This window comes from Pseudomonas sp. C11 (genome assembly GCF_034683865.1).
In the GTDB taxonomy this organism is placed as follows: domain Bacteria; phylum Pseudomonadota; class Gammaproteobacteria; order Pseudomonadales; family Pseudomonadaceae; genus Aquipseudomonas.
The window spans coordinates 1-221,500 of the sequence record NZ_JAWIIP010000010.1 but is presented as its reverse complement, the minus strand read 5'-3'; the positions used below and the strand labels follow the sequence as shown (position 1 = coordinate 221,500).

The 221,500-nt window shown below is 62.4% G+C and carries 223 protein-coding genes and 3 pseudogenes (1 of these 226 cut by a window edge); 137 read left to right on the top strand and 89 right to left on the bottom strand.

The window, feature by feature from the left end; all coding sequences use genetic code 11:
* Both VC352_RS17625 and VC352_RS17620 read left to right on the top strand, forming a co-directional pair.
* On the top strand, positions 1 to 757 hold the 3' portion of the coding sequence (locus VC352_RS17625; RefSeq protein WP_322980820.1) for an ABC transporter substrate-binding protein. The gene continues 65 nt to the left of window position 1, outside the view; the window shows 757 of its 822 coding nt (coding positions 66-822); its start codon lies beyond the left edge, outside the window; the stop codon is at positions 755 to 757.
* The gene (locus tag VC352_RS17620; RefSeq protein ID WP_322980819.1) at positions 754 to 1,575 is read left to right on the top strand and encodes an amino acid ABC transporter permease; all 822 of its coding nucleotides are present in this window, start codon (positions 754 to 756) and stop codon (positions 1,573 to 1,575) included. The genes VC352_RS17625 and VC352_RS17620 overlap by 4 nt, the downstream gene beginning before the upstream one ends.
* A gap of 1 nt (position 1,576) precedes the next feature.
* Here VC352_RS17620 and VC352_RS17615 read toward each other — a convergent pair whose 3' ends face one another.
* From VC352_RS17615 to VC352_RS17600, 4 genes are all read right to left on the bottom strand, one after another.
* On the bottom strand, positions 1,577 to 1,906 hold the full coding sequence (locus VC352_RS17615; RefSeq protein WP_322980818.1) for a DUF2025 family protein: 330 nt from the start codon (positions 1,904 to 1,906) through the stop codon (positions 1,577 to 1,579).
* 211 nt (positions 1,907 to 2,117) lie between these two features.
* Complete coding sequence (locus tag VC352_RS17610) at positions 2,118 to 2,519, bottom strand: NUDIX domain-containing protein (protein ID WP_322980817.1); 402 nt, start codon at positions 2,517 to 2,519, stop codon at positions 2,118 to 2,120.
* Between the two features lie 128 nt (positions 2,520 to 2,647).
* Positions 2,648 to 3,349, bottom strand: coding sequence for a YebC/PmpR family DNA-binding transcriptional regulator (locus VC352_RS17605; RefSeq protein ID WP_159972704.1), 702 nt, complete (start codon positions 3,347 to 3,349; stop codon positions 2,648 to 2,650).
* Between the two features lie 117 nt (positions 3,350 to 3,466).
* Complete coding sequence (locus tag VC352_RS17600; RefSeq protein WP_322980816.1) at positions 3,467 to 4,201, bottom strand: sulfite exporter TauE/SafE family protein; 735 nt, start codon at positions 4,199 to 4,201, stop codon at positions 3,467 to 3,469.
* A gap of 140 nt (positions 4,202 to 4,341) precedes the next feature.
* Here VC352_RS17600 and VC352_RS17595 point away from each other — a divergent pair, with 140 nt between their 5' ends.
* Entirely contained in the window at positions 4,342 to 5,235 is an 894-nt protein-coding gene (locus VC352_RS17595; RefSeq protein ID WP_322980815.1) for an EamA family transporter, read from the top strand.
* A 15-nt stretch (positions 5,236 to 5,250) separates the two neighbouring features.
* Here the strand turns inward: VC352_RS17595 and VC352_RS17590 are convergent, their stop codons facing one another.
* From VC352_RS17590 to VC352_RS17580, 3 genes are all read right to left on the bottom strand, one after another.
* Positions 5,251 to 5,790 (bottom strand): DUF1003 domain-containing protein, encoded by a 540-nt coding sequence (locus tag VC352_RS17590; RefSeq protein WP_322980814.1) that lies wholly within the window; start codon positions 5,788 to 5,790, stop codon positions 5,251 to 5,253.
* A gap of 45 nt (positions 5,791 to 5,835) precedes the next feature.
* Positions 5,836 to 7,380, bottom strand: a complete 1,545-nt coding sequence (locus VC352_RS17585; protein WP_322980813.1) for a sensor domain-containing diguanylate cyclase — start codon at positions 7,378 to 7,380, stop codon at positions 5,836 to 5,838.
* 75 nt (positions 7,381 to 7,455) lie between these two features.
* Complete coding sequence (locus tag VC352_RS17580; RefSeq protein WP_003462270.1) at positions 7,456 to 7,737, bottom strand: peptidylprolyl isomerase; 282 nt, start codon at positions 7,735 to 7,737, stop codon at positions 7,456 to 7,458.
* A gap of 414 nt (positions 7,738 to 8,151) precedes the next feature.
* On the opposite strand from VC352_RS17580, the gene VC352_RS17575 reads away from it, so the two are divergent.
* A complete protein-coding gene (locus VC352_RS17575) occupies positions 8,152 to 8,652 on the top strand; it encodes a hypothetical protein (protein ID WP_322980812.1) in 501 nt (166 codons plus the stop codon).
* Here the strand turns inward: VC352_RS17575 and VC352_RS17570 are convergent.
* Positions 8,643 to 9,689 carry a GGDEF domain-containing protein gene (locus VC352_RS17570; protein WP_322980811.1) on the bottom strand — a complete coding sequence of 349 codons (1,047 nt, stop codon included), beginning with the start codon at positions 9,687 to 9,689 and terminating at the stop codon, positions 8,643 to 8,645. The two genes, VC352_RS17575 and VC352_RS17570, sit on opposite strands and share 10 nt — an antisense overlap.
* 227 nt (positions 9,690 to 9,916) lie before the next feature.
* On the opposite strand from VC352_RS17570, the gene VC352_RS17565 reads away from it, so the two are divergent.
* Entirely contained in the window at positions 9,917 to 10,723 is an 807-nt protein-coding gene (locus tag VC352_RS17565) for a CAP domain-containing protein (RefSeq protein WP_322980845.1), read from the top strand.
* Between the two features lie 5 nt (positions 10,724 to 10,728).
* On the opposite strand, the gene VC352_RS17560 is transcribed toward VC352_RS17565, so the two are convergent.
* Complete coding sequence (locus tag VC352_RS17560) at positions 10,729 to 11,316, bottom strand: NAD(P)H-dependent oxidoreductase (protein ID WP_322980810.1); 588 nt, start codon at positions 11,314 to 11,316, stop codon at positions 10,729 to 10,731.
* 207 nt (positions 11,317 to 11,523) lie between these two features.
* On the opposite strand from VC352_RS17560, the gene VC352_RS25520 reads away from it, so the two are divergent.
* Both VC352_RS25520 and VC352_RS17555 read left to right on the top strand, forming a co-directional pair.
* Complete coding sequence (locus VC352_RS25520) at positions 11,524 to 11,658, top strand: hypothetical protein (RefSeq protein ID WP_416340200.1); 135 nt, start codon at positions 11,524 to 11,526, stop codon at positions 11,656 to 11,658.
* A gap of 21 nt (positions 11,659 to 11,679) precedes the next feature.
* Complete coding sequence (locus tag VC352_RS17555; RefSeq protein ID WP_416340199.1) at positions 11,680 to 12,315, top strand: methyl-accepting chemotaxis protein; 636 nt, start codon at positions 11,680 to 11,682, stop codon at positions 12,313 to 12,315.
* A 60-nt stretch (positions 12,316 to 12,375) separates the two neighbouring features.
* Here the strand turns inward: VC352_RS17555 and VC352_RS17550 are convergent, their stop codons facing one another.
* A complete protein-coding gene (locus tag VC352_RS17550; protein ID WP_322980809.1) occupies positions 12,376 to 14,388 on the bottom strand; it encodes a U32 family peptidase in 2,013 nt (670 codons plus the stop codon).
* A 128-nt stretch (positions 14,389 to 14,516) separates the two neighbouring features.
* Between VC352_RS17550 and VC352_RS17545 the strand changes: the two genes are divergently transcribed.
* Entirely contained in the window at positions 14,517 to 15,176 is a 660-nt protein-coding gene (locus VC352_RS17545; RefSeq protein ID WP_416340198.1) for a YecA family protein, read from the top strand.
* Positions 15,177 to 15,230: 54 nt separating this feature from the next.
* Here the strand turns inward: VC352_RS17545 and VC352_RS17540 are convergent, their stop codons facing one another.
* Complete coding sequence (locus VC352_RS17540) at positions 15,231 to 16,052, bottom strand: HDOD domain-containing protein (protein ID WP_322980807.1); 822 nt, start codon at positions 16,050 to 16,052, stop codon at positions 15,231 to 15,233.
* Between the two features lie 198 nt (positions 16,053 to 16,250).
* Positions 16,251 to 16,598 carry a cupin domain-containing protein gene (locus VC352_RS17535; protein WP_013716543.1) on the bottom strand — a complete coding sequence of 116 codons (348 nt, stop codon included), beginning with the start codon at positions 16,596 to 16,598 and terminating at the stop codon, positions 16,251 to 16,253.
* A gap of 193 nt (positions 16,599 to 16,791) precedes the next feature.
* Here VC352_RS17535 and VC352_RS25515 point away from each other — a divergent pair.
* Both VC352_RS25515 and VC352_RS25510 read left to right on the top strand, forming a co-directional pair.
* A pseudogene (locus VC352_RS25515) lies at positions 16,792 to 17,946 on the top strand (FIST signal transduction protein); the annotation flags it as partial.
* Between the two features lie 372 nt (positions 17,947 to 18,318).
* The gene (locus VC352_RS25510; RefSeq protein WP_416340204.1) at positions 18,319 to 18,819 is read left to right on the top strand and encodes a methyl-accepting chemotaxis protein; all 501 of its coding nucleotides are present in this window, start codon (positions 18,319 to 18,321) and stop codon (positions 18,817 to 18,819) included.
* Between the two features lie 50 nt (positions 18,820 to 18,869).
* Here the strand turns inward: VC352_RS25510 and VC352_RS17525 are convergent, their stop codons facing one another.
* Complete coding sequence (locus VC352_RS17525) at positions 18,870 to 19,961, bottom strand: SMP-30/gluconolactonase/LRE family protein (RefSeq protein ID WP_322980806.1); 1,092 nt, start codon at positions 19,959 to 19,961, stop codon at positions 18,870 to 18,872.
* 534 nt (positions 19,962 to 20,495) lie between these two features.
* Between VC352_RS17525 and VC352_RS17520 the strand changes: the two genes are divergently transcribed.
* Complete coding sequence (locus VC352_RS17520) at positions 20,496 to 21,239, top strand: class I SAM-dependent methyltransferase (protein ID WP_322980843.1); 744 nt, start codon at positions 20,496 to 20,498, stop codon at positions 21,237 to 21,239.
* Between the two features lie 17 nt (positions 21,240 to 21,256).
* On the opposite strand, the gene VC352_RS17515 is transcribed toward VC352_RS17520, so the two are convergent.
* A complete protein-coding gene (locus VC352_RS17515) occupies positions 21,257 to 22,114 on the bottom strand; it encodes a DMT family transporter (protein ID WP_322980805.1) in 858 nt (285 codons plus the stop codon).
* Positions 22,115 to 22,396: 282 nt separating this feature from the next.
* Here VC352_RS17515 and VC352_RS17510 point away from each other — a divergent pair, with 282 nt between their 5' ends.
* A complete protein-coding gene (locus VC352_RS17510) occupies positions 22,397 to 23,410 on the top strand; it encodes a sterol desaturase family protein (protein WP_322980804.1) in 1,014 nt (337 codons plus the stop codon).
* 17 nt (positions 23,411 to 23,427) lie between these two features.
* On the opposite strand, the gene VC352_RS17505 is transcribed toward VC352_RS17510, so the two are convergent.
* From VC352_RS17505 to VC352_RS17495, 3 genes are all read right to left on the bottom strand, one after another.
* Positions 23,428 to 23,733: a hypothetical protein gene (locus tag VC352_RS17505; RefSeq protein ID WP_322980803.1), complete on the bottom strand. Its 306-nt coding sequence runs from the start codon at positions 23,731 to 23,733 to the stop codon at positions 23,428 to 23,430.
* Between the two features lie 178 nt (positions 23,734 to 23,911).
* Complete coding sequence (locus VC352_RS17500) at positions 23,912 to 24,607, bottom strand: GNAT family N-acetyltransferase (RefSeq protein WP_322980802.1); 696 nt, start codon at positions 24,605 to 24,607, stop codon at positions 23,912 to 23,914.
* Positions 24,608 to 24,781: 174 nt separating this feature from the next.
* Positions 24,782 to 25,528: an ABC transporter substrate-binding protein gene (locus VC352_RS17495; protein ID WP_322980801.1), complete on the bottom strand. Its 747-nt coding sequence runs from the start codon at positions 25,526 to 25,528 to the stop codon at positions 24,782 to 24,784.
* 382 nt (positions 25,529 to 25,910) lie between these two features.
* Between VC352_RS17495 and VC352_RS17490 the strand changes: the two genes are divergently transcribed.
* The 3 genes from VC352_RS17490 (at position 25,911) to VC352_RS17480 (ending at position 27,782) form a co-directional block, all read left to right on the top strand.
* Positions 25,911 to 26,246, top strand: coding sequence for a hypothetical protein (locus VC352_RS17490; protein ID WP_322980800.1), 336 nt, complete (start codon positions 25,911 to 25,913; stop codon positions 26,244 to 26,246).
* Complete coding sequence (locus VC352_RS17485) at positions 26,230 to 26,418, top strand: DUF1289 domain-containing protein (protein WP_322980799.1); 189 nt, start codon at positions 26,230 to 26,232, stop codon at positions 26,416 to 26,418. Before VC352_RS17490 ends, VC352_RS17485 begins: the two co-directional genes overlap by 17 nt.
* 371 nt (positions 26,419 to 26,789) lie before the next feature.
* A complete protein-coding gene (locus tag VC352_RS17480) occupies positions 26,790 to 27,782 on the top strand; it encodes a GGDEF domain-containing protein (RefSeq protein ID WP_322980798.1) in 993 nt (330 codons plus the stop codon).
* Between the two features lie 89 nt (positions 27,783 to 27,871).
* Here the strand turns inward: VC352_RS17480 and VC352_RS17475 are convergent, their stop codons facing one another.
* The gene (locus VC352_RS17475) at positions 27,872 to 28,225 is read right to left on the bottom strand and encodes a MerR family transcriptional regulator (RefSeq protein ID WP_322980797.1); all 354 of its coding nucleotides are present in this window, start codon (positions 28,223 to 28,225) and stop codon (positions 27,872 to 27,874) included.
* A gap of 84 nt (positions 28,226 to 28,309) precedes the next feature.
* Between VC352_RS17475 and VC352_RS17470 the strand changes: the two genes are divergently transcribed.
* Entirely contained in the window at positions 28,310 to 29,125 is an 816-nt protein-coding gene (locus tag VC352_RS17470) for an aminotransferase class IV family protein (protein ID WP_322980796.1), read from the top strand.
* Positions 29,126 to 29,197: 72 nt separating this feature from the next.
* Here the strand turns inward: VC352_RS17470 and VC352_RS17465 are convergent, their stop codons facing one another.
* Positions 29,198 to 29,986 (bottom strand): transporter substrate-binding domain-containing protein, encoded by a 789-nt coding sequence (locus tag VC352_RS17465; protein ID WP_322980795.1) that lies wholly within the window; start codon positions 29,984 to 29,986, stop codon positions 29,198 to 29,200.
* A 216-nt stretch (positions 29,987 to 30,202) separates the two neighbouring features.
* On the opposite strand from VC352_RS17465, the gene VC352_RS17460 reads away from it, so the two are divergent.
* From VC352_RS17460 to VC352_RS17435, 6 genes are all read left to right on the top strand, one after another.
* Entirely contained in the window at positions 30,203 to 30,859 is a 657-nt protein-coding gene (locus VC352_RS17460) for a hypothetical protein (RefSeq protein WP_322980794.1), read from the top strand.
* A complete protein-coding gene (locus tag VC352_RS17455; protein ID WP_322980793.1) occupies positions 30,856 to 31,356 on the top strand; it encodes a PAAR domain-containing protein in 501 nt (166 codons plus the stop codon). Before VC352_RS17460 ends, VC352_RS17455 begins: the two co-directional genes overlap by 4 nt.
* 28 nt (positions 31,357 to 31,384) lie before the next feature.
* Entirely contained in the window at positions 31,385 to 32,137 is a 753-nt protein-coding gene (locus VC352_RS17450; RefSeq protein ID WP_322980792.1) for a hypothetical protein, read from the top strand.
* Complete coding sequence (locus VC352_RS17445; RefSeq protein WP_322980791.1) at positions 32,138 to 32,560, top strand: DUF4952 domain-containing protein; 423 nt, start codon at positions 32,138 to 32,140, stop codon at positions 32,558 to 32,560.
* 92 nt (positions 32,561 to 32,652) lie between these two features.
* Positions 32,653 to 33,165: a hypothetical protein gene (locus VC352_RS17440; RefSeq protein WP_322980790.1), complete on the top strand. Its 513-nt coding sequence runs from the start codon at positions 32,653 to 32,655 to the stop codon at positions 33,163 to 33,165.
* Positions 33,165 to 33,704, top strand: coding sequence for a hypothetical protein (locus VC352_RS17435; RefSeq protein WP_322980789.1), 540 nt, complete (start codon positions 33,165 to 33,167; stop codon positions 33,702 to 33,704). Before VC352_RS17440 ends, VC352_RS17435 begins: the two co-directional genes overlap by 1 nt.
* Before the next feature lie 50 nt (positions 33,705 to 33,754).
* On the opposite strand, the gene VC352_RS17430 is transcribed toward VC352_RS17435, so the two are convergent.
* The 6 genes and pseudogenes from VC352_RS17430 to VC352_RS17405 all read right to left on the bottom strand — a co-directional run bounded on the left by VC352_RS17430 (position 33,755) and on the right by VC352_RS17405 (position 41,946).
* Positions 33,755 to 34,216 (bottom strand): Bro-N domain-containing protein, encoded by a 462-nt coding sequence (locus tag VC352_RS17430; protein ID WP_322980788.1) that lies wholly within the window; start codon positions 34,214 to 34,216, stop codon positions 33,755 to 33,757.
* A gap of 319 nt (positions 34,217 to 34,535) precedes the next feature.
* The gene (locus VC352_RS17425; protein ID WP_322980787.1) at positions 34,536 to 35,066 is read right to left on the bottom strand and encodes an REP-associated tyrosine transposase; all 531 of its coding nucleotides are present in this window, start codon (positions 35,064 to 35,066) and stop codon (positions 34,536 to 34,538) included.
* Positions 35,067 to 35,146: 80 nt separating this feature from the next.
* Positions 35,147 to 36,082 carry a hypothetical protein gene (locus VC352_RS17420; RefSeq protein WP_322980786.1) on the bottom strand — a complete coding sequence of 312 codons (936 nt, stop codon included), beginning with the start codon at positions 36,080 to 36,082 and terminating at the stop codon, positions 35,147 to 35,149.
* A gap of 262 nt (positions 36,083 to 36,344) precedes the next feature.
* Positions 36,345 to 36,629 (bottom strand): annotated as a pseudogene (locus tag VC352_RS17415) (REP-associated tyrosine transposase); the annotation flags it as partial.
* A 763-nt stretch (positions 36,630 to 37,392) separates the two neighbouring features.
* On the bottom strand, positions 37,393 to 38,643 hold the full coding sequence (locus VC352_RS17410; RefSeq protein WP_322980785.1) for a ribonucleotide-diphosphate reductase subunit beta: 1,251 nt from the start codon (positions 38,641 to 38,643) through the stop codon (positions 37,393 to 37,395).
* A 396-nt stretch (positions 38,644 to 39,039) separates the two neighbouring features.
* Positions 39,040 to 41,946, bottom strand: a complete 2,907-nt coding sequence (locus VC352_RS17405; protein WP_322980784.1) for a ribonucleoside-diphosphate reductase subunit alpha — start codon at positions 41,944 to 41,946, stop codon at positions 39,040 to 39,042.
* A gap of 746 nt (positions 41,947 to 42,692) precedes the next feature.
* Between VC352_RS17405 and VC352_RS17400 the strand changes: the two genes are divergently transcribed.
* From VC352_RS17400 to VC352_RS17390, 3 genes are read left to right on the top strand one after another with little or no spacing between them, the layout of a single operon-like run.
* Complete coding sequence (locus tag VC352_RS17400) at positions 42,693 to 43,418, top strand: winged helix-turn-helix domain-containing protein (protein ID WP_322980783.1); 726 nt, start codon at positions 42,693 to 42,695, stop codon at positions 43,416 to 43,418.
* On the top strand, positions 43,415 to 43,999 hold the full coding sequence (locus tag VC352_RS17395) for a GNAT family protein (RefSeq protein WP_322980782.1): 585 nt from the start codon (positions 43,415 to 43,417) through the stop codon (positions 43,997 to 43,999). The genes VC352_RS17400 and VC352_RS17395 overlap by 4 nt, the downstream gene beginning before the upstream one ends.
* Positions 43,996 to 45,603 carry an ATP-binding protein gene (locus VC352_RS17390; RefSeq protein WP_322980781.1) on the top strand — a complete coding sequence of 536 codons (1,608 nt, stop codon included), beginning with the start codon at positions 43,996 to 43,998 and terminating at the stop codon, positions 45,601 to 45,603. Before VC352_RS17395 ends, VC352_RS17390 begins: the two co-directional genes overlap by 4 nt.
* Here the strand turns inward: VC352_RS17390 and VC352_RS17385 are convergent, their stop codons facing one another.
* The 10 genes from VC352_RS17385 to VC352_RS17340 all read right to left on the bottom strand — a co-directional run bounded on the left by VC352_RS17385 (position 45,604) and on the right by VC352_RS17340 (position 56,723).
* Positions 45,604 to 46,308 carry a 4'-phosphopantetheinyl transferase family protein gene (locus VC352_RS17385; protein ID WP_322980780.1) on the bottom strand — a complete coding sequence of 235 codons (705 nt, stop codon included), beginning with the start codon at positions 46,306 to 46,308 and terminating at the stop codon, positions 45,604 to 45,606.
* A gap of 239 nt (positions 46,309 to 46,547) precedes the next feature.
* Complete coding sequence (locus VC352_RS17380; RefSeq protein ID WP_322980779.1) at positions 46,548 to 47,522, bottom strand: tripartite tricarboxylate transporter substrate binding protein; 975 nt, start codon at positions 47,520 to 47,522, stop codon at positions 46,548 to 46,550.
* A gap of 101 nt (positions 47,523 to 47,623) precedes the next feature.
* Positions 47,624 to 48,784: a tricarballylate utilization 4Fe-4S protein TcuB gene (tcuB, locus tag VC352_RS17375; RefSeq protein WP_416340203.1), complete on the bottom strand. Its 1,161-nt coding sequence runs from the start codon at positions 48,782 to 48,784 to the stop codon at positions 47,624 to 47,626.
* A gap of 10 nt (positions 48,785 to 48,794) precedes the next feature.
* Positions 48,795 to 50,249, bottom strand: coding sequence for an FAD-dependent tricarballylate dehydrogenase TcuA (gene tcuA, locus VC352_RS17370; protein ID WP_322980777.1), 1,455 nt, complete (start codon positions 50,247 to 50,249; stop codon positions 48,795 to 48,797).
* A gap of 134 nt (positions 50,250 to 50,383) precedes the next feature.
* Positions 50,384 to 51,319 (bottom strand): LysR family transcriptional regulator, encoded by a 936-nt coding sequence (locus tag VC352_RS17365; protein ID WP_322980776.1) that lies wholly within the window; start codon positions 51,317 to 51,319, stop codon positions 50,384 to 50,386.
* Positions 51,320 to 51,422: 103 nt separating this feature from the next.
* Positions 51,423 to 52,445, bottom strand: a complete 1,023-nt coding sequence (locus VC352_RS17360) for an AbrB family transcriptional regulator (RefSeq protein WP_322980775.1) — start codon at positions 52,443 to 52,445, stop codon at positions 51,423 to 51,425.
* Positions 52,429 to 53,949 (bottom strand): tripartite tricarboxylate transporter permease, encoded by a 1,521-nt coding sequence (locus VC352_RS17355; RefSeq protein WP_322980774.1) that lies wholly within the window; start codon positions 53,947 to 53,949, stop codon positions 52,429 to 52,431. The genes VC352_RS17360 and VC352_RS17355 overlap by 17 nt, the downstream gene beginning before the upstream one ends.
* 1 nt (position 53,950) lies before the next feature.
* Complete coding sequence (locus VC352_RS17350; protein ID WP_322980773.1) at positions 53,951 to 54,394, bottom strand: tripartite tricarboxylate transporter TctB family protein; 444 nt, start codon at positions 54,392 to 54,394, stop codon at positions 53,951 to 53,953.
* 61 nt (positions 54,395 to 54,455) lie between these two features.
* Entirely contained in the window at positions 54,456 to 55,433 is a 978-nt protein-coding gene (locus tag VC352_RS17345; protein WP_322980772.1) for a tripartite tricarboxylate transporter substrate binding protein, read from the bottom strand.
* A 30-nt stretch (positions 55,434 to 55,463) separates the two neighbouring features.
* Positions 55,464 to 56,723: an OprD family porin gene (locus VC352_RS17340; RefSeq protein WP_322980771.1), complete on the bottom strand. Its 1,260-nt coding sequence runs from the start codon at positions 56,721 to 56,723 to the stop codon at positions 55,464 to 55,466.
* Positions 56,724 to 56,953: 230 nt separating this feature from the next.
* On the opposite strand from VC352_RS17340, the gene VC352_RS17335 reads away from it, so the two are divergent.
* Both VC352_RS17335 and VC352_RS17330 read left to right on the top strand, forming a co-directional pair.
* A complete protein-coding gene (locus VC352_RS17335; protein ID WP_322980770.1) occupies positions 56,954 to 57,625 on the top strand; it encodes a response regulator in 672 nt (223 codons plus the stop codon).
* A complete protein-coding gene (locus VC352_RS17330) occupies positions 57,622 to 59,019 on the top strand; it encodes a sensor histidine kinase (RefSeq protein ID WP_322980769.1) in 1,398 nt (465 codons plus the stop codon). Before VC352_RS17335 ends, VC352_RS17330 begins: the two co-directional genes overlap by 4 nt.
* Here the strand turns inward: VC352_RS17330 and VC352_RS17325 are convergent.
* The 3 genes from VC352_RS17325 to VC352_RS17315 form a co-directional block, all read right to left on the bottom strand.
* Positions 59,002 to 59,757: a transporter substrate-binding domain-containing protein gene (locus VC352_RS17325; RefSeq protein ID WP_322980768.1), complete on the bottom strand. Its 756-nt coding sequence runs from the start codon at positions 59,755 to 59,757 to the stop codon at positions 59,002 to 59,004. The genes VC352_RS17330 and VC352_RS17325 overlap by 18 nt on opposite strands.
* A 64-nt stretch (positions 59,758 to 59,821) precedes the next feature.
* Entirely contained in the window at positions 59,822 to 60,658 is an 837-nt protein-coding gene (locus VC352_RS17320; protein ID WP_322980767.1) for an HDOD domain-containing protein, read from the bottom strand.
* A gap of 46 nt (positions 60,659 to 60,704) precedes the next feature.
* The gene (locus VC352_RS17315; RefSeq protein WP_322980766.1) at positions 60,705 to 61,646 is read right to left on the bottom strand and encodes a folate-binding protein YgfZ; all 942 of its coding nucleotides are present in this window, start codon (positions 61,644 to 61,646) and stop codon (positions 60,705 to 60,707) included.
* Between the two features lie 145 nt (positions 61,647 to 61,791).
* Between VC352_RS17315 and VC352_RS17310 the strand changes: the two genes are divergently transcribed.
* Positions 61,792 to 62,046, top strand: a complete 255-nt coding sequence (locus VC352_RS17310) for a succinate dehydrogenase assembly factor 2 (RefSeq protein WP_322980765.1) — start codon at positions 61,792 to 61,794, stop codon at positions 62,044 to 62,046.
* On the top strand, positions 62,030 to 62,491 hold the full coding sequence (locus VC352_RS17305; protein ID WP_322980764.1) for a protein YgfX: 462 nt from the start codon (positions 62,030 to 62,032) through the stop codon (positions 62,489 to 62,491). Before VC352_RS17310 ends, VC352_RS17305 begins: the two co-directional genes overlap by 17 nt.
* Here VC352_RS17305 and nadB read toward each other — a convergent pair.
* Positions 62,451 to 64,082, bottom strand: coding sequence for an L-aspartate oxidase (nadB, locus tag VC352_RS17300; RefSeq protein ID WP_322980763.1), 1,632 nt, complete (start codon positions 64,080 to 64,082; stop codon positions 62,451 to 62,453). The genes VC352_RS17305 and nadB overlap by 41 nt on opposite strands.
* Positions 64,083 to 64,449: 367 nt before the next feature.
* Between nadB and rpoE the strand changes: the two genes are divergently transcribed.
* The 12 genes from rpoE to pdxJ all read left to right on the top strand — a co-directional run bounded on the left by rpoE (position 64,450) and on the right by pdxJ (position 74,847).
* Entirely contained in the window at positions 64,450 to 65,031 is a 582-nt protein-coding gene (rpoE, locus tag VC352_RS17295) for an RNA polymerase sigma factor RpoE (protein WP_268183036.1), read from the top strand.
* A 30-nt stretch (positions 65,032 to 65,061) separates the two neighbouring features.
* A complete protein-coding gene (locus VC352_RS17290) occupies positions 65,062 to 65,634 on the top strand; it encodes a sigma-E factor negative regulatory protein (protein ID WP_322980762.1) in 573 nt (190 codons plus the stop codon).
* A 14-nt stretch (positions 65,635 to 65,648) separates the two neighbouring features.
* The gene (locus tag VC352_RS17285; RefSeq protein WP_322980761.1) at positions 65,649 to 66,596 is read left to right on the top strand and encodes a MucB/RseB C-terminal domain-containing protein; all 948 of its coding nucleotides are present in this window, start codon (positions 65,649 to 65,651) and stop codon (positions 66,594 to 66,596) included.
* The gene (locus VC352_RS17280; protein ID WP_322980760.1) at positions 66,593 to 67,039 is read left to right on the top strand and encodes a SoxR reducing system RseC family protein; all 447 of its coding nucleotides are present in this window, start codon (positions 66,593 to 66,595) and stop codon (positions 67,037 to 67,039) included. The genes VC352_RS17285 and VC352_RS17280 overlap by 4 nt, the downstream gene beginning before the upstream one ends.
* 74 nt (positions 67,040 to 67,113) lie before the next feature.
* Entirely contained in the window at positions 67,114 to 68,502 is a 1,389-nt protein-coding gene (locus VC352_RS17275) for a DegQ family serine endoprotease (protein WP_416340202.1), read from the top strand.
* 151 nt (positions 68,503 to 68,653) lie between these two features.
* Positions 68,654 to 70,453: a translation elongation factor 4 gene (gene lepA, locus VC352_RS17270; RefSeq protein ID WP_322980758.1), complete on the top strand. Its 1,800-nt coding sequence runs from the start codon at positions 68,654 to 68,656 to the stop codon at positions 70,451 to 70,453.
* A 6-nt stretch (positions 70,454 to 70,459) separates the two neighbouring features.
* Entirely contained in the window at positions 70,460 to 71,314 is an 855-nt protein-coding gene (gene lepB / locus VC352_RS17265) for a signal peptidase I (protein ID WP_322980757.1), read from the top strand.
* A 91-nt stretch (positions 71,315 to 71,405) separates the two neighbouring features.
* Complete coding sequence (locus VC352_RS17260; protein WP_322980756.1) at positions 71,406 to 71,783, top strand: DUF4845 domain-containing protein; 378 nt, start codon at positions 71,406 to 71,408, stop codon at positions 71,781 to 71,783.
* Positions 71,780 to 72,469 carry a ribonuclease III gene (gene rnc, locus VC352_RS17255; RefSeq protein ID WP_322980755.1) on the top strand — a complete coding sequence of 230 codons (690 nt, stop codon included), beginning with the start codon at positions 71,780 to 71,782 and terminating at the stop codon, positions 72,467 to 72,469. Before VC352_RS17260 ends, rnc begins: the two co-directional genes overlap by 4 nt.
* Entirely contained in the window at positions 72,456 to 73,361 is a 906-nt protein-coding gene (gene era / locus VC352_RS17250) for a GTPase Era (RefSeq protein WP_322980754.1), read from the top strand. The genes rnc and era overlap by 14 nt, the downstream gene beginning before the upstream one ends.
* A 57-nt stretch (positions 73,362 to 73,418) precedes the next feature.
* On the top strand, positions 73,419 to 74,108 hold the full coding sequence (gene recO / locus VC352_RS17245) for a DNA repair protein RecO (protein WP_322980753.1): 690 nt from the start codon (positions 73,419 to 73,421) through the stop codon (positions 74,106 to 74,108).
* Positions 74,101 to 74,847 carry a pyridoxine 5'-phosphate synthase gene (pdxJ, locus tag VC352_RS17240; protein ID WP_322980752.1) on the top strand — a complete coding sequence of 249 codons (747 nt, stop codon included), beginning with the start codon at positions 74,101 to 74,103 and terminating at the stop codon, positions 74,845 to 74,847. Before recO ends, pdxJ begins: the two co-directional genes overlap by 8 nt.
* 276 nt (positions 74,848 to 75,123) lie before the next feature.
* Here the strand turns inward: pdxJ and cmoB are convergent, their stop codons facing one another.
* The 4 genes from cmoB to rapA all read right to left on the bottom strand — a co-directional run bounded on the left by cmoB (position 75,124) and on the right by rapA (position 80,507).
* Entirely contained in the window at positions 75,124 to 76,092 is a 969-nt protein-coding gene (cmoB, locus tag VC352_RS17235; protein ID WP_322980751.1) for a tRNA 5-methoxyuridine(34)/uridine 5-oxyacetic acid(34) synthase CmoB, read from the bottom strand.
* Positions 76,089 to 76,832 carry a carboxy-S-adenosyl-L-methionine synthase CmoA gene (gene cmoA, locus VC352_RS17230; protein WP_322980750.1) on the bottom strand — a complete coding sequence of 248 codons (744 nt, stop codon included), beginning with the start codon at positions 76,830 to 76,832 and terminating at the stop codon, positions 76,089 to 76,091. Before cmoA ends, cmoB begins: the two co-directional genes overlap by 4 nt.
* A gap of 57 nt (positions 76,833 to 76,889) precedes the next feature.
* Positions 76,890 to 77,531: a lysoplasmalogenase gene (locus VC352_RS17225; RefSeq protein ID WP_322980749.1), complete on the bottom strand. Its 642-nt coding sequence runs from the start codon at positions 77,529 to 77,531 to the stop codon at positions 76,890 to 76,892.
* 132 nt (positions 77,532 to 77,663) lie between these two features.
* Positions 77,664 to 80,507 (bottom strand): RNA polymerase-associated protein RapA, encoded by a 2,844-nt coding sequence (rapA, locus tag VC352_RS17220; RefSeq protein WP_322980748.1) that lies wholly within the window; start codon positions 80,505 to 80,507, stop codon positions 77,664 to 77,666.
* Between the two features lie 162 nt (positions 80,508 to 80,669).
* Between rapA and VC352_RS17215 the strand changes: the two genes are divergently transcribed.
* The 8 genes from VC352_RS17215 (at position 80,670) to argC (ending at position 86,430) form a co-directional block, all read left to right on the top strand.
* Complete coding sequence (locus tag VC352_RS17215; protein WP_322980747.1) at positions 80,670 to 80,963, top strand: aspartate-semialdehyde dehydrogenase; 294 nt, start codon at positions 80,670 to 80,672, stop codon at positions 80,961 to 80,963.
* A gap of 34 nt (positions 80,964 to 80,997) precedes the next feature.
* Entirely contained in the window at positions 80,998 to 81,597 is a 600-nt protein-coding gene (locus VC352_RS17210; RefSeq protein ID WP_322980746.1) for an alpha-ketoglutarate-dependent dioxygenase AlkB, read from the top strand.
* Positions 81,594 to 81,755: a hypothetical protein gene (locus tag VC352_RS17205; protein ID WP_322980745.1), complete on the top strand. Its 162-nt coding sequence runs from the start codon at positions 81,594 to 81,596 to the stop codon at positions 81,753 to 81,755. Before VC352_RS17210 ends, VC352_RS17205 begins: the two co-directional genes overlap by 4 nt.
* Positions 81,756 to 81,956: 201 nt before the next feature.
* Entirely contained in the window at positions 81,957 to 82,073 is a 117-nt protein-coding gene (ccoM, locus tag VC352_RS17200) for a cytochrome c oxidase subunit CcoM (protein ID WP_017361612.1), read from the top strand.
* 232 nt (positions 82,074 to 82,305) lie between these two features.
* Entirely contained in the window at positions 82,306 to 84,294 is a 1,989-nt protein-coding gene (locus VC352_RS17195; RefSeq protein WP_322980744.1) for an FUSC family protein, read from the top strand.
* Positions 84,281 to 84,484, top strand: coding sequence for a DUF1656 domain-containing protein (locus tag VC352_RS17190; protein ID WP_322980743.1), 204 nt, complete (start codon positions 84,281 to 84,283; stop codon positions 84,482 to 84,484). The genes VC352_RS17195 and VC352_RS17190 overlap by 14 nt, the downstream gene beginning before the upstream one ends.
* Positions 84,485 to 84,498: 14 nt before the next feature.
* A complete protein-coding gene (locus tag VC352_RS17185; protein WP_322980742.1) occupies positions 84,499 to 85,356 on the top strand; it encodes an efflux RND transporter periplasmic adaptor subunit in 858 nt (285 codons plus the stop codon).
* A gap of 120 nt (positions 85,357 to 85,476) precedes the next feature.
* The gene (gene argC, locus VC352_RS17180) at positions 85,477 to 86,430 is read left to right on the top strand and encodes an N-acetyl-gamma-glutamyl-phosphate reductase (RefSeq protein WP_322980741.1); all 954 of its coding nucleotides are present in this window, start codon (positions 85,477 to 85,479) and stop codon (positions 86,428 to 86,430) included.
* A gap of 133 nt (positions 86,431 to 86,563) precedes the next feature.
* On the opposite strand, the gene VC352_RS17175 is transcribed toward argC, so the two are convergent.
* On the bottom strand, positions 86,564 to 88,492 hold the full coding sequence (locus VC352_RS17175; RefSeq protein WP_322980740.1) for a transglycosylase SLT domain-containing protein: 1,929 nt from the start codon (positions 88,490 to 88,492) through the stop codon (positions 86,564 to 86,566).
* 213 nt (positions 88,493 to 88,705) lie between these two features.
* On the opposite strand from VC352_RS17175, the gene VC352_RS17170 reads away from it, so the two are divergent.
* Together VC352_RS17170 and VC352_RS17165 are read left to right on the top strand one after the other, a co-directional pair.
* Positions 88,706 to 90,637 carry an ATP-binding cassette domain-containing protein gene (locus tag VC352_RS17170; RefSeq protein ID WP_322980739.1) on the top strand — a complete coding sequence of 644 codons (1,932 nt, stop codon included), beginning with the start codon at positions 88,706 to 88,708 and terminating at the stop codon, positions 90,635 to 90,637.
* Between the two features lie 17 nt (positions 90,638 to 90,654).
* Entirely contained in the window at positions 90,655 to 91,341 is a 687-nt protein-coding gene (locus VC352_RS17165) for a DUF6901 family protein (protein WP_322980738.1), read from the top strand.
* 16 nt (positions 91,342 to 91,357) lie between these two features.
* On the opposite strand, the gene VC352_RS17160 is transcribed toward VC352_RS17165, so the two are convergent.
* Complete coding sequence (locus VC352_RS17160; RefSeq protein WP_322980737.1) at positions 91,358 to 91,807, bottom strand: universal stress protein; 450 nt, start codon at positions 91,805 to 91,807, stop codon at positions 91,358 to 91,360.
* A 128-nt stretch (positions 91,808 to 91,935) separates the two neighbouring features.
* Complete coding sequence (locus tag VC352_RS17155) at positions 91,936 to 92,757, bottom strand: hypothetical protein (RefSeq protein ID WP_322980736.1); 822 nt, start codon at positions 92,755 to 92,757, stop codon at positions 91,936 to 91,938.
* Between the two features lie 465 nt (positions 92,758 to 93,222).
* Between VC352_RS17155 and fadB the strand changes: the two genes are divergently transcribed.
* The 6 genes from fadB to VC352_RS17125 all read left to right on the top strand — a co-directional run bounded on the left by fadB (position 93,223) and on the right by VC352_RS17125 (position 100,581).
* On the top strand, positions 93,223 to 95,370 hold the full coding sequence (gene fadB, locus VC352_RS17150) for a fatty acid oxidation complex subunit alpha FadB (RefSeq protein WP_322980735.1): 2,148 nt from the start codon (positions 93,223 to 93,225) through the stop codon (positions 95,368 to 95,370).
* A gap of 30 nt (positions 95,371 to 95,400) precedes the next feature.
* Positions 95,401 to 96,576 (top strand): acetyl-CoA C-acyltransferase FadA, encoded by a 1,176-nt coding sequence (gene fadA, locus VC352_RS17145; protein ID WP_322980734.1) that lies wholly within the window; start codon positions 95,401 to 95,403, stop codon positions 96,574 to 96,576.
* 128 nt (positions 96,577 to 96,704) lie between these two features.
* Complete coding sequence (locus VC352_RS17140; protein ID WP_322980842.1) at positions 96,705 to 96,947, top strand: DUF1653 domain-containing protein; 243 nt, start codon at positions 96,705 to 96,707, stop codon at positions 96,945 to 96,947.
* A gap of 104 nt (positions 96,948 to 97,051) precedes the next feature.
* The gene (gene topA, locus VC352_RS17135; RefSeq protein WP_322980733.1) at positions 97,052 to 99,658 is read left to right on the top strand and encodes a type I DNA topoisomerase; all 2,607 of its coding nucleotides are present in this window, start codon (positions 97,052 to 97,054) and stop codon (positions 99,656 to 99,658) included.
* A gap of 84 nt (positions 99,659 to 99,742) precedes the next feature.
* Positions 99,743 to 100,261, top strand: coding sequence for a DUF6586 family protein (locus tag VC352_RS17130; RefSeq protein WP_322980732.1), 519 nt, complete (start codon positions 99,743 to 99,745; stop codon positions 100,259 to 100,261).
* Between the two features lie 80 nt (positions 100,262 to 100,341).
* The gene (locus tag VC352_RS17125) at positions 100,342 to 100,581 is read left to right on the top strand and encodes a hypothetical protein (RefSeq protein ID WP_322980731.1); all 240 of its coding nucleotides are present in this window, start codon (positions 100,342 to 100,344) and stop codon (positions 100,579 to 100,581) included.
* A 221-nt stretch (positions 100,582 to 100,802) separates the two neighbouring features.
* On the opposite strand, the gene sulA is transcribed toward VC352_RS17125, so the two are convergent.
* Together sulA and lexA are read right to left on the bottom strand one after the other, a co-directional pair.
* Complete coding sequence (gene sulA, locus VC352_RS17120) at positions 100,803 to 101,273, bottom strand: SOS-induced cell division inhibitor SulA (RefSeq protein WP_322980730.1); 471 nt, start codon at positions 101,271 to 101,273, stop codon at positions 100,803 to 100,805.
* 16 nt (positions 101,274 to 101,289) lie between these two features.
* Entirely contained in the window at positions 101,290 to 101,904 is a 615-nt protein-coding gene (gene lexA / locus VC352_RS17115; RefSeq protein ID WP_159972554.1) for a transcriptional repressor LexA, read from the bottom strand.
* 227 nt (positions 101,905 to 102,131) lie between these two features.
* Between lexA and VC352_RS17110 the strand changes: the two genes are divergently transcribed.
* From VC352_RS17110 to VC352_RS17095, 4 genes are read left to right on the top strand one after another with little or no spacing between them, the layout of a single operon-like run.
* Positions 102,132 to 102,839: a TetR/AcrR family transcriptional regulator gene (locus VC352_RS17110; protein WP_322980729.1), complete on the top strand. Its 708-nt coding sequence runs from the start codon at positions 102,132 to 102,134 to the stop codon at positions 102,837 to 102,839.
* 41 nt (positions 102,840 to 102,880) lie between these two features.
* Complete coding sequence (locus VC352_RS17105) at positions 102,881 to 103,408, top strand: L,D-transpeptidase (protein ID WP_322980728.1); 528 nt, start codon at positions 102,881 to 102,883, stop codon at positions 103,406 to 103,408.
* A gap of 11 nt (positions 103,409 to 103,419) precedes the next feature.
* Positions 103,420 to 104,418, top strand: a complete 999-nt coding sequence (gene nagZ, locus VC352_RS17100) for a beta-N-acetylhexosaminidase (protein WP_322980727.1) — start codon at positions 103,420 to 103,422, stop codon at positions 104,416 to 104,418.
* A gap of 5 nt (positions 104,419 to 104,423) precedes the next feature.
* The gene (locus VC352_RS17095) at positions 104,424 to 105,161 is read left to right on the top strand and encodes an S-methyl-5'-thioinosine phosphorylase (protein ID WP_322980726.1); all 738 of its coding nucleotides are present in this window, start codon (positions 104,424 to 104,426) and stop codon (positions 105,159 to 105,161) included.
* A 51-nt stretch (positions 105,162 to 105,212) separates the two neighbouring features.
* On the opposite strand, the gene VC352_RS17090 is transcribed toward VC352_RS17095, so the two are convergent.
* Both VC352_RS17090 and mfd read right to left on the bottom strand, forming a co-directional pair.
* A complete protein-coding gene (locus tag VC352_RS17090; protein WP_322980725.1) occupies positions 105,213 to 105,734 on the bottom strand; it encodes a CsiV family protein in 522 nt (173 codons plus the stop codon).
* A 12-nt stretch (positions 105,735 to 105,746) separates the two neighbouring features.
* Complete coding sequence (gene mfd, locus VC352_RS17085) at positions 105,747 to 109,199, bottom strand: transcription-repair coupling factor (protein WP_322980724.1); 3,453 nt, start codon at positions 109,197 to 109,199, stop codon at positions 105,747 to 105,749.
* Between the two features lie 131 nt (positions 109,200 to 109,330).
* On the opposite strand from mfd, the gene VC352_RS17080 reads away from it, so the two are divergent.
* The 10 genes from VC352_RS17080 (at position 109,331) to sthA (ending at position 119,675) form a co-directional block, all read left to right on the top strand.
* Complete coding sequence (locus VC352_RS17080; RefSeq protein WP_322980723.1) at positions 109,331 to 110,797, top strand: glyceraldehyde-3-phosphate dehydrogenase; 1,467 nt, start codon at positions 109,331 to 109,333, stop codon at positions 110,795 to 110,797.
* A gap of 279 nt (positions 110,798 to 111,076) precedes the next feature.
* Complete coding sequence (locus tag VC352_RS17075; RefSeq protein ID WP_322980722.1) at positions 111,077 to 112,414, top strand: Na(+)-translocating NADH-quinone reductase subunit A; 1,338 nt, start codon at positions 111,077 to 111,079, stop codon at positions 112,412 to 112,414.
* 3 nt (positions 112,415 to 112,417) lie between these two features.
* Complete coding sequence (locus VC352_RS17070; protein ID WP_322980721.1) at positions 112,418 to 113,629, top strand: NADH:ubiquinone reductase (Na(+)-transporting) subunit B; 1,212 nt, start codon at positions 112,418 to 112,420, stop codon at positions 113,627 to 113,629.
* Entirely contained in the window at positions 113,622 to 114,410 is a 789-nt protein-coding gene (locus VC352_RS17065) for a Na(+)-translocating NADH-quinone reductase subunit C (RefSeq protein WP_322980720.1), read from the top strand. Before VC352_RS17070 ends, VC352_RS17065 begins: the two co-directional genes overlap by 8 nt.
* Complete coding sequence (locus tag VC352_RS17060) at positions 114,407 to 115,081, top strand: NADH:ubiquinone reductase (Na(+)-transporting) subunit D (protein WP_322980841.1); 675 nt, start codon at positions 114,407 to 114,409, stop codon at positions 115,079 to 115,081. Before VC352_RS17065 ends, VC352_RS17060 begins: the two co-directional genes overlap by 4 nt.
* Complete coding sequence (gene nqrE, locus VC352_RS17055; protein WP_159972566.1) at positions 115,081 to 115,689, top strand: NADH:ubiquinone reductase (Na(+)-transporting) subunit E; 609 nt, start codon at positions 115,081 to 115,083, stop codon at positions 115,687 to 115,689. The genes VC352_RS17060 and nqrE overlap by 1 nt, the downstream gene beginning before the upstream one ends.
* 15 nt (positions 115,690 to 115,704) lie before the next feature.
* Positions 115,705 to 116,928, top strand: coding sequence for an NADH:ubiquinone reductase (Na(+)-transporting) subunit F (nqrF, locus tag VC352_RS17050; protein WP_322980719.1), 1,224 nt, complete (start codon positions 115,705 to 115,707; stop codon positions 116,926 to 116,928).
* Between the two features lie 2 nt (positions 116,929 to 116,930).
* Positions 116,931 to 117,956, top strand: a complete 1,026-nt coding sequence (locus VC352_RS17045; RefSeq protein ID WP_416340197.1) for an FAD:protein FMN transferase — start codon at positions 116,931 to 116,933, stop codon at positions 117,954 to 117,956.
* The gene (gene nqrM / locus VC352_RS17040; protein WP_159972569.1) at positions 117,953 to 118,183 is read left to right on the top strand and encodes a (Na+)-NQR maturation NqrM; all 231 of its coding nucleotides are present in this window, start codon (positions 117,953 to 117,955) and stop codon (positions 118,181 to 118,183) included. Before VC352_RS17045 ends, nqrM begins: the two co-directional genes overlap by 4 nt.
* 97 nt (positions 118,184 to 118,280) lie before the next feature.
* Positions 118,281 to 119,675 carry a Si-specific NAD(P)(+) transhydrogenase gene (sthA, locus tag VC352_RS17035; RefSeq protein WP_159972570.1) on the top strand — a complete coding sequence of 465 codons (1,395 nt, stop codon included), beginning with the start codon at positions 118,281 to 118,283 and terminating at the stop codon, positions 119,673 to 119,675.
* A gap of 228 nt (positions 119,676 to 119,903) precedes the next feature.
* On the opposite strand, the gene VC352_RS17030 is transcribed toward sthA, so the two are convergent.
* The 3 genes from VC352_RS17030 to VC352_RS17020 are packed head-to-tail and all read right to left on the bottom strand — an operon-like array spanning position 119,904 to position 121,509.
* Positions 119,904 to 120,623: a glycerophosphodiester phosphodiesterase gene (locus tag VC352_RS17030; RefSeq protein WP_322980718.1), complete on the bottom strand. Its 720-nt coding sequence runs from the start codon at positions 120,621 to 120,623 to the stop codon at positions 119,904 to 119,906.
* The gene (locus tag VC352_RS17025) at positions 120,620 to 120,922 is read right to left on the bottom strand and encodes a phosphodiesterase (RefSeq protein ID WP_322980717.1); all 303 of its coding nucleotides are present in this window, start codon (positions 120,920 to 120,922) and stop codon (positions 120,620 to 120,622) included. The genes VC352_RS17030 and VC352_RS17025 overlap by 4 nt, the downstream gene beginning before the upstream one ends.
* 20 nt (positions 120,923 to 120,942) lie before the next feature.
* Entirely contained in the window at positions 120,943 to 121,509 is a 567-nt protein-coding gene (locus VC352_RS17020; protein ID WP_322980716.1) for a PilZ domain-containing protein, read from the bottom strand.
* A gap of 139 nt (positions 121,510 to 121,648) precedes the next feature.
* Between VC352_RS17020 and VC352_RS17015 the strand changes: the two genes are divergently transcribed.
* From VC352_RS17015 to VC352_RS17005, 3 genes are read left to right on the top strand one after another with little or no spacing between them, the layout of a single operon-like run.
* Positions 121,649 to 122,896, top strand: coding sequence for a lipoprotein-releasing ABC transporter permease subunit (locus tag VC352_RS17015; RefSeq protein ID WP_322980715.1), 1,248 nt, complete (start codon positions 121,649 to 121,651; stop codon positions 122,894 to 122,896).
* Between the two features lie 19 nt (positions 122,897 to 122,915).
* Entirely contained in the window at positions 122,916 to 123,602 is a 687-nt protein-coding gene (gene lolD, locus VC352_RS17010; protein ID WP_322980839.1) for a lipoprotein-releasing ABC transporter ATP-binding protein LolD, read from the top strand.
* Complete coding sequence (locus VC352_RS17005) at positions 123,602 to 124,846, top strand: lipoprotein-releasing ABC transporter permease subunit (protein ID WP_322980714.1); 1,245 nt, start codon at positions 123,602 to 123,604, stop codon at positions 124,844 to 124,846. The genes lolD and VC352_RS17005 overlap by 1 nt, the downstream gene beginning before the upstream one ends.
* Before the next feature lie 36 nt (positions 124,847 to 124,882).
* Here VC352_RS17005 and VC352_RS17000 read toward each other — a convergent pair whose 3' ends face one another.
* Positions 124,883 to 125,407 carry a DUF2062 domain-containing protein gene (locus VC352_RS17000; protein ID WP_322980713.1) on the bottom strand — a complete coding sequence of 175 codons (525 nt, stop codon included), beginning with the start codon at positions 125,405 to 125,407 and terminating at the stop codon, positions 124,883 to 124,885.
* 117 nt (positions 125,408 to 125,524) lie between these two features.
* On the opposite strand from VC352_RS17000, the gene VC352_RS16995 reads away from it, so the two are divergent.
* The 8 genes from VC352_RS16995 (at position 125,525) to murB (ending at position 132,335) form a co-directional block, all read left to right on the top strand.
* Positions 125,525 to 127,750, top strand: coding sequence for a DNA internalization-related competence protein ComEC/Rec2 (locus VC352_RS16995; RefSeq protein ID WP_322980712.1), 2,226 nt, complete (start codon positions 125,525 to 125,527; stop codon positions 127,748 to 127,750).
* 72 nt (positions 127,751 to 127,822) lie between these two features.
* The gene (locus VC352_RS16990; protein WP_322980711.1) at positions 127,823 to 128,455 is read left to right on the top strand and encodes a MotA/TolQ/ExbB proton channel family protein; all 633 of its coding nucleotides are present in this window, start codon (positions 127,823 to 127,825) and stop codon (positions 128,453 to 128,455) included.
* The gene (locus VC352_RS16985) at positions 128,452 to 128,880 is read left to right on the top strand and encodes an ExbD/TolR family protein (RefSeq protein WP_159972580.1); all 429 of its coding nucleotides are present in this window, start codon (positions 128,452 to 128,454) and stop codon (positions 128,878 to 128,880) included. The genes VC352_RS16990 and VC352_RS16985 overlap by 4 nt, the downstream gene beginning before the upstream one ends.
* Entirely contained in the window at positions 128,881 to 129,882 is a 1,002-nt protein-coding gene (gene lpxK, locus VC352_RS16980) for a tetraacyldisaccharide 4'-kinase (RefSeq protein ID WP_322980710.1), read from the top strand.
* Positions 129,883 to 129,904: 22 nt separating this feature from the next.
* Complete coding sequence (locus VC352_RS16975; protein WP_003245207.1) at positions 129,905 to 130,090, top strand: Trm112 family protein; 186 nt, start codon at positions 129,905 to 129,907, stop codon at positions 130,088 to 130,090.
* Complete coding sequence (gene kdsB / locus VC352_RS16970) at positions 130,091 to 130,855, top strand: 3-deoxy-manno-octulosonate cytidylyltransferase (protein WP_322980709.1); 765 nt, start codon at positions 130,091 to 130,093, stop codon at positions 130,853 to 130,855.
* Positions 130,855 to 131,319: a low molecular weight protein-tyrosine-phosphatase gene (locus tag VC352_RS16965; protein WP_322980708.1), complete on the top strand. Its 465-nt coding sequence runs from the start codon at positions 130,855 to 130,857 to the stop codon at positions 131,317 to 131,319. Before kdsB ends, VC352_RS16965 begins: the two co-directional genes overlap by 1 nt.
* Positions 131,316 to 132,335 (top strand): UDP-N-acetylmuramate dehydrogenase, encoded by a 1,020-nt coding sequence (gene murB, locus VC352_RS16960; protein WP_322980707.1) that lies wholly within the window; start codon positions 131,316 to 131,318, stop codon positions 132,333 to 132,335. Before VC352_RS16965 ends, murB begins: the two co-directional genes overlap by 4 nt.
* Positions 132,336 to 132,442: 107 nt before the next feature.
* On the opposite strand, the gene rne is transcribed toward murB, so the two are convergent.
* Positions 132,443 to 135,481 (bottom strand): ribonuclease E, encoded by a 3,039-nt coding sequence (gene rne / locus VC352_RS16955; RefSeq protein ID WP_322980706.1) that lies wholly within the window; start codon positions 135,479 to 135,481, stop codon positions 132,443 to 132,445.
* 580 nt (positions 135,482 to 136,061) lie between these two features.
* Between rne and rluC the strand changes: the two genes are divergently transcribed.
* The 3 genes from rluC to sppA are packed head-to-tail and all read left to right on the top strand — an operon-like array spanning position 136,062 to position 138,673.
* The gene (gene rluC, locus VC352_RS16950; protein ID WP_322980705.1) at positions 136,062 to 137,015 is read left to right on the top strand and encodes a 23S rRNA pseudouridine(955/2504/2580) synthase RluC; all 954 of its coding nucleotides are present in this window, start codon (positions 136,062 to 136,064) and stop codon (positions 137,013 to 137,015) included.
* Complete coding sequence (locus VC352_RS16945; RefSeq protein ID WP_322980704.1) at positions 137,008 to 137,703, top strand: HAD-IA family hydrolase; 696 nt, start codon at positions 137,008 to 137,010, stop codon at positions 137,701 to 137,703. Before rluC ends, VC352_RS16945 begins: the two co-directional genes overlap by 8 nt.
* Complete coding sequence (gene sppA, locus VC352_RS16940) at positions 137,693 to 138,673, top strand: signal peptide peptidase SppA (RefSeq protein WP_322980703.1); 981 nt, start codon at positions 137,693 to 137,695, stop codon at positions 138,671 to 138,673. Before VC352_RS16945 ends, sppA begins: the two co-directional genes overlap by 11 nt.
* 53 nt (positions 138,674 to 138,726) lie before the next feature.
* Here sppA and VC352_RS16935 read toward each other — a convergent pair whose 3' ends face one another.
* Complete coding sequence (locus VC352_RS16935; protein ID WP_322980702.1) at positions 138,727 to 139,308, bottom strand: nucleoside triphosphate pyrophosphatase; 582 nt, start codon at positions 139,306 to 139,308, stop codon at positions 138,727 to 138,729.
* A 109-nt stretch (positions 139,309 to 139,417) separates the two neighbouring features.
* On the opposite strand from VC352_RS16935, the gene VC352_RS16930 reads away from it, so the two are divergent.
* From VC352_RS16930 to VC352_RS16870, 13 genes are all read left to right on the top strand, one after another.
* Positions 139,418 to 139,945, top strand: coding sequence for a YceD family protein (locus VC352_RS16930; protein WP_322980701.1), 528 nt, complete (start codon positions 139,418 to 139,420; stop codon positions 139,943 to 139,945).
* A 13-nt stretch (positions 139,946 to 139,958) separates the two neighbouring features.
* Positions 139,959 to 140,141 carry a 50S ribosomal protein L32 gene (rpmF, locus tag VC352_RS16925; RefSeq protein ID WP_322980700.1) on the top strand — a complete coding sequence of 61 codons (183 nt, stop codon included), beginning with the start codon at positions 139,959 to 139,961 and terminating at the stop codon, positions 140,139 to 140,141.
* A 3-nt stretch (positions 140,142 to 140,144) separates the two neighbouring features.
* Positions 140,145 to 141,155, top strand: coding sequence for a phosphate acyltransferase PlsX (plsX, locus tag VC352_RS16920; protein ID WP_322980699.1), 1,011 nt, complete (start codon positions 140,145 to 140,147; stop codon positions 141,153 to 141,155).
* A gap of 126 nt (positions 141,156 to 141,281) precedes the next feature.
* Entirely contained in the window at positions 141,282 to 142,220 is a 939-nt protein-coding gene (gene fabD / locus VC352_RS16915) for an ACP S-malonyltransferase (RefSeq protein WP_322980698.1), read from the top strand.
* 15 nt (positions 142,221 to 142,235) lie between these two features.
* Complete coding sequence (fabG, locus tag VC352_RS16910) at positions 142,236 to 142,979, top strand: 3-oxoacyl-ACP reductase FabG (protein ID WP_322980697.1); 744 nt, start codon at positions 142,236 to 142,238, stop codon at positions 142,977 to 142,979.
* 228 nt (positions 142,980 to 143,207) lie between these two features.
* Positions 143,208 to 143,444 (top strand): acyl carrier protein, encoded by a 237-nt coding sequence (gene acpP, locus VC352_RS16905; protein WP_322980696.1) that lies wholly within the window; start codon positions 143,208 to 143,210, stop codon positions 143,442 to 143,444.
* Positions 143,445 to 143,553: 109 nt separating this feature from the next.
* Positions 143,554 to 144,798 (top strand): beta-ketoacyl-ACP synthase II, encoded by a 1,245-nt coding sequence (gene fabF / locus VC352_RS16900; protein WP_322980695.1) that lies wholly within the window; start codon positions 143,554 to 143,556, stop codon positions 144,796 to 144,798.
* Positions 144,798 to 145,613, top strand: coding sequence for an aminodeoxychorismate lyase (pabC, locus tag VC352_RS16895; protein WP_322980694.1), 816 nt, complete (start codon positions 144,798 to 144,800; stop codon positions 145,611 to 145,613). The genes fabF and pabC overlap by 1 nt, the downstream gene beginning before the upstream one ends.
* Positions 145,614 to 145,616: 3 nt before the next feature.
* Positions 145,617 to 146,669 (top strand): endolytic transglycosylase MltG, encoded by a 1,053-nt coding sequence (gene mltG / locus VC352_RS16890; protein ID WP_322980693.1) that lies wholly within the window; start codon positions 145,617 to 145,619, stop codon positions 146,667 to 146,669.
* Between the two features lie 10 nt (positions 146,670 to 146,679).
* Positions 146,680 to 147,312, top strand: coding sequence for a dTMP kinase (gene tmk / locus VC352_RS16885; RefSeq protein WP_322980692.1), 633 nt, complete (start codon positions 146,680 to 146,682; stop codon positions 147,310 to 147,312).
* Positions 147,305 to 148,297 (top strand): DNA polymerase III subunit delta', encoded by a 993-nt coding sequence (locus tag VC352_RS16880; RefSeq protein WP_322980691.1) that lies wholly within the window; start codon positions 147,305 to 147,307, stop codon positions 148,295 to 148,297. Before tmk ends, VC352_RS16880 begins: the two co-directional genes overlap by 8 nt.
* A 126-nt stretch (positions 148,298 to 148,423) precedes the next feature.
* Entirely contained in the window at positions 148,424 to 148,780 is a 357-nt protein-coding gene (locus VC352_RS16875) for a PilZ domain-containing protein (RefSeq protein WP_042556691.1), read from the top strand.
* A gap of 99 nt (positions 148,781 to 148,879) precedes the next feature.
* Positions 148,880 to 149,662, top strand: a complete 783-nt coding sequence (locus VC352_RS16870) for a TatD family hydrolase (RefSeq protein ID WP_322980690.1) — start codon at positions 148,880 to 148,882, stop codon at positions 149,660 to 149,662.
* 229 nt (positions 149,663 to 149,891) lie between these two features.
* Here the strand turns inward: VC352_RS16870 and VC352_RS16865 are convergent, their stop codons facing one another.
* Complete coding sequence (locus tag VC352_RS16865) at positions 149,892 to 151,025, bottom strand: aminotransferase class V-fold PLP-dependent enzyme (RefSeq protein ID WP_322980689.1); 1,134 nt, start codon at positions 151,023 to 151,025, stop codon at positions 149,892 to 149,894.
* 75 nt (positions 151,026 to 151,100) lie between these two features.
* Between VC352_RS16865 and VC352_RS16860 the strand changes: the two genes are divergently transcribed.
* Both VC352_RS16860 and VC352_RS16855 read left to right on the top strand, forming a co-directional pair.
* Positions 151,101 to 151,721, top strand: a complete 621-nt coding sequence (locus tag VC352_RS16860) for a TetR/AcrR family transcriptional regulator (protein WP_322980688.1) — start codon at positions 151,101 to 151,103, stop codon at positions 151,719 to 151,721.
* A gap of 113 nt (positions 151,722 to 151,834) precedes the next feature.
* The gene (locus VC352_RS16855) at positions 151,835 to 152,803 is read left to right on the top strand and encodes a GTP 3',8-cyclase MoaA (RefSeq protein ID WP_322980687.1); all 969 of its coding nucleotides are present in this window, start codon (positions 151,835 to 151,837) and stop codon (positions 152,801 to 152,803) included.
* A gap of 38 nt (positions 152,804 to 152,841) precedes the next feature.
* On the opposite strand, the gene VC352_RS16850 is transcribed toward VC352_RS16855, so the two are convergent.
* Entirely contained in the window at positions 152,842 to 153,591 is a 750-nt protein-coding gene (locus VC352_RS16850) for a hypothetical protein (protein ID WP_322980686.1), read from the bottom strand.
* Positions 153,592 to 153,792: 201 nt separating this feature from the next.
* Here VC352_RS16850 and VC352_RS16845 point away from each other — a divergent pair, with 201 nt between their 5' ends.
* From VC352_RS16845 to VC352_RS16835, 3 genes are all read left to right on the top strand, one after another.
* The gene (locus VC352_RS16845) at positions 153,793 to 154,395 is read left to right on the top strand and encodes a DUF4823 domain-containing protein (RefSeq protein WP_322980685.1); all 603 of its coding nucleotides are present in this window, start codon (positions 153,793 to 153,795) and stop codon (positions 154,393 to 154,395) included.
* A 104-nt stretch (positions 154,396 to 154,499) separates the two neighbouring features.
* A complete protein-coding gene (locus VC352_RS16840) occupies positions 154,500 to 155,069 on the top strand; it encodes a DUF1285 domain-containing protein (protein WP_322980684.1) in 570 nt (189 codons plus the stop codon).
* A gap of 57 nt (positions 155,070 to 155,126) precedes the next feature.
* Positions 155,127 to 155,657: a GNAT family N-acetyltransferase gene (locus VC352_RS16835; protein ID WP_322980683.1), complete on the top strand. Its 531-nt coding sequence runs from the start codon at positions 155,127 to 155,129 to the stop codon at positions 155,655 to 155,657.
* A gap of 9 nt (positions 155,658 to 155,666) precedes the next feature.
* On the opposite strand, the gene VC352_RS16830 is transcribed toward VC352_RS16835, so the two are convergent.
* A complete protein-coding gene (locus VC352_RS16830; protein ID WP_322980682.1) occupies positions 155,667 to 157,433 on the bottom strand; it encodes a S8/S53 family peptidase in 1,767 nt (588 codons plus the stop codon).
* Positions 157,434 to 157,600: 167 nt separating this feature from the next.
* Here VC352_RS16830 and VC352_RS16825 point away from each other — a divergent pair, with 167 nt between their 5' ends.
* Positions 157,601 to 158,740: a DUF1624 domain-containing protein gene (locus tag VC352_RS16825; RefSeq protein WP_322980681.1), complete on the top strand. Its 1,140-nt coding sequence runs from the start codon at positions 157,601 to 157,603 to the stop codon at positions 158,738 to 158,740.
* Between the two features lie 62 nt (positions 158,741 to 158,802).
* On the opposite strand, the gene VC352_RS16820 is transcribed toward VC352_RS16825, so the two are convergent.
* Positions 158,803 to 160,854, bottom strand: coding sequence for a TonB-dependent receptor (locus tag VC352_RS16820; RefSeq protein ID WP_322980680.1), 2,052 nt, complete (start codon positions 160,852 to 160,854; stop codon positions 158,803 to 158,805).
* Positions 160,855 to 161,051: 197 nt separating this feature from the next.
* Here VC352_RS16820 and VC352_RS16815 point away from each other — a divergent pair, with 197 nt between their 5' ends.
* Positions 161,052 to 161,327, top strand: coding sequence for a phytanoyl-CoA dioxygenase family protein (locus tag VC352_RS16815; RefSeq protein WP_322980679.1), 276 nt, complete (start codon positions 161,052 to 161,054; stop codon positions 161,325 to 161,327).
* Between the two features lie 4 nt (positions 161,328 to 161,331).
* Here VC352_RS16815 and VC352_RS16810 read toward each other — a convergent pair whose 3' ends face one another.
* Positions 161,332 to 161,742, bottom strand: coding sequence for a hypothetical protein (locus VC352_RS16810; RefSeq protein WP_322980678.1), 411 nt, complete (start codon positions 161,740 to 161,742; stop codon positions 161,332 to 161,334).
* 478 nt (positions 161,743 to 162,220) lie between these two features.
* Positions 162,221 to 163,132 (bottom strand): alpha/beta hydrolase, encoded by a 912-nt coding sequence (locus VC352_RS16805; RefSeq protein WP_322980677.1) that lies wholly within the window; start codon positions 163,130 to 163,132, stop codon positions 162,221 to 162,223.
* Between the two features lie 108 nt (positions 163,133 to 163,240).
* Between VC352_RS16805 and VC352_RS16800 the strand changes: the two genes are divergently transcribed.
* Complete coding sequence (locus tag VC352_RS16800; protein ID WP_322980676.1) at positions 163,241 to 164,134, top strand: LysR substrate-binding domain-containing protein; 894 nt, start codon at positions 163,241 to 163,243, stop codon at positions 164,132 to 164,134.
* A gap of 15 nt (positions 164,135 to 164,149) precedes the next feature.
* Here VC352_RS16800 and VC352_RS16795 read toward each other — a convergent pair whose 3' ends face one another.
* From VC352_RS16795 to VC352_RS16785, 3 genes are all read right to left on the bottom strand, one after another.
* Positions 164,150 to 165,217: an AI-2E family transporter gene (locus VC352_RS16795; protein WP_322980675.1), complete on the bottom strand. Its 1,068-nt coding sequence runs from the start codon at positions 165,215 to 165,217 to the stop codon at positions 164,150 to 164,152.
* Between the two features lie 306 nt (positions 165,218 to 165,523).
* Entirely contained in the window at positions 165,524 to 165,913 is a 390-nt protein-coding gene (locus VC352_RS16790; protein WP_322980674.1) for a GFA family protein, read from the bottom strand.
* Between the two features lie 53 nt (positions 165,914 to 165,966).
* On the bottom strand, positions 165,967 to 166,581 hold the full coding sequence (locus tag VC352_RS16785) for a LysE family translocator (protein WP_322980673.1): 615 nt from the start codon (positions 166,579 to 166,581) through the stop codon (positions 165,967 to 165,969).
* Positions 166,582 to 166,645: 64 nt separating this feature from the next.
* Here VC352_RS16785 and VC352_RS16780 point away from each other — a divergent pair, with 64 nt between their 5' ends.
* Positions 166,646 to 167,563, top strand: coding sequence for a LysR family transcriptional regulator (locus tag VC352_RS16780; RefSeq protein ID WP_322980672.1), 918 nt, complete (start codon positions 166,646 to 166,648; stop codon positions 167,561 to 167,563).
* A 20-nt stretch (positions 167,564 to 167,583) separates the two neighbouring features.
* Here the strand turns inward: VC352_RS16780 and VC352_RS16775 are convergent, their stop codons facing one another.
* Positions 167,584 to 167,937 (bottom strand): hypothetical protein, encoded by a 354-nt coding sequence (locus VC352_RS16775; RefSeq protein ID WP_322980671.1) that lies wholly within the window; start codon positions 167,935 to 167,937, stop codon positions 167,584 to 167,586.
* A gap of 187 nt (positions 167,938 to 168,124) precedes the next feature.
* On the opposite strand from VC352_RS16775, the gene VC352_RS16770 reads away from it, so the two are divergent.
* Positions 168,125 to 169,828, top strand: a complete 1,704-nt coding sequence (locus VC352_RS16770) for an amidase (protein ID WP_322980670.1) — start codon at positions 168,125 to 168,127, stop codon at positions 169,826 to 169,828.
* Positions 169,829 to 169,958: 130 nt separating this feature from the next.
* Here the strand turns inward: VC352_RS16770 and gspD are convergent, their stop codons facing one another.
* Together gspD and VC352_RS16760 are read right to left on the bottom strand one after the other, a co-directional pair.
* The gene (gspD, locus tag VC352_RS16765; protein WP_322980669.1) at positions 169,959 to 171,902 is read right to left on the bottom strand and encodes a type II secretion system secretin GspD; all 1,944 of its coding nucleotides are present in this window, start codon (positions 171,900 to 171,902) and stop codon (positions 169,959 to 169,961) included.
* Positions 171,903 to 171,906: 4 nt separating this feature from the next.
* Positions 171,907 to 172,539: a type II secretion system protein N gene (locus VC352_RS16760; protein ID WP_416340196.1), complete on the bottom strand. Its 633-nt coding sequence runs from the start codon at positions 172,537 to 172,539 to the stop codon at positions 171,907 to 171,909.
* A 310-nt stretch (positions 172,540 to 172,849) separates the two neighbouring features.
* Between VC352_RS16760 and gspE the strand changes: the two genes are divergently transcribed.
* The 9 genes from gspE to VC352_RS16715 all read left to right on the top strand — a co-directional run bounded on the left by gspE (position 172,850) and on the right by VC352_RS16715 (position 180,260).
* Positions 172,850 to 174,337 carry a type II secretion system ATPase GspE gene (gspE, locus tag VC352_RS16755; RefSeq protein WP_322980667.1) on the top strand — a complete coding sequence of 496 codons (1,488 nt, stop codon included), beginning with the start codon at positions 172,850 to 172,852 and terminating at the stop codon, positions 174,335 to 174,337.
* Complete coding sequence (xcpS, locus tag VC352_RS16750; protein WP_322980666.1) at positions 174,338 to 175,555, top strand: GspF family T2SS innner membrane protein variant XcpS; 1,218 nt, start codon at positions 174,338 to 174,340, stop codon at positions 175,553 to 175,555.
* A 4-nt stretch (positions 175,556 to 175,559) separates the two neighbouring features.
* A complete protein-coding gene (gene gspG, locus VC352_RS16745; RefSeq protein ID WP_322980665.1) occupies positions 175,560 to 175,988 on the top strand; it encodes a type II secretion system major pseudopilin GspG in 429 nt (142 codons plus the stop codon).
* A 98-nt stretch (positions 175,989 to 176,086) separates the two neighbouring features.
* Positions 176,087 to 176,596: a type II secretion system minor pseudopilin GspH gene (gene gspH / locus VC352_RS16740; protein WP_322980664.1), complete on the top strand. Its 510-nt coding sequence runs from the start codon at positions 176,087 to 176,089 to the stop codon at positions 176,594 to 176,596.
* Positions 176,593 to 176,979 carry a type II secretion system minor pseudopilin GspI gene (gspI, locus tag VC352_RS16735; RefSeq protein ID WP_322980663.1) on the top strand — a complete coding sequence of 129 codons (387 nt, stop codon included), beginning with the start codon at positions 176,593 to 176,595 and terminating at the stop codon, positions 176,977 to 176,979. The genes gspH and gspI overlap by 4 nt, the downstream gene beginning before the upstream one ends.
* Positions 176,976 to 177,626 (top strand): type II secretion system minor pseudopilin GspJ, encoded by a 651-nt coding sequence (gspJ, locus tag VC352_RS16730; RefSeq protein ID WP_322980662.1) that lies wholly within the window; start codon positions 176,976 to 176,978, stop codon positions 177,624 to 177,626. Before gspI ends, gspJ begins: the two co-directional genes overlap by 4 nt.
* Positions 177,623 to 178,597: a type II secretion system minor pseudopilin GspK gene (gspK, locus tag VC352_RS16725; RefSeq protein WP_322980661.1), complete on the top strand. Its 975-nt coding sequence runs from the start codon at positions 177,623 to 177,625 to the stop codon at positions 178,595 to 178,597. The genes gspJ and gspK overlap by 4 nt, the downstream gene beginning before the upstream one ends.
* Positions 178,594 to 179,733 (top strand): type II secretion system protein GspL, encoded by a 1,140-nt coding sequence (gene gspL, locus VC352_RS16720; RefSeq protein WP_322980660.1) that lies wholly within the window; start codon positions 178,594 to 178,596, stop codon positions 179,731 to 179,733. The genes gspK and gspL overlap by 4 nt, the downstream gene beginning before the upstream one ends.
* A 2-nt stretch (positions 179,734 to 179,735) precedes the next feature.
* Positions 179,736 to 180,260: a type II secretion system protein M gene (locus VC352_RS16715; RefSeq protein WP_322980659.1), complete on the top strand. Its 525-nt coding sequence runs from the start codon at positions 179,736 to 179,738 to the stop codon at positions 180,258 to 180,260.
* Between the two features lie 148 nt (positions 180,261 to 180,408).
* Here VC352_RS16715 and VC352_RS16710 read toward each other — a convergent pair whose 3' ends face one another.
* The 3 genes from VC352_RS16710 to VC352_RS16700 all read right to left on the bottom strand — a co-directional run bounded on the left by VC352_RS16710 (position 180,409) and on the right by VC352_RS16700 (position 182,391).
* Positions 180,409 to 180,903, bottom strand: a complete 495-nt coding sequence (locus tag VC352_RS16710) for a SprT family zinc-dependent metalloprotease (RefSeq protein WP_322980658.1) — start codon at positions 180,901 to 180,903, stop codon at positions 180,409 to 180,411.
* 130 nt (positions 180,904 to 181,033) lie between these two features.
* Positions 181,034 to 181,633: a Yip1 family protein gene (locus tag VC352_RS16705; protein WP_322980657.1), complete on the bottom strand. Its 600-nt coding sequence runs from the start codon at positions 181,631 to 181,633 to the stop codon at positions 181,034 to 181,036.
* 164 nt (positions 181,634 to 181,797) lie between these two features.
* Positions 181,798 to 182,391 (bottom strand): DNA-J related domain-containing protein, encoded by a 594-nt coding sequence (locus VC352_RS16700; RefSeq protein WP_322980656.1) that lies wholly within the window; start codon positions 182,389 to 182,391, stop codon positions 181,798 to 181,800.
* 100 nt (positions 182,392 to 182,491) lie between these two features.
* On the opposite strand from VC352_RS16700, the gene ttcA reads away from it, so the two are divergent.
* The 5 genes and pseudogenes from ttcA (at position 182,492) to VC352_RS16680 (ending at position 186,060) form a co-directional block, all read left to right on the top strand.
* A complete protein-coding gene (gene ttcA / locus VC352_RS16695; protein ID WP_003244364.1) occupies positions 182,492 to 183,316 on the top strand; it encodes a tRNA 2-thiocytidine(32) synthetase TtcA in 825 nt (274 codons plus the stop codon).
* Between the two features lie 171 nt (positions 183,317 to 183,487).
* Complete coding sequence (locus tag VC352_RS16690; RefSeq protein WP_322980655.1) at positions 183,488 to 183,619, top strand: hypothetical protein; 132 nt, start codon at positions 183,488 to 183,490, stop codon at positions 183,617 to 183,619.
* Between the two features lie 262 nt (positions 183,620 to 183,881).
* Positions 183,882 to 184,940, top strand: coding sequence for a 3-deoxy-7-phosphoheptulonate synthase (locus VC352_RS16685; RefSeq protein WP_322980654.1), 1,059 nt, complete (start codon positions 183,882 to 183,884; stop codon positions 184,938 to 184,940).
* A 219-nt stretch (positions 184,941 to 185,159) separates the two neighbouring features.
* Positions 185,160 to 185,258 (top strand): annotated as a pseudogene (locus VC352_RS25505) (hypothetical protein); the annotation flags it as partial.
* 130 nt (positions 185,259 to 185,388) lie between these two features.
* A complete protein-coding gene (locus VC352_RS16680) occupies positions 185,389 to 186,060 on the top strand; it encodes a DNA-3-methyladenine glycosylase I (protein ID WP_322980653.1) in 672 nt (223 codons plus the stop codon).
* A 135-nt stretch (positions 186,061 to 186,195) separates the two neighbouring features.
* Here the strand turns inward: VC352_RS16680 and VC352_RS16675 are convergent, their stop codons facing one another.
* Complete coding sequence (locus VC352_RS16675) at positions 186,196 to 187,233, bottom strand: AraC family transcriptional regulator (RefSeq protein ID WP_322980652.1); 1,038 nt, start codon at positions 187,231 to 187,233, stop codon at positions 186,196 to 186,198.
* Positions 187,234 to 187,372: 139 nt separating this feature from the next.
* Between VC352_RS16675 and VC352_RS16670 the strand changes: the two genes are divergently transcribed.
* From VC352_RS16670 to VC352_RS16660, 3 genes are all read left to right on the top strand, one after another.
* On the top strand, positions 187,373 to 188,968 hold the full coding sequence (locus VC352_RS16670) for an FAD-binding oxidoreductase (protein ID WP_322980651.1): 1,596 nt from the start codon (positions 187,373 to 187,375) through the stop codon (positions 188,966 to 188,968).
* A 2-nt stretch (positions 188,969 to 188,970) separates the two neighbouring features.
* On the top strand, positions 188,971 to 190,548 hold the full coding sequence (locus VC352_RS16665; protein WP_322980650.1) for a glycerol-3-phosphate dehydrogenase/oxidase: 1,578 nt from the start codon (positions 188,971 to 188,973) through the stop codon (positions 190,546 to 190,548).
* 121 nt (positions 190,549 to 190,669) lie between these two features.
* Complete coding sequence (locus tag VC352_RS16660; RefSeq protein WP_322980649.1) at positions 190,670 to 192,229, top strand: FGGY-family carbohydrate kinase; 1,560 nt, start codon at positions 190,670 to 190,672, stop codon at positions 192,227 to 192,229.
* A gap of 78 nt (positions 192,230 to 192,307) precedes the next feature.
* Here VC352_RS16660 and VC352_RS16655 read toward each other — a convergent pair whose 3' ends face one another.
* Positions 192,308 to 193,006, bottom strand: a complete 699-nt coding sequence (locus tag VC352_RS16655) for a pirin family protein (RefSeq protein WP_322980648.1) — start codon at positions 193,004 to 193,006, stop codon at positions 192,308 to 192,310.
* A 175-nt stretch (positions 193,007 to 193,181) separates the two neighbouring features.
* Here VC352_RS16655 and yegS point away from each other — a divergent pair, with 175 nt between their 5' ends.
* The 3 genes from yegS (at position 193,182) to VC352_RS16640 (ending at position 195,994) form a co-directional block, all read left to right on the top strand.
* A complete protein-coding gene (yegS, locus tag VC352_RS16650) occupies positions 193,182 to 194,096 on the top strand; it encodes a lipid kinase YegS (protein WP_322980647.1) in 915 nt (304 codons plus the stop codon).
* Positions 194,097 to 194,193: 97 nt separating this feature from the next.
* Positions 194,194 to 195,126: a chemotaxis protein CheV gene (locus VC352_RS16645; protein ID WP_322980646.1), complete on the top strand. Its 933-nt coding sequence runs from the start codon at positions 194,194 to 194,196 to the stop codon at positions 195,124 to 195,126.
* A 61-nt stretch (positions 195,127 to 195,187) separates the two neighbouring features.
* Positions 195,188 to 195,994: an MOSC domain-containing protein gene (locus VC352_RS16640; protein WP_322980645.1), complete on the top strand. Its 807-nt coding sequence runs from the start codon at positions 195,188 to 195,190 to the stop codon at positions 195,992 to 195,994.
* 174 nt (positions 195,995 to 196,168) lie between these two features.
* Here the strand turns inward: VC352_RS16640 and codA are convergent, their stop codons facing one another.
* The 5 genes from codA to VC352_RS16615 form a co-directional block, all read right to left on the bottom strand.
* Positions 196,169 to 197,404 carry a cytosine deaminase gene (gene codA, locus VC352_RS16635; protein ID WP_322980644.1) on the bottom strand — a complete coding sequence of 412 codons (1,236 nt, stop codon included), beginning with the start codon at positions 197,402 to 197,404 and terminating at the stop codon, positions 196,169 to 196,171.
* Positions 197,405 to 197,415: 11 nt separating this feature from the next.
* Positions 197,416 to 198,639: a PucR family transcriptional regulator gene (locus VC352_RS16630; protein ID WP_322980643.1), complete on the bottom strand. Its 1,224-nt coding sequence runs from the start codon at positions 198,637 to 198,639 to the stop codon at positions 197,416 to 197,418.
* Entirely contained in the window at positions 198,636 to 199,907 is a 1,272-nt protein-coding gene (codB, locus tag VC352_RS16625) for a cytosine permease (RefSeq protein WP_322980642.1), read from the bottom strand. The genes VC352_RS16630 and codB overlap by 4 nt, the downstream gene beginning before the upstream one ends.
* Positions 199,908 to 200,116: 209 nt before the next feature.
* On the bottom strand, positions 200,117 to 200,587 hold the full coding sequence (locus tag VC352_RS16620) for a MaoC family dehydratase (RefSeq protein WP_322980641.1): 471 nt from the start codon (positions 200,585 to 200,587) through the stop codon (positions 200,117 to 200,119).
* A complete protein-coding gene (locus VC352_RS16615; RefSeq protein ID WP_322980640.1) occupies positions 200,584 to 201,543 on the bottom strand; it encodes a lysophospholipase in 960 nt (319 codons plus the stop codon). Before VC352_RS16615 ends, VC352_RS16620 begins: the two co-directional genes overlap by 4 nt.
* A 228-nt stretch (positions 201,544 to 201,771) precedes the next feature.
* Between VC352_RS16615 and fadD2 the strand changes: the two genes are divergently transcribed.
* The 3 genes from fadD2 (at position 201,772) to VC352_RS16600 (ending at position 206,596) form a co-directional block, all read left to right on the top strand.
* Positions 201,772 to 203,460 (top strand): long-chain-fatty-acid--CoA ligase FadD2, encoded by a 1,689-nt coding sequence (gene fadD2, locus VC352_RS16610; RefSeq protein WP_322980639.1) that lies wholly within the window; start codon positions 201,772 to 201,774, stop codon positions 203,458 to 203,460.
* 585 nt (positions 203,461 to 204,045) lie between these two features.
* Entirely contained in the window at positions 204,046 to 205,734 is a 1,689-nt protein-coding gene (gene fadD1 / locus VC352_RS16605) for a long-chain-fatty-acid--CoA ligase FadD1 (protein ID WP_322980638.1), read from the top strand.
* A gap of 328 nt (positions 205,735 to 206,062) precedes the next feature.
* Complete coding sequence (locus VC352_RS16600) at positions 206,063 to 206,596, top strand: REP-associated tyrosine transposase (protein ID WP_322980637.1); 534 nt, start codon at positions 206,063 to 206,065, stop codon at positions 206,594 to 206,596.
* Between the two features lie 321 nt (positions 206,597 to 206,917).
* On the opposite strand, the gene VC352_RS16595 is transcribed toward VC352_RS16600, so the two are convergent.
* Together VC352_RS16595 and VC352_RS16590 are read right to left on the bottom strand one after the other, a co-directional pair.
* Entirely contained in the window at positions 206,918 to 208,096 is a 1,179-nt protein-coding gene (locus tag VC352_RS16595; RefSeq protein WP_322980636.1) for a cyanate transporter, read from the bottom strand.
* Positions 208,093 to 208,995, bottom strand: coding sequence for a DMT family transporter (locus VC352_RS16590; RefSeq protein WP_322980635.1), 903 nt, complete (start codon positions 208,993 to 208,995; stop codon positions 208,093 to 208,095). Before VC352_RS16590 ends, VC352_RS16595 begins: the two co-directional genes overlap by 4 nt.
* A gap of 85 nt (positions 208,996 to 209,080) precedes the next feature.
* Between VC352_RS16590 and VC352_RS16585 the strand changes: the two genes are divergently transcribed.
* From VC352_RS16585 to VC352_RS16575, 3 genes are all read left to right on the top strand, one after another.
* Entirely contained in the window at positions 209,081 to 209,584 is a 504-nt protein-coding gene (locus tag VC352_RS16585) for a MarR family transcriptional regulator (protein WP_322980634.1), read from the top strand.
* Between the two features lie 134 nt (positions 209,585 to 209,718).
* Positions 209,719 to 210,015: a hypothetical protein gene (locus VC352_RS16580; protein ID WP_322980633.1), complete on the top strand. Its 297-nt coding sequence runs from the start codon at positions 209,719 to 209,721 to the stop codon at positions 210,013 to 210,015.
* 178 nt (positions 210,016 to 210,193) lie between these two features.
* The gene (locus VC352_RS16575; RefSeq protein ID WP_322980632.1) at positions 210,194 to 210,949 is read left to right on the top strand and encodes a hypothetical protein; all 756 of its coding nucleotides are present in this window, start codon (positions 210,194 to 210,196) and stop codon (positions 210,947 to 210,949) included.
* A gap of 45 nt (positions 210,950 to 210,994) precedes the next feature.
* Here VC352_RS16575 and VC352_RS16570 read toward each other — a convergent pair whose 3' ends face one another.
* Complete coding sequence (locus tag VC352_RS16570) at positions 210,995 to 211,888, bottom strand: LysR family transcriptional regulator (RefSeq protein ID WP_322980631.1); 894 nt, start codon at positions 211,886 to 211,888, stop codon at positions 210,995 to 210,997.
* A gap of 95 nt (positions 211,889 to 211,983) precedes the next feature.
* On the opposite strand from VC352_RS16570, the gene VC352_RS16565 reads away from it, so the two are divergent.
* Positions 211,984 to 213,150: an MFS transporter gene (locus VC352_RS16565; protein WP_322980630.1), complete on the top strand. Its 1,167-nt coding sequence runs from the start codon at positions 211,984 to 211,986 to the stop codon at positions 213,148 to 213,150.
* Between the two features lie 77 nt (positions 213,151 to 213,227).
* Here the strand turns inward: VC352_RS16565 and VC352_RS16560 are convergent, their stop codons facing one another.
* The 5 genes from VC352_RS16560 to VC352_RS16540 form a co-directional block, all read right to left on the bottom strand.
* The gene (locus tag VC352_RS16560; protein WP_322980629.1) at positions 213,228 to 213,539 is read right to left on the bottom strand and encodes a hypothetical protein; all 312 of its coding nucleotides are present in this window, start codon (positions 213,537 to 213,539) and stop codon (positions 213,228 to 213,230) included.
* Between the two features lie 221 nt (positions 213,540 to 213,760).
* Positions 213,761 to 214,096: a DUF6572 domain-containing protein gene (locus tag VC352_RS16555; protein ID WP_247723328.1), complete on the bottom strand. Its 336-nt coding sequence runs from the start codon at positions 214,094 to 214,096 to the stop codon at positions 213,761 to 213,763.
* 11 nt (positions 214,097 to 214,107) lie between these two features.
* Positions 214,108 to 215,532 (bottom strand): S-type pyocin domain-containing protein, encoded by a 1,425-nt coding sequence (locus VC352_RS16550; protein WP_322980628.1) that lies wholly within the window; start codon positions 215,530 to 215,532, stop codon positions 214,108 to 214,110.
* A 16-nt stretch (positions 215,533 to 215,548) separates the two neighbouring features.
* Positions 215,549 to 215,851, bottom strand: a complete 303-nt coding sequence (locus VC352_RS16545; protein WP_322980627.1) for a LasR-specific antiactivator QslA — start codon at positions 215,849 to 215,851, stop codon at positions 215,549 to 215,551.
* Positions 215,844 to 216,086, bottom strand: coding sequence for a hypothetical protein (locus VC352_RS16540; RefSeq protein WP_322980626.1), 243 nt, complete (start codon positions 216,084 to 216,086; stop codon positions 215,844 to 215,846). Before VC352_RS16540 ends, VC352_RS16545 begins: the two co-directional genes overlap by 8 nt.
* A 694-nt stretch (positions 216,087 to 216,780) precedes the next feature.
* Between VC352_RS16540 and VC352_RS16535 the strand changes: the two genes are divergently transcribed.
* Together VC352_RS16535 and VC352_RS16530 are read left to right on the top strand one after the other, a co-directional pair.
* On the top strand, positions 216,781 to 217,923 hold the full coding sequence (locus VC352_RS16535) for a nucleoid-associated protein (protein WP_322980625.1): 1,143 nt from the start codon (positions 216,781 to 216,783) through the stop codon (positions 217,921 to 217,923).
* Positions 217,923 to 219,122, top strand: coding sequence for a hypothetical protein (locus VC352_RS16530; protein WP_322980624.1), 1,200 nt, complete (start codon positions 217,923 to 217,925; stop codon positions 219,120 to 219,122). Before VC352_RS16535 ends, VC352_RS16530 begins: the two co-directional genes overlap by 1 nt.
* Before the next feature lie 137 nt (positions 219,123 to 219,259).
* Here VC352_RS16530 and VC352_RS16525 read toward each other — a convergent pair whose 3' ends face one another.
* From VC352_RS16525 to VC352_RS16520, 3 genes are all read right to left on the bottom strand, one after another.
* Entirely contained in the window at positions 219,260 to 219,658 is a 399-nt protein-coding gene (locus VC352_RS16525; RefSeq protein WP_322980623.1) for a hypothetical protein, read from the bottom strand.
* A complete protein-coding gene (locus VC352_RS25500) occupies positions 219,619 to 219,855 on the bottom strand; it encodes an HNH endonuclease (protein WP_416340201.1) in 237 nt (78 codons plus the stop codon). Before VC352_RS25500 ends, VC352_RS16525 begins: the two co-directional genes overlap by 40 nt.
* A gap of 109 nt (positions 219,856 to 219,964) precedes the next feature.
* Entirely contained in the window at positions 219,965 to 221,035 is a 1,071-nt protein-coding gene (locus VC352_RS16520) for an AAA family ATPase (protein ID WP_322980622.1), read from the bottom strand.
* Positions 221,036 to 221,500 lie beyond the last annotated feature (465 nt).

Here is a 221,500-nt window from a genome sequence, read left to right as displayed (position 1 = left end):
CGGCGAGATCCTCGATCGCGTGCAGTCGAAGCAGGAAATGGTCAACGTCCTGATGGAAAGCTACCCGCCGTTCTCCTTCCTCAACGAGCAGAACCAGCTCGATGGCTTCGACGTGGACGTGGCCAAGGCCGTGGCCGAGAAGCTCGGGGTCAAGGTGCGTTTCGAAACGCCGTCCTGGGATGTGATCGCCGCAGGCCGCTGGAATGGCCGCTACGACATCTGCATCTGCTCGATGACGCCGAGCCAGGCGCGCGCCGAGGTTTTCGACTTCCCGGTGGAATACTACGCCTCGCCGGCGGTGATCGTGGTCAACGCCAAGGATGAGCGCATTCACTCGGCCAAGGATCTCAATGGCCTCAAGGTCGGTGTGATCAGTGCTTCCAGCTACGAGAGCTACCTGAACAAGGGGCTGGTGATCGAAGGGGACGAGGATCGCAAGATCGATTACCCGTTCGACTTCGTGCAGGCCGCCCCTTATGACACCGAGAACGTTGCCTTCCAGGATCTGGCCCTGGGTGCCGGTGTGCGCCTGGATGCCGTACTGACCAATCTGGTGACGGCGCAGGCGCGCCTGCAGCAGGACAACCGCTTCAAGCTGGCAGGTGCAGCGTTGTACGAAGAACCCAACTCGGTGGCCATCGAGAAGGGCGATGCCGAATGGGACGCCAAGGTGCGTCAGGCATTCGCCGAGCTCAAGGCAGACGGCACGCTGACGCGTCTGTCGCAGAAGTGGATCGGTGCCGACATCAGTAAATGAGTGATCAGCAATCTACCCGGGGCCAGCCCCAGGACGGGGTTGGCTTCGACCTGTTCGGTTTCCGTTCGCGCCTGTACCTGACCTGGCTGGCGCTGTTCGTCCTGTTCGTCGCCTTCTTCCTCAGCTTCGACCTGAAGTTCTCCATCATCGTGGAGAAGTTCCCCTATCTGGCGGGCTTCAAGCTTGGCCCGAACGGCTTCCTGCAGGGCGCGGCGCTGACGCTGTTCCTGTGCCTGTGCTCGATCGTGGTGTCACTGCTACTCGGTTTCGCGGCTGCCCTGGCGCGGCTGTCGAACAGTGCGGTGCTGGTCGGTGTTGCCAGCTTCTACACCTCGTTCTTCCGTGGCACGCCGCTGATGATCCAGATTCTGCTGATCTACCTCGGTCTGCCACAGATTGGCGTGGTGCCGGGGGCGATCAGTGCCGGCATCATCGCGCTGTCGCTGAACTACGGCGCCTACCTGAGTGAGATCTTCCGCGCCGGCATCATCGCTGTGCCTTCCGGCCAGCGCGAGGCCGCCATAGCGATGGGCATGCGCCCGGCGCAGATCTTCTTCCACATCGTTCTGCCGCAGGCCATGCGCACTATCATCCCGCCCACGGCCAACCAGTTCATCTCGATGCTCAAGGACTCGTCCCTGATCTCGGTGATGGGCGTCTGGGAAGTGATGTTCCTGGCCCAGTCCTATGGCCGCTCCAGCTACCGGTATCTGGAGATGCTGACCACCGCAGCGGTGATCTACTGGGTACTGTCGATCCTGCTGGAGTTGCTGCAGGCGCGCCTGGAGCGGCACTTCTCGCGCGGCTACCAGCGCTGACTCAGGCCGGTGCCAGCGGGCGGCGCTCGGCGCGGATCTCCGGCAGGTCGCTGCGCCGCAGGTAAACGCGCAGCGGCTCGCTGAGGTTCACCCGGTCGTCGATACGCTGTTCCTGCAGCCAGGCCAGACGCTGGCGATCCAGGCGCATCAGGCCGGCATCGTCAGCCTGCCAGACATGCTCGCAAGTCGGTGTGATGGTGTCGGCCGGCACGTCGAGGCCGAAGCTGTCTTCGGAGAAACGCAGCAGGTACTGGCTGGTCTTGGCGTTGAAACCGACGAAACCTTGCAACTGGTCGGCGGCCTGGCAGATCAGGGTGGACGTGATACTCATGGCAAACCTCGCGGACTGTGGGTTTGCACGCAAAGAGAATGGTTCTGGTTATCGGCACAGCCTAACGGCTCGCGCCCTCGCTAGCCTTGCCGTGGATCAAAAAATTGCCGGGAGCCATTTTTGACGTCGCTTGCGATGGCCAGCAGGTTTGCCGCCAAGGATGGCAGGAGCCATTTCTGGGTCGCTGGCGTCTGCCGGGTTGGGGAACGCTTCAAGAACGGCGTTGCAAGGCCGGCAGCACATGCTCGCGCAGTAGCGGCGCCAGGTCATCGGGCAGTGGCTGTGTGCTGTCGAGCCAGCGCAGCTCCTCCAGCTCGGCGGCTGCCTGCACGGCATGGGGCAGGGCGGCGCGGTAGATATCCGCTTGCAGCCAGGTATCGGCTTCGTTGGCGGCTGGGGCCTGGAACTGGCCGAGCGGTTCTAGCGCAGCGTCCTCCAGTTGCAGCTCAAGCTCTTCGTGCAATTCACGCTTTAGCGCCGACAGTGCATCTTCACCGGGCTCGCGCTTGCCCCCTGGCAGCATGAAGAAGCGAGTGTTGCGCTTGCGTACCAGCAACAGGCGACCTTGTTCATCGAACAGGCAGGCAGCGGCGATATGCAGGGTGGTTTTCATGGGGCAGGCACTGAACTGATGGCGTCTCTGACGAAGCCGGACAAGGCACGTTGCCAAGCTTCGCCCCGGGGCGGGGCTCCCACAGGGGAGTCTGACAGAGGCGCCCCATCCAGGGCGCCTGGTAAGTATCAGCCGGCGAGGCCGACGTAGACGTTCTGCACGTCGTCGTGACCGTCGATGGCCTCGAGGAAGGCTTCGACTTCTTCCATCTGCTCCGGGGTCAGGCTGGTCACCGGGTTTTTTGGACGGTAGCCGAGCTTGGCCGAGTTGACGGTGAAGCCTTGCTCCGGCAATGCCTTGCACACGGCGTCGAGGTCGGTCGGATCGGTGATGAACAGGGTCGCGCCCTCGTCATCCGGCACGAAGTCCTGGGCACCGGCTTCGATGGCGGCCAGTTCCGGGTCGGCATCGCTATCAGTGCTGGCCTCGATCAGGCCGACGTGGTCGAAATCCCAGCTCACCGAACCAGAGGCACCGAGCTGGCCCTTGCGGAACAGCACGCGGATCTCGGCGACGGTACGGTTGACGTTGTCGGTCAGGCACTCGACGATCAGCGGCACCTGATGCGGGGCGAAACCCTCGTAAAGAGTGCGCTCGTAGTTGACCACTTCACCAGACAGCCCGGCGCCTTTCTTGATGGCGCGGTCGAGCGTGTCCTTGGGCATCGAGGCTTTCTTGGCCTGATGGATGGCCAGGCGCAGTTTGGGGTTCATGTCCGGGTCGGCGCCGTTACGCGCAGCGATCATGATTTCCTTCACCAGCTTGCCGAAGATCTTGCCTCGGGCATTGGCGGCGGCTTCTTTGGGTTTGGCTTTCCACTGGGCGCCCATCTGGGGGTCTCCTGGCCGAGAAGTGAATCGGCGTCAGGCCCGGGTGCGCCTGACGATCGGATAGGGTGCGGATTCTAGTGCCTTGCGCGGCTGTCGGCACCTGCAATTTCCGTTGGTCTAGGCGTAACGCCAGATCAACTGCACACCGGCCAGCAGAATGCCCAACCGCGCGATGCGGTAGAACCACAGATGGTTGACCCGGGCTTGCAGCCAGAGGCCGCTCCAGACGCCCAGCGGCACGATGGGGGCGAGCATCAGACTGAGCAGCAGGTTTTCCTGGGTGAACTGGCCCAATGCCGCGTAGGGCAGCAGCTTGGCGGCGTTGGTCAGCAGGAAGAACAGGTTGATGGTGGCGACGAAGCGCACCTTGTCCAGTTGCTGTGGCAGCAGGTGCATCATCACTGGCGGGCCGCCGGCGTGGGCGACGAAGCTGGTGAAGCCGGCCAGGCTCGACAGCAGTACACCGCGGCCGCTCTGCAGCGGTCTTGGCGTCTGGTTACTGGCCAGCAGGCCGAGGCCGACGAAGCTGATGGCAATGCCGCCGATCAGCAGGCCGATGGCGCGCTCGTCGAAGAAACCGAAGGTCAGCGAACCGATGGCGATGCCAATCACCGCGCCGGGCAGCATCACCTTGAGGTTGGCTGTGTCCCATTTGCCCCAGTAGGCTTTCAGTCCCACCACGTCGGCCAGGCAGAGAATCGGCAGCATCACCGCAACGGCCTGTTTCGGGGAGGTGGCCAGGGCCAGCAGGGGCACGGCGATGCCGCCAAGGGCGCCGCCGAAGCCGCCTTTGGACAGGCCGGTGAGAAAGATCGCCGGCAGCGCGAAGAGCAGGAAATCATGCAGGGTCATGGTCGGCAGGGCGCAGCGAAGGAGGGCGCAGGTTAGCAGTCAGGCGTACCTGTGTGGTTTTTTTCATGACCGACTGTGTCTGTCGGCAGTGACCGTCTTGTTGCTCTAATGCGGGCTCATTCAGTGCGAGGCCTGTGTTCATGTCACCCAGGGATTTGTTGTTGGCAGTGTTGGTGATCGTGGTCTGGGGCCTGAACTTCGTGGTGATCAAGGTCGGGCTGCACGGTATGCCGCCAATGCTCTTGGGCGCATTGCGCTTTCTGCTCGCGGCCTTTCCCGCCATCCTCTTCGTGCGTCGCCCACAGGTGCCGTTGCGCTGGATGCTGGCCTACGGCCTGACCATATCGCTGGGGCAGTTCGCCTTTCTCTTCTATGCGATGCATGTCGGCATGCCGGCTGGGTTGGCCTCGCTGGTGCTGCAGTCGCAGGCGTTCTTCACCTTGTTCTTTGCCGCACTCTTTCTTGGCGAGCGCCTGCGTGGGAGCAACCTGTTCGGGCTGCTGGTGGCTGCAGCCGGGCTGGCGCTGATTGGCCTGCAGGGTGACCAGATGATGACCCTGGCCGGGTTTGCCCTGACCATCGCGGCCGCCTCGATGTGGGCGTTGGGCAACGTGGTCACGCGCAAGCTGGGCAAAGTCAATCTGGTGGGCCTGGTGGTGTGGGGAAGTCTGGTTCCGCCGCTGCCCTTCCTCGGGCTGTCGCTGTGGCTGGACGGGCCGCAGGTGATCGCCGATTCGCTGCGTCATTTCAGCCTGGACTCGGCGTTGGTGCTGGCCTACCTGGCATTTGGCGCGACCATTCTCGGCTATGGCTTGTGGAGCCGGTTGCTGTCGCGTTATCCGGCCAGCCAGGTGGCGCCGTTCTCGCTGCTGGTGCCGGTGGTGGGCATCAGTTCATCGGCGCTGCTGCTGGACGAGCGCCTGGGCAGCCTGCAGATGCTAGGCGCCGCGCTGGTCATGGGCGGTTTGCTGATCAACGTCTGGGGCGGACGTCTGCTCGACCGCTGGCGTCGCCGCACGCCAGGCACCGCCTGACGTGCGTATGTACTGTCAGCTTTCCTGACGCTTTTCGGGCAGACGCTCGAGGATCAGATCCAGGCGTTGCTGAATGCGCTGATCGATCTTCTCGTGCAGGCGCATGATTTCCAGCTCGGCGCGCAGGTTGACCTCGAAGTCGAGGCTGGCGGCCAGGCGATCCTTCGCCGCCTGGCGGTTCTGACTCATCATGATGATCGGCGCCTGAACCGCGGCCAGGGTCGACAGCATCAGGTTGAGGAAGATGTAGGGGTAGGGGTCGAAAGCCATGCCGAAGTGCGCGAGCACGTCGGTGTTGATCAGCATCCAGCCGAGCATGGTCAGCGAGAAGCAGAGGATGAAGGTCCAGGAGCCACCGACCGCCGCGACCTTGTCGGAGAGGCGCTCGCCGAGCGTCGACTCTTCGTCCGAGGCATCGGCCGCGTCGCGACTGATTGGGCGACGCTGACGAATCTGTTCCAGTACGTGGCTTTCTTCCGGTTCCAGTTCATGCACGGCCTTGCCGAGCAGGTTCTGAGCGAGCTGTTGCAGTGGATTGGGGGTGTGGTCGTTCATCGTGTCCAGACTTCCGGGCCGAGGGCATGGCGCCGATGCTGAACCTTAACCGGTGGTCTTGTCACGCTCTTCGGCATCGGGCGCGCTGGCGTTCTCGATGCGGTTGCGGCCCTTGGCCTTGGCGTCGTAGAGCGCCTTGTCGGCGGCCCCGATCAGGGACTCGGTGGTGGAACCATGCGCTTGGCCTGGTACGAGGCTGGCCAGGCCGATGCTGGCCGTGACCCGTTCGAAGGGGCTGGCCTGGTGCGAGAGATTGGCCTGTGCCAGGTTGTGCATGAAGGTTTCAGCCACGGCCTGTGCGCCTTGCGGGTCGGTGTTGGGCAGGATGACGGCCATTTCTTCGCCGCCATAGCGTGCTGCCAGATCACCTGGGCGGCGCACGCATTGCTTGAGCTGCTCGGCTACTGCGCGCAGGCAGGCATCACCGGCGACATGGCCATAGCGGTCGTTGTAACGCTTGAACAGGTCGATATCCATCAGCAGCAGCGACAGCGGCGAGTTGCGCCGCTGCGCGCGGCGGATTTCCACCTCCAGGGTCTGATCGAAGCTGCGGCGGTTGGCCAGGCCGGTCAAGGCATCCTGGGAGGCGAGCACTTCCAGGCGGCTGTTGGCATCGAGCAACTCCTCACGTGCGCTGCGCAGTTGGCGTTCGGCGCGCGAACGACGGCGGATGTCGATCAACAGGCGGCTGCCGATGATTGCCACGCTTACCACTAGAATCAGGATCAGCGTGGCGAACAGCTGAGCGTCGTGACGCCAGGACGCCAGTGCTTCGTCACGGCCTCGAGCGACGACGGTAATCAGTGGTAGTCGTTCATTGCGGCGCGCAGCGTACAGGCGCTTCACCCCGTCGATGCGTGACGAACTCTCGATGACGCCTTCGCCGCTGATCCGAAGCTGCTGAAGTATCGGAGAGTTGGACCAGTTCAGGCCGACATCCTGCTCGCGAAACGGGTAGCGGAACAGCAGCTTGTTGTCACTCGTGGAGAGGCTCACCGAGCCTTGCGTACCGACATCGAGCCGGCCGAACAGACGCAGGAACTGTTCCACGCCCAGGGTGACCGCCACCACGCCATCGAACTGGCCTTCGGCGTTCTGCAGGCGCCGGCTGACGGTGAAGACCCACTCGCCGCTGAGCCTGCTCTTGATGGTCGGGCCGATGAAGAGGGCATCCGAGGGATCGTCTCGATGATGGATGAAGAAGGCTCGATCCGCACCGTTGGGGGGGGATGGGTTGAGCGTTCCGCTCGAGCTGAGCAGGCGATTGCCCTGTGCGTCGTAAATGATGATGGTGCGCGATGGCCCCAGCACCTTGATCTGCTCGTGTAGGACGTTTTCCAGGCGGGCGAGTTGAGCCGGACTGCGGCCGTCTTGCTGCAGGCGTTCCACCAGTTCGAGCAAGACCAGTTCGGACTGGCGGATGACACCTTCGCTGTAGTTGTCCAGTGCCTGCGCCAGATTCAGATTGCTGACGTTCAGCTCGTGCAGGGCGCGTTCGCGCGAGAACCAGACTTGCCACGTCGTCAGCGCCGCCAGGGACAGGCAGATGACGACCAGCAACAGTGAGGTGAGGCGGATACCGCGTCTCATGAAGGAAGCCCGGAGCCCTGCGAGAGAGGAAAGACCTGGGGAATGGGAGGCCGCAGCGCAGCCTCCCAGAGTGCATCAGTCCTGGCGGCTGGTGACTTCCAGCAGGTGATAGCCGAACTGGGTTTTCACCGGGCCCTGGACGACGCCGACCGGCGCACTGAAGACCACGGTATCGAATTCCTTGACCATCTGGCCGGGGCCGAACGAGCCCAGGTCACCGCCGCTGCGGCCGGACGGGCAGCTGGAGTTGTCTTTCGCCAGCTGGGCGAAATCAGCCCCGCCTTCGATGGCGGCTTTCAGTTCGTTGCACTTGTCTTCGCTGGCAACCAGGATGTGGCGGGCAGTGGCGCGAGCCATGGGAGTACCTCCGTTGGAATGAGTCTCAGAGCGTAAAGCAATCGATGAGTCATGCAAATGCCGTGATTGTTGGCGGGATTGATTGCCGCCGTATTGCTGGCCTCGCTCGGCCCTAGACTCAGGGGACAAGTCTGCTCCGGCGTCGGTGTTCGAGCCGTCTGGCTCCGTCGACGCCGAGATCTTGCGGGGATCGGCATGGCAATGTTGCAGCGGCACAGATAATCAGGCGTAGGTACTTGCCGACGTCGCCAGGATGGTACGAGGCAAGCTCGACACGGCTGAATATCGGCAAACGCTTGCCGCCATGGGCCAATGGCTGCCGCCGCCAAGGCCTGAAAGCCGCGAGAAATGAGGGTGTAATACCTGGCCCACTTTCTGCTAAGTACTGAGAAACCCATTTCTCGGACAGCGTTCATGAGCAGCATCAACAGCAGCTCGGCGGCCATGCTCAGCTATTACAGCAACCTGCTGAGCAACAGTGCCTCCACCAACTCTTCCAGCAGTGCAACCACCGCTACGACCTCTGGCGCAGCGACCAGTACAGGTAGCCCGACTTCCCAGAGCAGCGATGACGCGCTCGAGAGTCTGCGTCGCTATGCGCAGGAGGTAGTCGCTCGCAACAAGGGTGGGCTGATGCGTGCGCTCAGTGGCACCAGTGCGCAGTCGACGACAAGCAGTCTGCTCAGTGCCAGCGGTCAGCAGAACAGTAGCAGTGCGGGTATCCAGTTGCCGGACGTGTCCAGCCTCGATCGTGACGAAGCGGCAAAGCTGCTCGTTCAGGTACAGAAGCTGGCGGACTCAGGGCTGAGCGACAGCATCGGTTTCAGCGGCAGCAATGGCGAACAGAAGACCGACTCGCTGAAGACCTACCAGCAGTGGCTACAGGCCAAGGGCGGTATCAGCGTCTACGCCTGAGGCGCAGCTTGCGGCGCCTCGTCCCAGGCGATCACCTGGTTGCGTCCCGCGCGTTTGGCCGCATAGGTGCGTCGATCCGCTGCCAGCAGCAGGTCGTCGAGTGTCTGGCCATCGCTACCGAGTTCGGCGATGCCTGCGCTCAGGGTCATTGGCAGTGTCGCATCGGCCAGCGGCATCGGGTTTTGCACCAGCCGCGCGCGCAGGTCCTCGGCGATATCCTGAGCCTGACGGGCATTGCTGCCTGGCAACAGCACGGCGAACTCCTCACCACCGAGGCGGCACAGCAGGTCGCTGACACGCAGGCGTTGCGACAGGCTCTCGGCGAAATGTTCCAGCGCCCGATCACCGACCTCATGGCCAAAGCGATCGTTGATCTGCTTGAAATGATCGATATCGAGAAACACCAGCGCCAGCGGCGTGCCGTTGCGTTGGGCATGAGCGCGCTCACGCTCGAAGACTTCCGCCAGTTTCATCCGGTTGGCCAGCCCGGTCAGCGTGTCGGTGGAGGCCAGTTCGGTCAGGCGCTTTTCATTGAGCAGGCGGCTGTATTCATAGATATGCGCGAACAGCATGATCAGCAGGCTGGCCAGGCCCAGATTGGTGACGATCTCGAGGTTTGGCAGCCAACCCTCCGACCAGAAGCGGCGGCTGAATACCCACAGGCCGATACCGACGAACAGTACCGAACTGATCATGCCCAGGCGCAGGCCAAGCAGCATGTAGCAGATGATCGGAATGGTCTGTACCCAGGCGAACACGGCAAAGGTGGTCTGCGCCTGCGACACGGCCAGGATCATGATGCTGAAGAACGGCACCAGGTAGACGGCGGTCAATAGCTGCAGATGGCGGGTATGGTCGATCAGCCTGAGCAGGTAGGCCGATACCCCGGCATAGCAAAGTTCCAGCAGCGCCAGTGGCCAGTTGTCGTGCAGCAGGTTGACGACCGAGAAGAACAGGCCGCCGACCAGCGTGACCCACAGCAGCGCCTTGAGTACCTGGCGGCGGTGTCGTTCGTTGGAGGCGAGCGGGCCGGTCATTGATTGTTCCATGTCAGCGGGAAGACGATAGCCGGTAGGGTGTTAGCCCTGCACGAAGCCTGCCGATGGCTTTTGCAACAGCGATCGCCGAGGCTCGGCAGAACCTGCACGTGCCAGCTATGCTGCGACGCCCGATATTGCGTCAGAATCACGACGTCCGTTGGAGAGATGGTATGACAGAAACGGTGAAGATGAGTACCCGGCGATACTGCCTGTGGCTGGCGTTGATGCTGCTGATTGCGCCCTGGGTGCAGGCCGCGCAGGAGCCGCAACTGGTCAATGCAATCAATGGCTATCGCGGCGAGGTGCAGCGCTGTGCCGGCAAGGCGTTTGAACCTCTGCCGCCGCTCGCGGCCGATGGGCGTCTGGAGCTGCCGGTAGCTGGCAAAGGTGATCTGCAGCAGGAGCTGACCCGCGCCGGTTACCCCATGGTCACGGTGCAGGCGATCACGCTATCCGGCCCGCGTGATGCGGCCTCGGCAATGCAGGCTTTGAGCGAGAGCTTCTGTCAGATTCTGCTCGATCCGCAGTTCGTCGATATCGGCATCAGCCGGGAGGATCGCGACTGGCGCATCGTCCTGGCGCGGCCGCTCCTGAGCGCCAAGCTGGGCGATGAGAAGGCGGAAGGGCAGAAGTTGCTCGAGCGCATCAACGCGGCCCGCACCCAACCCCGTCAATGTGGCGAGCGCTCCTTTGCTGCCACATCGGCCCTGGCCTGGAATGAAAGTCTGGCTACCGCGGCGCAGGGCCATAGCCGGGCCATGGCCAATGGCAACTTCTTCTCGCACCTCGATCGTGATGGCCGCACCCCCGGTGACCGGGCCGAGCTGGCCGGTTACGAAGGCGGTCGCGTTGGCGAGAACATCGCCGCCGCTCAGGATTCCTCGGAGCGCGTGGTGGAGGCTTGGCTGGCCAGCCCGGATCACTGCGCCAATCTGATGAACCCCCAGTTCAGTGAGCTGGGCGCGGCCTACGGCAGCGATCCGAAGAGCGATGCCGGAATCTACTGGACGGCGCTGTTCGGCGGGCGCTGAGCGACTCAGCGGGTGCCGAATACCTCGGCCAGGTGCTGCTCGTAGCGCGCCACGTCGCGCTCGATGTTTGGCACCTTCATCACGTCGTTGCAGATGAAGGTGGGCAGGGCGCTTATGCCGAGGAACTGGTTGGCCTTGTGGAAGGGGAAGTACACGGCATCAACGCCCTTGCCCTCGAAAAAGTCCGAGGGATCGTCGAAGGCCTGTACCGGTGCGTTCCAGGTCAGCGAGAGCATGTACTGCTTGCCCTGGATCAGCCCGCCGCTGCCGTATTTCTGCGAGGCATCAGAGCGGGTGCGGCCATCGTTGGCGTAGAGGCTGCCGTGGCCGGCGGTGAAGACCTCGTCGAGGTACTGCTTCACCGTCCACGGTGCGCCCATCCACCAGCCCGGCATCTGATAGATCACCACGTCGGCCCAGAGAAATTTCTGCACTTCTTCTTCCACGTCGTAGCCGTCGTCGATGAAGGTGGTCTTGATGTCGAAGCCGGCGCGGTCGAGGAAGGCCACGGCTGCCTCATGCAGGGTGGCGTTGTACTGGCCGTTGGAGTGGGCGAACGCTTTGCCGCCGTTGAGCAGGAGGATCTTTTTCATCGGGAGTCTCCAGAAAATGTGGCGGCAGGTTAGCCGGGCCTGCGCGTGTGAAATACCCCGTGACGCTCAAATGATTGTTGACTGAAAGTCATTAAATCCTGTGTTGATTCCGCGTTAAGGTGAGGTATTCCACCTTCTGCGGAGTCACCATGTACGCCTTTCTCGTCTACGCTCACGCCCGGCCCGAGCGGGCTGATTCTCGGCGCCATGGGCTACAGCCTGGAGCGTATCAAGGGGCAGCATCACCGCATGTTCTGCGACCCGCACGAGACCGCCTCGGCCGAATATGCCCGTTTCTGGGAGCGCCTCAATCGCGGCGAGTTCGTCGCCGGTCGTTTCTAGCGTCTGGATAGCCATGGCCGTGTGGTCTGGCTCGAGGCCACCTACAACCCGGTGCACGACACGCAGAACCGTCTGTACAAGGTGGTCAAGTTCGCCACCGTGATCACCGAGCAGGTCAATCGTGAGGATGAGGTCAACGACGCCGCTGATACCGCCTTCGGCATTTCCCAGCAGACCGATACCACCGCCCAGCGTGGTGCTCAGGTGGTCACGGAAACGGTGCAGACCATGCAGCGCATCGCTGCAGAAATGACCTCGGCCTCCGAAGGCATCGAAGCGCTGGGCAAGCAATCGATTCTGATCAGCACCATGGTGCAGACCATTGGCGGCATTGCGCAGCAGACCAACCTGCTGGCGCTCAACGCTGCAATCGAGGCGGCGCGCGCGGGCGATCAGGGGCGGGGTTTCGCGGTCGTCGCCGACGAGGTGCGGCAACTGGCCAGCCGAACCAGCAAGGCGACCGAGGAGATCGTCGAGGTCGTGCAGGATAACCAGAAGCTGGTCGACGCTGCCGTGAACAACATGGCCAGCAGCCGTGTTCAGGCCGAGGCTGGTCTGGATCTGGCCAGGCAGGCGGGCGACGTCATCGTCGAAATTCGCCAGGGTGCCAAGCAGGTGCTGGGCGCTGTGGAGCGCTTCTCCCGCCACCTGCAGTAGCCGGGCCAGCGACTGCCCGGCGCGTTGCGGCGCGTCGAGGGCGACAGCCGCCGCTTTCGATCAGTGGCTGTAGCCGGTTGGCCGGTTGCGAATGGTCTTGAGCAGATCATCCGGCGAGATGTGGCCGACCACCTGAGTGGCGGCGCTGCCCGGTTGCGGCAGATCGAGGATGTGCCCCTTCATTTTGCCCACTACGTGCATCTCGCACGGCTTGCAGTCGAACTTCAGGGTCAGCACTTCATCGCCGTGCACCAACTGCATCGGTGCGACCTTGGTCTTCACGCCGGTCACGCCCTTGGCCTGCTTCGGGCACAGGTTGAAGGAAAAACGCAGGCAGTGCTTGGTGATCATCACCGGCACTTCGCCTTCTTCTTCATGCGCCTCGTAGGCCGCGTCGATCAATTGCACGCCGTGACGGTGATAGAAGTCGCGGGCCTTCTGGTTGTAGACGTTGTAGAGGAACGACAGGTGCGCTTCCGGGTACACCGGCGCCGGATCGCTCTCGGCCTTGCGGCTACCGCGCGGGTGGGCGGCGACGCGCGCTTCGGTCAGCGCCTCGATGGCGTCGCGGCGCAGCGCCTTGAGCTGCGAGTTGGGCACGAAGAACGCCTGCGGCGCATCGAGGCTGACGCCCTGGGCGTGGTAGATGGTGGTACCTAGCTGGGTGAGCAGGTCACGCAGGCCGTCGAGCGCCTGTTCCGGCTTGTTGGCAATGCCGAACGGGCCGGGCAGGGCAACCTCGACGCTGATGCCTTCCTCACTGGTAGCGGTGAGCGTGAGGGCGTCTTCACGCAGCACGGCCTTCCAGCTCACGCCGATGCGGCGTTCGGCGCTGGTGCGTTGCAGGGCTTGCTGCCAGTTGTGGTCAAGGTTGCGCGACAGCGGGTGATTCGGGCGCAGACGGAACAGGCCTTCGGGCATCTCGTTGGGCTCGACGCGGTAGCGGTAGCGCTTCTCGCCGTCTTCCTCGAACTCAGCCTTGAGTTCGCAGATGTTGGCGCGAAAGCCCACCACTTCACGCTTGACCAGCACATTGAGGCCGTCGCCGTTGGACAGCGGCTCATGGGTGACGGCGATCAGGTCGCGCTTGTTCACCTTCTCCACGTTGCCGACCAGCAGGCCAGTGAAGGTGGGCGAGTCGAAGGCGCCGATGTCCACCTTGCGCTCGGTGACGAAATAGTCGGTGCTGCCACGGTGGAAGGTCTTGTCCGGATCGGGCACGAAGAAGTGCGCGGTGCGGCCGCTGGAAGCGCGGGCGAGATCCGGGCGATCTTCGAGGATGGCGTCGAGTTCGCGGCGGTAGTGGGCGGTGATGTTCTTCACGTAGGCCACATCCTTGTAGCGGCCCTCGATCTTGAACGAACGCACGCCGGCCTCGACCAGGGCACGCAGGTTGGCGCTCTGGTTGTTGTCCTTCATCGACAGCAGGTGTTTTTCGTAGGCGATCACGCCGCCTTTTTCATCCTTGAGGGTGTAGGGCAGGCGGCAGGCCTGCGAGCAGTCGCCACGGTTGGCGCTGCGCCCGGTCTGCGCATGGGAGATGTTGCACTGACCGGAGAAGGCCACGCACAGCGCGCCGTGGATGAAGAACTCGATGGCGGCATCGGTGGCATCGGCAATCTGGCGGATTTCCTGCAGGTTCAGCTCTCGCGCCAGTACCAGTTGGGAGAAACCGGCCTGGTCGAGAAACTGGGCGCGTGCCAGGGTGCGAATATCGGTTTGGGTACTGGCATGCAGCTCGATCGGCGGAATGTCCAGCTCCATCACCCCCATGTCCTGCACGATCAGTGCATCCACACCCGCATCGTAGAGCTGGTGGATCAGCGTACGAACCTGCTCCAGTTCATCATCGTGGAAGATGGTGTTGAGCGTGGTGAATACCCGCGCATGGTAGCGCCGGGCGAACTCCACCAGCTTGGCGATCTCGCTCACCTCGTTGCAGGCGTTGTGCCGTGCGCCGAAGCTCGGGCCGCCGATGTAGATGGCGTCGGCGCCGTGGAGGATGGCCTCGCGAGCGATCTCGACATCACGCGCAGGGCTGAGCAGTTCCAGGTGGTGTTTGGGCAGGGACATGGTTTTTTCTTTATCAGGCGGCACGGGCAAGGCGCGCATTGTAGCGGGCAGAGGCGGCGAGGGCACTCGCCAGATGCCGGACGGCGCTGGCAACTCGGCCCGATGGCTGTACAGTAGCGGCCTTTTTCATGGGGACGTTTGCGATGGATAACCGAGGACTGGAGAAGCTCGATCAGTGGCTGCTCAAATACGGCAACGACGACTCGATCCTGTCGGCCAGCGAGCTGGACGGCTTCTTTGCTGCCATCGTCTCGGCGCCACGCCAGGTAGCGCCGGCTGTGTGGTATTCGGCGATCTGGGCCAACCAGCCGCCGCAATGGCCGAGCGACAAGGATGGCGAGCGCTTCATGAAGCTGGCCGTCGAGCTGATGAGCGAGGCGGCCTACATGCTCGCCGAGGAGCCGGATGACTACGAGGCGATCTTCCTGGCCGATGCTAACGGCAAGGGCGAGAAACTGATCGTTTCGCAATGGTGCGCGGGTTACCTGCGCGGTGCGGAAGTGGCCGGCTGGATCGACGCCGAGCTGCCGGAGGCAGTGGCGGCGGCTTTGCAGAGCATCGTCCTGCACGGCAGCGAAGAGGGCCAGGAGACGCTCAATGCCATGTCGGATGCCGAGTACGACGCCAGCGTAGCCTTGGTCGAGCCCGCTGCGGTCGAGCTGTATGCCTACTGGCAGGAGCACCTCGATCCGTTGGTGCCGGTGCGTCGTGAGGAAGCCAAGGTGGGGCGTAACGATCCTTGCCCCTGTGGTAGCGGCAAGAAGCACAAGCAGTGTTGCATGCGCTGATGTAACCAGCGTGAGTAGCGCGCCCGCCTTGACGGGCGCCTGGGGGCGCGTTGCTTAGCCCAGCAGTTCGGCGAAGGCCTTGTCCGCTTCCAGCACGGCGGGCAGGGCGGCGAACAGCGCGGGCAGGTCGATTTCCTCGAACAGCGGGCTGTCCAGGCTTTGCTGCGCCTGCTCGCTGACGCCGTCGAGCTCCACGGTCTCGCCAACCAGAATGGACTGCGCGACCAGACGGGCATAGCGACCGTCGTCCGGCGCTGCATTCGGGCGCGCCTGGAAGGCGATGGCGTTCTGGATCAGCACCGGCAACTGCCAGCGCCGTGCCAGCTCGGCGCCGACCTCGGGGTAGCCGAAGCCCAGTTGCAGGGTTTCCTCGGCGGCATGGGCAGCGGCTTCGCGTTGCGGCTGACGGTTGAGCTTGCGAGCAAAATCCGGCGCGCCGGCCTGAATCAGCAACTCGCCGATGTTGTGCATCATGCCGCAGGTGAAGGCCGCGTCGGCATCCAGCTTGAGCTGCTTGGCCAGGGTGCGGGCGATGCTGGCCACGCGGAAGCTATGGATCCAGAAGCTCTTGAGATCGAAGCCGGTGTCCACCTTGAAGGCGCCCGTCACGGCCGAGGCCATCACCAGCGTGCGCAGGGTGTTGAAGCCCAGGCGCATGGCGGCGTCCTCGACGCTGGTGGCCTCGCGCGCCCCGCGAAAGCGTGCCGAGTTGGCCAGGCGCAGAACCTTGGCAGCGATTACCGGGTCGCGCTCGATATTGCGTGCCACGCTTTCCAGGCTGGAAGTGGGGTTGTCGAATTGCTGGATCAGTTCCTGCGCTACCTTGGGGATGCTGGGCAGGCTGTGCAGTTCGGCAAACAGGCTTTCGATATCCATGGCTGACTCCGTTAGAGGCGCTCGGTGAGCGAATGGCTTGAGCATAGCCAGACCATACACGCGCGTCAGCGTCGAAAGGTGTCTAGGGCGGGATTTTTTGCCGATTGGAACGAGGGTGCAGCGTTGTGAATCTGACGCTGGATTATTGCCGCTCCTGAAATCGACGCCGCGGCAATGGCCTCAGCGTCTGCTCTGGAATCAGGCGAAAACGAAGTACTTGCGCACCGTCTCCACGACTTCCCAGGTGCCTTTCATGCCGGGCTCGACCACGAAGATGTCGCCGGCCTTGAGGTGGATAGGCTCCATGCCGTCCGGGGTGATGATGCAGTAGCCTTCCTGAAAGTGGCAGTACTCCCACTTCACGTATTCGACGCGCCACTTGCCGGGCGTGCAGATCCAGGTGCCCATGATCTTGCTGCCGTCATCGGAGGTGTAGGCGTTGAGGTTGACGGTGTGCGGGTCACCTTCGATGCGTTCCCATTTGCAGGCATCGACGACGGGCATCGGCTGGGTGTCGCGCAGAACGGTGATCGGTTTGTTGGCCATGTCTGGCTCCCGGTGCGAATAAAAAAGGGCCTTCACCATAGGCCGCGTGCGCGTGGCGAGTTTGTCTGGTGTCGACATCGGGCTAGTCGTTTGCGCTGTTGCCTGCGACATCTTTACGCCCAAAGGACGAGAGAAGCGCAGCGCTTTTGCATCTACTCTTCAAATAGAGAACCGTTCGGGTAGAGAGGCGCTTATGGGGTTTTTTCGTCGTGAACGCTTCACCCAGTCGCTGCAGGGGGCAACCGCGCAGATCAGTTGCCGTGGTAGCGAGCTGGCCAGCCAGTTGGCGGCGGTGCGTATGCGCCCCAGCTTCATTACCGGCTACGTTTCACCGCACCTGGATATCGAACGCATCGCCCGGCAAATTCAGGAGCGCTTTCCTGGTGTCACGCTGAGCCTGAGCAGCAGCGCCGGCGAGCTGTGCGGCAGCGAAGGGCAACTCTACTGCGACGCCAGCGGGCAGTGGGATCGGCTGGTGCTGGCGCTGTTCGATAGCCGGGTACTGCTCAGCGCAGAGCTGGTCAGCGTGCCGCTGGAGAGCCAGGACATTCGCGCCGGTGGCACGCGCATGTCGTTGCGTGAGCGCATCGCCAAGCTGACTCGATCACTGCAGGCGTTGCAGGTGAAGACGCCCATCGATGCCCGCGACACCCTCGCGTATGTGCTGTTCGACGGTTTGTCGGCATCCGAATCGTTCTTCATGGAGGCGCTGTACGAGTCCGGGCGTTTTCCCTGCCTGTTCGTCGGTGGTTCGGCTGGTGGCAAGGGCGACTTCCGCCAGACCTTCCTGCATGACGGCCAGCGCCGTTACGAGAACCATGCCCTGGTGGTCTTTCTCAAGAGCGCGCCCGGTGTCCGCTTCGGCGTGTTCAAGAGCCAGAACTTCGAGCCGACTTCGATCAGCCTCAGCGTGCTCACCGCTTCGCTCGAGGAGCGCAGCATCCGTCAGGTGATCGACGCGCGCGGCAACATCCTCAGCATGGTCGCGGCTTTGTGCGCCGAGTTGCAGTGCTCGCCGCAGCAGTTGGAAAGCAAGCTGGCCAATTATTCCTTCGCCATTCGCGTCGGCAGCGAGCTGTTCGTGCGCTCCATCGCCCGCATCGACCTGCAGCAGGAAATCGTCCACCTGTTCTGTGACGTGGCGCCAGGCGAGGAATTGGTGCTGGTCAGGCGCACGCCATTGGTCGAGGGCACGCGGCGTGATTTCGAGCGTTTCTTGCAGGGCAAGGGCGGCACGCCACTGCTCGGCCTGCTCAACGACTGCATCCTGCGCCGGCTGAACAACGCGGCGGAACTGGGGAAGATGGGCTCGGTGTTTGGCCGGGTGCCGGTCATCGGTTTCTCTACCTTCGGCGAGATTCTCGGCCTGAACCTCAATCAGACGCTGACGGCGATCTTCTTCTTCCAGGTGCCGCCGGGCACTGCATTCAGTGACGATTACATCGACCGCTTCCCCATTCACTACGGTGAATTCAAGGCGTTCTTCCTGCGTCGGCAAATCAAGAAGCTGGCCGGGCTCAGCCAGGTGGTGGTGAGCCAGATCGACGCCTTCAAGCGCCATGACTATGGCAGTTGCGTCGACAGTGCCGGGCTCGACGAGCACATCCGCCCGGTGTTCGAGGGGCTGGCCGATCTTGGTCAGGTGTTGCAGGCGGCCGAGGCACGGCAACGTGAGATTGGCGAACAGTTGCACCTGCATGCCCATGAGTTGCACCAGAGCATGGATGCCCTGACCGACAACATCGCCCGTCAGGGTGAGGTGACCGAGCAGGCCGAGGGTGTGGTGCGCAGCCTGAGCGAGCAGGGTGCTTCCGTGGTGCGCAGTGCCGACGAGCTGGCGCGCTCCAGCTTGCGTATCCAGTCCATCGTGCAGGTCATCCAGCAGATCGCCGGGCAGACCAATCTGCTGGCGCTCAATGCCGCCATCGAGGCGGCGCGGGCCGGGGAGATGGGGCGGGGCTTCGCCGTGGTGGCCGACGAGGTACGCAACCTGGCGCAGATCACCCACAAGAATGCGGCCGAGATCGGTACCGACGTCGATCAGCTGTCCCAGGCCATCAGCGCCGTCTCCGGGCATATCCAGCAGCAGGTCAGCGAGGTTTCGGCGCTGGGCGGGATGATCGATTCGCTGCGTGATTCGGCCGAACTGACCGAGGAGACCTCGCAGCGCACCCGTGAACTGGCCGATACCCTGACGGGGTTGACCGGGAATGTCGGTTGAACCACCCCGTTGTGCGGCCTGCACCGCCCATCGGCGGTGCAGGCTTAGGCTCAACGGACGAACGTGGCGCCGCGGGTGTTCACGTAAAGCGAATAGATCGAGTGGCTGCTGGCCATGAACAGGCGGTTGCCCTGAGCGCCGCCGAAGCAAAGGTTGGCGCAGCGCTCGGGTAGGTAGATGTGGCCGATAGCCTTGCCTTGCGTGTTGAACACACGTACGCCGTCCAACTCTGCGGGTTTGCCTTGTGGCGAGCCGTTGCTGCCCCAACCGCACCAGAGGTTGCCAGACTCGTCGCACTTGATGCCATCCAGTGCCCCGGTGGCGCCGCCGTCGATATGTTTGCGTCGCTCGCCCAGTGAGCCGTCGGCGTTCACCGCATAGGCCCAGACCAGGCGGTTGGGTTTGGCGCGGCCCTCGACCACGTAAAGGGTCTTTTCGTCCGGTGAGAAGCACAGGCCGTTAGGCCCGGCCAGATCGTCGATCACTCGGGTGACCTTCAGCGTCTGCCCATCGATGCGGTACACGCCGTGCGGCAGCTCGATCTGCACCTTGTGCCCTTCATACTCGTTGCCGGCCTGGAAAGGTGGATCGCTGAACCACACCGAGCCATCACGCTTGACCACGATGTCGTTCGGCGAGTTGAAACGCTTGCCTTCATAGTTGTCGGCTAGCACGGTGATGCGGCCATCGGGCTCGGTACGGGTGATACGGCGGCCCAGCTCCTGTGTGGTCGAACCTTCACAGGCAATCAGACGGCCTTGGTTGTCGCGGGTCAGACCGTTGGAGTAGTTCGATGCCTCACGATAGACGCCGAGCGACTGGCTGATCTCGTCCCAGCGCATGATGCGATTGTTGGGGATGTCGCTGATCAGCAGGTAACGACCGTCGCCTACCCATACAGGCCCCTCAGCCCAGCGCAGGCCAGTTGCGACTTTCTCGACGCTGGCGTTGAACAGACGCAGTTCCAGGAAGCTGTCGTCGAGGATTTCCACCGACGGATCGGGGTAGCGCAGGTTCAGCGGTTCACCGGCCTGGGCCAGGTGTGGCAGAAGCGAGCCCGCGCTGGCAGCGGCGACCGAGTAAGTGAGGGTTTGCTTGAGAAATTGGCGACGCGAGCCGCTTGGTTGGTGCTCTTCGTTCATCGTGGGAGTTCCTTGTTGTTCTTGTCAGTCGCGAAGGCGACCATCGAAACTTATACGATGTATGATGACTTTGGAATGCTGGCATCCAACCGTCGACTCAAGACGCCTTATGTATAGCCGTTAAGGGTTCAAGAATAAGGTTGTGGGAAGTTGGGTGTGTTCTGATGTTGTATGATAAATACCCGCGAAGTCAGACGATATCCGTCTCAGACCGTGGTGACGAAACTCTCCGCCGCCGAGATCACGCGGCGCGCACCATCCTGGAAGTCCTCGACCACCTGACAACTCCAGATCCAGCTCGACCTGGCTCTTGCCACGGCTCAGATTGCCAGCGCGCGCCCTTTATGGCGGTGTTAAGTGGCAGCAGACTGCCTGGTCGGCGATGCTGGTCTGGCTTCAAACAGCTGTTGCATACGTGGGGGCCTCGTCTGGCGAGAGGCACCGCTAGCGCCGATGCACGGCGCATACAGCGTGGCGCAGGCTTGGGATATGATGCGCGCCCCCTATTCACCGCTTCGCTTCGCGCAGGTCAGCATGTCCGGCAACGCCCTCTACACCGACCTGTCCGGTTATTACGACCTGATGTGCGCGGATATCGACTATCAGGCGCAGAGCCGCTGCGTGCAGCGCCTGCAGCAACTATTCGGCAATGGCGGCCGGCGCCACCTCGATCTGGCCTGCGGCACTGGTCCGCATGTGCGCCATTTCCTCGATGCCGGCTACACCAGCGGTGGCCTGGACATCAACCAGCCGATGCTCGACCGCGCCGCTTTGCGTTGCCCGGATGCGCTGTTCGCTTGCCAGGACATGTGTGCGTTTGAGGTCGATCAGCCGCTGGATCTGATCACCTGCTTTCTCTACTCCATTCACTACAGCGCCAGCACCGAACGGCTCAAAGCCTGTATTGCCAGCGTGCACAGCGCTCTGGCTGAGGGTGGCGTGTTCTGCTTCAACGCCGTGGACAAGCAGCGCATCGATAACGCCTCGTTCGTATCCCATAGCGTGCTGAATGCCGAAGGGCAGTTCCGCTTCAGTTCCGGCTGGCACTACAGCGGTGAAGGCCAGCAGCAGGCGCTGCGCTTGCGTATCGAGCGCAGCCAGGCCGGCCAGGCCGAAGTCTGGAACGACGAGCACCCGATGGTGGCGGTGAGCTTCAGTGAACTTCAGGAACTGCTGTCGCCGTACTTCGAGGTGCAGGTGCTGGAGCACGATTACCAGAGGTTGCTGCCCTGGGATGGCCAATCGGGCAATGCGCTGTTCGCCTGCACCAAGCGCTGAGCCTTACTGAGGCCCGTTCAGGCCGGCACGGCTGGGCGCAGACGCAAGGTCAGACCAGCGTGCGCCACCAGCGTGGCGATGACCAGCGCGCCGCCGTAGAGCGCTGCGTGGGTCGGCGTTTCTTCCAGGAAGTACCAGACCCATAAGGTGCCCAGCACGCTTTCCAGCAAGTAGAACAGTGCAACCTCGGCAGACGGCAGGTAGCGGGTGGCGTTGTTGATCAGCAGCGTGGCCAGGGGCATCTGGATCAGACCCATGAGCGCCAGCACCCAATAGCTCGAGCTTCCGAGCCCGAAGGGTTGCGCGTTGGGCCAGGCGATCAGCGCTGCCATCAGGCCGCCGAGGGCGATCAGGGGCATGCGCTGCAGATCCGGGTGGCGGCGAAGGAGCGTGAGGTTGGCGCCCACTGCCGCCGACGACAGCAGGGCATAGCCATTGCCGGTCAGATCGCTTGCCGAGAATGCGCCAGCGAATACCACCATGATCCCCAATGCCGCTACGCCAATTGCCAGCCAGGTGTGCAGGGCGACGTGCTCACCGAGGAAGAAGCGGGTGAACAGGGCGGCGAACAGCGGTGCCGTACAGAGGATGATCACCACGTTGGCGACCTGGGTGTGGATGATCGCCAGAACGAAGAAGATCGAGATCAGGGCCAGCAACAGGGCAGAGCTGGCGCTCAGCAAGGGATGTGCACGAACGCTGGCGCGGCTTTTCGCCGATAGCGAGAACACGCCCAGCGCCAGGAACATCAGCAGGCCACGCCAGAACACGATGCTCCAGCCGTCGGTCTGCGCCAGCCTGACCAGCAGGCCGTCGAAGCTGAGTACCAGAATGCCGCTCGTGACGAGCAACAGGCCGCGTGCTGAATCTTTCATCCGTGTGTCCTCGGCGTGCCGTTGACGGCTTGTTGTCCTTGGCTGGATGCGCACTCGCAGACGTACGCATTCAGGTGTTGCACCGATGATGGCGCCGGACGTCCGCCCGAACCTGCCCAGAAGCGTCCCGGGGGCTACGGTTAACGACCTTGGCGGCCGTGATCGATGACGGGCGCTCGGCGCAAAAAAGGCGGAACCGCTTTCACAAGACACTTATTCTCATTTGCTAATGCGCGTGCCTTGCTTATCATGCCGTCATGTTTGCCTGGGGGAGGCTGGGGTGTGGATGCGCAGTCATGGGCTGTCGAGCCGCTGACGCAGGTGGCGGCCGCTGTGGTCAGGCAGTTGCATGGGCTACTGGATCTCAACGGCCGCATCGGCCTGTTGTTCCTCGCGCTCTCCTACAGCGTGGCCTACCTGCTTTATCGCCGGCGCCGCGTACAGGCGGGCGTCGCCTCGTTCTGGCAGTTCATCGGCGGTCGCCAGGTGTGGCTGCATCCGTCGGCTCTGCTCGATTACCGCTATTTCATCCTGCGGGCCGCGTTGCGTGTGTTATTGATCGTGCCAGTCATCGGCCTGGTCGATCCATACGTGCTGCGCTCGGCCGATTACGTCGCCTTCTTCAGCCAGCTCTGGGGCGAGCGGCCTCGTCTGGGGGAAAACCTCGGGCTCAGCCTGCTGTACGGCTTGGGTGTGTTCCTGATCAACGACTTCGCCAGTTACTGGACGCACCGTGCCTTTCATAGCCGCTGGTTGTGGGAGTTTCACAAGGTGCACCATGTCGCGCCGGTGCTGGTGCCATTCACCGCCAGCCGTGTGCATTTCGTGGAGAAGATCGCCGACAGCCTGCTGACCCTGATATTGCTCGGCGTTTATTCCGGCCTGTTCTGGTACCTGTGCGGCGGGGAGGTCAGCCGTTACACCCTGTTTGGCGTCACCTATCTGGTCTTCATCTTTAACTGCCTGGCAGCCAACTTGCGCCACACCCATATCTGGCTGTCGTTCGGGCCGCTGCTGGAGCATGTGATCAACAGCCCGGCGCAGCACCAGATCCATCACAGCGACGCCCCGCATCACTTCCACCGCAACTTCGGCACCAACCTGTCGCTCTGGGACTGGATGTTCGGCACGCTCTACACCACCACCCATACCCCTGAACAGCTGAGCTTCGGCACGGCCGAGCGCGATGCGCATCGCTACCTGAGCCTGTACAGCCTGATCCTGCTGCCCTTCGTCGACACGGCGCGCAAAGCGCTGCCGCTACTCAATCGACGTGCGCCGAGACGTGAGGTCTAGTTGGGGGGCGGTACGCGTCACTCTGACAGTGGGGCGCCGCAGTGCAGGCAGTTTGGTGTTGCCGGTTCCTGCCAGTCGCCGCATACCGGATCGCTCCGATAGTGTGGTAACTCGCCACAGGCGGGGCAGGCGTAGCCCGCGATCAGACGATGCTTGCGCTGCAGGTTGAGCAGTACGCCCACGATCATCACGGCCAGGGCGATCAACCATTCACTGCCCAGCCCGAAGATCGCCAGCAGAAACAATGCAATCACCAGCCAGGTCAGTACGGATTCGAGGAAGTGAACCTGCATGCGCTGGTGGTCGTAGTCATGTGGGGTCATGGCCCGGCATCCTTGTTGTTATGCCTGAATCCTGCCCCGGTCGCCGCGCGCAGGCAACCCGATATGTCGCTGTTCGAGGTGGCGTGGGAGGGGCTTTAGCCGCGACAGATCGATGGGCGTGTTCTCAACCTCCGTGCTGCTGTGATCGGCCTTGATCCGCGAGACTCGCGCAGTTGGCTCAGTGCAGCGCACGCGACGGCAGACGCTCGTCCACAAGCTGTTTAGCGTCGATGGCCAGCGCGTCGAGATGAGCATCGCGCTGCTTTTCCGCCTGTTGCATGGCGCGCTGGCCGTGTTGCTTGAGCAGGTAGGCATGAATCTGCCGGACTTCCGTGGAGGCAAATACTGGCTTCAGGTCGGTGATTGCCACCATGCCGTTGGAGCGATAGTCGCGACTGCTCATCAGCACCTGTGAACCTTGTGCGGCCATTACCTGCAAGCCCAGGGTCTCGAACAGCGGCACCTTGCTTGCCACGCAGGCCAGTTCCAGGTGTGGGCGGTGCATCAGCACGCGTTGTAGCAGCGCCCGGCCGATGCCCTTGCCGCGATATTCGGCCTGCACCGCCAGGTAGGGCAGGGTACAGGCGGCGGTGTCGTCCGGGCTTGGCAGGTAGAGGGCAAAGCCCAACACCCGCGCCGGGTCTTCATCATCCAGCGCCAGCAGCAACTGCACGGGGCCTTCGGCCTCGTCGTTCATGGCCTGCAGGTACAGATGCACCTCGTAGCCGATCACGTACTGATACAGCGGATACAGCGGGTTGCTCGGCAGCAGCGGCATCGAGCTGATATCACCGAAGTTATCCACCACCATCTGCAGCACCTGATTTGTCAGGGACTCGGGCGGTGGGCTGCTGAGGTGGGAGAGGGTGAACATGGGCAGATGGGCTCCGCTGAGCTGGTGCGTGAGCGCGGTATTGTAAGTCGAAGAGGGAGCTTCTCGATTACGCAGGATGGGCTATCGAGCGTTTTCGCGCTTCTGCCCCCCAATAATCCGCTGATGCTCCGGTATCCGTATGGAGCCCGCGCTGGCGCGTCGGGCTCCACATGATTACTCGGTCAGATAACGGGCCGTTACCTGATCGATGAAGCCCTCCTTGCGCATCTGATCCAGCGTGCTTTGCAGCTTCTGCACGACCTCATCCGGTGTTTCCCTGTTCAACGCCAGATAGAGCTGGGTACTGCTGATGGAAAAGGCGAGTTCCAGTTTGCCGATGCCGGCCTTTCTGGCCTCGTAGTCGCCCGCCGGATTGGTGGTAGCCCAGAGGTCGAATTCACCCGCCTGAAGCTTGGCGGGGGCGTTGCTCAGAACGTTCTTCACGGTGAAGTTCTGCTTCTCCAGATACTGGCTGACGCTGGTGCCTGCGACTGAACCAATGCTGTACTGACGGGCATCGTCGAGGTTGTTCAGCGTGATCGGGTTGCCCGGTATCTTCAACAGCACCAACTGAATCTCGCTCAATGGCCCAACCCACTTGAAGCGCGACTCGCGTTCGGGGTTACGGCTGAGCGAATACACGGCAAAGTCGGGTTGCTGTTCGGCCATTTCCTGCAAGCGGCTCCATGGGAACCGCAGCGTCATCTGATAGGGAATGCCGGCACGCTTGAACAGCTCGACCACCACCTCCTTATCGATGCCCTCGATACCGTCTTCCCGCTCGAAATTCTTGCCGCTGACCGACATGCTGAAGGGCGGATAATTCTGGGTCAGGATCTGAATGACATCTTCCGCCTGAGCGTTGGCAGCGAACACCGGCAGCAGCGAGAACATGATTCGGCAGACTGTCTTGTGAAGCATGGGCAACTCCTTGTGACCTTTATTTTTCGTGACGCGAACATTCGGTTCGCCTTACCTGTGAGATCGACGCCGCCCGAATGGCTTCCCCCGGCGTATCTCACCTACAGCGCCCCGATGTTGGTGACGGCATGAGCGTCGCGAGCCCAGCCTTCACCCGGTTTCCGCTCTGCTCGGGGCGGGGCATTCTCCAGCAAACGCGGCGGGGTTGCAGTAGTGGGATGGATAGCATGTGGCCTGCATCAAACCTTCCGGCCTGTTGGCGTCGCCGCAAGGCCGAGCAGTGAGCAAACCATGCCGCGTCGGCAGGCGAACCTGTTGCCTGCCGACGCTGATCACCTCGGGTAACATGCCCCTCTATCGAACTTAGACCCAGAATGGCGTTATGGCATCGTCGAAACGAAAATACTCAGGCATCGAGCGCGAACTTATCCGCGCCCTGACCCATGCCTGCGAAACAGCCAAAGCTGAAATCGTCGGGTTCCAGTGGCTGACCCATGAGGTGGACTACCAGCAGTTCCCGCAGAGCCTTGTGGTGACCTGGATGTTCGACAGCGAAGCGCACAAGGCGCAGGCACTCGCCAGCACGGACGAGGCGAGGATGCGCGAGCTGACCCAGGCCGCCTTCGAAGAGGTGGGCATCAGCGTTGCCGATATCGCGGCCCATGTCGTGTTCTCGGTCGAACAGCCAGCGAGGGGCAAACGTGGCCAAGGACATTGAGAATCCCTGCGTCTCGCTGTGCCAGCTCAACGGCGAGCTGTGCGTCAGTTGCGGGCGCACCCGCGAGGAAATCCGCAAATGGCGCGGTATGAAGCGCCCCGAGAAGATGGCCACCGTGCAGAAGGCGGCAGCGCGGGTTAAGGCGATTGCTAAGAAGAAAGGCAAGGGTTAATGGCTAGGTTCTGTACGAAAAGTGCCTGCACTCGGTGATGCTTCGTTAAAAACAGGTTCGGAATGCTCATTTACAGCTCGTAAACTCCGCTTCCTCACCTGTTTTTGCCTCGCCTGACCTTCGCTCGACGACTTTTCGTACAGAGCCTAGCCTCGTAGGCTGGATGACGCTCTTTGCATCCACCCTTGCGGCGGTTGTCCGGGCTACTCGCTTGTCGTAAAGGCGAAATCAGTGGTCTTGGGCAACGAGGATAATAAATCTGCCCACTTTTCGCATGGGGGGTGAGAAATTAGTAACCTGATGCCGAGCTTTTCAACGGGGTTGAGTGTTTTTAGATTTCAGTATTAGTCGTTTTTATTTTTGAGTGAATTATGATTAATCAACTGCAGCAAAAATATCAGCTTTCGATGTTGGCGTTACTCGGTGCAGTTGCTGTGTTGGGTGTTTCGCCCTTTGTGGTTATCCGCTATCAGGAAGGTAACTTCATTGCAATGCTCGTTGATGCGCTGCTGATTGTTGGGCTCATATGTATTGTTGCTTGCGCGTACTATTTCAAGAAAATTCGAACTGTTAGTGCAATAGCTGCCGTATTTATTAACGCTGGCGCAGTGATCGTTGCTATTAATAATGGGGTGGATGGTGTTTTGTGGGTTTACCCCGTATGCGCCAGTACGTTTATTCTCGTAAGGCCTGTTGAAGCCCTGTTTATAAATGCAGTCGCCGGTGCAGTGGTGGTGGCGTTGGCAGATGTATTTAATATTGTCTCGCTGAATTCTTTTATTATCACAAGCATTATGTTGTCAATGAGTGCCTACGTGTATGCTCGTCATAGTTTGAAGCAGTTTGATTTGCTGGAAACCCTGAATACTATTGATCCTTTGACGGGTGCCTTTAATCGACGGTCGTTGCGCTCAGGTATGGCGGCGGCATTATCCAGTGCGGAACGTAATGGCACTCAGCAGTTATTGGCTATTGTGGATATCGATCACTTTAAGGTGGTGAATGATAATTATGGTCATGCTGTTGGTGATCAAGTCTTGAGGGATTTTTCCGCCATTACTATGGCCAATATCCGCAAATATGATCAATTTTACCGGTTCGGCGGGGAGGAGTTTGTCCTGCTCATTCCTGAGGTCAGCCTTCAGCAGCAACAGGCCTGTATCAACAACCTTAGAGAGGCCATCAAAAACAACCTGAAAACGCCCGATGGTAAGGAAGTAACGGTGTCATTTGGCGTGGCGCCTTGGCTGCCGGGAATGACTGCTGATATCTGGCTGAAGCGTGCGGATGAAGCGCTTTATTCAGCCAAGGCGCGTGGACGTGACTGCGCGGTGTTCAGTGACGATTCTGCTGCAATCGGTTAACGCGGTTTTGGTTGTCAGGTGATTGATTGAGGTGGATGGCGCTCTTTTCATCCACCGTAACGACGATTGTTCAAGCGACTTGCTGCTGTTCAGTCTCGCTCAACCTCCAGCAGAAAACTCTCCAGAATCTTGCGGCTTTGCGCCAGCTCGGCCGCTTTCTGATCGGCAATGCGGATCTGCGCGTGCAACACCTCACGCAGCTCGTCGCATGGCTCGAAGGCAAGGCCTTCGCCTCTCACGCAGGGCAAGAACTTAGCGATGGTCGCCAGGGTCATGCCGGCTGCGCCCAGCAACCGGATGCGCTCGACCGTGCGCAATTCCTCCGGGGCGTAATCGCGGTAGCCACCGTCCGTACGCTTGGGCTTCAGCAGACCTTCTGCTTCGTAGTAGCGGAGCATTCTCACACTCACGCCAGAACGCCGGGATAGCTCACCTATTTTCATGGTTTCCTTCGTCTTGACTCTGACAGTTCTGTCAGGGTCGATGATAGGTGCTCGATCAATCGAGCACCATCAGGAGCTGTTCTCATGGCGATTCCCCCGACCCTCTATCCGTCCTACATCGATGGCCAACCCGTCGGCGCTTCAGCGCTGAACCCGCTGGCTTTCGCCGGGTTTGCCCACTTCACCGCGATGCAGGTGAGAGGCTCCAGAATCAAGGCGTTGGATCTTCATCTGCAGCGACTGCGCAATGCCTCGCTGGAACTCTTCAAGCGTGCGCCAGATGATGCGCTGCTGCGCTCGTACATTCGCACCGCAACCGAGGAGGGCGCGAGCGACCAGTCACTGACCGTCACCGTCTTTTCACCTCACGGCGAGTTCACGGCCGCCAGCATGGAGGTCGAGCCCGCCGTATTCGTCCGCACAGCACCACCGTCCGATGGGCCGCAAGGGCCGCTGCGTTTGAGCCTTATCGAGCACGAGAGACCGCTGGCGGCAATCAAGCATGTCGGTGAAATCGGCAAGACCTATTACCTGCACCAGGCCATACGCGAGGGCTTCGATGATGCGGCCTTCGTCAATCGGTGTGGGCACCTGAGCGAGGCCACGATTTGGAACCTGGTCTTCTGGGATGGTGAGACGGTGATCTGGCCGGAGGCCGACATGCTCAAGGGCACCATGATGGGCGCGGTGCAGCGCCAACTGACCCGCCTTGGCGTGCCGCAGCGCTATGAAGCCATCACGCTCGAACGCGTGAAAGAACTGTCCGGCGCCGCCGTGATGAATTCATGGACACCGGGGATTCCGGTCACCGCCATGGCCTCTCATGCGCTCGATGAGGCAACGCCATTCATCGAACTGCTGCACGAGGCCTACAAGGCGGAGCCGGCCGACTTGCCCTGAGCGTGGTGGGCGGGATGACAGAGGGTGCCCATCCGCCCCATCGCGCCCACGCTCAGCGCGGGCACGATCCACTCACTGCGCCGGCACTGCCAGCCACTGGGCGAGGGTCTTCTGATAGGAGCCGGTGGCTTTGCTCAAATGCAGCCACTGATCGACATAGCTCTTCCAGACCATATCCCCGCGCGGCAGCAGGTAGGCCTTCTCGCCATATTGCATGTAGTTCGTCGGGTTGACCGCGCACAGGCCGGGCATGCGCTTCTGCTGATACAGGGCCTCGGACGAGTCGGTGATCATCACGTCGGCCTTCTTGTCCAGCAGTTGCTGGAAGATGGTCTTGTTGTCGTGGAAGGCCAATTGCGCGCGTGGCAGGAATGCCCGTGCAAAGGCCTCGTTGGTGCCGCCCGCCGGCTCGATCAGACGCACCGAAGGCTGGTTGATCTGCTCGATGGTTTGATAGCGCGAGACGTCCTCACAGCGCACCAGCGGGATCTTGCCGTCGACATCCAGCGTGCTGCTGTAAAAGGCCTTCTTCTGGCGCTCCAGCGTCACCGAGATACCGCCCATGGCGATGTCGCATTTATCGGCAACTACATCCGGCAGCAGGGTTTTCCAGGTGGTCGGCACCCACTGCACCTTCACCCCGAGGCTTTGTGCGAGGGAGCGTGCCATCTCGATATCGATGCCTTCGTGCTCGCCGTCTTCGCGCAGGAACGTATAAGGCTTGTAATCGCCAGTGGTACACACCGCCAGCTCCCCTTTTTCCAGCACCCTGTCCAGATGTGAAGGCTGTTCCTGAGCCAGGGCGAAACTCGACAGCCCGATCATCAGGGCGGCTATGGCGCTGTGGGCAAGATTGTTCATGGTGGGTCGATGCTCTTGTTTTGAAAGGTGAGGCGAAGGGTGGCGGTTGTAATGGTGGAGTGCAACAGGGGGATTGGATTAGCGAGGCGCGTGGGTGGATGACGCTCTTTTTTGTGACCTGCGTTCGGGACATGCCTGCTGCAAGTGCAACACACTCTGGCCTAGGATCAGCAACGGAACGCAGCAGCCGCCACAGGATCGTGCAACGGAGTCAGGATGAGTGTTCCCACATTCAAATCTTCTATTCGGCTCTATGGCCTGTTCAGGACTGGCTCAGGTGAACAGACCGGCCAGATTGCGTGTGTACACAGCCTCAAGGGCTGTGATGCCGTTTGGGCTTTCGTTTCGCGTCTGGATGCCGAAATCGTTATCCGCTCTTGTGGCATAGAGGGTTATCAGGCTCGCCTGCTATCCGAATGTTTCGATCCCAATGCCTATCTTCGTGATCATCAGGGCTGGTTGAACCTGCACATTTGCTGTGGGTTCGCGGCGCATAGCCGGCGTCTGCTAGAGGCGGAACAGCGCTTGATTCCCATGGGCTGGTTAGCTCAGGCGCATATCGGTGAATGGACTTCAGCACACTATCTGGCTTGGGGGCAGCAACTGCCTCAGCAACTGCAGGTCTGTTACGACCGAGTAGGGCTACGCAATTACAACGCCTTGCTCAATGAATGGGACGATGTCAGTGCTGCTGAGATGCGTTGGCATACAGATGAAGCCCTGCAGGCCATGCCGCTACCTCTTTCCTCCCAGCAAACACCTTCTCAGTTCGCGTTGTTCGATGCAGTCGAGTGTCGTTGGTGTTTTGCCAACTCGAACATGGATGTGCACGAGCCGCACGCCAGGATACAACCTCAAGGAGCATTGTCATGAGTGGAAAACCCGCCGCCCGAGTGAGCGACCCGACAGCCTGCCCATTGCCAGGGCATGGCACCAATCCAATTGTCAGCGGCTCGCCAGATGTGATTTTCGACGGCCTGAGCGCTGCCCGGCAAACCGATAGCACGGCCTGTGGTAGTGCGTTGGCCGGCAATGTCGTTTCGAGCGTACTGATCAACGGCTTGCCGGCTACCACCATTGGAACCTTAGGAAGTCATGGGAACGTGGTGGTCAGTGGCTCTGGTACCGTCATCATCGGCAATAGCGGGGGAGGGGCGTTATTTACCCCTATCGTCCCGGTTTCGTTTGGCTTCGATGAACAATTCACTTTGCTCGATATGGAAGGCGAACCCGTGGCTGATTTTGCCTACAAGATAACTACCTCGTCAGGGAAGGTTTTCAGAGGTGTGACGAACGAAGCAGGGAAAACCCAGCGTATATCAACTTCGGTTATTGAAGAGCTGCACCTTGAACCGGACGATTTCGCTTGACGCTAATTCTTTGAATGGATGCTGAAAAATGACAGTGCTTTCTAATAATCGAACAAGCTCAAACGACCAGCAGGGTAGTAGCCATCAAGTTACTGTTGCCACCAAGTATTCGAGGCGGCCTGATGACAGTGGTTGGTTAAGGATACGCCTTGAACCAAGTGGTGATGATGCGTACCTCTGTGAATATACAAAAGTTACTTTGCTTAGAGAGAAGTCCGGCCGCACCTACTTTAGGGTGGCTGATGGTAATAGCGCACATGTAGGAAAAGAGGCCAGTATGGCCACACAAAATGCGAACAAATACCTGCTGGACGATGCGCCTAAAGGGCCGGCTACCGTGAAGGTAAAGTACAGCGGTAGTCCGGTGCTTGTTCGCTCTGAAGTCAGGGGGGATGAAAATAAGCAGCAGTGGGCAATTGCAAGTTTTGATGGAAAAACTGCCAGGGTGACGCTAAACAGTGTCTGGGGGTATCAATACACACCGATCCCGCCGGGGACTCATAGAATCATGGCACCTGATCAGTCTCATGCCAATATCCCTACAAGCGGTTACAAAGCCGCTCATCCTGGGAGAATTCGATGCAATGATGTCTGGTTCCCAATAGAGGTAGAGGGTACGACTGGGAATAGCAGTCGATATATACACATTGGTCATTTGTCAGAGGGTTGCGTAACGTTTTACGAGCTTCTCAAGTGGAATGATATTTATGACTACCTGATTGATAGGCGTATGAAAGAGGGGAAGGGGAAATACATCGGAACACTGGTTGTGGAGAAGTGAATGAATCGATTGATTTTTGTACTTTTGTTCGCAGTGTTATCTGCGTTGGCCGGTTGTGCGAAATCGGAGTTGCGCTGCGGAGATTTTCTTGCCCAGCTTAGCGATAAACCGGATTCCGTCGAATTCCTGGGGTGTGCTCAAGACGTCGATGCGCAGGGAAAGCCTTTTGTCGCTCGCTACCGTGTAACAGGCTTGGATGCTCCTGAGGCCGAACGATATATGAGCCATGACTTCGGTCTGCCAACGCTTCAATTCATTTGTTGTGGCTGGGATTCAACGCCTTATTTTTATCGCGATAAAGCGACAGGGCTGGGTTACATGCTAGGCATGGGGTCTGAGGAAACGCCCATAAATAAACGTGACGCTTGGCCAGAGATAAAATATTTCTACATCAATGTTTCTCTGGCGACTGAAGATCCATGATCGCTTCGTGAGTGAGTTGTTAAATCGAGTGGATGGAAATTTTTCAGCCACCGCAGGTGGGGGACGGTTTACTGACTGCATGAGGCGGCAGGATGTTCAGGTTATTTCTGATTGGACTGGTACTTCTGAGTAGTGGTTGTGCCAAGGGACATGGCGAGCCGATTGCCACCCTGAATTACGAGTCGATTGGTGCTCGAACAGACGCTGGATTCTATGATCTGCGCTTCAGCTCGAATGTCGACTTGCTCAGTCTGTTTGGGCCAGGAGAGGGTTTCGTGGGCGGGATGATGTACTGCGCCCCGGGTGATGACGTGGATTTTTCGGTGGGCCATTTCATGAAGACGTTGGCCTCTGGCTTCGTCGAGCACGATGCCCAGCATGAAGGCGGTGATGGCTTTGCATTCGTGGCTGCCTTGTCTTTCAGCGAGACCCTCGATGAAGGCACGACAACGCGAGCGTTGAGTGACGAAGCAATTCGGTCGCTGGTTGCAGAAAAGCGCTCCATACCTTGCCAGTACGTGGCGACCATCTATGGCGCCAAGGCCTATCACTCTGAAACCTTTCAGGTACCCACCACCGATATATTGCGTGAGCTGGATCAATGATGTTGGCAGTGCGTAAGCAGGCAAGATGGCAAAGCAAGTTCTTGTGGCTGGCCGTGTTGCCATTCTTTCTGGGCTGCGCCAAGGATCATCACATCCCGCCTGCCGAACTGCGTTATCTCGGCTTTTCTAGGCAAAGTGCCTATGGCTATCAGGTCAGTCTTACTGCGGATGCCGACCTTCTGAATATTTTCAAACCCGAAGACTCTCCGGTGGGTGGGCTGTTGCTTTGTGCGCTCACTAGCGATGAGGCGCCTGTCAGATACGACGATGGGCGCTATGTGTCCAGCGGGTTGATTTCCTCTCTTGCGGCAGGGCCGGCTGTTTCCCCCTTTGTCTTTCACTCCTCGATCATGTTCGTCGAGAACCTTAATGAGGGGCGTAGCGAGCGCGTTTTGCAGGCGCAGGAGCTGCGTGAGCTGCTGGGCGCCAGGCAGTCAGTGCCCTGTGTTTATCGGGCTACTGCCTATGGCTTCAAAGCCTATCGCTCGGGCGTTTTACGGATACCCAGCGCCGATATCCTACGCGAGCTGGATAAGTAGCACGTCAGGTGGATGACCTTCTGGCCATCCACCACTCTGAATGGCGCTGGTCATGCAGGCCGATAAGGCATCCAGGTATCACCTTGCCAATGCAGCAACGACAGCCCCTGGCGATTCTCGCGCCTCGGTCGGTGCTCGCCGGGCTGAGCGATATCGCGCAGCATCGGCACCACGTCTGCGGTGATCCAGCGGCGGATGCAGCGGTTTTCCGGGTGGTAGTAGTGGATCAGCGCGGCATAGGCGCCGGACTCGCTGATCAGCCTTGTCGTCTCCGCTTGGCCGTGGGTGTTGAGCATTACGGCATCGAGTAGCTGGTCGGCATCGAGCGTGCGTGTAGCGCGTTCGTCCAGATGCGGCTGGCCGATCAGCCGGCCAAGATCCGTTGCGCAGAACCAGCATTGCTGTTCGAGCAGCAGGGCGCGTAGTTGGCGACGGTGGCGGGTGAAGGTTTGCGGGATCAGGATTTCGCCGGCAAGGGCGAGTGTGGCGGGGGATGCGGATTGGGTAGGCATATCCATTACCTCTGGAAGCTTTCTTAGGGCTTGATTGGAGTCGGGAGCTAAGAAACCCACCAGAGATGAGCCGGACGTATTCCCCTTTCGGGTCTTGTATTAGCCCACTCCCGACAGCACGGAGTTTTCGGCGGACGTGGCAAAGCCGCGAACGCAAAAAGCCGCATAGCTGTCGGGCGCGGTATACCGCTCTGGTAAGGCGTTTCTTAGGCGCCGGTCGCAGGGTAGGCCGCTGGTGAAAAAGGGTCAAGCCGTGCTGATTGAGGCGTAGGGTGGATGGCGCTTTTTTCATCCACCGCTGGGCGTCCTGCCCGGTAACTTACTCACCATAATCACCTTCGCTTTGTTCCGGCACCCCACACCAATCCGGCGCATAAATACTCATTGCCACGGCCCGATGGAAGCTTGAATAGGGCCAATCCACCAGCCGCTTAACGTGACCATGTTTGAGCGGATTGTAGTGGATGTAATCGAAGTGGCGCTGGTAATCGCGCTCGTCCCGGATCAGGTGCTCCCAATAGCGCCTTTGCCAGATGCCCCGTTCGCGGCGGTGTTGCTGGCTGGCACTGAGTGCTTCGCTGGCGGGCAGGCGCTTGCTGAAGGCGAACTTGATGACCTTCCAGCGTAGGGCGAAGTCGGCATCATCATGCGGTAGCGTCCACAGGCAGTGCATATGTTCGGGCAACACCACCCAGGCATCGATATGGAAAGGACGGCGTGCTTTGGTGACGCGTACCGTCTCGCGCAGCAAGTCGATTTCGTGGATCAGCAGATCGCTTGTGCGATCGCGCAGGTTGACGGTGAAGAAGTAAGTGGCGCCAGGAACAAGGGCTCGTCGGTAATTGGACATGGCGGCTCATCCTTGAGCGGTGGTCGTGCCTGAACCATGGTGGACAAGCTTCGCGTTGTCCACCCTACGCGACTCGGCTATCAGTGGGCCTTTTCGCCGAAGAGATAGTCCACCGCAACGAGTCGATCCAGCGAGTTGCCGTAGTGAAAGGTGAATGGTCGTCCAGCCGCGATGACCCGCTCCAGACAGACCGACTCGAACTTGCCAAGGTCGGTGGTGGTCACACCGCCGCTGTGTACGACATCACCCAGCTCACCGAAGAAGAACACCAGCTCATCGGCTTGCTTGTTACGAGCATTGGGGCTGGTGATCAGCTTGTATACGTAGTGGCCCTCAGCGACTGCCTGATCGAGATCGCTCTTTCCGATACGCATGGACGAAGGCAGGCGGAAGCTCTGCAGCCCCAGAAATTGATTGAGCATGCTGGCGCTGCTGCTCTCGCCGGGGAGGTTCAGCTGGTAGTCGATATGCGGCAGGGGGCTTTCCAGCCCCAGCGTGACCTGACAGTGCACCGGGCTGGATTCGTACAGACGGATACCTGGGTTTTCCTGCTCCTGGTAGGCCAGGCGCGGCGTGTCGAAAGAGCTGATGCGGCTGGTGAATAGCGGGCGCATCTTGTTGGCCTTCTCCTGCAGCATTCGCGTGGCGTCGGGGAGGGAACCGCCCTCGGCCTGCTCAGGCTTCTGCTGCTTGATGTGCAGTCGCACCTGTTGCGCCTCGGTGCGGGCTTTGAGCACATCGTTGAAATAGGTGGTCAGGCTGGCTTGCTGTTGCTGGTCCAGGGCACCCTCCGGGAAGGAGACAGCCACCATCTTGCCGCTGTCGCGGGTGCTGAGCGCTGCCTGGCTGCTATCGATGCCTGCGTCTTTCAGGCCATCGAGGATCGCGTGCTCATATGCGGCGTCAATCCCCCAGCCGCTGGTAACGGGTTGCTCGAAATGCAGAACCAGGCGTTCTTCCTTACAGGCACCAAGTAATGCCAGTGAGCCAAGAAGCATGATGCGACGAACGTTCATTGGACCTCTCCTTAGGTCTGAAAAAGGCTGCGCATGATACCGCTCGTCTCACATCTGGAAAGGGAACCGCTCCACGACTGTGGCATTGCCGCGACGCGTGGAGAGGACTGAAACGCTTAAAGGAGGGGGTAGGAATCAGCCGATACCCGATAGCCCAAGCGCTCCAGCGTGGTAGCTAGCCTGCGACGCTCTGCGTCGCCTGCAGGCGTAGGGTGAATGACGCTTTTTCATCCACCGTTTGCGGTGGTTGTCCGGGCTACTTGCTGAGTGCTTCGCTGACGGGCAGGCGCTTGCTGAAGGCGAACTTGATGACCTTCCAGCGTAGGGCGAAGTCGGCATCATCAGGCGGTAGCGTCCATAGGCAGTGCATATGTTCGGGCAGCACCACCCAGGCATCGATATGGAAAGGGTGGCGTGCTTTGGTGGCGTGTACCGTCTCGCGCAGCAGGTCAATTTCGCGGATCAGCAGGTCGCTGGTGCGATCACGCAGGTTGACGGTGAAGAAGTAAGTGGCGCCAGGAGCAAGGGCACGTCGGTAATTGGACATGGCGGCTCATCCTTGAGCGGTGGTGGTGCCTGAACCATGGTGGACAAGCTTCGCGTTGTCCACCCTACGCTCTGGTTGATCAACACAGAGACACAAGATCGTTCCCGCGTTCAACGAGGGGCGATCGATAGCTAAGAGTAGTGCTCATCCCTGAGCTTGAGATTACCAGCTAATTTGCTTGTTAATGTTTGCGGCTACTTGCTGCAAGCTCAAGCTTTTGAAGAACGGGTGCCATGGCCTTGGGGCGATAAACGTCATTCGTCCGCGACCTCCATCCCAAACAGGTACAACAGTGCCGGCTAATCCTGCGCTATTTGCCCTCATCTGAAGCTCTTCGATAGCCTCGTTCTGTTGGGAGGTAAGCTGGTGACCAAAAGAGCTTTGAAGCGGGACGATGATGAGATCAACGTTCTGTTGGCGGATATGTGCAACTTTGAAACTAGGCATTTTTTTAGCCTCATGAGGTGATTATGGGGCAGGCAGGGTTACTGCCTCTTTGCTTTCATACGTCAGGATCATAAGGCCGCTTGTCGAGTGCCATCGACACCGCATCTAACAAAGTCCATAATCACCGCGCTTTTTCCCCAAAAAGTAGCCGTAATTAGGTTCGTCCGATTGCGGCCGAGCAGATAGGCATCGTTTATCTTGCTCGGTCAAGAACCCGCACTAGCCCATATGGGGTAGTGCGGGTTTCTTGTTTATGCCTCAAAAAAATGAGGCTTGGGTGTGCTTCCATGCATCACCCTTCTGGTATCAACTGTTGTCAATCCCAGCTCAACGCCCCACCAGTCTGATACTCGATCACGCGGGTCTCGAAGAAGTTCTTCTCCTTCTTCAGATCCATGATCTCGCTCATCCACGGGAAGGGGTTGGTGGTGCCCGGGTATTCTTCCTTCAGGCCGATCTGGGTCAGGCGGCGGTTGGCGATGAATTTGAGGTAGTCCTCCATCATCGCCGCGTTCATGCCCAGTACGCCGCGCGGCATGGTGTCACGCGCGTATTCGATCTCCAGCTGGGTGCCCTGCAGGATCATCTGGGTCGCTTCGTCCTTCATGTCGGCGTCCCACAGGTGCGGGTTTTCGATCTTGATCTGATTGATCATGTCGATGCCGAAGTTCAGGTGCATGGATTCGTCACGCAGGATGTACTGGAACTGCTCGGCAGTGCCGGTCATCTTGTTGCGGCGGCCCATGGAGAGGATCTGGGTGAAGCCGCAGTAGAAGAACACGCCTTCCAGCACGCAGTAGTAGGCGATCAGGTTCTTGAGGAACTGGCGATCGGTTTCCGGGGTGCCGGTCTGGAAGGTGGGGTCGCTGATCGAGCGGGTGTACTTGAGGCCCCAGGAGGCTTTCTTCGCGACGCTCGGGATCTCGTGGTACATGTTGAAGATTTCGCCTTCATCCATGCCCAGCGATTCGATGCAGTACTGGTAGGCGTGGGTGTGGATCGCTTCCTCGAAGGCCTGGCGCAGGATGTACTGGCGGCACTCGGGGTTGGTGATCAGGCGGTACACGGCCAGCACCAGGTTGTTGGCGACCAGGCTGTCGGCGGTGGAGAAGAAGCCGAGGTTGCGCTTGACGATGCGGCGCTCGTCTTCGGTCAGGCCATCGGTGCTCTTCCACAGCGCGATGTCGGCGTTCATGTTCACTTCCTGCGGCATCCAGTGGTTGGCGCAACCATCCAGATACTTCTGCCAGGCCCAGTCGTACTTGAAGGGTACGAGTTGGTTGAGGTCGGCGCGGGCGTTGATCATCTGCTTGTCGCCGACGTGTACGCGTGCGCCTTCGCCTTCGAGTTCGTCCAGGCCTTCCTGGATGTCGAGGGCGTCCAGGGCTTTCTTGGCGCGGGCTACGGCGTCGGAGTCGTTGGCGTCGACGGCGCGCGCTTCGAGGGCGGCGTCACCGCCGACGCGGTTCAGTGCGTCGAGGCTCATGTCGCCGGTTTGTGCGGTGGCTTTGTGTGCGACGGCGGCTTCTGCACCGTCTTCCTTGTCGAATTCATCCCAGCTCAGCATGGCTTGGCTCCTGCGTGAGGGCCGGTAAAAGTCCGGCCTGTATGGATATACAGATATTTGAGTAATTATGTTCCGTTGCGGTCTGCGCGCAAGGGTGAAACGGGTGCCGCTGGTCGGTAGGCGGTGGATTGCCTGCCGGCCGGTGCCGCTCGACCCCGGAGGGAGGAGGGCGGGAATTGGTGGGGGAGGCCTGTAGGAGCGGATTTATCCGCGAATTTCGCGGCTGAAGCCGCTCCTACGAAAGCGATTCCTCTCCCTTAACGCCTGTTCGGTGTGAGCGTGTAGCTGAGCGAGTGAGCGCTAGGCGCCTGGTAGGTCGGAGCCCCTGAGCGTACTTCAGTACGTGATGGGGGCCGCTCTAGCAGGTAACGCCGCGAATGCCGCTCAGATACGCGCTTACTGGCACGCCTCGCAGTCGGGTTCGTCGATGGCGCACGCTTTCGGTACTGGCGCCGGGGCCGGGGCGGCCTGCTGGGCAGGTGCCTGGGCCTTGGCCGAGAAGCCGTCATCACCACCGGCGGACACTGCGTTGAGCTTGCCGGTGTTGATGGTGGATTTCTCGGTGCTGGTAGCGGCCAGGGCACGGAGGTAGTAGGTGGTTTTCAGGCCACGGTACCAGGCCATGCGGTAGGTCACGTCCAGCTTCTTGCCCGAGGCGCCGGCGATGTACAGGTTCAGCGACTGAGCCTGGTCGATCCACTTCTGGCGACGGCTGGCAGCGTCGACGATCCACTTGGTTTCCACTTCGAACGCGGTGGCGTACAGGTCTTTCAGATCCTGCGGGATGCGCTCGATCTGCTGCACGGAGCCGTCGTAGTACTTCAGGTCGTTGACCATGACGCTGTCCCACAGGCCGCGGTTTTTCAGGTCGCGTACCAGGTAGGGGTTGATCACGGTGAATTCGCCGGAGAGGTTCGATTTCACGTACAGGTTCTGGTAGGTCGGCTCGATGGACTGCGACACGCCAATGATGTTGGAGATGGTCGCGGTCGGCGCGATGGCCATGATGTTCGAGTTGCGAATACCTTTCTTCACGCGCTCGCGGATCGGCGCCCAGTCCAGCGATTCGGACAGGTCGACGTCGATGTACTTCTGGCCACGGGCTTCGATCAGCAGTTGCTGCGAGTCCAGCGGCAGGATGCCTTTGCTCCACAGCGAACCTTCGAAGGTGCTGTAGCTGCCGCGCTCTTCGGCCAGGTCACAGGAAGCCTGGATGGCGTAGTAGCTGATGGCTTCCATCGACTTGTCGGCGAACTCGACAGCGGCGTCGGAGCCGTAGGCGATGTGTTGCAGGTACAGGGCGTCCTGGAAGCCCATCAGGCCGAGGCCGACCGGACGGTGCTTGAAGTTGGAGTTACGTGCCTGGTCGACGCTGTAGTAGTTGATGTCGATGACGTTATCGAGCATGCGCACAGCGGTCTTCACGGTGCGGCCGAGTTTTTCGATGTCCAGCTTGCCGTCGACGATGTGGTTGACCAGGTTGACCGAGCCCAGGTTGCAGACGGCGATCTCGTCCTTGTTGGTGTTCAGGGTGATCTCGGTGCACAGGTTGGAGCTGTGAACCACGCCCACGTGCTGCTGCGGGCTGCGCAGGTTGCACGGATCCTTGAAGGTCAGCCACGGGTGGCCGGTCTCGAACAGCATCGAGAGCATCTTGCGCCACAGGTCTTTGGCCTGGATGGTCTTGTACAGCTTGATCTTGCCGTACTCGATCAGGGCTTCGTAGTACTCGTAGCGTTCTTCGAAGGCCTTGCCGGTCAGGTCGTGCAGATCCGGTACTTCGCTCGGGCTGAACAGGGTCCACTTGCCGTCTTCGAAGACGCGCTTCATGAACAGATCCGGAATCCAGTTGGCGGTGTTCATGTCGTGGGTACGACGACGGTCGTCACCGGTGTTCTTGCGCAGCTCGAGGAATTCCTCGATGTCCATGTGCCAGGTTTCCAGGTAGGCGCAGACCGCGCCCTTGCGCTTGCCGCCCTGGTTGACCGCCACGGCGGTGTCGTTGACCACTTTGAGGAAGGGCACGACGCCCTGGGACTTGCCGTTGGTGCCCTTGATGTAGGAGCCCAGCGCGCGCACCGGCGTCCAGTCGTTGCCCAGACCGCCGGCAAACTTGGACAGCATGGCGTTGTCGTGGATGGCGTTGTAGATGCCCGACAGGTCATCCGGCACGGTGGTCAGGTAGCACGAGGACAACTGCGGACGCAGGGTGCCGGCGTTGAACAGGGTCGGGGTGGACGCCATGTAGTCGAACGAGGACAGCAGGTTGTAGAACTCGATGGCGCGGTCTTCGCGGTTCTTCGGCTCTTCGATGGCCAGGCCCATGGCCACGCGCATGAAGAATACCTGCGGCAGTTCGAAGCGGATGCCGTCCTTGTGGATGAAATAGCGGTCGTACAGGGTCTGCAGGCCCAGGTAGGTGAACTGCTGGTCGCGCTCGTGGTTGATCGCGGCGCCCAGTTTCTCCAGGTCGTAGCCTTGCAGCTTGCTGTCCAGCAGCTCGAACTCGACACCTTTGGCCACATAGGCAGGCAGCGCCTTGGCGTACAGGTCGGCCATTTCGTGGTGGGTGGCGCTGCTGGCGATGCCGAGGAAGCTCAGGGCTTCGGCACGGATGTTGTCCATCAGCAGGCGGGCGGTGACGTAGCTGTAGTTCGGCTCACGCTCGACCAGGGTACGGGCAGTCATCACCAGGGCGGTGTTGACGTCCTTCTCGGCCACGCCGTCGTACAGATTCTTCAGGGTTTCGCGCTCGATCAGCGAGCCATCGACTTCGGCCAGGCCTTCGCAGGCTTCGCGGATGATGGTCTGCAGGCGGCCCATGTCCAGCGGCTGCACTTCGCCAGCGGCGTTGGTGATGCGGATGCTCGGGTGCGGCTGGGCGATTTCGCTGCCGGCACTGGCCTTGCGCTTGCTGGCCTGGGCTTCGCGGTAGATCACGTAGTCACGGGCGACTTTTTGCTCGCCGGCGCGCATCAGGGCCAGTTCGACCTGATCCTGAATTTCTTCGATGTGGATGGTGCCGCCGGACGGCATGCGGCGCTTGAAGGTGGCGGTAACCTGCTCGGTCAGGCGCGCGACGGTGTCATGGATACGCGACGAGGCGGCAGCGGTGCCGCCCTCCACGGCGAGAAAGGCCTTGGTGATGGCGACGGTGATCTTGTCATCGGTGTAGGGGACGACAGTGCCGTTGCGCTTGATCACGCGCAGTTGGCCGGGGGCGGTGGCGGCCAGATCCTGGGAGGAATCGGCGGCCTGCGGCGCGGCGGCCTGCGGGTTCTCGCGAGTGGTCTCGGTATGCATGGAGATCTCCGTGTTCTGTAATTTTTGGTTGGACGTCACGATTGGAAACCGTGCCCTGTCCGCCGTTCATTCCATTAACAACTCAAAGCCGCACGCGGCAGCGGGGCCGGGTACGGGGTGTTGCAAGAGCGGGCAGGCAAGGCACGACTTCCCGTGCCGTCCTGGCGCTTAAAAGTCAAAACGGGGCGCTTGGGCACCCCGTCAACTACTACATATAGTGGTCGGTCAGCGAGTCTGCTCACTGCCTGACCAGCCCGAACCAGCTCCGAGTGGGTCTGGTGCGGCTGCAGCCCAGAACAAGCCTGGGCATACGTGAATCTGTCGCTCGAGTCACCGGGAAAACCCTGTGAAAAGGGCTTGCGCGATTCGTTCTTTTTGTGTCCGGTTTCTCGCCTCAACCCAACATCTGGTGGGTGCTGCGCAACGGGGATACAAGATAGTGCGCTGTTTGCGGCAATGCAAGGCGCTCACCATGGAACAACCTGTGGATAACGTGTGGGTGCCTTGTGGGTGTTGTCGGGCAAGCCCCCGTCATCTCTGGCTCTGGCCGGGCCTGACCGTTCGTCGCGGATTATCGAGGCGCCGAGGCGAGTTGTCGCAGCTGTTCGGTGGTGCACAGACTACCACTATATATAGTGATGTTGGCATGTGCTGTGCTAGCCACGGACTGCCCGGTTCTGCCGCTCGCGCCGAAGCGGGCGCAGCCCCTAGAATGGCCAACGTTGGCGATGCAGATGAGGTGGTGTGTGGAGCAAGAAGCATGGCAAATCCTCATCGTCGAGGATGATCAGCGCCTGGCCCAGCTGACCCAGGAGTACCTGGAAGGCAATGGCCTGCGTGTGGCCATCGAGGCCGATGGGGCAAAAGCGGCGGCGCGCATCCTGGCCGAGCAGCCGGATCTGGTGATGCTCGACCTGATGCTGCCCGGCGAAGACGGCTTGAGCATTTGCCGCAAGGTGCGCGATGGCTATAACGGGCCGATCCTGATGCTGACCGCGCGCACCGACGACATGGATCAGGTGCTGGGCCTGGAGATGGGCGCCGATGACTACGTATGCAAGCCGGTACGCCCGCGCGTGCTGCTGGCGCGCATCCGGGCGTTGTTGCGCCGCCGTGAGGGGGGCGAGAGCGAGCGTGACGAAGGCCAGCCACGGCGCCTGCAGTTCGGCCCGCTGGCCATCGACAGCGCCATGCGCGAGGCCTGGCTGGGCGAGCAGGGCATCGAGCTGACCAGCGCCGAGTTCGATCTGCTCTGGCTGCTGGCGGTCAATGCCGGGCGCATTCTCTCGCGCGAGGAAATCTTCAACTCGTTGCGCGGCATCGAATACGACGGCCAGGATCGCTCCATCGACGTACGCATCTCACGTATCCGCCCAAAGATTGGCGATGACCCGATGCACCCGCGCCTGATCAAGACGGTGCGCAGCAAGGGCTACCTGTTTGTGCGGGAAGCTGCCGAAGGGCTGTTGTGAGCACCTCGATCCCTGCCCGCCAGGTCAGCGAGCCGGCCGGTTTCAACACGCTGACGACGAAGCGTCTGCTGTTGCGCGAGATCGTCCAGGACGATATCCACGGCATCTTTCGCGGGTTGTCCCATCCACAGGTGACCCGCTACTACGGCGTGTCATATGCCACACCGGAGGCCACCCAGGAGCAGATGGACTGGTACCGCGAGCAGTTGCTCGAACGCACCGGCATCTGGTGGGCCATCTGCCGGCCGGATGTGCCGCACGAGCTGCTCGGCGCATGCGGCTACAACGACTGGGAGCACGATCACCGCCGCGCGGAACTGGGCTACTGGCTGCTGCCACAGCACTGGCGCGACGGCATCATGCGCGAAAGTCTGGAGGCGGTGATCGCGCATGGTTTCGCCGCGATGGATCTGCACCGCATCGAAGCGGTAGTGGATACCGACAACGCTGCCAGCAGTGGCCTGTTGCGCCGCCTGGGCTTTACCCATGAGGGCGTACGCCGCGAGTGTGAGCTGCACAACGGGCGCTACCTCAGCCTGGACTGCTTCGGCCTGCTGCGTACACAGCGGGGGTGGCGATGAACTCGATCTTCCTGCGCATCTACGGCGGCATGCTCGCCGCCCTGGTGCTGGTGGCGCTGCTCGGTGTCGGCACCTTGCATCTGGTCAACGAGGTGCGTGGCGATCAGTACCGCGAGGGCCTGGCGCGCGGCACCTTCCGCCTGATGGCGGACAATCTGATGGGGATGAGTGATGTCGAGCGACGCCGAGCACTGGTGGTGTGGTCGCGTTTGCTGGGTATCCCCCTGCAGTTGCAGAACCTGACCGATGCTCCACTCGACAGCAGCGAGCGCAACCGTCTGCAGCGCGGCCATGTGCTGGTGCAGCAGACCGGCCCGCACTCGGCGCAGGTCTATGGCCTGATCGATGGCAAGCAACCGTTGCTGCTGACCGGTGAAATCCAGCAGATCAGCGAGCAACTGGCGCGGGCCACCAACTACCTGCTGATCGATGAACTGATTCGTTACCCGGTCGACGAGCAGCCGCAGCGCCTGGCCCAGCTCAAGAAGGACAAGCAGTTCGGCTACGACCTGCATCTGGTGCGCCTGGACGACGCGCGCCTCGACCTCGACCAGCGCCGGCGTATCGACGAGGGCGATACGGTGATGGCGCTGGGCCGCGGCGGCGACTCCATCTATGTGTTCTCAGGCATCGTCGATACGCCCTGGGTGCTGGAAATCGGCCCGCTGTACCAGATGAATCCCTATCCGCCCCAACTGCTGGTGCTGATCGGTGCCGTTGGCCTGAGCCTGATCGGCCTGATCGTCTACCTGTTGGTGCGTTCGCTGGAGCAGCGCCTACGCGGGCTGGAAGGTGCCGCCACGCGTATCGCCAGCGGCCATCTGGATGCCCGCGTGCCGACCCGTGGCGCTGACTCGGTGGGGCGCCTGGCCAGCAGCTTCAACGCCATGGCCGAACACCTGCAGACCTCCCTGAGCACCCAGCGCGAGCTGGTGCGGGCGGTGTCCCACGAGCTGCGCACGCCGGTGGCGCGTCTGCGTTTCGGCCTGGAAATGATTGCCGATGCCGAGAGCGACAAGGCGCGGCGCAAATACATGGATGGCATGGACAGCGACATCCAGGATCTCGACAAGCTGGTCGACGAGATGCTGACCTACGCGCGTCTGGAACAGGGCTCGCCGGCGCTGAACTTCCAGAAGGTGGAGCTGCGTGCGCTGATCGATCAGGTGATCGACGAACTGGCGCCGTTGCGCGCCAGCGTACGGGTCGAGCGTGGCGCGCTGATCAGCGTGCAGGAGGAGGGCGCGTGCTGGGTCGAGGCCGAGCCGCGTTACCTGCATCGGGCGCTGCAGAACCTGCTGAGCAATGCCATGCGTTACGCCGAGTCGCACGTGTCGATCAGTTGCCAGGTGGGTTACAAGCGTTGCCGCATCGATGTCGAGGACGACGGGCCAGGCGTGCCGGAAGAAGCCTGGGAGCGGTTGTTCAGCCCCTTCCTGCGTCTGGATGACAGCCGCACGCGTTCATCGGGCGGGCATGGCCTGGGGCTGTCGATCGTGCGGCGGATCATCTACTGGCACGGCGGGCGAGCGCAGATTGGTCGCAGCGACAATCTGGGCGGGGCGCGCTTCAGCCTGGTCTGGCCGCGCAGCCAGGACGAGTGATCAGGCGGCCACCGCCACGCAACTCAGCACCTTGTCGTCGAACTGCGCGAACTGCCCGCTCAGTTCGGTGCCATTGCGCCATTCGTCGTTCAGGTCGATGAGCAGGCGCAGGCGCGTATCGTCCGGGGTGCAGTGCAGCAGCTCGGCATCGTGGAAGTAGAAGCGCGTCAGGGTCAGCGGGTAGAGCGCCTTGAACAGGCTCTCCTTGAAGGAGAAGGTCAGGCTGATGCGCAGGGCGCGTTCCGCGTCGTCCAGCGTTTGCAGGCGTTCCAGCTCGGCTGGGGTGAGAATCTCGCTCTGCAGGCGCAGCGCCCGTTCGACCGGCAGCCGTTGCTCGACATCCAGGCCGACACCGCGCCAGTGCTGCGGCGTCGTTACCAGCGCCGCTGCCCAGCCGTCGCCATGAGTGATCGAGCCGACTACGCCGAGTGGCCACTGCGGCGCACGGTCGCTGCCGACCGCCGGCACGCTGGCCTGCCCGGTCAGGCGGCGCAGCGCTTCGCGGGCGCACAGGCGGCCCGCCAGGTGCTCGCTCTGGCGCTTGGCCACGCCCGGCACCGGCGGGATGCCGCAGCGCGGAAAGTCCTCGGCGTGCAGCCGGGCGGGATCGAAACGGGTGCTGATCAGGCGGCTGCCAGCCAGCGGTTGGGGCAGCGGGTCATGATCATCGAGCGGTGAGCAGCAGGCGGGATGGTAGGTGTTCATGGAGCGGCATTCTGCCGTGGCAGGAACCGACCAGTCATCCGCCGTTTACATTTCTTTGCAGGCGCGCAACAAAGTTAAACGGATGTTTGAATGAACATTTGCCACACTCGGCCTCGCATTCATACCGAATGCAGGTGAGGCTGTGCCGGTGCCTGGCACTGGCTTTTCTCCAAGTTCGAGAACGGCAGCCCGTTGGGCTGCCGTTTTTTTTGCCCCGATTTTTGCCGTGGTGCGGCTGTTTAGCGAAGCAGGCCGAACTCGTCGGCGAGCTTGCGGTAGTCAGCCACCTGCTGATGCACGAAGGTTTCCAGTTCCGGGCCTGTCATGGCCAAAGGCAGCAGATCGAAGTGCTCGCGCTTGGCGTTGAAGCTTTCCTGGGTGAGCAGGGTTTCGAACTGCTTCTGCCACCACTGGAAGTCTTCGTCCTTGACCTCTGGGCCCATGTAGAAGCCGCGCACGATCGGCCAGACGACGTCGTAGCCCTGCTCCTTGGCGGTTGGAATCTGCGCCAGTTTGCCCGGCAGTCGCTCTTCGGCCAGGATCGCGAGGATGCGCACCTTGCCGGCCTCCAGTTGCGCCGTCGCTTCACCGAAGCCGCTGACGATGGCCTGGACATGGCCGCCGAGCAGCGCCGTCATGGGTTCGCCACCCCCTTCGAACGCCACGTAGCGCAGGTTCTCGGGGGCGACCTGGGCGCTGCGGGCGATCAGCGCCGCCTGCATCCAGTCCTGGCTGCCGACAGTGCCGCCGGCGCCGACGACCAGGCTGGTCGGGTCTTTTTTCAGTTGCTGGATCAGCGCATCGAAGCTTTGCAGAGGCGAGTCGCGCGGCACGATCACCGCGCCATAGTCGGTGCCGATGGCCGCCAGCCAGCGCACGTCGTTTTCGTCGTAGCGGCCAAACTTGCCCTGCGCCAGATTCAGCAGTGAGCCACTCGACCAGGCGGTGATCAGCCCTGCCTCCTTGGGGCGCTGCGCCACCACCGCGTTGTAGGCGACCGCGCCAATGCCGCCAGGCATGTAGGTGACACGCAGCGGTGCCTTGAGCAGGCCACCGTCCTTGAGGCCACTCTGGGCCAGTTTGCAGGTGATGTCGAAGCCGCCACCCGGCTTGGCCGGGGCGATGCATTCGGGGCGTTTCGGTTCGGCCAGCGCGAGGCTTGCGCCAAGCAGGCTCGAGGCCATCAGCGCGATGAGAGGGACACGGTTTTTCATCTGTTCTCCTGTGGAGTTTTATTGTGGTGCTGGCTGACCCGGCGATGCCGGGTCAGGACGACGAGCGGGGCGCGCAGTGCATCCCGCCAGTGTGAGGCCTCTCAGTCGTTGCCGAGCTTGAGCGTATCGGGCTGGCGCTTCTCGATCGCATGCTTGAGCAGCGCTGCGCTACGGAAGATGCCGTGGGCGAACTTGCCGTAGGGCATGGTGAGGAAGAACGCCAGCACCGTGCCGAGGTGGATGGCCAGCAGCACGGCCATCGCGCCGCTGTCGCGCCAGGCCAGCAAGGCTAGGCCGCTCAGGCTGATCAGCAACAGCAGCAGGATGAAGCCGCGATCCATCGGCGCCTGGGCACGGTCGCCCTGTTCCGGGGCGCGGCGATAGTTGAGCCAGAGCAGCCCAGCGGGGCCGATCAGCAGGCCGATACCGCCCAGGGTGCCGAGCAGCACCGGCAGGCTCAGCAGCGGGTAGGGCGCGTGCAGGCCGAGCAGGTAGTGATAGAGGGTGGCGACACTGGTGGATGCCAGGCACAGCATGAAGCCGTAGAAGGTGAAGTGGTGGAAGCGCCGGCGCCAGAGTGTGAAGCGGTCGCTGTCGTTGTTGCAGCCTTGGCCGTGGCCGCCGTCGAGGTACTTGAGCGTGAGCACCGCGCCAGAGGCTTCGGCGACAGCGGCGCCGCTGGCTAGCGCGCGCGCATCGGCTGGGCTGATCGCCCGCCAGAAGCGGGTAACGCCAACGGCCAGGGCGAGGATGGCGAAGCCAAAGGCAGCGCCGAACATCAGGGCCAGGGTGTTGTGCGGGAAGATCGCGTAGAAGTTGCCGGCCAGCGGCCCGGGAAACAACGTGCCCTTGACCAGCAGCGTCAGCAGCAGGAACAACGCCAGCGAGGCGGCCAGGGCCAGTGACAGGGTCAGGCCGTTGCGCTGGTAGAGCGTGCCGAGCTTGCCAGGCCAGGCGTACTCGACGTAGGTGTTCAGGCGTACCTTGGCCATGGCCTGCGGCACGTTCACGGCGAACTCATGCGGCGGAGCGTACTGGCAGGCATGCAGGCAGGCGCCGCAGTTGTGGCAGAGGTTGGCCAGGTAATGCACGTCGGCCTTGGCGAAATCCAGGCGACGGGTCATGGCGGGAAAGACCGCGCAGAACCCTTCGCAGTAACGACAGGCGTTGCAGATGTGCATCTGCCGGTCGACTTCGGCCTCGTGAACATTCAATAGAGGAATCAGGTTGGGCTGCGCCGCGCTCTTGCTTTGAGAGGCGATTTGTATGACTTCAGGCGATTGCACGGGACTCTCCAGCGCTTGTTGTAGTGGGGCCATGGCCGGCTGCCGCAGCGGCCTGGGTGCCGGCAATGCGGCCGAACGCGGTGCCGATGGACATGCCGACGCCTGCCGTGTAGCCCTTGCCGAGAACGTTGCCGGCCATCATTTCCCCGGCGACGAACAGGTTTACGCTGGGCTTGCCGGCGAAGCGCACGGCGGCGGTGTCGTCGGTCTTCAGGCCGAGGTAGGTGAAGGTCACCCCCGGCTTGAGCGGGTAGCCGTAGAAAGGTGGGGTATCGATGGGGCGCGCCCAGTGGGTCTTGGCCGGCGTCACGCCTTCGGTGTGGCAGCCGTCGAGGCGGGTATGGTCGAAGTCGTCGCCCACGCAGGCGTTGTTGTAGGCCTGCAGGGTCTTCACGAAAGCCTCCACCGGCAGGCCGAGTTTGCTGGCGAGTTCTTCCAGGCTGTTGGCCGTGGTGCCGGGGAACACCGGCGGCATGAAGCGGCCGATGGCTTTCTGGTCGATGATCGAGAAGCCGACCTGACGGGGCTGCTGGGCCACCAGCCGGCCCCAGATGGCGTAGCGCTTGGGCCAGAAATCCTCGCCTTCGTCGTAGAAGCGCTCGCCTTCGCAGTTGACCACCACGCCCAGCGACACGCAGTCGATGCGGGTGCAGATGCCGCCGTCGTAGAGCGGCGCGCGGGCGTCGATGGCGACCATGTGCGCCTGGGTCGGGTCGCCGATGGTCTCGGCGCCGGCATCGATCAGGCGGCGCAGCAGCACGCCATTGTTGAAGCGAGTGCCACGGATCAGGAAGTTGTCCGCCGGGTATTCGCCGCGTTCGTTGACGCCCCAGGCTTCGCGCAGCCATTCGCGGTTGGACTCGAAGCCGCCCGCCGACAGTACACAGGTGCGTGCTTCGATGCGCTCGGCCGGGTAGTGCTTGCCCTCGACTTCTCGTGCGGGAATATGCGCCGCGACGAAGCGGTCGCCATCCAGTTCGATGTCATCGACCGGCGCGTCGTAGCGGATCTGCACGCCCAGGCGCTCGGCGCTGCGGTAGTAGGCGTTGACCAGTGCCTTGCCGCCGCCCATGAAGAAGGCGTTGGTGCGCGCGACGTGCAGGGCGCCGGACAGCGGCGGCTGGAAGTGCACGCCATGGCTGCGCATCCAGTCGCGGCAGTTGGACGAGGCACGGATCACCAGGCGTGCCAGGTGCTCGTCGGTTTGCCCGCCGGTCACCTTGAGCAGGTCTTGCCAGAATTCTTCTTCGGGGTAGGCGTCGACCAGCACGTCCTGCGGGGCGTCGTGCATGCAGCGCAGGTTGCGGGTGTGCTGGGAGTTGCCGCCGCGCCAGGCACGCGGGGCGCCTTCGAGCAGCATGACGCTGGCGCCTGCTTCACGGGCCATCAGCGCTGCGCACAAGGCCGCATTGCCGCCGCCTATAACCAGAACATCGATCATCTCGTCTCCTCGTTGGCGGAGGAGCACGGCATGGCCGCTCCCCCGGAATGGAGGGGACTTTAAGAGGGGGTTAAGGGGCTCGAAAGGCCAGGAAATGCAGGGGGTGTTCAGTATTGCTAAACACCCAGGCGAGGTCAGGTGTCGTGTTCGTCCAGCAGATGAGCGCCTGGCCAGCGGCCATTGGCGACCAGCTCTCGGGTGATATCGAGGATGGCCACGCGTGCGGCCAGCGCTGCCGGGGACAATTCATCGTCAGGCAGCGACACCAGCAAGTTGCGCCGACCGGCGTGGGCATCGGCGATCTGCACCACCTTCAGGCCCTGTTCGCGGGCTCTGGCCGCCACGGCGCCCGGCTGGATGGTGGCGGCGTAGCCGGCCTTGACCGTGTCCATCAGTAGCGCCAGGCCGTCGACGTTCATCACCACGCAGGGTTCGCAGCGTGAATGGGCGAAGGCATTGTTGATGGTGCTGCGCAGACCGTGCTGGTCGCTGGGCAGCACCAGGGGCACCTGGGGCAGCTCGGCGAGTGTGACGCTATCACCTGGGGGGAGGCCCGGCAGGTTGGTGGGGGCGATGAGGAACAGCTTCTCGTCGAGCAACGGCCTGACACGGCAGCGCCTGCCTGGGTCGCTGTGAAAGAGGATGGCCAGATCCAGTTGGCGTGCCTGCAACTGGCTGCTCAGGTAGCCGGAGAGCATTTCCACCAGATGCAGCTGGATGTTTGGGTAGCGCTGGCGCATCGCCGCGATCAGCGGCAGGGCCAGCACCGAGGAGGTGCTGGGGGCGAAGCCCAGGCTTACGTAGCCGCTCATGCGCTCGCGCTGCGCGGCCTGGGCGGCGTTTTCCGCCTGGCGCAGGGTGAGCTGTGCATGGTGCTGGAAAGCGATGCCGGCAGGAGTGGGGGTAACGCCGGTGCTGCTGCGCGTCAGCAGGCGTGTGCTGAGCTCGCTTTCCAGCTTGCTGATCTGCTGGCTCAGCGCCGAGGTGCCCACACCCAGCTCCACAGCCGCACGGCCCAGGCTGCCGTGTTCGACCACCTTGAGGAAATAACGCAGTTGTCTGAGTTCCATCGCCTGTCCGTCATCGCTGGAGGAGTGCCGAGGATAGTGGCCTGGTTTGGGAAGAAAAGCGTTGGGTGTTCATCCAGAGCAAAAAAAGCCCGCACAAGGCGGGCTAAGCGTGGTTCTTGCACCAGAGCTTGAACAACGGCTCGGCGAGGAACATCACCAGGAACAGCCGCAGTACCTGCAGCGCGGTGACCAATGCCACCGAAAGTTGCAACGCTTCGGCGGTCAGGCACAGCTCGGTGATGCCGCCGGGCATCATGCCCAGCATCAGCGACAGGTGATCCTCGCCAGCCACCCAGCCGAGCACCTCACCCAGCAGGGCGGCGGCCAGCATGGCGAGCAGGGTGAACGCCAGGACGCGGGCGAGAAAGCCGGGTGCGCTGCGGAAGAAGGCGCGGTCGAAATGGCAGCCCAGGGCGCAGCCGATCAGCCACTGACCGAACTGACCCAGGCCAGCCGGCAGGCCCAGGTGCAGATCGAAACTGGCACTGGCCACCGCACTGGCGACCAGCGGCCCCAACATCCACGGGTTGGGTTGTTTGAGGCGGTTCCACAGTAGGGCGAGAACGCCACCGGCAGCCAGCAAGCCGGCGAGCCAGGCCCAATCCACCGGAGCACGTGCTGGCGCGGGAACGGCCGGCAGGCTCCAGGTAAACAGGGCAGGGATCAACAGCACCACCAGCAGCAGACGCATGCTGTGGGCCGCCGCGACGCGGGCGGGTTGGGCGTTGTGGCGCAGGGCCAGATTGACCATCTCGCTGGCGCCGCCAGGCATGCTGGCGAAGAACGCCGTCGCACGGTCGACGCCACTGCGCATCAGGATGGCAATGCCGATCAGGCCGAGCAGCAGGGTGCCGATGGCGCCGATGACGATGATGGGGAAGTGAGTGACGACCTGTTCCAGCACTTCGCTGGTGAAGTGCAGGCCGATACCGGTCGCCACCAGCCACTGGCCGGCCTTGCGCCCGCCTGGCAGTTCACGGAAGGGGCGGTTGGTTAGGCAGCGTATGGCGATTACCGCCAGTAACGAGCCGACCATCCACGGCAAAGGCCAGCCGGCGAGGCTGGCCAGGTAACCGCCGACCGCACCGGTCAGCGGTGTTACCCACAGGTCACGCGGCAGCGGCATCTGCCTGAGCCTTGAGCTGCTTGCGGCGACGCATCCAGCGGATACCCGGCAGGGCGAGCATCAGCGCGGTCAGGCCCCACAGCGCCAGGGTGATCGGGCTGCTCCAGAGGATGGACAGCTCGCCAGCGGAGATCGACAGGGCGCGGCGCAGGTTGTCTTCCATCATTTCACCCAGGACGAAGCCGAGGATCAGCGAGGAGAGCGGGAAGTCCAGCTTGCGCAGGATGTAGCCGAAGATGCCCAACAGCACCATCAGCACCAGGTCGAAGGTGGTGCTGTGCACGGCATAGACGCCCACCAGGCTGACGGCGGTGATGGCCGGCACCAGGATCCAGTTCGGCACGGCGAGCATGCGCGAGAACAGGCCAACCAGCGGAATGTTCATCACCAGCAGGATGATGTTGCCGATGAACAGCGAGGCGATCAGGCCCCACACCACGTCGGGCTGCTGTTCGAACAGCAGCGGGCCGGGGGTGATGTTGTACAGCGTCAGGGCGCCGATCATCACCGCGGTGGTGCCCGAACCCGGTACGCCGAGGGTCAGCATGGGGATCAGCGAACCGCACGCCGAGGCGTTGTTGGCGGCTTCCGGAGCGGCCAGGCCGCGCAGGTCACCTTCGCCGAAGCGGCCCTTGGTACCGGCCATGCGCTTCTCGGTCATGTAGGTCATGGCGCTGGCGATGGTGGCGCCGGCACCGGGCAGGGTGCCGATGACGAAACCAGCCAGGGCGCTGCGAATCATGGTCCAGAAGGTGAAGCAGAACTCCTTGAAGTTGAACAGCAGGCGACCGCTGGCCTTCACGGCCGCTTGGCCGGAGTGGGTGTTTTCCAGCATCAGGAGGATTTCGCTGACACTGAACAGGCCGATCACCACGATGACGAACTGGATGCCATCGGACAGGCTGACGCTGTCGAAGGTGAAGCGGTACACGCCAGTGGTCGAGTCCACGCCAACGGTGGCCAGAGCCAGGCCGATCAGCGCCGACATCAGGGTCTTGACCGGCTTGTCGCCGACCATGCCGCCGAGGCAGGCGATGGCGAAGATCATCAGCACGAAGTATTCGGCCGGACCGAAGGCCACTGCCCATTTCGCCAGCAGCGGGGCGAACAGCACCACACCGCAGGTGGCGATCATGCTACCGACGAAGGAACTGACCGCCGACAGCGACAGGGCGATGCCAGCCTTGCCCTGACGCGCCAGCGGGTAGCCGTCGAGGGTGGTCATGATGGCCGCGGCGTCGCCCGGCACGTTGAGCAGGATGGCGGAAATACGGCCACCGTATTCGCAGCCCAGGTACACGGCAGCAAGCAGGATCAGTGCGGTTTCCGGCGGCAGGCCGAGGGCGAAGGCCAGCGGCAGCAGCAGCGCCACGCCGTTGATCGGGCCGAGGCCCGGCAGCAGGCCGACCACGGTGCCGACGAAGGCGCCGAACAGCGCTACCAGCAGGTTCTGTGGCTGCGTGGCGACGCCAAAGCCCTGCATGAGGAAGTTAAGGGTTTCCATTTCAGCTCTCCACGAAGGCTTCAAGCAGGCCGAGCGGCAGGGGCACGTCCAGCAGCAGATCGAACAGTACGTACAGCAATACGCCCATCAGCACGGCGCTGATCAGGCAGGGAACAGGGCGACCGGTGAACAGCAGACCGAGCAGGAAGGTCGACAGGGCGGTGCTGAGCACGAAACCCAGGGGCTCGAAGGTCACGGCGTAAAGCAGCAGTGCCGCGATGCACAGCACGCTGCGCAGGGCGGTGGGAATATCCAGGCGCTGATCCATCATGCCGGGCTTGATCACCAGCCACAGGCTGCCAATGCCCATCAGGCCGAGCAGCAGCAGCGGGTAGGCGCGCGGGCCGACCGGGTCATAGGCGAAGGGAGCCTGGAAACCCCAGGCGACGACAGCGAGCCAGGCGCACAGCAGCAACCAGATCGCGGAGAACAGGCGGACGTACATGGAAATTTACCTCAAGGGCTGCGGCCGCCCGAAGGCGGCCGAGCACGGATTGCGCTGAGCGTTACTGGATCAGACCGAACTCGCCGGCCAGGGCCTTGTACTCCTGCACTTGCTTGTGCACGAAAGCGTCCAGTTCGGCACCGGTCAGCGACAGCGGGAACAGGTCACGCTGTTCGCGCAGGGTGGCGAAGTCGTCGCGGGCCAGCATCGTCTCGAACTGGCCTTTCCACCAGTTGAAGTCTGCGTCGGAGACTTCCGGGCCCATGTAGAAGCCACGGATCACCGGCCAGCTGATGTCGAAACCCTGCTCCTTGGCGGTGGGGATATCGGACAGCTTGCCCGGCAGGCGCTCGTCGGACAGCACGGCGAGGATGCGCACCTTGCCGGCGGCCAGTTGCGGGGTGACTTCGCCGAGACCGCTGGAGGTCACCTGGACGTGGTTGCCTAGCATGGCAGTCAGGGTCTCGCCACCGCCTTCGAAGGCCACGTAGCGCAGGTTCTTCGGATCGATACCGGCGGCGCGGGCGATCAGTGCGGTTTGCATCCAGTCCTGGCCGCCGATGGTGGCGCCGGCGCCGAATACCACGCTGCTCGGATCTTTCTTCAGCGCTTCGACCAGCTCGCTGAGGTTTTTCCACGGGGCATCGGCGCGTACGGTGATAGCACCGTAGTCGGTGCCGATGGCAGCCAGCCAGCGCACGGCGTTTTCGTCGTAGCGGCCGAACTTGCCTTGAGCCAGGTTGAGCAGCGAGCCCGAGGAGAACGCGGTGATGGTGCCCTGATCCTTGGCGCGCTGGGCGACCACGGCGTTATAGGCCACGGCGCCGACACCGCCCGGCATGTAGGTGACGCGCATCGGCGCCTTGAGCAGGCCGGTATCCTTCAGGCCGCTCTGGGCCAGCTTGCAGGTCAGGTCGAAGCCGCCACCGGGCTTGGCCGGGGCGATGCACTCGGGGCGCTTGGGCTCGGCGGCCAGCAGTTGGCCGGCGAAGGCCAGGCAGGCAGTCGCCAGGGCGGCGCGGGTCAGAACGGATTTCATTATTTCAGTCCTCGCAGGGCTTGTTGTTGTTTACCAGATCGGCAGGGTATAGCCGACGATGATGCGGTTCTCGTCCGCGTCGCGGGCGAAGTCGGAGTGGAAGCTGGCGTTGCGCACGCGCACGTAGAGGTCCTTGAGCGGGCCGTTCTGCACCACGTACTTGAACTCGATGTTGCGTTCCCATTCGCCGCCATGGTCGTCGCTGCCGGCGACCTCTGCGTCATCACCGCGGATGTAGCGGGTCATGAAGGTCAGACCGGGCACGCCGACGCTGGCGAAGTTGTAGTCGTAACGGGCCTGCCAGGAGCGCTCGTTGGCGTTGGCGAAGTCGTTGATCTGGACGAAGTTGACCAGGAACGGATCGCTGCCATCGATGTAGGCGAAACCGGTATCGCCGCTCATGTCCTGGAAGCCCAGGCCGAACTTGTGGCTGCCCAGGCCGTAGCTGAGCATGGCGTTGAAGGCCTGGTTGTCGACCTTGCCGGCATTGGCGGCGCCGCTGTCACGGCTGACGATATAACGCACGTCGCTGCTCAGGGTGCCGGCACCCAGCTTGTGGCTGGTGAGCAGGCCGAAGAAATGCTGGCGATAGATGTCGTCGAGGTCGGCGAAGTAGTAGCGGCCGGTGACGCCCTTGGCGAACTGGTAGTCCAGGCCGGCCAGGTCGAGATGGTCGGCTTCGATGTCGCCAGCGAAGCGGCTGTTCTTGCTGTTGAGCAGCATCTTCTCGGAGTTGGTCGAGGCGCGGTCGATCACCTTGTCCAGGCGACCACCGGTGAAGGTCAGGCCTTCGAGCTCGGAGGAGGTCAGCAGGCCGCCTTCGAATACCTGAGGCAACAGGCGGCTGTCGCTGGCCTTGACCACCGGCAGTTCCGGCACGTGCGAGCCATAACGCAATTCGGTGGAGGAGATTTTGACCTTGGCGGTCGCGCTCACGCGACCGAACTGGTCGGGTGTGCCGCCATCGTCCTGCACGGGCAGCAGGTCGGTGCCGGTGCGGCCTTTGCCCGAGTCTAGCTTGATGCCCAGCAGGCCCATGGCATCCAGACCGAAGCCGACGGTGCCTTCGGTGTAGCCGGACTTCATGTCGAGCCACAGACCCTGACCCCATTCCTCGCGCTTGTTCTTGCCGTCGAATTGGCGGAAATCGCGGTTGAGGTAGATGTTGGTGGCAGTGAGGCTGGCGCTGCTGTCTTCGATGAAGGCGGCGTTGGCGACTGGGGAGGCGGCGGCGATGGCCAGGCAAAGCAGGCGTACAGGCGGCAGGGCCTGACGATAGGCATGCAACATTGTGTGGTGTCTCCGGTTCTTGTTCTTGTTGCGTGTTCGCACCACTGCGATCACGCTCAGGCAGGTGGTTCGAGCCACCTTCTGGCGATGCTAGGCAGGCAAGCTTTCAACAGGCTTTCAGTGCTGAAAGTTTTTCAGCTTGTTTCTCGCTCTGGCATTTCGGCGATTCACAGCGCCTCGCCTGGCGCTAAACTGCGCGCCTTGATCGAGCGAGTGGTGGGAGTGATAGCGTGCGGATTCTGCTGGTCGAAGACCATCCGCAGTTGGCGGAAAGCGTGGCCCAGGCGCTCAAGGGTGCCGGTTGGACGGTGGATTTGCTGCATGACGGCGTGGCGGCCGACCTGGCCCTGGCCAGCGAGGATTATGCCCTGGCGATTCTCGACATCGGCTTGCCCCGTCTGGATGGCTTTGCCGTGCTGGCGCGCGCGCGCGACCGTGGCCAGACCCTGCCGGTGCTGATGCTGACAGCGCGTGGCGAGGTCAAGGATCGGGTGCATGGCCTCAATCTGGGCGCCGATGATTACCTGGCCAAGCCGTTCGAGTTGTCCGAGCTGGAGGCGCGGGTCAAGGCGCTGTTACGGCGTAGCGTGCTCGGTGGCGAGCAGGTGCAGCGCTGCGGCACGTTGGTCTATGACCTGGGCGCACGCCGCTTCAACCTGGACGGTGAGGCGCTGACCTTGACCGCTCGTGAGCAGGCCGTGCTGGAAGCCATGATTGCCCGTCCCGGGCGGGTGATGAGCAAGGAGCAACTGGCCGCTCAGGTGTTCGGCCTGGACGAGGAAGCCAGCTCGGACGCCATCGAAATCTACGTACACCGCCTGCGCAAGAAACTCGAAGGGCGCGCGGTGCGTATCGTCACGTTCCGCGGCCTGGGGTATCTCCTGGAGGCCGTCGAGTCATGAGGCTGGGCGGCAGTCTGCGTGGCCGTCTGCTGCGTCGTCTGGCCATTCTGCTCGGGGCGATCCTGCTACTCAGCAGCCTCAGTGCCTACTGGAGTGCTCGGCGGGCGGCCGATACGGCGTACGACCGTACCCTGTTGGCTTCGGCACGTGCGGTGGCCGATGGGTTGTACACGCAAGAGGGGCAGCTCAAGGCCAATGTGCCCTACGTCGCCCTCGATACCTTCGCTTATGACAGTGCCGGGCGTATCTATTACCAGGTGTTCGACCTCGACGGGCAGTTGATCTCAGGGTACGAAGGTGTGCCTGCGCCGCCTGCGGGAACGCCTCGAACCAACGACTATCCTGCGCTGGCGCATTTCTACGACGCCACGTATCGCGGTCAGGGCGTGCGGGTAGTGAGCCTGCTGCAACCGGTCAGCGAACCACAGGTCAATGGCATCGCCGAGATCCGTGTGGCCGAAACCCAGGGTGCGCGTGAGCGCATGGCGCGGGAGTTGCTGGTGGGCACCCTGTGGCGCATGGGGCTGCTGTCGATCAGTGCGCTGTTGCTGGTATGGGTGGCGGTGAACCTGGCGCTGCGCCCGCTGGAAACCTTGCGACGCGCCGTGGCCTTGCGTGCCAGTGATGATCTGCGGCCGCTGCCGGAGGCCGGTTTGCCGCGCGAGGTGTTGCCGTTGGTGGATGCGTTGAATCAGTTCAACGAGCGCCTGCATGGCCTGTTCGAGCGGCAATCGCTGTTCATTGCCGACGCCGCGCATGAGCTGCGCACGCCGCTGGCCGCGCTGAAGGCCCGCATCGCCCTGGGGTTACGGGCCGAGGCGCCTGAGGAATGGCGTTCTACGCTGGAGCAGGTGGCGCTGCAGAGCGATCGTCTGACCGCGTTGGCCAACCAGTTGCTCTCGCTGGCGCGTATCGAAAGCGGTGGGCGGGCGATCTCCGAGGGTGGGGCGCAGCGGATCGACCTGAGCCAGCTCACCCGCGAACTGGCCATGGCCATGGCACCGCTTGCGCATGCGCGGGGCGTGGCGCTGGCCCTGGAGGCCGAGCAGCCGGTGTGGATCGATGGCGAGCCAACCTTGCTCAACGAACTGCTCAGCAATCTGGTGGATAACGCCCTGGCGCACACGCCGCAGGAGGGCAACCTGATCCTGCGGGTCTTCGCGCCTGCGGTGCTGGAGGTCGAGGATGACGGTCCGGGTATCCCGCCCGAAGAGCACGACAAGGTGTTCGAGCGCTTCTACCGGCGTGGTCATCAGGGCAGTGGTGCCGGCTTGGGCCTGGCCATTGTCGGGGAAATCTGCCGCGCCCACCGCGCGCAGATCAGCCTGCATCAAGGGAGCGCGAAAGGATTGCGAGTGCGGGTCGAATTTCCCGTTTCAGGGGCCGAGGCTTAGCGGTTGGTGGATCTCCAGCAGGTAGCGGGAAATCTTGCCGCTGCTGCGCATCTGGGCCAGGCCATGATTGAAGCGCGCCATGCGCTCGGCATTGCCAGGTACCTCGCGTGACAGCAGCAGGTGCAGGCTGTCGCTGCGCAGTGGTAGCGGGTGGAAGCTCAGGCGCTGGCGCTCGGCGCTGCTGAAATGCTGATAGAGCAGGTCGAAGGCGACCACCTTGTCCAGCGGAAACAGGTCGATGCGTCCGGCCAGCAATTGCCGCAATCCTTGCTCGTCACTGTTGAGGTAGGTGATCTGCAACTCGCCAGTCGCCTCGGCCCTGCGCAACGTCTCGCCGTAGTCATAGCCGCGTGTAGCGGCCAGGCGAAAGCCGCGCAGATCAGCGGCGGTTTGCCAGTCGAACGCGCGCCCCTTGAGGTGGAACAGGTAGTAGGTGGTTTCGATCACCGGATCGCTGACATAGAAGCGCTCTTCGCGCTCTCGGCTGGGTAGCCAGACGGCGCTGCCATCGCGTTGACCATCGGCAGCCATCTTCAGTGAACGCGCCCAGGGGTGGAATTCCCACTGCACATCGATACCTTCGAGGGCGAAGGCCTCGGCGACGATGCGCGAGGCGACTCCGTTATAGGGCAGGTCGGCGCCCAGGTAGGGCGGCCATTCGCCATTGGTCAGGCGTACCGTATCGGCGGCCTGGGCGTTGCCCAGCAGGAGCAGAAGCAGAAGAAGGGCACGGTGCATGGCGCTACATCCCTGTGCGAGTCACTGGAGTGTAGTGGCGCGATGCCATCCTTGGCGAGTGCCGTTATTGCAGCATGCTGGTGGCGGCTTCCATGGCTGCAGAGAGGTCTTCATCGGCCTGCATGTCGACGTCGGGGTCGAGGCCAAGTTTGGCGAAGGCAGGGATCTGGCTCCAGTCCAGCTGGGTGTAAGGGTGCTCGCTGCCCAGGTAGCTCTGCAGCGTCGCTACCTGGACGATGTCGACGTAATCGACCTTGGCCGAGTCGCGGCTGAAGTTCAGGTATTGGCTGGGCACCATTGCGATGGGCTCGGGGAACTCCCAGGTACGCAGGATCTTGTCACCGATGATCGGGTGAATCTGCTCGATCACATGGTTGAGGCTGATGGAGTCGGCCAGCAGTTCGTTGTGTTCCTCGGCATAGGTGAGGATCGGCAGCACGCCGATCTGGTGCACCAGGCCGGCGAGGGTCGCCTGGTCGGGCATCAGGCGGGTGTAGTGACGGCAGAGAACGTGGCAGATACCGGCAATTTCGGTGCTCTTGTTCCACACTTCGCGCATCTTGCGGTCGACCACGTCGCTGGTGGCCTGGAACATCTGCTCCATCGCCAGGCCGGTGGCCAGGTTGCAGGTGTAGTTGATGCCCAGGCGACTGACCGCCATCTGCAGGTCGGTGATTTCCTTGTTGCTGCGCAGCAGTGGGCTGTTGACCACCTTGATGATGCGGGCGGTGAGCGCGGCATCGTTACCGATGACCTTGCTGATCTGCGGAATGCCCACGTCGGGATCTTCCGCGGCCTCGCGAACCTTAAGCGCCACCTCGGGCAGGGTGGGCAGCACCAGTTCATCGTTCTCGATGGCGTGGATCAGTTCCTGTTGCACTCTTTCAGCGAGTTTGCTCATGCGTTGGCTCTCTTTGGCGTTGCCGGACGAGGCCCGGCAAGTGTAGTCAGCGCTGGATTTCCTGATCGGCATCCAACTGATAGGGCAGGTCGAGTAGGGTCAGGCTCGGGCCGTCGAGGCTGGCGAGGTGGATGCGGCCGTCGTTGACGGCGTCCTCCTGCAGCACGGCAAGCAGCTCCACTGCGGTGGGCGTGCGCGCGGCCAACACGACTTCGCCGACGCTCGAACCGTGTACCGGCGAGAAGAGCTCGCAGCCGACGGCAGGTGTTTCTTCCGTTGTCAGGGTGAGGCGGTAGAGGCGGCGCTTGAGTTTGCCCAGATACTGCATGCGCGCGACGATTTCCTGGCCGGTGTAGCAGCCTTTCTTGAAGCTCACGCCACCAAGGGCCTGCAAGTTGATCATCTGTGGGATGAACAGCTCGCGGGTGGCGCCGAACACCTGGCCGATACCGGCACGAATCTGGTCGAGCAACCATTGGTTCAGCTCGGCCTGGGGCAGTTGTGCGCTCAGCTTGTTCTGCAGGGCGGCGGCTTCGCTGGCAGGTGCCCATAGCTCGGCGCGACCATCGACCAGGCGCACCGCCAGCAGGTTGGCGCTGCTGGCAACGCTGTCGGCGGCGCTGCCCAGGTCGAGGCCGAGGTCACTCAGGACGGCATCTGCGCCCGACAGGCCGAAGCGTATCCAGGCGCCGGTTTCGTCGCTGAGCTTGGATTTGGAGAAGACGGCGTACTTCTGCAGTTCGGCCAGCTGGGTTTCCAGCAGTTCGCGGGCCATGGCCAGCAGGTAGCCACCGTCCACCGGGACGATGCGGAAGCTCGACAGCATGCGGCCTTTCGGCGTACAGCGGGCGCCGAGGCTGGATTGGCTGAGGGACAGGTAATTGAGGTTGCAGGTCACTTGGCCCTGCAGGAACTTGGCAGCGTCCGCGCCACGCACTGCCAGCAGGCCTTCGTGGTCGAGGAGGGTGAAATACGCGCTATCGGCCATGGTGCAAATCGAATCGCAGGAGGAAAGTCAGGGGCACCATCATAGAGGGCGTGGTAGGGCCTTGTCAGCGCAATTGCACTGCCTCTCCGTGAACAGCGAAGCAATTCGCCGTTATACTGCCCGCCTCGTTCGAGGAGTTCGTTGCATGGTTGAGCAAACTGAGTTGAATCGCCTGTTCTGGCACAGTCGTCGCGGCATGCTGGAGCTGGATGTGTTGCTGGTTCCGTTCGTGCAGGAGGTGTACGCCACGCTGGATGCCGAGGATCAGGCGCGCTACCGCAAGCTGCTGGAGTGCGAGGATCAGGACATGTTCGGCTGGTTCATGCAGCGCGGCGAGCCGGAAGATGCCGATCTGCGGCGCATGGTGCGCATGATCCTGGATCGTGTCCAACCCAAGTGACACCTTCGAGTGCCGTTGGCAGCCCTCCCGCGCGCTGCTGAGGCTCTACCTGACCGTCCTGGCGCTGGCCATGCTGGCGCCCTGGCTGGCGGCAATTCCCCTCTGGTGCAAACTGCTGGCATGCGTGGCTTGCCTGGCGCATGCCGCCTGGTTTTTGCCGCGTCAGATCCTGTTGTCATCTCCCGATGCCGTTCGCGCGCTGCGCCGCGATGTCGATGGCTGGCATCTGTGGAGCGCTGCGCACGGTTGGCAAGCCGTGCAATTGCGCCCGGACAGCCTGGCTCTGCCGTGGCTGGTGGTGCTGCGCTTTCGCCTGCCAGGCCAACGCTTCACGCGTGGCCTGTGCATTCCTTATGACGCCATGCCGCGCGAGTGGCATCGGCGGTTGCGCTTGCGCCTGAAGTTCAGTCGCAGGCGCTGGGCGCCGCCGCAAGTGGCGGAGTGAGGATGGTGTCGCGTGCTTCGGGCAGCAGTTCGGGGTAGTCCAGGGTGTAGTGCAGTCCCCGAGATTCCTTGCGCTCCATGGCCGAGTTGATCATCAGTTCGGCGACCTGGGCCAGGTTGCGCAGCTCGATCAGATCGCGACTGACCTTGTAGTTGCTATAGAACTCGTCGATTTCGTCCAGCAGCAGGCGCACGCGGTGCTGGGCGCGTTGCAGGCGCTTGTTGGTGCGCACAATGCCGACGTAGTCCCACATGAAGCGGCGCAGCTCATCCCAGTTGTGGGCGATGATCACGTCTTCGTCGGAGTCGGTGACCTGGCTGGCGTCCCAGCAGGGAAGGTCACTCGGCATGCTCACGCTGCCCAACTGGCTGGCAATGTCGGCACAGGCGGAGCGGGCGTAGACGAAACACTCCAGCAGCGAGTTGCTGGCCATGCGATTGGCGCCATGCAGGCCGGTGAAGCTGGTTTCGCCGATGGCGTACAGGCCGCTGACATCGGTGCGGCCATGCTGGTCGACCACTACGCCGCCGCAGGTGTAGTGCGCCGCCGGTACGACCGGGATGGCCTGGCGGGTGATGTCGATGCCGAAGCTCAGGCAGCGTTCATAAACAGTGGGGAAATGACTTTTGATGAACTCGGCGGGTTTGTGGCTGATGTCGAGGTAGACGCAGTCGACACCCAGGCGCTTCATCTCGTGGTCGATGGCGCGAGCGACGATGTCACGCGGCGCCAGTTCGGCGCGTGGGTCGAAACGCGGCATGAAGCGTTCACCATTGGGCAGCTTGAGCAGTCCGCCCTCTCCGCGTACGGCTTCGGTGACCAGGAAGCTCTTGGCCTGGGGGTGGTACAGGCAGGTCGGGTGGAACTGGTTGAACTCCAGATTGCCCACCCGGCAGCCGGCGCGCCAGGCCATGGCGATACCATCGCCGCAGGCACCGTCCGGGTTGCTGGTATAGAGGTAGACCTTGGCCGCGCCGCCGGTGGCGAGGATGACGAAACGGGCGCCGAAGGTGTCGACTTCGCCGTGTGAGCGATCCAGCACGTAAGCGCCCAGGCAGCGGTCGCCGGGAAGTCCCAGCTTGCGCTCGGTGATCAGGTCGACTGCCACGTGTTGCTCCAGCAGTTCGATGTTGGGGCGTCGCCGTGCCTGCTCCAGCAGCGTATTGAAGATGGCGGCGCCGGTGGCGTCGGCGGCGTGAATGATGCGCCTGTGGCTGTGTCCACCTTCGCGTGTCAGGTGAAATTCGAATCCACCGTCTTCGCGTGCGGTTTCATCCTCGCGGGTGAAGGGAACGCCCTGATCGATCAGCCACTGGATCGCCTCGCGGCTGTGTTCGACGGTGAAGCGTACGGCATCCTCGCGGCACAGGCCGGCGCCGGCATCGAGGGTGTCGGCCACGTGCGACTCGACCGTGTCGGTATCATCCAGCACGGCGGCGACTCCGCCTTGTGCCCAGTAGGTCGAGCCATTGGCCAAGGGGCCTTTGCTCAGCACTGCGATGCGTAATTCGGCAGGCAGGGTGAGGGCGAGCGTGAGGCCGGCTGCACCGCTGCCGATGATCAGAACGTCGTGCTGGAAGTGTTGGCTCATGGAGGAATTCCGCGTGAAAGCGAGGCCTAGTATATAGAGAGGGCCATCGGCACAATAGCCAGCTTATGACCGACCGCAGTGCTCGGGAACTTTCTTAGTCATTAAGGTTCCAAACCGGGTCGCCCATATGAACAGAGCGCGCTGTCGCGTGCCGGCCTTCCAAGCGTTGCAAGAAGGCGGAAATGAGCGGCGATAAGATTATTTGCGTAAGCGGAAAAGTTCCGTTTGCGTCATTCCCAGCAGAGAAAAACAGACTCTGCGGGAAGCTTGCTTGGAGGGGAGAACTTTTGCGTAAGGTCCGAGTCTATCTTGGCAAGCTGATTGGCTTGCGGGTACAAGCCCCCTCCAGGCTTCACGAGGAGAGTGCATGCTAACCCAGGAAGATGATCAGCAGCTGGTCGAACGAGTGCAGCGCGGTGACAAGCGTGCCTTCGATCTGTTGGTGCTGAAGTATCAGCACAAGATCCTCGGCTTGATCGTGCGCTTCGTGCACGACACTCACGAGGCGCAGGACGTTGCCCAGGAAGCCTTCGTCAAGGCATATCGGGCGCTTGGAAACTTTCGCGGTGACAGCGCGTTCTATACATGGCTGTACCGCATCGCCATAAACACGGCGAAGAACTATCTGGTGTCCCGCGGTCGGCGGCCGCCGGATAGCGATGTAAGCAGTGATGACGCGGAATTCTACGACGGCGATCACGCCCTCAAGGATATCGAGTCACCAGAGCGAGCCATGCTGCGCGATGAAATCGAAGCCACCGTGCATCGAACCATCGCCCAGCTACCGGATGATTTGCGTACGGCGTTGACCTTGCGTGAATTCGAGGGTCTGAGTTATGAGGACATTGCCAGCGTCATGCAGTGTCCTGTCGGTACCGTACGTTCGCGGATCTTCCGTGCACGTGAGGCCATTGATAAGTCCCTGCAACCCCTGTTGCAGGAAGCTTGAGGCAGCGGCGACAGCCAAGAGAGGAACGCCATGAGTCGTGAAACCCTGCAGGAATCGCTGTCCGCAGTGATGGATAACGAAGCGGATGAACTAGAACTTCGACGTGTGCTTGCCGCCAGTGCGGATGGTGAGCTGCGCGACACCTGGTCGCGTTACCAGGTCGCCCGTGCCGTCATGCACAAGGAGTTGCTGGTGCCGCGTCTCGACATCGCAGCGGCAGTTTCGGCAGCCCTGGCTGACGAGGCCGTACCGGCCCGCAAGACTCCCCTGTGGCGCAACATCGGTCGCGTAGCGGTTGCCGCTTCCGTCACCGTTGCCGTGTTGGCAGGTGTGCGTCTGTACAATCAGGACGATCTGGCAGGTGGTCAGCAGTTGGCGCAACAAGGCGCTGCTCCGGCCATGGCGTTGCCGCAGGTGCAGGGGCCGGCCATCCTGGCGGGTTACACCACCGAGGAAAGCGTCGAGCCCAGTGCAGCGGCCGAGCCTAGCTGGCACGAGCAGCGTCTGCCGTCCTATCTGCGTCAGCATGCCCAGCAAGCGGCCATGGGTACGGGCGAAACCGCTCTGCCTTATGCACGCGCTGCAAGCCTGGAAAACCGCTAACGCTAAGGAGTCACATGCGCGCAATCCCTCTTTGCCTGCTCAGTGGTCTGCTGGCATTGCCGGTTCAGGCATCCGAGGTGCAGGATTGGCTCAAGCGTCTCGCCGAGGCGGAGCGTCAGCAGAGCTTTCAGGGCACCTTCGTTTATGAGCGCAATGGCAGCTTCTCCACGCACAGCGTGTGGCATGCGGTGGAGTCGGACGGCTCGATACATGAGCGGCTGATGCAGCTCGATGGGCCGTCTCAAGAGGTGTTCAAGGTGGATGGTCAGGCCCGCTGCGTGAGTGGCGCGCTGGCTGACCAGGTCAGTGATGGTCAATCCTGGCCTGCGCGTAATTTCGATGCGGCTCAGCTCGGCGAATGGTACGACATGCGTGTCGCGGGGCACTCCCGCATCGCAGGGCGTGACGCCGTCGTGCTGATCTTGTCGCCCAAGGATCAGCACCGTTACGGCTTCGAGCTACACCTCGACCGTGAAACCGGTCTGCCATTGAAGTCTTTGCTTCTGAGCGACAAAGGTCAGCTTCTTGAACGGTTCCAGTTCACCGATCTGGAAGCCCGTGTGCCGGATGCCGAAGCGCTGCAGCCGACATCCGACTGCCAGCCGGTTCACTTCAAGCCCGCCGATGCCATGGCTGATGGCGCCTGGCGCTCCGACTGGCTGCCGCCTGGTTTCTCGCTGATCTCGGCGCAACTGCGGCGCAGCGAGGTGTCCGATGAGCCTGTGGCTGTCCTCATGTACGGTGATGGCCTGGCGCGTTTCTCTGTCTTCCTCGAGCCGCTGCAAGGTGCGGTGGCGGATGATGTGCGCAGTCAGTTGGGCCCGACTGTTGCCGTATCACGACGTATGACCACCCACGAAGGTGACATGATGGTCACGGTGGTGGGTGAGATTCCTCTGGGCACCGCTGAGCGAATTGCCCTGTCGATGCGTACCGGAGCGAGCGAACAGGCCACACAATGATCGAAGAGCAGGGGCGTGTGGTGGCGGTCGAACCCGGCGTGGTCTGGGTGGAAACGCTGCGCAAGAGCACCTGCTCTGCCTGTTCGGCCAATGCGGCCTGTGGCCAGGGGCTGATGGAGCGCCTGGGTATTGGTCGTGAGCGTGGCTACGTCCGCGCGCTGTCTACGCTGAATCTGCGCGTAGGCGATGCCGTCGTGATCGGTGTGGGTGAGCAACTGCTGGTACGCAGCTCCCTGCTTGTCTATCTCCTGCCTGTTCTGGCTTTGCTGGCCAGCGCCATTGCGGCTGACGCATTGGGTCTGGGCGAGCCTTTGACCATTCTCTGTGGCCTTGGCGGCCTTCTCATTTCCTGGCTACTGGTGCGCTGGCATGCGTCGCGAGTGGCCGATGATCCCCTTTTGCAACCTGTTGTCCTGCGCGCCTTGCTGGCCTCCGGCCCGTGAATCCCTGCGCGTATTTCGTTCTGCATCTGGAGTTGTAGCCGATGAGAAATATCAAGTCCGTTGTGCCGTTGCTGATGGCTGCCCTGCTCTGGGGGCAAAGTCTGGTGGCGCAGGCCGATCTGCCTGACTTCACGCCGCTGGTGGAGGAGGCGTCGCCTGCGGTGGTGAACATCAGCACGCGACAGAAAGTGCCTGATCGCAGCGTCGCTGCGCAGCAGGGACTGCCTGATCTGGAAGGCTTGCCGCCGATGTTTCGCGAGTTCTTCGAGCGCAGCATCCCGCAGATGCCGCGCAATCCTGGCGGTCGTCAGCGTGAAGCGCAGTCCCTGGGCTCGGGCTTCATCATTTCCTCCGACGGCTACATCATGACCAACAACCATGTGGTCGCCGATGCCGACGAGATCATCGTGCGCCTGTCTGATCGCAGCGAACTGGAGGCCAAGCTGGTTGGCGCCGATCCGCGCAGCGACGTGGCGCTGCTCAAGGTCGACGGCAAGAACCTGCCGACCGTGCGCCTGGGCAAGTCGGAAGACCTCAAGGTGGGCGAGTGGGTGCTGGCCATCGGTTCGCCGTTCGGCTTCGACCATTCCGTGACGGCCGGTATCGTCAGCGCCAAGGGGCGCAGTCTGCCGAGCGACAGTTATGTACCGTTCATTCAGACCGACGTGGCAATCAACCCGGGTAACTCCGGCGGCCCGCTGTTCAACCTCAAGGGTGAAGTGGTCGGGATCAACTCGCAGATCTTCACTCGCTCCGGTGGCTTCATGGGCTTGTCCTTCGCCATCCCCATGGACGTGGCCATGCAGGTGGCCGACCAGCTCAAGGCTGGCGGCAAGGTGACGCGTGGTTGGCTGGGCGTGGTGATTCAGGAAGTAAACAAGGATCTGGCTGAATCCTTCGGCCTGGAAAAACCGGCCGGCGCCCTGGTTGCCCAGGTGCTGGAGGACGGTCCAGCCGACAAGGGCGGCCTGCAGGTGGGAGACGTGATTCTTTCCCTGGACGGCAAGCCCATCATCATGTCGGCCGATCTGCCGCACCTGGTTGGCAACCTCAAGCCGGGCGAGAAGGCCGAGCTGGATGTCGTGCGCGATGGTTCGCGCAAGAAGATCAGCGTCACCATCGGTACCCTGCCTGAAGAGGGCCAGGAGATCGCTGCTAACGGCATGCCTGGTGGTGAGCTCAGCAACAATCGCCTGGGCGTGACCGTGGTCGAACTGACTGCCGAGCAGAAGAAAGGTCTGGATCTCAAGGGCGGCGTCGTGGTTAAGGACGTGCTCGACGGGCCGGCAGCGATGATCGGCCTGCGTCCGGGCGATGTGATCACGCACCTGAACAACCAGGCCATCGACTCCACCAGTACCTTTACCCAGGTGGCGAAAGACCTGCCGAAGAACCGTTCGGTCTCGATGCGCGTGCTGCGTCAGGGACGAGCCAGCTTCATCACCTTCAAACTGGCGGAATAAATCGCCAGGGCTGGATCGCGGGGCGCCTCGTGGCGCCTCGCGCCTGCATGCCCGCGCAAGCTGCGGGCGTGACGCCAGTCGTCCTGATCGGGTACACTCCGCGACTATTTTCGTCAGGCATCTGGCCTGTAGCCTCTTCGAGTGTTGATCTGTGAGTGACCTGAGTCATATCCGTAATTTCTCCATCATCGCCCACATCGATCATGGCAAATCCACCCTGGCCGACCGGTTCATCCAGATCTGCGGCGGCCTCGCCGCGCGCGAAATGGAAGCACAGGTGCTGGACTCCATGGATCTGGAGCGTGAGCGTGGCATCACCATCAAGGCCCACAGCGTCACGCTGCATTACAAAGCGCAGGACGGTAAGACCTACCAACTGAATTTCATCGACACCCCCGGTCACGTCGACTTCACCTACGAGGTCAGCCGTTCCCTGGCTGCCTGTGAAGGCGCACTGCTGGTGGTGGATGCGGGGCAGGGCGTCGAAGCCCAGTCCGTGGCCAACTGCTACACCGCCATCGAGCAGGGCCTCGAGGTCATGCCGGTGCTGAACAAGATGGATCTGCCGCAGGCCGATCCTGATCGCGTCAAGGACGAGATCGAGAAGATCATCGGTATCGACGCCACCGACGCCGTGGCGTGTAGCGCCAAGAGCGGCATGGGCGTGGACGAGGTACTCGAGCGTCTGGTGCAGACCATTCCCGCGCCTGAGGGCGATATCGACGCGCCGCTGCAGGCGCTGATCATCGACTCCTGGTTCGACAACTACCTGGGCGTGGTGTCGCTGGTGCGTGTGCGCCAGGGCCGGGTGAAGAAGGGCGACAAGATTCTGGTCAAGTCCACCGGCAAGGTGCACCTGGTCGACAGCGTCGGTGTCTTCACCCCGAAACACACCGCAACCGTCGATCTCAAGGCCGGTGAAGTGGGCTTCATCATCGCCAGCATCAAGGACATTCATGGTGCACCGGTCGGTGACACCCTGACCCTGTCTTCGACGCCCGAAGTCGAAGTGCTGCCGGGCTTCAAGAAGATCCAGCCGCAGGTCTACGCGGGTCTGTTCCCGGTCAGCTCCGACGATTTCGAGGACTTCCGTGATGCCCTGCAGAAGCTGACCCTGAACGACTCGTCGCTGCAGTACGCGCCGGAAAGCTCCGATGCGCTGGGCTTTGGCTTCCGTTGCGGCTTCCTCGGCATGCTGCACATGGAGATCATCCAGGAGCGCCTGGAGCGCGAGTACGACCTGGATCTGATCACCACCGCGCCGAGCGTGATCTACGAGATCGAGCTCAAAACCGGTGAAACCATCACCGTCGACAACCCGTCCAAACTGCCGGATGTATCGGCGGTCGCCGACTTCCGTGAGCCCATCGTCACCGCGACCATCCTGGTGCCGCAAGAACACCTGGGTAACGTCATCACCCTGTGCATCGAGAAGCGTGGCGTTCAGCGCGACATGCAATTCCTCGGTTCGCAGGTTCAGGTTCGCTATGACCTGCCGATGAACGAAGTGGTGCTGGACTTCTTCGACCGCCTGAAGTCGACCAGTCGTGGCTATGCGTCGCTGGACTATCAGTTCGATCGCTACCAGTCGGCTAATCTGGTCAAGCTGGACGTGCTGATCAACGGTGACAAGGTCGATGCCCTGGCATTGATCGTGCACCGTGACAATGCCGCCTATAAGGGGCGTGCATTGACCGAGAAAATGAAAGAACTGATTCCGCGGCAGATGTTCGATGTGGCGATCCAGGCTGCCATTGGTGGCCAGATCATCGCGCGAACCACTGTCAAGGCACTCAGAAAGAACGTACTGGCCAAGTGTTACGGTGGCGACGTGAGCCGTAAGAAGAAACTGCTCGAGAAGCAGAAGGCCGGTAAGAAACGCATGAAGCAGGTCGGCAACGTGGAAATCCCACAAGAAGCCTTCCTTGCGGTGCTCAGGTTGGATAGCTAAGACTCTATGTCGATCAATTTCCCGCTTCTGTTGGTTATCGCCGTTGCCGTTTGCGGTTTTCTCGCACTGATCGATCTGATCCTGCTGGCGCCTCGGCGCCGGTCGGCGATCACCGCTTATCAGGGCCGTGTCGACGAGCCCGATGAGCGGGTGCTGGAGCGCCTGAACAAGGAGCCCCTGCTGGTCGAGTACGGCAAATCCTTCTTCCCGGTGCTGGCCATCGTGCTGGTGCTGCGCTCGTTTCTGGTCGAGCCGTTCCAGATTCCGTCCGGCTCGATGAAACCGACCCTGGAAGTGGGCGATTTCATCCTGGTCAACAAGTTCGCCTACGGCATCCGCCTGCCGGTGATCGACACCAAGGTGATCGAAGTCGATAACCCGCAGCGCGGCGATGTCATGGTGTTCCGCTATCCCAGCGATCCGAGCATCAACTACATCAAGCGCGTGGTCGGCCTGCCAGGGGATCGTATCGAGTACACCCAGGGCAAGCGCCTGCTGATCAACGGTGAACCCATTGCCGAAAAACTCCTGGGTGAAGAACCGGGCAGTCTGGGCAGCGTCACGCTGTACCAGGAGCACCTGGGGCAGGTCGAGCACGTCATCCGCAAGGAAATGAGCCGCATGCGCCGTGATCCAGGCGGCCAATGGGTGGTGCCGCAAGGGCATTACTTCATGATGGGTGACAACCGCGACAACTCCAACGACAGCCGCTTCTGGCGTGACCGCAATATTCCTCAGGAACTGTGGGGCATGGTTCCGGACGACCATATCGTCGGCAAGGCCTTCGCCATCTGGATGAGCTGGCCTGAGCCGAAAACCAGTCATCTGCCCAGCTTCTCCCGCGTCGGTCTGATTCATTGAGCACTGGCGCGCTGTTCAGTACAGCGCGCCAGGCTATAACTAGTCTTGCCGTATCGGCATTCCAACAAGACCGAATCTTCTGGGGATACACATGAAATTCGCGCGTTCGCAGCAGGGGCTTTCCATTCTTGGCTGGCTGGTGACCCTGGCCCTCGTGGCGTTCTTCGCCAGCACCGCCTTCAAGGTGATACCGCACTACCTCGACTACATGTCGATGGAAAAGCTCATCACCTCGGTGGAAACCGACAAAGCGCTGGAAATCCGCACCGTCGGTGATTTCTACAACCATCTGAGCAAAGGCATGCAGATCAACAACATCCGTGACCTGAATCTGCGTGATGCCGTGAAAGTGAGCCTGGAGAACAACGAGTTCCAGGTTCACCTCAAGTACGAAAAACGTGAGCCGCTGATCGATAACCTCGATCTGGTGGTCAATTTCGATAAAGAATTTCGTGTACGAATGCCGTGAGTTCTGACCTATCCCGTCTCGAGCGCAAGCTCGGCTACCACTTCAAGGATCAGGATCTGATGATCCTGGCCCTGACCCATCGCAGTTTCGCCGGGCGCAATAACGAGCGCCTGGAATTTCTCGGTGATGCCATCCTCAACTTCGTTGCCGGCGAAGCGCTGTTCGAGCGCTTCCCACAGGCCCGTGAAGGCCAGTTGTCACGTCTGCGTGCGCGTCTGGTCAAGGGTGAAACCCTGGCCGTGCTGGCCCGTGGCTTCGAGCTGGGCGAGTACCTGCGCCTGGGCTCCGGCGAGCTCAAAAGCGGTGGTTTCCGCCGCGAGTCGATCCTCGCCGATGCGCTCGAAGCGCTGATCGGTGCCATCTATCTGGATGCCGGTATGGACGCGGCGCGTGAGCGCGTGCTGGCCTGGCTGGTAGGCGAGCTCGATGGCCTGACCCTCGTCGACACCAACAAGGATCCGAAGACGCGGCTGCAGGAGTTTCTCCAGTCGCGCGCCTGCGAACTACCTCGTTACGAGGTGGTGGACATCCAGGGCGAACCGCACTGCCGTACCTTCATGGTCGAGTGCCAGGTCGCCCTGCTCAATGAAAAGACCCTGGGCCAGGGCGGCAGCCGGCGTATCGCCGAGCAGGTCGCTGCGGCTGCGGCGCTGATCGCCCTCGGGGTGGAGAATGGCAATGACTGATGCACCTATGACTCGCTGTGGCTATGTCGCCATCGTCGGCCGGCCCAACGTGGGTAAGTCGACGCTGCTCAACCACATCCTCGGGCAGAAGCTGGCGATCACCTCGCGCAAGCCGCAGACCACTCGCCACAACATGCTCGGGATCAAGACCGAGGGTGATGTTCAGGCCGTCTACGTCGATACCCCCGGTCTGCACAAGCACAACGACAAGGCGCTCAACCGCTACATGAACCGCAGCGCTTCGAGCGCGCTGAAAGACGTCGACGTGGTGGTGTTCGTGGTCGACCGCACGCGTTGGACCGACGAGGATCAACTGGTGCTGGAGAAGGTGCAGCACGTCAAATGCCCGATCCTGCTGGCGGTCAACAAGTCCGATCGCCTGGAAGACAAGAGCGAGCTGCTGCCGCATCTGAACTGGCTGGCCGAGCAACTGCCGCAGGCCGAGATCGTGCCGATTTCCGCGCTGCAGGGACAGAACCTCGACACCCTGGAAAAACTGGTGGGCGAGCGCCTGCCGGAGTCCGAGCATTTCTACCCGGAAGACCAGATCACCGACCGTTCCAGCCGCTTCCTGGCGGCCGAGCTGATCCGCGAGAAGATCATGCGCCAGCTTGGTGCCGAGCTGCCGTACCAGATCACCGTGGAGATCGAGGAGTTCAAGCAGGAGGGGCGCATCCTGCATATCCACGGCCTGATTCTGGTGGAGCGCGACGGGCAGAAGAAGATCATCATCGGTGACAAGGGTGAGCGCATCAAACGCATCGGCGCGGATGCGCGCAAGGACATGGAAACCATGTTCGACTCCAAGGTGATGCTCAACCTCTGGGTCAAGGTCAAAGGTGGTTGGTCCGACGACGAGCGAGCCCTGCGTTCACTGGGTTACCTGGATTGATCGCGGCGCCATGCGCATCCTCGTTGTTGCGCATGGCGCATTCTGGCGGTTACCCACATGACTTCTGCCGCCTACGTTCTGCATAGCCGTCCCTACAAGGAAAGCAGCGCCCTGGTGGATTTCTTCACCGCTCAGGGGCGCATTCGTGCCGTGCTGCGCGCCGCGCGTGGCAAGGTCGGCAGCATCGCCCGGCCATTCGCGCCGCTGGAGCTGGAGCTGCGCGGTCGCGGCGAATTGAAGACTGTTGGCCGTCTGGAAAGCGTCGGCATTCCGCTGTTGCTGACCGGCGAGGCGCTGTTCTCCGGCCTCTATCTCAATGAGCTGCTGATTCGCCTGCTGCCCGCCGAAGACCCGCATCCATTGATGCTCGAACATTACGCCCTGACCCTGCAGGCGCTTGCGGCTGGTCGACCGCTGGAACCTCTGCTGCGCGCGTTCGAATGGCGCCTGCTGGACGAGCTGGGCTATGGTTTCGCCCTCGATCGTGACCAGCATGACCAGCCCATCGATCCTGTCGGTCTGTATCGTTGGCAGCAGGACATCGGCCTGGTGCAGGTGGTACAACTACAGCCCGGCGTGTTTCAGGGCCGCGAGCTGTTGGCCATGGCCGAGGCCGACTGGCAGACGCCTGGCGCGCTGGCCGCCGCCAAACGCCTCATGCGCCAGGCGTTGGCCCCCCATCTCGGCGGCAGACCACTGGTCAGCCGCGAACTTTTCATGACGCTCAAGGAGCCCAAGCGTGACTGAGGCCAATCGTATTCTGCTCGGTGTCAACATCGACCACGTCGCCACCCTGCGCCAGGCGCGCGGCACGCGCTACCCCGATCCGGTCAAGGCCGCGCTGGACGCCGAAGAGGCGGGCGCTGACGGCATCACCGTGCACCTGCGTGAAGACCGTAGGCATATCCAGGATCGCGATGTGCGTGTGCTGGCCGACGTGCTGCAGACGCGGATGAACTTCGAGATGGGCGTCACCGAGTTCATGCTCGGCTTCGCCGAGCAAATCCGTCCGGCGCATGTCTGCCTGGTCCCGGAAACCCGTCAGGAGCTGACCACCGAAGGTGGCCTGGACGTGGCCGGGCAGGAGTCGCGCATCGCCGCAGCCGTGGAGCGCCTATCGCTGGCCGGTTGCGAGGTGTCGTTGTTCATCGATGCCGAGGAGCGACAGATCGAGGCCGCCATGCGCGTCGGCGCGCCGGCCATCGAGTTGCACACCGGGCGTTACGCCGATGCTCACACGGCAGAAGAGGCGGCCCAGGAGCTGGCGCGCATTCGTGACGGGGTGATCTGCGGCCTCAACCATGGCCTGATCGTCAACGCCGGCCATGGTCTGCACTACCACAACGTCGAGGCGGTGGCGGCGATCATGGGCATCAACGAGCTGAACATCGGCCATGCGCTGGTCTCCCATGCTCTGTTCGTTGGCTTCAAGCAGGCTGTCGCCGAAATGAAGGCACTGATCGTCGCCGCTGCCAATCGCGGCTGAGGGTTAGCGCTGCTGGCGTAGGGCGGGTGCAACCCGCCACTTGCTCTCTGACGGGTTTCACCCGCCCTACACAAGCCTCCTGCATCCATGCGGTCGTCGCGTAGCAGTACGCTGTTGCGGGGAGCTCATGCTGAAATTCTGGGCGCACCGATGGCGGACTGTTCGCTTCGCTAAGAGCGCTCGCACCATAAGCCGCTGAAGGCTGCAATCGTAGGGCGGGTGCAACCCGCCACTTGCTCTCAGGCGGGTTTCACCCGCCCTACGGGAGTGTTGCTCCTATGGCTTACGGGCGACCAGCACGGCGCGGGTCGGTGCCGGCAGGCCTTCGACGGTGCGGCTGTGGTCGGCCGGGTCGAGGAACTCGGGCAGCGACTGGAAGCGCATCCATTCGGTGGCGCGCTGTTCCTCCACCGAGGTGGTGCTGACGTCGACGCAGCGCACGTCCTCGAAGCCGGCGCGGCGCAGCCAGCGTTCCAGTGCCGGCACCGAGGGCAGGAACCAGACGTTGCGCATCTGCGCGTAGCGATCCTCGGGCACCAGCACCTGTTCGGCATCGCCTTCGACCACCAGGGTTTCCAGCACCAGTTCGCCACCTTTGACCAAGGCGTCCTTGAGGTCGAGCAGGTGGTCGATGGGCGAGCGACGGTGGTAGAGCACGCCCATGGAGAACACCGTGTCGAAGCCCTGCAGCTTGGCTGGCAACTCTTCGAACGCCAGCGGCAGGTGCCAGACCGGTTGATCTGGCAGGTAGCGCTTCATCGCCAGGAACTGGCAGAGGAACAGCCAGTTGGGGTCGATGCCGACCACGCTGTCGGCGTCGGCACCGAGCATGCGCCACATGTAGTAGCCGTTGCCGCAACCGACATCGAGGATGCGTTTGCCCGCCAGATCCAGGTGCGGGGCGACGCGCTGCCATTTCCAGTCCGAGCGCCATTCGGTGTCGATGTGCACGCCGAACAGCTCGAATGGCCCCTTGCGCCAGGGAATCAGCCCTTGCAGCGCCGTTTTCAATTGCGCTCGTGCGCTGTCGTCACAGGCGCCGCCGAAGGCGAAGCGCTGCGCAAGTTCCACCTCGCTCACCGACAGATCCGGCAGCGCCTGCACGGCGCCGTACCAGCGCGGCAGATCACCATGACCGATGGCCAGCTTGGCGTCGAGCTGACCGGGCAGCTCGCAGGCCCAGTCTTGCAATGGAGTACCAGCCAGTTGCGCCTGCAGCGCGTCGAGATCCAGATCGCGCATCATGGCAGGGCCACCAGCGAGGCGAAGTTCAGGCACTGGAACCAGGGCAGCACCTTGCTGAAGCCGGCGGCCAGCAGACGCTCGCGATGCTGTTCGAGGCTGTCGGGCAGCATCACCTTCTCGATGGCGCTGCGCTTCTGAGCGATTTCCAGTTCGCTGTAGCCATTGGCACGCTTGAAGGCGACGTGCAGCTCGGTGAGCAGCTCATGCTCGGCCGCATCCTCGAAGCGCAGCTTCTCCGAGAGGATCAGTGCGCCGCCCGGCAGTAGAGCCTGACGGATATTGCCGAGCAACTCCAGGCGGCGCTCCGGCGGGATGAACTGCAGGGTGAAATTCAGCGTCACCAGCGAGGCTGGCTGTAATTCGAGGGCAAGAATGTCGGCCTCGATCACTTCCACCGGCAGTAGCTCCTGGAACATGGCGTCCTGGGCATGCAGGTATTCGCGGCAGCGCTCGACCATGGCCGGCGAGTTGTCCACGGCGATCACCTGGCAGCCATCGCTGCGTACATGGCGGCGCAGCGCCTGGGTCACCGCACCGAGCGAGGCGCCGAGGTCATACAGCCGGGTATGGGGCTGGGCGAACTGGCCGGCGAGTACGCCGATGTTCTCGACGATGGTCGGGTAGCCGGGCACCGAGCGTTTGATCATGTCGGGGAAGACCCGCACCACGTCCTCGTTGAAGACGAAATCGGGCACCTCGGCCAGGGGCTGGGCGAACAGGCGGTCGGGTTCTTGGCTCACGGCAATCGCAACGGGTAGCGGAAAAGGCCGGCATTTTAGCCAAGTGTGGTGCAACAGTCAGGCGCTGTCGGTACGTTTAAAGGCCGAAGCGGTGATGCCCCACTGGCCGAGCCAGTAGGTGAGGATGATGGCGTAGGGCGCCGCGTCGAAATTGACCACGAAGCGGCTGATGCCGATCAGGCTGTCGGAGAGTGCGAAAAGCAGGGCGCCAACTGCTGCGAGCCAGGTCGAGCGCGGTTGCAGACCGGGGGCTCCAAGCCGGGCCAGGGCGCGCCAGAGCATCAGGCAGATCGCCGTGACGTAGCAGGCCACCGGCACCAGCAGGGGGCCCAGACCGGCACGGGCCAGCACAGTGAACATCATGCCACCGATGACCAGCGCCAGCAGCAATGCGAGTAGCGCTGGGCGGCGACTATCGGAGACATAGGCGCGCAGGTAGGCGAGGTGAGCCAGCAGGAAGGCGCCGAGGCCGAACACGAACAAGTCATCGGGCCAAGCCAGCAGGAGGTCGCCGGCCAGGGAAAACAGCAGACCGACGCCGATCCAGCGGCGATACAGGCCTGCTGGTGTCTGGCGCAGCCAGAACAACAGGGCGAGCACCGGCAAGCCCTTGGCGAACAGGCCGAGTTGCGCATCGCCATTGATCAGGCTGACGAGGTAGACGACGGCCCCTGCCAGACCCAGTAGCAACCAACCCATGATGAGCGTCCTTTCGCGCGTGGAATGGGTTGCGACTATGCCGCGCAGGTCATCGGCTTGCCAGCGCACGGCGCGCCAGATTCACAGACCTATGGCGCCGCAGCGCGCCGGACGAAGCCGGCGCGCTTCGGGTCAGCCGGCGACCAGGACGCGGATCGCCTCCAGGCGCAGGGCGGCCTTGTCGAACATGGCCTGGCCTTGCTCGCGTTGTTCGCGCAGGGCGGCGATCTCGCTGTCGCGCACGCTGGGGTTGACCGCCTGCAGGGCGACCAGGCGCGCCAGTTCCTCATCCAGCTCGGCGACCATGCGGCGCTTGGCATCGGCGACGCGCTCGACGTGGCGCGGCATGATCTTCGCCTCGGCGGCGGCGATCTGCTTGGCCAGTACGTCACGCTGGGCCTGGATGAACTTGTTGGCACTGGCACGCGGTACGCTTTCGAGCTGGTCGTTGAGCGTCTCGAAGCCGACTTTCGCGGCCAGGTCGTTGCCGTTGGCGTCGAGCAGGCAGCGCAGCGCGGCCGGCGGCAGGAAGCGGCCCAACTGCAGTTTGCGCGGCGCGACGGCTTCGCTGACGTAGAGCAGTTCCAGCAGTACGGTGCCGGGCTTGAGGGCCTTGTTCTTGATCAGTGCGACGGCGGTGTTGCCCATCGAGCCGGACAAGACCAGATCCATGCCGCCCTGCACCATGGGGTGTTCCCAGGTGAGGAATTGCATGTCCTCGCGCGCCAGTGCCTGCTCGCGGTCGTAGGTGATGGTCACTGCCTCGTCGTCGCCAAGGGGGAAGCTGGCATCCAGCATCTTCTCGCTGGGGCGCAGAATCAGGGCGTTGTCGGAGTGGTCTTCGCTGTCGATGCCGAAGGCGTTGAACAGCTCTTCCATGTAGATCGGCAGGGTGAACTGATCATCCTGTTCGAGGATGGCTTCGACCAGGGCTTCGCCTTCACCGGCGCCGCCGGAATTCAGCTCCAGCAGGCGGTCGCGGCCGTTGTGCAGTTCGCTTTCCAGGCGCTGGCGTTCCTCGCGGGCTTCGTCGATCAGCGCTTGCCACTGATCATCGTCGCTGCCCTCGAGCATCGGCAGCAGGCGCGGGCCAAACTGGTGCTGCAGGGCGTTGCCGGTCGGGCAGGTGGCCAGGAAGGCATTCAGGGCTTCGTGGTACCACTGGAACAGGCGCGCTTGCGGGCTGGTTTCCAGGTAGGGCACGTGCAGTTGGATCTTGTGTTTCTGGCCGATACGGTCGAGACGGCCGATGCGCTGCTCGAGCAGATCCGGGTGGGCCGGCAGATCGAACAGCACCAGATGATGGGCGAACTGGAAGTTGCGGCCTTCGGAGCCGATTTCCGAACAGATCAGCACCTGCGCGCCAAATTCCTCGTCGGCGAAGTAGGCCGCCGCGCGGTCGCGCTCGAGGATGCTCATGCCTTCATGGAAGACGGTGGCCGGAATGCCGGAGCGCACGCGCAGGGCGTCTTCCAGATCCAGCGCGGTCTCGGCGTGGGCGCAGATCACCAGCACCTTGAACTTCTTGAGCATCTTCAGGGTGTCGATCAGCCACTCGATGCGCGGGTCGAAGCGCCACCAGCGCTGCTCCTCGTCCACCTCGTCCTGCGCCTGGTAGCTGACTTCCGGGTACAGCTCGGCGTGTTCGCCGATTGGCAGTTCCAGGTATTCGACCGGGCAGGGCAGCGGATAGGGGTGCAGCTCGCGCTCGGGGAAACCCTGCACGGCGGCACGGGTGTTGCGGAACAGCAGGCGACCTGTACCGTGGCGGTCGAGCAGCTCGCGCACCAGACGGGCGCGGGCTTCTTCGTCGCCGCCGTCGATGGCGTCCAGCAGTTCTCGACCTTCGTCGCCGAGGAAGCCGCCGATGGCATCACGCGCCTGGGCGCTCAGCGAGCCCTGATCCAGCAGTTCCTGCACCGCTTCGGCGACCGGGCGGTATTGGCTGCTTTCGGCTCGGAAGGCTTGCAGATCGTGGAAACGCGCCGGGTCGAGCAGACGCAGACGGGCGAAGTGGCTGTCCTGGCCGAGCTGTTCCGGGGTGGCGGTGAGCAGCAGCACACCAGGGATGACTTCGGCCAGTTGCTCGACCAGCGCGTATTCGGCGCTGGCCTTCTCCGGGTGCCAGACCAGGTGGTGAGCTTCATCGACCACCAGCAGATCCCAGCCGGCGGCGAACAGGGCATCCTGCGCCTTCTCGTCGTCCACCAGCCACTCCAGGGCGACCAGGGCCAGTTGGCAATCCTCGAAGGGGTTGCTGGCGTCGCTTTCCATGAAGCGTTCGGCATCGAACAGCGCCACTTCCAGGTTGAAGCGTCGGCGCATTTCCACCAGCCACTGGTGCTGCAGGTTTTCCGGCACCAGGATCAACACACGGCTGGCACGGCCGGAGAGCAGTTGGCGATGGATCACCAGGCCGGCTTCGATGGTCTTGCCCAGACCCACTTCGTCGGCCAGCAGTACGCGCGGTGCGATACGGTCGGCGACGCTGCGGGCGATGTGCAGCTGGTGGGCGATGGGTTGCGCGCGCACGCCGCCCAGGCCCCAGAGCGAGGACTGCAGCAGGCGGCTGTTGTGTTCCAGGCTGTGGTAGCGCAGGGCGAACCAACTCAGCGGATCGATCTGGCCGGCGAACAGGCGGTCGCTGGCCAGGCGGAACTGAATGAAGTTCGACAACTGGGTTTCCGGCATGCTGACCGGCTGGTGCTGGGCATTGAGGCCGTGGTAGACCAGCAGGCCGTCGATGTCCTCGACTTCCTGGACGCTGAGTTTCCAGCCCTCGAAATGGGTGATCTCGTCGCCGGGCACGAAGCGCACACGGGTCAGCGGTGCGTTGCGGGTGGCGTATTGGCGCGTTTCGCCGGTGGCCGGGTAGAGCACGGTGAGCAGACGGCCGTCCTCGGTGAGGATGGTTCCAAGCCCCAGTTCCGCTTCGCTGTCACTGATCCAGCGTTGCCCCGGTTGATACTGCGCCATGCCTGTCTCCCGTGTGAAAAAGCCGGCTATGGTAACGGATGCCGCGCCATGGCCAAAGCGCTCGTGGCACTATCGATGCGTCCGTCAGTCGAAAGTGTAGCGAGCGTGTCCTCAAGTCGCGGTTCCCGGCGCCGACAGCCTGACCAAAGGAGGTGCTGTGCCATGCTGCCACCGATCCCCCATAGCCTGGTGCCGGTCACTGCCACGCAGGACGTGATCAAGCCCAAGCCCGAAATTCCGCCGGTCACGCCTGCCGAAGGCAGTGCCAAGGAAAGTGCGCTCGGGCTGGACAGGCGCCATCCGCAAGAGGCCGAGGAGTTGCTGCGTGAAGAGCAGCGTCGTCGGCAGCGGCGCGGCTACACCCCGGAGCAGTTGGCCGAGGCCGAGCCGGAAGAGGTGGAGCAGGCGCTCGGAGATTTGCCCAGGCAAGGGCTGTGGGTCGATGTGGAAGTTTGAGACACTCCCTTAACCTTCTTGCGCGTAGATCGTCATGCTGTTCGCCGACCCTTTGCCCGTCCTTGCCGATGCCGAGCTGGATTTTCTACCCGGTTGGGTCGATGCGGCCCTGGCCGAGGGCTGGCTGCAAGCGCTGGTCGAGCAAACGCCCTGGCAGCAGCCAGAGTTGTTCATCCATGGGCGCTACCATCCAACACCAAGGCTGACGGCCTGGTACGGCGACCCCGAGGCGCGTTATCGCTATTCCGGTAAGGTGCACGAGCCGTTGCCCTGGACGCCCTTGCTGGAAGAGATTCGCCAGCGAGTCGCGAAAGAGGTGGGCCAGCCGCTCAATGCCGTGCTGCTCAACTACTACCGCGACGGCCAGGACTCCATGGGCTGGCACAGCGATGCAGAACCCGAGTTGGGGCGCAATCCGCTGATCGCCTCGCTGAACCTGGGTGGCAGCCGGCGTTTCGACTTGCGCCGGGTGGGCACGACGCGTATCGAACATTCGCTGACACTCGACCACGCTTCGCTACTGGTCATGCGGGGGCCGACCCAGCATCATTGGCAGCACCAAGTGGCGAAGACGCGGCGAGCCTGCGCACCGCGCCTGAACCTGACCTTTCGCCTGATCCGGTTTCCGCTATGAGCAACGACGACAAGCTGATCGATTTCGCCACCGAGCGCGACAAGCGCATCCACGATCTCAACGACAAGCGTCTCAACGACATGCGCCAGGCCTTCGAGCAGGTGCTGCCGCTGGCCAAAGGCAAGAAGAAGTCCAAGAGCAAGCCGAAGAAGCGCTGAGTACCGCTGTCCGTCCCGCTGCATGCGGCCCTTCTGGGCCGCACCTCCCGCCTCGTACCCCCTCGATTTCTTGACCTGGGTCAGTATTCCCCCAGGCCTGATCGCACCTGCTCGCTGGCCATTGATCCAGATCAATTTTCCTGCCGCCAGCGCTGATAACGTGAAGCCATCCCAGACAGACAGGCACAACAGGAGGCAGCCATGTTCGTCGATACAGTGGTTCTCGCCGGAGTCGGCACCGTTCTTCTGATGGTCGCGTTCTTCGGGGGTGTTGGTTACTTCATCTGGAAGGATGCTCACAAGCGCAAGCAGAGCTGATCCTTCCAGTTAACTGGGCACGCAAGGCAATTCGGGCGACTTCGGTCGCCCTTTTTTTGTTCTGCGTATTTTGCGGGGCGCCATCACTGAGCAGCGATAGCGCTTGTGCGAGCGACAGGCGGCGCGGCTGGGGGTGGACGAAAACTAGATAGCAGGCTAATAATTAGCCCCATTGGCAGTCCGCTCGGGCGGCCGTCTATGCTTCTTTCGTCTTTCTTCAGATCTCGACTCCATGCGTGACTCCCTGCTGGCCTTCGTCGCGCCCAGCGCCCAGGCCGTTCAATTCGCGATCAAGACCCTCCTGGCCGCTGGGCTGGCGCTGTGGTGCGCCTTTCGCTTCGGTCTGGAGCAGCCGCAATGGGCGTTGATGACCGCTTTTATCGTCGCTCAGCCCTTGTCCGGCATGGTGGTGCAGAAAGGCCTGGCGCGCCTGCTCGGTACCCTGATCGGGGCGAGTATGACGGTGCTGCTGATGGCTCTGTTCGCCCAGGCACCCTGGTTGTTCCTCATCGCCGTGGCGCTGTGGATGGGCCTGTGCACGGCGGCTTCGACCATGCTGCGCAGCGCCTGGAGCTACGCCTTCGTGCTGGCGGGCTACACCGTGGCGATCATCGGCCTGCCGGCCATCAGCCAACCCCTGACGGTGTTCGATCAGGCGGTTGCGCGCGGCACAGAGATTGCCCTGGGCATTCTCTGTGCCACGGTGGTCAGTGCCGTATTCTGGCCGCAGCGCGTAGAGCGGCAACTGGGGCAGCAGGCGCGTAGCGTCTGGCAGGCCGGGGTGAGCGCTGCCAGCCAGACATTGGCGGGTGAGCCCATGGCGCGTCAGGGGTTGCTGGAGGTACTGGGACGCATGGTGGCGGTGGACGCCCAGCGTGAGCATGCCTGGTTCGAGGGTAATCGCGGCCGGCAACGCGCGGCGGCCTTGCGCCTGCTCAGCCGTGATCTGCTGACGATGCTGCGCCTGGCGCGCGGCGTCGGCCGGCAATGGCGGCAGCTCGACGAGGTCGAGAACCACGCCCTGGCGCCCTGGATGCAGCGTGTGCGCGACTGCCTGTCCGATCCGCAGGGTTCGCGCTGCGCGATCCTGGCGCAGGAAATGCGCGAAGTCGCCGAAGAGCAGGCGCTGAGCGCCGCTCAGCGACGCTGTCTGGAGCGACTCGCTTTGCTCATGCTGCGCCTGGAAACTGCAGGCAACGCGCTGCAGGCGGTGGAGCAGGGCGAGGTACGCGGTAGTCTGCCACCCGCGTTGTCCTGGCACCGCGATTGGCAAACCGCAATGCTCTATGGCTCGCGCAGCGCCCTGGCCTTTCTGGCATTGGCGGCGTTCTGGATGGCCACGGCCTGGACGGCCGCCAGCGGCGCGATGTTGCTGGCCAGCGTGGTCTGCAGCCTGTTCGCCAGCCGCGAGAACGCGGCGCAGATCGGCCTGTTGTTTCTGCGTGGCATCTTCTATGCCTTGCCGGTGGCTTTTTTCGTCGGGCAGATTCTGCTGCCACAGCTCAGTGGTTTCCCCATGCTCTGCCTGGCATTGGGCGTACCGCTGTTCTTCGGTGCGCTGGGCATGGCCAAGCCGGCGCTGGGCGCGACGGCGACCTCCTTCTGTCTGCACTTCATCGTGCTGTGCGCACCGCAGAACGACATGAACTACGACCTGGCGTTTTTCTTCAACGAGGCGCAGGCCATGCTCATCGGCGTCACCTGTGCCGTGCTGGCGTTCAATCTGATCGGCTTGCGCAGCCCGCGCTGGCATGGTCGTCGTTTGCTGCGAGCAACCCTGCAGGATCTGGCGCGTCTGACGCAGCACCGCTTGATCGGTGCGGAGAGCTGGTTCGGTGGGCGCATGGCTGATCGCTTGCTGCAACTGGCGCGGCATTATCCGTTGTTGCCGAGCCAGACCCGCAACCGCTGGGATGACGGCGTTGCCAGCCTGGATCTGGGGGACGAGTTGTTGCACCTGCGAGCCTGCCTGGCAGCCGGTGACAGCTCTCTGGGGCAGGCTGAGGCGGACTTTCTCGCGCGCCTGCGTCAGCAATTGTTGCTGGGGCCGGCAGCCGAGCGCGAATCGGCCCTGGATGAGGCGGCTAACCAGCTGCTGCAGGCTCTGCGTGCCGCGCCGTCGAGTATCGACAGGCGCCTGGCAGAGGCTGCTTTGCTGCAGTTGCAGGATGGCTGGCGGCGCTGGTGTGGATTACAGGAGGGCACCGATGGGCTTGCGTGAATGGTCGCTGGGCGGCGTCTTGCTCAGCCCGCTGTTGTTGTATGCGCTACTGGCGCTGCTGCTGACCGGCGTGCTGCGCATCGGCTTGCAGCGGGTCGGCATGGCGCGCTGGATCTGGCATGAGGCGCTGTTCGACTGTGCCCTCTATGTGTGCGTATTGGCGGCCGTGGTGGCCGTTTTGGGACAATAAACGAGGAGAAAGGCATGCGTTCTGTCGTGCGTGTCGGCATTACCTTGAGCCTGGTAGCCGTGGCGATCATCGCCGGTGCCTGGCTGTGGCAGCACTACCTGTATTCGCCCTGGACGCGCGATGCGCGCGTGCGCGCCGATGTGGTCACCATCGCCCCGGATCTGTCCGGTTGGGTGCGCGAACTGAAGGTGCGCGACAATCAGCAGGTTGCCGCCGGCGAGCTGCTGATGAGCCTGGATCGGGATCGCTACCAGGCGGCTCTGGAGCAGGCGCAGGCCGTGGCCGAGACACGCCACCAGCAATTGCTGTTGCGCGAACACGAGGCCGTGCGGCGTGATCGCCTCGGGCCGCAGGCGATCAGCGCCGAGTTGCGCGACAACGCCCAGCTCAATGCCGAGATCGCGCGTGGTGAATATCGCCAGGCGCAGGCTGCAGTGAAACTCGCCGAACTGGACGTGCAGCGCAGCGAGGTGCGCGCACCGCGTAGCGGGCAGGTGACCAACCTGCAATTGGCCGAGGGTAACTACGTGCGTGCAGGTGAGCCGGTGCTGGCCCTGGTGGACGAGGCCTCGTTCTACGTGCAGGCCTATTTCGAGGAAACCAAGCTACCGCGCATCAAGGTCGGCGCTCCGGTGCAGGTCTGGCTGATGGGCAGGGATCAGCCGCTGGACGGGGAGGTGGAGAGCATCAGTCGCGGTATTACCGACCGCAACGCCAGCCCGGACGGCCAATTGCTGGCCAATGTCGAGCCGACCTTCAACTGGGTGCGGCTGGCGCAGCGGATACCGGTGCGCATCCGTCTGGCCGAGCTGCCGCAGGGTGTACAGCTCAGTGCCGGCATGACCGCCAGCGTGCGGGTGCTGAGCGACTGATCCACGCACAATCTGCGCGAAGCGCGTGACGCGAACGCGCACATGGCCGACACTATGGCCCCGCTGTTTCGTCCACCGTTTCAGGCCGGCTGCGACCGGCCCTTGTCGAGAGGTCATGTCATGTCGTTCAAAGTTTTCGTCGACGGCCAGGAAGGTACCACCGGCCTGCGTCTGCTGGATTACCTGGCCGGGCGCCCGGACATCGAGCTGCTGCGCATCGACGAGGCCAAACGCAAGGACAGTGCCGAGCGTGCACGATTCCTAAACGCTGCCGACGTGGCCTTCCTCTGCCTGCCGGATGCCGCCTCGCGTGAAGCCGTGAGCCTGGTGACCAACCCGAACACCTGCATCATCGATGCCAGCACTGCTTTCCGCACCGACAGCGGCTGGACTTACGGCCTGCCGGAACTGGCTGCCGGCCAGCGCGAGGCGATCCGTACCAGCAAGCGCATCGCCAACCCAGGTTGCCACGCTACGGCTTTCATCCTGCTGGTGCGCCCGTTGGTGGACGCGGGTCTGCTGCCCAAGGATTACCCGACCAGCGCCTTCTCCCTGACCGGTTACAGCGGTGGTGGCAAGTCGATGATCGCCCAGTACGAAGCCGGTGGCGATGCGCGCCTGAAGAGCCCGCGTCCCTATGCCATGACCCAGGGGCACAAGCACCTGCCGGAAATGCGCGTGCAGACCGGCATCGCCCTGGCACCGGTGTTCAGCCCCATCGTCGGCGACTTCCTCAAGGGGCTGTCCGTTACCGTGCCGTTGCACCTGGATCGCCTGGCGCCCGGCACCACGCCGCAGCAAGTGCATGAAGCCCTGCAGCGCCACTACGCCGGCGAGCGTTTCATCCGGGTGATGCCGCTGGAAGGTGAGCGGAACCTGGATGAAGGCTTCTTCGACGTGCAGGGCTGCAATGACACCAATCGGGCCGATCTCTTCGTCTTCGGCAATGCCGAGCGGGTGACCCTGGTGGCGCGCCTGGATAACCTCGGCAAGGGCGCGGCTGGTGCGGCTGTGCAATGCATGAACGTGCATATCGGCGCGGCCGAAGACACCGGGCTGAGCAGCGGGCTGTAAAACCCCCAGTTCTCCAGAGGTGGTGCTCTGGAGATTGCCGGCCTAGATCCATACAGAGAAACGCCGCGAACCCAACAGGATTCGCGGCGTTTTCTATTCTCCAGACGCCGATTGGCGGCTACTCAGCCCCACGTCACTGATCGTCGAAATACCGCTCGTGCCAGGCCACCAGTGGATGCGGGCTGCCCAGCTTCTGGCCGTAGATCACCGAGTAGGACAGCACGTTCTGCACGTACTGGCGCGTTTCGTCGAAGGGAATGTTCTCCACCCACACGTCGTAACTGAGGTGATTGGCACCACGCAGCCATTGGCGTACGCGGCCCGGGCCTGCGTTGTAGGCGGCGGAGGCGAGGACTCGGTTGCCATTGAACTGGCCATATATCTGGCTCAGGTAGGCTGCACCCAGCTGGATGTTGACGTCAGGGTTGAGGGCCTGCTGCGGTGAGGCCATGGGAATGCTGAACTTGCGCGCGGTTTCCTTGGCGGTGCCCGGCATCAATTGCATCAGGCCCATGGCGCCGGCGTGGGAGCGGGCGTCGGCCATGAAGGCGCTTTCCTGGCGAGTGATGGCGAACACCCAGCTCGAATGTATGTCGCGGCGCTGCGCTTCACGCACCAGTTCGTCGCGGTGGGCCATGGGGAAACGCACGTCCAGATCATCCCAGTACTGGGCCTGGCTGATGGTGCGGATGGCCGGGAAGTACCAACCCATGTCGTAGGCCAGGCGCGCCTGTGCTACCAGCTCGTCACGGCTGAACAGGCGGCTGACGTGGTACCACTCGCGGCGCCCGTCGACGATCTGGCCACGCGCATGGAATTCCAGGGCGCGCTTGATGCCGGCGGTATTGCGCACCTTCTGCACCACCTTGGGGTCGAGCGCCAACGGCTGGTTGTTCAGCTTGTAGGGTGCCTTGACCTGATCGGCGGCCATGAAGCCATAGAAATCACGTTCCTTGGCCAGCGCCTGGAACAGGGTCGCCGGCTGCTGGCTGTTCGGCTGAGAGAGCTGCAGGCTGCGCGCCGCCCAGTAGCGCCAGCGGTTGCTGCTGGCCAGCTCGGCCGGCATGCGTTGGGTCAGCTGATAGGCCTCGTCCCAGCGACCGCTGCGCAGCAGCAGGCGGGCGCGCCATTCGCTGACGGTGTTGTCACGCAGTTGCGGGTCGTACTTGGCCATGACGTCGAGGCCGCGTGGGTCGAAGCGTCGCGCCAGGGTCAGACCGATCTGGCGGGCGATGGCGACCTGTTCGTCCTGGGAGAACTTCATGCGCTGGGCGTAGCTGTCGAGCAGGCTCAGGGCATCTTCCGGGCTCTGCCTGGCCAGACGGCGCAAGCCCAGGCCGACCACATCGGCCATGGCGGCGTCAGCCGGTGTGAAGCGAGCACTCTGCTTGAGTATCTGCGGCTTCTGCGCCACCTCCACCAGCAGTGCGCCACGGGCGCCGAGGGTCGGCATGCTCTTGATCAGGTGATTGGCCAGGCCGTAGTTGCCAGCCTCGACGGCCAGCTTGGTGCGTTGCCAGCGGCGCTGTTCGGTCAACTGGCCATTGGCGGCCCAGCGCTCGAACAGGGGATCGCAGGCGTTGGGTTGCGATTTGCCGACCAACCAGAGCTTCTCGGCAGTGGCGTTGCCCTCGGCGTTCAGGCCATGACTGAGCTGGTACTGGCCGTACAGGCAGTCCAGTTCGGTGAAATTGAGCTTGGCATCGTAGTAGGTGAGGAAGGGCTTCCAATCACCACGTTCGGCCAGCAGGCGCAGCCAGCGCAGCTTCATCCAGCTGGCTTGCGGCAGGTCGCCGTGTTCGGCGAGAAATTTTTCCACCTCGGCGTTGCTTGCCGATTTCAGGCGGTTGGTCAGGTCGTCGTAGGCCAGGTACGGCGTCAGCGGGTAATCGCGCAGGGCGCCGGCATAGTTGCGGTAGGGGCCGCTGTCGCCCTTGGCCAGTGCACGCTTGGCTTCATCGTAGAACTGGCGTTGCTGCGCCAGGTTGGCAGCATCGGCCTGGGCGATGCCGATGGTGCTGAGGATCAGACAGGACAGAGCGGAGAAAAGACGACCACGCATGACAATTCCAGGGGGCGAACAGGTAAGTGGGCAGCCGCATCCATCTGGCCGCATGGCTCTAGCTTAGCCCTTCGACCCCTGCCGGCGAAAGCGCGGAGCAGCCTACCGACACAGCTGGAAAAATACGCGCAGGCGGATCGGCCGCTCATGCCGAAACGGGAACCTGCCGCGAGCAACTCGGGTAGAATGCGCCCCCTGTTTCCGGAGGTAGTCATGACCCTGCTCAAGTTCGCCGATGTTTCCCTCGCCTATGGCGCCATGCCCCTGCTCGACGGGGTGTCCTGGCAGATCGCCCGGGGCGAACGGGTGTGCATCATCGGCCGTAACGGCACTGGCAAGTCGAGCATGCTGCGCCTGGTCAAGGGCGACCAGATGGCCGATGACGGCGAAATCTGGCGCGCGCCGGGGCTGAAGATCGGCGAGTTGCCGCAGGAGCTGCCGCGCGCCGACGAGCGGACGGTATTCGACGTGGTGGCCGAGGGCCTGGCAGGCGTCGGTGAGCTGCTGGCGCGCTATCACCATCTGGCGCAGAACATCCACGGCGATGACGACCTCGAACAACTGATGCATGTGCAGCAGGAGCTGGAGGCCAAAGACGGCTGGCGCCTGCAGCAACTGGTCGACAGCACCCTGAGCCGCCTGCAGTTGCCGGCCGACAAGACTCTGGCCGAGCTTTCCGGTGGCTGGCGCCGGCGCGTGCTGCTGGCCCAGGCGCTGGTCTCCGAGCCGGATCTGCTACTGCTCGACGAACCGACCAACCACCTGGACATCGGCGCCATCGCCTGGCTCGAAGAAGCGCTGAAAGACTTTGGCGGCGCCGTGCTCTTCATCACTCACGACCGCTCCTTCCTGCAGAACCTGGCCACGCGCATTCTCGAACTGGATCGTGGCGGCCTGATCGACTGGAACGGCGACTACGCCAGCTTCCTGGTGCACAAGGAGCAGCAACTGGCTGCCGAGGAAACCGCCAATGCGCTGTTCGACAAGCGCCTGGCCCAGGAAGAAGTGTGGATCCGCCAGGGCATCAAGGCCCGGCGTACTCGCAACGAAGGCCGCGTGCGTGCCCTCAAGGCGATGCGCTCCGAACGTGCCGAGCGCCGTGAGCGTCAGGGCAAGGCCAGCATCCAGCTGGATGCGGCGGACAAGTCCGGCAAGCAGGTGATAGTGGCAGAAAACGTCAGTTTTGCGCACGCAGGGGGAGTTGCCCTGGTGCGCGACTTCTCCATGGTGCTGCAGCGTGGCGACCGCATCGGCCTGCTCGGCGCCAATGGCACCGGCAAGACCACACTGCTCAAGCTGTTGCTCGGCGAGTTGCAACCGACTGCTGGCACGATAATGGCAGGCACCAAGCTGGAGGTGGCGTACTTCGATCAGTTGCGCCTCCAGCTGGAACCTGAAAAGACCGTGATAGACAACCTCGCGGAAGGTCGCGACTTCATCGTCATCGACGGCCAGAGCCGTCACGTCCTCAGCTACCTGGGGGACTTCCTGTTCAGTCCACAGCGTGCCCGTACCCCGGTCAAGGCCTTGTCCGGCGGGGAGCGAGCGCGTCTGCTGTTGGCCAAGCTGTTCAGCAAACCGGCGAACCTGCTGGTATTGGACGAACCGACCAACGATCTGGATGTGGAAACCCTCGAACTGCTCGAAGAGGTGCTGCTGAGCTTCCCGGGTACGGTGCTGATGGTCAGCCACGACCGGGCGTTCCTCGATAACGTGGTCACCAGCACCCTGGTGTTCGAGGGCGAAGGCCGCGTGCGCGAGTACGTCGGCGGTTATCAGGACTGGCTGCGTCAAGGCGGATCGCCGCGCCTGTTGGGTGTTGGCGAGAGCAAGTCGGGCAAGGCCGAGCTGGCCAGTGCCGTGGTCGAGGCGCCACAGCCGACCGCGAGCGCGCCAGCAGCGACGCAGGCCGCGGCTGAACCGGCTAAGAAGAAACTGAGCTACAAGCTGCAGCGTGAGCTGGAGGCGATTCCCGGGCAGATCGATGCCCTGGAGCAGGAAATGGCGACGCTGCAGGCGCAGATCGCCGATCCGGCCTTCTACCAGCAGGCGTCGCAGATCACTACGCAAGCATTGGCGCGTCTCGATGACCTGCAGACGGAGTTGGACAGGTTGATCGAGCGCTGGGCAGAACTGGAAGCCTGAAAGGGGCACTTAAGCGCATGGCCATCGAATACCGCATCACCCTCGACGACAATCATCAGTTCAGCTATAGGATCGAGCTGAACCGAGAGTATGACCCCGAGCAGGCCCGCCAAACACCGGCCTGGACTCGCCTCGGGCATCAGCAGTGCAGCAATTGTCCGCTCAGCCGCGAGCAGTTCAGCCATTGTCCGGCAGCGGTGGATCTGCACCGCGTCATCGAGGATTTTCGTGGCCTGCCGGCCTTCAAGAAGGCCAGTGTCTGGGTACGCACGCCCGAGCGCGAGTACACCAAGCACCTCGGGCTGGAGGAGGGCTTGCGCGCCTTGCTCGGTGTGATCATGGCCACCAGTGCCTGCCCGCTGCTGGGGCGTCTGCGGCCGATGGCGCAGCATCACCTGCCGTTCGCCAACAACCAGGAGTTCATCCTGCGCACCGTGTCGCTGTACCTGACGCGGCAGTACTTCAACATGCGCGAAGGGCGTCTGGCGGATTGGGAACTCAAGGGGCTAGTGCGCATGTTCCAGCAACTCAAGCTGGTCAATCAGGCGTTCTGGCAGCGCATCCATGACACCTGCGAAGGTGATTCCAACCTCAAGGCCTTCCTCACCTTCTTCTCGATGTCATCGAGCATGACGGTCTCGCTCGAGACCCAGTTGCAGAAGATCCGCCCGCTGGTGATGAGTGCGGGCGACTCCTTCGACTGACCTGTATCGGCTTCGATCAGGCGCTCTTGTCGGATTTCTTCAGGCGCACGGCCAGCACGTCGCAGGGCGCGCCGTGCAGCACGTCATTGGCGGTCGAACCGAGTAGCAACGCCAGGCCGTGACGTCCGTGGCTGCCCACGACGATCAGGTCGCAGCCCTGTTCTTCCGCCAGGCGGTGAATCTCCTGACGCGGCTGGCCGTAGGCCAGGTGGCGCTGATCCGCTGTCAACTCCGGGTACTTGCCGCTGAACGCGTCCAGGCGCTCGCGTGCCTGCTCGAACTGCTGCTGTTGCAGCATCGACAGATCCATCGGCACGTCACCGCCAAAGGCCATCGCCATGGGTTCGACGATGTGCACCAGGGACATCTTGGCGTTGCTGGCCTGGGCCAGTTTGTACGCCCGTTTGACGACAGGATCGCATTCCTCGGTGAGGTCGACGGCGACCAGAATGTGCTGGTAGGGCATGGTGAACTCCTCCTAAGGATAGAAACCGCTCTGCGTCCAGTATGGCTCTGGATGCGCGTTGATGTCTTGAATAAAAAGCCCGGTGCGAGCACCGGGCCGGGGATGGCCAGGCAGGCCGGAAAGAAACATCAGAGCTGGTTGGCGGCGTATTGGGCCGCTACGTCTTCCAGCCCCTCGATGATGCTGTCGGAATACTTGTTGACCAGAAAGGGGACGGTGTTCTGGTTGTAGTTCAGCAGAGATTTCTCGATATAGCGAAACTTGGTGCCAATAGTGCCAAGTTCCGTCCTGATCTGTGCAGTGTTCTGGCTTTCCTGGGTGAGGTCATCCAGGCGGCTGGCGAAGGCTCGCACCAGTTCGTCAAGGGCGCGCTCCTCACCACCGCCGAAGAAACTGGCACCTACCGAGGCGCTACGTGAAGCGTAGTCCAGCGCGATGCCCTGCATCAAAAGACTCTGCTCGCGGCTGCGTTGAGCCAGTGTGGGCACGACCTGTCCGCTTTCTTCCTGGATTTTCAGGTAAAGCGCCTGGGCGATGTCCATGAGCTGCCGATTGCTTTCGGCCATGTCGGCGACTGGCTGCAAGTCGGTGAAGCCCTGCTTGCGCATCGTCTCCATCAAATTCTGCAATGCGCTGCGATAGTTCTGCCACTCGCCGCTGAGGCGCTGCTGCAGTGTCTTCGAGCCGTCACCCGGCATGACGCCCAGCGCATCCAGCTGTGTCTGCGCCTGCTGTACGGACTCGTTGATCCTCCGGGCATAGCGCTGATCGCCTTCCATGCCGTTGAACATGTAGAAATCACCCAGGCTCTTCTGTGCCGCCAGGCGCATCTGGTGGAGATGCAACAGATCGTCGGCTGGTGCCGCCAGAAGACAAGGAGCGAGTAACAACTGCAGTGCAAGGGCGAGGAGGGCGCCCAGTGGGGAGGCAAGCTTACGGCGGCTCGACATGGTGAACTCCGCATGGCCCATCGATGGGCTCGACTTGTTGTTGTATTCAGGCTCGCAAGCCAGGGCCAGGCGAGCCTGAGGCGACTGTACCCGCAGCCTCGGCGTTTGGCTAGGCGAAGGCGGGGGCGCGCCGGGTTCACGAAATCATCGCGATATCCGGGTATAGATGCTGCTTATCGAGTAGCCCTGCAAGCCGCGTACTTGCTGAGCTGGCCTGATAAAACGAAACGGCTGCGCAGGAAGGCCAATTGACAAGTTCTGGCTTTTCCCCGATGGTGTGCATACCCAAATCAAACGGGCGTATGAATTGAGCGTTTGCCTGGTCAGGCGCGCCACTACAGCCCGAATATCGCGTCGGTGGGTGTGTCGTACCGATTGGAGCTATGCTCGCGGCTATGCCGTGAGCTGGCTTGCCGGTTGGCTCCGATGTGTACTGTTCAGCTTCCATACCGTGGAGATCAGTTGATGATTTACGAAGGTAAAGCCATCACGGTTAAGGCTCTTGAGAGCGGCATCGTCGAATTGAATTTCGACCTCAAGGGTGAGTCCGTCAACAAATTCAACCGTCTTACCCTCAATGAGCTGCGCGCCTCCGTCGACGCGATCAAGGCTGACGGTTCGATCAAGGGCGTGATTGTTACCAGTGGCAAGGACGTGTTTATCGTCGGTGCGGATATCACCGAGTTCGTCGACAACTTCAAGTTGCCGGACGAAGAGCTGGTAGCTGGCAACCTCGAAGCCAACAAGATCTTCAGCGATTTCGAAGACCTCGCCGTGCCGACCGTCGTCGCCATCAACGGCATCGCCCTGGGTGGCGGTTTCGAGATGTGCCTGGCCGGTGATTACCGCGTAATGAGCGAGACCGCCAAGATCGGTCTGCCAGAAGTCAAGCTGGGTATCTACCCGGGCTTCGGCGGTACCGTGCGCCTGCCGCGCGTGATCGGCACCGACAACGCTGTCGAGTGGATCGCCTCCGGCAAGGAAAACCGTGCAGACGACGCGCTGAAAGTCGGCGCCGTCGATGCCGTGGTCGCACCCGCCAAACTCAAGGACGCTGCACTGGATCTGGTCAAGCGCGCCATCTCTGGCGAGCTGGACTACAAGGCCAAACGTCAGCCCAAGCTGGAAAAGCTCAAGCTCAACGCCATCGAGCAGATGATGTGCTTCGAGACCGCCAAGGGCTTCGTCGCTGGCCAGGCCGGCCCGAACTACCCGGCGCCGGTCGAGGCGATCAAGACCATTCAGAAAGCCGCCAACTTCGGCCGTGACAAGGCGCTGGAAGTCGAAGCTGCCGGCTTCGTCAAACTGGCCAAGACCTCGGTTGCCGAGAGCCTGATCGGTCTGTTCCTGAACGATCAGGAACTGAAGAAAAAGGCCAAGCACCACGACGAAATCGCTCGCGACGTGAAACTGGCTGCCGTCCTCGGCGCGGGCATCATGGGCGGTGGCATTGCCTACCAGTCGGCTTCCAAGGGCACCCCGATCCTGATGAAGGATATCCGTGAAGAGGGTATCCAGATGGGCTTGAACGAGGCTTCCAAGCTGCTCGGCAAGCGCGTCGAGAAGGGCCGCATGACCCCGGCGAAGATGGCCGAAGCCCTCAACGCCATCCGCCCGACCATGTCCTACGGTGATTTTGGCAACGTCGACATCGTCGTCGAAGCCGTGGTCGAGAACCCCAAGGTCAAGCAGATCGTGCTGGCCGAAGTGGAAGGCGTGGTGCGTGAAGACGCCATCCTGGCCTCCAACACCTCGACCATCTCCATCAGCCTGCTGGCACAGGCGCTCAAGCGTCCGGAAAACTTCGTCGGCATGCACTTCTTCAACCCGGTGCACATGATGCCGCTGGTGGAAGTCATCCGTGGTGAGAAGTCCAGCGAAGTGGCCGTGGCCACCACCGTGGCTTACGCCAAGAAAATGGGCAAGAACCCGATCGTGGTCAATGACTGCCCCGGCTTCCTGGTCAACCGCGTGCTGTTCCCGTACTTCGGCGGCTTCTCCAAGCTGCTGGGCTTCGGCGTCGACTTCGTGCGTATCGACAAGGTGATGGAGAAGTTCGGCTGGCCCATGGGTCCGGCTTATCTATCCGACGTGGTCGGCATCGACACCGGCCACCATGGTCGTGATGTGATGGCCGAAGGCTTCCCGGATCGCATGGCTGTCGAAGGCAAGACCGCCGTCGACGTGATGTACGAAGCCAATCGCCTGGGCCAGAAGAATGGCAAAGGCTTCTACGCTTACGAAACCGACAAGCGCGGCAAGCCGAAGAAGGTCTCCGACCCGGCGGCTTACGAGCTGCTCAAGTCCATCGTGGTCGAAGAGCGTGAAGTCACCGACGAGGACATCATCAACTTCATGATGATCCCGCTGTGCATGGAAACCGTTCGTTGCCTGGAAGATGGCATCGTCGACACCGCAGCCGAGGCCGACATGGGCCTGATCTACGGTATCGGCTTCCCTCCCTTCCGTGGCGGTGCGCTGCGCTACATCGACTCCATCGGTGTGGCTGAATTCGTCGCCCTGGCCGACAAGTATGCCGAGCTGGGCGCCCTGTACCACCCGACCGCAAAACTTCGCGAGATGGCCGCCAAGGGCCAGAAGTTCTTCGGTTAATCGTGCAGCGAACAGAGCGAGAATAGAAATATGAGCCTGAATCCTAGAGATGCAGTGATCGTCGACTTCGGTCGTACCCCGATGGGTCGTTCCAAGGGCGGCATGCACCGTAACACCCGCGCCGAGACCATGTCCGCGCACCTGATTAGCAAGCTGCTGGAGCGTAACGCCAAGGTCGATCCGGCCGAAGTCGAGGACGTGATCTGGGGCTGCGTCAACCAGACCCTGGAACAGGGCTGGAACATCGCGCGCATGGCGTCGCTGATGACCCAGATCCCGCACACCAGCGCCGGCCAGACCGTCAGCCGCCTGTGTGGTTCGTCCATGAGCGCCCTGCACACCGCCGTGCAGGCGATCCAGACCGGTAACGGCGACGTGTTCGTTGTCGGCGGTGTGGAGCACATGGGCCACGTCGGCATGATGCACGGCGTCGACCCGAACCCGCACCTGTCGCTGTACGCCGCCAAGGCTTCCGGCATGATGGGCCTGACCGCTGAAATGCTGGGCAAGATGCATGGCATCAGCCGTGAGCAGCAGGACGCCTTCGGTGAGCGTTCGCACCGTCTGGCACACAAGGCCACCGTCGAAGGCAAGTTCAAGGATGAAATCATCCCGATGCAAGGCTACGACGAGAACGGTTTCCTGAAGATGTACGACTTCGACGAAACCATTCGTCCGGAAACCACCCTGGAAAGCCTGGCTGCACTGAAGCCTGCCTTCAACCCGAAAGGCGGCACCGTGACTGCGGGTACGTCCTCGCAGATCACCGACGGCGCCTCCTGCATGATCGTCATGAGCGCCCAGCGTGCTCAGGATCTGGGCATCCAGCCGATGGCCGTGGTTCGCGCCATGGCCGTTGCCGGTGTCGATCCGGCGATCATGGGTTACGGTCCGGTGCCGTCGACCCAGAAGGCGCTCAAGCGTGCCGGTCTGAGCATGGCTGACATCGATTTCGTCGAGCTCAACGAAGCCTTCGCGGCCCAGGCTCTGCCGGTGCTGAAGGATCTGAAGCTGCTCGACAAGATGGAAGAGAAGGTCAACCTGCACGGCGGCGCGATCGCCCTGGGTCACCCCTTCGGTTGTTCCGGTGCCCGTATCTCCGGTACCCTGCTCAACGTCATGAAGCAGAACGGCGGCACTTTCGGTGTCTCCACCATGTGCGTGGGCCTTGGCCAAGGCATCACCACCGTGTTCGAACGCGTCTAAGCGTCCGAGCCAAACAAGACCGGGGCCCAGTGCCCCGGTTTTGCTTTCTGGCCTTGTTCATTCGGGTGCTGCCACGGCGCCCGGCAAGCCGAGCCGTCATGGCCGGGCTTTTCATGCGGGGAAACGTCATGCAGCTACAACCAGGGCTCTATCGTCACTACAAAGGGCCGCAGTATCGCGTCTTCGGCGTGGCGCAGCATTCCGAGACCGAGGAACCGTTGGTCATCTATCAGGCACTGTATGGGGAGTTCGGGCTCTGGGTCAGGCCGCTGGCAATGTTTTGCGAGCAGGTCGAGGTGGACGGCCAGACGCTTCCGCGCTTTGCTTTGATTCAGGCCGAAGTCAGCCCTATTGGTGGTGCAGAGGTCTGAGGCGCATTTCCCCGCGCTTGACCTTCACTCGGTCGCCACTATATATAGCGGGGCCTTAAGGTTACCCGCCTTCTATATTTCGCAATTCAGGAATTTTCTGATCCATGGGCAAATCGCTGGTCATCGTGGAATCCCCGGCCAAGGCCAAGACCATCAACAAGTACCTGGGCAGCCAGTACGTGGTGAAGTCGAGCATCGGCCACATCCGTGACCTGCCTACCAGCGGCTCGGCAAGCGCCACCAAGGAGCCTGCCAAGCGTGGCAAGGCCGCCGCGGAGGCGCCTGCACTGTCGCCCAAGGAAAAGGCCAAGCGTCAGCTGTTCGCCCGCATGGGCGTCGATCCCGAGCACGGCTGGAAGGCCAAGTACGAGATCCTGCCTGGCAAGGAAAAGGTGATCGAGGAACTGCGCCGCTTGGCCAAGGATGCCGACACCATCTATCTCGCAACCGACTTGGATCGCGAGGGGGAGGCCATCGCCTGGCACCTGCGCGAATCCATCGGTGGTGACGACAGCCGCTACAAGCGCGTGGTGTTCAACGAGATCACCAAGAAGGCGATTCAGGATGCCTTCTCCAAACCTGGCGAGCTGGATATCAATCGCGTCAACGCCCAGCAGGCGCGTCGCTTCCTCGACCGCGTGGTGGGCTACATGGTCTCGCCGCTGCTGTGGGCCAAGATTGCCCGTGGTCTGTCTGCCGGTCGCGTGCAGTCGGTAGCGGTGAAGCTGGTGGTGGCGCGCGAGAAAGAAATCCGTGCCTTCGTTCCGGAAGAATACTGGGAAGTGCACGCCGATCTCGGTACCGCGAAGAATGCCAAGGTGCGCTTCGAGGTGGTGCGCGAAGACGGCTCGGCGTTCAAGCCGGTCAACGAAGCGCAGGCCATGGCGGCGCTGGAGAAGCTCAAGGCTTCCAGCTACAGCGTGGTCAAGCGCGAAGACCGTCCGACCAGCAGCAAGCCCTCGGCTCCGTTCATCACCTCGACCCTGCAGCAGGCCGCGAGCAACCGCCTGGGCTTCGGGGTGAAGAAGACCATGATGATGGCCCAGCGTCTCTACGAGGCCGGCTACATCACCTATATGCGTACCGACTCGACCAACCTGTCCAACGACGCGGTGGAGATGGTGCGTGGTTTCATCGGCAGCGAGTACGGCGACAAGTACCTGCCGGGTAAGCCCAACCTGTATTCGAGCAAGGAAGGCGCGCAGGAGGCGCACGAAGCGATTCGTCCGTCCGACGTCAACCTGCGCCCGACCCAGCTGTCCGGCATGGAGCGTGATGCCGAGCGCCTGTATGACCTGATCTGGCGCCAGTTCGTCGCTTGCCAGATGCCGCCGGCCGAGTACCTGTCCACAAGCGTCACCGTGGCTGCTGGCAACTTCGAGCTGCGCGCCAAGGGCCGCATCCTCAAGTTCGACGGTTATACCCGCGTACTGCCGCAGCAGAGCAAGCCCGGCGAGGACGATGTCCTGCCGGAAATGAAGGAAGGCGAGGGCCTCAAGCTGATCCAGCTCGATCCCAGTCAGCACTTCACCAAGCCGCCGGCACGCTACTCCGAAGCCAGCCTGGTCAAGGAGCTGGAAAAACGCGGCATTGGCCGCCCGTCGACCTATGCGGCGATCATCTCCACCATTCAGGATCGCGGCTACGTCACGGTACACAACCGTCGCTTCTACGCCGAGAAGATGGGCGATATCGTCACCGAGCGCCTCGACGAGAGCTTCGCCAATCTGATGGATTATGGTTTCACGGCTGGCATGGAAGAGCGTCTGGACGACGTGGCGCAAGGCGAGCGCGAGTGGAAGCATCTGCTCGACGAGTTCTACGGCGACTTCAAGAAGAAGCTCGAAGCGGCCGAAGCAGGCGAGGGCGGCATGCGTGCCAACCAGCCGACCCTGACCGATATTCCCTGCCGCGACTGCGGCCGGCCGATGATGATTCGTACCGCCTCCACCGGCGTGTTCCTGGGTTGCTCCGGCTATGCGCTACCGCCTAAGGAGCGCTGCAAGGCCACCATCAACCTGGTGCCGGGCGACGAGATCGCCGCGGACGACGAGGGCGAGTCCGAGTCCCGCGTGCTGCTGGGCAAGCATCGTTGCCCGATCTGCTCCACGGCCATGGATGCCTACCTGCTGGATGAAACCCGCAAGCTGCACATCTGCGGCAACAACCCGGATTGCACGGGCTACGAGATCGAGCAGGGCCAATACCGCATCAAGGGCTACGAAGGGCCGAGCCTGGAGTGCGACAAGTGCGGCAGCGAGATGCAGCTCAAGACCGGTCGTTTCGGCAAGTTCTTCGGCTGCACCAATGCCAGTTGCAAGAACACCCGCAAGCTGTTGAAGAATGGTGAAGCTGCGCCTCCCAAGATGGACAAGGTGGAGATGCCTGAGCTCAAGTGCGAGAAGGTCGATGACACTTACGTACTGCGCGACGGCGCGTCGGGTCTGTTCCTCGCCGCCAGCGGTTTCCCGAAGAACCGTGAGACGCGCGCTCCGCTGGTGCTGGAAATCGTTCCGCACAAGCACGAGATCGATCCCAAGTACCACTTCCTCTGCGATGCCCCGCAGAAGGATCCGGATGGGCGCCCGGCCGTGATTCGCTATAGCCGCAAGACCAAGGAGCAGTACGTGCAATCCGAAGTGGATGGCAAGCCGACCGGCTGGCGTGCGTTCTTCGATGGCGGCAAGTGGAAGGTCGAGGACAAGCGCTGAACCTCTGCCGCTTCTGATCGCATACGCGCGCCGACAGGCGTCGGCGCGCGTATGATGGCTCCATCTGCAATGGAGATCGCCGTAATGGCCAAAGAACTCTATACCCGCACCAACCAGAAGATATTCTTCGCCGGGATCGCGCTGGACAACTGGCGCAAGGCAGAAGCCTCTGGCGCCTTCAACGTGCAGGCGCTGGTACAGGCCGAGCGTGAGGCGGCGTTGTTCCATCTTTACGGCAGTGTGCTGAGCCTGTGCCATGAGATCGCTGGCTACTACCGCATGGCCGACACCACGTCGACGCGTGTCGATGCTTTTCTCGATCAGGCCGTGCTTGAGCGTTCTCCGAGCCCTGAACTGGCCGAGCTGGTGGAGCTGGCGCAGCAATCGGAGACCTGGCTAGCGCAGTTGCTGGCGGCCTACGCCGAGTTGTTCAAGCCGCCTCAGGAGGCGCGCAAGGCGAAGGTCGACCCTGCCATGCCACTGATCACGGCGGTGAGTCTGGATCAGGTGCGTCCCGAGCTGACACTGGACGAGCTGGATGACTACCGGCAGCAGCTCAAGGCATTGGTATTGCGCTTTCGTGAAGGCCTCAGCGAGTGCTGATCGCATTAATCTGGACAAGTGGGCTGGGGCTGTCCCCAGCCGACTGTTACAATGTCGCGTTTTCGCAAAGAGACTGAGCCATGCCTACATCCTTTCTGGAAATCGTCGAACTGCCCGATGGGCGTATCGCCCTGCGTCGTGCAGAGGATGAAGAGGCATTGGTGACGCTGGATTTCTCCGCTGATGCCAAGGCATTCCTGCAAGGCCAGCACGTCGAAGTGGCCAAGGCCATGCTCAACGTGGGTGTGCAGATGGCGGGGCGTATGGCTGAAGGCGACTTCAGCAGCGAGGACGAAGAGTCACCGCGCGTCTTGCACTGAAGATTAGCCGCAGGTCACACGCTGCAGGCTGCAAGTAATAGCGAAAGCCCCTCTACTATGAGGGGCTTTCGCGTTTTCTGAGTATGCTTTGAGGGCGCGGCCGCTCTGCAGGAGCGCATTCACTCGCGATATGTAGAGGTTTCGCTTTGTCCGCGAAATGGGCGGAGGGTGCTCGTCCATTTCGCGGCTGAAGCCGCTCCAGCAGGTGGGGACTTCGCTGGTTAGCCCAGGCTGATGTTGAGGCTCTGCGCTTGGCCGGTTCGCGCTGCCTTGGCCAGGCGTTGGCGAGTACTGCGTTCGACCGGGTGTAGCCAACTGATCACGGTGTGGCTGCGACCCAGTCTGAGGGCTTCTTCGGCCAGTTCCAGCGCACTTTGCTCCTGGCGTGGCTGCAGCAGCAGGATGCGTTCGCGGTTGAGGCCGGCATCACGCAGCCAGGTCTGGGTCAGGCTGGCCGGTGGTGCTACTAGTGTCAGCCAGCGAGCATCCTGATTCTGACTCAGTTCACGCAATATGGGCGCCAGCAGGTGCAGACAATGCCCGGCAGCGCCGCGCAGTGCCAATTCACTGAAATCCTGATCATCTTCCAGACCTGGCAGGGGCTCGACAGGCAGTCCGTCGGCAGGCGCATTGGCCAGAAATGCGTCGAACAGGGGAAGTTGAGGGCGCTCGAACGACTGCTGCAACTGCATGGGAGCCTCCAGGGAATTATCGGCGGATCACGCCGACACTCAGACCTTCGATGATCAATTCCTGATGTTCCAGATCGACCTCGATCGGGGAAAACTCAGGGTTCTCGGCAATCAGCCAGACCTTGTTGCCCTCGCGCTTGAAGCGCTTGACCGTAACTTCGTCGTCGATACGCGCGACCACGATCTGGCCGTTGCGGGCTTCGCGTGTGGTGTGCACGGCAAGCAGATCGCCGTCGAAGATGCCGATGTCCTTCATGCTCATGCCGCGTACGCGCAACAGGTAGTCGGCTTTGGGCTGAAAGAAGGCGGGGTTGATCTGGCAGGATTCCTCGACATGCTGCTGGGCGAGGATCGGCGCACCGGCAGCGACACGGCCGATTACCGGCAAACCATCGTCGTCGTTGGCGGCGCCTGGTTCGAAGCCGGGGATGCGAATGCCGCGCGAGGCACCTGGCGTCATCTCGATGGCGCCTTTACGTGCCAACGCCTTGAGGTGTTCCTCTGCCGCGTTGGGTGATTTGAAGCCCAGCTCCTGAGCGATTTCCGCGCGGGTAGGTGGGTAGCCATTGTCTTCCAGGCAGCGCTTGATGAATGCGAGGATTTCGGCTTGGCGGGGGGTCAGTTTCAGCATGGCTGGGCTCTGTCTTTTTATACAGTGACTGGGATTATATACAGTGAGACCTGCTTGGCAACGATCAATTTCATCCTGGGCGCAGTTGCGCTGTAACTTGCCGTCCTCAACGCTCGTCTTTGCCTGTTGTATGCTGTGACCGACCAGACGAAACCTGGCCGGCGCGGCTTGACAATGCAGTGGGCTGAAACGTATGTTTCAAACGAGTGTTTGTCAGGTGATATTTCATGGCTCAGTCAGAAACCGTTGAACGCATTCTCGATGCAGCAGAACAGCTGTTCGCGGAAAAGGGCTTTGCCGAAACCTCGCTGCGGCTCATCACCAGCAAGGCCGGGGTCAATCTCGCGGCCGTCAACTATCACTTCGGTTCCAAGAAGGCGCTGATTCAGGCGGTCTTCTCGCGTTTCCTCGGGCCATTCTGCGCCAGCCTGGAAAAGGAACTCGACCGCCGCCAGGCCAAGGCCGAAACCCAGGCCACACTCGAGGAACTGCTTGAGTTGCTGGTCGAGCAGGCGCTGGCCGTCAAGCCGCGCAGCGGTAATGACCTGTCGATCTTCATGCGTCTGCTGGGCCTGGCCTTCAGTCAGAGTCAGGGGCACCTGCGTAAGTACCTCGAAGAGGTGTACGGCAAGGTGTTCCGCCGCTACATGCTGCTGGTGCACGATGCCGCGCCGCGTATCCCGCCGCTGGAGCTGTTCTGGCGGGTGCACTTCATGTTGGGGGCGGCGGCGTTCAGCATGTCCGGTATCAAGGCGCTGCGTGCGATGGCGGAAACGGATTTCGGCGTGCACACCTCCATCGAACAGGTGATGCGCATGATGGTGCCGTTCCTCGCTGCCGGTATGCGTGCCGATTCCGGTGTCGCCGATCCCTTGCTGGCAACTGCCCAGCTCAAACCGCGCAACAAGACCGCGAGCGTACCGGCCAAGGCATGACAGCGGTGGGCTCGACCCGAGTCATCCGCTAAGCTAGCCGCATGCTGGATCTCGATCTGCTGCACATCTCCATTGCTGACCAGATGCTCTACGGCCTGCAGGCCGGGCGTCTGCGTGTGCGCTGTGCCGTTTCAACGGCGCTCAACGGCGCGGGTGAGGACAATGGCAGTGGTTGCACGCCGCGCGGCCTGCATCAGGTGCGTGCGCGTATCGGTGCGGGCTTGCCCTTAGCGGCGGTACTGCGCGGGCGGCGCTGGACGGGCGAAGTCTGGACGCCCGATTTGCATCAACAATTCCCCGGGCGGGATTGGATCCTGACTCGCATCCTCTGGCTCAGCGGTCTGGAACCTGGGCGCAATCGTCTCGGTTTGGTCGACACCTTTCGTCGCTACATTTACCTGCACGGCACACCGGATACGGAACCCATGGGCACGGCGCTGTCCCATGGCTGCATTCGCCTGCGCAATACCGACATGCTGGCCCTGTTCGAGCGTGTACCGCTGCATTGCCGGGTGCTGATCGACGAGGCGCCCTGCCCGCAATGGTCGGCAGGCCCAGATTTTCAATAAGGAATATCCCCATGCAAGGTTCTTTGATGATGGACATCGGCGGCACCTGGTTGACCGCCGAGGATCGCCAGATGCTGCGCCAGCCCGAGGTGGGCGGCCTGATCATCTTCGCGCGTAATATCGAGTCGCCACGCCAGGTGCGTGAGCTGTGCCAGAGCATCCGTGCCGTGCGCCCGGATCTGTTGCTGGCGGTGGATCAGGAAGGTGGTCGTGTCCAGCGCCTGCGTCAGGGCTTCGTGCGCTTGCCGGCGATGCGTGCCATCGCCGATAACGACGATGCCGAGTCGTTGGCCGAGCATTGTGGTTGGCTGATGGCCACCGAAGTGCTGGCGGTCGGGCTGGATCTGAGCTTCGCGCCGGTGCTCGACCTCGATCATCAGCGCAGTGCGGTGGTCGGCAGTCGGGCCTTCGAAGGCGATCCGCAGCGCGCCGCCCATCTGGCCGGGGCCTTCATTCGGGGGATGCATCAGGCCGGCATGGCGGCTACCGGCAAGCACTTTCCGGGGCATGGTTGGGCCGAGGCCGATTCTCACGTGGCCATTCCTGTGGACGAACGCAGCCTCGACGAGCTGCGCGCCTGCGACCTGCAGCCGTTCCGCCTGCTTGGTGGCGCGCTGGATGCGGTGATGCCGGCTCATGTGATCTATCCGCAGGTCGATGAGCAGCCGGCAGGGTTCTCGCGCCGCTGGCTGCAGGAGATCCTGCGCGGTGAGCTGGGCTTCGATGGGGTGATCTTCAGTGATGATCTTTCGATGGCAGGGGCCCATGTGGCCGGTGATGCCGGTCAGCGTATCGAGGCGGCGCTGCGTGCTGGCTGCGATATGGGGCTGGTGTGCAATGACCGTGCTGCGGCAGAGGTGGCCCTGGTCGCTCTGCAGCGCCTGCAGGTGAAAGCATCGCCGCGCCTGGCGCGGATGCGCGGTCATGGGTATGCGTCTACCGATTACCGAGCGTCGCCGCGTTGGTCGCAGGCTATGGCGGCGCTGCGCGCTGCGCAGTTGCTGGATTAGAAGCCATGACTGTCTACGCGATCATCGGCGGCACCGGGCTGACGCAGCTCGACGGGCTGCGCATCGACGCCGAGATTGTCATGGAGACGCCTTACGGGGCACCCTCTGCGCCGGTTCTGCGAGGCGATTATGCTGGGCGTACGGTGCTGTTTCTGGCGCGCCACGGTCATCCGCATCGTATCCCGCCGCATCAGGTCAACTACCGCGCCAATCTCTGGGCGCTCAAGCAGGCCGGCGCCGAGGCCATTCTCGCGGTCAACGCGGTCGGTGGCATTCCCCAGGCGATGCCGGCCGGGCATTTCTGCGTGCCGCAGCAGATCATCGATTACACCTATGGCCGTGCCCAAACCTTCTTCGAAGGCGAGTTGCAGCAGGTCACTCATATCGATTTCAGCGAACCTTACGATGCCAGGCTGCGTGCGGCACTGATCGCGGCTTTACGCAGCGAAGGGGCCGCATTCAGTGATCACGGCATCTATGGCTGCACGCAGGGGCCGCGGCTGGAGACGGCTGCCGAGATTCTGCGCCTGGAGCGTGATGGTTGCGATCTGGTGGGCATGACCGGCATGCCGGAAGCGGCCCTGGCGCGAGAGTTGGAGCTGCCTTACGCCTGTCTGGCATTGGTAGTGAACCCTGCTGCGGGCAAGTCGAGTGCGCCGATCACCATGGAAGCCATCGAGCAGGTTCTGGCGCAGGGCATGAGCACGATCAGGTCGGTGCTGACGCGGGTGTTGCTTGGTTGAGCAAATGAAAAGGGCCGCTGAGCGGCCCTTTTCATGCGTCGGATGATGCGCTCAGAGCGGGCTGATGCGAATCAGCGCGCCCAGGCTGCCGTGATCGAGGTAGGTCAGGCTGCCGTCCTTCAGGCGCTGAGCGACCTTCATGTGTTCGCTGGTCTGCAGCAGACCATCGGCGCTGAAGTGGTTGATCCACAGTTCCAGATCCAGATCGGTGAAACGATCCTGAACGAAGTTGAGCGTACCTTCGACCGGGTAGTGGCCGAATTGCCCATTGCCGCTGCTCACGGCGACGCGGCTGGGCGCGTTGCTCATGGTCTGGCTCCAGGCCTTGTGCAGCAATACCTGATAGCCATTGTTCGGGTTGAGCTTGGCGGCTTCGTCATTCAGTGCGGTGGCGCGCTCGTTGCCGCTGATGGGCAGTGCGGTGGCGGCCCAGTCGTCCGGGGCGATCTTGGGCGCGATCACCGCTTCACCTGGTTGGCGGAACACCAGCAGTTCCACCTGGTACAGGCGTTCGGCGAAGGCGCTCGGGGCGAGCAGGCAGAGCAGCAGGGCAATCAGGTGCAGTGGGCGCATTGAGGAGTCCTTCTAGTGAGTGGGCGCAAGGCGCTCGAACAGGGCTTCCAGGGTGTTGAAACGCTCTTCCGCACGCTCCATCGGTACCTGGATCTTGAAGACAGTGGCGCCTTCGAATTTGTAGCGTTTCGGTTGGGCCTGGATCAGCTTGATCAGCGTGAGTGGGTCGACGCAGGTTTCCGCGGCGAACTCGATACGGCCGCCTTGCGGGCCGGCGTCGACCTTGGTGATGCCGAGCTTTTCTGCTTGCAGCTTGAGCAGGGTCAGGCGCATCAGGTGCTTGGTCGGCTCCGGCAGCAGGCCGAAGCGGTCGATCATCTCCACCTGCAGCTCTTTCAGGCCATCCTCGTCGATGGCCGAGGCGATGCGCTTGTAGAGGATCAGGCGGGCATGCACGTCGGGCAGGTAGTCCTCGGGAATCAGCGCCGGTACGCGCAGGTTGATCTCCGGGCCGCCGCCCAGCGGTTGGTCGAGGTTGGGCTGCTCGCCTTTCTGAATGGCCTTGACCGCGCGCTCGAGCATTTCCATGTACAGGGTGAAGCCGACGGCCTGGATCTGCCCGCTCTGGCCATCGCCGAGCAGCTCGCCGGCGCCACGGATTTCCAAGTCGTGAGTGGCGAGGATGAAGCCGGCGCCGAGATCCTGCGCGCCGGCAATCGCCTCCAGACGCTTCTGGGCGTCTTCGGTCATGCTCTTGCGTGGCGGCGTGAGCAGGTAGGCGTAGGCCTGGTGGTGGCTGCGACCGACGCGGCCGCGCAACTGGTGCAACTGGGCCAGGCCGAACTTGTCGGCGCGCTCGATGATGATGGTGTTGGCGCTGGGCACGTCGATGCCGGTCTCGATGATGGTCGAGGCCACCAGCACGTTGAAGCGCTTGTGGTAGAAGTCGCTCATTACCTGTTCGAGATCGCGCTCGCGCATCTGCCCGTGGCCCACGCCGATACGTGCTTCCGGCACCAGCTCGGCCAGATCGGCGGCGCATTTCTCGATGGTTTTCACGTCGTTGTGCAGGTAGTACACCTGGCCGCCGCGCAGCAGTTCGCGCAGCAGCGCTTCCTTGATGGTCGGCTTGTTCTCCTCCATGACGAAGGTGCGCACCGACAGGCGCCGCGCGGGCGGCGTGGCGATGATCGACAGGTCGCGCATGCCGGCCACGGCCATGTTCAGGGTGCGCGGGATCGGCGTGGCGGTCAGGGTGAGGATATCCACCTCGCTGCGCAGCGCCTTGAGCTGTTCCTTCTGGCGCACGCCGAAGCGGTGTTCTTCGTCGATGATCACCAGGCCCAGGTTGTGGAACTTTACATCGTCCTGCAGCAGCTTGTGCGTGCCGATGACGATGTCCACCTTGCCTTCGGCCAACTGCTGCACGGCGCCTTCGACTTCCTTGGCGCTCTTGAAGCGGCTCATCACCTCGACCTTCACCGGCCAGTCGGCAAAGCGGTCGCGGAAGCTGTTGTAGTGCTGCTGGGCGAGCAGGGTGGTGGGCACCAGCACCGCCACTTGCTTGCCGCTGTGCACGGCGATGAAGGCGGCGCGCATGGCCACCTCGGTCTTGCCGAAGCCGACGTCGCCGCAGACCAGGCGATCCATCGGCTTGCCGGCGAGCATGTCGCTGCGTACGGCGTCGATGGCGGTCTGTTGATCCGGGGTTTCCTCGAAGGGGAAGCCGGCGCTGAAGGTGGCGTAGTCGACGGCCGGGTCCAGGAAGGCGAAGCCTTCGCGAGCAGCGCGGCGGGCGTAGATGTCGAGCAGTTCGGCGGCGACGTCGCGCACCTGCTCGGCGGCTTTGCGCTTGGCCTTCTGCCAGACTTCCGAGCCGAGGCGATGCAGCGGCGCCAGGGCATCGTCGCTGCCGCTGTAGCGGGCGATCAGGTGCAGGCTGGCTACCGGCACGTAGAGCTTGGCCTCTTCGGCGTACTGCAGGGCGAGGAATTCGGCGGCCTGGCCGTCGAATTCCATGGTTACCAGGCCCAGATAACGACCGACGCCGTGATCGATATGCACCACCGGCGCGCCTTCGCGCAGCTCGGTGAGGTTCTTGATCACGTTGTCGCCGCCTTCACGGCCTTTCTCGCGGCGACGACGCTGCATCACGCGCTGGCCGAACAGCGGATTTTCCGGGATCAGTGCAAGCTCGTCGAGCAGCAGGCCTTCGTCGAGTGGCGCGATGCAGATGTTCAGGCGCTCTTGGCTTTCGGCAAACGCCGGCCAGCCGTCGACTTCCTTAGGCTTAAGCTTGAGGCGGGCGAGCAGTTCCAACAGCACCTCGCGGCGCCCGGCCGACTCGGCGCAGAACAGCACGCGGCCCTGATATTCCTCGATGAAGCGGCGCAGCGCCGCCAGTGGCTCGCCGGCCTTGGCCTGGATCGCCAGATCCGGCAGGGCGCGGGCGTCGAAACGGGTCTGGCCGACGCCTGGCTCGATATCGTCCTGGTTGACCACCACGCGCGGCCAGCTCTTAAGGCGGGCGAAACAATCCTCGACCGGAAGAAAGATATCGGCAGGCGGCAGCAGGGGGCGCTCGGGGTCGACGCGGCGGTCTTCATAACGGTTGCGCGCATCCAGCCAGAACTGCTCGGCGGCCTTTTCGATGCCGGGCAGGGAAAATACCTGGGTGTCGCCCGGCAGGTAATCGAACAGGGTGCCGGTTTCCTCGAAGAACAGCGGCAGGTAGTACTCGATGCCGGCCGGGGTGATACCCGAGGACAAGTCCTGATAGATCGGGCAGCGGCGGAAATCCACGTCGAAGCGCTCGCGAAAGCGCCCACGGAAATCGGTGACGGCCTTCTTCTCCAGGGGGAACTCGCGTGCCGGCAGCAGACGGATCGACTCCACCTTGTCCACCGAGCGCTGGGTTTCCGGGTCGAAGGTGCGCAAGGTTTCGATCTCGTCATCGAACAGGTCGATGCGGTAGGGCGTGTCGCTGCCCATCGGGAACAGGTCGATCAGCGCGCCGCGCACGGCGAACTCGCCATGCTCGTAGACGGTATCCACGCAGCGGTAGCCGGCCGCCTCCAGGCGTGCGCGCATCTGTTCCACATCCAGCTTCTGGCCGACATCCAGCACCAGGCCACTACCGAGCAGAAAGCGCTTCGGCGCCAGGCGGTGTAGGGCGGTGGTGATGGGAACTACCAGAATGCCGTTGGCCAGCTCCGGCAGGCGATAGAGCGTGGCGATACGCAGGGAAATGATGTCCTGGTGCGGCGAAAAGACGTCGTAGGGCAGGGTTTCCCAATCGGGGAAGTGCAGCACTGGCAGGTTGGGCGCGAAGAAGGCCAGTTCCTCCTGCAGGCGCTCGGCGCTCTGGCTGCCCTCGGTCAGCACCAGGGTGAAGCGCCTGGCGTCTCTGGCGGCTTCGGCGATGGCCAGCGAGATCGCCGCACCAGGCAGGTTGCCCCATTGTTGCTTGCCGGCGCTGGATGGCAGGGAAGGGAGTCTGAGTACGGACGCGGTCGTTGCGGACACAGGCGGCTCACGATCATGACGAAAGGCCTGGAATTGTAGCGGGGCTTGGTGGTCAATGTCAGTCGCGACAGGCGCGCATTGCTCATGCTCGCGCGCACCGTCATAATGTAGCCCCTTTTTTCAGCCCCTACATGTGGAAGGTACTGCCCGTGACTCAGAAGCCCGACCAGTGTCTCGGTGAATGGATCGATCGTGAAGCCCTCGCGGAAGCAATGATTCCGCTGATTGGTCAGCTCTACCGCAACAACAATGTGGTGACCTCGATCTATGGCCGTGGCCTGATCAATCGTTCGGTCATCGACATTCTCAAGGCCCATCGCTTCGCGCGTCACCGCCTGGCCGACGAGGCCGAGCTGTCCGTGCACGACACCTTCCCGATGCTCAAGACCATGAGCGAACTGAAGCTCGGTGCGGCGTCCGTCGACCTGGGCAAGCTGGTCGCCAAGTTCAAGGCCGAAGGTGCTGGCCGCAGCGTCGAGCAGTTCGTCAAGGACGAGCTGGCCGATGTGGTTGGCAAGCAGAATGGTTCGGCGCGTGAAGGTACCGACGTGGTGCTCTACGGTTTCGGCCGTATCGGTCGCCTGCTGGCGCGCATCCTGATCGAGAAGACTGGTGGCGGCGACGGCCTGCGTCTGCGTGCCGTTGTTGTGCGCAAGGGCGCCGACAACGACCTGGTCAAGCGCGCCAGCCTGCTGCGTCGTGACTCGGTGCATGGCAAGTTCGATGGCACCATCACCATCGACGAAGAGCACAACACCATCACCGCCAATGGCAACCTGATCCAGGTGATCTACTCCAACGACCCGGCGTCGATCGACTACACCCAGTACGGCATCAAGAACGCCCTGCTGGTCGACAACACCGGCAAATGGCGTGACGCCGAAGGCCTGGGCCAGCACCTCAAGTGCCCTGGTGTGGATCGCGTCGTGCTGACCGCTCCGGGCAAGGGCGCGTTGAAGAACATCGTGCATGGCATCAACCATGGCGAGATCAGCCCGGAAGACAAGATCATCTCCGCAGCTTCCTGCACCACCAACGCCATCGTGCCGGTGCTCAAGGCGGTCAACGACAAGTACGGCATCGTCAATGGTCACGTCGAGACCGTTCACTCGTACACCAACGACCAGAACCTGATCGACAACTTCCATAAGGGCAGTCGTCGTGGTCGTAGCGCCGCGCTGAACATGGTCATCACCGAGACCGGTGCTGCCACCGCGGCCGCCAAGGCGCTGCCGGTGCTCAAGGGCAAGCTGACCGGCAACGCCATTCGCGTGCCGACGCCGAACGTGTCCATGGCCATCCTCAACCTGAACCTGGAGAAGGCCACCAGCCGCGAAGAAATCAACGAGTACCTGCGCCAGATGGCCATGCACTCGGATCTGCAGAAGCAGATCGACTTCGTCAGCTCGCAGGAAGTGGTGTCCACCGACTTCGTCGGCTCGCGCCACGCCGGTGTGGTCGACGCCGAGGCCACCATCGCCAACGATAACCGTGTAGTTCTGTACGTCTGGTACGACAACGAATTCGGTTACAGCTGCCAGGTGGTTCGCGTGATGGAAGGCATGGCCGGGGTCAACCCGCCTGCCTTTCCCCGCTGATCAGCGGCCAGTATGAAAAACGGGAGCTCAGGCTCCCGTTTTCTTTTCTGGCGGTTCATGGCGGGGCGCAAGTCTGTTGCTGACTGTTACCGAAGCGCCAAAAAAACAAGTGCTTGGGTGGTCAGTGCAGGGGGGCATCTCTATAATTGAGCGGTTTTTTACCCAGGTTATGCACCTACATTCATGCTCGCAATGCGCAGGCGTGGGTGGCCCTATTGGGTTTTCGAGTGCAACCCCTGTCCTATAAGAAGCTTTCTAAATCAGTGGTTAGGCAGACCTATGATCAAACTAAAGCATGGGCTTGATTTGCCCATAACAGGTGCGCCGACACAGCGTATCGAGGCCGGCAGGCCCGTACGCAGCGTCGCCGTCATCGGCTTCGACTATCACGGGATGAAGCCGACGATGGAAGTGGAAGTGGGCGATCGAGTGAAACTCGGTCAACTGCTGTTCACCGACAAGAAAACACCTGGCGTGCGTTATACCGCTCCGGCTGCCGGCGTGATCAGCGCCATCCATCGCGGCGAGAAGCGTGTGTTGCAGTCCGTGGTCATCGACATCGATGGCGACGAGCAGGAGACCTTCGCCCAGTACGCGGCTGACCAGCTCGAGTCGCTGAGCGATGCCCAGGTTCGCGAGAGCCTGCAGCAGTCCGGTCTCTGGACTGCCCTGCGCACCCGTCCGTTCAGCAAGGTGCCGGCCATCGACGCCGTACCCAGTTCGATCTTCGTTACCGCCATCGATACCCATCCGCTCGCTGCTGATCCTGCGGTGATCATCGCTGAACATGCCACTGATTTCGAAAACGGTCTGAAAGTCCTCGGGCAACTGGCCAAGGTCTTCCTGTGCAAGGCCGAAGGCGTCAGCCTGCCAGGCGAGAAAGTCGCCAAGGTACAGAGCGAAGCCTTCGCCGGCCCGCATCCGGCCGGCCTGCCGGGCACCCACATTCATTTCCTCGATCCGGTCAGCGCCAGCAAGAGCGTTTGGCAGATCGGTTATCAGGACGTGATCGCCGTGGGCAAGCTGTTCACCACCGGTCAACTGTTCGTCGAGCGCGTCGTCGCGCTGGGTGGCCCCGTTGCCGAGCAGCCGCGCCTGTTGCGCACCCGCCTGGGCGCCAGCCTGGAGGAACTCACCGCCGGTGAGCTGCAGCCAGGCGTCAATCGCGTCATTTCCGGTTCGGTCTTCGGTGGCCGTACGGCGCGTGGTGCGTTTGCTTTCCTCGGGCGTTACCACAATCAGGTGTCCTGCCTGAGCGAAGGCAACGACCGCGAAATGATGCATTACCTGCGTGCCGGGGTTAACAAGCACTCGGTACTCAACATCTTCGTGTCCAAGCTGGCCAGCGGCAAGCTGTTCAACTTCACCACCACCACCAACGGCAGCCCGCGTGCCATGGTGCCGGTGGGTAACTACGAAGCAGTGATGCCACTGGACATCCTGCCGACTCAACTCTTGCGCTACCTGATCGTCGGTGACACCGAGATGGCTCAGAAACTGGGCTGCCTGGAACTCGACGAAGAAGACCTGGCGCTGTGCACCTACGTCTGTGCCGGCAAATATGAATATGGCCCGATCCTGCGGGATAACCTCACCCGCATCGAGAAGGAGGGTTAACTCATGGGTATCCGTGCATTCCTCGATAAAATCGAGCACAACTTCGAGAAGGGCGGCAAGTACGAGAAGTGGTACGCCTTGTACGAGGCGATCGACACCTTCTTCTATCGCCCCGGTAGCGTGACCAAGACCACGGCTCACGTGCGCGACGGCATCGACCTCAAGCGCATGATGATCACCGTGTGGCTGTGCACCTTCCCGGCCATGTTCTTCGGCATGTGGAACACCGGCTACCAGGCCAACCTGATCTTCGCCAACAGCCCTGATCTGCTGGCGGCGCAAGAAGGCTGGCGCTTCGCCCTGATCGGCTCGCTGGCCGGCTTCGATCCGAACAGCCTGTGGGACAACTTCATCCAGGGCGCGGCCTACTTCCTGCCTGTCTACGCGGTGACCTTCATCGTCGGCGGCTTCTGGGAAGTGCTGTTCGCCTCGATCCGTCGTCACGAAGTCAACGAAGGCTTCTTCGTCACCTCCGTGCTGTTCGCCCTGATCCTGCCGCCGAGCATTCCGCTGTGGCAGGTGGCTCTGGGTATCAGCTTCGGCGTGGTGATCGGCAAGGAAGTGTTCGGCGGTACCGGCAAGAACTTCCTCAACCCGGCGCTGACCGGCCGTGCCTTCCTGTTCTTCGCCTATCCGGCGCAGATGTCGGGTGATGCGGTGTGGACGGCTGTCGATGGTTTTGCCGGCGCGACTTCGCTGAGCCTGGCGGCATCCGGCGGCGTCGAGAACGTGATCAACCATGGCGTGACCTGGATGGATGCCTTCATCGGCACCATTCACGGCTCCATGGGTGAAACCAGCACCCTGGCCATCGCCATCGGCGGTCTGATCCTGCTGATGACTCGCATCGCTTCCTGGCGCATCGTCGCCGGCGTGATGCTGGGCATGATCGGCCTGTCCCTGCTGTTCAACACCATTGGTTCGAACACTAACCCGATGTTCGCCATGCCCTGGTACTGGCATCTGGTGGTGGGCGGCTTCGCCTTCGGCATGTTCTTCATGGCCACCGATCCGGTATCGGCTTCCATGACCAACACCGGTAAATGGATATTCGGTGCCCTGATCGGTGTGATGGTCGTGCTGATCCGTGTGGTCAACCCGGCCTTCCCCGAGGGCATGATGCTGGCGATTCTGCTCGCCAACCTGTTCGCACCGCTGATCGACCACTTCGTCGTTCAGGCCAATATCAAGCGGAGGCTGGCACGTAATGTCTAGTCAAAAAGAATCCACCGTCCGCACCCTCACGGTAGCCCTGCTGGTCTGCCTGGTGTGCTCGGTGTTCGTGGCCGGCGCGGCCATCGCCCTGAAGCCGACCCAGGTGGAAAACCGCCTGCTGGACAAGCAGCGCAGCATCCTGGCCATCGCTGGCCTGGGTGAGCCGGGCATGTCCTCGGCCAAGGTGAAAGAAATTTTCGACAGCACCATCACCGCCAAGCTGGTGGATCTGCGCACCGGTAAATTCTCCGATGCGTTCGACCCGCTGACCTTCGATCCGCTCAAGGCGGCGAAGGATCCGAAGCTCTCCACCGTTCTCAAGGGCAGTGAAGACGTGGCGGGTATCAAGCGTCAGGAGCATTACAGCACCGTTTACATGGTGGAGAAGGACGGTCAGGTGCAAACCCTGATTCTGCCGGTGCGCGGCTACGGCCTGTGGTCGACCCTGTACGGCTTCATCGCGGTCAAGGGCGACCTCAATACCGTGGTCGGCATGGGCTTCTACCAGCACGGCGAGACGCCGGGCCTCGGTGGTGAAGTCGACAATCCGAAATGGAAGGGCCAATGGCCAGGCAAGACGCTGTTCGACGAGAACGGCAAACTGGCGGTGAAAGTGGTCAAAGGCGGTGTCGATCCGCAAAGTCCGCAAGCTGCGCATCAGGTCGATGCTCTGGCTGGCGCGACCCTGACCAGCAACGGTGTCAGTCACCTGCTGCAGTTCTGGCTTGGCCAGAACGGCTTCGGTCCGTTTATCGCTAACCTGCGTGCAGGGGAGGCCTGATCATGTCGCAGCCGACTATCAAAGAAGTCCTGCTCAACCCGGTATTCAACAACAACCCGATTGGCCTGCAGATCCTCGGGATCTGCTCGGCCCTGGCGGTGACGTCGAACCTGAAGACCGCGCTGGTGATGTCCGTTGCCCTGACTCTGGTAACGGCCTTCTCCAACCTGTTCATCTCGATGATTCGCAGCCAGATCCCCAGCTCCATCCGCATGATCGTGCAGATGGTGATCATCGCGTCTCTGGTGATCGTGGTGGATCAGGTGCTCAAGGCCTACGCCTTCAGCCTGTCCAAGCAGCTGTCGGTGTTCGTCGGTCTGATCATCACCAACTGCATCGTGATGGGTCGTGCCGAAGCGTTTGCCATGCAGAACCCGCCGGTACTGTCGTTCTTCGACGGCATCGGTAACGGCCTCGGCTACAGCGCCATGCTGGTCGCCCTTGGCGTGATCCGCGAGCTGTTCGGCGCGGGCAAGCTGATGGGTTATGAGGTGTTCTCGGTGGTCAACGACGGCGGCTGGTACCAGCCCAATGGCATGCTGCTGCTGCCACCGTCCGCGTTCTTCCTGATCGGTCTGTTCATCTGGGCACTGCGTAGCTGGAAGAAGGATCAGGTCGAGAAACCGAGCTACAAGATGGCGCCTCAGGTGTCCAACAAGGAGGCCTACTAATGGAGCACTATCTAAGCCTGCTGGCCAAGGCGGTGTTCGTCGAGAACATGGCCCTGGCCTTCTTCCTCGGCATGTGCACCTTCATCGCCATCTCCAAGAAGGTAGAGACTGCGATCGGTCTGGGTATCGCCGTGGTCGTGGTTCAGGTCATCACCGTTCCGGCCAACAACCTGATCTACACCTATCTGCTCAAGGACGGCGCGCTGGCTTGGGCCGGTCTGCCGAACGTGGATCTGAGCTTCCTCGGTCTGCTCAGCTACATCGGCGTGATCGCCGCCATCGTGCAGATCCTCGAGATGCTGCTGGATAAGTACGTCCCGGCGCTCTACAACGCCCTGGGTGTGTTCCTGCCGCTGATCACCGTGAACTGCGCCATCATGGGTGGCACCCTGTTCATGGTCGAGCGTGACTACAACCTGGCGGAAAGTACCGTGTACGGCTTCGGCTCGGGTCTGTCCTGGGCACTGGCCATCGCTGCGCTGGCGGGCATCCGCGAGAAGCTCAAGTACAGCGACGTGCCGGCCGGCCTGCAGGGTCTGGGCATCACCTTCATCACCATCGGTCTGATGTCGCTGGGCTTCATGTCCTTCTCCGGCGTGCAGCTGTAAGGAAAGGATGAACAGATGAATTACGAAATCTTCCTCGCCATCGGCATGTTCACCGCCATCGTCCTGGCGCTGGTGGTGATGATTCTCGCCGCCCGCGCCAAGCTGGTTTCCAGCGGTGACGTGAGCATCGAGATCAACGGCGAAAAAACCATCGTGGTACCGGCCGGCGGCAAGCTGTTGCAAACTCTGGCCGCCAATAACGTCTTCCTGTCCTCGGCCTGCGGTGGCGGCGGTACCTGCGCCCAGTGCAAGTGCATCGTGGAAAGTGGCGGCGGCGAGATGCTCTCCACCGAAGAGTCGCACTTCACCAAGCGCGAAGCCCGTGAAGGCTGGCGTCTGTCCTGCCAGACCGCTGTCAAGCAGGACATGAAGATCGAAGTCCCCGAAGAAGTCTTCGGCGTGAAGAAGTGGGAATGCACGGTCGAGTCCAACCCGAACGTGGCCACCTTCATCAAGGAACTGACGCTGAAACTACCGGAAGGCGAGAACGTCAACTTCCGCGCCGGTGGCTACGTGCAGCTCGAATGCCCGCCGCACACCGTGCACTACAAGGACTTCGACATTCAGCCCGAATACCGGGGTGACTGGGACAAGTTCAACCAGTGGAAGTACGTGTCGACGGTGGATGAAACCACTATCCGTGCCTACTCCATGGCCAACTACCCGGAAGAGCGCGGCCTGGTGAAGTTCAACATCCGTATCGCTTCGCCGCCCCCGGGCAAGGATCACCTGCCGCCGGGCAAGATGTCGTCCTGGGTGTTCAGCCTCAAGCCGGGCGACAAGGTCACCGTGTACGGGCCGTTCGGTGAGTTCTTCGCCAAGGACACCGATGCCGAGATGGTCTTCATCGGCGGTGGTGCCGGCATGGCGCCGATGCGTTCGCACATCTTCGACCAGCTCAAGCGCCTGAAATCCACGCGCAAGATCAGCTTCTGGTACGGTGCCCGTTCGCTGCGCGAGGCGTTCTACGTCGAGGAATACGATCAGCTGCAGGCCGAGAACCCGAACTTCCAGTGGCATCTGGCGCTGTCCGATCCGCAGCCGGAAGACAACTGGACCGGCCTCAAAGGCTTCATCCACAATGTGCTGTACGAGAACTACCTCAAGAGCCACAAGGCGCCTGAGGATTGCGAGTTCTACATGTGCGGCCCGCCCATGATGAACGCCGCGGTGATCAAGATGCTGACCGATCTGGGCGTCGAGCCGGAGAACATTCTCCTCGACGACTTCGGCGGTTAAGCATGAAGTCAGCTGTACTCCAGCCCGTTATCGCTGTCGCCCTGGCGGCAGCCCTAACGGGCTGCTTGCATTCTGAACGGATCGAAGAGTTCGGCGGCCCGACCATGGGCAGCACCTATTCGATCAAATACGTGCGCAACGACGGCGTTGCGCCGCAAACCGAACTGAAGGCGGCGACCGAGGCGATCCTCGCCGAGATCGACCAGCAGATGTCCACCTACCGCGACGATTCGCTGATCGAGCAGTTCAACCAGGCGCCGGCCGGTACCTGTCAGACCATGCCCGAGGGTGTGCTGGAGCTGGTGCGTGCCGGTGATCGCTTGCACGAGGAAAGCCAGGGCGCGTTCGACCTGACGCTGGAGCCGTTGCTCGACCTCTGGGGTTTTGGCCCCAGGGGCAAGGGCGAGGCGGTGCCGAGCGAGGACAAGCTGGCCGAGGTGCGCCAGCATGTCGGTCAGCAGCACCTGCGCATCGACGGCGAGCAGCTGTGCAAGGACGCCGACGTGCAGGTCGACTTCAACAGCATCGCCGCCGGTTACGCGGTAGACCGCATTGTCGCGCGTCTGGGCGAGCTGGGCGTCACCAGTTACCTGGTCGAGGCCACGGGTGAACTCAAGGCCGCCGGTCTCAAGCCCGATGGCAGCCACTGGCGCATCGGCCTTGAAGCACCACGTGACGATGAGCGGGTCGCCCAGCGAGTTCTCCAGCTCGATGGCTACGGTATTTCCACCTCAGGTGATTACCGCAACTATTTCGAGGAGAATGGCGAGCGCTATTCGCATACGCTCGATGCGTTGACCGGGCGCCCGGTTCGCCACAAGCTGGCAGCCGTCACCGTAGCCGATCAGTCGACCTTGCGCGCCGATGGCTTGTCTACTCTGTTGATGGTGCTCGGGCCCGAAGACGGCATGGCCTTCGCTGAGCGCAATGGTATCGCCGCGTTTTTCATCACGCGTGAAGGCAAGGGCTTCGTCACGCAGGGCACGCGCGCATTCGAGCAGCTATTCGCTGCAGGAGAAGAGCAATGACATTCGTGGTGGTATTTCTGGTCATGGTGCTGGTCGTCGGCATGATGGCCATTGGTGTGATCATGGGGCGCAAGCCCATCGCCGGTTCCTGCGGCGGTATCGCCAATCTGGGCATCGAAAAGGAATGCTCGATCTGTGGCGGTAGCCGCGAGAAGTGCGAAGAGGTGAACCGCGACAAGGACGAAGCGCCGCGTACCGACCTCGCTTACGACGCCAGCAAGCGCTGAGTGCGAGCGAAGCATTGAACGATAGCCGGCCCGCCAACCTGGGCCGGCCCTGCCGAGGGTGCGCCACAAGCGCTCCGGCCTGATCTGAGGAGTAAACATGGCGGTCTACAACTATGACGTAGTGGTGCTGGGCTCCGGCCCGGCGGGCGAGGGCGCGGCGATGAACGCGGCCAAGGCCGGGCGCAAGGTGGCTGTTGTCGACAACCGCCCGCTGGTCGGCGGTAACTGCACCCACCTTGGCACTATTCCGTCCAAGGCGCTGCGCCACTCGGTGCGGCAGATCATGCAGTTCAACACCAACCCGATGTTCCGCCAGATCGGCGAGCCGCGCTGGTTTTCCTTCCCCGATGTGCTGAAAAGCGCCGAGAAGGTGATCGCCAAGCAAGTCACCTCGCGCACCGGCTACTACGCGCGCAACCGCATCGACACCTACTTCGGTACCGCCAGCTTCGCCGACGAGCAGACCGTCGAAGTGGTCTGCCTCAATGGTGTGGTGGAAAAACTGGTGGCCAAGCAGGTCGTCATCGCCACCGGCTCGCGCCCTTACCGTCCCGCCGATATCGATTTCAACCACCCGCGTATCTATGATAGCGACACCATCCTCAGCCTCGGCCACACGCCGCGCCGTCTGATCATCTACGGAGCCGGTGTGATCGGCTGCGAGTACGCCTCGATCTTCAGCGGTCTGGGTGTGCTGGTCGACCTGATCGACAACCGAGACCAGTTGCTCAGTTTCCTCGACGACGAAATTTCCGATGCGCTCAGCTATCACCTGCGCAACAACAATGTGCTGATTCGTCACAACGAGGACTACGAGCGCATCGAAGGGGTGGAGAACGGGGTGATCCTGCACCTCAAGTCCGGCAAGAAGATCAAGGCCGACGCGCTGCTGTGGTGCAACGGTCGTACCGGCAACACCGACAAGCTGGGCTTGGAGAACATCGGCATCGGCGTCAACAGCCGTGGCCAGATCCAGGTGGATGAGTATTACCGCACCGAGGTCAGCAACATCTACGCCGCTGGCGACGTGATCGGCTGGCCAAGCCTGGCCAGTGCCGCCTCCGACCAGGGCCGTTCTGCGGCCGGCAGCATCGTCGACAACGGTAGCTGGCGCTTCGTCGATGACGTACCGACCGGCATCTACACCATTCCCGAGATCAGCTCCATCGGCAAGACCGAGCGTGAGCTGACCCAGGCCAAGGTGCCCTACGAAGTGGGCAAGGCCTTCTTCAAGGGCATGGCCCGCGCGCAGATCTCGGTGGAGCCGGTGGGCATGCTGAAGATCCTCTTCCACCGCGAGACCCTGGAAGTGCTCGGCGTGCACTGCTTCGGCTATCAGGCTTCGGAGATCGTCCACATCGGCCAGGCGATCATGAACCAGAAGGGCGAGGCCAACACGGTCAAGTACTTCATCAACACCACCTTCAACTACCCGACCATGGCAGAAGCCTACCGGGTAGCAGCGTTCGACGGCCTCAACCGGCTTTTTTGAGCGGCACCGGCCGGCGGCCTGAGCCGGTCGGGGAGGTAGGCTGGGTAGCGGCTTCCGACTGGCGCTGGCCGAATCGGGAGAGTTTCTAGCTTTTCAGGCGTCAGTAACGACAAAACCGGCCTTGCGCCGGTTTTGTCGTTCTTGGGGATGCAATTGGCGCCGTATTCCCGGCCTGCAAGAGTAGGGTGGGTGCAACCCGCCGCCTTATGTCATGTCGGGTCGGTTGTCTCAACCGCGCAGCGTTTGCACCGCCAGGCCGGGGAAATCACTGATGATGCTGTCGACGCCGAAGTCGGTCAGGCGGCGCATCAGGGCAGGCTCGTTGACTGTCCACACCGACACATGCAGCCCTTGCTTCTGTGCCTTGAGCAAACGCTCCGGCGTGCACAGCGTCCAGTTCAGGGCCAGCAGGTGGCACTGGTAATGGGCGGCAACCTTGAGTGGGTCGAGCCAGGCGTATTCGGCCACCAGCCCGAGTTGCAGGTGCGGCGTCAGTTCGCGGGCGGCCTTGAGCACCTGGCGGGAGCTGGAGGTGATGGTGATGCGATCCTGCAGGCCATGACGCTCGGCCAGCTCGGCGATGGCCAGCACGGTACGTGCCGCACGAACCCGCGAGGCGCTCTTGACCTCCAGTTGCCAGTGTTTGAAGTCGCACTGTTCGAACAGGGTTTGCAGGCGTGGAATGGGGCAGGGGCGCACCCAGCCCGGGCCACCCTTGCGCGCGTCGTACCGTTCCAGTTCGGCGGCAGCATGTTCGACCACCTTGCCGCGCAGGCCGGTGGTGCGCTTGAGGGTCGGGTCATGGATGACCATCAGCTCGCCGTCGCGAGACAGGTGCAGATCCAGTTCGCAGCGATCGACGCCATGTTCCAGGCAACGCTGGAAACTGGCCAGGGTATTTTCCGGGGCTTCGCCCTTGGCGCCGCGATGGCCGTAAATGAGGGTCACTGTTGCTCCTTGGCGGGTTGGCGTGGCTGATGATGACGTACGCTGTCGATCACGTGGTCGTATTCGAAGTAGACGCTGAAGTCGCGGTAGTCCCAGCGTGTGATCGGTGGTTTGCCGACGGGCGCATGTTCTTCGTCGGCCAGGCCGAAGCGTTCGAGCACCGCACGTTTCGACTCGCCCTTGTGCGGCAGGCTGGCTGCATCGATATCCGCGCCCTGGCTACCGACGGGGATGGTCAGGGTGTCGGCGAGCAAGGCGCCGGGAGCGAGCAGGGCGAACAGCAGGGCGAGACGGTGCATGGCGCTTCCTTGGGTGACGGTCATTCGCGGGCCTGGCGCCTTTCCAGCGCCTGTTTCTGCAGGATGTGCCGGGCCAGCAGCTGGCGCTGGGCGTCGGTCAGTGCTTCGAACTCCGTGCCGATCTCGTATTGGCCGTCCGCGCGCTCGCTGCAATGCACGACCTGCGCACGCAGCAGCAGGCCGAGTGCCTGGGGCATCAGCACCATCTTGATGGCCAGGTGGCTGCCCGGTGCTACCGGTTGCAGGTTGTTGAAACTGATGCCGCCCTCGGACAGGGATACCCGCCGTGGGGTACCGATGTCGCGCAGCAGGCTCTGCGCCATGGCCTGGCCGAGCAGGTCGATGCGCTTGTTGATCACCTTGAGGTAGCTGGCCAGGGTGCGGTCGCGCTCGCTGATATGGCGCAGCAGGTGCTGCGACTCGAAGTCCATCAGGTGCAGGTCGCTGAGCAGGTTGAACAGCGGCGATGAGTCGTGAAGCACGTCGCTGGAGTGCGCCGCAGCACCGGACAGCTGGTTGAATTCCAGTGCGATCGTATCGTCGATACGGTAGTATTCGCGGCGATCATCTACATCGTTAGTCGACATGGCGAACCCATGGCAGCGGTGGTGGTCAGAGAACTCGTTGACGATCCGGCCAGGGCCGGGTTCGCATAGGTTCTGAGTGTAAGGCCGCTGCTCAGGCCCCGCCACAAGGACGTTCCTCTTTCCCCGAATCCTCCCCGACATGTTCAAACCTCTGTTCGTCTTCATCGGTACGCGCTACACCCGGGCCAAGCGCCGCAACCACTTCGTATCCTTCATCTCGCTGACCTCCATGCTCGGCCTCACCCTGGGGGTGACGGTGATGATCCTGGTGCTGTCGGTGATGAATGGCTTCGACCACGAGATGCGTACCCGTGTGTTGGGCATGATCCCGCACGCTACGGTAGAGTCGCCGACCCCGGTGAGCGACTGGCCGGCGCTGGAGCGTCAGGTCAAGCAGCATCCGGGTGTGGTGGCAGTTGCGCCGTTCACCCAGATGCAGGGCCTGCTGACCCACGATGGCAAGGTACAGAAGGCGCTGATCAACGCCATCGACCCCGAGCAGGAGCACAAGGTGTCGATCATCGACAACTTCCTGCGCGAGGGTGATCTGGCGAGTCTGGCGCCCGGCGAGTTCGCCATGATTATCGGCGACAAGGCCGCGACCAAGCTGGGCGTCAAGGTCGGTGACAAGGTCACCTTCGTCGCCCCCGAGGTCACGGTGACCCCGGCTGGCATGTTCCCGCGACTGAAGCGCTTCACCATCGTCGGCATCTTCCATGTCGGTGCTGGCGAGATCGATGGCGGCCTGGCCCTGGCCAACATTACCGACCTGGCACGCCTGCAGCGCTGGAAACCGGATCAGGTGCAGGGCCTGCGCTTGAAGTTCGACGACCTGTTCCAGGCCCCGCGTGCCGCCTGGGAGATTGCCCAGCGCCTGGATGGCGACTTCTACGCCCGTGACTGGACGCGCACTCACGGCAACCTGTACCAGGCCATCCGCATGGAGAAGACCATGATCGGTCTGCTGCTGCTGCTGATCGTCGCCGTGGCCGCGTTCAACATCATCTCCACGCTGGTGATGGTGGTGAACGACAAGAAGGGCGATATCGCCATCTTGCGTACCCTGGGCGCCACGCCACGGCAGATCATGGCCATCTTCATGGTGCAGGGCACGGTGATCGGTGTGGTCGGCACCCTGATCGGCGCGGCGCTGGGCATTCTCGCCGCGCTCAACGTCAGTGCGCTGATCGCTGGCATCGAGCGGATGCTGGGGATCAAGTTTCTCAATGCCGATGTGTACTTCATCGACTACCTGCCGTCGCAGTTGCAGGCCGCCGACGTGATCATGGTCTGCAGCGCCGCTTTGTTCCTGAGTTTCTTCGCCACCCTGTATCCCGCCTGGCGCGCGTCGCGTACCCAGCCTGCCGAGGCCCTGCGTTATGAGTGAATCCATGAACCCGAACGCCATGAAACAGCACAATGCCGTGCTCAGTTGCCGCAACCTGAGCAAGCGTTACGACGAAGGCCCCGAGTCGGTGGTGGTGCTCGATGGTCTGGAGCTGGAACTCTTTCCAGGCGAGCGCGTGGCCATCGTCGGTAGTTCCGGCTCGGGCAAAAGTACGCTGCTGAACATGCTCGGTGGCTTGGATACTCCGAGTGAAGGCAGTGTGTGGCTGGCCGGTGAGCAACTGTCGGCGCTCAGCGAAACTGCTCGTGGCCTGCTGCGTAACCGCGCCTTGGGCTTCGTCTATCAGTTTCACCATCTGCTGGCTGAATTTACCGCGCTGGAAAATGCCTGCATGCCGCTGTTGATCGGCAAGACGCCGATCCCCGAGGCGCGTCAGCGTGCCACCGCGCTGCTGGAGCGGGTCGGCCTTGGCCATCGCCTCAACCACAAGCCGGCCGAACTGTCTGGTGGCGAGCGCCAGCGTGTGGCCATCGCCCGTGCGCTGGTCAATCGTCCGGGCCTGGTGCTGCTCGACGAGCCTACCGGCAACCTCGACCAGCACACCGCCGAAGGCATCCAGGAACTGATGCGCGAACTCAGCCAGGATTCCAACACCGCGTTTCTGGTGGTGACCCATGACATGCAGCTGGCACGGCAGATGGATCGCGTGCTGAGCCTGCAGGACGGCAAGTTGGTGGCCATCTGATGTTCCGTCCGCTAAGTCTGTTCATCGGCACCCGCTACACGCGGGCCAAGCGCCGTAACCACTTCATCTCGTTCATCTCGCTGACTTCGATGATCGGTCTGGCGCTTGGCGTGCTGGCGATGATCGTGGTGCTGTCGGTGATGAATGGCTTCCAGAAGGAAATGAGCTCGCGCATCCTCGGCATGGTGCCGCACGCCATGCTCTATGGCGCCGAGCCCGTGGCCGACTGGCGCGCTCTGGCCGCCAAGGCCATGAGTAATCCAGAGGTGAAGGCGGCTGCGCCTTATGCGGAACTGGAAGGCATGCTCTCGCATCGCGGCACGATGCAGCCGATCCAGATTCACGGCATCGATCCGGACGAAGAGGCCAAGGTATCGATCCTGCCCAATCACATACGGCAGGGCAGCCTGAACAATCTGCAGCCCGGCGAGTTCGGCGTGGTCATCGGCGATATCACCGCGCGTCGCTTCGGCCTGCAGGTGGGTGACAAGCTGACGCTGATCATCCCCGAGCTGAGCAACGCGCCCGGTGGCGTCACGCCGCGCATGCAGCGCCTGAACGTGGCGGCGATCTTCAAGGTCGGCGCCGAGCTGGACAGCTCGCTGGCACTGATCAACGTCGCCGATGCCGCTACCTTGCAGCGCCTGCCGGACGGCACGGTGCCGGGCATTCGCCTGGCGCTGAAGGATTTGTACCAGGCGCCGCAGGTGTCCAAGGCGCTGGTCGCCGAGCTGGGTAGCGGCTACCGCGCCGACGACTGGACGCACACTCAGGGCAGCTTGTTCAGTGCGATGAAGATGGAAAAGACCATGATCGGTCTGCTGTTGCTGCTGATCGTCGCGGTGGCGGCGTTCAACATCATCGCCACGTTGATCATGGTGGTGTCCGACAAGGGCGGTGACATCGCCATTCTGCGCACCCTGGGCGCCACGCCTCGGCAGATCATGGCGATCTTCATGGTGCAGGGATCGGTGATCGGTGTGGTCGGCACACTGATCGGTGGCGTACTCGGCGTGCTCGCGGCGCTCAACGTCAGTGCGCTGGTGGCCTGGCTGGAGTCCTTCGCAGGGGAGCGCGTGCTGAGCTCCGACGTCTACTTCATCAACAGCCTGCCGTCGGATCTGCAATGGCTGGATGTTGCGCTGATCTGCTCGGCGGCCTTGATCCTCAGCTTCCTGGCCACGCTCTATCCCTCCTGGCGTGCCGCCCAGGTGCAGCCCGCCGAGGCGCTGCGCTACGAATAAGTCAGCGGTAAGCTGCAGGCCTGCGAGGCTTGCAGCTTACAACCGTTGTTTCCGGCTCTCCTGGCGCTTGCGCCAGCTACGCTGTACCCACCAGCGCCAGTAGAGCATGGTCAGGCAATAGCCCAGAACGGCTAGCACCACACCGGCGACGAACGAGCCGAGATAGAGCGGTTTCCACAGGTGCGTCAATTCCGCCGTCATCCACTCCAGCGTCAGGTGTTCGGGCATGCGCATGGTTGGCGTATCGCTGAGCCAGGCGCCCAGCTTGTAACTGCAGTAGAACACCGGCGGCATGGTGATGGGGTTGGTCAGCCAGACCAGGCCAATGGAAATCGGCAGATTGGCGCGCAGTGGAATGGCCACAGCGGCGGCCGCGAGCATCTGCATCGGCATGGGAATCATCGCCCAGAACAGCCCCACAGCCATGGCGCGCGCGACCGAGTGGCGGTTCAGGTGCCAGAGATTCGGGTCATGGATCAGGGTGCCGAGAAAGCGCAGGGACTTGTTGCCCTTGATGCTGTCAGGGGAAGGCATGTAGCGTTTGAAGAGACGACGCGGCATGAAGAGACTCTGGCAAGCGGAAGCCCTGGCATTATGCCCGGATTGATGACCATTGGCCTGACGATATTGTGACCGCAAGTGCACGCTGCCTGCGTGCCCCGCGACGAAGGAGCGTCGATGCGCACAGGGATGCTCGCGTTGGCAGCCGGTCTGCTGACCCTGCCTGTTCTACCCGCCTTGCCACCGTACGCGTGGCTGCTTGCGGCAGCCGCTTTCGCGGTCTTGCTGCTGTTTACCCGTGTGTATCTCGTGGGTTTTTTTCTGCTTGGCTTTGCCTGGGCCTGCCTGTCGGCGCAATCGGCGCTGGATGATCGCCTGGCGCCAGCGCTCGATGGTCGAACCCTGTGGATCGAGGGGCGAGTCGCCGGGCTGCCCGAGGTGGGTGAGGGCGTGGTGCGTTTCGAATTCGAGGACGCGCTGTCGCGTCGCGCGCAATTGCCCCAGCGCCTGCGTCTGGCCTGGTATGGCGGGCCACGGCTGCAGGCGGGGGAGCGCTGGCGGCTGGCCGTCAATCTCAAGCGTCCGCAGGGGCTGGTCAATCCGCAGGGCTTCGACTATGAAGCCTGGCTGCTGGCCCAGCGAATCGGCGGCACAGGCACCATCAAGTCCGGCCAGCGTCTGAGCGAGGCAACAGGCTGGGCGAGCTGGCGCGACGCCTTGCGCCAGCGCCTGCTGGCCAACCCGGCATTCGGCCGTGAGGGTGGGCTGGCGGCGCTGGTGCTGGGCGACGGCTCCGGGCTCAGCACTGAGGACTGGCGCCTGTTGCAGCACACCGGCACGGTGCACCTGATGGTCATTTCCGGGCAGCACATCGCGCTGCTGTCCGGCTTCCTCTATCTGCTGGTGGCTGGTCTGGCCAAACGTGGCTGGTGGCCCGCGCGTTTGCCCTGGCTGCCTTGTGCCTGCCTGCTGGCCCTGTGCGGGGCGTTGTTCTACGGTGCGCTCGCCGGTTTCGAGGTGCCGGTCAGGCGCGCCTGCGTGATGGTTGCCCTGGTACTGCTGTGGCGCCTGCGCTTTCGCCATCTTGGCGCGGGTTGGCCATTGTTGGTGGCCTTGCTGGTGGTGCTGTTGCTCGAGCCGCTGGCCTCCCTGCAGCCGGGGTTCTGGTTGTCCTTCTCGGCCGTGGCGCTGCTGGTGCTGATCTTTGGTGGCCGTTTGGGGCGTTGGGGCTGGTGGCGCAGCCTCACGCGCGCGCAGTGGGCCATGGCCGTCGGCCTGCTACCGATGATGCTGGCGCTGGGCTTGCCGGTGAGCATCAGTGGGCCTTTGGCCAATCTTGTCGCGGTGCCCTGGGTCAGCCTGCTGGTGGTGCCCATGGCCTTGCTCGGTACCTTGCTGTTGCCGATTCCACTGCTGGGGGATGGGCTGCTGTGGTTGGCCGGCGGCGCGCTGAACCTGTTGTTCGAGCTACTGGCGCTCATCGCTGCCTGGATGCCGGCCTGGCTGCCGAGCAAGCTGCCGTTGTGGGCGTGGCTGATGCTCGTGCTGGGCGTTTTGCTGCTGTTGCTGCCGGCCGGCGTTGCCCTGCGTTTGCCGGGCGCCGCACTGCTGTTACCAGCGTTGCTGCTGCCGGCCGAGGCGCCTGAACAGAGCAGGGCGGAGGTGTGGCTGTTCGATGTCGGCCAGGGGCTGTCGGTGCTGGTACGTACCCGCGAGCACAGACTGCTGTACGACGCCGGACCGCGTTTCGGCGATTTCGATGTGGGTGAGCGTGTGGTGTTGCCGTCGTTGCGTGCATTGAATGTGCGTCGACTCGACATGCTGCTGCTCAGCCATGCCGACACCGATCATGCCGGTGGCGCCGGCGCGATCATGGCGGGGCTGCCGGTCGATAGGCTGATCAGTGGTGAACCCGAGCGCGGTGCTTCGGCGCGCCTGGCCGAGGCCTGTGCCTCCGGCCAGCGTTGGCAATGGGACGGCGTGACCTTCACGCTCTGGCAGTGGGCGCAAGGCACGACAGGCAATCAGCGCTCCTGCGTGCTGCTGGTCGAGGCCGCAGGCGAACGCCTGTTGCTGACTGGTGATATCGACGTCCAGGCCGAGGCCGCCTTGCTCGCCACCGACCTGCCACGCCCGGTGCACTGGCTGCTGGCGCCGCATCATGGCAGTCGCACTTCGTCGAGCCAGGCTTTCGTCGAGGCGCTTTCGCCCAGTCAGGCGCTGATCTCGCGCGGGCGGCACAATCATTTCGGCCATCCGCATCCATCGGTTCTGGCGCGCTACCGCCAGGTTGGCGCCGAGCTGCAGGACACCGCCTTGAACGGCGCACTGCAAATAACTCTGGGCGCACAGACTCGCGCCCATGGCCTGCGAGAACAGGCGCGCTTCTGGCGGGAAAAATGAGAACGGCGGCGTTCGGCGGGCACTGCACCCTATGCTAGAGTGGCGCGACTTTTTCGAGGGGGATTCACTACCGTGTGGGAACTGGTCAAAGCTGGCGGCTGGATGATGCTGCCGATCATTCTCTGCTCCATCGCCGCTGCTGGCATTATCGCCGAACGCCTGTGGACTCTGCGGCCCGCCCGCGTCACACCGGCCAACCTGCTGGCCCAGGTGTGGCGCTGGATCAAGGACAAGAAGCTCAACAACCAGAAGCTCAAGGAACTGCGCGAAGATTCGCCGCTGGGGCAGATCCTCGCTGCCGGCCTGGCCAACTCCAAGCATGGTCGCGAGATCATGAAGGAATGCATCGAGGAGGCCGCCGCTCGCGTCATCCACGATCTGGAGCGCTACCTCAATGCCCTCGGCACCATAGCCGGTATCGCACCGCTGCTGGGTCTGCTCGGCACCGTGCTGGGCATGATCGACATTTTCAGCTCCTTCATGGGCAACGGCACCGGTAATGCGGCCATCCTCGCCGGCGGTATCTCCAAGGCGCTGATCACCACCGCTTCGGGTCTGTTCGTGGCGATTCCGGCACTGTTCTTCCACCGTTATCTGCAGCGTCGTGTCGATGAGCTGGTGGTGGGCATGGAGCAGGAGGCGATCAAGCTGGTGGAAATGGTGCAGGGCGATCGCGACGTCGACCTCGGCGAGGAAAAGGCGTGAAATTCCGGCGCAAACCGCGGGAAAACGTCGAGATCAACCTGGCCTCGTTGATCGACGTGGTATTCATCCTGCTGCTGTTCTTCGTGGTCACCACTACCTTCACCCGCGAGACCCAGCTCAAGGTCGACCTGCCCGAGGCCGCCAGTGGCACGCCGCCGGAGCAGACCGAGCTCAAGCAGATCGAAGTGCTGATCGGCGCCGATGGTGGTTATTCGGTCAATGGCAATGCGCTGCTGGAAAGCAACCTGAAAAATCTGATGGCAGCGATGCAGAAGGAATCCGCTGGCGACAACAGTCTGCCGCTGATTATCAGTGCCGATGGCAAGACTCCGCACCAGGCGGTGATCACCGCCATGGACGCGGCCGGCAAACTGGGCTTCGCGCACCTGCGCATCACCACGGTGGAAGCGCAGGAAGCCCCTTAAGTGACTGTTGCCGATCGTCTGCTCGAGGCTTGGTATCGTGGCCATCCGGCGCTGGCGCTGCTGCGCCCGCTGGAGTGCCTGTATCGCCGCGTGGTGCAGGGCAAGCGCGCCCGGTTTCTGGCGGGCGAGGGCGACATCTACCGCGCGCCCGTGCCGGTGCTGGTGGTGGGCAACATCACCGTCGGCGGCACCGGCAAGACGCCGCTGATCCTCTTTCTTATCGAACACTGCCGCGCCCGTGGTCTCAAGGTCGGCGTGGTCAGCCGGGGTTATGGCGCTACGCCACCGAGTCTGCCGTGGCGCGTGCGTGCCGATCAGCCGGCGGCGCAGGCCGGTGACGAGCCATTGCTGATCGTGCAGCGCACGGGCGTACCCTTGATGATCGATCCGGATCGCAGCCGCGCGGTGCGTGCGCTGTTGGCCGAAGAATCGCTGGATCTGATTCTTTGCGACGACGGTTTGCAGCACTATCGCCTGGCGCGTGATCTGGAGCTGGTGTTGATCGATGCCGCCCGTGGCCTGGGCAATGGTCGCTGCCTGCCTGCCGGGCCACTGCGCGAGCCAGCCGAACGCCTGGAAAACGTCGATGCCGTGCTGTTCAACGGCGCCGAGTCAGATCGCCCCGATGGATTTGCCTTCCGCCTGCAGCCTTCGGCGCTGGTCAACCTGGCCACTGGCGAGCGGGTAGGGCTCGAGCATTTCCCGGCCGGGCAGGCCGTGCATGCGGTGGCCGGAATCGGCAACCCGCAGCGTTTCTTCAATACCCTCGAAGCGCTAAACTGGCGCCCGGTTCCGCACCCCTTCGCCGACCATGCCCAGTACGACGTGGCGCAGCTCAGCTTCGAGCCATCGCTGCCGCTGCTGATGACGGAGAAGGATGCGGTGAAATGCCGGGCCTTCGCCGCCGCCGACTGGTGGTACCTGGCCGTCGATGCCGTGCCTACGCCGGCCTTCGTCGACTGGTTGGACAAGGAACTGGCCCGCCTCATACCGGGGTCGTGATGACCCCAGCAAGGACTCCAGCATGGACCTTAAACTGCTCGACATTCTCGCCTGCCCGATCTGCAAGGGCCCGCTGCAGCTTTCCGAAGACAAGACCGAACTGATCAGCAAGGGTGCCGGTGTGGCCTATCCGATTCGCGATGGCATCCCGGTGATGCTGGAAAGCGAAGCCCGTACCCTGACCACTGACGAGCGTCTGGACAAGTAAATGAGCACAGCCTTCACCGTCGTCATTCCTGCCCGTTACGCCTCCACCCGCCTGCCCGGCAAGCCGTTGCAGGACATCGCCGGCAAGCCCATGGTGCAGCACGTCTGGGAACAGGCGAAGAAGAGTTCGGCAGATCGCGTGGTGATTGCCACCGACGATGCCCGTATCGTCGAGGCGTGCCAGGCGTTCGGCGCCGAGGTGCTGTTGACCCGCGTCGATCATAACTCCGGCACCGACCGCCTGGCCGAAGTGGCCAGCCAGCTCGGCTTGCCTACCGATGCCATCGTGGTCAACGTGCAGGGCGACGAGCCCTTGATCCCGCCGGTGATCATCGATCAGGTGGCCGCCAACCTGGCCAACAACCCACAGGCCGGCATCGCTACGCTGGCGGAGCCCATCGAGGACGTCACCGCGCTGTTCAACCCCAACGTGGTCAAGGTGGTGGCCGACAAGAATGGCCTGGCCCTGATCTTCAGCCGTGCGCCGCTGGCCTGGGCGCGTGATGCCTTCGCCAAGAGCCGCGACGTGCTGCCGGCTGGCGTGCCGTACCGCCGCCATATCGGCATCTACGCCTACCGCGCGGGTTTCCTGCATGACTTCGTCGCCTGGGGCCCATGCTGGCTGGAAGATACCGAGTGTCTGGAACAACTGCGTGCGCTCTACCACGGCGTCCGTATCCACGTTGCCGATGCCCTCGAAGCGCCTGCTGCGGGCGTGGACACGCCCGAAGACCTGGAGCGGGTGCGTAGCCTGCTGGGGGCCTGATGAAGGTTCTGTTCGTCTGTCTGGGTAACATCTGCCGTTCGCCTACTGCCGAGGGCGTCTTCCGCTACAAGTTGCGTGCCGCAGGGCTGGAAGATCGCGTGCAGGTTGACTCGGCTGGCACCGGTGACTGGCACGTTGGCAAGGCGCCGGACAGCCGCACCCGTCAGGCTGCGCTGCGCCGTGGTTATGACCTGTCGGCGCAGCGTGCACGCCAGGTCGAAGTCGCCGACTTTCAGCGCTTCGACCTGATCCTGGCGATGGATCAGAGCAATCTGCGCAATCTCAAGGCCATGCGCCCGGCGAATGCTCGTGCCGATCTCGACCTTTATCTGCGTCGCTTCGAACTGGCTCTGGATGAAGTGCCTGACCCGTACTACGGCGGTGAAGACGGTTTCGAGCAGGTGCTGGATCTGATCGAACAAGCCAGCGATGCGCTGCTGCTGGAAATCAAGGGGCGCCTGTGAGCCTGAATCTGCAGAACGACGTTTCGCTCAAGGCCTTCAATAGCTTTGGCGTAGAGGTGCCTGCGCGGCTGTTTGCCGAAGCGCACGACGATGATGATGTGCGCGAGGCGCTGAGCCTGGCCGCGCAGCGCAGTCTGCCGCTGCTGGTGATCGGCGGTGGCAGCAACCTGTTGCTTACCCGGAATGTCGAGGCGTTGGTGCTGCGTATGGCCAGCCGTGGCGTTCGTATCCTCGAAGACGATGGCCAGCAGGTGCTGGTGGAGGCCGAGGCCGGCGAGCCCTGGCATCCCTTCGTGCAGTGGAGCCTGGCACAGGGGCTCAATGGCCTGGAAAACCTCAGCCTGATCCCCGGCACTGTCGGCGCGGCGCCGATGCAGAACATCGGTGCCTATGGGGTTGAGATCAAGGACCTGTTCGCCGGCCTGACCGCCCTGGATCGGCACAGTGGCGAGTTGCGAGACTTCGGCCTGGAGGAATGCGCTTTCGCTTACCGCGACAGCCTGTTCAAGCGTGAGGCCGGGCGCTGGTTGATTCTGCGCGTACGTTTCCGCTTGAGCCGCGTGGCCTCGCTGCGCCTGGACTACGGCCCGGTGCGCCAGCGCCTCACGGAAATGGGCGTCGAAGTGCCGACCGCCACCGATGTCAGCCGAGCGATCTGCGCCATCCGCAGCGAAAAACTGCCGAATCCTGCAGAGCTGGGGAATGCCGGCAGTTTCTTCAAGAATCCGCTGGTGGCGTTCGAGCTGGCCGAGCGCATCCGTGCCGAACATGCCGATCTGGTCAGTTACCCGGTAGGTGATGGTGTGGTCAAGCTGGCGGCAGGCTGGTTGATCGAGCGGGCAGGGTGGAAGGGTTTTCGCGAGGGCGATGCAGGCGTACACCGGCTGCAGGCATTGGTGCTGGTCAACTACGGCAACGCGACGGGGGCTCAGTTACTGGAGCTGGCGCAGCGTATCAAGGCCGACATCCTGACGCGTTTTGGCGTCGAGTTGGAGATCGAGCCCAACGTGCTTTGATCTGTGCATCCGGGAGGATGCCACTTCCCGGATTGCATCTGTTCACCAGGTCACGGACATGAAAAAGGGGATGCCTAGGCATCCCCTTTTTAGTGGCCGCAGAAGGATCAAGCCTGAGGCTTGATCTCTTCCTTGTCGGCTTGCGCGTCTTCTTGCGGCTGCGCTTGCTCTACCGCTTCGCTCGCGCTCTGCTCGCTGACGACCGGAGTGACTTCGGTTTCAGCGACCGGCTCGACCGTGGCTGCAGTTTCGACCGCGCGGACTTCGGCTTCTGCCGGAGCACTTTCTTCAATGACTGGAGCGGCTTCGGCTACCGGGGCAGCTTCTACCACAGGCGCGGCGGCAGCGGCCTCGGCGGCTTCGCGTGCCAGACGCTCGGCTTCGCGTTGACGACGACGCACTTCGCGCGGGTCGTTCGGCGCGCGGCCGGTAGCATTGGCTGGAACTGCGGCAGGTGCTTCTGCGACCGGAGCTTCTTCAACCGGAGCTTCCGCTACGGGTGCCGGCTCCTGAGCGACTTCTACAGCTGGCTCGGCTTGCACGATCGGCTCAGCGACCGGCGCTTCGGCGACAACCGGCGCTTCGACTGCGGCGACAGGCTCTGCTGCGACGGGAGCGGCTTCGACCACTTCAGTCACGGCAGCTTCGGCCTGTACTTCGACCGGCTGGGCAACGGGCGCTTCAGCCTGCGCGGCTGGCGCCTCTACTGCCGGCGCTTCGTTGGCGACGTTCTCGCTGCTGTCGACGCTTTCTGCAACCACGGCAGCCGCAGTGGCGATGGCAGTCGGGGTGGCAGCCTGAGCGTCTTGACCGGCAGCCTCACTGTTTTCGGCGCTTTCGATCAGGTTGCCATCGGCATCACGCTGACGCTCACGACGGTTGCTGCGGCGACGCTGGCCACGGGAACGGCGGCGTGGACGCTCGCTGTCGTTACCATTGTCCTGCTCGTCATCAGCCTGTTGCTCGTCGTTCGGCAGTGCTTCGTCCTGCGGTGCTTCTGCCTGCTCAGGGCGCGGTTGGCGCTCTTCACGTGGCGGGCGCTGACGCTCCTGGCGCTCGGCACGAGGCTGACGCTCGGCGCGTGCTTCTTCGTTGCGCGGTTGTTCGGCGACAGCACCATCGATTGGCTCACGCAGTTCGCGTACGCGCTCTTCGCGCGGTGCGCGGTCTTCGCGGGGGCGACGCTCGCGACGGTTTTCCTGGCCTTCACGTGGCTGACGCTCTTCACGCGGCTGGCGTTCCTCGCGAGGTTGGCGCTCTTCACGCGGGGCGCGTTCTTCACGGGGAGCACGCTCTTCGCGCGGTTTGCGCTCTTCGTCACGACGGCCGCCGCGGTTGCGGCTCTGCTGGCGACCGTTGCGACGCTCTTCGCGCGGCGGACGCTCGCTGCTCTTCTTCTCGACGACGGCCGGCTGGGCTTCTTCTTCCTTGCCGGCGAACAGGCTGACCAGGGACTTGACCAGGCCTTTGAACAGGCTCGGCTCAGGCGCCTTGGTCTGTGCCAGCGGAGCCGGTTGCGGCTCGGCAGCGACCGGTGCGCTGCTACGCGGCGCGGCCTTGATCGCGGCTTCCTGGCGAACCAGGGTGCGCGTGGCGGCAGCCGGGTGGGCTGTGGCGTCTTCGACTTCGGCAGTGGCGGCGATTTCGTAGCTGGTCTGGCCGCTCAGTGCTTCGGGATTGTCGTCACGCAGACGCTGGACTTCGAAGTGCGGAGTTTCCAGGTGATCGTTGGGCAGGATCACGATACGCGCGCGGGTACGCAGTTCGATCTTGGTGATCGAGTTGCGCTTCTCGTTGAGCAGGAAGGCGGCGACCGGGATTGGTACCTGGGCGCGGACTTCGGCGGTGCGATCCTTCAGCGCTTCTTCTTCGATCAGGCGCAGGATGGCCAGCGACAGCGATTCGACGTCACGGATGATGCCTTGACCGTTGCAGCGCGGGCAGACGATGCCGCTGGTCTCGCCCAACGACGGACGCAGGCGCTGACGGGACATTTCCAGCAGGCCGAAGCGCGAGATGCGGCCGACCTGGACGCGGGCGCGGTCGGCTTCCAGGGCTTCACGCACCTTCTCTTCGACAGCGCGCTGGTTCTTGGCCGGGGTCATGTCGATGAAGTCGATGACGATCAGGCCGCCGATATCGCGCAGACGCAGTTGGCGGGCGATTTCCTCGGCCGCTTCCAGGTTGGTTTGCAGCGCGGTTTCCTCGATGTCGCTGCCCTTGGTGGCGCGCGCCGAGTTGATGTCGATGGAAACCAGTGCTTCGGTCGGGTCGATGACGATGGAGCCGCCGGACGGCAGCTTCACTTCGCGCTGGAAGGCGGTTTCGATCTGGCTTTCGATCTGGAAGCGGTTGAACAGCGGCACGCTGTCTTCGTACAGCTTGATCTTGCTGGCGTACTGCGGCATCACCTGCTGGATGAAGCTCAGGGCTTCTTCCTGGGCTTCAACGCTGTCGACCAGTACTTCGCCGATGTCCTGACGCAGGTAGTCGCGGATGGCGCGGATGATGACGTTGGATTCCTGATAGATCAGGAACGGGGCAGGGCGGCTGGTAGAAGCTTCCTTGATGGCGCTCCACAGCTGCAGCAGGTAGTCGAGATCCCACTGCATTTCTTCGCTGGAGCGGCCGAGGCCGGCGGTGCGTACGATCAGGCCCATGTCGGCCGGAGCGTTGAGGCCGTTCAGCGCTTCGCGCAGTTCGTTACGCTCTTCGCCTTCGATGCGGCGGCTGATGCCACCAGCGCGTGGGTTGTTCGGCATCAGCACCAGGTAACGACCGGCCAGGCTGATGAAGGTGGTCAGGGCTGCGCCCTTGTTGCCGCGCTCTTCTTTCTCGACCTGGACGATGACTTCCTGGCCTTCCTTGAGCACGTCCTTGATGTTGACGCGGCCGCCTTCAGGAGATTTGGAGAAATATTCGCGGGAGATTTCTTTGAGGGGGAGGAAGCCGTGGCGTTCGGAACCGAAATCGACGAAGGCGGCTTCAAGGCTGGGTTCGACGCGAGTGATGCGGCCTTTGTAGATGTTGGCCTTCTTCTGTTCGCGAGCACCGGACTCGATGTCCAGATCGTAGAGTTTTTGGCCGTCTACCAGGGCTACACGCAACTCTTCGGGCTGAGTTGCGTTAATGAGCATTCTTTTCATGTTGTACCAATGGACTCCGGGGCTACCGGAAGCCACGTTAGGCACACACGACTCTCAGGGTCGGTGTCAGGCGCGTCAGAAACGGTCGTAAATCGTTCCACTGTCGAGCGACGGTCAGCCATTACCAGGCTGCGGTCGCGACGGACGTCTCCTGCTTGCTGTGGTGACAGAAAGCACTCAGTCAGGAGGAGGAATCAACTGCAGGTCGCGGACGAGATGAGGCGTCTTTGATCAAGCCATGGGCTACGCAGGCCGCAGTTGTACATCTCCACCCTACACGTATCGCTGAAAATCGGGTGCCGCGCGCGGATTCCGCAGCGGTTGTCATTTACCGCGACCGCCGGTAATGGCGAATCGCGCATCATACTCAAGGCATTATTTCCGAACTCTTCGTGACCACTTTGCAGTCTTTTGACTCTGAAGAATCCGTCGGACGGCCTCACGTCCAGAATGGTTTGCACGGGCAGGGGATGGCAGGTTTGGCGAACATCCTCAAGCCAGGCCACTTTTGGCGGCGTTCGCGACTATATCAGTAATGATTAAGTGCTTCAATTCCATAAAAAATTGTTATGATTGCGCGATGACTACTCCTGCCTCTCCAACCTCCGGCGTCCAGCTGCTCGAGGTTGCACCGGAACTCGCCGGCCAACGTATCGACAACTTTCTCCGGGCGCAGCTCAAGGGCGTGCCCAAGACCCTCATTTACCGCATTCTGCGCAAGGGCGAGGTGCGCGTGAACAAGGGGCGCATCAAGCCCGAGTACAAGCTGCAGGCTGGCGATATCGTGCGTGTGCCGCCGTTGCGCCTGGCTGAGCGCGACGAGCCCGAACCGCTGGCGCAAGGGCTGCTCGAACGTCTCGAGGCGGCCATCGTCTACGAGGACAAGGCGCTGATCGTGCTGAACAAGCCGGCCGGTATCGCCGTGCATGGCGGCAGTGGCCTGAATTACGGAGTGATCGAAGCCTTCCGGCAGTTGCGTCCGGATGCCAAGGATCTGGAGTTGGTGCATCGTCTGGATCGTGACACGTCCGGTCTTCTGATGATCGCCAAGAAGCGCAGCATGCTCCGGCATCTGCACGAGCAACTGCGTGGTGATGGCGTCGACAAGCGCTATATGGCGTTGGTGCGTGGCCATTGGGCGACTGCCAAGAAGCAGGTCAATGCGCCATTGCAGAAGAGCAATCTTCGCTCGGGTGAGCGCATGGTCGAAGTCGATAGCGAGGGCAAGGAGGCGCTGACGCTGTTCCGTGTGCTGCGTCGCTTTGGTGACTTTGCCACGCTGGTCGAAGCCAAGCCGGTAACCGGGCGTACCCACCAGATCCGCGTGCACGCCAAGCATGCCGGGCATTGCATCGCTGGCGACTCCAAGTATGGCGATGACGAATTCACTCGAGAGATTCGCGAATTGGGTGGCAAGCGCCTGTTCCTGCATGCCTACGAGCTGCATGTGCCGCTGCCTGAGGGTGGTGTGTTGAAGCTCGAGGCGCCGGTGGATGAGGTGTGGGCCAGGACAGTGGAGCGCCTGAGTGCCTGATTATCAACTGCTGATCTTCGACTGGGACGGGACGCTGGTCGATTCCATCGGCCGTATCGTCGAGGCCATGCATCGTGCTGCGGATGTTGGCGAATTGCCGCGCTGCAGCGATGCTGAAGTGCGAGGCATCATCGGGCTGGAACTGGGGCATGCCATCTGCACGCTCTACCCGGAACTCGATGAGCCGGCCAGAATCGAAGCCATTCGGCGCGCCTACAGCGAGCAGTATCTACTGCTGGAGCGTGAGCCTTCGCCGCTTTACGAAGGGGTGAGCGAGTCGCTGGCCTGGTTTCGTGATCAGGGGTATCAACTGGCCGTGGCTACCGGCAAGGGGCGCAACGGCTTGCAGCGTGTGCTGGCGGACAAGGGTTGGCTGGACTATTTCGATATCACCCGCTGCGCCGATGAAACGGCCGGCAAGCCTGATCCGCGGATGCTTCACGAGATCATGGCGCATTGTGGGGTACCGCCCGAGCGCTCGCTGATGGTGGGGGATTCGACCTTCGATCTGCTGATGGCGCGCAATGCTGGTATGGATTGTGTGGCGGTCGGTTACGGCGCCCGGCCCCTGTCGGTTCTGCGCGAGTGCGGGCCGCGTCTGGCGAACAATCAATTCAATGAACTGCGTGCGTGGCTGGATGAGCATCCACTGCGGCGCGCTACCGGGGTGAGTGAACATGTCGGATGAGTGGAAGTCCTCTAACGGCTCTCAAGGCGAGGATGCCAAGAGCTGGAAGCTGCTGGAGAAGGCGTTGCTGTCCAGTGTGCAGGAGCAGCGTCGTTCGCGGCGCTGGGGCATCTTCTTCAAGCTGCTGACCTTTACCTATCTGTTCGTGGCGCTGGCGTTGTTCCTGCCGGCGTTGCATCTGGACAAGGCCGCTACGACTGGGCCGCATACGGCGGTCATCGAGATTCGCGGCATGATCGCCGATCGCGAGGAGGCCAGTGCCGACAAGGTGATTGGCAGTCTGCGTGCGGCGTTCGAGGACACCAATACCAAGGGTGTGATCCTGCGCATCAATAGCCCGGGCGGCAGTCCGGTGCAGTCCGGCTATATCTATGACGAGATTCGCCGCCTGCGTGGCGAGTACCCGCAGATCAAGGTCTATGCGGTGATCAGTGATCTGGGTGCTTCCGGCGCTTACTACATCGCCAGTGCGGCGGATGAGATCTATGCCGACAAGGCCAGCCTGGTCGGCTCCATCGGTGTCACGGCTGCCAGCTTCGGTTTCGTCGAAACCATGCAGAAGCTCGGTGTCGAGCGCCGTGTCTACACCTCGGGTGAGCACAAGGCGTTTCTCGATCCGTTCCAGCCGCAGAAGGATGAGGAGACGCGCTTCTGGAAAACCGTGCTCGATACCACTCATCGCCAGTTCATCGACAGTGTGAAGAAGGGGCGTGGTGATCGCCTCAAGGCGGATGAGCATCCCGAACTCTTCTCTGGCCTGATCTGGTCGGGTGAGCAGGCGCTGCAACTGGGCTTGGTCGATGCGCTGGGCAGTGCCAGTTATGTGGCGCGTGAAGTGATCGGCGAGAAGGAAATGGTCGATTTCACTCAGCGCGATACGCCCTTCGACCGTTTTGCCAAGCGTCTGGGTACCAGTGTCGCGGATCGTATTGCGCTGTGGATGGGCTTCCAGGGGCCGACACTGCAATAACGTTGGTGGGGCGGGTGTAGTCTGCCGATCTCGGTCGGCGGGTTACACCCGCCCTACGGTATTTCGACGCCTTCGTTCAGTAGCATGTCCACTAGGCGAATCAGGGGTAGGCCGATCAGGCTGGTGGCGTCCTTACCTTCGGTGCTGCGGAACAGGCTGATGCCCAGTCCTTCGGACTTGAAGCTGCCGGCGCAATCGAATGGTTGCTCACGCTGCAGGTAGCGCAGAATCCGTTCGTCGCTCAGTGGGCGGAAATGCACGGTAAACGGCACGCAGTCGACCTGGCATTGGCCGGTGTTCGAATTGAGTAACGCCAGGCCTGTCAGGAAGGTGACGCTGCTGCCGCTGGCGGCGAGCAGCTGTTGCTGGGCTCTCGGCAGGTCGTGGGGTTTGCCAAGGATCTCGCCATTGCCGAGTACGGCGACCTGATCCGAGCCAATGATAAGGTGGTCGGGGTGTCGGTCTGCAAGGGCGCGAGCTTTTTCCTCGGCCAGGCGCTTCACCAGGTCGATACCGCTTTCATCTTCCAGGCGGGTTTCGTCGATGCTCGGTGATTGCCAGGTGAAGGGGAGTTGCAGGCGTTCGAGCAGCTCGCGGCGATAGGGGGAGCTGGAGGCGAGCAGCAGCGCTGGCATGTTCTCTTCCTTTATATAGTGAAAGGGAAATTCTACTGATCGCTGTCATTCGAAGACAGGCTGAATTTCCTTTGACACGGGCAGGGTGCATCCCTAGAATGCTGCGCCTATGTTGAATGGGCCGATTCCACCTCACGTTGATCCGCGCAAGCTCGCCGACCGCGAAGTTACCCTCGAAGGGCAACTCGAACTGGCAAGCCTGCCGCGTCTCTGCGACCCGCTTTCCGATACGGCAGGTGTGGTGCAGGCGAAGTTTCATTTCGCCCGTGACGAGCAGAAAACTGTGGTCATCCGCAGTGAGCTCGAGGTTGAGGTCAAAATGGTCTGCCAGCGTTGTCTCGAGCTGGTCGCGCTACCCATCCGCAGCGAATGTGAATACGCGGTGGTTCGGGTTGGAGCGAACACTCAGTCCTTGCCGAAGGGCTACGACGTGCTGGAAGTGGGTGAAGAGCCGCTGGAGCTGCTCGGTCTGGTCGAGGATGAATTGCTTCTTGCTCTGCCGATCGTTCCCGCTCATGCCCCAGGTGATTGCCAGCAGCCGGACGGTCTCGATGAGCCCGAGCCGAGCGAGGACGAGGTATCGCGGTCCAACCCGTTCAGTGTATTGGCGCAGTTAAAGCGTGACCCAAACGTTTAGGAGTTAATCAGTTATGGCTGTTCAGCAGAACAAAAAATCCCGTTCCACCCGCGACATGCGTCGTTCGCACGACGCTCTCGAGGCCAGCGCCCTGTCCGTAGAGAAGAGCACCGGTGAAGTTCACCTGCGCCACCACGTTTCTCCGGAAGGCGTTTACCGCGGTCGCAAAGTGATCGACAAGGGCGCTGACGAGTAATCCTTGTCCGCCTCGATCATCGCGATTGATGCAATGGGTGGGGACTTCGGTCCCCACTGCATTGTCCCGGCCTGCATTTCTGCGCTGGCCGAATTCCCCTCGCTACACCTGGCCCTCGTTGGCCAAGCCCCCCTTATCGAAGATCAGCTTGCACGCCAGTCTGGCGTCGATCGCGCACGTCTGCAGGTTCACCACGCCAGTGAAGTGATCGCCATGGACGAGCGCCCGGCGCAGGCCCTGCGTGGCAAACCGGATGCCTCGATGCGCGTGGCGCTGGAACTGGTGCGTCAGCAGCAGGCGCATGCCTGTGTCAGTGCCGGCAATACCGGTGCGTTGATGGCGCTGTCGCGTTACGTGCTCAAGACGCTGCCGGGGATCGACCGGCCGGCCATGGTCAGCCCGATTCCGACCGAGCGTGGCCATTGCTACCTGCTGGACTTGGGCGCCAACGTCGACTGCAGTGCCGAGCACCTCTACCAGTTCGCGATCATGGGCGCGGTTGCGGCCGAGACGCTTGGTGTATCTCGGCCGCGCGTGGCCTTGCTCAATGTCGGCACTGAAGACATCAAGGGCAATCAGCAGGTCAAGCTGGCTGCCAATATGCTGCAGCAGGCCCATGGGCTGAACTTCGTCGGTTACATCGAGGGCGACGGGGTCTATCGCGGCGAGGCTGATGTGGTGGTCTGCGACGGCTTCGTCGGCAACATCCTGCTTAAGTCCAGCGAAGGCTTGGCGAAGATGATCACCGGGCGGGTCGAGAAACTGTTCAATGACGGACTGTTTGCCCAGGCGGTCGGCGCCCTGGCGATGCCGCTGCTGCGTCGTCTCAAGGCCGACCTGGCGCCGGCCCGGCACAACGGTGCGAGCTTTCTCGGTTTGCAGGGCATCGTGGTCAAGAGTCATGGCGCGGCGGGGCAGGAGAGCTTTCAGAGCGCCATACGCTGTGCGCTGCGCGAGGTGCAGGAAAATCTGCCGCAGCGACTGCATGGTCGACTCGAAGACCTGTTGCTGTAGAATCGTCGCGTTTTCAGGGCGTGGCCTGCTGCGGAATGTGACTGCGCAGAGCGGCCTGTCATCCAACTGTCAGTTTGCTGCGCCAGGCTCGCCTGGCGTTGGTTTTTCGACTCAAGGGACTTTTTCATGTCTGCATCCCTCGCATTCGTCTTTCCCGGTCAGGGTTCGCAAGCCCTGGCCATGCTCGCCGACCACGGTGCCCAGCAGAAGCTGGTGCTCGATACCTTCGGTGAAGCGTCTGAAGCGCTCGGCTATGACCTCTGGGCGCTGACCCAGCAGGGCCCGGAAGAGCAGCTGAACCAGACCGACAAGACCCAGCCGGCCATTCTCACTGCCTCCATCGCCCTTTGGCGTCTGTGGCAGGCCGAGGGCGGCGCCAAGCCGGCCTTCGTCGCTGGCCACAGCCTGGGTGAATACTCTGCGCTGGTCGCCGCTGGCAGCATCACCTTCGCCGATGCCGTGAAACTGGTGGAGCGTCGCGGTCAATTGATGCAGCAGGCCGTTCCGGCCGGGCAGGGCGGCATGGCTGCCATCCTCGGTCTGGAAGACGCCGACGTGCTGGCCGCCTGCGCCGAGGTTGCGCAAGGTGACGTGGTCAGTGCAGTGAATTTCAACGCCCCCGGCCAGGTGGTGATCGCGGGTAGCGCTGCTGCCGTCGAGCGCGCCATCGAGGCCTGCAAGGCGCGTGGCGCCAAACGCGCCATGGCGCTGCCGGTCAGCGTGCCGTCGCATTGCGCGCTGATGAAGCCGGCCGCCGAGCGTTTCGCCGAGTCGGTCGAGGCGCTGAGCTGGCAGGCGCCGCAGATCCCGCTGGTGCAGAACGTCAGTGCGGCCGTGGTATCGGATCTGACCACGCTGAAAGCTGACCTGCTGGCTCAGTTGTACAGCCCGGTGCGCTGGGTCGAGTCGATGGTGCGTCTGTCCGAGCAGGGCGTGACCGACCTGGTCGAATGCGGCCCCGGCAAGGTGCTCAGTGGTCTGAACAAGCGCTGCGTCAAAGGCATCAACACTTACAACCTGGATACCCCCGATGCTTTCGCCGCTGCTCGTGCTGCGTTGGCTTGAGAAAGGAGAACGAACATGAGTCTGCAAGGTAAGGTCGCGCTGGTCACCGGCGCCAGCCGTGGCATCGGTCAGGCAATCGCCCTAGAACTGGGCCGTCAGGGCGCTACCGTGATTGGTACTGCTACTTCCGCTTCCGGCGCCGAGCGTATCGCTGCCACGCTCAAAGAGCACGGCATCAGCGGTACCGGCATGGAGCTGAACGTAACCAGCGCCGAGTCCGTAGAGACCGTACTGGGCGCCATTGCCGAGCAATTCGGTGCGCCGGCCATTCTGGTCAACAATGCCGGTATCACCCGTGACAACCTGATGCTGCGCATGAAAGACGACGAGTGGTTCGATGTCATCGACACCAACCTCAACAGCCTCTATCGCCTATCCAAGGGTGTGCTGCGTGGCATGACCAAGGCGCGCTTCGGTCGTATCATCAACATCGGTTCCGTGGTTGGTGCCATGGGTAACGCCGGGCAGGCCAACTACGCTGCTGCCAAGGCTGGCCTGGAAGGTTTCGGCCGCGCCCTGGCGCGTGAAGTCGGTTCGCGTGGCATCACCGTCAACGCGGTGGCTCCCGGTTTCATCGACACCGACATGACGCGTGAACTGCCGGAAGCGCAGCGCGACGCGCTGCTGACGCAGATTCCGCTGGGCCGTCTGGGTCAGGCTGAAGAGATCGCCAAGGTGGTCGGTTTCCTGGCTTCCGACGGCGCTGGTTACGTGACCGGGGCGACAATTCCGGTCAACGGCGGTATGTACATGAGCTAAAAATCGGGCCTTCGGACGTCCGGAGGCTCTCGAATGTGACGCGAGCCATCAGAAAACTGTCATAGTTGCTGTCTAAAATCCGTTATAAAGCTGCAACAGGTTTATAGACAGATCGTTGAAGTGTTCCTGGGGGCTCCCCGGCATTCAGCTTGAAATGCTAAAAACCCTTTCTATACACTTGGCCGCTACCAGCTGCCTGGATTTGTCCAATAGGAGTGAAAACAAGGTATGAGCACCATCGAAGAACGCGTCAAGAAAATCGTTGCCGAGCAACTTGGCGTTAAAGAAGACGAAGTTACCAATAGCGCTTCCTTCGTCGAAGACCTGGGTGCCGACTCTCTTGACACCGTTGAGCTGGTGATGGCTCTCGAAGAAGAATTCGAGACCGAGATCCCGGACGAGCAAGCAGAGAAGATCACCACCGTTCAAGAAGCCATCGACTACGTGACTGCCAACGCGCAATAAGTCACTGTCAGCTTCTGACCGAGAAAAGCCGCACTGCCCTAAACAGGCGTGCGGCTTTTTTTACGTGCAAGGCGCATGCGGCGCCTGAGTCGAACAAGAGGAGATTGCTGTGTCGCGTAGACGCGTCGTGGTTACCGGGATGGGCATGTTGTCGCCGCTGGGTAACGATGTGCCGAGCAGCTGGCAGGGCATTTTGGCCGGGCGCAGTGGCATCGGTCTGATCGAGCACATGGACCTGTCCGCCTACTCCACCCGTTTTGGCGGGTCGGTCAAGGATTTCAATGTCGAGGGCTACCTCTCTGCGAAGGAGGCACGCAAGCTCGACCTGTTCATCCAGTACGGTCTCGCAGCGAGCTTTCAGGCCGTGCGTGATTCCGGTCTGGAAATCACCGACGCCAATCGTGAGCGTATCGGGGTCGTCATGGGCTCCGGCATCGGTGGCCTGACCAATATCGAGAACAACTGCAAATCGTTGCACGAACAAGGGCCGCGGCGTATTTCGCCGTTCTTCGTTCCGGGCTCGATCATCAACATGATTTCCGGTTTCCTGTCGATCCACCTGGGGCTGCAGGGGCCTAACTATGCCATCGCCACGGCCTGCACCACGGGCACTCACTGCATCGGCATGGCCGCACGCAACATCGCCTATGGCGAAGCTGACGTGATGGTCGCTGGTGGCGCCGAAATGGCGGCCTGCGGTTTGGGCATGGGCGGCTTTGGCGCAGCGCGTGCGCTGTCCACGCGCAACGACGAGCCGACCAAGGCCAGCCGTCCGTGGGACAAGGGACGTGATGGCTTCGTTCTTTCCGACGGCTCCGGCGCTCTGGTGCTGGAAGAGCTGGAACACGCCAAAGCGCGTGGCGCTACTATTTACGCCGAGCTGATTGGCTTCGGCATGAGTGGTGATGCCTACCACATGACCTCGCCGCCCGAAGATGGCGCCGGTGCCGCGCGCTGCATGGCCAACGCCCTGCGCGATGCCGGTATCAACGCCGATCAGGTGCAGTACATCAACGCGCACGGCACCTCGACGCCTGCGGGTGACAAGGCTGAAGTCGCAGCGGTGAAGAGCGTGTTCGGTGATCACGCCTACAAGCTCTCGGTCAGTTCGACCAAGTCGATGACGGGTCACCTGCTCGGTGCCGCCGGGGCTGTAGAAGCGATCTTCAGTATCCTGGCGCTGCGCGACCAGGTTGCGCCGCCGACCATCAACCTGGATGAGCCGGACGAAGGGTGCGACCTGGATTTCGTTGCGCACCAGGCCAAGGCCATGCCGATCGAGATCGCCCTGTCGAACTCCTTCGGTTTCGGCGGCACCAACGGCTCGCTGCTGTTCCGTCGGTACCACGGCTGATGCTGGGCTGGGTCAACGGCGCGCCCGGCGAGCAGTTGTCGGTCCGCGACCGTGGCCTGGCCTATGGCGATGGTCTGTTCGAGACCATCGCCGTGCGTGGCGGGCGCATCCCGCTGCTGGCTCGGCACCTGACCCGTCTGGCCGACGGCTGCCGGCGCTTGTCCATCCCGCTCGATGTTGCCCTGGTAGAAACCGAGTTGCAGGCTTTCGCCACCCAGCTCGGCGAGGGCGTTGCCAAGCTCATCATGACGCGTGGCGAGGGGCAGCGGGGTTATGCGCCGCCGCAGCCATGCCAGCCGCTGCGTATCCTGCAGGCCGCGCCTTTACCGCAGTATCCCGCCGAGCATGCCGAACAGGGTGTGCGTCTGTTCCCATGTGCCACCCGTCTCGCCGAGCAGCCCTTGCTGGCCGGCCTCAAGCATCTCAATCGCCTCGAACAGGTGCTGGCCCGTGCCGAGTGGCAGGGCAACGACTGCAGCGAAGGCTTGATGTGCGATAGCAGTGGACGGGTGATCGAGGGCGTTTACAGCAACCTGTTTCTGGTGCGCGATGGACGTTTGTTCACCGCCGATCTGTCGCGCTGTGGCGTGGCTGGGGTGATGCGCGCCGAGATCCTGCAGCAGGCGCAGTTGCTCGGCGTGCCGGTAACGGTGGGCGACATCACCTACGACGAACTGCTGGGCGCCGACGAGGTCTTTTTGTGCAACAGCCTGTACGGCATCTGGCCCGTGCGCGCACTGCAGGCACAACACTGGCCGGTTGGTGCGCTCACCCGTAAACTGCAGGCCATCGTTCGCAGCCTTCTGGAATCCTGATCAGTGCTACGCAAGCTCTTGTTGCTGCTCGAATGCGGCGTGTTGGTGGCCGCTCTGCTGGTGGTGGGAGTCGCCTGGCAACAGAAAAAAGCGCTGGATCAGCCGCTGCACCTCGATGCCGAGCGCCTGTTGCAGGTGCCGCCTGGCTCGACTCCGAGCGGGTTGCTCAACCGCCTGGAGGCCGAAGGCGTGGTCGATGGGGCCTTCTGGCTGCGCCTGTACTGGCGCTTCAACCTCAAGGGGCCAGCCTTGCACAGCGGCGAGTATCGCCTGCTGCCGCAACAGACGGCACGCGACATGCTTGGTCTGTGGCAGCGTGGAGAGGTGGTGCAATACAGCCTGACACTGGTCGAGGGCTGGAGCTTCCGCCAGTTGCGTAGCGCGTTGGCCAAACAGGAGGCGCTCACGCAGAGCCTGGCCGACCTCGACGATGCCGAGGTCATGACGCGCCTGGGATTGGCCGGCCAGCATCCGGAAGGACGTTTCTTCCCCGACACCTATCATTACGTGCGTGGCATGAGCGATGAGGAGCTGCTGAAGAAGGCCAATGCCCGGCTCGAGGCCGTCCTGGCCGAAGAGTGGCAGCAGCGTGCCGACGATCTGCCTTACCGCGACCCTTATGAGGCGCTGATCATGGCCTCGATGATCGAGAAGGAAACCGGCGTGCCCGAGGAGCGCGGCGAGATCGCCGGCGTGTTCGTACGCCGCTTGGCGGTCGGTATGCGCCTGCAGACCGATCCGACCGTGATCTATGGCATGGGCGAGCGCTACAACGGCCGCATCACTCGCGTCGACCTGCGCACGCCGACGCCCTACAACACCTACACCATCGACGGCATGCCGCCGACGCCGATCGCCATGGTCGGCCGCGAGGCCATCCATGCCGCGCTGCATCCGCAGGAAGGCAAGGCGCTTTACTTCGTTGCCAAGGGCGATGGCAGCCACGTGTTCTCCAATACCCTCGACGAGCACAACCGCGCCGTGCGCGAGTACCAGCTCAAGCGTCGAGCCGACTACCGCTCCAGCCCAGCGCCGCGCGCGGCTGAAAGCCAATAAGGTTCTATCCGTGACCGGTTTGTTCATCACCCTCGAAGGCCCGGAAGGCGCCGGCAAGAGCACCAATCGCGATTACCTCGCCGAGCGTCTGCGCGAGCAGGGCGTGGAAGTGTTGCTGAGTCGTGAGCCCGGCGGTACGCCGTTGGCCGAGCGCATTCGCGAATTGCTCCTGGCACCCAGTGACGAGCCCATGGCGGTCGATACCGAGCTGTTGCTGGTGTTCGCTGCCCGTGCCCAGCATCTGCAGCAGGTGATCCGCCCTGCGCTGGCGCGGGGTTGCGTGGTGTTGTGCGACCGCTTCACCGACGCCACCTATGCCTACCAGGGCGGTGGTCGCGGCCTGCCCATCGAACGTATCGCCCAGCTGGAGCAGTTCGTTCAGGGCGATCTGCGCCCGGATCTGACGCTGATCTTCGACTTGCCCATCGAAGTAGGCCTGGCACGTGCTGCTGCGCGTGGCCGCCTGGATCGTTTCGAGCAGGAAGGGCGGGGCTTCTTCGACGCGGTGCGTCATGCCTATCTACAGCGCGCCGTGCAGGCACCGCAGCGCTATCACGTGCTGAACGCGGCGCAGACCCTGGAGCAGGTGCAGGCCGATCTCGACGCCTTGCTGCCGCGTCTGCTGGAGGCCTGCCGTGGCTGACGTCTACCCCTGGCAGGTCGGCCTCTGGCAACAGCTCGCTGGCCGCAGCCAGCATGCGCACGCCTATCTGCTGCATGGCCCGGCCGGCATCGGCAAGCGCGCCCTGGCCGAGCGCCTGATGGCGCGTCTGCTCTGTCAGAGCCCGGCAGGGCTGGATGCCTGCGGTAGCTGCAAGTCCTGCCACCTGCTGGCAGCGGGTACGCATCCGGATAACTTCGTCCTCGAGCCCGAGGAAGCGGACAAGCCGATCAAGGTCGATCAGGTGCGCGAGCTGGTTGAGTTCGTGGTGCAGACCGCGCAGCTCGGCGGGCGCAAGGTGGTACTGCTGGAGCCGGCCGAGGCGATGAACCTCAATGCCGCCAATGCCTTGCTGAAGAGCCTGGAAGAGCCATCCGGCAATACCGTGTTGCTGCTGATCAGCCACCAACCCAGCCGCCTGCTGCCGACCATCAAGAGTCGCTGCGTGCAGCAGGCCTGTCCGCTGCCAGGGCAGGCCGTCAGCCTCGAGTGGTTGGCCAAGGCGCTGCCGGAGATGAGTGCCGAGGCGCGTGACGAGCTACTGACTCTGGCTGCCGGCTCGCCACTGGCTGCCCTGCGCCTGGAGGAGCAGGGCGTGCGCGAGCAACGCGCCCAGGCGGTCGACGGCGTGAAGAAGTTGCTCAAGCAGCAGGTTGCGCCGAGCCACCTGGCCGAAAGCTGGAAAGCGCTGCCACTGAAACTGCTGTTCGATTGGTTCTGCGACTGGGCGCAGCTGATGCTGCGTTATCAGTTGACCCGGGACGAAGCCGGGCTGGGCCTGGAGGACATGCGTAAGGTGGTGCAGTACATGGCTGACAAGACCCCTCAGGGGCAACTGCTGGCCATGCAGAGCTGGCTGCTCGAGCAGCGCCAGAAGGTCATCGGCAAAGCCAATCTCAACCCGGCGCTGCTGCTCGAGGCGCTGCTGGTGCAGTGGGCCGCGCTGCCGGCAGGAGAGCGGCGCTGAGCGCAGAGCCTCATGCTTTCTGCGGGGCGTCACATTCCGCTGGCTGCGTGCCAGCAGTGGTTTGCACGCAGCCCTGAACAGGCCCTAGAATCGGCCATTACGCAATAGCAGCCGGGAAATACGCTGATGAGCCTGCCACCCAATCTGGGCCCCCGTAACGGAATCCTGTCCCTGACCATCAAGGACAAGTCCGTGCTCTACGCGGCGTATATGCCTTTCATCAAGAACGGCGGTCTGTTCATCCCCACCAACAAGAGCTACAAGCTCGGTGACGAAGTGTTCATGTTGCTCAACCTGATGGACGAGCCGGAAAAGATTCCGGTCGCCGGCAAGGTGGTGTGGATCACCCCGAAAGGCGCCCAGGGCAACCGTGCCGCCGGTGTCGGGGTGCAGTTCAATGAGGGCGACAACACCGCGCGCAACAAGATCGAAACCTACCTGGCCGGTGCACTCAAGTCTGACCGCCCGACCCACACCATGTAACTGCAGCGGCAAGCTGCAAGCCACAAGCGACAAGACAGCGGCAGCGTTCCCGCTCGCTTTTACTTGCGGCTTGAAGCTTGCCGCTTGAGGCTTTCCCTGATGTTGATCGACTCCCATTGCCACCTTGATCGTCTTGACCTCGCTGCCCATGGTGGTTCCCTGGATGCTGCCCTGGAGGCAGCGCGTGCTGCGGGTGTCGGCCACTTCCTGTGTATCGGCGTGAGTGCCGACAATGCCGCTACCGTCAAGAGCCTCGCCGAGCGCTATGTCGACGTCGACTGCTCGGTGGGCGTGCATCCGCTGGATCTAGAGCCGGGCGCAGAGCCTGCGCTGGATTGGCTGCTGGGCGAGCTGGCCCATCCGAAGGTGGTGGCCATCGGTGAAACCGGCCTGGATTACCACTACGAGCCCGAATCTGCCGAGCTGCAGCAAGCCTCGTTCCGTCTTCATCTCGACGCCGCTCGTATCACCGGCAAGCCCGTGATCGTGCACACCCGCGAGGCACGTGCCGATACCCTGGCCCTGTTGCGTGAAGCGGCGCTGCCGCAAGCCGGTGTGCTGCACTGCTTCACCGAAGACTGGGAAATGGCCAAGGCCGCGCTGGATATCGGCTTCTACATCTCGCTCTCGGGCATCGTCACCTTCCGCAATGCCGAGGCGCTGCGTGAGGTAGCGCGCCAGGTGCCGGCCGATCGCCTGCTGGTGGAAACCGACTCGCCGTACCTGGCGCCAGTGCCGTATCGCGGCAAGCCCAACCTGCCGCAGTACGTGCGCGAAGTGGCCGAGTACCTGGCGGTGCTGCGGGGTGTCAGCTACGAGACGCTGGCCGAACAGACCTCCAGTAACTTCAAGCGCTTGTTCCCGCTCGCCAGCGTGGCCTGATCCGGGTTTCGGACGGGCAAAAAAAACCCGGACTCTGGGGGAGTGAATCCGGGTCAAGACCATTAGGAGTAAAGCAAGGCACGCAATCCACGGTGCCCTGGCTGGCGGGGCACTTGGGGGGAGACGCCGCACACCAGTACGTTTCAGTATTGGCCAGGCTGGGCGAGCGTCCAGGCCGAATCGAGCGTTTTTTAAACAGATTTGGAATACCGCGGGCGCTGCTGAGTGCTCACCCTTTTGCCACCTGGGTTAGGACGGCCAGGGTTTGCTCGATGACCTGTTCGCGGGTGTAAAAATGAGGCGACAGGCGGACACCGGCACCGCGCTGGATGCAGATGATCTGCTCTTCGCGCAGGCGTTGCTGCAGTGCCGTGTTATCCCAGCCCGCCAGACTGAAGTTGACGATACCGGCACGTCGCTCGGGTGAACGCGGACTGTGCAGGCTGGCTCCGGGTAGCGCGCGAATGCCCTCGGTCAGGCGTTGCACCCGCTGTTCCAGCAACTCGCCGACTCGTACCATGCCGACCTCTTCGAGCAGCGACAGGCTCGCCTCCAGGGCGAAGGCGCCCAGCATGTTCGGGCTGCCGCATTCGAAGCGCCGTGCACTGCGGGCCGGTTGCCAGTCCTGGCGATTGTAGTCGCCGGCATGTTCGAGCATGTGCCAGCCGTATTCATGCAGCTTGAGCTGGGTGCGTATGTCGCTGCGGCAGTAGAAGACCCCGAGCCCTTCCGGCCCTAGCATCCATTTGTGGCCGTCGGCCATGGCGAAGTCGCAGTCATAGGCTTGCACGTCGAAGGGCAGGGCGCCGAGCTGCTGGATGGCATCGATGCAGAACAGCACGCCCCGTTGACGGCAGCCCTGGCCGAGACGTTGCAGATCCAGGCGCAAGCCGCTGGCGAACTGCACGGCGCTGATCGCCAGCAGGCGTGTACGCGGAGTAAAGGCGGCGAGCAGGTTGCCCTCGGGGTCTGCGCCCTTGAGGCTGACTTCGACCACTTCCACGCCCTGCGCGGCCAGTGCCAGCCAGACGACGCGGTTGGACGGGAATTCCTCGTCGCTGATGATCACCTGGTCGCCGGGGCGCCAGTCCAGGCCGAAGGCGACGAACGAGAGCGCCTCGGAGGTGTTCTTGACCAGAGCGATGTCACCCGTGCTCGGTGCATTCAGTAGGCGTGCAAGGCGTTCGCGTAGGGTTCGCTCGAGCTTCAACCAGTCCGGATAGTCACGTGCGCCGCAGCTTACGTTCGTTTCGCAGAAGCGCCGCACCGCTTCAGAACTGCGTTTGGGCCAGGGTGCCACGGCTGCGTGGTTCAGATAACGCAGGCCGGGTTCCTGCGGGAACTCATCATGAAACTCGTACATGGTCGGATGATCCGTGCAATTTGGCTACATTTAGGCATAATGTGCGGCTTCAAATTTTGACTCCGCAGTCCCTTTATGCAGAAAGAACCCCGTAAGGTCCGCGAATTTCGTCGCCGCGAACAAGAGATTCTCGACACCGCACTGAAACTCTTCCTCGATGAAGGGGAAGACAGCGTCACCGTCGAAATGATCGCCGACGCGGTGGGCATCGGCAAAGGCACCATCTACAAGCACTTCAAGTCGAAGGCGGAGATCTACCTGCGCCTGATGCTCGACTACGAGCGCGACCTGAACGAGCTGCTGCACTCGGCCGATGTGGATCGGGACAAGGAAGCGCTGTCGCGCGCCTACTTCGAGTTCCGCATGCGCGATCCGCAGCGTTACCGCTTGTTCGACCGCCTGGAGGAAAAGGTGGTCAAGGGCAATCAGGTGCCGGAGATGGTCGAGCAACTGCACAAGATCCGCGCCTCCAACTTCGAGCGTCTGACCCAGTTGATCAAGGGCCGGATCGCCGAGGGCAAGCTGGAAGACGTACCGCCGTACTTCCACTATTGCGCCGCCTGGGCGTTGGTACACGGCGCCGTGGCGCTGTACCACTCGCCGTTCTGGAGCAACGTGCTGGAAGATCAGGAAGGCTTCTTCCAGTTCCTCATGGATATCGGCGTGCGTATGGGCAACAAGCGCAAGCGCGACTAAGCACGACCTCGCGACACTGCGATTGCGACCTCACCGCCTCCGAGGCCGGCCGGCACCTTTGCCGCGGCTGGCCTCGCGATATACTCCGGGGCATCGAGCCACCGGAGCCTTTCATGATCGTCGACCGCCAGGGCAGACGTTTCCGCAACCTGCGTATCAGCCTCACTGCCGCCTGTAACTACGCCTGTACCTATTGTGTGCCGGACGGCAAGCGCCTGGTCGCTGCCCAGGACGAACTGTCCGCCGACGCCATGGCACGCGGCGTGGCCTATCTGATCGAGGCGGCGGGCATCGAGCGCCTGCGCATCACCGGTGGCGAGCCGCTGGTCAGTACGCGACTCGAATCTTTTCTACGTCAGGTCAGCCAGATGGGCCTGGACGACATCAGCCTGACCACCAACGGCCAGTTGCTCGAACGCAAGCTGCCGTTGCTGATCGACTGTGGCATTCGTCGTCTCAACGTGTCCCTCGACACCCTCGATGCCGCTGCTTTCCGCAGCATCGCGCGCGGGGGCGATCTGGCCACCGTGCTGGCTGGCATGGAGGCGGCGCGTGAGGCGGGAATCAAGATCAAGGTCAACATGGTGCCGCTGCGCGGGCAGAACCTCGACCAGGTATTGCCCCTGCTGGATTACTGCCTGGAGCGTGGCTTCGAGTTGCGTTTCATCGAGCTGATGCGCATGGGCCATCTGGCGCGTGATGCCAATGCCTTCAACCAGCAGTTCGTCGGCCTGCCCGAGTTGCTCGAATTGATCGGTGAGCGCCACCAGTACGTGCAGGCCAGTGCGCCGGTGGACGCCACCGCGATGCGCTATGCCATTCCCGGCGTCGGCCATTTCGGGGTGATCGCCAACGAGAGCGTGCCGTTCTGCCGCACCTGTTCGCGTCTGCGGCTGTCGTCGACCGGCTGGCTGCATGGCTGCCTGTCGTCGAGCAACCGCCACTACGTGGGCGATCTGCTGGACAAGCCACGCCACCAGGCGTTGCCAGCACTGCAGCGCTTGCTGATCAAGGCGCTGGGGGACAAGCAGGATCTGGCTTTCTCGGGCGGTGCCACGGTGATGAAGATCATCGGTGGCTGATGTCGCCAGCGCCGCCATTCGCGGCGCTGGCGCAGGCGTCAGTCGTTGCGGATGGCGACCGGTGTCATCCGCTGTGCCCAAATGGCCATGCACACCATGACCGCCAGCACACTCGCCAGCACGGCCGATGAGCCGATGGTGCCCAGGTCCAGGCCGCCTTTTTCCGTGCTCTTGGTCAGTACGTCACCCAACGTGGCGCCGAAGGGGCGGGTGAGGACGAAGGCGATCCAGAACAGGGCTACGCGCGACAGCTTCGTGCGGTAGTAGGCCATGGCGACCACGGCCAGCAGGCTGCCGATCAGCAGGGCGCCACCGGCGAAACCCAGGCCCGAGTCGTCCGCCAGGTAGTCGCCCAGTGCAGTGCCCAGGGTATTGGAGACCAGGATGGCGCCCCAATAGAACAGCTCACCGCGGCGGCTGTTGATGTGATCCACCGACAGTGATTTTTCGCTGAGCCGCCAGGCCGTCAGCACGCCCACCAGCAGGCTGACCAGTACCAGCGCCCCGGAGGCGTAGCCCAGCCCCAGCGAGCGATCCATGAAGTCCGATATCGTCGTGCCGGCGGTGCTGGTGGTGAGAATCACCGTCCAGTACAGCGCTGGCTGATAGCTACGTGCGCGCAGTTGGCCGAACAGCGAGACGAAGAACAGGCTGATCAGCAGCAGCGAGCTGAGTGCATAGCCGATATCCAGGGTCATCGACAGCAGATCACCTGCCGTTTCGCCTAGCGTGGTGGCACATATTTTCATGACCCAGAAGGCCAGGGTGATCTGAGGAAGCTTGTTCATAGGCGCGCACTCTTGAGTGCCAAGGGGTTTGGCAGGTGTTGGCAGACTAGGCCGGTGCGTGTCGAAGCCTCGTCAAAAAGGCATGAAGAAATCGTCAAAGCGATGGTGTGAGCCCGATGTATCTTGCACACGGCTGGCGCAGAAACTGCATCCCTGGCATATCTGCCGGTTTTCCGTCGCCGGCCCGTGGAGGATCGATTGATGCGTAACCTGCTTCTATTGCTGGCGCTACTGAGCCTGACCGGCTGCATGAAGGTCAGCGACATGGCCAGCAGTACCGAGTATTACCTGGGCGACGCCGGGGTTCTCGACCATGGTCGTACCGAGCGCATGGCCTCGCGGCGTTTGCAGCAGGACTCGTTCATCTATATTGCCCAGGGCAGTTTCGTGTCGCCGGGGCATGGCTATCCGCGTCCCAATGTAGTGGCTGAGGAGGCGTTCAAGGGCTTCGTTCAGTATTTCCCGCTGGTGCGTCGGGCCAAGCAGCCGCTGGGGTTGGAGGAGGCGATGGGACAGGCGCGCGAAGCCGGCGCCCATTACCTGCTCTATACCCGTTTCGCCTACAGCGACGACCGTATCGGTACCGTCGAGGAGTGGGAGGATCAGGAAGCCCTGGATCGTCTGGGTACTGACCGCGCGGTGATCCAGCTCATGCTGATCGAGACCAACACACGCTTTCTCGTGGATACGGCTCGGATCCGTAGCCGTGGCGGATTCCTGACGTTCTATGACGTGCAGCCACAGGACATCATCGGCCCTGCGCTGGAGGATTACGCGCGCAGCTTGTTGGGCGTGGCGCGCTGAGCTGGGTAGCACTGCTTGGGTAGATGGAACACTGCCGGTCGCGGCTAAAGCCCCTCCCACGGTGTATCCTTTGCCGCCTGCAGCAAGGCTGACGAGGACAGAGCATGAGCGATCCAGGCAAGGCCGGCGACCTGCTGGCGCAGATTCCCAAAGGTGAAGGCAAGGGTTTGCCTCCCGTGCATTTGTGGAATCCGGATTTCTGTGGCGATATCGACATGCGCATCGCCCGCGACGGTACCTGGTATTACCTGGGCACGCCCATCGGCCGCAAACCCATGGTGCGGCTGTTTTCCACCATCATTCGCCGCGATGGCGATGACTACTTCCTGATCACGCCGGTGGAGAAGGTCGGTATCCAGGTCGAGGATGCGCCCTTCGTGGCGGTGACCCTGCAGGTCGAAGGCGAGGGCGAGGCGCAGGTGCTGCGTTTTACCACCAATGTCGAGGACGAGGTCAGCGCTGGCGAGGAGCATCCGATTCGTGTGGTCATCGACCCTGCGACACAGGAACCCTCGCCCTACGTGCTGGTGCGGCGTAACCTCGAAGCGCTGATTCACCGCAACGTGTTCTATCAACTCGTCGAGTTGGCGGTGGAGCGTGAGATCAACGGCGAATCCTGGCTGGGTGTCTGGAGTGCCGGGCAGTTCTATCCCATAGGCCCAATGCCGGTTTGAGGCATCGTGGTTATTGCCGGCTGGTTCGATGGGCCAGGGTTATGACAGGAGGCGCAAATGGATGAGCATCGCATCGAAACGCAGCGTTTGACGCTGCGCCCGCCGCAGCCGCAGGATGCCGCCGAGGTGCAGCGCCTGGCGGGGGATTTTCGTATTGCCGATGTCACCCGCAGCATTCCCCACCCTTATCCCGAAGAATTGGCGCAGCAGTGGATCGAACGCTGCGCGCAGGATTGGGCCAGTGGTGCGGCGGCCAGCTTCGTCATCACCGAGTCGGCCAGTGGCCAGTTGGTTGGCAGCATGTCGCTCCAGAACATCACCCGAGGCGAGGCCGAGGTGGGTTACTGGGTCGGTGTGCCGTACTGGAGTCGTGGCTATGCCAGCGAGGCGTGCAATGCGCTGGTCGACTTTGCCTTCCAGCAATTGCGCCTGCGTCGTCTGCATGCCAGCCATCTGGCGCGCAATCCGCAATCCGGGCGCGTGCTGTTCAAGGCCGGTTTCCGCCATCTGGGTCTGGGCCACAGCCCATGCGGCCACCAGGGCAAGGTTGAACCGGTCGAGCTGTATGAGCGGGTGTCGGAGGCTTGAGCCGCGTGCTCAACGCACCCGATCCCGACTCTGTACCGCCAGATCCAGTGCCTTCTGCATATCCAGCCGCGCCGAGCGGCCGACGTCCTTGTCGCTCAGTTGGTAGTTGCGTTCCGATGGCAGGATGGGGGCGGTGAGGTCTTCGGCATCCATTGGTTCGAAGTCGTAGTCGCCGCCGATGGTCATGGCGCTGCGTCGCAGCAGCATGCGCAGTTGTTCGGGCTGCAGGCGCGGGTTGATCGACAGCATGGCGGCGACGATACCGGTGACCATCGGCGTGGCGTAGGACGTGCCGCAATGCACCTCGCCGGTCGCATTGGGTTCGTGGGTGGAGGCACGGGCGCAGGCCGCAGCGGTGATGTCGACGCGCATGTCGACGTTCGACGAGTTGCGTTTGACCACGTAGGCCGGATCGTCCACGGCGACATCCGGCCTTTCGCTGCGCTGGTGCCCGCCGACCACCAGCAACTGCTCGGTGATGAAGGAGGAGGGCAGGCGGTATTCGTCGCGCCCGGAGAAGGACGAGCCGTTGCCCGCAGAGTTGACTACCAGCACGTCCGGGTGCTCCTTGCGCAGCCACAGGAAGAACTCCTCCAGCAGTTCCTCGTAGCCGCTCATGGCGATGCCCGAACGCACCAGTGAGTCGATCTGGTCGCCCTCGACATTGCGCGTGCCGACGCGGTGGATGCCCCAGCTCCAGTTGAGTACGCGCACGCCATCTTCGACCAGGTTGACCGAGGCGGCGATATTGGCGGTGATGCCGGCATCGGAGTTGCGTTCGACGATCACTTCGAAGCCGTTGCTGGCCTTGTCCAGCCCACGCAGGAAGCCGGTATTGCCGCCCTTGTCCCAGTGCGCGGCGAGAATGCCGGCGACCGTACTGCCGTGGCCATCCGGTTGCTCGGCATCACGGGCGTAGAGGCAGGTGCGCGGTTTGCCGTCAGGGCAGGCGCCCAGGTAGTCGGCAAAGTCCGGCGCGTCGAAATCGACGTCACGTTCGATCACCCCGACGCGGATTGGCTTCGGCTCGATAGGGGAATCACCAGCAGGAAGGCGCCGCCGGTAGTAGTTCACCGCATCGGCGAAACGGTTCGCCGCCCATTCTTCCGAGTTTCTCTGCGGCCTTGGCGCGTGCGCCGCTTCGGCTTCCTGGTCACGCTCCGGGGCACTTTCCTCGACCACCACGGCGTCGACGCTGGTTTCGCTGCCGATGCGCAGCACCAGGGCATCGCGTTCGGTAAGGTTCTTTACCGGCAGGCGCAACTGGTAGGTGTTCAGCGGTGGGATGGCGCCGACCACCTCGGCGCCGTATTTCTTCGCCAGACGGCTGGCCTCATCGCGGCCTTCGTGGCTCTCCTCGATCAGAACGCTGACCAGGTCGACATAAGTGGTCAGCCCATCCATGTTCTTCGCCACCTCATTGGGCGTGGCAGCGAGCACGTGGCTGCTGTTGAGCGACAGCCATACCGGGTTGCTGACCCGTTCACCATCCTCCAGCCAAAGCGCTGCGCTGCGGTATTGAGCCGCGCTCAACTGCAGGCGCAGGCCGCCTTCGCTGCGGCGTACGAGCGAGGCGGGCAGAGTGCTTTCACCGAGATGCAGTTTCGGTAGCGTGCTGCCGAGCCCGCGTACCTGTAGGCACCAGTCCTGGTGCTGGTTGTCGAGCAGGTCGCCGCAGCGCTGCAGGCTCTTGATACGCAGGGCTTCTGCGGCGTCTGCCAGTGGGCTGAGCAAGGCCATGAAAAAAGCGCAGAGCAGGGCGCGGTTCGGCTGCATGGGGCGAGGCTCCGTGGCGGCTGTTCTGCTTTCCGACTGCTGGCGCCATGCTTCGTTCAAGCGGGGGCTTCTTGCCGATGTTCGCCTATGTAGCGGTCAGTCACTCCGATTCAATCAATAAAAGTTATAGTATTACGTTTCTTTTTAGCCCACTGTCGAAGCGATCCATGTCCTCCAATCGTCTACTTTCGATCGATGCCCTGCGCGGCTTGGTCATCCTCTTCATGCTGCTCGATCACGTTCGCGAAACCTTCTACCTGCATATGCAGGTGGGAGATCCGATGGATGTGACGGCCACCGATCCGGCGCTGTTCTTCAGCCGCACCCTGGCGCATTTGTGTGCGCCGGTGTTCATCCTGCTGACCGGTCTGTCGGCGTTTCTCTATGGCGAGAAGCAGATGAGCCGGGCGGCGACCAGTGCCTTCCTGTTCAAGCGTGGCCTGTTCCTCGTGGTGCTGGAGATAACCCTGGTGAATTTCGCCTGGACGTTCCAGTTTCCGCCCACGGTGATCTACCTGCAGGTGATCTGGGCCATTGGCCTGAGCATGCTGGCGCTGTCATTGCTGCTGTGGTTGCCGCGTGCGTTGTTGGCGCTGCTGGGGCTGGTGCTGGTGGCCGGGCACAACCTGCTCGATGGGCTGCATTTTGCGCCCGAGTCGACCATGCACATTCCCTGGGCAGTGCTACACGATCGTGGCTGGCTCGAATTCTCCGATACGCTGCGCCTGCGCACGTCTTATCCGGTGTTGCCGTGGATCGGTGTGATCGCCCTGGGCTACGTGATCGGGCCATGGTTTCGCTGGTCGAGCCCAGCGCAGCCGCGACTGCAAGCGCTGCGCCGGTGCGGTCTGGGGGCGTTGGGGCTGTTCGTCGTGTTGCGGCTGGCCAACGTCTATGGCGAGAAGCCCTGGGTGGTCGAGGACACCTGGCAGCACACCCTGATGGGCCTGTTCAATGTCACCAAGTACCCGCCGTCCTTGTTGTTCCTGGCACTGACGCTGGGCATCGGCCTGCTGCTGCTGGCCTACTTCGAGCGGCGCAATGCGGGGCGTGTGGTACGCACCCTGGCGGTATTCGGCAGCGCGCCGATGTTCTTCTATCTGCTGCACCTGTATGTGCTCAAGCTGCTCTATATCGTTGCCTTCGCCATCTGGGGCGCGAACCAGGGGCATTACTTCGGTTTTGCTTCGATGGCCTGGGTCTGGCTGACGATGCTGGTGCTGGCGGTGCTGCTATTCCCGCCGACGCAGTGGTTCGCCCGGCTCAAGGCGCGGCGTCGTGACATCGCCTGGTTGAAGTATCTCTGACAGGTCGTCTTACGCAGATGAAAAGGCCAGGTTTAACCTGGCCTTTTCATTGGGTGCATGGGTTACAGCTTCATGTTGACCGAGAGATAGGCCGAGCGGCCCGGAGCCGGGGAGAACATCGGCTGATCGTCGCCACCCCAGAAGAAGTTGTCGAACCACACGTATTCGTAGTCACGGTCGGTCAGGTTCTTCAATTGCAGGTCGAGGCTGGTGGTGTCGCTGAGCTGGTAGCGCACATTGGCGTCGAGCACCGCGAAGCCGCCGTATTTGCCTTGCTCGTTCAACTCGTCGATGTAGTAATCGCCCTGCGCACGGGCCTGCAGGCCGAAGCGCCAGTCATCGTTGAGCTGGTAGTCGGCACCGAGGTTGCTGACGTAGCGCGGCGTGGAGAACACTTCGTTGCCGGCTAGCGACTGGCCGCTTGCGGTTCGGGCGCTGACCACCTTGGCTTCCTGGATGGCGTGCGAGCCCCATAGCGTCCACTGCTCGTTAAGTTGCACGGTCAGCTGCATATCGACGCCACGTCGTCGGGTTTCACCCAGGCCGACGGTGGTGCCGGTGCTGGGCATATTGGCCACTTCGTCGGTGGCGTCCTGCTGCCATACGGCGATGCGCGCTTGCGAGTCGGCGAAGGGGCTGAACTTCACGCCCACTTCCTTGCCGGTGTTGATCGAAGGCTTGAATGCAGCCAGGCCGGGCGTGAGATAGGCCGGTTTGTCGGAGCCCGTGAGAATCTGGAAGGTGCGCCCCCAGTTGGCGTAGACATCGATGTCGGGTGTGACGCTGTACACCACGCTGAGCTTGGGCTGCTCGATCCAGCCGTAGTCCTGCAGTTTAGCCTTCACGCCATTCATCAGCTCGGTATTACCCGAGAACTGATCCACTCGGTAGGCCGGAATGATCTTCAACTGCTCGATGGGCTGGATGATTGCCTGGACGTAAGCCCCGGTGTTGTAGAGCGTGTAGCTGTCGTCGTTCTGCGTACGTGCCGGCGTTGCGTCGAAGTCGGTGGGGATGCCGAAGTTGTAGCGGTAGCGGCGGTACTCGTTGTTCTGCTGCTCGTAGTTGACGCCGCCATCGAGGGTGAGCATCTCGTGGGCGCGCCAGGTCAGGTTGCTGAGCATGCCGGTCTGGCGCTCCTGCCACTGGCGGCGCTGACGTGGGGCATTGCCTACCGGGTAATCGGTGAAGGTCACGGTGCGGTCATCGTCGTAGCTGTTGAAGTACAGCTTGTTGCTCAGGCTCAGCTCGTCGTTGAGCTGGAAGTCGGCATGCGCGCTGAGGTGCTTCATGTCGCGGTCGTCGCCGTCGTTGGCATTCTTTTCCGGTGACTGGGTGCGGCTGGCGGCCAGTTGCTGCGCGGTGAGAAAGCCCGGTTCCTCGGCCTGGTGATGGTAGAGGCGGGCGATCAGGCCGAGCTTCATGGTTTGCTCGTCGTCGCTGACAAACCACTTGCCGCCCACGGAATACTTGTTCGACTCGCTGTGATCGCGAAAGCCCTGCGAGTCCTGTTTGGCCATGAAGTAGTTCTGCGCGAAGTTGCCTTCTTCGTGGCCGACGGCCAGTTGCACTTCGCGGGTGTCGAAGCTGCCGTAGGTCAGGCGGCCGTCGGTGTAGTTGCCGCCCTGGCGCGTGGCGAAGTTGATGTTGCCGCCGATGTTGTGCAGGCCGTAACGCGGGTCGTTGGTGCCGCGCACCACCTCGATGTAATCGATGTCCAGCGGGAAGATCATGTCGATGAAGCGCTGGTTGCCGCTGTTGACGTTACTCGGGATGCCGTCGATCAGGGTCTTGATGCCGTTGATGTAGCCCTCGCCATTGAAGGCGCGGAAGGTGACCTTGCCGGATTCGGCGCCCATGCGTGTTTCGGTCAGCTGGATGCCGGGCATCTGGCCCAGCAGCTCCCAGCTGTTGCTCACGGTCTTATCTTCGATCTTGTCGCTGCCCATGATGTCGACCGAAGTCAGGATGCTGTCGGTGAGCAGCGGGCCGTTATCCTTGGGCGTCACGGTGATTGCGCCCAGCGAGAGAGTGGAGGTGCCGGACGATTCGGCATGCAGGTCGGCAGTGAACAGTGCAGTCAGAACGGCGAGGGAGGCCGAAGTGGCTTTCATGGGTATTCCTAGTTGTCGTGCTGGCGGTGGGCAGAAGGCTTCGCGATTGAGCGATGTGGTTATGGATTGGCGTTGCAGGGCTCTGGCTTGTCCTCTGGGGCGGATCCGGGGGAGATGATAAATATGTTATACCATAACAATTTGTCTGCATATTCTGTCGCCAGGCAGTCGGCTGCGGGCGTCCCGCTGATTCGTATGTGGAGGTTGACGTCTTAAAGGCGGAGCAGGATCTTGCCGAGGCCTGGGCCGCTATTGATCACGTCTTCGAGGCGGGTGACATCCTGGTGTTCGATGCCGATCTGGTGCACGCCGGCAGCCTCAACCACAGCGGTGCACGAAGGCGTTCCATCCTCATCAGCTACCTGGCCGAACCCTTGTATGCATCGCACCGGCAGACCCGGACGCTGCGCGGCGTGAGCATGGACTGTCAGGAACGCTTCGGGCCTGCCGATTTTCCCTGGCCTGGCGCCTGAGTCGTCAGCCGTTCGGCAACACGTCGTAAGGCGTGTTGCTGATGAAGGTGTTGCGCCAATCCGGACGCCATTGGGGAATGCTGAGGGTGAACCGGCGCTGGCGTTTGTCGAACTCGATCCAGGTTACGCCCAGGCTCCGTTCATCCTCGGTGACGCGCATGTCGACGGACTGGCGCAGGTAGAGCGGGCTGCGAAACACCTGGTCAGGATTCTGGCGGTCGATGATGCGCAGGTACGCGAGCCCGCCCAGAGGGGCAAGCATACCGCCGACTGGCACGCTTTCGATCAGATAACCGCCGAGTGGGCTGACCTCAGAGACCGATGCGGGTGCGTTGAGCGCTTCGTGCAGCACCCAGCCAAGGCACGAGGCCAGGACGGCGACAAGGCCATAAGCTGCGATAAAGGCTTTCTTCATGTCAGTGTCTTGGCAAGGTGATGGCAGCCGTGCCGGGCGGCAATGGCTCGCGCAGCAAGTCGGAAAACACGCGGAAATCTCCGTCTTTCTTGTACCGGGCCCGATAGTCCGCGAAATGGCTGTCAAGCAAGCACCAGCACGTAGCGTTATCGGCACCCTGGAAAATACCGGCCAACGGTCGCTTTCGGGCCGCTATCGCTATTGACAGCACATTCCTGCAACGCACCTAGCTCGAAATCTGCAAGCCTGCGCTGCCAGGATATGAGCCGGGTCTGCTACTGAGCGAGGGTTCGAGTGGAAGTCGACCAGCATCTCTACTGGTCAACGCTACTGCTCATAAGTGCCTGTTTTCGATAAGCACCTTATTCGGCGGTCTGGTACTTGGCGATGACTCGGAACTGTGCAGCGACAGCCCCACTGCAGCAGTGACTCCGGGTGGGACGGCGATCCCGCTTCCTGAGTATGTAAGCGTGCTTGGTCAGGCGCGCTCTGTTTGCTCCAACATCGGCTGGCAAAATCGCAGAATGGCTTCAGCGATGGTCTGCGGGGCTTCGCGCTGAGGGAAGTGGCCGATGCCATCGAGCACCTGTCGCTCGTACCGCCCTGTAAAGAAGGCTTCCCGCCCTTTGGAGCTGTCTGGGTGGTTGCAGGTGTCGGCGGCGCCATGCACGACCAAGGTTGGCACTGACAAAACCGGCGCAGGGTGCAATCGCGCTTCGTCTTCGGCGTAGGCCGGGGCGCCCTCGGCGAAGCCCCAGCGATGACGGTAGGAGTGCAGCACGATCTCGGCCCAGTCGTTGCCTTGGAAGGCCTTTGCAGCCTCATCGAAGTCGGCCGGTTCATACCAGCCTGCCGGTGACCAGGTGTCCCACATCATGCGGGTGAAATCCTCGCGCTCGTTGTGCAGCGCCTGCACGCCGCGTTCGGTGGCCATGTACCAGTGATACCAGTAGTTGCGCGCTTGCGGCAGTGGCAGCGGTTGGCTGGGATCGTTGGTGCCATAGCCCACCGATAGCAGCACCAGATGCGCGGCCACGCCGTCGTGCAGGCCGCAGGCATTGGCGGCGGCGCGGGCCCCCCAGTCATGACCGATCAGTGCAGGTTGGCTCAGGCCTAGGGCATCGATGAACTCCAGCAGATCGCGGCCCAGGGCTGATAGCTGGCCACTGCGCGGGGTGAGCGGATTGCGAAAGCGGGTGGGCGCGAAGCCGCGCAATGCGGGGGCCAGGATGCGGTAACCCGCTTTTGCAAGGAGGGGCGCCACTCCCTTCCAGCATTCGGGGCTGTCCGGCCAGCCATGCAGGAGAATGGCCGTTCGGGTGCCTTGCGGGTTCCATTCGAGGTAGGCGATGTCGAGCCGCTCGGTCGCGATGAACTGGTAGTTGGGCATGGACGGTCTCTCATCATGACGGTGCCTCAGAGTAGTTGGACGGTTCGGTTTGATTGGCGAATAATTGCCATGCATTGATGATTTTTTGTGTTGAGTGATCGAGGCAACATGCTTCCCAACATTGACGGCCCGCTGCTGGACACTGTGCTCTTACGCACCTTTCTCGAAATCGCGGACTGTGGCAGTTTCGCCACGGCTGCCGAGCGGCTGGCGCTGACGCCTTCGGCGGTCAGCGGGCACATGCGCAGGCTCGAGCAACTCGCAGGCGTCAGCCTGATGGCGCGCACCACACGCCACCTCGCGCTGACGCAGGCGGGCGATATCTTGTATGCATATGCCCGTAATATCTTGGCTCTGGAGCGCGAGGCACGTGCCAAGCTACGCGGTGCGCCATTGCGCGGGCGCTTGCGTATAGGTGCCTCGGAGGATTTCGCGAGCGCCTGGTTGCCGCAGGTTCTGCAAGGGTTCCGACAGTGGCATCCCGAGGCGATGATCGAGCTGAAGGTCGGTATCACCGCCGATCTGCTGCGGCAGCAGGCACATGGACGTCTGGATCTGGTGTTCGGCAAGCAATGCAGCCAGGTCGAGGGTAGCGGCATCCTGTTGTGGGAGGAGCCGCTGGTCTGGGCTTATGCGGCGGATCAGCCGCTGTCGGCCAGTGAGCCGCTGGCATTGGCGGTTTTTCCAGAGCCTTGCGTGTATCGGGAGGCGGCAGTCACGGCGCTGGGTAAATCCGCGTGCACCTGGCACATCGTTTTTGAAAGCAGCAGCATGGCTGGCTGCCTGGCGGCTGCGCGTGCCGGTTTTGCCGTGACGGTCATCGCCGACAGTCAGCGTGGTGAAGGCTTGCGCGTGCTCGGCAGCGAGCAGGGGTTGCCGCAATTGCCTGCCGCGCGTTTCTACGCGTTCACCGGCGAGGATACGCCGGCCTGTACGGCGTTGATCGAGGCTGCCCGTCGTGCCGGGCAGAGCCGCTTCAGTCTATTTGGCCTGCGTGCATGACGATCCCCAGGGGCGTCACGGCTTCGGCAAACGCTCCACCTGGTCCTTTGTCCCGAACAGATTCCAGCTGGCCACGAACAGCGCCGCTACCAGCGGCCCGATGACGAAGCCGTTGAGCCCCAGCAGGGCCAGGCCGCCGAGGGTGGAAATCAGGATCAGGTAGTCGGGCATGCGGGTGTCCTTGCCGACCAGGATGGGGCGCAGGATGTTGTCCACCAGGCCGATCACCAGCACGCCGAAGGCGGTGAGGATGATGCCTTGCACCAGGCTGCCGCTGAGCATCAGGTACACCGCCACTGGCGCCCAGATGATGCCGGCGCCAGCGGCGGGCAGCAGCGACAGGAAGGCCATCAGCACGCCCCACAGCAGCGGGCTGTAGATACCCAGCGCCCAGAAGATCAGGCCGCCGAGCGCACCCTGTACCGCTGCAACGACGACGTTGCCCTTGACCGTGGCGCGCACCACGCGAGTGAACTTGAGCTGCAGGCGGCGTTTGGTGGTGTCCCCCAGAGGGACGGTGGCGCGGATGTCATGCGCCAGCTTGCGGCCATCGCGCAGCAGGAAGAACAGCAGGTAGAGCATGACGAAGAAGCTGACGAAGAACTCGAAGGTACCCTGGCCGATGGCGAAGACCTTGGTGGCCAGGTACTGGCTGCCGGCCATGGCGGCCTGCGAGACCTTTTCGCGCAGGCCGTCGAGGTCGCTTGCGCCAACGCGGTCGAGTTGCTGCTGCAGCGCAGGTGGCAGCATCTGCACGGTTTCGGTGACATAGGCGCCGATGTCCAGCTCGCCTGATTCCAGTTTCTGATACAGCGCAGTGCCTTCGGCCACAACGGCCGAGGTGATGAAAATTACCGGCAGGATTGCCACCAGCAGGCAGGTGGTCAGGGTCAGCAGGGCGGCCAGGTTGCCCTTGCCGCCCAGGCGCTGCAACAGGCGTTGCTGCAGCGGAGCGAACACCACGGCGAGCACCATCGCCCAGAACACGGCGCCGTAGAACGGCAGCAGGATCCAGAAGAAGGCGACCGTCACCAGGACGAGCAGGAGGATGAAGGCTTTCTGTTCGAAGGTCGGGCTCTGCATATCGGGTTCGCCGGGAAAGGGTGTGCCCGTTAGTCCCCCAGATTTTTGGCAAAGTGCCCGCTAAGTTGTCAGGGAGTCGTTGCCCTGGGCTGAACTGCAGTCGCTCGACCCGTGCAAGAGTGGCTTGACGGCCCTGGGATGATGGATGGCATGAGCACGATCATCCGGCGAAGGTTTGCCATGCGTGACGGGTAACTCAAGGCGCTGTTCGACCCGCGGGCTTTGCTGCGCCCACGCAGTTCCTCCAGATGGGATGGATGCACGCCTGGCTGTGCTCGCGCGAGGCAACGGCGTGAGGGACGCACGCTACTCGTGGCGTGCGTCGTTTTCGCGGTCGCGCAGGTAGTGCCGGGTGAAGGGGAAGGGCGGTAGCCAGGCTTCGCGACGGATCGTCCACAGCTCATAAGTGGGGGTGAAACGATCCGGATAATCCAATGAGCCGAGGTTCACTTCGATTTCATCCGTCGAGCGCGAGAACACCGACGAGCCGCAGCGCGGGCAGAAATGGCGCCCGGCGTAGTGGCTGGTTTCGCCCTGGATCGTCACCGCCTCCTGAGCAAAGATCGCCGACGCGTGGAAGAGTGCACCGTGGTACTTGCGGCAGTCCAGGCAGTGGCAGACCCCAACGCGATAAGGTTGGCCTTGGGCTTCGAAGCGTACCTGGCCGCATAGACAGCCGCCGCTGTGTTGTTCCATTGCCTTGTCCTCTTGTGCCAAGTGTTCCGCCAGCCTAGCAAAGGATTGCCACGCTACTGGCGCTGACTGGCCAGCGCTAGCAGGGCGCCGAAACCGATCAGCAGTCCGCCGAACAGGCGGTCGATCCATAGCCTGGCAGACAGCAGTCGGTCGCGCACGGCACCGGCGGAAAAGCACAGGGCGACCAGCGCGAACCAGCCGACATGAGCCAGGGCGATGAAGGCGCCATAACCCAGTTGTGTGGCCAGGCCCGTGTCAGGCTGCACCACCTGCATGAACAGGCTGACGATGAACACGGCCGTCTTGGGATTGAGGGCGTTGGTCAGCAGGCCAGTGCGCAGCGCGGCGTTGCCTGCCTGCGGCATCTGCGCGGGGTTGGGTGCTGCGCTGCCAGCTTTGCTCAGCAGCATCTTCACGCCGAGATAAATCAGGTAGGTCGCTCCCGCCAGCTTGAGGGCATCGAAAAGCCAGATCGATTGTTGCAGCAGGCCGACGCCGAGCAGGGTGTAGGCGACGTGGATCAGTACACCCAAGCCGATGCCCAGCGCCGTGAGCATGCCAGCGCGGCGCGACAGCAGCAGGCTATTGCGAGTGACCAGGGCGAAGTCTGCCCCAGGGCTGATCACGGCAAGTAGGGTAATGGTGATTACAGCTATCCATTCGGTCATGGCGTATTCTTGCGTTGTTTGAAGTTGAGCCAATTATTCCGATGATCAGCGGCGATGAATAACGATGAGTTCTGACATGGGTGGTGAGCTGGACTCACAATCGAACGGATCGCGTCTGCCCTCGCTTCTGGCGCTGCGTTGCTTCGAGGCGGCGGCGCGGCTGGAGAATTTCAGTCGGGCAGCGGACGAGTTGCACCTGACCCATGGTGCGGTCAGCCGCGCAGTGCGTTTGCTGGAAGAGGACTTGGGCATCGTATTGTTCGAGCGGCGCAATCGTCGGGTATTTCTCAATGAGGCCGGGCGAAAGCTGGCGCGCGCGGTGGGTAATGGGCTGGGGCTGATGCGTCAGGCCTGCGGCGAGTTGCGCGCCAGCACTCGGCTGGCGCGCCCCCTGACACTGTCATGTGAACCGACCTTGCTGATGCGCTGGCTGATTCCGCGCTGGGGCGAGTTTCAGGCCAGCCAATCAGGGCAGGAGATTCATCTGCTGGCCGGTGGTGGGCCGTTCACCTTCGAGGCGGGGATCGATCTGGCCATCCGCCGCGATGATTTTTCCTGGCCTGCTGACTATCACGTCGACCCTTTGTTTGCCGAGCGGGTAGGGCCGGTCTGCCGGGCGGACAAGGTCGAACAATGGTTCGATGCACAGGGCTTGCTCGCCGATGCGCCGCAACTGCACACCCGTACGCGTCCCGGTGCTTGGGCCGAGTGGGCGGCTGCCGCTGGGCGGGTAGCGCAGGGTGGGCCAGGGCAGACTTTCGAGCACTTTTACTTCAGCTTGCAGGCCGCCGTCGCTGGCCTGGGGGTGGCCATTGGGCCCTGGCACCTGGTGTGCGACGACATTGAGAGTGGGTTGCTGGTCGCACCGCTTGGTTTCGTCGAGGATGGCTCGCGTTACTGCCTGTTTTCACCCTGTGTGCCAGGCGCCGAGAGCCTGCACGGGCAACTGCTGGCCTGGCTGCGGGAGATGGGCCGGGGGTGAGCGCTAGCCTTGCGCTTGGCTCAGAGACGATCCAGTTCCGCTTCGATCTTCGCCCATTCCGATTTCAAGGCGCGACGCAGGTAGGCGATGAACAGTCGGTCGCGCAGGCGTCGCAGCGGCCAGCGTTGCCGGGCGGCCTGGTTGCGTTCGATGGTTTCAGCGAGCCAGGTGCTGTCGAAGCCAGTCCAGATCGGCGGGATGGGCGCGAGCAGGTTGCCGTAACAGGCGGGGCCGACATTCTCGTAGAGGGCGGCTTGCGCCGTGGCGCGGTCGAATCCCTGCAACTGTCGGGCGATGTATCCGTAGTCGACCTCGTTGTCGACGAAGACCTCTGACAAGGCCGACCACAGCTGGATGCGTTCTTCGCGGGTCATGGGCCTTCATCCGCTTGCAGGAGATGGCGAGACTGTAATGGCTGGCGTGCAGCCTGACCATCCGCCTCGGGCTGCTGTGAAACTTCGGCGGATGTATCATCGGGCGCTTGTGGGCGCCGCGATTGCGCTAAGCCTGTTTCGTATCCGGGCCGCTTCAGGCGGTCTTCCCTCTGCGAGTGATGACACCATGATCGAGGTAACCGAAGTTTCCATTGCCGAGCTGCGTGCCGCGCTGGAGTCTGGCCGCACCACGGCGGTCGAGCTGGTCAAGGCCTACCTGGCGCGCATCGAGGCCTACGATGGCCCGAATACGCCGACCCAGCTCAACGCGGTGGTGGTGCATAACCCCGATGCGCTCAAGGAAGCCGAGGCTTCCGATGCGCGCCGTGCCCGTGGCGAGACGCTGAGCCCGCTCGATGGCATTCCCTACACCGCCAAGGACAGCTACCTGGTCAAGGGGCTGACGGCAGCTTCCGGCAGCCCGGCGTTCAAGGATCTGGTGGCGCAGCGCGACGCCTTCACCGTCGAACGCCTGCGCGCGGCCGGGGCCATCTGCCTGGGCAAGACCAACATGCCGCCGATGGCCAATGGCGGTATGCAGCGTGGCGTCTATGGTCGCGCCGAAAGCCCCTACAACGCCGACTACCTGACCGCGCCCTTCGCTTCGGGCTCGTCCAACGGTGCCGGCACGGCGACCGCCGCCAGCTTCTGTGCCTTCGGCCTGGCCGAGGAAACCTGGTCGAGCGGGCGTGGCCCAGCGTCCAATAACGGGCTGTGCGCCTATACGCCGTCGCGCGGGGTGATCTCGGTGCGTGGCAACTGGCCGCTGACGCCGACCATGGATGTGGTGGTGCCCTACGCCCGCAGCATGGCCGACCTGCTGGAAGTGCTCGATGTAGTGGTGGCCGAGGATGCGGACACGCGTGGCGACCTGTGGCGCCTGCAGCCCTGGGTGCCGATCCCGCGCCCGTCCGATGTACGCCCTGAATCCTACCTGGCACTGGCGGCCAAGGCCGATGCTCTGGCCGGCAAGCGCCTGGGCGTGCCGCGCATGTTCATCAACAAGGACGAGTTGGCCGGCACCAGCGAATCCCCCGGCATCGGCGGGCCGACTGGTCAGCGCATCCATACCCGGGCGAGTGTGATCGAGCTGTGGGAGGCCGCTCGTCAGGCTCTGGAAGCGGCCGGCGCCGAGGTGGTGGAAGTGGACTTCCCGCTGGTTTCCAACTGCGAAGGCGACCGTCCTGGAGCGCCGACCGTGTTCAATCGCGGCATCGTTACGCCGGAGTTCCTGCATGACGAACTGTGGGAGCTTTCCGGCTGGGCCTTCGACGATTTCCTGCGGGCCAATGGCGACCCCAAGCTCAATCGCCTGGCCGACGTGGATGGCCCGCAGATATTCCCGCACGACCCCGGCACGCTGCCGAACCGCGAGGGCGATCTGGCGGCGGGCATGGATGAGTACGTCAACATGGCCAAGCGTGGCATCAAACCCTGGGATCAGATCGCCACGCTGCCTGATGGCCTGCGTGGCCTGGAACACACGCGCAAGATCGATCTGGAGGACTGGATGGATCAGCTCGGGCTGGATGCGGTGCTGTTCCCCACCGTGGCCGATGTCGGCCCGGCGGATGCCGATGTGAACCCGGCCTCTGCGGATATCGCCTGGAGCAACGGGGTGTGGGTGGCCAACGGTAACCTGGCGATCCGCCACCTCGGCGTGCCGACCGTTACCGTGCCGATGGGCGTGATGGCCGATATCGGCATGCCGGTGGGGCTGACCTTCGCCGGTCGTGCCTACGATGACTCGACGCTGCTGCAACTGGCCTCGGCCTACGAGTCGACCGGCAGCAAACGCCTGGTACCGCCGTGCACGCCGCCGTTGGCGTGATTCGTATCGCTCGGGGATTCGCCGCGAAAGCGCCTCCCACGGCGCGAAGCTCTCCACGACTCCGTACGTAGGGCGGGTGTAACCCGCCATTGCCGTTGTGGCGGGTTACACCCGCCCTACGAGTCCTGAATTACTCGCGCAAATCCACCGCCGGTGCGCCCTGGCCGTCGAACAGCTGCGCCGGTTTGCGCGGCAGGATGCTCGGGCGGCCGTCTGCGCTGCCACCGTTACCGAGAATGCGGATGTCGCCGTATTTCTTGCCGGATAGCGCCGCCAGACCAGCCCCATCACGAACGATGGTGGGGCGCAGGAAGACCATCAGGTTGCGCTTGATGTGCGACTCGCGGGTGGAGCGGAACAGCCCGCCGATCAAGGGCATGTCGCCCAGCAGCGGCACCTTGGAAACGGATTCGGTGATGTCGTCCTGAATCAGCCCGCCGAGCACGATGACCTGGCCGTCGTCGGCGAGGATGGTGCTCTTGATCGAGCGCTTGTTGGTCACCAGATCGACTGCCTGCGCGTTGAGGCCGGTGCTGGGGGCGATGGAGGAGATTTCCTGCTCGATCTCCAGGCGCAGGGTGGCGCCTTCGTTGATATGCGGGGTGACCTTGAGGGTGACGCCGATGTCCTTGCGCTCGATGGTGGTGAAGGGGTTGCTCGAACCTGCTGCATCGGTGGTGTAGGAGCCGGTCTGGAAGGGCACGTTCTGCCCGACGAGGATTTCCGCCTTCTGATTGTCCAGGGTGAGCAGGCTCGGCGTGGACAGCAGGTTGCTCTTGCTGTTGGCCGACAGGGCAGTGATCAGCGCGCCGAAGCGATCACTGCCAACACCGATGATGGCGCCGTCGGGCAGGGTGGTGCCGTCTGGAATGTCGCCATCCTGCAGGATCTGCAGCACGGTGCCGACCGACAGGCCGGTACCGGCGAAGTTGACGCCGCCCAGGCCACCACTTTTTCCGCGACCGTCGACCGCCCACTGCACACCAAGGGCGTCGGTGATGTCGCCGGAGATTTCGACGATGGCCGCCTCCACCATGACCTGGGCGCGTGGCACGTCGAGCTGGCGCACGATGTCTTCGAGGGTCGCCACCACGTCGGGTTCGGCCAGCAACACCAGGGCGTTGAGGCTCTCGTCGGCACGGATGAGGATGTTCGACGGCTTGTCGGTGGTTTCACCGGTCTGTTGGTTCTTCAGCCCGTCGGTGAGTTCGCCGAGGGTTTCGGCCAGGGCTTTGGCGTCGTTATGGCGCAGGCGGATGACGCGGGTATTGGTCGAGCGGCTGCTGGGGCTGTCCAGCGAGCGGGCGAGGTCGGCCAGCTTGGCCCGGGCTTCCGGTGGGCCGAGGAGGATCAGGCGGTTGGTGCGCGCATCGGCCACCACCTGGGTGGCGCTGGTGCCCTTGGCCTGGCCACGGGCGATGGCGGTGTTGAGGACTTCGGCAGCGTCCATCACCCAGGCGTGTTGCAGGGTGACCACGCTGAAATCCTGCGCGCCGCTGCGGTCGAGCTGGCGCATCAGGTCTTCGATACGGGCGATGTTGGCGCTGCGGTCGCTGATGATCAGGGCATTGGCCGAGGTGACGGCGGCCAGATGGCCGTACTGCGGTATCAGCGGGCGAATCAGCGGAATCAGTTCGGACACCGGCACCTGCTGCACCTGGATCAGGCGGGTTTCCAGGCGATCCGGCGCAGGGCGGCTGTTGTCGGCTTCGGCCTTGGCCTCGGCATTGGGCACGATGCGCGCCTGGTCGCCCTGGGTGATCACGCTGAACCCGTGGGTCGCCATCACCGAGAGAAACAGCTGGTAGACCTCGGATAGCCCTAGCGGTGAGCTGGAGACCACGTTGACCTGGCCCTTGACGCGCGGGTCGACGACGAAGGTCTGCCCGGTGATGGACGCGATCTGGTCGATGAATTCGCGGATGTCCGCGCCCTTGAGGTTGATGGTCCAGCTTTCGTCCTGCTGGTTGGCGCTGCCCGCTACCGCGGTGATTTCGGCGTGCAGCGGCAGCGAGGCGCTGGCGAGGCTGGCAAGAAGCAGGGTGCAGGTCAGGTGGCTACGGAGAACGTGCATCGGTTCAGTCACTTTCCTGGGGCTGATCGGTGGGGGTATCCGGCTCCGGTTCGCCGGTGGCTTGCATGTGTTCGCGTAGCGTCTGCATGCGCTGGCGCAGGTCTTCGACGTTGTCCTGCTGCAATTGGTCGAGCTGGTCGAGGGCGTCTTCGGTAGGCGCTGCGGGCGGTGCGTAAGCGCTGTACTGGCCACTGTTGGCGCGGGGGAAGGCGAGGCTTTCACGGCGACCGTTACGCAGCAGCTCGACGCGATCCGCATACACCGCGTCGAGGCGTACACCGGGGGCGATTTCGCTGCCGACGGCATAGCGCTGTGCCTGCTCGCCCTGGCGCTGGATGAGCGCGCTGGAGCGTTTTGCGTCGCTGTGCACGAAGCTGCCAAGCAACGTCAGTTGCAGGTTGGTGGCTGGCGCAGGGCCAGTGCCGCCGCGCGACGGGCTGCCGAACAGTTGGGCGATCAGCGCCTGGTTGGCGAGTGTTAGGTTCGTCGCACCCTCGGGATGCTGCTCTGGCAGCGGGCCACGCACCAGGCGCAGCAGATCGGCGCTCTGCCAGGCGAGTGCGAGGCACAGGGCGATCAGCAGCACACTGCCGATCAGACCCGGGGCTTTTTCCTTGAGGTGCAGGGGAAGGGCCAAATGCATCACTCCGAAGACATTGCTCTAATTCTTTTTCTTATCGGCGGGGTGTCGCGGGGCGATCATAGCAGCCCGTGCGCAGTTCGCAGCGGAAAAATAGGATGGGTGTACCACACCGGGCAATGTGCTAAAGATAGCCGCCATAATCATTCTAAAAAGACCTTTCTTGCCGGTGTGGTGGTTGTGCGTGCCAGGGGAACCGATAGCCAACCTCGGACTCTCTTGAGCGCTGACACCCTGTTTCACAGGTATCGGTAGCCGCGTGCGGCTGGGTTATTCAAGACCAAGGTCCCGGTTCAAGGTTCGCTGCATGAATGCTTCTGCGCTCGATAATGTGCTCCGTCGCCTGCCTTTCAGCTTCGCCAAGCGCCACGGTGTGGCCTTCGTCATGCACGAGGGGCAGCTATGCCTGGCCCATCGCGCCGATTGCGAGCTGGTGGCCCTGGCCGAGGCGCAGCGTTTTGCCGGGCGCAGCCTGCCGCTGCAGGCGCTGGACGCCGCTGCCTTCGCTCAGGTGCTGGGCGCGGCCTATCAACATGACTCCGCTTCCATGCAACTGGCCGAGGATATCGGTGGCAGCCTCGACCTGGCCTCGCTGGCTGAACAGGTGCCGGAAACCGAAGACCTGCTGGAGCAGGAAGACGACGCTCCGATCATCCGCCTGATCAATGCCATCCTCGGCGAAGCGATCAAGGAAAACGCTTCCGACATCCACCTGGAAACCTTCGAGAAACGCCTGGTGGTGCGCTTTCGTGTCGACGGCATCCTGCGTGAGGTGCTCGAACCCAAGCGCGAGTTGGCCGCGCTGCTGGTCTCGCGGGTGAAGGTCATGGCGCGCCTGGATATCGCCGAGAAGCGCGTGCCGCAGGATGGGCGCATCTCGCTCAAAGTGGGCGGGCGCGAGGTGGACATCCGCGTGTCCACATTGCCCTCGGCCAACGGCGAGCGGGTGGTGCTGCGCCTGCTCGACAAGCAGGCCGGGCGCCTGTCATTGCAGCATCTGGGCATGCGCGTCGAGGATCGCGCGCTGATGGAAGAAACCGTGCGCAAGCCGCACGGCATCCTGCTGGTTACCGGGCCCACCGGTTCGGGCAAGACCACCACTTTGTACGCCAGTCTGGTCAGCCTCAACGACCACACGCGCAACATCCTCACCGTCGAAGACCCCATCGAATACCACCTCGAAGGCATCGGCCAGACCCAGGTCAACACCAAGGTGGACATGACCTTCGCCCGTGGCCTGCGCGCCATCCTGCGTCAGGATCCGGATGTGGTGATGGTCGGCGAGATCCGTGACAAGGAGACCGCCGAGATTGCCGTGCAGGCTTCGCTCACCGGCCACCTGGTGCTGTCGACGTTGCACACCAACAGCGCCATTGGCGCCATTACCCGCCTGGTGGACATGGGCGTGGAACCCTTCCTGCTGTCTTCATCGCTGCTCGGCGTGCTGGCCCAGCGTCTGGTGCGCTTGCTCTGTCCGGCCTGCAAGGAAGCCTACACGGCGGATACAGCCGAATGCGTGCTACTCGGCGTACCGGCCAGCCCGGCACCGACGCTCTACCATGCGCGCGGTTGTACCCAGTGTCATCAGCAGGGCTATCGCGGGCGCACCGGCATCTACGAGCTGGTGGTGTTCGACGAAACCATGCGCACCCTGGTGCACAGCCGCGCTTCCGAGCAGGACATGACCCGCCACGCCCGCACGCTGGGCCCGAGCATCCGCGACGATGGGCGGCGCAAGGTGCTGGAAGGGGTGACCACGGTGGAAGAAGTGTTGCGTGTGACGCGGGAGGAATAAATGGCGGCCTTTGAATACATCGCCCTGGATGGGCGCGGTCGCCAACACAAGGGTGTGCTGGAAGCCGACAGTGCGCGCCAGGTGCGTCAGCTGTTGCGCGAGCGTCAGTTGGCGCCGCTGGAGGTCAAGGCCACGCGCAGCCGTGAGCAGGGCAGCGGTGGGGCGCGCCTTGGGTTTGCCCGTGGCCTGTCGGCACGTGATCTGGCCCTGGTCACCCGCCAGTTGGCGACGCTGATCCAGGCGGCGCTGCCCATCGAGGAGGCGCTGCGTGCGGCTGCCGCGCAATCCACTCACTCGCGTATCCAGGGCATGCTGCTGGCGGTGCGCGCCCGCGTGCTGGAGGGTCACAGCCTGGCGGCCAGCCTCAAGGAATTTCCCGCCGCCTTTCCCGAGCTGTACCGCGCCACGGTGGCGGCGGGCGAGCATGCCGGGCATCTCGGCCCGGTGCTGGAGCAGTTGGCCGATTACACCGAGCAGCGTCAGCAGTCGCGGCAGAAGGTGCAGTTGGCGCTGCTTTATCCGGTGATCCTGATGTGCGCCTCCCTGCTGATCGTGGGCTTTCTGCTGGGTTATGTGGTGCCGGACGTGGTCAAGGTGTTCGTCGACTCCGGGCAGACCTTGCCGATGCTGACGCGTGGGCTGATCGCCCTTAGCGACTGGGTCAAGGCTTGGGGCCTGGTCGCATTGGTGGTGCTGGTGCTGGCGGTGATCGCCTTGCGCGCAGCGCTGCGTGACGAGACCTTCCGCCTGCGTTGGCACCGCTTTTTGCTGCGTGTGCCGCTGCTCGGCCGGCTGGGTCGCGCCACCGATTGCGCGCGCTTCGCCTCGACCCTGGCCATTCTCACCCGCAGCGGCGTGCCGCTGGTAGAGGCATTGGCGATTGCCGGCGAGGTGATCGGCAACCGGGTGATCCGTGGCGAGGTATTGGTGGCGGCGCAGAAGGTGCGCGAGGGCGGCAGCCTGACTCGGTCGCTGGAGGCCACCGGGCAGTTTCCGCCGATGATGCTGCACATGATCGCCAGCGGTGAACGCTCCGGCGAGCTGGATCAGATGCTGGCGCGCACGGCGAAGAACCAGGAAAACGACCTGAGCGCACAGATCGCCCTGCTGGTCGGATTGTTCGAGCCGTTCATGCTGGTGTTCATGGGGGCAGTGGTGTTGGTGATCGTGCTGGCCATCCTGCTGCCGATTCTTTCTTTGAACCAAATGGTGGGGTAATTAGGTGATACGTAGACAAGCTGGCTTCACGCTTATCGAAATCATGGTGGTGGTGGTGATCCTCGGTATCCTCGCCGCCCTGGTGGTGCCGCAGGTAATGAGCCGGCCGGATCAGGCCAAGGTCACCGCCGCGCAGAACGACATTCGCGCCATCGGTGCGGCGCTGGACATGTACAAACTCGACAACCACAACTACCCCAGCACCCAGCAGGGCCTGGAGGCGCTGGTGAGCAAGCCGAGCGGCAACCCGCCAGCGAAGAACTGGAACAAGGATGGTTACCTCAAGCGCCTGCCCATCGACCCCTGGGGCAATCCTTATCAATTCCTTGCCCCCGGCACCAAGGGCGGCGCCTACGACCTCTATTCACTCGGCGCCGATGGCAAGCAGGGCGGCAGCGACCTGAACGCCGATATCGGCAACTGGGATCTCTGACAGTCGTGAGGCGCGTGCCGGCGTGTCTGGGTAGGAGCGAGCTTTGCTCGCGAAGCCTTTGTTGTAGAAACCGTTCGCGAGCAGAGCTCGCTCCTACAGTGACGGCGCAGCGTGGCTTTACCCTGATCGAACTGCTGGTGGTGCTGGTCATTCTCGGCTGCCTGATCGGCCTGGCGGTGTTCAGCACCGGCATCGCCGGGCCGGCGCGCGAGCTGCGCAGCGAGGCCGAGCGCCTTAGCGGGCTGATCGGCGTGCTGGCCGATGAAGCGGTACTGGATAACCGCGAATACGGCTTGAGCTTTAGTCAGGATGGTTACCGGGTACTGCGCTACGAGCCGCAGCGTGCCGAATGGCAGGTGCTCGATGACCAGGCACACCGCCTTCCAGCTTGGGCAGAGGTGGTGTTCGAGGTGGAGAGCGAACCCCTGCGCTTGCCGACCGATGCCGAGGCCACGGCGCCACAACTGCTGATTCTCTCCAGCGGCGAGCTGACGCCGTTTCGCCTGCGTCTGAGTGAGCGCGGCCGAGATGCTTTGCGCCTGCAGCTGTCCAGCGACGGCTTCGCTCTGCCGCGCGTCGAACGCCTGGACGCGAGGCGTGCCAGATGAGGTCGCTACGCGGCTTCACCCTGCTCGAAGTGCTGGTGGCATTGGCCATCTTCGCCCTGGTCGCCGCCAGCGTGCTGACCGCCAGCGCCCGCAGCGTGCGCACCGCCAGCCAACTGGAGGACAAGACCCTGGCCATGTGGGTGGCCGACAACCGCCTCGTCGAGCTGCAACTGGCCGACACACCGCCGGCCGATGGTCGCGACCAGGGCCAGGTGGAGTTCGCCGGGCGGCGCTGGCTCTGGCAGAGCGAGATCGAGGCCACCAGCGAGCCGGCGATGCGCCGCGTAACCCTGTGGGTCGCACCTGAGCAACGCGGCGCCAGCGGCGATCTGCGTGAGCGCGCGGTGGTCAGCCTCAGCGGCTTCCTGGGCGCGCCGCAATGACTCGGTCGCAACGTGGCTTCACCCTGCTTGAACTGCTGATCGCCATCGCCATCTTCGCGCTGCTGGGTCTGGCCACCTATCGCATGCTCGACAGCGTGCTCAGTGCCGATACCGTCACCCGCGAGCACGAACGCCAATTGCGCGAGCTGACCCGCGCCATCTCCGCCTTCGAGCGTGATCTGAGGCAGGTGGCGGTGCGGCCCATTCGTGACGGTTTCGGTGATCCGCAGCCGGCTCTGCATAGCGATCTGGCCGATGCCACGGCAGTGGAGCTGACCCGCGCTGGCTGGCGCAACCCGCTCGGCCAGCCGCGCGCCGAGCTGCAGCGAGTGCGTTGGCAACTGAGCGGCGAGCAATGGCAGCGCCGTTACTGGCGCGTGCTCGACCGTGCCCAGGACAGCCAGCCGCAGGTGCAACAAGCGCTCGACGGTGTAACCGGCCTGAGCCTGCGTTATCTGGACAAGGACGGCCAGTGGCAGCCCGATTGGCCACCCAGCAGCGTCAGTGGTGATGCCCAGCTCATCGGCTTGCCGCGTGCCGTGGAATTGCGCCTGCAGCATCGTCGCTACGGTGAGTTGCGCCGCTTGATACGCCTGCCGGATCTGCCGCCGGAAACCTCAGGCTCGGCGGCGGAGACGCAGCCATGAGTCGCCAGCGTGGTGTTGTGCTGATCACCGTGCTGCTGGTGGTCGCCATGGTCACGGTGGTGTGCGCCGGGCTGATCGCCCGCCAGCAACTGTCGATCCGCAGCAGCGCCAACCAGTTGCACGTCAACCAGGCCTGGCAGTACGCCCTGGGTGGCGAGACCCTGGCCAAGGCGATCCTGCAGCGAGACCTGCGCCAGGGTGATCCGCGCCTGCCAGTGGATCATCTCGGCGAGCCCTGGGCGCAGCCCATGACCTTCCCGCTGGACGAAGGCGGCGAGCTGCGCGTGCGCATCGTCGATCCCAGCGGTCGCTTCAACCTCAACAGCCTGGTGCGTCGCGGCCAGGTCGATACGCTGGCGCTGCAACGCTTTCGTCGCCTGCTGCTGCGTCTGCAGATCGACAAACCCTATGCCGAGCGCCTGGTCGACTGGCTCGATGGCGACAGCGAGCCGCGCGGCAGCCAGAGCGCCGAAGACAATCAGTACCTGCTGGCCAGCCCGCCTTACCGCACGGCCAACCGGCAGATCGCCGACGTCTCCGAGTTGCGCCTGCTGCTGGAAATGGACGATGCCGATTACCGGCGCCTGCTGCCCTTCGTCAGCGCGTTGCCGAGCGAGGTGCTGCTCAACGCCAACACCGCCAGCGCCGTGGTGCTCTCCAGCCTGGCCGATGGCCTCGATATCAATACCGCCCAGGCATTGGTCGCCGCGCGCGGGCGCGAAGGCTATGCCAGCGTGGCGGCCTTCGCTGCGCAGCCCATGCTGGCCGGCCTGGGGACGCAGGTGGCGCAAGGCGTGGCAGTGGGCAGCCAGTATTTCGAGGTGTTCAGCGAGGTCAGCCTTGGCGAGCGTCGTGTGCTGTTGCGCAGCCTGCTGCAGCGCAGCAATGATGGCCAGGTCAGCGTACTGGCCCGTGATCTGGGGCAGGGCGGCGCCATGCCGGCCCCGCCCAGCGAGGAACCGCAACGATGAATCGACGATGGATCTTTCTGCCGCCCGAGGGCTGCCAGGCGCTGGGGCCTGAACTGGCGGTACGCCTGCTGGCAGGCGATGGCGCACGCACGCTGCCGTTGAACGAGGCGCTGGCTACGCTGGATGGCCCCTGGGAGCTGGTGTTGCCGGTCGAGGCCGTCAGCGCCTGCGCAGTGCAGTTGCCCACTCAGCGTGCGCGCTGGCTGCGTCAGGCGCTGCCGTTCGCAGTAGAGGAACTGCTGGCCGAGGATGTCGAGCAGATGCACCTGGCGCTGGGCGAGCTGCTGGGCGACGGTCGCCACCGTGTTTATGCCGTGCGTGCCGCCTGGCTACGCGAGTGCCTGACGCTGTTTACCGCCAAGCCGCCACAGGCCATCCGCATGGATGCCGACCTGCTGCCGCGCCAGGGCAGCCAATTGCTATGGCTGAATGGTCGCTGGCTGCTGGGTGGCGAGGGCATCGCCCGCCTGGCCATGCAGGCTGAGGACTGGCCGCTGCTGGCCTCGCGCTGCCCAACGCCGCACCGGGCAAGTGCCATGTCTGGGCAGGCGCTGCCCGAGCCGGTCGATGAGTCGCAGGTGCTGGAGCAGCCTGAGTCCTGGCTGGTGCAGCAGGGCGGCGGCGTGGATCTCGCCCAGGGCGAATTCGCCGTGCGTGAGGTGGGTTCAGGTGGACGGCGTTGGCGGCCACTGGTCGGTGTCGTCGCGCTGTGCCTGCTGCTGCAATGGGGGTTCAACCTGGCCCAGGGCTGGTATCTGCAGCGCGAGGCCGATGCCTATGCCGAGGCCTGCGCCGCGCTGTACCGCGAACTGTTCCCGCAGGACAGCAAGCTGATCAACCTGCGTGCTCAACTCGATCAGCACCTGGCCGAAGCTACACAGGGCGACAGCCCATTGCTTGGGCTGCTCGGTGACGTGGCGACGGCCCTGCATGCCGACAGCGCGGCACAGGTGCAGATCAACCAACTGGACTACAGCGCCACCCGTGGCGACCTGGCGCTGCAGCTGCAGGCGCCGGGTTTCGCCGAACTCGAACACCTGCGTGAGCGCCTGGAACAGACCGGCCGTGCCGTGCAGATGGGCTCGGCCAGCCGCGAGGCCGACGGCGTCAGCGCGCGCTTGGTGATAGGAGGATGAGCATGACGTCCTGGCGAGGACTTCAACAGAACCTTTACCTGCACTGGCAGCGCTCGCCTCTGGCGCAGCGCTGGCACACGTTGCCGTCGCGTGACCGCCTGGCGCTGCTGGTGCTCGGCGGCTTTCTGCTGCTGGTGCTGGGTTACCTGCTGCTCTGGCAGCCGGCGCAACGTCAGGCGCAAGCGGCCCGTGCCGCATTCGAGGAGCAGCGTGCGCTGTATGCCTACCTGCAGAGCCGCGCGCCCGAGTTGCGCGGGCGTGACCTGCAACCGCGCAGCAATATCGACCCAGCGCGGCTGCAAGGGGTGGTGACGGCCTCGGCTGCAGAGCAGGGCGTGGTCATCGAACGGATGGATTCCGACGGCGATGGCGCGGTGCAGGTCGGTCTGCAGGCATTACCATTCGAGCAATTGTTGCGCTGGATTCAGAGCCTGGAGGCGCAGGGCGTGAGCGTGCAGGAGGCCGGCCTTGATCGTGGCGAAGACAATCGAGTAGTGGCCCGCCTAGGTTTGCGGGCCGGCAGCTAGCAGGCTGTTGAAAAACTACCTACGTTGCCATTGCTGCGTTTAAAACAGCCTCAAAATGCTCATTTACAACGCGTAAACTGCGCTTTTTCGGCTGTTTTTGCCTTGCACTGGCCGCCTCGCCTACGTTTTTCAACGGCCTGCTAGCCGGTCACGCCAGGCGTTGCTGGCCGGTGAAGTGCAGCGTCGCCTTGCAGCGCCGGCAGTAATAGCGCCTGCCTTTGGCCACCAGGGCGTGGCGCTGGGCGGAGAAGGGAAACTCGCCGTCCGGGCAACTGCAGCGGTAGATGAAGCGGCTGATCTGGCGCCGTTCGACCTCGTAGTTATGGCAGCGATGCGGTGGTAGTTCGTAGACGCCACGCATGATCAGTTGCCATTCCTCGCCATGCGGCTGGATGCATGGGCCGAACAGCTGGTGGGCGACCATATGAGCCACCTCATGTGGCACGGTCTGGCGCAGGAAATCCTCACGGTTGTCGCGATACAGCTGCAGGTTGAAGCGCAGCTTGTTTTCCGTCAGGTGCGCGACACCGGCCTTCTGCCCACGCAGCTTGAAGCTGACTTCGGGGCGAGGGAAACGCTGCTTGAAGAAAGTCTCGGCCAGTTGGTAGCAGGCCTCGACACGGGCGTGGAGCTGTTCGGGCATGATCGCTGTCGGAATATTGCGGTTTGCCGATTATGCCGCAAGCCGCGCAGCGCTTCACCTTGGGCCTCGATCAGGGTTTTGTTAACGAAAAGGCCGTCTGTGAAGACGGCCTTTGCGCATGTTGCGTGAGTCAACTGGTATAAACCGGCCCAACTCCCAGCCCCCAGAGGATCACCGAGCTGGCGATCATCGCCACCAGCACCACCAGTCCTACTGCCAGCACCGAGCTGGAGAACATGAAACCCTCGTCCTCGGGGATGTTCATGAAGGTCGGGATGCCCACATACAGCAGGTACACCGTGTAGCAGATCGCCACCGTACCGATGATCATGCCCAGCCACAGGTGTGGATACAGCGCCGCCAGGCCGCCGATGAACAGCGGGGTGGCGGTGTAAGCAGCGAATACCACGCATTGCGTCAGGTTGGGGTTGGCGTCGTAGGTGCGCGCCATCCAGTGGATGAAGGCGCCCATCACGGCAACGCCGGCCAGCATCGCCAGGTAGGACATGATCGCCATACTCATCGCACTGGCTTCGGTGAGCATGACGGGCGGTCGGTCGCCGATGGCCCAGCCGACCTGTGTGGTACCGATGAAGGCCGAAATGGCCGGGATGGCTGCAAGCAGCAGTACGTGGGTCAGATACATGTGGCTGATGCTTTCTTCCTCGCCACGAATTTCCTGCCACTCCTGATCGGGATGGGTGAAGAGCCCCCAGACGTGATGGATCATGCCAGACACCTCCTCTTGTTATGGCGGTCGCCCCGATGGCGCCTGGCGCGCATGACCAGCGCCACCAGGTGCCAAGGCCGAATATGTGCGACCTTGTGTCGCAGTATAGGCCGGGGCTGGAGGCCGCGTGGTGCCTGGCTTTAGAGTGAATCGCTCTCTCGGTCTCAGTTGTAATAGCGGCTCAGAATTTCCATGGCCTTGTTGATCGATTGCAGCCGTTGGGTGCTGCCGCCCCTATCCGGGTGGTGCAGGCTGACCAGTTGCCGGTAGCGCTGCTTGATGCGCGCAAGGTCGAGCGGCGCGTCATCGTCGAGTTCGAACAGTTGCAAGGCGGCGAGCTTTTCCTCGCCGCCCTGCATGCGCGTCCAGAAGCTGGTCAGCAGGCGCTCGACGTCGCGCTCGTCGGTACCCTGTAACTGGCTCATGTCCAGGTAGTAATCGCGCAGCTCGTCGCGTTCGCTCAGCGCTGAGCTGCCAGGCTGATACGGCAGCAGGCGGATGCATAGCGGGCTGATTTCGAGCAGGTGCGTCTGCGCCTGCCAGAGCCGATCACGCAGGTGGTAGAGGGCGTTGAACAGCAGAAAATGAGTGCGAAACAGCACCAGCTTGTCGGTCAGCGGCAGGTTGGGCAGGTGGCCGCTATGGTGGGCCTTGAGTTGCTGGATCAGGGCGTATTCGGCCAGGCCGTCGGGGGCTGCCTGCAGCAACTGCAGCACCTGGTCGGCGAGATCCTGGCTGGGGTCGAGGTCGTCATTCATCGGCCGAGCCTAGCATTTAACTGTCGACGGGGTAGGGGCGCGGCGCCTTTGTGCGTAAAATGTCGCGCTTTCGTTCCCACCCCTCGGATTTCGACGCACCATGGGCACCCTTTCGGTCAACCAGAACAAACTGCAGAAGCGCATCCGTCGCCTGGCCGGCGAAGCCATCACCGACTTCAACATGATCGAGGATGGCGACAAGGTGATGGTCTGCCTGTCCGGCGGCAAGGACAGCTACACCATGCTCGATGTGCTGCTGTACCTGCAGAAGGTGGCGCCGATCAAATTCGAGATCGTCGCGGTGAACATGGATCAGAAGCAGCCCGGCTTCCCCGAGCACGTGCTGCCGGCCTACCTCGAATCCATTGGTGTGGCGTACCACATCATCGAGAAGGACACCTATTCGGTGGTCAAGGAGAAGATCCCCGAGGGCAAGACCACCTGCTCGCTGTGCTCGCGCCTGCGTCGTGGCACGTTGTACACCTACGCCGACGAGATCGGTGCGACCAAGATGGCCCTGGGGCACCACCGCGACGACATCCTGGAAACCTTCTTCCTCAACATGTTCTACGGCGGCACGCTCAAGGCCATGCCGCCTAAGCTCTTGTCCGACGACGGCCGCAACGTGGTGATCCGTCCGCTGGCCTACTGCGCCGAGGCCGATATCGAGGCTTACAGTCAGCTCAAGGAATTCCCCATCATCCCGTGCAACCTCTGTGGCTCGCAGGAGAACCTGCAGCGCCAGGTGGTCAAGGAGATGCTGCAGGAGTGGGAGCGCAAGAGCCCGGGCCGCGTCGAGATCATGTTCCGCGCCCTGCAGAACGTGCACCCCTCGCAGTTGGCCGACCGCAACCTGTTCGACTTCAAGAGCCTGAAGATCGACGATAGCGCTACGCCGCGCTTTCTCGATGTGATGAGCCTGTAGGGTGGATCCCGCTTCATCGATCCACCGTGCCGCGGGGTGGTGGATGTAAAAAGCGACATCCACCCTACGCCCTCCCACGATGTGTCTTGCTTGTGGGAGGGGCTTTAGCCGCGACGCTTGCCAGGCCGCAAAGGCCTGGAGTATGTTTCGGCCATCGCTTTGGAGAATTTCATGTCCGCCAGCCTCAAACTCCTGTCCATGCTGCAAGCCGGTGCCTCGCGCGCCGCGTTGGCACGTGCGCAGTCGGTCGCGGCTGCGGCGTATTACTTCTTTGGGTATTGGTTTAGCCACAGGCGCGCCTGATACCCCACAGGCGGCCTGAGACACCAGGGTCGCCACCAGAGACGTTTTCCAGAAAACCCCCGGTCGGCAACCCGACCGGGGGTTTTGTTTTTTCCGGCCGAAAACGGCCACAAATCGAGGACTCACAGATGAACCGTTATTACCGCAACTACCGCTACGACTGGCGATTTAGCAGCGTCACCACCGCCCTGACACCTTTGCCACGAACACTCAGTTAGCGCCGCCGCGGCATCGACCGCGCCGGCCAAGGAACCGCCAGATCATGAACAGCTCCGCTCAACTCGTCTCTACCGTCACCACCATCACCCGTCGCAGCGCCCAGCCGCTGCCCAGTCCCGCCGTACTGCGCCAGCGCCTGCCGTTATCCGCCGCCCTTGCCGAACGTATCGCCGCTGATCGTGACGCCATTCGCGCCGTGCTCGATGGCGTCGATCCGCGCCTGCTGGTGGTGGTCGGCCCCTGTTCCCTGCATGACCGCGCTTCGGCGCTCGAATACGCCGAACGCCTGGCCGAGCTGGCGCCGCAGGTCGATGACCAACTGTTGCTGGTGATGCGCGCCTACGTGGAAAAACCGCGCACCACCGTCGGTTGGAAAGGGCTGCTGTACGACCCACACCTGGATGGCAGTGGTGACATGGCTGAAGGGCTGCGCCAGTCGCGACAATTGATGCTGGATATCCTCGAGCGCGGCCTGCCGCTGGCTACCGAGTTGCTGCAGCCGATGGCCGCCGGCTACTTCGACGACCTGCTCGGCTGGGCGGCCATCGGCGCGCGCACCAGTGAGTCGCAGGTGCACCGCGAGATGGTCAGTGGCCTGGATCTGCCGGTCGGTTTCAAGAACGGCACCGATGGCAGCGTCGGCATCGCCTGTGACGCCATGCGCTCGGCGGCGCATCCGCACCAGCACTTCGGCATCGACGACCTCGGTCATCCGGCTCTGCTGCACACCGCGGGCAACCCGGACACCCACCTGGTGCTGCGTGGTGGTCACGGCGCGCCGAATCATGATGCGGCAAGCGTTGCCGCTGCACGGGAGGCATTGCAGCGTCAGGGCATCGCCCCACGCATCATGGTCGACTGCAGCCACGCCAACAGTGGCAAGGATCCGCTGCGCCAGCCGGCGGTGCTGGACAGCGTGATCGAGCAGCGCCTGGCTGGCGATGACAGCCTGCGCGGGGTGATGCTGGAGAGCCACCTGTTCGACGGCTGCCAGGCGCTGTCCGGCGAGCTGCGTTACGGCGTGTCGATCACCGACGGCTGCCTGGGCTGGAGCGGCACCGAAGCGGCACTGCGCCAGGCCGCCGAGCGTTTGCGCGGGTAGGGCGGGTGTAACCCGCCGGTTCGAGATTGGCGGGTTTCACCCGCCCTACGGGCTGTGTTCGGCGAGCTGCGTTACGGTGTGTCGATTACCGACGGCTGCCTGGGCTGGAGCAGCACCGAAGCGGCACTGCGCCAGGCCGCCGAGCGTTTGCGCGGGTAGGGCGGGTGCAACCCGCCGGTTCGAGCTTGGCGGGTTTCACCCGCCCTACGGGTTGTGTACGGCGAGTTGCGCTACGGCGTGTCTATCACCGACGGCTGCCTGGGCTGGAGCAGCACCGAAGCGGCACTGCGCCAGGCCGCCGAGCGTTTGCGCGGGTAGGGCGGGTGTAACCCGCCGGTTCGAGGTTGGCTGGTTTCACCCGCCCTACGGGAGAGCCATTGCTGTGGGACTTGAGTGTTCGACGCGCTGCGTGCAGGCTCTGTCGTCCGTTTTATGAAGGATTCGATTCATGCGTGATTACAAGTGGCTGCACGAGTTCTGCCTCAATCGCTTCGGCTCGGCCAAGGCACTGGAGGCCATGCTGCCGCAGCCGCGCAGCGAGGCCGAGCTGCGCGCGCTGAGCGATGACCGCTACCTGTCGCTGATCAGCCTGCGCATCTTCCGCGCCGGGCTCAAGCACAGCCTGGTGGACGCCAAATGGCCGGCGTTCGAGCAGGTGTTCTTTGGCTTCGACCCGGAAAAGGTGGTGCTGATGGGCGCCGAGCGCCTGGAGAATCTAATGCAGGACGCACGGCTGATCCGCCACCTGGGCAAGCTCAAGAGCGTGCCGCGCAACGCGCAGTTCGTTCTCGACGTACGCCGCGAGAAAGGTAGCTTTGGTGCACTGATCGCCGACTGGCCAGTGACCGATATCGTTGGCTTGTGGAAGTACCTGGCCAAGCACGGCAATCAGCTCGGTGGTCTGTCGGCGCCGCGTTTCCTGCGTATGGCGGGTAAGGACACCTTCATCCCGACCGATGACATGGTCGCCGCGCTAAAGGCGCAGGATGTGATCGACAAGGCACCGACCAGCCTGAAAGACCTGGCCGCTGTGCAGGCTGCCTTCAATCAGTGGCACGCGGAAAGCGGCCGGCCGCTGTGTCAGCTATCGGTGATGCTGGCGCATACGGTCAATCACTAAGCGTCGCTCTGTTGACCCGCGGTCGCGGCTAAAGCTCCTCCCACGCTCCAGCGCCCCTGTGGGAGGCGCTTTAGCGGCGACTTTGTGGTCGTAGCCCGGATGCAATCCGGGGCCGCTCGCGCAAGGGTTCCCGAATTACGACAGCAAACCTTCGCGGCCGCGCCGTGCCTCGCGAAACTCGCCCGGCGTCTGCCCCGTCCAGGCCTTGAAGCTGCGGTGGAACGAGCGTGCCTCGGTAAAGCCCAGGTAGCAGGCGATGTCCTGGATCGCCAGGTCGCTGCGCAGCAGGTAGTGCTCGGCCAACTCCTGGCGCAGCTCGTCGAGAATCTGCTGGTAGCTGGTGCCGGCCTGCTGCAGGTGGCGCTGCAGCGTGCGCACGGTCATGTCGAACTTCTCCGCCACCCGTTCCTTGCGCGGCAGGCCGTCCTTGAGCAGCAGGCGCAGGGCATTCTTGACCCGGCGTGGCAGCGGCTCGTCGTCGTCCAGCCCGGCCATCAGCGCCAGGGCATGTTCTTCCAACGTGCGTAGCAGGTTGGCATCGGCCTGGCGCAGCGGTACGCCGAGGTAGTCCAGCGGCACCAGCAGGGCGTTACAGGGCTGTTCGAACAGCACCGGGCAGCCGAACAGCTGCTGGTATTCGGCCAGGTCGGTAGCGGCCGGTTGCGCGTGCTCGAACCACACCTCACGCGGCGAATGTTCGGAGTCGGCGATCCAGCGGGCGTACAGCAGCCAGGAGGCGAGCACGTTCTCGACCATGTGGCGGCGCACGTCCGGTGCCTGGTGACGGCAGCTCCAGATCAGCCGCACGTGATCCTCGGCCGCCTCGATACGGCTGGTGCCCATGTCGCCCACCAGCTTTTCGTAGGGCACGATGCGGCCCATGGCTTCGCCAAGAGTCGCGCAGTTCATGGCGATATAGCCGAGCACGCTCCACGAACCGGGCTGGACGAAACGCGCCGAGTGCAGGCCGAACAGGGGATCGCCGGACACCTCGACCAGATGCGCCAGCAGGCGCTCGTGCACCTCGCCGGGCATGCGCTTGCCATTGTCGGCCAGATCCTGCGCGCCAATGCCGGCAGCGGCCAGGGCGCGGTCGATGTCCAGGCCGAGCTGTTCGGCCTGGCGCAGGTACTTGAGCAGGGCGGGAACCGAGGTGTAGCCGAGGTTTTCCATGGATTCTTCTTGTTCTGTGGTTGAAGCGACGCGACGCCTGGCTTGATTGGCGACAACGGCTGTCACCATCCGACAGTGACGGCCGGCGGCGGCTGGCTAGTATAGGCAGCCATAAGTGCTGATCGGAATGGGGGATGCGATGCGACGCTGGAACGGATGGGGTGACGAGGCGACCGAAGTGGAACTGCCAGCCCATGGCGAGGCTTTTCTCGCCGAGCTGGTCGGGCCGGGCCAGCGTCTGGCCGACGCCAGCCTGCAGGAGGTGCTGGCGCGCGTGCCGGCGTCGCGCCTGGCGCCGCATCCGCTGATCAGCGTTGATGCCGAAGTGCGCGTGCGCCACGCCCGTGGTCAGAGCCTGCCGGACTGGCTGGCGATGCGCTCTGGGGACTTTGGCCTGTTTCCCGATGGCGTCGCCTGCCCGGAAAGTGCCGAGCAGATTCGTGATTTGCTGGCCTGGGCGCAGCAGCATGACGTCACCCTGATTCCCTACGGCGGCGGCACCTCGGTGGCCGGCCATATCAACCCGCAGGCCGGCCAGCGCCCGGTGCTGACCCTGTCGCTGGAGCGCATGACGCGTCTGCTGGATATCGACGAAGACAGCCTGATCGCCACCTTCGGCCCCGGCGCCAATGGCCCGCAGGTGGAAAGCCAACTGCGCGCCCGTGGCTACACCCTGGGGCATTTTCCGCAGTCCTGGGAATTGTCGACCCTCGGTGGCTGGGTCGCCAGCCGTTCCAGCGGCCAGCAATCGTTGCGTTACGGGCGGATCGAGCAGTTGTTCGCCGGCGGCAAGCTGGAAACCTTCGCCGGCACTCTGGAGATTCCAACCTTCCCGGCATCGGCGGCCGGGCCCGATCTGCGCGAGCTGGTGATGGGCTCGGAAGGGCGCTTCGGGGTGATCTCCGAAGTGCGCGTGCGCATCAGTCGCCTGGCCGAGCAGGAGCGTTTCTACGCGGTGTTCCTGCCCAATTGGCAGCAGGCGCTGAGCGCCATTCGCAGCCTGGCCCAGGCGCGGGTGCCGCTGTCCATGCTGCGCCTGTCCAACGCCATCGAAACCCGTACCCAACTGGCCCTGGCCGGTCACCCGCAGCAGATCGCGCTGCTGGAGAAATACCTGGCCCTGCGCGGCGCCCGTGACGGCAAGTGCATGCTGACTTTCGGCGTCACCGGCAGTCGGGTGCAGAACGCTGCCTCGCTGAAACAGGCGCGGCGCTTGCTGAAAGGCTTTGGCGGCGTGTTCACCGGCACCCTGTTGGGCAAGAAGTGGGAGCAGAACCGTTTCCGCTTCCCCTACCTGCGCCATGGCCTGTGGGAGCGCGGCTACCTGGTCGACACTCTGGAAACCGCCACCGACTGGTCCAACGTCGACAACCTGCTGAACAAGGTCGAGGCCAGCCTGCGTGACGAGCTGACCGGTGACGGCGAGCGGGTACACGTGTTCAGCCACCTATCGCACGTCTATGGCGAAGGTTCGAGCATCTACACCACTTACGTGTTCCGCCCCGGCAGCGACTACGCCGAAGCCATGTCGCGCTGGCAGCGCTTGAAAGCAGCGGCCAGCCGCACCATTGCCGAGAATCGCGGCACCATCAGCCACCAGCACGGCGTCGGTCGCGACCATGCTCCGTATCTGGCGGCGGAGAAGGGCGAGCTGGGCATGGCCACGTTGCGCAGCCTGGCCACGCATTTCGACCCCGACCAGCGCCTGGCGCCTGGCGTGTTGCTGCAGGACTGAGCATGGAGCCCTGGAACGCCACCTGGCGCACGCGCGCGCTGCCTGAGTTGGCCGCGCGCGACTGGGATCTGCTGGTGATCGGCGGTGGCATTTGCGGCGCCGGCATCCTCCGTGAGGCGGCACGGCGCGGCTGGCGCTGCCTGTTGCTGGAGCAGCGCGACTTCGCCTGGGGCACCTCCAGCCGCTCGTCGAAGATGGTGCATGGCGGGTTGCGCTACGTCGCCAAGGGGCAGTTGGGGCTGACCCGCGACTCGGTGCGCGAGCGCCAGCGACTGCTCGGCGAGGCGCCTGGGCTGGTGGAGCCGCTGAGTTTCGTCATGCCGCACTACCGCGGCGGTTTTCCCGGGCCGAAGGTGTTCGGCGGCCTGCTTAGCCTTTACGACGCGCTGGCCGGCAAACGTAATCATCTGTTCTACCCGCTGCAGCAACTGCGTTACCTGGCGCCGGGCATTCGCGAGGACGGTCTGCTCGGTGGCACGCGCTTCTTCGATGCGGTGACCGATGATGCCCGCCTGGTGCAGCGCGTGCTGGGCGAGGCGCGTGCCGAAGGCGGCGAGGCGCTCAATGGCATGCGCGTGGTCGAGTTGTTGCGCGAGGCGGGGCAGGTGGTCGGCGTGCTCGCCGAGGATGTGGAAACGGGCACTCAGTACCGCCTGTGCAGCCGCGCCGTGGCACAAGCCACAGGTGCCTGGGCTGATCGCCTGCGTCAGCCCGGCAATGGCCACATCCGTCCGCTGCGTGGCAGTCACCTGCTGCTGCCGAGCTGGCGCCTGCCGGTGGCGCATGCCTTCAGCTTTATGCACGAGAGCGATGGCAGGCCAGTGTTCGTCTTCCCCTGGGAAGGCGCGACGGTGATCGGCACCACCGATCTGGATCACGCGGGCGATCTGGACGCCGAGGCAGCGATCAGCAGAGAAGAGGCCGATTACCTGCTAGCAGCCTGCGCCCAGCAGTTCCCGGTTGCGCAGGTGAGCCGCGTCGACGTGCTATCGACCTGGGCGGGCGTGCGCCCGGTGGTGAGCGATGGCAATGCCGGGCTGAAACCCTCGGACGAGAAGCGCGAGCACGCGCTGTGGATCGAGCCGGGCAGTGTGACCCTGGCCGGCGGCAAGCTGACCACCTTCCGCCTGCTGGCGCTGGAGGTGCTGCGTGCCTGTGCCGGATTCGTCGGCAAGCCGGTGGATGATCGTGGCTGCGCCGTATTCCGTGACTGCACGCCGCCAGCCATGCCGCACCTGAGTCTGGCGCAGCAACGCCGACTGCTTGGCCGCCATGGCCGACAACTGAAGGAAGTGCTGCGGCTAATCGAGCAAATCGGCGCTGACTGTGTCGCCGCTACCGACACCTTGTGGGCCGAGTTGGCCTGGGCTGCCGAAGGCGAGCTGGTGCTGCACCTGGACGACCTGTTGCTGCGCCGCACACGGCTGGGCCTGTTGCTGGCGGGCGGCGGGCGCGCCGAGCTGCCGCGTATCCGCGCGCTGTGCCAACCACGGCTTGGCTGGAGCGATGCGCGTTGGCAGCAGGAAGAGACGGATTACCTGGCGTTGTGGCAACGCTGCTACAGCCTGCCAGAGACTTAATGATGGCGCTGCCGACTTTCCGTAGGAGCGAGCTCTGCTCGCGAAGCTTTTGCGCCATCCCCGTTCGCGAGCAGAGCTCGCTCCTACAGCAATACCGTGCATTCCAAGCAGAGGTCACACCTTGAGCGAACCAAGCTACCTGCTGAGCATCGACAACGGCACCCAGAGCGTGCGGGCGCTGCTGTTCGATACCAACGGCAACCTGCTCGCCAAGGGCAAGGTCGAGCTCGATCCCTATTTCTCCAGCCAGCCGGGCTGGGCCGAGCAGGATCCGGAGTATTACTGGGCCAGCCTCGGTGAAGCCTGCCGCCTGCTGTGGCAGCAGGTGGATATCGACCGAAGCCAGATCAGAGGCGTCGCCGTCACCACCCAGCGCGGCAGCATCATCCATGTCGATGAGCAGGGCACGCCGCTGCGCCCGGCAATTCTCTGGCTCGACCAGCGTCGTGCCGAGGTGGCCGGGCGGATCAAGGGTCTGTGGGGCTGGCTGTTCAAACTGGTGCGCGCCGAAGAGGCGGTCGATCATTTCCGTGGCCAGGCCGAGGTCAACTGGGTCGCCCAGTATCAGCCGGACATCGCGGCACGCACGCACAAGGTGCTGTTGCTTTCAGGGTTTCTCACCCATCGCCTTTGCGGTCGCTTCGTCGATTCCACCAGCAGTTGCGTGGCCTACCTGCCGTTCGACTACAAGCGTCTGCGCTGGGCTGCGACCGGCGACTGGAAGTGGCAGGCGCTGAAGGTGCGCCGTGAGCAACTGCCTGAGCTGTTCAAACCGGGCGAGCGACTGGGTCAGATCAGTGCCGAGGCCAGCCGCCATACCGGTATTCCCGAGGGCCTGCCGCTGATTGCCGCCGGCGCCGACAAGGCCTGCGAGGTGCTGGGTTCCGGTGCGCTGCAACCCAGTACGGCGTGCCTCTCGTATGGCACCACCGCGACCATCAACACCACCCGTAGCCGTTACCTGGAAACCATCCCGCTGATCCCGCCCTATCCGGCGGCGCTGCCCGATCACTTCAACACCGAGGTGATGATCTATCGCGGCTTCTGGATGGTCAGCTGGTTCAAACGCGAGTTCGGCCTGCGCGAGATGCAGCGTGCTGAGGCGCTGGGCGTGCCGCCCGAGGCGCTGTTCGACGAGTTGGTCAACGCCGTGCCGCCAGGCTCCATGGGCCTTATGCTGCAGCCGTACTGGACACCGGGCATTCGTGAGCCGGGGCTGGAGGCCAAGGGCTCGATCATCGGTTTTGGCGATGTGCATACCCGCGCGCATCTGTATCGGGCGATTCTGGAGGGGTTGGCTTACGCCCTGCGCCAGGGAAAGGAACGGATCGAAAAACGTTCTGGCACCCGTATCGAGCGCCTGCGCGTGTCCGGTGGTGGTTCGCAGAGCGATGCGGCGATGCAGCTGACCGCGGACATTTTCGGCTTGCCGGCCGAGCGGCCGCATCTGTACGAAACCAGCGGCCTGGGCGCGGCGATCAACTGTGCGGTGGGCCTGGGTTTGCACCCTGATTACCCGAGCGCCATCGCCGCCATGACCCGCGTCGGCCAGGTGTTCCAGCCGAACCCGGAGGCCCAGCGCGTTTACCAGCAGCTCTACGGGCAGGTTTACCAGCGCATGTACCGCCAGCTCAAACCGCTGTATCAGCGCATTCGCAAGATCACTGGTTACCCGGCGTAGGAAAAATGTTGTGAGAGGAGGGCGGGCGGCGCTCCTACAGAAACCAATCGCCCTCCACAGTGGAGGGCGATGGGGGGCTCAGGCGACATCCACCAGCACGATCTCGCTGTCTTCCTGCGCTTCGACGCGGATCACCTCGACATCCGCAACGGCCACGCCATCACGCGCCTTGGCTGCCACGCCGTTGACCTTGAAGGCACCGGTAGCGCCGACCAGATAAGCCTTGCGCCCCGGCTGCAGGCTGTACTCGGCGCTCTGTCCGGCCTTGACCGTGGCTGCCACCAGGCGAGCGTCGGTGCGGATGCGCAGGGCGTCGACATCCTCCTCGTAACCGCTGGCCAGGGTGACGAAGGCCCCGGCGCGGTCACCTTTGGGGAAAGGCTTGGCGCCCCAGGAGGGCGGCAGGCCGGCCTGATTCGGCTGAATCCAGATCTGGAAGATCTTGGTGGTTTCATCCTCCAGGTTGTACTCGCTGTGGGCGATGCCGGTGCCAGCACTCATTACCTGCACGTCGCCGGCTTCGGTGCGGCCCTTGTTGCCCAGGTTGTCCTCATGGCTGATGGCGCCTTCGCGGACGTAGGTGATGATCTCCATGTCGCGGTGCGGGTGCGGCGGGAACCCCGAATGCGGTGCGATCTCGTCGTCATTCCAGACACGCAGGCGGCCCCAGTTCATCCGCTCGGCGTCATAGTATTCGGCGAAGGAAAAGTGGTGACGGGCATTCAGCCAGCCGTGGTGAGCACCACCGAGTTGTTCGAACGGACGTACATCGATCATGGTCAATCCTCCAGTCACGCACGGGCGGAGTCCCGTGCAGTGTCGATGGGTGAATGATCGTTTCGTATCAACTGATTTAAAAGCGCAAATTTATTCACATAAATATCTAAATAATTGATAAATCGGCGGCGGGTCGAAGCACTAGGCTTGCGCGGGTGAATCAAGGAGAACCACGATGAACGAACGCAAGGCCTGGCTGATACTGCATGGCAAGCAGGCGCTGAATGGCGAGGTAAGGGCTGCAGTGCAGGCCTTGCGTGAGCGTGGCTGTGACTTGGCGGTACGCCTGACCTGGGAGGCCGGCGATGCCGAACGCCTGGTGGAAGAAGGCCTGGCGGCGGGCTACCCGACCCTGATCGCCAGCGGTGGCGATGGAACCCTGCGCGATGTGGTCGAGGCGATGATCAAGGCCGATAGCCAGGCCAGCCTGGTACTGCTGCCACTGGGCACCGCCAATGACTTCGCCCATGCGGCCGGTATTTCCCTGGTGCCGGCTGAAGCGCTGGCGTTGCTCGAGGTCGAGCCGGTCGCGGTGGATATCGGTCTGGCGGGCGAGCGTGCCTTCCTCAACATGGCCACGGGCGGCTTCGGCTCGAACGTGACGGCCAATACACCGGAGGAGCTTAAGAAAGTCCTCGGCGGCGCCGCCTATCTGCTCACCGGGCTCACTCGTTTTTCCGAAGTGCGTCCGGCTGTCGGGCGTTTTCGCGGGCCGGATTTCCAGTGGGAGGGAGAGTTTCTTGCGCTGGGCATCGGCAATGGTCGTCAGGCCGGGGGCGGGCACCTGCTGTGCCCCGAGGCGACGGTCGACGATGGCCTGTTGGACGTGTGCATCGTGCCGGCGGCGCAGGATGCGGTCGGTACGCTTGGAACGCTGCTCTCCGGCGGTATTCATGGTCTGCAGAGCGTGGCCGTCAGCGCGCGCCTACCCTGGCTGGAGGTGGACGCGCCGGAAGGGCTGGATCTCAACCTCGATGGCGAACCGCTGGAAAGCAGCAGCCTGCGTTTCGCCGTCAAACCCGCTGCGCTGCGCCTGCATTTGCCGGAACGGTCGCCGCTGCTGCATCACTGGTCAGGCGCACGGGGCTGAGGCATGATGGCTGCGCGCCAGCAATCTTTAGTCCGCCGGCAGTCTGCCGATAACGCGAAAGGCAGGCTAGACTCACTAAACACCACGGGAGCGCATGATGGCCGGCATCCTTGATTCAGTAGATCAACGTACACAACTGGTCGGTGAAAACCGTCTGGAAATCCTCATGTTCCGCCTGGCCGGACGCCAGTTGTTCGCGATCAACGTGTTCAAGGTGCAAGAGGTGCTGCAACTACCCAAGCTGACGCTCATGCCTCAGCGGCATCGCTATGTCTGCGGGGTGGTCAACCTGCGCGGTCATACGTTGCCGGTGATCGACCTGTCGCAAGCCATCGGCATGCGCCCGCTGGTACCGGATGAGCGCAGCACCATCATCGTCACCGAGTACAACCGTTCGGTGCAGGCCTTCCTCGTCGGCAGCGTCGATCGCATCCTCAACCTCAACTGGGAGTCGATCCAGCCGCCGCCCGGTGGGGCTGGTCGCCAGCACTACCTGACCGCGATCACCAAGGTCGACGACCAGATCGTCGAGGTGATCGACGTCGAGAAGGTACTGGCCGAAATCGTCCCCATGAGCACCAAGGTATCGGCCGAGAAGCTCGCTGACCCGCTGCTGGAAAAGGCTCGCGGCCGCGAAGTGCTGCTGGTCGACGACTCCAGCGTGGCGCTCAGTCAACTGCGCGACACCCTGACCCAGCTTGGCATTCGCCTGCACATGGCCAGCGACGGCCTCAAGGCCCTCAACCTGTTGAAGAAGTGGGCCGACACCGGCGAAGTGATGACCGACAAACTGTTGATGATCTTCACTGACGCCGAGATGCCGGAAATGGACGGCTACCGCCTGACCAGCGAGATCCGAAGCGACCCACGCCTGAAGGATCTCTACGTGGTGCTGCACACCTCGTTGTCCGGCAGCTTCAACGAAGCCATGGTGAAGAAGGTTGGCTGCGACGGCTTCCTCTCCAAATTCCAGCCGGACAAGCTGGTCGAGGTCATTCGTACCCGCCTCACACTCGACGAGCCTGCCTGATCGCTTGTGATGCCCGCCGGCAATTCGTATAAGGACGTTTTGCCGGCAAGGGAATCGCGTCATGTTGAGTCTTTCGCAGTTATATCGCTATCCACTCAAGTCCGGTCGCGGGGAGGTGCTGCAGCGCTGCGCCGTCGACGGCCTCGGGCTGAGCGGCGATCGCCGCTGGATGGTGGTCGATGCTGCCAACGGGCGTTTCATCACCCAGCGTCTTTTGCCGCAGATGAGCCAACTCTCCGCGCTTTACAACCTGCGTGGTGGCCTGACCCTCAGTGCTGCCGGGCATGGTGAGCTGGAGGTGGCGGTGCCCGATCCCGAGCAGGATCTTCGCGGCGTAACCGTCTGGCAGGACAGCCTGCAGGTACCGGATGCCGGCGATGAAGCGGCGGCCTGGCTCAGCGAGCTGCTGGGTCGGCCGTGCCGTCTGGTGCAGGTGCCTGAAACTCGCACCCGTCAGGTCGACACGGCTTATGCCCTGCCGGGTGATCGCGTGGCCTTCGCCGATGGTTTCCCCCTGCTGCTGATCGGCCAGGCCTCGCTGGATGACCTGGCGCAGCGTGTCGGTCGGCCGCTGTCGATGCTGCGCTTTCGTCCCAACCTGGTGGTGGTCGGTAGCGAGCCTTACGCCGAGGACAGTTGGAAACGCATCCGCATCGGCGAGGTGGAGTTCGAGGTGGCCAAGGGGTGCACCCGGTGCATCCTCACCACGGTCGACCCGCAGAGCGGCGAACGCAGCGCCGACCGTGAGCCCCTGACCACCCTCAAGACTTACCGTGAGCGCGAAGGCGACGTGTACTTCGGCCAGAACCTATTGCCGCGCGGCGTCGGCGAACTACAGGTCGGCATGCCGGTGGAAGTGCTCGAATAAGATCGGCCAGTGGAGGGCGCCCAGTCATAGATGCGGCTACGGCGCCAACCCATTCGCGGATAAATCCGCTCCTACACGACCGTGCGCCTTTTGTAGGAGCGAATTCATTCGCGATCATGCCGGGCACTGAGCAAAAACTATCGCGAATAAGGGTCGGGCACGCCCTTTGTGCCTTCAGGCGCGCTCGATGCTGGCCGGGGTGCGACGCATCAGCACCTTGCCGTGGCGCACCGACACCAGCGCATGGCCCTGGCTGCGCACCATCTCGTAATCGTCCGGCGCCGAGAGGATCAGCAGGTTGGCCGGGCGACCCACTTCCAGCCCATAACCTTCACCCAGGTTCAGCGCCCGCGCCGAGTTGTCGGTGATCAGATCCAGGCTGCGCTTGAGGTCTTCATAGCCGAGCATGTGGCAGATATGCAGGCCGGCTTCGAGGATGCGCAGGATGTTGCCGTTGCCCAGCGGGTACCAGGGGTCGACGATGGAATCCTGGCCGAAGCAGACGTTCATCCCGGCGCGGTCGATCTCCGCCACGCGGGTCAAACCACGGCGTTTCGGGTAGGTGTCGAAGCGGCCCTGCAGGTGGATGCTTTCGGTGGGGCAGGAGATGAAGCTGATGCCGCTCATCTTCAGCAGGCGGAACAGCTTGGAGCAGTAGGCGTTGTCGTAGGAGCCCATGGCCGTGGTGTGGCTGGCGGTGACGCGTGCGCCCATGCCGCGCACGCGGGCTTCCTCGGCCAGCACTTCGATAAAGCGCGACTGCGGGTCGTCGGTTTCGTCGCAGTGCACGTCCACCAGGCAGCCTGTGCGTTCTGCCAGATCCATGAGGAACTTGATCGACGACACACCCTGGTCACGGGTGTTCTCGAAATGCGGGATGCCGCCGACCACGTCGGCGCCCAGCTCGATGGCCTGTTCCATCAGCGCGCGACCGTTGGCGTAGGACTCGATGCCCTCCTGCGGGAAGGCGACGATCTGCAGGTCGATCAGGTGGCGGGTTTCCTCGCGCACTTCGAGCATGGCCTTGAGCGCGGCCAGGGTCGGGTCGGTGACGTCGACGTGGGTGCGCACGTGCTGGATACCGTGGTCGACCAGCATGTCGATAGTCTTCTTGGCGCGGGTCTTGGTGTCTTCGTGGGTGACCAGCGCTTTGCGCTCGGCCCAGCGCTCGATGCCCTCGAACAGCGTACCGCTCATGTTCCAGGCCGGCTCGCCAGCGGTGAGGGTGGCATCGAGATGGATGTGCGGCTCGACGAAGGGTGGCACCACGAGATTGCCGGCTGCGTCCAGATCGCCCTCAGCGATGGGGTGCAGGGCGTGCTGGGCGTCGATGGCAGCGATGCGTTCGCCGTTCAGGGTGATGCGGTGTAGGCCGTCGCGGCCGCGCAGGCGGGCATTGTGGATGATCATCAGGTTTCCTCTCAGGCAGGCGACGACAGGCGCCGGATCAACAGCGCAACGCTGATGTTCAGGCGGTCGTGCGGGTCTTCGAACGAGCAGCCGGTCAGCGCTTCGATGCGCTGTAGACGGTAGCTCAGGGTATTGCGGTGAACGTTCAGGCGCTGCGCGGCCAGGGCCAGGTTGCCGTTTTCGGCGAACCAGGCTTCCAGGGTCGGCATCAGCACCGGTTGGTGGCGAGAGTCGTCGCCGATCAGCGGGCCGACCACGCGCTCGACGAAGCGGTCGAGCAGGCTGCGGTCGCGGATGGCGCCGAGCAGCTCCAGCACACCTAATTCATTGAAACTGCACAGGCCCAGGCGCTCGGGAAAACGCTGCGCCACGGCCAGGGCCTGGCGTGCCTCACCCAAACCCTGGGCGAAACGTGGCGCATCGCAGCCGGCGCTGCCTAGGCCTAGGAACAGGCGTAGCGGGCCGAGCTGCGGGCGCAGCTCATCGAGCAGCACAGTCATGGCCTGGCGGTTGCGCGCTTCGGCGTGGGCATCGGGGCAGGGCAGCAGGGCGATCCAGTGGCGGCCCTGGCTGACCAGCGGCAGTGCATCACCGAGTTCGCCGAGGCTCTGTTCCAGGCGCCGTTGCAGCAGTTGCTGGCGGCTCTGTAGCTGGCGCTCGGCATCTTCGTCGGGTAGGTCGCCGAACAGTTGCTCGCTGCCGTCGAGACGCAGCAGCGCCACCTGACGCGGCACATGCAGAGCCAGGCCGAGGCTGTCGCCGCGTTGCAGCAGGATGTCGAGCGACTGGTAATCGCCGTCGAGCACCTGTTCCAGCACGTGCTGGCGCGAACGGCCGAGCTGCTGCGCCTGAACTAGTGCGGTGCCGATGGCCTGGGTGACCACCACCATCTTCAGCGCGTAGGGCTGTTCGATCAGCGGCAGATTCAGGCGCTCGGCTTCGGCGATGACGCTGGGCGGGATGGTCTGGATGAACTCGGCGCCGGTGAGGATGACCATACCGGCGACCACTCGCTCATGGCCTTCACGCACCAGGCGCAGCAGGTTGGCTTCGTCGCGCGGGTGGTTGATGCCGGTGACGAAAATCAGCTCGCCACCCATCACCCAGTCGGCGATGCCTTCGTTCTCCGCCACGTAGGGCCAGCGCACGGCATTGTCGCGCCCGGCCTGGCCGGCACGCAGGCGCATGCTGGCCAGCTCGGGTAGGGCGAGTACGTCGGCGACGGTCAGGGTCACGCGCCGGCGACCTGCTGACGGCCGACCAGGGCTTTGTTCAGTTCGAACAGCACGACGTAGGCCACGGCAGCCACGGCGATGCCCACCAGTGGCGCGACCCAGGGCGAGACGTAGGCGCTCAGCGCCCCGATCAGGTAGGCGCCCAGGCCGACCCAGTTGAACGCCGGCAGGCGCACATCGGCCAGTTTCGGGTAGCGCGCGCGATGGCCGTAGAAGAAGTCGGCCATGATCACGCCGCCAATCGGCGGGATGACCGAGCCGAGCAGGATCAGGAAGGGAATCAGCATCTCGTACATGCCACCGATGGCCAGCAGGGTGCCGATGCCGGCGCCGACCAGGGTCACGGTCTTGCGCTTGCCGGTGCGCAGCAGGTTGCAGCCGGCTGCGGCGAAGTTGTAGATGGTGTTGTCCTGGGTCGTCCACAGGTTGAGGAACAGCATGACCACTGCGGCCATGGACAGACCCTGCAGCACTAGCACCTCGACCACGTCCGGTTGCTGGTAAACGATGGCGCCGTAAGCACCGGCGACGATCATCAGGCCATTGCCGATGAAGAAGCCGAACAGGCTGGCCAGCACCGCGACGCGGCCGCTCTTGGCGAAACGCGTCCAGTTGGTGGCCTGGGTGGCGCCGCTGACGAAGGTGCCGAACACCAGGGTAATAGCCACGCTCAGACTCATGCTCTCCTTGGGCTCGACCGCCAGCAGGCCGGCCAGGCCGCCGATATCACGGGTGGCGATCCACAGCGACACCACCAGCAGCACCAGCATGGCCGGCACGGCGACGCGCGAGAGCAGATCCAGACCCTTGTAGCCGACGAAGGCGGTGAGGCAGAAACCGAAGCCGAACAGCACCATCAGCGGCATGGTCAGGCCTTCGGGCAGGCCAAGAATCTTCACCAGGACGATGGCGATGGTCGCCGTGCCCCAGGCGTACCAGCCGATCTGGGTGAAGCCGAGCAGCATGTCGGACAGCTTGCTGCCCACTTCGCCGAAGCAGAAGCGGCCCATCAGCACCGAGTTCAGCCCGCTGCGACAGGCGATCAGGCCCAGCACGGCGGCGTACAGGCCGAGCAGCAGGTTACCGATCACCGCGGCCCAGAGCAGGGTGGTGAAATCGAAGGCCATGCCGATCTTGCCGCCGGCGAACATGGTGGCGGTGAAGAAGGTGAAGCCGAACAGCAGGATGGCGGTGGAGAACAGCCCCTTGCGTGCGCCGTTGGGCACCTCGCTCAGGGGGTAATCGCTATCGGGGGTGACGTTGCTCATGGACCTGGCTCCGGTAAGAGGGTGAGGCCTTGGCGATAGCAGGGGACGTGCCAGAAAGCAGAACAGCAGGCTGCTTGGCAGAGTGATCAAAAGATTTTGTGCGATATGCACAACGAAAGGCGCTTATGGAGCGCCAGATCGCTCAAGGTTTGTGAGTGTAGAACAAAACTGGTGCGCAGCACTGCCGCCGCGCACCAGCTTGCAGCGCCTCAGTTGACGGTGACCTGCGGCATCGGCGGCATGGTTACGGTCTGCTCAACGCTTGGGGCGAGCACTTCGGCTTCGCCGTCCACTACCTGTTTGCCGTCCTGGTTGAACACACGGGTGGCGATGCGCACGCGGTTCTTCGGCAGTTTTTCCAGCACTTCCAGCTTCACGGTGAGGGTGTCGCCGAGCTTCACCGGGCGGGTGAACTTGAGCTGCTGGCCGAGGTAGATGGTGCCCGGGCCGGGCAGGTTGCAGGCGATGGCGGCGCTGATCAGCGCACCGGTGAACATGCCGTGGGCGATGCGTTCCTTGAACATGGTTTCGGCGGCGAAGGCGGCGTCCAGGTGCACCGGGTTGTTGTCGCCGGAGACGGCGGCGAACAGCTGCACGTCGCGTTCCTCTACCTGCTTCTCGAAACTCGCCTGCTGGCCGACTTCGAGGGCCTCGTAGGGGATGTTGGTTACCTGGGTCATGCTTCGCTCCTTGTATCGGTAGGGCATTGCCGGCTGCGGCCGAGCACTTGCTCGAGCCAGCCGACCAAATGTTCGCTGACCTCGTCGCGGTTGAGTTCGTTGAGCAACTCGTGACGGGCCTCTGGGTAGAGTTTCAACTGCACGTCGTGCATGCCGGCTGCGCTGAGAGCTTCGGCCAGGTGCTGCAGGCGCGTGCCGTCGCTGACCGGGTCGCGGTCGCCGCCGATTACCAGCAGCGGCAGGTCGGCGTCGATCTGCGCCAGGTTTTCCACCGGGGTGATCTGTTGCAGGCCTTCGAGCAGGTCGCACCACAACTGGGTGGTGCAGACGAAGCCGCACAGCGGGTCGGTCACGTATTTGTCCACTTCGGCGGCGTCGCGGCTGAGCCAGTCGAACGCCGTACGGTTGGGCTTGAAGGCCTTGTTGAAGGAGCCGAAGGACAGGTAGTCGATGACCTTGCTGCGGCCTTTGGGCCCCAGGCGCCAGCGCTCGAAGCCGGCGATCAGCCGCGCGGCCTTGTATAGCGCCACCGGCTGGTAGTTGGAGCCGGAGAGGATGGCGCCCTGCAGGCTGCAGCTGTGGCCGAGCAGGTAGGCCATGCCGATATAGCTGCCCATGCTATGGCCGAGCAGGAAGATCGGCGCCTGCGGATGCTGCTGGCGGATGTGGTGGTTGAGGGTCGCAAGATCGCCCACCACCTTGTGCCAGCCGTCTTCGTCGGCGTAGTGGCCCAGGGTGCCGTGTTCGGCGCTGCGGCCGTGGCCGCGCTGGTCATGGGCATAGAGGTCGAAGCCGGCAGCGACCAGGCGCTCGGCCAGGCGCGCATAACGCAGGCTGTGCTCGGCCATGCCGTGAGCGAGCATGACCACCGCACGCGGGGCTGTGTCGCCGTGCCAGTGATTGACGTGCAGATGTAGGCCGTCACTGGTGGCCATCGGGAAGGCATTGTGGCGCATGGCGAATCCTTGTGCCGGAAACTGGCGGCATTGTGCACCCTGGCCAGCGTTGCGCAAAGGGCTGCGCACTGCATGGTGTTTTTCCGGTTGCGGTAAAGATCGGTAACGAATCGCCGCATTTAAACCGAGATTCAGCCCATCAATGACGCCTCCGCGCTATAGGCGCAGCGCCTTTGAACTGCTACTTTCCGGGCAGTCAGATCACTTCAGGGGAAGAGGACAAGAACAATGCAACCTGATTTCTGGAACGACAAACGCGCCCCTGGCGTGCCCAGCGATATCGACCTGGCCAGCTATAAGTCGGTCATCGAAGTGTTCGAGCGCTCATGCAAGCGCTTCGCCGACCGTCCGGCCTTCAGCAATCTCGGTGTCACGCTGACCTATGCCGAGCTGGATCGCCTCTCTGCTGCCTTCGCCGCCTACCTGCAGAAGCACACCGACCTCAAGCCGGGCGAGCGCATCGCCGTGCAGATGCCCAACGTGCTGCAGTATCCGATCGCCGTGTTCGGTGCCATGCGCGCCGGGCTGATCGTGGTCAACACCAACCCGCTGTACACCGCCCGCGAGATGAAGCATCAGTTCAAGGATGCCGGCGTACGCGCGCTGGTGTACCTGAACATGTTCGGCAAGCTGGTGCAGGAAGTGCTGCCGGACACCGAGATCGACTACCTGATCGAAGCCAAGATGGGTGACCTGCTGCCAAGCCTGAAAGGTTGGCTGGTTAACACCGTGGTGAAGAAGGTCAAGAAGATGGTGCCCGACTACCATCTGCCTCAGGCCATCGCCTTCAAGCAGGTACTCAAGCAGGGCCAGGGCCAGGCACTGACGCCGGTCAAGGCCAGCCAGGAGGACGTTGCCGTGCTGCAATACACCGGCGGCACCACCGGTGTGGCCAAGGGCGCGATGCTCACCCACGGCAACCTGATCGCCAACATGCTGCAGGCCGACGCCTGCCTGTCCCAGCTCGGCGACGACGGCACGCCGCTGATGAAGCAGGGCCAGGAAATCATGATCGCGCCGCTGCCGCTGTACCACATCTATGCCTTTACCGTGTGCTGCATGTGCATGATGGTCAACGGCAACCACAACGTGCTGATCACCAACCCGCGCGACATTCCCGGCTTCGTTAAGGAACTGGGCAAGTGGAAGTTCTCCGCGCTGCTGGGGCTGAACACCCTGTTCGTCGCGCTGATGGATCACCCCGAGTTCAAGAACCTCGACTTCTCCAACTTCAAGGTCACCAACTCCGGTGGCACCGCGCTGGTCAAGGCCACGGCCGAGCGGTGGCAGGCCATGACCGGTTGCTCCGTGGTGGAAGGTTATGGCCTCACCGAGACCTCGCCGATCGCCAGTGCCAACGCCTATGGCCGTCTGGCGCGCCTGGGCACCGTCGGTATTCCGGTGCCGGGCACCAACTTCAAGGTGATCGACGACGACGGTAACGAGCTGGCACTGGGCGAGCGCGGCGAGTTGTGCATCAAGGGCCCGCAGGTGATGAAGGGCTACTGGCAGCGTCCCGAAGCCACCGACGAAGTGCTCGATGCCGAGGGCTGGTTCAAGACCGGCGACATCGCGGTGATCGACCCGGACGGCTACGTGCGCATCGTCGACCGCAAGAAGGACATGATCATCGTCTCCGGCTTCAACGTGTACCCCAACGAGATCGAAGACGTGGTCATGGCTCACCCGAAGGTGGCCAACTGCGCGGCCATCGGCGTACCGGACGAAAAATCCGGCGAGGTGGTCAAGCTGTTCGTCGTGCCCCGTGATGGTGGCGTGACCGTGGAAGAGCTCAAGGCCTACTGCAAGGAAAACTTCACCGGCTACAAGGTACCCAAGCAGATCGTGTTCAAAGATTCGTTGCCGATGACCCCGGTCGGCAAGATCCTGCGTCGCGAACTGCGCGACATCGCCTGACCCGCAGCCCCATCTTCCACTCGGGAGGTGGGGCTGTCCCGCCTCAGGACACCTCTAAAAACTAACTACGTTGCCATCACTGCGTTAAAAACAGGCTCGCGTGCGAGCCCAGTCAAAATGCTCATTTACAGCTCGTAAAGTCGAGCGCGACTCCGACCGTTTTTCGCCTGTTTTTGCGGGGCAGCCATCGGTATTGTGCTGACTGCCTCGTCTACGTTTTTAGAAGTGTCCCTCATCGGTCGCCCGACCAATTGTTGTGATTTGGTAACTGCACGCCTGCGCTTTGCGCCCGAATGCCGAACTCGACACTGCGCCCTGATTCGATTCAAGCTAGGCTCTATCCGCTGTAACTAGCGAGATAGAGGCTTTCCGACGCTCTGTGTTGCAGTAGATGACTTGTGACTGAATGGTGTTTTTCGGTCATTTTAATGACTGTGTGGCCGGGGTGTGGTGCTGGTGAGCCTCTGGCAAAGCTGCTACTCTCGGCGCGCTTCCGAGCCCAAGGCCAGTGGGCTGGCGAGCTAAACACAACAAATAGCCGCCTCGGCGCGGTAATGATCAGCTGTAGCTTAGGAGTGGGCTTCCATGACCGAAAATTTCTGGAAGGACAAGTATCCCGTTGGGGTCGCTGCCGAAATCAATCCCGACCAGTACCCGAACATCCTCGCGGTACTGAAAGAGTCCTGCCAACGCTTCGCCGACAAGCCTGCTTTCAGCAACCTGGGCAAGACCCTCACCTACGGCGAGATCTACAAGCTGTCCGGTGACTTCGCGGCCTACCTGCAGCAGCACACCGATCTCAAGCCCGGCGACCGCATCGCCGTGCAACTGCCCAACGTCCTGCAATACCCCGTCGTGGTCTTCGGTGCCCTGCGTGCCGGGCTGATCGTGGTCAACACCAACCCGCTGTATACCGCGCGGGAAATGGAGCACCAGTTCAACGATTCCGGTGCCAAGGCGCTGATCTGCCTGGCCAACATGGCCCATCTGGCCGAACAGGTCGTACCCAAGACTGGCGTGAAGACGGTGATCGTCACCGAAGTTGGCGACATGCTGCCGACCTTCAAGCGTCTGCTGGTCAACTTCGTGATCAAGCACGTGAAGAAGATGGTGCCGGCTTACCACCTGCCGCAGGCGGTCAAGCTCACCGATGCCCTGGCCAAAGGCCGTGGCCAGCGCGTCAACGATGCTAACCCGAGCAACGGCGACATCGCCGTGCTGCAGTACACCGGTGGCACCACCGGCGTGGCCAAGGGCGCCATGCTCACCCACCGCAACCTCGTGGCCAACATGCTGCAGGTCAAGGAGCTGATGGGGGCTAACCTCAACGAGGGCTGCGAGGTGCTGATCGCGCCGCTGCCGCTGTACCACATCTACGCCTTCACCTTTCACTGCATGGCAATGATGCTGATCGGCGGGCACAACATCCTGATCACCAACCCGCGCGACCTGCCGTCCGTGGTCAAGGATCTGGCCAAGTATCCCTTCACCGGCTTCGTCGGCCTCAACACCCTGTTCGTCGCCCTGTGCAACAACGAGGATTTCCGCAAGCTGGACTTCTCCCGTCTGAAGCTCACGGTGTCTGGTGGCATGGCCCTGCAACTGGCCACCGCCGAGCGCTGGAAGGATGTCACCGGCTGCGCCATCTGCGAAGGTTTCGGCATGACCGAGACCAGCCCGGTGGCCACGGTCAACCCGTTCAGCGCCATCCAGCTCGGCACCATCGGTATTCCGGTGCCCTCGACCCTGTGCCGCATCATCAACGACGACGGCCAGGAACTGGCCATCGGCGAGATCGGCGAGCTGTGCGTGAAGGGCCCGCAGGTGATGAAAGGCTACTGGCAGCGCCAGGACGCCACCGATGAAATCCTCGATGCCGATGGCTGGCTGAAGACCGGCGATATCGGCCTGATCCAGGAAGACGGCTACCTGCGCATCGTCGACCGCAAGAAGGACATGATTCTGGTGTCCGGCTTCAACGTCTACCCGAACGAACTGGAAGATGTGCTGGCGACTCTGCCGGGCGTGCTGCAATGCGCCGCCATCGGTATTCCGGACGAGAAATCCGGCGAGGCGATCAAGGTGTTCATCGTGGTCAAACCCGGCGAGAGCCTGACCAAAGAGCAGGTGATGGAGCACATGCGCGCCAACCTCACCGGCTACAAGGTGCCCAAGGCCGTCGAGTTCCGCGACGTGCTGCCGACCACCAACGTCGGCAAGATCCTGCGCCGCGAACTGCGCGACGAAGAGCTGAAAAAGCTGGGCAAGAAGTGATTCGAGCCTGCTGAAACGAAAACCCGCTACGGCGGGTTTTTTGTTGTCTGGCTATCTGGACGGTAGGGCGTATTTGGCTTCCTGCATCCATGCAGTCGTCGCGAAGCGGTGCGCTGTCAGTGTTTCGCCGGATCGTTGTGGTGCCGCCTGGCGGACTGTTCGCTGGCGCTCCTGAGTCCGCCCTACGCTCAGGCTAAACCTCCAGGCTACCGAGTAGGGCGTACCGGGACGCCGGCCGCTCGGAAGCAGTACGCTGTTATGGATTGAGATATTTGCACAATCTGTCGTCTAGACTTTTCCCTACCAAGACCGTCAAGGACGACGTCTCATGCCCAACTACCGCCGCATTTGGTGTCCGGGTGGCACCTACTTCTTTACGCACGCCCTGCGTGTTCGCCACGGTAACGACCTGCTTGTCCGCCATATCGACGTTCTGCGCGATTCCGTGCGTACTGTCCGACGCAGCCATCCGTTCCAGATACATGGTTGGGTGGTATTACCCGATCATCTCCATTGCCTGATCGAGCTTCCGCCCGGCGAGGCAGATTTTGCACTGCGCTGGCGCCTCATCAAGATGCTCTTCTCCCATGATGTGCCGGCTGACGAGTGGCGCTCCAAGATCCTGCTACGCCGGCGTGAACGCGGTATCTGGCAGCGTCGTTACTGGGAGCACCTGATTCGTGACGACGAGGACTTCCGCCGTCATCTCGATTACATCCACATCAACCCGCTCAAGCATGGCTTGGTGCAGCGGGTAAGCGACTGGCCCTATTCCACTTTTCACCGAGACGTCGAGGACGGGCTCTATCCTCTGGATTGGGCGGGAGATCCGCAGGCGGATGTGGATCTCTATGACGATTGAGCGTGCTAGGGCTGACGCGTAGCGCGTACTTGCGAAGCAGTACGCCCCTGGAGTTGCGAGCATTCTCGTGGTGTCAGATTTGGCATTGCCCGGCGGACTGTTCGCTTCGCTCCTGAGTCCGCCCTACGTGGTCGGCGTTCCGGTTCTGCTTACATGCCGCGAATGGGGCGGGTGTCGATCTGCCCGCTGCCCGGTGTAAAACTTGTTGCCATGGCCATCAGCGAGTAGGGCGTACTCGCGAAGCAGTACGCCGTCAGGGGGCTCGTTGGAGCGACGTGGTGCCTGGCCTGGCAGGCTACTCGCTTCGCTCGTGAGGCCGCCCTACGCGTTGGGTTCGGTGGGCCGTGTATGGAAGCGTCCGCTGCCCGGCTTGAATTGCGTTGCCATGGCCATCAGCACCAGGGTGGCTACGGCCATCGCCAGCCAGCTCAGGCGTAGGTCGGCGGTGTACTGGCGCAGCAGTCCGGCCAGGAATGGCGCCGTAGCGGCGATCAGGTAGCCGCCGCCTTGCACGAAGGCCAGCAGGTCGCCGGTCTGGCGCGGATCGTCCAGATGATCCTGAGCCACCACCAGCGACAGCGGGAACAGCGCGCCGATGCCGATACCCAGCAGGATGCAGATCGGCACCACCAACTGCAGCGGCGTGAAGATCAGGCCAAGCAGGCCGACCAGCAGCGCAACCAATACCCCCGCCAGCAGCACACGCCGATCCGGGTAGCGCGGTAGCAGGCTCGATACCAGCAGGCCGGCGAACACCTCGCACAGCGTCAGCGCCGCCAGCAGCAAGCCGCTCGACTGTGCGCTCCAGCCCAGCGCGGTGTAGTAGGGTGGCAACCAGGCCAGCACCAGCGTGTAGCCGGCGGTACCGACCCCGAAGAAACTCATCAGCAGCCAGGCTCTGGGTGAACGCCAGACGTTCAACTGAGGCGCATCGGCCGACGCTACCAATGCTTGCCCTGGCGCAGCGCGTTGCCAGATCGCGGCGGCCAGCAGGGCCGGCAGCGTCCAGCTCGCCAGCGCCCATGACCAGCCTATCGACTGCGCCAGCCAGGGCGTCAGCGCTGCACCGAAGGCCGCGCCACCCATGATCGCGCAACTGTAGAAACCGATCAGGCGCCCGCTGTCAGCGGCAAAGCGCGACTTGATCAGGCCGGGTAGCAGTGCCTGCACGAAGGCGATCCCGGCGCCGGCCAGCAAGGCCGTCGCGATCAAGGTGGAGGCATCTGGCAGCAGGCCACGCAGCAGACAGGCGAGGGCGATCAGCAACACCCCGAGAAGTATCCCGTTGCGTTCGCCGAGACGCTGGCGCAGCAGGGCGGCGCTGAGGGCGCCCAGGCCCATGATCACCACCGGCAGGCTGGTCAACAGGCTGGCGCCGACATGATCCAGGCCCGTATCGTGCTGGATACGGTCGAGCAGCGGGCCGATGGCGGCCAGCACCGGACGCAGGTTCAGGCCGAGCAGGACGATGGCGATCAACAGCAGGCTCTGGCGCTTCATGCTTGAGCCCCCTTCGCGCCGCGCCAGGCCACCAGCAGCACTCCGCCGACGATGCACAACGCTGCCAGCAACAGGCTCAGGCTACCCGGTTCACCAAATAGGCCAATGGCCATCGCCGCGCCAGTGATCGCCGCCACCGAACCGATCTGGCTGAGGAACACCGTGCCGGCCAGGTTTTGCAGGATGAAGAACAACGCATAGACCGCCGCGAACAGCAGCATCTGCAGCGCCAGCAGGCCGACCGCCAGCGGGCTGTCCAGGCGCGCAGAGAAGTCGACGCCGAGCAGGGCCGTGGCCATCAGCAGCAAGGCGCCACCGAGCAACATGCCGGGCGCCAGCGACAGTGGTGTGGCACCGCTCGGCCAGTAGCGCGCGCGGTAGATATTGCCCAGTGCCAGGAACACCGGCACGCTCAACGCAGCCAGCACCCACAAGGTCGGGCTATCGCCGCCATGCAACTTGCCCAGCGCCAGGATCAGGCTGCCGGACAGGCCAACGCAGATGCCCAGCAGACGGATGCGGCTCCGCCCCTCCATGCGCAGTGCCAGCGCCAGCAGGTAGGTGAACAAGGGCGGGAAGGCCAGGCACATCGAGGCGAAACCGGCGCCAACATGGGCGATGGAGCTGAACAACAGCGCATTCGGCACGGCGATGCTGAGCAAGCCGGAGGCCAGGTAGTAGCGCTGCGCTGGCAGGCTCATACCGGGCCGCTCGCCGCGCCACCAGGCGAACAGCAACAGCAGTACACCGCCACCGAGCAAGCTCCACAGCAGATAGGCCATCGGCTGCCAGCCAACGCTGCCGGCCAGTTTGACCAGATTGCTAGTGAGCCCCATCAGCGTGCCGATCACCAGCAGCAGTGAGAGGGCCAGGAGAGAGCGAAAATTGGAGCCTGGCATGCAGATGCCTCCTTGGCATGAATAAGTTACGATGGCGACATTCTTTTTGAAAAGTATCTTGATGGCAAGATAAATCGAGGGCGACATGCAAGACCGTGCACAACTGGCTGCCGAACAGTGGCAGCAGCAACGACCGGATCTGGACGGTTTGGCCATGGCCATCATTGGCCGCCTGGGTGAGCTGAGCCATGTGATCAGCCGCGATCACCTGCTGCCATTTTTCGCCGAATACGGCCTGCAGGCCGGCGAGTTCGACCTGCTCGCCACCCTGCGTCGTTCGGGCGAGCCCTACGCCCTCATGCCCACCGCCTTGTATGAAAGCGCGATGATCTCCTCGGGCGGCATGACCAGCCGTATCGACCGTCTGGAAAAGGCCGGGCTGATCGAACGGCGCAAACACCCCAGCGACCGCCGTGGTGTGCTGGTGGCGTTGACGCCGGCTGGGTTCGAACTGATCGACGGCATGCTCGAAGGCCATGTGGCCAACCTGCAGCGCGTGCTTTCAGGATTGACCGCCGACGAGCAACGCACGTTGCATGAATTGCATGGCAAGTTGTTGGCGGGGTTGTCGCAGCAGGGCGCTGATTGATTGGCGATGGCTGCCACGCTTCGGCGTGTCAGGATTGCGCAGCCGCCAGAAGAGGGCGCTGGAGTGTTGAACGCTTTGTTCCACGCAGCACGTGGTAACCATCATCCGGGCACTGGGAGGTCGCCGATATCGTCATGAAAAAGAGTGCAATCCTGTTCGCAGCAGCGCTGGCATTGAGCGCTCTCTGGCTGAGTGTGGGGTTCTATGAAACCTACTTCGCTGAAGACAACCGCACGGTCTTCTTCATCAAGAAGTACCCGACGTTGCAGATTCGATTCGAGAACATCTTCCTGTCGGATCGAGATGACAAACCTCTTGCACACCTCAGCGATGAAGAGCGCAGCGTGGTGATCGATTACTGCAAGTACCGGCTGGGTATCGATACCGAGCTGAAGACTCAAGATGAGTTGGATGCTTGCAAGGGGATGTAAGCAGGAGGCTGTATTTCTAAGGCCCCACGCGCTGGCGCTCTCCGTGCGGCTATTCAGCACGCGCAGCGTGCGGGCGTGATCAAGGTGGACTCAAACGTCGCGACAGTCGAAGTCTTCAAGTTGACGCCTCAGCGTTTTGAGCCACGATCCTATGACGGTATAGCGACAAGGCGCATATATGGAATCGGTCTGGATCGCGGCGGGTGTCTTCGTATGCCTGCTGTCGGCATCCCTGCTCATGATGCATTGGTACCCCAAACTCTCCGCTCGTCACCGAGATGAAGAAACCAACACGGTGGTTCGCCTGGTCGCCAATATCTTTGTGGTCATGACCTCGCTGGTGTTCGGCCTGATGATCAATTCGGCCAAGAACACCTTCGAAGCGATCGACACCAACATGCATGCCTATGCGACCAGCCTGATCATCTTTGATCGAACACTGAAGACCTACGGTGACAGGGCGCAGGACACGCGCGAACACCTGGCTGCCTACGTGGAGCACGCTATCGCGAATCCTTATCGCGGCGATGAAGCACTGCAGCATCGAGCGAGCCCAGCTACTCAGTTTCTGGATGAGATCGGTGTGGTTCTGGCTGCCATCAAGCCCGGAACCCGTTATCAAGAAACCATGCTCAGTGACCTTCGTCAGCAGTACCACTCACTCATAGAGCAGCGCTGGCGAATCGTGGAACAGTCCGAAGGGACGATACCCATGCCACTCATCGGCATGCTTGTCGCCTGGATGACACTGATATACGCCAGCTTTGGCTATCGCGCGCCGAACAACCCGATGGTGATTGGCATGTTCACCTTGTCTGCACTGTTGATTGCTGCCTCCGTGTACCTGGTTCTGGACATGGATATTCCCTTTCATGGGCCGATACAGATATCAGATGCACCATTGCGCAGAGCCTTGGCGGAAATGCAGATGTAGGGCGAGGGCTGAGCGCAGCAGTCCAGTGCCAGGCGCTGGTTTCGCTTACATCCGATGCTGTTCCAGCAGGAAATCCACGAACACCCGCACCCGTGCCGGCATCGCCGAGCCACCCACGAACACCGCATGAATCGGCTCTCGATCACCGGGGTTGAAGGCTTGCAGCAGCGGCACCAGATCGCCGCGCTGGATGTCCTCGGTCACGGTGAATTCGCCGATGCGCGCGATGCCGGCGCCGACCCTGGCGAACTGCGCCAGTGCTTCGCCGCTGCTGCATTCGATATTGCCGCAGACCTTGAGCGAGAACGCCTGGCCATCACGGATGAATGGCCAGTTGGGTTCGGCGCGGCGGAAGTTGAAGCGCAGGCAGTTGTGCTGCAGCAGGTCTTCCGGTTGCTGTGGCGTGCCGTGGCGCTGCAGGTAGTCAGGGGAGGCCACCACCACCTGGCCGGTTTCGCCGACTTTTCGCGCGGTCAACGGGCTGTCCGGCAGATGGCCGAAGCGTATCGCCACGTCGGCCTGGCCGCCGAGAATGTCGACCACCTCGTCGCCCAGGCTGAGGTCGACGGTGATGTTCGGGTAACGCGCGCTGAACGCCGCCACCAGCGGCACGATGGTCATGCGTCCGTGACCGAGCGCAGCACTGACACGCAGGCGACCGCGTGGCACGCCCTGGTCGGCGATGGCTTCTTCGACTTCTGCCATATCGGCGAGGATGCGCCGGGCGCCGCGCAGATAGGCCTCGCCCTCGGCGGTAAAGGTGATCGCGCGGGTGGTGCGCAGCAGCAGGCGGGTGCCGAGGCGTTGCTCGGTGCGCGCGATGATCCGGCTGACCGCCGAGGGCGTCAGCCCCAGTGCACGGGCGGCGGCCGATAGGCTGCCTTGCTCCGCCACGGTGGCGAACACCACCATGTCACCTGATCGGCCGCCTATGTCCATTTGTGCTCCGTAAGCAAAGGTGTTTGCCAGAAATGTCATCTACCGCCTGAAAGGTTTGGATCCTAGCATTTGCGGCATAGATGAGGAGACTTTCCATGCGTATCAATCCACCCCTAGTCGCACTCGCCATCGGTGCCTTCGGCATCGGCGTGACCGAGTTCGCCCCCATGGGCATGTTGCCGGGTATCGCCAGCGATCTCGGTGTTTCCATTCCCGCTGCCGGCCTGCTGGTCAGCGCCTACGCGCTGGGTGTGCTGCTCGGCGCGCCACTGATGACCCTGACCACCGGCAAGATTCCCCGGCGCTACCTGCTGATCGGGCTGATGGCCATCTTCACCTTGGGCAACTTGATGTCGGCCCTGGCGACTGACTACACCAGCCTGTTGATCGCGAGGGTGGTGACCTCGCTGAACCACGGCGCCTTCTTCGGCGTCGGCTCCATCGTCGCCGCCAGCGTGGTGGCGCCGGACAAACGCGCCGGGGCAGTTGCGGCGATGTTCATGGGGCTGACATTGGCGACCATCGGCGGTGTGCCGCTGGCGACCTGGTTCGGCGAGGTGTTGGGCTGGCGTACGGCTTTTGCGGGCATTACCGGCCTGGGCGTATTGGCCATGCTCGCGCTGTGGTTTGCGCTACCCAACGTGCCGCTGCCCAAAAGCGACGGCGTACTGGCGGAAATCCGCGTGCTGGGCCGTGGCCCAGTTCTGGCGGCGCTGGCACTGACCGTGATCGGGTCCAGCGCGATGTTCACCGTGTTCACCTATATCGCGCCGATCCTCAGCAGCGAGACCCAGGCCTCCACCGCCTTTATCACCGCCATGCTGGTGCTGTACGGCATCGGCCTGACGCTGGGCAACGTGTGGGGCGGCAAGGCGGCGGATCGCTCCGTCGACCGCACTCTGATCGTCTCGCTCAGTGCGTTGATCCTGGTCTTGCTGGCCTTCACCGTGCTGATGCGCTGGCCGTTGCCAGCCGCCGTGGCCATCCTGATCTGGGGCATCGCCAGCTTCGCCATCGTGCCGCCACTACAGATGCGCGTGATGGAGGCGGCCAAGGCCGCACCCAACCTGGCCTCGGCGGTGAATATCGGCGCCTTCAACCTCGGTAACGCGATTGGCGCGGCATTGGGCGGCGCGGTGATCAACGCCGGGCTGGGCTATCCGGCGATTTCCTTGGCAGGCGCAGCGATGGCGGGGCTGGGACTGCTGATGGTGCTTGGGTTTGCCTGGCGTTCCAGGGCGGTGGCGGCTGCGGTGGTCTAAAAAGGGCGGTAACGGGAAGGAGACAGGTTGAAAAACTGTCTCCTTCTTCGGTTCTGCGTAACCGTGGCAGTACTGCGTCACTGCGCTTCGCGCTTGAGAAACACTTTCACGCCTGGTGTTTCTGGGAGCGGCTGGGTTGCAGGGATCACCAACACTTCGGCTTTGAACCCTGCGCACGGGATATCGACATCCATCATGCCGACCTCGAATGTGCTGATGATCTCCTCTATTTCCTCACGGTCGGTTGCCGAGTCCTTTTCGAGAAAAAAGGACATGAGCCACACCGGTCGATCCAAATCGATGACCACCATGCGGAAGTTGCTTGAAATGGCGCCGAGCATGGCTTGGGTGAGGATGGCCAAGACCATGTTCTGATCGTCGATGCTCATGCTGCCTGCGTCATCGCTATTCAATCTGCGTCTGCTCTGGGTATGAGTCTTCTAGCGTACGGACAATATGCTCAAGGTCTGTTTCCACATCTCATGACGAGCTGTCGACGGCGCGCAGCAAGAGCTATTGTTTGCCGCTTTCATCCCACTATCGGCTAGGCGTCTGGATTTCGCTTTGCTCAAGCTATACGACAACTGCCTTTCCATCGGCAGAGAATGCGTTACCTGGCTTTGAGTACAAACTCCAACACGATACCCGCGTCTTTGAGCGTTTCCGTTGCTTGATCAATGAACAGCTCTGCTTGCTCGGAGAGGGGATATTTGCCGGTTATACGGATGATCGGCGCTTTGCCTTGCGCCGAGGGGATGGCCTCATTAATTTCGCCGCTTTCGATGAAGGCAATGTAGGTATTCAGCTTCTCTTGCAGGATCAACAGGTGTTCACCTTCTTGCTCTTTTTCCCAGCCGACATGATCGGATATCCCCAGCACCACCTTGCTTTGATCCCACTTCGGAATGCCCCACATATCGATTGTTCCGGCCTCTAAGACAGACATGGTTACTCCTGCTATGGGTTGATCTTGGGGGATGGGCGCGAGATTTCGACACGAGTAGGTGGTATCTCAGTTCCGCCAGGGAACCCTGGCTTGCCCTTGCCGACGATGACAGCACCGCTTTCCTCTATCTCAGGGAAGCCCTGTCGCTGGTTCCTGGTCAATGGCGCAGTCTCCGAAGCTTTGCACTCTACACACGAAACATTGCCATCGGCATCGCGACCAATCATATCTAGTCGGGTACGGGTGCCGCTCCGGGTCTTCACGGTGACTTGCTGCGCGGATTCCTCCATTTCGGCTTCAAAGTCACTGTAGGCCTCCTCCTCATAAGCAGCACCGGCAGCCTTGTTTTTCTCCAGTTGGGTGCTTAGGACGATGTAAAGCGGTTCAACCCCAGGGTGTGCAGGGAAGGTGATGATGAAGTCACGATAGTCTGGAGGATATGCAGGGTTTTCTAGCGCTTGGTCGGCTGATTCGGTGACGGGATAAATCCAGATTGTATCCGTCAGACCCTGAACGATCGGTGAGGATGTCGTTGTGCCCAGAATTTTGCTTCGGTCGATTTGTGGAGTCCAAACCAGGGATATACCACCGCCTAGCTCGGCAACGGCCTTTTCGCCCTCGGCAACCGCCTCGATTACCGGAACGCTATCCCAACCACTGCGGGCTCCAGTGTGAAAACCATAGGCGCGGAATACGCCAGATGCGTCCTGTTCAATATGAAAGCGAACTCGAGTCTTTGCAGCCCCTGCGTTTGCCGCTTGCATAGCCAGCTCTTCTGGCGTGTACAGATCGGAGTTGCCCATCGGGCTGGGCCATAACATCCCAACAACCCCGACCGCCACACCAGCAGCCATTGTGCCCAATCCCGCGAGAGCGCCCTCAGCTGCGCTACCTGTTGCAACAGTAAGTCCGCGGAGTGACCAAGTTCCCGCGCTCGCCACTTGTCCAGCGACACGGGAGAGGAGTAATTCACCTGCGGTAGTCCCGGCACCTACTGACGCAGTCATGATGGCAGCGTGGCCGTAGCTGCTGATTAGTTCAGCCGGAACAGCCTTTTCGTAGTCAAGCTGACCGGGAGGTAAGGAGATGGGTTTGGCAAAGACGCAGCTCGAAAGCGGTTTTGTTGACGCCGAAGCAGGGACGCTAGATTTGGATGTGGTGTCCAGCACGAGGGGACGTGCAGGCTGCTTGTCAAAGTCGCCATTGTAAGGCGGCGTGGGTGGTGGTTTGCGCTCGTTACGATTATTAGGAACGTAACCGCTCATCTTCGTGCTCCATGCGATGGCCTGTGCACTGGGCAGCGCGTGGCCTGATCCGTACCAGAGCCGAATCTTAACCAGCACCCTAGGTGCAAAGTCTTGCGCACCGTCCCGTCGCTGTTCAGCTTTGTGAACGATACACACAAAATGCGTTGCCAAATGAAAAGGCGAGGGCATGCCCTCGCCTGAGTCGTTACAGCCATAATTCTGTCCGCAAGGCCTGATGCCCGCCGCCCAACGGCGAGCACAGGCGCTGGTGGATGCGGCTGAGAAAGCCCAGCTCGAAGGCATGGCGCTGCGCACCTGGCGGGTAGAGTTGCCGCTCCATTAACAAATTGGCCCACAGCCAGCCGCTATTGGCGTTGTCCAGCCAGGCCTGCGCGGTCTTTACGCCATGATCGAAGCTCACCTGGCAATCTACGTTCCAGCCGAATTCGGCAGGTGGTTGCCCATCATGGCCGGGCAGGTGGATGAGGTACCGTTGCACTTCAATCATGCTCGGCCCTCCCGGCAGCCTGGGCGATGGCTCGGCGGTAGAGCACGATCAGCTCGCTCAGCAGCGCGTTGGTGGTGTTTGCCAACTCCGGCTCCGGCATCCGCCGCAACAGCTTGGTCAGCAACGCTGCCCGGTACTCGGCCGCTGCCTGCAAGGGGCAATCGTCGGACACATGGCTATGCAGGGGATTGCGTGGTGTAGGGAAGGGGATAACGACGGATTCAGACTTAGTCATGCAGCACCTCCAAAACGGAAGTCGGCACAACAGCCAGCAGCCCAGGGCGGAGCCCTTGGGTAAAAGGGGGATAGTGCATTTTCCTTATGCTCCTTGGACAGATTAAGGAGCCGCTTCCCAGCCTTCTCACGAGCTATGGAGGCGGACCGTGCAAGGGTGAGAAACCGGCGTCCAAGGGAACCGGCCAGGCCGAGGCCTGCCTCACACGGCCCGCCATAGAAATGCGGTAACCGGGCACAAAAAAAGCGCCGGCTACACTGCTATGGCGCTTCCGCGCCTTGGACGAAATTCGGGTTCTCACGCCCGGTCACGGGATTGACCGTGACGGAGCGGACTGTAGCGCGGGGTGAGGGGAGAGGGCAAGGCGTGGAGGGGCAGCTGTCGGCCAAAAGCGGTCGGTCAGCAACATCAATATCGTAGTCTGTCCCCGACTAGGGTTGACCAAAAGGGCATTGCGGTGCGCAAGCATCAATTGCTAGGCACGTCGAGGAATGGGTAGTCCCGACTTGGTTAGCTTGGGCTCGGTTTGGCATGGACCGTGAACGGCATAGATAGGGTGGCTTCGGCGCTCTTTCTGTTCTTGGGCGCTGGAAACCTGAGATGATTATTTGATATTCTTTGCTGGATGGATATACAGTTCTTGCTATGGTGTCGCTATGACACTATGGAAGACCATCCAGAGAAGGATCTCCAAATGTTTGTCCTGAAGCACGCCATCATCCACAGCTTCACCAAAGAAGCTCACACCGACGTGATTGGCAAGGTCGTCAAAAAAGACATCGTTCTGGATACCGAGAACCGGGCGCTAATCGCGCTGGCGCAAGGTATTAATGGTCTGATTGGCACCACTGGCAATAGCGTTGTTTACGGCCAGTTTTCCAATGACGAGCGACAAGGGCCTTTCCCTGCTGCCTTTGATGCGTACACCGGCAACCTGCCTGACGCTACAGCATTTCTTTCGCTCTCACATCTCGTGATGAATCAACTGGTCGAGCAGGCAGCAAAGCGCGTGCTATCGACCGGTGGCCATATCCTGTGCGCTCTATACGAGTCCCAAGGTTCCCAGTTCTTCCTAGTCGCCAGCATGAAGCAGAGGGGAGGCATCCAGCTCGATGAGAACTATGTACCCAAAGAGATTCAGGAAATTGATCTGAATAAGGTTCAGCAGGCTGCCCGCATCAACGTCAATGACTTCACATACATCACGCATCAGCTTCCTCAGGAAACGGCTGAAATTGAGGATGACGCGGAGGCTAAAGAAGCCCTGGAGGAGCGTATTGATACGACTTACCTGTGCTTCGTAAGCCGCGGGAGAGACAGCCAAGCGTCTGACTATTTCATCTACGCGCTTGGGTGTGCGAAAGGCGTTGCATCTGGCAGAGCTACGAAAGGAGCAATCGATGCTGTCGTTGCGTTCTTTCAGTCCAAGCCAGCGCTAAAGGGGTTTAGCTATAAAGCCAAAGAGGCGGTAATTAAGTACCTCGAAAAACAACTGGAAGATAAAAAGCCAGCTCGGCTGGATGGTGTTTGCCACGCGGCTATAAAGAATGTGCCTGAGGATCTCGCTGAGCATATTGAAGGCATTAAGGATTTTCTTAATGATGAGAAATATAAGGTTCCGGTAGAGTTCTCTGTTAACGCAAAAGGCCTTAAAGAGAAGACCCGGATTAAATCTGAGGCTGCAAGTTGGTCTATTCAGTTCGAGCGCGGCGCCTTAGGTAAAGAGGAAGTTGCAGATGTGTTTTATGATGAGGAATCTAAAAAGTTAATCTTGACCAACTTGCCTGATTCTCTAATATCTCTGATTGAAGAAGAGATAGCAAGCAGGGATAAATAATGTTCGCCAAGGTTGTTGATTTATACAGATCGACAGGTCGTAAGCCAATTGTAGATGGCGCCTTTTCCTATGAGGGGGGGTACGATAAAGGCCTTGCGGATAAGCTTGAAGCTCTGAAAGATTTACCTCAGCACTTTGGCCGTTTTTTGGAAGTGGAGACCTCGCCTGAGAAAGGGTGCTCATTTACGTTTAAGCTACCATCTAATGAGCACGGTAAGTTCTTTCCAGATATAAAGACGCTCTTGGCTGGTAGCACTTCTATTAATAAGGGCGTGTTTCCTGAAAACATCTACATAGTAGATGTGAACTGGATGTTTTCAGACCAGAATGCACCTGAGCCGATAGCAAACCTCAAGAAGGTCTGTAGGTTGGTGCATCTGCTCTCAGAGCTGGCGATAGGGGTTGATCGGGAGACGAATCGGGCCTTTTTCAATTTGTTTTTCGCCCTGCCTCAAGATGGAGTGAAACCTCCGCGCACGTTCCTGATTGCTACTAAGGTTACTCCTGAGATGGCAGAGGTACGGCTGAATCATTTAGACCTGCTGGAGCAGATTCTCCACCCTAAAAATTCCAGCAAGCCTAACCTACTTGAGCGCGTGATGATGTTCAGGTTGTCCATAGCTGATGTTTTAGATGCGGCTGGGGATCGTGACAACCCATTCATGGTTGTAGTTCAAGAATGGAGTAAGATTCTTTCTCAATATCGAATCAATCTTCAGTCTTATGTTCATGGTTTTTCATTCGAGAAAGTTCGGCAGGAGGTCGCTCGCGCTGAACTGGAATATGCGAAGAGTTTAAGCGAAATCCTTGGTGATATTGCAGGTAAGCTACTTGCGTTGCCTGTATCTGTCGCCGGAATTTTATTGGTATACAAGAGCAACGATCCCTTGGAAGTCTGGGTGCTATCAGTTGGTCTAGTGGTTGTTTCATTCATTCTGTTGTCAACGATTAAGAGTCAGAAGCTTCAGGTAAAGAGGCTTCAGCACAGTTTTACCATGGCTTTTGAAGGTTTTGAGTCTAGGATGAATACATACCCTAGAAGAATTCAGGAGTTACTTGCAGAGACCGCAACCCAGCTAGAGGTGCAAGTAAAATCGTTAAATAATACTTTCGAAATCTTGGGCAAGGTGTCATGGTTGCCCGTATGGGGCGTTGCGGTAATTCTTGCATCCAAGGTAGTACTCTTTCTCATTGGGTGACTGCTATTGCCTGATAGCGTGCGGAACACCGCAAGGCCTCCAGCCCGCTAAAAAATGTCTGAACAATCGGGGACAGACCACGGTATTGGTTTTGAAGGGACGGCTTCTAGCCGATTGCTGCCGTTCACGGGCAGCAGCTATTCATCAATAGCCGTGGCGGTCAAAAGCTTCAATATTTCTTCAGCGAAATCAGGCTGATTTTCGACCTCGGCCCTCAATGCATCGAGCAGCAGTTTCTGCGACCATGGGCCTGTAGACAGTCCCTGTGCAGTATCAAAGGTATTCAGTTCAAGGTCTTTTAGCTTGAAGAAGTTAAATGTGAATTCGGTTTTAGGGCTTTCATTCAAGGGTGTGAATTTTACGAGCACAGCAGCTCCATGTTGTTGCTGCGTCCTGACAATGAAATCTTCATATCTTTCGAAATTTGGGTGGATGATCTTGTAGGAATCTTTGTTGAGATGTGTATTTTTAATATCTTTTGGCGAGATAAATAAACTTATTTTACTTTTTTTATTTCCATATTGCATCTTTTGCATGCAACTGAAAGATTTGTCATGGTGTAGGTTAATTCTTTGCAGTAGCTCTTGGGGACTATATGTTCTCGATCTATGGTAAAAAGCCCCCCGCCATGGAGGTTGCTTCTGCAGTAGCAACATAGATTGCTCTGACGCTGCAAATGATACTCCTTGATTCTGTCTCTTAGGTTTTTAAGCACTGCCCGAACAGGAGTCATTAGCTCCTGCTCTAGCTTCCAAGAGTCATCTAGCGTTAATGCATAGTCAATTGCTGCTTGTTCTTCTGCGCTGATATTGAATTCAGCAAGAGGTGGGTATAGGGGGTCGTTAGGCACTCTGTCTACCCCTATGAATTTCGTAGGCAAGTTTTTTGGCAGCGATGAACAAATCTGTTTGCGCCTCGTCAAAGGAGGCCTGCTCTGCGCTTTCTATAAAAACAATAACATCTCCTATGCTTGATTTTCCAGAGCATAATTCATCGAGTTTTCCAGACAGTATCTCGCTCAGAAATCGACTCGCTGGTGGAATGGTGTCAAATTGCCCCCAAAGCAACTCTTCTATGTTCGTAGTTACTAAGATTTCCATTTTTCCAGTTTCTGGATGGAAGAATTCAGGTTTTATATTCTTCTCCAGTTGCGCGCCAGTTACAACTAGAGGGGAGTGAGTGGCAATAAATATTTTGACATCGTGATACCCAATCAAATCAAGAAGCATGGGGACATACTCGCGCTGCCATTTTGGGTGCAAACTATTTTCTGGCTCATCAATGAAAATTTGATCTATCTTGTGAATGTTTCCGAGAATAAACATTAGCGAGGTGATAAGGCTCAGTTCGCCGGAGCTTGCATGCGAAAGCTGGATTTTCTCGCCTGAGAGTCGATATATTTCAAAGTCGATTGATCTTATTGCGCCAATTCTGCGCAGAGTCTTTTCTTCGCGAAATAAATATGCCAGTTGGGATTTTCTTAGATAGTCATCACCTCCAAAATCAATGTCTATGGACGCTGAACGTCTCCCACCTAAAATGTTGCTTAGGAAACTTTCTAGCTCATTATAGGTTGACTCTCTGAAAGTCTTCCTCGTGTCATAGTAGTCATCAGGTGACTGTATGGTTGCCGTGAGCCTAGGAAGATAGCCGCAATGTATCAGAACTCTTTCAATTTGATTGAGATGATGAGCTTCATCGAGGAAAAGGCTGGATAGTAAAGACCTAACTACATGATTTGGTCGTGAAGCATACATTTTCGCTGAGAATCTTTTTACCCGCCGCAGACTATGAGAGTTATCATGCACGGTGTTGCATACAAATATTGATTTCCCCTTGGCTTTACGGGCAGTATCAATTAGGTATCTGCTCTTGCCTGCACCATTTTTTCCCACTATGAAACGAACCTTCAAAGGTCACCTCTTTTATTTTTGCTTAAAGACTCAATCGCAAGTTGGACTGGCGGCTTGCGAGTGTCAAAAGCTGCTCTAGCGCGTATTTACTGAAAGCAATAGCCGCTTCTTTTCGAAAGTGCACGTTCACAATGACGGTTTTGTTCCTGCATCCTAGGCCTTTGGCGACTAGCTTCAAATTGTTTGATTGTTAGTCTCCTTTTTCGTACAGCATCGCTAAGGCTTTATGAGAATCAGCCTAAGGGGCATATGAGCACAAAACAAGGCTAGACCACTGCCGCTTTTGACAATTGATACCGGGCTTGTACGGTGGAAACTGATCGGGGCGGGATGCTCGAATGGGTATCAGTGGGCTGCAGGATCTGGCTTTGGTGCAAGGGCAGCTTCTGGCCCAGGCTGTGTAAAAACGCTGGCATCGACCTTGCTGTGATTTGATGGATTCAAATCAGTGGGGAATGCCGATGA

What these genes read in the sequence shown, in the direction of transcription:
- VC352_RS17620 (WP_322980819.1), top strand. Translation starts at nt 754, where the DNA reads ATGAGTGATCAGCAATCTACCCGGGGCCAGCCCCAGGACGGGGTTGGC.
- VC352_RS17615 (WP_322980818.1), bottom strand. Translation starts at nt 1,906, where the DNA reads ATGAGTATCACGTCCACCCTGATCTGCCAGGCCGCCGACCAGTTGCAA.
- VC352_RS17610 (WP_322980817.1), bottom strand. Translation starts at nt 2,519, where the DNA reads ATGAAAACCACCCTGCATATCGCCGCTGCCTGCCTGTTCGATGAACAA.
- VC352_RS17605 (WP_159972704.1), bottom strand. Translation starts at nt 3,349, where the DNA reads ATGGGCGCCCAGTGGAAAGCCAAACCCAAAGAAGCCGCCGCCAATGCC.
- VC352_RS17600 (WP_322980816.1), bottom strand. Translation starts at nt 4,201, where the DNA reads ATGACCCTGCATGATTTCCTGCTCTTCGCGCTGCCGGCGATCTTTCTC.
- VC352_RS17595 (WP_322980815.1), top strand. Translation starts at nt 4,342, where the DNA reads ATGTCACCCAGGGATTTGTTGTTGGCAGTGTTGGTGATCGTGGTCTGG.
- VC352_RS17590 (WP_322980814.1), bottom strand. Translation starts at nt 5,790, where the DNA reads ATGAACGACCACACCCCCAATCCACTGCAACAGCTCGCTCAGAACCTG.
- VC352_RS17585 (WP_322980813.1), bottom strand. Translation starts at nt 7,380, where the DNA reads ATGAGACGCGGTATCCGCCTCACCTCACTGTTGCTGGTCGTCATCTGC.
- VC352_RS17580 (WP_003462270.1), bottom strand. Translation starts at nt 7,737, where the DNA reads ATGGCTCGCGCCACTGCCCGCCACATCCTGGTTGCCAGCGAAGACAAG.
- VC352_RS17575 (WP_322980812.1), top strand. Translation starts at nt 8,152, where the DNA reads ATGAGCAGCATCAACAGCAGCTCGGCGGCCATGCTCAGCTATTACAGC.
- VC352_RS17570 (WP_322980811.1), bottom strand. Translation starts at nt 9,689, where the DNA reads ATGACCGGCCCGCTCGCCTCCAACGAACGACACCGCCGCCAGGTACTC.
- VC352_RS17565 (WP_322980845.1), top strand. Translation starts at nt 9,917, where the DNA reads ATGCTGCTGATTGCGCCCTGGGTGCAGGCCGCGCAGGAGCCGCAACTG.
- VC352_RS17560 (WP_322980810.1), bottom strand. Translation starts at nt 11,316, where the DNA reads ATGAAAAAGATCCTCCTGCTCAACGGCGGCAAAGCGTTCGCCCACTCC.
- VC352_RS25520 (WP_416340200.1), top strand. Translation starts at nt 11,524, where the DNA reads ATGGGCTACAGCCTGGAGCGTATCAAGGGGCAGCATCACCGCATGTTC.
- VC352_RS17550 (WP_322980809.1), bottom strand. Translation starts at nt 14,388, where the DNA reads ATGTCCCTGCCCAAACACCACCTGGAACTGCTCAGCCCTGCGCGTGAT.
- VC352_RS17545 (WP_416340198.1), top strand. Translation starts at nt 14,517, where the DNA reads ATGGGGACGTTTGCGATGGATAACCGAGGACTGGAGAAGCTCGATCAG.
- VC352_RS17540 (WP_322980807.1), bottom strand. Translation starts at nt 16,052, where the DNA reads ATGGATATCGAAAGCCTGTTTGCCGAACTGCACAGCCTGCCCAGCATC.
- VC352_RS17535 (WP_013716543.1), bottom strand. Translation starts at nt 16,598, where the DNA reads ATGGCCAACAAACCGATCACCGTTCTGCGCGACACCCAGCCGATGCCC.
- VC352_RS25510 (WP_416340204.1), top strand. Translation starts at nt 18,319, where the DNA reads ATGGATGCCCTGACCGACAACATCGCCCGTCAGGGTGAGGTGACCGAG.
- VC352_RS17525 (WP_322980806.1), bottom strand. Translation starts at nt 19,961, where the DNA reads ATGAACGAAGAGCACCAACCAAGCGGCTCGCGTCGCCAATTTCTCAAG.
- VC352_RS17520 (WP_322980843.1), top strand. Translation starts at nt 20,496, where the DNA reads ATGTCCGGCAACGCCCTCTACACCGACCTGTCCGGTTATTACGACCTG.
- VC352_RS17515 (WP_322980805.1), bottom strand. Translation starts at nt 22,114, where the DNA reads ATGAAAGATTCAGCACGCGGCCTGTTGCTCGTCACGAGCGGCATTCTG.
- VC352_RS17505 (WP_322980803.1), bottom strand. Translation starts at nt 23,733, where the DNA reads ATGACCCCACATGACTACGACCACCAGCGCATGCAGGTTCACTTCCTC.
- VC352_RS17500 (WP_322980802.1), bottom strand. Translation starts at nt 24,607, where the DNA reads ATGTTCACCCTCTCCCACCTCAGCAGCCCACCGCCCGAGTCCCTGACA.
- VC352_RS17495 (WP_322980801.1), bottom strand. Translation starts at nt 25,528, where the DNA reads ATGCTTCACAAGACAGTCTGCCGAATCATGTTCTCGCTGCTGCCGGTG.
- VC352_RS17490 (WP_322980800.1), top strand. Translation starts at nt 25,911, where the DNA reads ATGGCATCGTCGAAACGAAAATACTCAGGCATCGAGCGCGAACTTATC.
- VC352_RS17480 (WP_322980798.1), top strand. Translation starts at nt 26,790, where the DNA reads ATGATTAATCAACTGCAGCAAAAATATCAGCTTTCGATGTTGGCGTTA.
- VC352_RS17475 (WP_322980797.1), bottom strand. Translation starts at nt 28,225, where the DNA reads ATGAAAATAGGTGAGCTATCCCGGCGTTCTGGCGTGAGTGTGAGAATG.
- VC352_RS17470 (WP_322980796.1), top strand. Translation starts at nt 28,310, where the DNA reads ATGGCGATTCCCCCGACCCTCTATCCGTCCTACATCGATGGCCAACCC.
- VC352_RS17465 (WP_322980795.1), bottom strand. Translation starts at nt 29,986, where the DNA reads ATGAACAATCTTGCCCACAGCGCCATAGCCGCCCTGATGATCGGGCTG.
- VC352_RS17460 (WP_322980794.1), top strand. Translation starts at nt 30,203, where the DNA reads ATGAGTGTTCCCACATTCAAATCTTCTATTCGGCTCTATGGCCTGTTC.
- VC352_RS17455 (WP_322980793.1), top strand. Translation starts at nt 30,856, where the DNA reads ATGAGTGGAAAACCCGCCGCCCGAGTGAGCGACCCGACAGCCTGCCCA.
- VC352_RS17450 (WP_322980792.1), top strand. Translation starts at nt 31,385, where the DNA reads ATGACAGTGCTTTCTAATAATCGAACAAGCTCAAACGACCAGCAGGGT.
- VC352_RS17445 (WP_322980791.1), top strand. Translation starts at nt 32,138, where the DNA reads ATGAATCGATTGATTTTTGTACTTTTGTTCGCAGTGTTATCTGCGTTG.
- VC352_RS17440 (WP_322980790.1), top strand. Translation starts at nt 32,653, where the DNA reads ATGTTCAGGTTATTTCTGATTGGACTGGTACTTCTGAGTAGTGGTTGT.
- VC352_RS17435 (WP_322980789.1), top strand. Translation starts at nt 33,165, where the DNA reads ATGTTGGCAGTGCGTAAGCAGGCAAGATGGCAAAGCAAGTTCTTGTGG.
- VC352_RS17430 (WP_322980788.1), bottom strand. Translation starts at nt 34,216, where the DNA reads ATGCCTACCCAATCCGCATCCCCCGCCACACTCGCCCTTGCCGGCGAA.
- VC352_RS17425 (WP_322980787.1), bottom strand. Translation starts at nt 35,066, where the DNA reads ATGTCCAATTACCGACGAGCCCTTGTTCCTGGCGCCACTTACTTCTTC.
- VC352_RS17420 (WP_322980786.1), bottom strand. Translation starts at nt 36,082, where the DNA reads ATGAACGTTCGTCGCATCATGCTTCTTGGCTCACTGGCATTACTTGGT.
- VC352_RS17410 (WP_322980785.1), bottom strand. Translation starts at nt 38,643, where the DNA reads ATGCTGAGCTGGGATGAATTCGACAAGGAAGACGGTGCAGAAGCCGCC.
- VC352_RS17405 (WP_322980784.1), bottom strand. Translation starts at nt 41,946, where the DNA reads ATGCATACCGAGACCACTCGCGAGAACCCGCAGGCCGCCGCGCCGCAG.
- VC352_RS17390 (WP_322980781.1), top strand. Translation starts at nt 43,996, where the DNA reads ATGAACTCGATCTTCCTGCGCATCTACGGCGGCATGCTCGCCGCCCTG.
- VC352_RS17385 (WP_322980780.1), bottom strand. Translation starts at nt 46,308, where the DNA reads ATGAACACCTACCATCCCGCCTGCTGCTCACCGCTCGATGATCATGAC.
- VC352_RS17380 (WP_322980779.1), bottom strand. Translation starts at nt 47,522, where the DNA reads ATGAAAAACCGTGTCCCTCTCATCGCGCTGATGGCCTCGAGCCTGCTT.
- tcuA (WP_322980777.1), bottom strand. Translation starts at nt 50,249, where the DNA reads ATGATCGATGTTCTGGTTATAGGCGGCGGCAATGCGGCCTTGTGCGCA.
- VC352_RS17365 (WP_322980776.1), bottom strand. Translation starts at nt 51,319, where the DNA reads ATGGAACTCAGACAACTGCGTTATTTCCTCAAGGTGGTCGAACACGGC.
- VC352_RS17360 (WP_322980775.1), bottom strand. Translation starts at nt 52,445, where the DNA reads ATGCCGCTGCCGCGTGACCTGTGGGTAACACCGCTGACCGGTGCGGTC.
- VC352_RS17355 (WP_322980774.1), bottom strand. Translation starts at nt 53,949, where the DNA reads ATGGAAACCCTTAACTTCCTCATGCAGGGCTTTGGCGTCGCCACGCAG.
- VC352_RS17350 (WP_322980773.1), bottom strand. Translation starts at nt 54,394, where the DNA reads ATGTACGTCCGCCTGTTCTCCGCGATCTGGTTGCTGCTGTGCGCCTGG.
- VC352_RS17345 (WP_322980772.1), bottom strand. Translation starts at nt 55,433, where the DNA reads ATGAAATCCGTTCTGACCCGCGCCGCCCTGGCGACTGCCTGCCTGGCC.
- VC352_RS17340 (WP_322980771.1), bottom strand. Translation starts at nt 56,723, where the DNA reads ATGTTGCATGCCTATCGTCAGGCCCTGCCGCCTGTACGCCTGCTTTGC.
- VC352_RS17330 (WP_322980769.1), top strand. Translation starts at nt 57,622, where the DNA reads ATGAGGCTGGGCGGCAGTCTGCGTGGCCGTCTGCTGCGTCGTCTGGCC.
- VC352_RS17325 (WP_322980768.1), bottom strand. Translation starts at nt 59,757, where the DNA reads ATGCACCGTGCCCTTCTTCTGCTTCTGCTCCTGCTGGGCAACGCCCAG.
- VC352_RS17320 (WP_322980767.1), bottom strand. Translation starts at nt 60,658, where the DNA reads ATGAGCAAACTCGCTGAAAGAGTGCAACAGGAACTGATCCACGCCATC.
- VC352_RS17315 (WP_322980766.1), bottom strand. Translation starts at nt 61,646, where the DNA reads ATGGCCGATAGCGCGTATTTCACCCTCCTCGACCACGAAGGCCTGCTG.
- VC352_RS17310 (WP_322980765.1), top strand. Translation starts at nt 61,792, where the DNA reads ATGGTTGAGCAAACTGAGTTGAATCGCCTGTTCTGGCACAGTCGTCGC.
- nadB (WP_322980763.1), bottom strand. Translation starts at nt 64,082, where the DNA reads ATGAGCCAACACTTCCAGCACGACGTTCTGATCATCGGCAGCGGTGCA.
- rpoE (WP_268183036.1), top strand. Translation starts at nt 64,450, where the DNA reads ATGCTAACCCAGGAAGATGATCAGCAGCTGGTCGAACGAGTGCAGCGC.
- VC352_RS17290 (WP_322980762.1), top strand. Translation starts at nt 65,062, where the DNA reads ATGAGTCGTGAAACCCTGCAGGAATCGCTGTCCGCAGTGATGGATAAC.
- VC352_RS17285 (WP_322980761.1), top strand. Translation starts at nt 65,649, where the DNA reads ATGCGCGCAATCCCTCTTTGCCTGCTCAGTGGTCTGCTGGCATTGCCG.
- VC352_RS17280 (WP_322980760.1), top strand. Translation starts at nt 66,593, where the DNA reads ATGATCGAAGAGCAGGGGCGTGTGGTGGCGGTCGAACCCGGCGTGGTC.
- VC352_RS17275 (WP_416340202.1), top strand. Translation starts at nt 67,114, where the DNA reads ATGGCTGCCCTGCTCTGGGGGCAAAGTCTGGTGGCGCAGGCCGATCTG.
- lepB (WP_322980757.1), top strand. Translation starts at nt 70,460, where the DNA reads ATGTCGATCAATTTCCCGCTTCTGTTGGTTATCGCCGTTGCCGTTTGC.
- VC352_RS17260 (WP_322980756.1), top strand. Translation starts at nt 71,406, where the DNA reads ATGAAATTCGCGCGTTCGCAGCAGGGGCTTTCCATTCTTGGCTGGCTG.
- era (WP_322980754.1), top strand. Translation starts at nt 72,456, where the DNA reads ATGGCAATGACTGATGCACCTATGACTCGCTGTGGCTATGTCGCCATC.
- recO (WP_322980753.1), top strand. Translation starts at nt 73,419, where the DNA reads ATGACTTCTGCCGCCTACGTTCTGCATAGCCGTCCCTACAAGGAAAGC.
- cmoB (WP_322980751.1), bottom strand. Translation starts at nt 76,092, where the DNA reads ATGATGCGCGATCTGGATCTCGACGCGCTGCAGGCGCAACTGGCTGGT.
- VC352_RS17225 (WP_322980749.1), bottom strand. Translation starts at nt 77,531, where the DNA reads ATGGGTTGGTTGCTACTGGGTCTGGCAGGGGCCGTCGTCTACCTCGTC.
- rapA (WP_322980748.1), bottom strand. Translation starts at nt 80,507, where the DNA reads ATGGCGCAGTATCAACCGGGGCAACGCTGGATCAGTGACAGCGAAGCG.
- VC352_RS17215 (WP_322980747.1), top strand. Translation starts at nt 80,670, where the DNA reads ATGCTGCCACCGATCCCCCATAGCCTGGTGCCGGTCACTGCCACGCAG.
- VC352_RS17210 (WP_322980746.1), top strand. Translation starts at nt 80,998, where the DNA reads ATGCTGTTCGCCGACCCTTTGCCCGTCCTTGCCGATGCCGAGCTGGAT.
- VC352_RS17205 (WP_322980745.1), top strand. Translation starts at nt 81,594, where the DNA reads ATGAGCAACGACGACAAGCTGATCGATTTCGCCACCGAGCGCGACAAG.
- ccoM (WP_017361612.1), top strand. Translation starts at nt 81,957, where the DNA reads ATGTTCGTCGATACAGTGGTTCTCGCCGGAGTCGGCACCGTTCTTCTG.
- VC352_RS17195 (WP_322980744.1), top strand. Translation starts at nt 82,306, where the DNA reads ATGCGTGACTCCCTGCTGGCCTTCGTCGCGCCCAGCGCCCAGGCCGTT.
- VC352_RS17190 (WP_322980743.1), top strand. Translation starts at nt 84,281, where the DNA reads ATGGGCTTGCGTGAATGGTCGCTGGGCGGCGTCTTGCTCAGCCCGCTG.
- VC352_RS17185 (WP_322980742.1), top strand. Translation starts at nt 84,499, where the DNA reads ATGCGTTCTGTCGTGCGTGTCGGCATTACCTTGAGCCTGGTAGCCGTG.
- argC (WP_322980741.1), top strand. Translation starts at nt 85,477, where the DNA reads ATGTCGTTCAAAGTTTTCGTCGACGGCCAGGAAGGTACCACCGGCCTG.
- VC352_RS17175 (WP_322980740.1), bottom strand. Translation starts at nt 88,492, where the DNA reads ATGCGTGGTCGTCTTTTCTCCGCTCTGTCCTGTCTGATCCTCAGCACC.
- VC352_RS17170 (WP_322980739.1), top strand. Translation starts at nt 88,706, where the DNA reads ATGACCCTGCTCAAGTTCGCCGATGTTTCCCTCGCCTATGGCGCCATG.
- VC352_RS17165 (WP_322980738.1), top strand. Translation starts at nt 90,655, where the DNA reads ATGGCCATCGAATACCGCATCACCCTCGACGACAATCATCAGTTCAGC.
- VC352_RS17160 (WP_322980737.1), bottom strand. Translation starts at nt 91,807, where the DNA reads ATGCCCTACCAGCACATTCTGGTCGCCGTCGACCTCACCGAGGAATGC.
- VC352_RS17155 (WP_322980736.1), bottom strand. Translation starts at nt 92,757, where the DNA reads ATGTCGAGCCGCCGTAAGCTTGCCTCCCCACTGGGCGCCCTCCTCGCC.
- fadB (WP_322980735.1), top strand. Translation starts at nt 93,223, where the DNA reads ATGATTTACGAAGGTAAAGCCATCACGGTTAAGGCTCTTGAGAGCGGC.
- fadA (WP_322980734.1), top strand. Translation starts at nt 95,401, where the DNA reads ATGAGCCTGAATCCTAGAGATGCAGTGATCGTCGACTTCGGTCGTACC.
- VC352_RS17140 (WP_322980842.1), top strand. Translation starts at nt 96,705, where the DNA reads ATGCAGCTACAACCAGGGCTCTATCGTCACTACAAAGGGCCGCAGTAT.
- topA (WP_322980733.1), top strand. Translation starts at nt 97,052, where the DNA reads ATGGGCAAATCGCTGGTCATCGTGGAATCCCCGGCCAAGGCCAAGACC.
- VC352_RS17130 (WP_322980732.1), top strand. Translation starts at nt 99,743, where the DNA reads ATGGCCAAAGAACTCTATACCCGCACCAACCAGAAGATATTCTTCGCC.
- VC352_RS17125 (WP_322980731.1), top strand. Translation starts at nt 100,342, where the DNA reads ATGCCTACATCCTTTCTGGAAATCGTCGAACTGCCCGATGGGCGTATC.
- sulA (WP_322980730.1), bottom strand. Translation starts at nt 101,273, where the DNA reads ATGCAGTTGCAGCAGTCGTTCGAGCGCCCTCAACTTCCCCTGTTCGAC.
- lexA (WP_159972554.1), bottom strand. Translation starts at nt 101,904, where the DNA reads ATGCTGAAACTGACCCCCCGCCAAGCCGAAATCCTCGCATTCATCAAG.
- VC352_RS17110 (WP_322980729.1), top strand. Translation starts at nt 102,132, where the DNA reads ATGGCTCAGTCAGAAACCGTTGAACGCATTCTCGATGCAGCAGAACAG.
- VC352_RS17105 (WP_322980728.1), top strand. Translation starts at nt 102,881, where the DNA reads ATGCTGGATCTCGATCTGCTGCACATCTCCATTGCTGACCAGATGCTC.
- nagZ (WP_322980727.1), top strand. Translation starts at nt 103,420, where the DNA reads ATGCAAGGTTCTTTGATGATGGACATCGGCGGCACCTGGTTGACCGCC.
- VC352_RS17095 (WP_322980726.1), top strand. Translation starts at nt 104,424, where the DNA reads ATGACTGTCTACGCGATCATCGGCGGCACCGGGCTGACGCAGCTCGAC.
- VC352_RS17090 (WP_322980725.1), bottom strand. Translation starts at nt 105,734, where the DNA reads ATGCGCCCACTGCACCTGATTGCCCTGCTGCTCTGCCTGCTCGCCCCG.
- VC352_RS17080 (WP_322980723.1), top strand. Translation starts at nt 109,331, where the DNA reads ATGTGGAAGGTACTGCCCGTGACTCAGAAGCCCGACCAGTGTCTCGGT.
- VC352_RS17075 (WP_322980722.1), top strand. Translation starts at nt 111,077, where the DNA reads ATGATCAAACTAAAGCATGGGCTTGATTTGCCCATAACAGGTGCGCCG.
- VC352_RS17070 (WP_322980721.1), top strand. Translation starts at nt 112,418, where the DNA reads ATGGGTATCCGTGCATTCCTCGATAAAATCGAGCACAACTTCGAGAAG.
- VC352_RS17065 (WP_322980720.1), top strand. Translation starts at nt 113,622, where the DNA reads ATGTCTAGTCAAAAAGAATCCACCGTCCGCACCCTCACGGTAGCCCTG.
- nqrE (WP_159972566.1), top strand. Translation starts at nt 115,081, where the DNA reads ATGGAGCACTATCTAAGCCTGCTGGCCAAGGCGGTGTTCGTCGAGAAC.
- nqrF (WP_322980719.1), top strand. Translation starts at nt 115,705, where the DNA reads ATGAATTACGAAATCTTCCTCGCCATCGGCATGTTCACCGCCATCGTC.
- VC352_RS17045 (WP_416340197.1), top strand. Translation starts at nt 116,931, where the DNA reads ATGAAGTCAGCTGTACTCCAGCCCGTTATCGCTGTCGCCCTGGCGGCA.
- nqrM (WP_159972569.1), top strand. Translation starts at nt 117,953, where the DNA reads ATGACATTCGTGGTGGTATTTCTGGTCATGGTGCTGGTCGTCGGCATG.
- sthA (WP_159972570.1), top strand. Translation starts at nt 118,281, where the DNA reads ATGGCGGTCTACAACTATGACGTAGTGGTGCTGGGCTCCGGCCCGGCG.
- VC352_RS17025 (WP_322980717.1), bottom strand. Translation starts at nt 120,922, where the DNA reads ATGCACCGTCTCGCCCTGCTGTTCGCCCTGCTCGCTCCCGGCGCCTTG.
- VC352_RS17020 (WP_322980716.1), bottom strand. Translation starts at nt 121,509, where the DNA reads ATGTCGACTAACGATGTAGATGATCGCCGCGAATACTACCGTATCGAC.
- VC352_RS17015 (WP_322980715.1), top strand. Translation starts at nt 121,649, where the DNA reads ATGTTCAAACCTCTGTTCGTCTTCATCGGTACGCGCTACACCCGGGCC.
- lolD (WP_322980839.1), top strand. Translation starts at nt 122,916, where the DNA reads ATGAAACAGCACAATGCCGTGCTCAGTTGCCGCAACCTGAGCAAGCGT.
- VC352_RS17005 (WP_322980714.1), top strand. Translation starts at nt 123,602, where the DNA reads ATGTTCCGTCCGCTAAGTCTGTTCATCGGCACCCGCTACACGCGGGCC.
- VC352_RS17000 (WP_322980713.1), bottom strand. Translation starts at nt 125,407, where the DNA reads ATGCCGCGTCGTCTCTTCAAACGCTACATGCCTTCCCCTGACAGCATC.
- VC352_RS16995 (WP_322980712.1), top strand. Translation starts at nt 125,525, where the DNA reads ATGCGCACAGGGATGCTCGCGTTGGCAGCCGGTCTGCTGACCCTGCCT.
- VC352_RS16975 (WP_003245207.1), top strand. Translation starts at nt 129,905, where the DNA reads ATGGACCTTAAACTGCTCGACATTCTCGCCTGCCCGATCTGCAAGGGC.
- kdsB (WP_322980709.1), top strand. Translation starts at nt 130,091, where the DNA reads ATGAGCACAGCCTTCACCGTCGTCATTCCTGCCCGTTACGCCTCCACC.
- VC352_RS16965 (WP_322980708.1), top strand. Translation starts at nt 130,855, where the DNA reads ATGAAGGTTCTGTTCGTCTGTCTGGGTAACATCTGCCGTTCGCCTACT.
- rne (WP_322980706.1), bottom strand. Translation starts at nt 135,481, where the DNA reads ATGAAAAGAATGCTCATTAACGCAACTCAGCCCGAAGAGTTGCGTGTA.
- rluC (WP_322980705.1), top strand. Translation starts at nt 136,062, where the DNA reads ATGACTACTCCTGCCTCTCCAACCTCCGGCGTCCAGCTGCTCGAGGTT.
- sppA (WP_322980703.1), top strand. Translation starts at nt 137,693, where the DNA reads ATGTCGGATGAGTGGAAGTCCTCTAACGGCTCTCAAGGCGAGGATGCC.
- VC352_RS16935 (WP_322980702.1), bottom strand. Translation starts at nt 139,308, where the DNA reads ATGCCAGCGCTGCTGCTCGCCTCCAGCTCCCCCTATCGCCGCGAGCTG.
- VC352_RS16930 (WP_322980701.1), top strand. Translation starts at nt 139,418, where the DNA reads ATGTTGAATGGGCCGATTCCACCTCACGTTGATCCGCGCAAGCTCGCC.
- rpmF (WP_322980700.1), top strand. Translation starts at nt 139,959, where the DNA reads ATGGCTGTTCAGCAGAACAAAAAATCCCGTTCCACCCGCGACATGCGT.
- fabD (WP_322980698.1), top strand. Translation starts at nt 141,282, where the DNA reads ATGTCTGCATCCCTCGCATTCGTCTTTCCCGGTCAGGGTTCGCAAGCC.
- fabG (WP_322980697.1), top strand. Translation starts at nt 142,236, where the DNA reads ATGAGTCTGCAAGGTAAGGTCGCGCTGGTCACCGGCGCCAGCCGTGGC.
- acpP (WP_322980696.1), top strand. Translation starts at nt 143,208, where the DNA reads ATGAGCACCATCGAAGAACGCGTCAAGAAAATCGTTGCCGAGCAACTT.
- pabC (WP_322980694.1), top strand. Translation starts at nt 144,798, where the DNA reads ATGCTGGGCTGGGTCAACGGCGCGCCCGGCGAGCAGTTGTCGGTCCGC.
- VC352_RS16875 (WP_042556691.1), top strand. Translation starts at nt 148,424, where the DNA reads ATGAGCCTGCCACCCAATCTGGGCCCCCGTAACGGAATCCTGTCCCTG.
- VC352_RS16870 (WP_322980690.1), top strand. Translation starts at nt 148,880, where the DNA reads ATGTTGATCGACTCCCATTGCCACCTTGATCGTCTTGACCTCGCTGCC.
- VC352_RS16865 (WP_322980689.1), bottom strand. Translation starts at nt 151,025, where the DNA reads ATGTACGAGTTTCATGATGAGTTCCCGCAGGAACCCGGCCTGCGTTAT.
- VC352_RS16860 (WP_322980688.1), top strand. Translation starts at nt 151,101, where the DNA reads ATGCAGAAAGAACCCCGTAAGGTCCGCGAATTTCGTCGCCGCGAACAA.
- VC352_RS16855 (WP_322980687.1), top strand. Translation starts at nt 151,835, where the DNA reads ATGATCGTCGACCGCCAGGGCAGACGTTTCCGCAACCTGCGTATCAGC.
- VC352_RS16850 (WP_322980686.1), bottom strand. Translation starts at nt 153,591, where the DNA reads ATGAACAAGCTTCCTCAGATCACCCTGGCCTTCTGGGTCATGAAAATA.
- VC352_RS16845 (WP_322980685.1), top strand. Translation starts at nt 153,793, where the DNA reads ATGCGTAACCTGCTTCTATTGCTGGCGCTACTGAGCCTGACCGGCTGC.
- VC352_RS16840 (WP_322980684.1), top strand. Translation starts at nt 154,500, where the DNA reads ATGAGCGATCCAGGCAAGGCCGGCGACCTGCTGGCGCAGATTCCCAAA.
- VC352_RS16835 (WP_322980683.1), top strand. Translation starts at nt 155,127, where the DNA reads ATGGATGAGCATCGCATCGAAACGCAGCGTTTGACGCTGCGCCCGCCG.
- VC352_RS16830 (WP_322980682.1), bottom strand. Translation starts at nt 157,433, where the DNA reads ATGCAGCCGAACCGCGCCCTGCTCTGCGCTTTTTTCATGGCCTTGCTC.
- VC352_RS16825 (WP_322980681.1), top strand. Translation starts at nt 157,601, where the DNA reads ATGTCCTCCAATCGTCTACTTTCGATCGATGCCCTGCGCGGCTTGGTC.
- VC352_RS16820 (WP_322980680.1), bottom strand. Translation starts at nt 160,854, where the DNA reads ATGAAAGCCACTTCGGCCTCCCTCGCCGTTCTGACTGCACTGTTCACT.
- VC352_RS16810 (WP_322980678.1), bottom strand. Translation starts at nt 161,742, where the DNA reads ATGAAGAAAGCCTTTATCGCAGCTTATGGCCTTGTCGCCGTCCTGGCC.
- VC352_RS16805 (WP_322980677.1), bottom strand. Translation starts at nt 163,132, where the DNA reads ATGCCCAACTACCAGTTCATCGCGACCGAGCGGCTCGACATCGCCTAC.
- VC352_RS16800 (WP_322980676.1), top strand. Translation starts at nt 163,241, where the DNA reads ATGCTTCCCAACATTGACGGCCCGCTGCTGGACACTGTGCTCTTACGC.
- VC352_RS16795 (WP_322980675.1), bottom strand. Translation starts at nt 165,217, where the DNA reads ATGCAGAGCCCGACCTTCGAACAGAAAGCCTTCATCCTCCTGCTCGTC.
- VC352_RS16790 (WP_322980674.1), bottom strand. Translation starts at nt 165,913, where the DNA reads ATGGAACAACACAGCGGCGGCTGTCTATGCGGCCAGGTACGCTTCGAA.
- VC352_RS16785 (WP_322980673.1), bottom strand. Translation starts at nt 166,581, where the DNA reads ATGACCGAATGGATAGCTGTAATCACCATTACCCTACTTGCCGTGATC.
- VC352_RS16780 (WP_322980672.1), top strand. Translation starts at nt 166,646, where the DNA reads ATGAGTTCTGACATGGGTGGTGAGCTGGACTCACAATCGAACGGATCG.
- VC352_RS16775 (WP_322980671.1), bottom strand. Translation starts at nt 167,937, where the DNA reads ATGACCCGCGAAGAACGCATCCAGCTGTGGTCGGCCTTGTCAGAGGTC.
- VC352_RS16770 (WP_322980670.1), top strand. Translation starts at nt 168,125, where the DNA reads ATGATCGAGGTAACCGAAGTTTCCATTGCCGAGCTGCGTGCCGCGCTG.
- gspD (WP_322980669.1), bottom strand. Translation starts at nt 171,902, where the DNA reads ATGCACGTTCTCCGTAGCCACCTGACCTGCACCCTGCTTCTTGCCAGC.
- gspE (WP_322980667.1), top strand. Translation starts at nt 172,850, where the DNA reads ATGAATGCTTCTGCGCTCGATAATGTGCTCCGTCGCCTGCCTTTCAGC.
- xcpS (WP_322980666.1), top strand. Translation starts at nt 174,338, where the DNA reads ATGGCGGCCTTTGAATACATCGCCCTGGATGGGCGCGGTCGCCAACAC.
- gspI (WP_322980663.1), top strand. Translation starts at nt 176,593, where the DNA reads ATGAGGTCGCTACGCGGCTTCACCCTGCTCGAAGTGCTGGTGGCATTG.
- gspJ (WP_322980662.1), top strand. Translation starts at nt 176,976, where the DNA reads ATGACTCGGTCGCAACGTGGCTTCACCCTGCTTGAACTGCTGATCGCC.
- gspK (WP_322980661.1), top strand. Translation starts at nt 177,623, where the DNA reads ATGAGTCGCCAGCGTGGTGTTGTGCTGATCACCGTGCTGCTGGTGGTC.
- gspL (WP_322980660.1), top strand. Translation starts at nt 178,594, where the DNA reads ATGAATCGACGATGGATCTTTCTGCCGCCCGAGGGCTGCCAGGCGCTG.
- VC352_RS16715 (WP_322980659.1), top strand. Translation starts at nt 179,736, where the DNA reads ATGACGTCCTGGCGAGGACTTCAACAGAACCTTTACCTGCACTGGCAG.
- VC352_RS16710 (WP_322980658.1), bottom strand. Translation starts at nt 180,903, where the DNA reads ATGCCCGAACAGCTCCACGCCCGTGTCGAGGCCTGCTACCAACTGGCC.
- VC352_RS16705 (WP_322980657.1), bottom strand. Translation starts at nt 181,633, where the DNA reads ATGATCCATCACGTCTGGGGGCTCTTCACCCATCCCGATCAGGAGTGG.
- VC352_RS16700 (WP_322980656.1), bottom strand. Translation starts at nt 182,391, where the DNA reads ATGAATGACGACCTCGACCCCAGCCAGGATCTCGCCGACCAGGTGCTG.
- ttcA (WP_003244364.1), top strand. Translation starts at nt 182,492, where the DNA reads ATGGGCACCCTTTCGGTCAACCAGAACAAACTGCAGAAGCGCATCCGT.
- VC352_RS16690 (WP_322980655.1), top strand. Translation starts at nt 183,488, where the DNA reads ATGTCCGCCAGCCTCAAACTCCTGTCCATGCTGCAAGCCGGTGCCTCG.
- VC352_RS16685 (WP_322980654.1), top strand. Translation starts at nt 183,882, where the DNA reads ATGAACAGCTCCGCTCAACTCGTCTCTACCGTCACCACCATCACCCGT.
- VC352_RS16680 (WP_322980653.1), top strand. Translation starts at nt 185,389, where the DNA reads ATGCGTGATTACAAGTGGCTGCACGAGTTCTGCCTCAATCGCTTCGGC.
- VC352_RS16675 (WP_322980652.1), bottom strand. Translation starts at nt 187,233, where the DNA reads ATGGAAAACCTCGGCTACACCTCGGTTCCCGCCCTGCTCAAGTACCTG.
- VC352_RS16670 (WP_322980651.1), top strand. Translation starts at nt 187,373, where the DNA reads ATGCGACGCTGGAACGGATGGGGTGACGAGGCGACCGAAGTGGAACTG.
- VC352_RS16665 (WP_322980650.1), top strand. Translation starts at nt 188,971, where the DNA reads ATGGAGCCCTGGAACGCCACCTGGCGCACGCGCGCGCTGCCTGAGTTG.
- VC352_RS16655 (WP_322980648.1), bottom strand. Translation starts at nt 193,006, where the DNA reads ATGATCGATGTACGTCCGTTCGAACAACTCGGTGGTGCTCACCACGGC.
- yegS (WP_322980647.1), top strand. Translation starts at nt 193,182, where the DNA reads ATGAACGAACGCAAGGCCTGGCTGATACTGCATGGCAAGCAGGCGCTG.
- VC352_RS16645 (WP_322980646.1), top strand. Translation starts at nt 194,194, where the DNA reads ATGGCCGGCATCCTTGATTCAGTAGATCAACGTACACAACTGGTCGGT.
- VC352_RS16640 (WP_322980645.1), top strand. Translation starts at nt 195,188, where the DNA reads ATGTTGAGTCTTTCGCAGTTATATCGCTATCCACTCAAGTCCGGTCGC.
- codA (WP_322980644.1), bottom strand. Translation starts at nt 197,404, where the DNA reads ATGATCATCCACAATGCCCGCCTGCGCGGCCGCGACGGCCTACACCGC.
- codB (WP_322980642.1), bottom strand. Translation starts at nt 199,907, where the DNA reads ATGAGCAACGTCACCCCCGATAGCGATTACCCCCTGAGCGAGGTGCCC.
- VC352_RS16620 (WP_322980641.1), bottom strand. Translation starts at nt 200,587, where the DNA reads ATGACCCAGGTAACCAACATCCCCTACGAGGCCCTCGAAGTCGGCCAG.
- VC352_RS16615 (WP_322980640.1), bottom strand. Translation starts at nt 201,543, where the DNA reads ATGCGCCACAATGCCTTCCCGATGGCCACCAGTGACGGCCTACATCTG.
- fadD2 (WP_322980639.1), top strand. Translation starts at nt 201,772, where the DNA reads ATGCAACCTGATTTCTGGAACGACAAACGCGCCCCTGGCGTGCCCAGC.
- fadD1 (WP_322980638.1), top strand. Translation starts at nt 204,046, where the DNA reads ATGACCGAAAATTTCTGGAAGGACAAGTATCCCGTTGGGGTCGCTGCC.
- VC352_RS16600 (WP_322980637.1), top strand. Translation starts at nt 206,063, where the DNA reads ATGCCCAACTACCGCCGCATTTGGTGTCCGGGTGGCACCTACTTCTTT.
- VC352_RS16595 (WP_322980636.1), bottom strand. Translation starts at nt 208,096, where the DNA reads ATGAAGCGCCAGAGCCTGCTGTTGATCGCCATCGTCCTGCTCGGCCTG.
- VC352_RS16590 (WP_322980635.1), bottom strand. Translation starts at nt 208,995, where the DNA reads ATGCCAGGCTCCAATTTTCGCTCTCTCCTGGCCCTCTCACTGCTGCTG.
- VC352_RS16585 (WP_322980634.1), top strand. Translation starts at nt 209,081, where the DNA reads ATGCAAGACCGTGCACAACTGGCTGCCGAACAGTGGCAGCAGCAACGA.
- VC352_RS16580 (WP_322980633.1), top strand. Translation starts at nt 209,719, where the DNA reads ATGAAAAAGAGTGCAATCCTGTTCGCAGCAGCGCTGGCATTGAGCGCT.
- VC352_RS16575 (WP_322980632.1), top strand. Translation starts at nt 210,194, where the DNA reads ATGGAATCGGTCTGGATCGCGGCGGGTGTCTTCGTATGCCTGCTGTCG.
- VC352_RS16570 (WP_322980631.1), bottom strand. Translation starts at nt 211,888, where the DNA reads ATGGACATAGGCGGCCGATCAGGTGACATGGTGGTGTTCGCCACCGTG.
- VC352_RS16565 (WP_322980630.1), top strand. Translation starts at nt 211,984, where the DNA reads ATGCGTATCAATCCACCCCTAGTCGCACTCGCCATCGGTGCCTTCGGC.
- VC352_RS16560 (WP_322980629.1), bottom strand. Translation starts at nt 213,539, where the DNA reads ATGAGCATCGACGATCAGAACATGGTCTTGGCCATCCTCACCCAAGCC.
- VC352_RS16555 (WP_247723328.1), bottom strand. Translation starts at nt 214,096, where the DNA reads ATGTCTGTCTTAGAGGCCGGAACAATCGATATGTGGGGCATTCCGAAG.
- VC352_RS16550 (WP_322980628.1), bottom strand. Translation starts at nt 215,532, where the DNA reads ATGCCCTCGCCTTTTCATTTGGCAACGCATTTTGTGTGTATCGTTCAC.
- VC352_RS16545 (WP_322980627.1), bottom strand. Translation starts at nt 215,851, where the DNA reads ATGATTGAAGTGCAACGGTACCTCATCCACCTGCCCGGCCATGATGGG.
- VC352_RS16540 (WP_322980626.1), bottom strand. Translation starts at nt 216,086, where the DNA reads ATGACTAAGTCTGAATCCGTCGTTATCCCCTTCCCTACACCACGCAAT.
- VC352_RS16535 (WP_322980625.1), top strand. Translation starts at nt 216,781, where the DNA reads ATGTTTGTCCTGAAGCACGCCATCATCCACAGCTTCACCAAAGAAGCT.
- VC352_RS16530 (WP_322980624.1), top strand. Translation starts at nt 217,923, where the DNA reads ATGTTCGCCAAGGTTGTTGATTTATACAGATCGACAGGTCGTAAGCCA.
- VC352_RS16525 (WP_322980623.1), bottom strand. Translation starts at nt 219,658, where the DNA reads ATGCAAAAGATGCAATATGGAAATAAAAAAAGTAAAATAAGTTTATTT.
- VC352_RS25500 (WP_416340201.1), bottom strand. Translation starts at nt 219,855, where the DNA reads ATGACTCCTGTTCGGGCAGTGCTTAAAAACCTAAGAGACAGAATCAAG.